This window comes from Parabacteroides sp. AF19-14, from assembly GCF_003635485.1.
In the GTDB taxonomy this organism is placed as follows: domain Bacteria; phylum Bacteroidota; class Bacteroidia; order Bacteroidales; family Tannerellaceae; genus Parabacteroides; species Parabacteroides distasonis.
Map to the genome: position 1 here is coordinate 1 of NZ_QTMJ01000008.1, position 186,550 is coordinate 186,550.

Consider the following 186,550-nt stretch of genomic DNA (forward strand, 5'->3'; position numbering starts at 1 on the left):
ATAGAATTAAAGAATTTTCCCCCTGATTTATCGGGTGAGCCTTAAAATGGGCCAAAGCGGAAGTGTACTCCTTGTAGGCTTCTTTTCCCACTTTTATCCCTTTCAAGAAAGGAAACAAATAGGGTGAGTCCTTACCTACATCACTTGACAGTTCCCTCAGCGACTCCCATGCGGTAGATTGTACCTCTATAAGCATCGGAGTACCCGTTTTCTGGCGTTTATATTCCAAAACCCCACCCCGGACATTCTCCTTTTTCAGATGAGCGAAATCCACGAATGCCATACCGCAAAACTGGAACATCAGGCACAATGCCTGCCGTGTTTTTCTCAGTTCCGGATCATCTAATGGGGCCGTCATCAGAGAACGTAATAAATCCTGTGGTAACGCCTTTTTGCGTTTGCTCTCTATACCCGTGAAAACTCCCTTAAATAAATAAGGGATATAGGGGGCCAGCCCTTCCTCCACCGCCATGTTGTACACACAACGGAGCCGACGCATATAGGTCGACACCGTGTTCCATGTACATCCTTTGTTCAACAAAAAGGCCTGATAACGCCGAAGGTTCTCCTTATTGACATAGATATAGGGAATTACCTCCAACCCACAAAACCGCATGAATGAGTTTAATGCATCCTGATAGCTCTTCGCCGTGGAATAACGCCCATCCATACGCAACTTATAGATATACAGCCTCATTCCTTCTACTAAATCCTTTTTCTCCATATTATCGCTATTTTTACGTGATAAAACTTAGCAAATGTAATACAGATCCGGGAGGCTGAGCATATACAAAAAAAGGCGAACCAACCAGTCCGCCTTTATAAAATCTCCATTTCTAGATTATTTCAATCCTCTATTCTTCAGCAACGGATCCGTACCCGGTTCCTTGCCACGGAAATTCTTGTACATATCCATAGCGTCGTCGATACCGCCCGGGGTCAGTACGTATTTACGGAATTTATCGGCACATTCTTGGTTAAAGATGTCGCCGGTTTCCTTGAATGCCTCGAAAGCGTCGCAATCCAATACCTCGGCCCAGATGTAGCTATAATAGCCGGCGGTGTAGCCGCCACCCATCGTATGGTTGAAGTAAGTCGTACGGTAACGGGAAGGGATTTGTTTCAGCAAACCACGACGGCCTAACGTCTGTTGCTCGAAATCCATCACATTCAAGTTGGCCGGAACATTATTCGTCTGGTCAACGAACTTGATCACCTTCTTATCCGCAGCGTCACCGCTGATCGCATGGAAATCCATATCCAGATAAGAAGCCGCCAGATACTCCGTCGTAGCGAAACCTTGTCCGTACTTACCGCTCTTATCCAACTTCTCGATCAACTCGGCCGGGATCACCTCGCCGGTCTGATAATGCTTAGCGTACACCTTCAATACTTCCGGCTCGAATACCCAATGCTCCATAACCTGTGAAGGCAACTCCACGAAATCACGAGGAACACCAGAAACACCGGAGTAATGCACGTCACGGAACAAGCCGTGCAAACCATGACCGAACTCATGGAACAATGTATTCGCCTCATCAGCGCTCAACAACGCAGGTTGTCCCGGAGCGGGTTGGCTAAAGTTACAAACGATCGTTACGACCGGAGCCACACGCTTGCCATCCTTATAAGCCTGCGGACGATAAGAACCACACCATGCGCCACCACGCTTGCTGGCACGAGGGAAGAAATCGAAATAAATAACGCCCAAATGAGAGCCATCCTTATCTTTGCACTCAAAAGCCTGCGCTTCCGGATAAGGCAACGGGATATTACGGATCGGGGTGAACGTGATACCATATAACTTATTAGCTACATAGAAAGCACCCTCACGAACATTATCCAACTTCAAGTAAGGACGAACCTCATTCTCATCCAAATTGAATTTAGCTTTCTTGGCCTTCTCGAAATAATAACGCCAATCCCAGCCCTCGGCCTCGAAATTGCCGCCTTCTTTCTTGATCTCGGCGTTTATATCGGCCAACTCATCTTTCGCTTTCGCCAAAGCAGGCTTCCAAACCTCATCTAACAATTGATAAACCTTATCCGAGCTTTTCGCCATACGATCCTCCAACACGAAAGAAGCGTAATCATCATAGCCCATCAACTTCGCTTTCGCCAAACGAGCGGCAACCAAATCACGAACCACTTCCTTGTTATCGTTCTCATTATTATTATTACCACGGTTGATATAAGCGTTGAACATCTTCTCACGCAACTCACGTTTATCGGAATATTGCAAGAACGGCATCACGCTCGGATTCTGCAAGGTAAATACCCATTTGCCTTCCATCCCGGCATCCTTGGCCGCTTGAGCGGCGTTAGCGATCAAGGTCTCGGGCAGACCGGAAAGATCCTCCTGCTTGTCGATCACCAATTTAAAAGCGTTCGTCTCTTTCAGCATATTCTGTCCGAAAGTAAGCTGTAGCATGGAGATCTTGCTATTCAACTCACGCAATTTAGCCTGATCCTCAGCGGAAAGATTAGCGCCACCCCGAACGAAGTCCTTATAAGTCTCCTCCAATAACTTCATTTGCTCCTTATCGAGACCCAACTCATCCTTCTTATCGTATACCGCCTTCACACGAGCGAATAATTTCGGATTCAAGTTGATATCATCACTATATTTTGACAATAGCGGCGACATCTCACGGCTTAACGCCTGCATCTCATCATTCGTATTCACGCTATTCTGTCCACCGAAAACAATCTGGACCTTCCGAAGCAACGCACCCTGCTCATCCAAAGCGACAATCGTATTCTCGAACGTCGGCTCCTCCGGGTTATTCACGATCGCCTCGATCTCCTTGCGTCCCTCTTCCATGCCTTGCAATAGGGCCGGTTTGTAGTGCTCGAACTTGATTTGATCAAAAGGTGGAACTCCAAACGGGGTGGTATATTCCGCAAAGAACGGGTTCTCCCCCTCCACGGTCTTCTTTTCGGAAGTACCGCAGGCAGTAAGCATAACGGCTAATCCTGCTGCCATAATTAATTGTTTCATCTTTACTGATTTTTTGATTTATGAGTTATGAATTGTTCTGCTCATTTTAGCCCTCTGTTCTCCAACAGCGGATCAATGCTAGGTTGTTTGCCACGGAAATTCACGTACATGTCCATAGCGTCGTCGATGCCGCCCGGGGTCAGTACGTATTTACGGAATTTAGAGGCAACCTCCGGGTTGAAGATATCACCCGTCTCCTTATAAGCTTGGAAAGCGTCGCAATCCAACACTTCCGCCCAGATATAGCTATAATAGCCGGCGGTATATCCACCTTCCATCGTATGTCCGAAATAAGTGGAGCGGTAGCGAGACGGAATCTGACGGATCAGACCACGATCGCCCAAGACCTTCGCCTCAAATTTCTCAATATCCAAATCGGCAGGGATCTCTTTCAATACATGATAATCCATATCCAGATAAGAGGCGGCCAGATACTCCGTCGTAGCGAATCCTTGTCCATACTTGCCACTCTTGATCATCTTGTCTACAAGGGCTTGCGGTATTACCTCGCCGGTCTGGTAATGTTTAGCGTACACTTTCAATACCTCCGGCTCAACGGCCCAATGCTCATCGACTTGCGAAGGTAGCTCCACGAAGTCACGAGGCACGTCGGACACGCCATAATAATGAACGTCGCAGAATAAACTATGTAGGGCATGACCGAACTCATGGAATACGGTCTCGGTCTCGTCGGCCGTCAAAAGCGCCGGTTGTCCCTCCGCCGGTTTACTGAAATTAAATACGGTAGTAACCACCGGGGCTACCCGTTTCCCATCTTTATATGTTTGTGAGCGGTAACCGCCGCACCATGCGCCACCTCCTTTGCCCGGGCGGGTAAAGAAATCCATATACAGCACGCCCAGATGCGTACCATCTTTATCCTTGCACTCGAAAGCGAGAGCGTCGGGGTCCGGTTTCGGGATGTCCTTGATCTCGGTAAACGTGATACCGTATAATTTATTGGCTACATAGAAGATGCCCTCACGTACATGTCCCAACTCAAAATAAGGACGCATCTCGTTCTCGTCCAAGTTATATTTCGCTTTCTTGGCTTTCTCGAAATAATAACGCCAGTCCCAGCCCTCGGCCTCGTAATTACCACCTTCCTTCTTGATCTCGGCGTTGATATCGGCCAATTCCTCTTTCGCTTTCGCCAAAGCAGACGGCCAGATTTTATCGAGCAAGTCGTACACGTTCTTCTCGTTCTTCGCCATATTCTCTTCCAATACGAAAGCGGCATAATCCTCATATCCCATCAATCGGGCTTTCTCCAGACGAGCGGTAACCAGCTGCTTAACGACCTCCTTATTATCATTCTCATTATTATTGTTGCCACGATTTGTATACGCCTTGAAGATCTTCTCACGCAAATCACGCTTATCGGCGTATTGAAGGAAAGGCATCACGCTCGGATTATGGAGGGTAAACACCCACTTACCATCCAGACCATTCTCTTGGGCCGTTTGCGCCGCCTTGACGATCACGTCTTCCGGCAGGCCGGATAAGTCCTCTTTATTATCGATCACTAATTGGAAAGCGTTGGTCTCTTTCAAGGTATTCTGTCCGAAAGTAAGTTGGAGCATGGATATCTTCTCGTTCAGCTCACGCAACTTCGCCTGCTTATCCTCCGGCAGATTGGCTCCTCCCCGGACAAAGCTTTTATAGGTTTCCTCCAACAGCTTCTTCTGTTCCTTATCCAGATGGAAGCTCGCCTGATTCTCATATACGGATTTCACCCGGGCGAAAAGCTTGGGATTTAAGCTGATATCATCCGAATGTTTGGATAAAAGGGGATAAAGCTCACGTTCGAGCTCTTGGATCTCGTCCGTGGTATTCACACTGGATTGGCCACCGAAAGCATACATTACTTTAGTAAGCAACTCGCCACTTTGGTCTAAGGCCACGATCGTATTCTCGAATGTCGGCGCATCCGGATTTGCCACGATCGCCTCGATCTCCTTCGACTGCTCTTCCATGCCTTTCAAAAGAGCCGGCTTGTAATGAGCCACCTCTATTTGGTCAAACGGAGGCACCCCGAACGGTGTCGTATACTCCGCAAAAAACGGATTGGGTGTAGCGCCTTCCGCTACATCGCTTTTCTTTGAGGAGGAACAAGCTCCCAAAATAACCGCTAAACCTGCGGCCATAAGCGTTTTATTCATGCCATTGTTATATTAGAATTACAATGGACAAAGATAACGAAGTTTTGCGTTACAATTCTATTTCAAATTGTTATTATTTAGAATCCGGAAAAAGATTTTCACAATTCACACAAAAAAGATCCCCAAAGGGAGATCTTCCCTTCGGGGACCCAATATGCTTTCATTCAATGTTCAATCGAATCGCTCTCTATACCGTCCTCGATATTTTCATTTTCGATCGTTTCTTGTAAATCTTGAATGTCATTAGACGTGTAATCATCCGACAATACCGAATTGGTAGACATGGTCTCATCGTGAAGATCATCGCTCTCATCCCATAACGTTTTCATTATATTCTCTGGCATATCTCTTATATTTTAAAGTTATATGCCTATTCAACAACCTCGACAAAGAAATTGTTGTTCCAATAAAAATAGTTCACTAATTTTAGCGAGATTAACGCAAGAAATAATATGAATCGAATTTGTAGTCTTTTTGGTATTCAGTATCCCATCATACAGGCGGGAATGGTTTGGTGTAGTGGTTGGCGGCTAGCTTCAGCGGTTAGTAACGCCGGTGGATTAGGATTGATCGGGGCAGGCTCCATGCACCCGGAAGTGCTCCGGGAACATATCCGTAAATGCGAGGCGGCGACCGACAAGCCTTTTGGCGTGAATGTCCCGCTGATGTACCCGGAAATCGATACCTTGATGCGGATATTGGTGGAGGAAAAAGTGAAGATCGTATTTACCTCCGCCGGCAACCCGAAAACATGGACAAAGTATTTGAAGGATCATGGCATGACGGTCGTTCACGTGGTAAGCAGCTCTAAATTCGCCACGAAATGCGAGGAGGCCGGAGTGGATGCCATCGTTGCCGAAGGCTTCGAGGCCGGCGGGCACAACGGACGGGAGGAAACAACTACGATGTGCCTGATCCCCGCTGTCCGGAAAGCGACCTCTCTCCCCCTTTTGGCGGCAGGAGGTATCGGAAACGGTCAAGCGATGCTAGCGGCACTCGCACTAGGGGCCGACGGCGTACAGATAGGCACTCGTTTCGCCCTAACCAAAGAAAGCTCGGCACACGAGAATTTCAAGAAACTATGCTTGAATCTTAAGGAAGGCGATACGAAGTTATTATTAAAGAAACTGTCTCCTACCCGTCTGGTAAAAGGAGATTTCGCTACGGCAGTGGAAGAAGCGGAAGCCCGGGGAGCGTCCGTGGAAGAATTACGTGAGTTATTAGGCAAAGGACGTGCCAAGAAAGGAATCTTTGAGGGCGACCTAAAGGAAGGCGAGTTAGAGATCGGACAGGTAGCGTCTTTATTCTGGGAGGAATTATCCGTGGAAGAGGTGATGAAAGAATTGATCCGTGACTTTAAGCGATCCTTAGAGAACGTAAAAACACAGTTGTGTTCGTAAGAAAACACAACTGTATCTGTGGATAAACACAACTGTGTTCAAGAGAAAACACAGTTGTGTTCCTTATCATAATCGATACTTATACAATTGTGCCATGACCTTTTGGTATTGGTTTTGCAATTGCAGGTAGTTTTGCACGCTTTGGTAATAGGTCGTCACATCCACGAAATACTCGATCATAGATATTTGTCCGGCCTGTATAGCCTTGTTCAACAAGACCAAGCTATTCTGCCTTTTCAGCACATCCTTATATTCATCGATAGATTTCTTTAAGGAGACAGACTGGTCATATAGCTGCCTCAACCCATTCTCTACCGTGAAAGAAGCGCTCTCCAACTGCATCTCCGTATAGCGGGCCTGAGCCTTCGCCTGTTTCACGTTATTACGGTTCGAGAACAACGGGATGGTGATTCCTACCAAGAAACCATTGAAACGCTCTCCACCCGAGGCGGGATTCATACGATACCCTAACTCAAAGCCGGGCAGACCTTTCGCCTTATTCACGCTCACCTGCCGAAGGGCTGTCGTCTGGTCGCTACGCAAAGTCTGTAATTGCGGATCGGATTGCATCGCCTCCGTTCTCAGCTCATCAAAGGAAAGCACCTCCCTATCCGGCAAGGCGTAAACCGTATCCGTAAACTCGATAGCGATACCGCCATTCAAGGTAGCCAGCTCCTGCAGCTTGGCAATACGGGAAGTCTCGTTCATCCGGGCCTCTGTCCGGGCGTTCAATAATTCCAGATCGATCTTGTTTGTCTCAAGGATATTCGCATCTCCTTTCTCCAAACGAGTCGCATAAAAAGCGGAAAGTTGCTCGGCGTTCCTAAGACGGGTATCCAATAGGTTCTTCTGCTGGTTCAACAGCACCAAATCTAGGCAAACCTCTTTCACCTGCAACAAGATTTGCTGACGAAAAGCCATCCCTTGACGATCCAAACCCGCGGATTTCGCCTTCGTCAGCTTATGCTTCCGGACATATACGGACGGGAAATCAAAGCTTTGGGAAGCCACGAACTCGCCCGTGAATCCCATCCCTTCTTTATTCCCCCAGAAATGCGAATAAGAGACCGAAGGGTCTGGCAAATTATTATCCAACTTCGCCTCCAGCTTCTGCGACTGGACCAACTGGCTGTTCGCCTGTAAATCCTTATTGTTCGCCTCCACGCTCCGGAGCACGTCCTCTATAGAAGTCTGGGCGGAAAGGCCGCCTGTCAATACAGACAAGGCGGCGACTATAATATATGATTTCATAAAACTTATTCTTTATTCTTGTTCATTATCAGATAAACAATCGGGATGATGAATCCGTTTAAGAACGTAGAGGTTAATAAACCACCCAAGATCACCGTCGCCATCGGGCTTTGGATCTCATTCCCGGGAAGATCGCCATTCAACGCCAACGGGATCAACGCCAAGGCGGAACTCAACGCCGTCATCAAGATCGGGTTCAAACGGTCTAGGGAACCTTGTATCACGGACTCTCGCAATCCCATTCCCTCTCCACGCAAATGCGTATAGTGGCTGATCAGCAGCATACCGTTTCGGGTAGCGATACCAAACAAGGAAATGAAACCGATAATCGCCGGGATACTGATCTCGCCGGAAGTAAGCCATAGGATAATCACGCCACCGATCAACGCCAACGGCAGGTTCAACAAGATCACGCCACTCTCCTTCACGTCCTTGAACTCATTGTACAGTAACATGAAGATCACCAATAACGACATCAACGACGTCAGCAATAAGGTACGGCTGGCCGCCGCCTCGCTCTCGAACTGGCCGCCATATTCGATATGGTATCCCTCCGGCAAACGGATATTAGCCTCTACCCGATCCTGTATCTCATTAACCACACTTCGCAAGTCACGTTCCGATACATTGGCGCTAATCACGATCTTACGTTGCACATTCTCACGATTGATCGTATTCGGACCGGTCACCGAACGGATATCGGCCACGTAGCTTAGCGGCACTTTCTGTCCGGCGGCATCGATCATCAGATTGCTAATATCATCCATCGTGGCACGGCTAGCGTCGGAGGTCTTCACGGTCAAGTCGAAACTCTTGCCATCATCGTACACCTGACTGACGGCCTCTCCTCCCAACATCACATTGATATATTCCTCGAACTCCGGCAGAGGAATGCCATATTTAGCCAGCAACTCACGTTTCGGGGTGATTGTCAACTGCGGACGCTCGATCTGCTGCTCTACCTTCAAGTCCACCAGACCCGGGATCGTTTGGATAGCGGCCTTGATCTGGTTACCGACCGTAAACATCAGGTTCAAGTCCGTACCAAACAATTTGATAGCGATATTCGCCTCCGTACCGGAAAGCATAGCGTCGATACGATGGGAAATAGGTTGCCCGATCTCTATATTAGCGCCGCTGATCGTAGATAACTTCTTGCGGACATCATTCATCACCTCATCCCGACTACGGTCTTGCAATTCGAAAGGAGCCTCGATCTCGGAAACATTCACGCCCAAGGCATGCTCATCCAATTCCGCACGACCGGTCTTCCGAGCTACAGTCTTTATCTCGGGCACTTGCAACAGCAACGCTTCCGCACGGCGTCCGATCTGATCCGACTCGTCCAAGGAAATTCCCGGAAGCGAACTTACGTTGATCGTAAAAGAACCCTCATTGAACGGGGGCAAGAAACTACGTCCCAAGTGAAAGAAGATCACCAAGGCGACCACAAACAAAGCGATCGTGGTACCTAGCACCCATTTCTGGTAAGCCAACGCTAACTCCAAAGCCCGTTTATACACCACCTTCAACTTCCGGGCTATCCAAGCCTCACGCAGTTCCTTCATTCCCGTCGCTTTACGGTTCAGCAAATAGCTACAAAGCACCGGGGTCAAGGTAAGAGCCACCACCGTAGAAGCAAACAATGCCACGATAAAAGCGATACCCAGCGGAACCAACATACGGCCTTCCATACCACTCAAGAAGAACAAGGGCACGAAGCTCACCACGATAATCAAGGTAGAGTTCAAGATCGGCATACGTACCTCACGGGAAGCGTCGTAAACCACCTCCAAGGTAGAGCGTTGCTGATCCGGAGGCAAGAGCCGGTTTTCCCGGATTCGTTTATACACGTTCTCCACGTCCACGATAGCGTCATCCACCAAGGAACCGATAGCGATCGCCATACCTCCCAAGCTCATCGTGTTAATCGTCAATCCCATGTAGTGCAATACGATGATAGAGACCAGCAAAGATAACGGCAAGGCTACCAACGAGATCACCGTCGTACGTATATTCATCAAGAACAGGAACAAGACGATCACCACGAAGAAACTACCCTCAAACAAGCTCTTCTTTACATTATTAATAGAGTTATCGATAAAATGACTCTGGCGGAATATATCCGTAGAGACATGTACATCCACCGGCAAGTTCTTCCGCAAATCGACAACAATCTCGTCCAGCTTCTCCGTCAACTTCTCCGTACTCGTATCCGGCTGTTTAGTCACGGTAATCAATACGGCCGGCTTCGTCCGCTCGGAAGCGGTTCCCAGCTTCGGGCTTTTACCGCCGATCTTAACCGTAGCGATATCACCCAGCGTAACCGGATACTCATTCACGGTCTTCACCACACCCTGAGCGATCTCTTCCGCCTTCGACGTAGACAAGACTCCCCGGATGATATACTCATTATCAAACTCATACAATACACCACCATTGGCGTTCCGGTTCATATTCCGACAAACATCCAACACCTCGTTCAACCCTACACCGTAGTGCTTCATACGAGCCGGGTCCAACAAGATCTGGTACTCCTTAATATCGCCACCGATCACGGCAACCTGCGCCACACCGCCCGTAGACAACAAACGGGGACGGATCGTCCAGTCGGCGATCGTACGTAAGTCCAACAAAGACGTGGAATCGGCGGTCAAACCGAGAATCATCATCTCACCCAAGATGGATGACTGCGGGCCTAAGGTCGGTTTACCTACGTTCTCGGGAAGGCTCTCACCCAAGACAGCCAGTTTTTCGGACACGATCTGACGAGCCCGGTAAATATCCGTACCCCAATCAAACTCTACCCAAACCACGGAGAATCCGGTGGTAGACGAGGAACGTACACGCCGCACGTCCATCGCACCGTTCACGGCAGTCTCCACAGGGAATGTCACCAAGCGTTCCACCTCCTCGGGAGCCATACCGTTCGCCTCGGTCATAATCACGACCGTCGGGGCGTTCAAGTCCGGGAACACATCCACGTCCGTATTAAACGCCGTGTACGTACCCCAGATCATCAGCAATAGCGCACAAACCAAGATTACCAACCGGTTGTGCAATGAATAATAAATTATCTTATTTAACATGCAACGTCCCTCCTATTAATGGCTATGGCTATGAGCCGGTATCGCGTTAGAAGCGGAAGACAACTTGATCTGGTAAGCGCCACGAGTCACGACCTCATCGCCCGGTTTCAATCCGGAAAGGATCTGTACCTCCGAGCCGTTATTCGCTCCCAGCGTCACCCATTGCTTCTTATAGCCTTCCTCATCCAGACGGATAAATACCGAATAAACGCCCTGCTCCTCGATAAGGGCGGAGACAGGCACGCTCAAGACATTCTCCATCGGCTTTGTCAACAAAAAGATCTCCACGAAAGAACCGGGGATAACCGCTCCTTTATTATCGAACTCGAAAGTCACCGGTACATAGAAAGAGTTCATATCGGAAGCCTTTCCATACGATAACAACCGTCCACGCAAATCAGACAATTTATAGAGAGCGTTATCATACGGAGTCATGAAATTAGCGGTTTGGATCATGGGAAGATCGTTGTAATACCTCTCAGACACGTCCGCACGCAATACCAAACGATTGTTTTGCGAGATCGTAGCCAAAGGCTGGCCTACGGATACATAATCACCCTCTTTCACTTGGATGTTCTTCAAGTAACCATTCAAGGGAGAGACTACAGACACGCCTTTCGCCGTCTGTTTTCCCGCTATCGCCTCATAAGCGACCTTGGCGTTCTCGTAATTCAAGCGGGCCTGCTCGAAATCCTTGGCGGATACGATCTTATCGCCTACCAAGGCTTGCATACGCTCGTATTCCTTTTTCGCCGTCTCATAAGCGAATTTAGCCCTTGCCGCCACGTCTCCATCCGAGAGGGCGTTGGAAGCGATACTCAACACGGCCTGTCCCTTGCGTACCGCCGTACCATCCACGAATGGCAAGCTACCAAACGAGATCACGCCGGGGACGGTAGCGACGATCACGGACTCCTCCCCTTGCGCTGCCATTACTCGTCCGCTCGTCTTAATCACATCCGTGAAAGGAGCGGGATTAACCGTTACGGTCTGCAAACCAACGGCCTCGGCTAAGGCTTTCTTAAAGACAATCTCGCCGGGATGGGTACCACCAGCCTCATGCTCATGGTCATGGCCTTCGTGTTCATGTCCCTCATGATCATGATCGTGATCGTGATCCTCACCTTCATGCTCATGGTCGTGAGCCTCTAATTCATGATTATGCTCATCGTGTCCGGCTTGCGACGCATTTCCCGCACAACCGGCAAACAGGTAAGCGCACATCGCACCTACCAAATATATTTTCTTCATTGTGTAAAAAATCTTGATATCGTTAATAATAAATAGATAGGGGCAAGTCTGTCCTCACCCACTCTCACAAACGAGGTATCAAGACATAGGAGGGGCACGAAGTCCCGAGGCACTCACTATCCAAGTGTCGTGCAGCGACTCAATGTAGGGGGCGTTCTCGTGATCAAGGAGCTGTCCGCAAAACGCCGGTTCAGGTGGATAAATGTAATCAAATAAGACGAGTAACGGCATCAGATGTATATCCACATCTCCATCCATAAAATGAGAAATATGCGTACTGAAATAGGCCAAGTTATGCCCGTCGCAACCGCAATCATGCGTATCAGTGCTTTTATCGCCATGCGCTTGCTCCGCGGTCAAGGATTGATAACAAGGCATCCCGTCCCGGTGATGATGGTGAGGGATAACCACAGAAAGCAATGCCAAGATGCCGGCCATCAGCACCACGTATTGTACAACCCTCTGTTTCATTTTCTCACGCATGGCACAAAGATAAGGATATTTTTCCGTTTTTTACATGAATGTTGTAAGTTTGCGGTAAATAAAAAGATAGATGAAGTTTGGAGTAAATAAAAAGGTATTATTATATACCGCCGGTTGCGTATGGATTTTCGCCGGTATCAATATCTTACGCATCGGTATCGTCACATGGTTAAACGATACCCATTATTGGTTATTCAAGATCGGGGAAGCGACCATCGTTTTCTTACTTTTCTTCAATTTGGTCTTTAAACGGCTTTTCTATAAACATTCCGAACGGATCTCCCGGAAAAACGGGAAACATTGCCCGTTCTCTTTCTTCGACGTGAAAGGTTGGATTATCATGATCTTCATGATCGCTTTCGGGATCACGATCCGTGCGCTCCATTTACTGCCGAATTCTTTCATTTCTGTATTCTATACGGGATTATCCACGGCGTTGATCATAACGGGATTCTTATTCTTGAGACAAGGAAAAACCGTTGGGAATTGAGAATTGAAAATTAAAGATACAACAATCAATAATTTTCAATTCTCAATTCTCAATTTTCAATTCCCAAGTTTTTCGCAGATCAACTCAGCAGCCTTCTTGCCGCTCATCAGCATGCCGCCAAAGATCGGTCCCATACGGAAGCTACCGCTTACGCCGTTAGCGGCCATACCGGAAACGAATAATCCCGGGTAGATCTCCTTCGTGTTCTCCACCGTCGTCTGCTCACCCAGCTCCACATTCAAGGAACGCTCGCCGATCACGCCTCCGGTCGGTGTATTCAATTGGATATCATTCTTACGGGCTACCACACGGGCAATCTCGCAATCATGCCCCGTACCTTCCAAGACAGCCTTTGCCATGATCGTCAACGGATCCACGTGCATCCCCTCACGGATTACCGGAGCCCAGTTCACTACCACACCGGCTACGGCATCGTTATGAAACACCACGTCCTCTACCGAATAGCAGTTAAAGATCGTAGCGCCCGCCTTCGTCGCCTGATAAATCAAAGCGGAAGTGGTATGTACCGAATCCATGATATACGTGCCGTTAGCACCTTCCTTATAGCTTACGCCCAATTCCTTGATGATCGGCATAGCCTCTTCCTGCACCACGATATCGTTGAACATCATAGCGCCGCCCCACATACCTCCACCGGGAGCCAGCTTACGATCAAACAACGCCACCTTCTTACCGGCTTTCGCCAAGAAATAAGCGGCTACGATACCGGAAGGTCCCCCACCCACGATCGCTACATCCACAGACAAGTTGCTCTTCAACTTCTCGAAGTAAGAGTCAATGATTCCACTTGAAACAATCTGTTCCATCTTAATAACTAATTAAAGTTTAAACATCAGGGAGCACATAGAGGTAACGCCCCCTTTATTTCCTAGTTCTACCTTATTTTCCCTTCGCCGGCATTACCCGGATCAGGTTCGATGGGTATAATCTCAGCCCGTATGACTCGGGCACCCCTATGTGAAAAGTCGGGGGCAAATGTACAAAAAATTAGTATATATGTACTCAACAGAGCCATAAAAGGCAAAAAACGCTCAGACAAACAAAATGTAAAAAGTTTAGTCTTCTTCCGACCAGTCATCAGACCAACCGAATTCTTTATCCCGGAATAATTCAGCTAATCCCGAAATCTGCTTGAACCGAAGTAACTCATTTTTATCCATTCCAATATTACGCATGATCCACTTATCAGACATCCCCGATTTGACCAACTCCGTAACAATCTCCGTCATAAGTTCCAAGTTGTGCATCCCTCGAGCCCTGTTATGGCGAATGGTTGAAGCCATTCGGTTTGAAATATCTTTCTCAATCACCGTTACAGGCAACATTCCTTTCTCACGATCATAAATCCTTTGAGATTGCTTCATAACCAGATAACGATGATAACCATCTACTATCTCATATAAATCATACTCTTCTAGATAATAACAGACGCAAGGCATCGTATAGCCATCCTCCCAAATGGAAAGTTCCAATAATCGCATTTCCGGTGGTGCCATGATATTAGGGTTATAGCTGTTGGCTACAATTTTTTCTATAGGGACAGCCCTAACACCATATGCCGGACTAACAAAGTTTCCCATGCTTATAAAAATTATATTTGTCCATTACTTCTTTTCTCATATCCCTCTCTCGTTTTGTCTGGGAAAAACCCATATACTTACATGTATGATCGTTTTTCAAAATACAAACACACATACGTTTGTAAGTAGGGATTTCTTTAAACTCGGGTATATTGATATCATCGATATACTCCATCCGTACCGGTTTCTTATCCGTATGGTAAGCGGTACATTCTTCCACAATGATAGGAATATTAGCCGCCCGTAACTTAGCGATAGTCTCCTCACTGAGGCATCCTCCTTTTTCTCTCCAGAATTTACGGCTGACTCTTAACTTATTCAAATAGTTCTCACAAGTTTCTTCGGGTAAGGTATTTAGGAGAAAATACATATATTTCTCCCAAGAGAACCCGGCTGGGCACTTGATAGCCCTCCATCCCATAGCGGAGGTATTCCCATATATACCGGCAAAGCCAACACCGTTTACACGTCCAACCATCCGTCCCCACATGTCGGGATCGACAACTTTGTAAATGAACAGTGTGGATATCGCTTGGGATATGAATGGGCTCGCCACACGTTGCCGGGACAAAGGCACCCCTGCTTGATAATACAAATCATACAAATGATTATATGGCCAACCGAACTTTCCATTCGCTATCCAGATATCCTGAGTTTTCCAATCATAAATAGGATATGCGTTATATATAGAATAATTCATCCTGCGAGTCCATTTATAATTAGCTAGTTTTCTGTAATTCTTATCACTATGTATGGCTCGCCACCTATTAAAACTCTCTTGGGTACGGATACCAACAAGGCAACATATACGCCGGCCCATTTTCCGTTGATACAACCAAAAAGGGAACATATTCTGAAAATCATAATCCCACATGTCCTCCTTGAAGAAGTCAAAGTCTTTCGCCCGGAGACATGAATGGGGCATCTCTCGAACCCAGATATCCCGGCACTCCTCGCTCCAAGGTCTCCAATATTGTTGAAACATAGATGTACATGTCTGGACTTTAAAAGGAACACAACAATGATAAATATCAAGGATATCGGAATTAGCGGCATAAACCTTTTCCACATATTCGGTCGTCTGGCTGTATTGAACCTCATAATCCATATGAAATACACCTAGTTTTCGTCCCGGAGCGTATCTACGAATATAATCTACACACAAATTCAACAGTACACCACTATCCTTTCCGCCGGAAAAAGAGACGTATACGTAATCGAAATAATCAAAAATGATCTTCAATCTTTTCTCTGTCGCCTCGTACACATCCATTCTTCGCATCATGACTCTACCTCCGGTAAATAATGCATTTTATCATAATTTTTCCACTCAACACATGTCTGGAACTTTTTTTGTGAGAACACTTTTACATGACGTTTATGCACAACAGCCATAAGTGAAGCTTGAGATGAAAAATCCTTTATGACTTCTTCAAGAAGTTCACTCAATACCAAAGGATCATCACCACTCACGAAATAATTGTCTATAGAGTAATAGAGATGTCCTTTTTTTACAGGCATAAAACCAACAACAGCCGTTTCATGAAAGGCTATATACCAAACGTGGCTACGAGATGTTTTAAAAGGGTAATTGTTATTTTGTCGCAAAATGGCTGGATTCATAACCAAAGGCGCGACAAGTTCATATAACAATTTGTCCGTTCCCTGCAATGTCATAATTTTCATGGTCTGCACTTAATAATATTACCATGCAAATTTAGGCATTAAATATAGATACCGTAACCACAGAAACACAAAAATGTAATTTACCCTATTTATATTTAGTCACTCGCTCATCATCGATAACGCCTTTCCAATTCATACCAAAAGCGAAATCATACAGATGGCCCTCGCTGTCCGTATAGCATTTCATATCCCGGGGAACATCCTCGAATTGCTCCTCCACGATACGCATATCTGCCGGCATCTGCAAAGGCAACAAAGCGGAAGGCTCGGCTTTTCCACTGATGATATCCAAGACCGCTTGGTTTTGTACACCGAAGTTCACCAGAATGGCATCCGCCGAACCCTCGAACTCGGACATAATCGTGGGCTTATCCATCTCCAAAGATACGATTACAGGCTTACCTTTCATTTTAGCCTTTGTCTCCAAAACAGAAAGCATATCCTGCTTATTAGCTGTTTTCACGGACTTACCTTTATAAGAACGGTTCGTGAAATTCTCAAACGGATCTCCCCCCGCCAAACTTGGGTTACGGGCATAGGTAGCGGTATAATCATTATACTGTAAACTGATAGGCATATAACCGTTTCCTCCTTTCTCACGATCGGATTTATCATACCCCGTACCACTGATCGGGCTCGTCATAAAGACGATAGCGAAATCCGCCTCATCGGGATTATCAACGACCGTAAAATACTTACGAACCAAATCCAAATTCACCGGATCATCCCTATGAGCCTCGCTAGTCGTTCCGAAGAAACCGACTACCGCCGGATAATAACGTTTCGGAATATACACCTTCATCTCCTTACTCATAGGTAAGGCGTTTCCCTTATTTTTCAGCATCACGACAGAAGCGAGCTGGGCATCGTAAGCCTCCTTCATAAAATCAGGATTCCCTACGATCTTTTGGGATTCGGCAGGGTCTAAATAGGGATTCTCAAATAATCCTGTCCGAAAGATATTCAGTAATAAACGTACGGCAGAAGTCTCGAAACGTTCACGCATGGCGGGCTCTCCCATCTCTTCCACACCCATCTTATAAGCCTCCAATACCGGGCCTTTATCGTTATTACCACCAAACTGATCTACGCCAGCCATCAAAATACGGTAATGCCGTTCGGCAACAGAAAGCTCCTCCGCTCCCCAAGGTTTTCCGGCGAAGGTCTCTATGCCCGTCTCATCACCCGTGATTCCCCAGTCTGTACAAACCACACCGTCGTATCCATATTTCTCACGTAATTGATCCGTAATCAGATAACGGTTGTAACTATTCGCAATATCCGCACCATCCGGATTCAGTCCGACAGAAATCGTATAATAAGGCATCACCGCAGAAGCTTTGCCGGTAGCTCCATCCAATTTAAAGGCGCCTTCCACAAAAGGCTTCTTTTGTTCCTCGATATTCTTTCCGGGGTAAACGGCGTATTTACCATAACCGTAATGAGCATCACGTCCAGCCTCACCCGGTCCACCCCCCGGCCAATGTTTTACCATGGCGTTTACGCTCTCATAGCCCCAACCGTCACGAATCTCTTTCCCACCGGTTGAAGTCTGAAAACCGTCCACATACGCACGAGACATATCCGTAACCAAGTCCGGATCCTCTCCAAACGTACCGCTCACACGGCTCCAGCGGGGCTCCGTCGCCATATCCACTTGCGGGGACAAGGCGGTAGCGATACCTAACGCCCGATATTCAGCAGAGGCGATCTCACCAAAACGTCTCATCATTTCCGGACGGAAAGTAGCCGCCAAACCTAAAGAACCGGGCCATAAGGAGATCTGTCCTCCACTACCAAAATTATACTCTGTATCCGCAGCCGTACCATGGCGAGGATCGGAACTATTATTGGCTGGGATACCGTGACCGATGCCCTCCACTAAAGCTTGCACATTATTATTCCAGCGAGCCGCCACTTCTGGGCTTTGCACTCTCGTAACCAATACATGACGAACATTATCCTCGGTGAGGAATTTACGCTGCGCATCGGAAAGATCGGATGGCTGGGCTCCACTCTCATCAAAAGATTTGCCATTGTAGGTAGAAGTTCCAAACCCTTTCGAGGCACCGGGGATAGATTGATGGGCGCTATAAAGCATCAATCCGGCGATTTCCTCTGTAGATACTGTCCGGCCAAATCAACGGCACGTTCCTCGGGCGTAAGACGCCAATCCTCATACGGATCAAGCCGCCCGTTCCGATTCAGATCTTTGAAGGCATATCCGTCAACAGTAAGAAGTCTCACCCCCGAATTGGCGGAATATCCTAATACAGCTCCTTCTTGCTGGGTAACGATACGGATAGAATCTTTCTCCACCTCCGTCCACTTCGTGCCCGAACAAGCACAGGTGGAAACTAACAAGGCGCCCAACATACCATGGGTCAGCCGAACAGTAATAAAAGGTTTTCGCATACTTTCTTAGTTTTAATAGGTTAATCTCTATTCAATAATGGTTTCTCAAGAATACGATTTATCCGAAATGAGGCGGACGCTTATTCAATCTGCGCTCGATAAAGCTTTTCATAAATTCCACGGTCTCGTCGATCCCTAATACGGATACATCGATCGAGAAATTATAAGAAGAGGCCATTCCCCATGTCTTATTCGTATAATAATTATAGTAAGCCGCACGGGATTTATCAGTCTTCTCCATCATGTTCTTCGCCTCTTCCACCGTCACACCATGCCTTTCCACGGTCTTTTGGACCCGGCTCTCCACTGAACTATGGATAAAGAAGCTCAAACAAGCCGGATTATCCCGGAGGATATAATCAGCGCAACGCCCTACCAAAACACACGACTCAGTCTCCGCCAATTTACGGATAGCGTCACTCTGTATCTTAAAAAGACCGTCATTAGACAAAATATCATTATAAGGCGTAAACATCCCTCCCATAAAAGAAGAATACCCCATCGTAAAAGCGTACGATAAACCACTGGAGGCACGTTCGTCCGCCTTCTCGAAAACATCCTCGCATAATCCACTCTCACGGGCCGCCACGGTAATCAGTTCCTTATCATAGTAACCGATACCCAACTCCTTCGCCAAACGTTGTCCGATCTCGCGGCCACCGCTTCCGAACTGGCGGCCTATCGTCAATATGATTTTATTATCCATAGATTTCAAGTTTAATTCAACCATCTACAAACGTACAAAATTATTTTTAAAGCCACGATAATAATATAATAAACACTAAAACAAAAAATAATCAAAGTTTATACTTACATTTGTTTTCGAATAAATTTAGTACACTCAATTTATCATGAATAACATTCATTCCAATACAACATTTCTTAATGAGGCTATAGACAAGAAGACCGATGTAGAAGATGAAAAGACCGACTTGATTTTGGCCAATATGATTGATTTGCGAAAAACGATGTCGGATGTATTGTCACTTCTTCTTGGAGCCAAAAAAAACTCGGTTATTGACCAAGCGCTATTCCGCATCTTACAATTTTTCGATGTGGATCGGGTGTATATCGGAACATTTGACGAACAAACTCATACTGTTGATTTTACGAATGAAGTTACTTGTGATGGCATTATCTCTATGCGAGAGGATTTACTGCGTCAACTCCCGCAAGACGAGATTCCTTGGTGGTACGACAGTATCAAAAAGGGCATGGATATCGTTATTCATGATGTCTCTAAAATGCCGGAAGAGGCGAAGAGTGAGCAGCATCTTCTGATTTTGCAAGAGGTTTCATCCTTATTAGTCATCCCTATTTTCAAGCAAGGCAAACCATCCGGATTTATCGGCTTTGATTCTGTAAAAAAGAAACGGAACTGGAGTGCCTTAGATATAGAGAACTTACATATGTTGGCTGATATCCTTTCCATAGCCATTGAAAGAGGGGAAGTTCAAGGATTAGTAGAACATACGGCTATGCAAGTCATGAAAAGCGAGACGAAGTTTAAGATCATTTTCGACAAGATGCCTTGGGGCGCCGAACTTTATGATGAGAATGGAGTGTTGGTAGATATCAACCAAGCGGATCTCGATATTTTTGGTGTTACCCGTGAGCAGGCCGTGGGACTGAATATGTTCGAGAATCCTAATATCCCGAAATATGTAAACCAAAGCCTCAAAAACGGAAAAGATATATTCTTTCCTCTTAATTATGATTTCAAGGTTGCTTCTCAAAACGGCTATTACGATAGTCATCATGATTCTAAAACAAAGCATCTGTTGGTAAAAGGAGTCACATTAAAAGACTCTCTTGATAATATATTCGGCTATATTTATATTGTATTCGACGATACCGAGAATCACATCAAGCGGGAACAAATCGAAAATAGCCTAGCCCGGCTAAAAGTATCAGTAGATACCGGGGATTCCATTCTTTGGGAATACGATGTAGAGAATGATAAATTGACCGTAGATTTTGGCCTCAATGAAGACATTAATAATAATGAGGGGCTAAAAGCGATTCATGATTACAACTTCAAGAATCAAGAAGACTATAAATCCTCAATCCATCCGGATGATTTTGACCGGGTATATAATAAACAGTTCAAACCTCTCCTGCAAGGGAAGATCAATAACTTCGTAGCGGCCTACAGGCGTATCCTCAATGGCAAAACATTCTGGTTCAACTCCAATGTACGCTCCTATAAATTCAACGATGACGGAACGCCTAACAGGATCGTAAGCTATACCTCCAACATAACCCAGCAACGGGAAAAGGAGATCGAGCTAATCAAGGTAAAGGAAGCTGATAAATTGAAGTCCGCATTCTTGGCGAATATGAGTCATGAGATACGCACGCCGCTGAACGCTATCGTCGGGTTCTCAAATATAATCGCCGAGATTGATGATGAGGTAGAGCGTCAATCTTATTTAGATATCATTCATAAAAACAATGATTTGCTACTGCAACTGATCGATGATATCCTTGATTTCTCTAAAATCGAGGCGGGAACCATGGATTATCATTTCGAGGAAGTGGACATCAAGGATATATGTGGCGAAATCGCATTGGCAGACTCTATAAAGATGCCTTCAGACGTGGTTCTTATCTTTGATCTCGGCTCCCCATCCGTAATCGTTAAAACCGATGAGCGGAGGGTTATGCAAGTGATATCTAATTTCGTGAATAACGCTATCAAATTTACCACAAAAGGAAGTATCACGATTTATTATGAGATAGAAGGGGATTTTATCCGAGTCTGCGTGAAAGATACAGGTATCGGTATCTCCGCGGAAAACCAAAGACGTATATTCGAGCGATTCATCAAGGTAGATACTTTCCAGCAAGGTACGGGATTGGGATTAACCATCAGCCGAACCATTATCGAGGCATTAGGAGGTAAAATCGGCGTAGACTCTGAAGAAGGGGTGGGTTCCACTTTTTGGTTCACTCTGCCTTTGGACACAAAACGGACTGATATTGAGCTTTCACCGGATATCCCCGTCCAATCCGAAGAAACGCCCCGTTCAGATAGGCATCATTCCATCTTAATCGCCGAGGACGTTTATGAGAATTATTTCCTTTTGGAAACCTTGTTTGGCAAGCAATACCAACTTTATCATGCGCTAAACGGGCAAGAGGCTATCGATATGTTCGAGACATATCATCCGGACCTAATCCTAATGGACATAAAAATGCCGGTTATGGACGGATTCGAAGCAACTCGCAGAATCCGCACCTTATCCAAGACCATTCCGATCATAGCACTCACGGCATTCGCTTTCGAAAGGGAAAAGGAGATCGCCAAACAATGTGAATTCACGGATTATGTAGTGAAGCCCATTGATATAAAAGAACTAAAGAAATTAATCGCTAAGGTATTGGCATAAAAAAAGCGTGTTGCGACAATCGCAACACGCTTTTTTATTTACTTAGGCATCGGAGCGGCAGAAGGAGGAGGCGTTCCCAATCCCCATTCCTTATTCGCTTTCGGCCCCATCTCTAACTCTAACAAACCACCGGCGGCGATATCGCTATGATTGAACCAAGGCTGGTTCAAGGTTACGCCGTTCAACTTAGCGGATTGTACGTATTTATTCTCATCGGACGCGTTATTCGCACGGATCTCGAACGTATTGCCGTTACCCATATCCACTTTCACGTCGGTAAACATCGGGCTACCGATATTATAGGTAGGAGAACCCGGAGTCACCGGATAGAATCCCATCTGACTGAAGACAACGAAAGCGGACATACCACCACCGTCCTCATCACCCGGTACGCCCATCAAATCATTGCGGAACCATTGATTCAATAAGGTACGGATACGTTTCTGCGTCATCCAAGGCTTACCCGCATAATTATACAAGTACGGGATATGCAAGCTCGGCTCATTCGCCATAGAGAACATACCTACGTTACCCGTATGATCCGGAAGCGTGGAATAGAATTGCCATTTAGACATACCCAGCGGCGTATTGAACATGGAATCCAAAGCAGAGGTAAACGCCTCATTGCCTCCGATCAAAGAGATCAAGTCACCGATATTATGCTGTACGTCCCAACGATAAATATATCCGTTATTCTCATCGTAATAATCACGGGCACCCAGACCGCCATCATAACGGTAATCCAATGGATAGATAAACTTGCCATCCTTATCTTTCGGATGGAAGAAACCTGTCTCCGGATTAAATACGTTCCGGTAATTGTAAGAGCGACGCAAATAATAATCCGCCTCGTCTTTCTTTCCCAATTCTTGAGCGATCTGGGACAAGCACCATTCATCATACGAAGTTCCTAAAGTCACGGCGATCGGCTGACGTTTTTCCCAAATGGATACGTTAGGCACCGTCTCTTTCTCTCCCGGTCTCAACGCGGGAATATAGCCATGTTCCTTGTAGAAATCGTCCAACCAACCGGCGGGAGCGGCAGACCACGGGATCAAGGTCTTTTCCTCGATACCTTTCTTACAAGCGATATAAGCCTTTTCCAGCTCAAACCCACGCAAGCCCTTGCGGTAAGCGTCGATCACGGTAGCGACGGCATGGTTTGAGTTCATACGGCGTGTATCTCCCGTCACCTCCGGGAAGGTAGGCATCCAGTCGGTACCCATCTGCTCCGCCATCAGGAGATAAGAGTTGATGATATCGTTCTCACGCTCATTATCGATCAAGACACGCAGGGGATGCGTAGCACGGTAGGTATCCCAAATCCAGTCGTCCGTATAGAAAGGCCGTCCGCCATCCTCATGGATCTTTCCGTCGAAAGCGCTGTAATAATGTCCGTCCTCGCTCAAACAAATCGGGCGTTCGTAGCAACGATATAAAGAGGTATAGAATACGGTCTTCTCATCCTTGGTACCGCCTTGTACTTGTATTTTACCTAAAGCGTCGTTCCAATCGTTGCGGGCGATCTTCGCTACCACATCCACGTCGTAAGCGGCGATCTCACGCTCCAGATTCTTCTTCGCCTGTTCCTCGCTGATAAAAGAGATACCGTAGCGAACGCCAAGTTTCTTCACGTCCTCCCCGAAGGAAAGGGCGATAGCGGCATTGGTACCTTCCACGGAGGTCTCGTTATAGTTGACACTGCCGTTCGACAATACACCCGCTTTCACAGGCTTCTGGTTCGTCTCGGCATATAAAAAGACTTTCGTTTTCTTATCTATATATTGATAACCGCTTACGGCGTTACCATTTACTTGTAGCTGTCCGTTACGGCTGTTAAATACCAGATAAGCCGATCCCTCTTTCTCGAAAGTGAGCGAATATACGGCACTTTGATGGGACGGGGCGAAGTCCACGTCGATTTCCTCATTATCCAGATATACCTGATAACGGTATGGCAAGATCTTCTCCCGGTCATAGCTATAAGCGATCACGGGTCGCAAGCCGGATTCGTCACCTTGATAAGGGCATAAATTGAACGCAGAACGCTCACGATGGTTTGTCACGATAATAGGCAAACCGCCCAGACGGTCGCCCGTGAAGTCCGCACGCTCCGGATATACACGTAGCATACTGTTCGGCAAATGCACGGTCGGGAAAGTAGGCACCAATAAATGGCTGATGTTTCCCATATAAGGATTCACGTAATCCACCGGGTCCATCGCCGAAGGAGAAGTCCCTCCCCCACCGGCACATGACACCCACAGGAAAGCGGAAGCCAAAAGGGCCATCGAAGTTTTAAGCTTTGTCTTCATTTTGTCGATTATTAATTCGTTAATTATTCTTTGCTTCTCTGCCGGGTACTTTCCCGGCAATCCGTGAGACGTTGTCTTAGGGGTAACAGAGCAAACCGCTCACTAGTAAGGGAGCTATTTACTCAGCCGTCTTCGGACGATTTTCCGGGGCAGCTCCGAACTCCTTATTCGGCGTATTGCCCATCACAAAGGTAAGATTCCCTCCCTTCACGATATCATCATACAGGATATAAGAATTATTATAAGGTTTACCATTTAACAACACGGATTGGATATATACATTCTCCTTGCTGTTGTTCTGGGCTACGACCTCGAAAGTCTTACCCTCCGGCAAATGAACGGAAGCCTTATCGAATAACGGGCTACCGAACACGAACACGCCATTGGAAGGATTCACTTGGTAAAATCCCAAGGCAGACATGATATGCCAAGCGGACATCTGGCCACAATCCTCGTTTCCGATGATGCCCTCCGGCTGGTCGGTATAAAACACATCTTGAATGTAACGAACTTTCTCGGCTGTCTTCCATTGCTCGCCGGCGTAAGGATACAAGTAAGTAACATGATGGCTCGGCTCATTTCCATGGGCGTACATGCCGATCAAGCCACTGATATCCGGAGAGGCGTTCTCTCCTAACTCACCTTCCACCAAGAACAAAGAATCCAGTTTCGAGATAAACGGAGCGTCGCCACCCATCAACTCGATCAAGCCTTCCGGATGCTGGGGCACGAAGAATGTATAATGCCAGCCATTTCCCTCACAGAAATCGCCTACGCTATGTATGGACTGGATCGGATCGTACGGCGTACGCCAGCTGCCATCATTCATTTTCGGACGGATAAAGTTGATATCCTTATCGAAATACTGCGTATAATATTTACCACGTTTCAAGTAATTCTGGTAATCCTCCGTCTTGCCCATTTTCTTCGCCATCAAGGCGATACCCCAATCATCGGCTGCGTATTCCATCGCGATAGAAGTAGCCTCACGTACCTTATCACAAGGGATATAGCCTTTTTCCAACACGTACGGCACCCCGTTTTGCTTCTCATAGACAGAGGAAGCAACCATATAACGATACGCACGGTCAGCGTCAAAGCCGGTAAAACCTTTCAGATAGGCATCCGCGATAATAGGCACAGCGCTATATCCCGGCATTTGATCCGTCTCACCACCAATCAACGGCCAGATCGGTAATTTCTCTTGCTGGTCGTAAATGCTTAACATAGAGTTCACCAAATCCGACACATATTGAGGCTTGATAATCGTGAACAACGGATGCAAGGTACGATACGTATCCCATAGAGAGAAAGTGGAATAGTTCTTCCAAGTATTGTTCGTATACACCTTATCATCATGGCCACGGAAATCGCCATTCGCGTCGCAATACAACGTCGGAGCGATAAACGCATGGTACATGGCGGTATAGAAAACCTTCTTGGCACGCTCATCTTTCGTATCGATGGAGATACAAGACAATTGGTCATTCCATTTATCGATAGCCTCGTTACGAACCTCGTCGAAATCCCAATGAGAAAGCTCCGTACGTAAGTTAGCCAAGGCATTCTCACAACTTACGGAAGAGATAGCGACCTTTACCAAGGCGGTCGGGGCATCTCCCTTAAAGGTAATCACTCCCTTTACGGACTCGCCTGTCAACTCATCATTACCCGCGGCCTCATCATCGTTGAATACAGCCAAAGACTCGATCGGCTGATCACATTTCAACGTAAAGAATACTTTGTGACGTGGGCTCCAACCTTTGGAAAAACGGTACCCCTCGATCGTGTACTCATCAATCTTCTTCAAATAAGTGTCATACGCTTTATCACCGATACCTTCCTTCAAGTTGATCAAGAGGCGATGCTCGCTTCCCGACGGATACGTATAACGATGTAAAGCTACACGCTCGGTTGCCGTCAACTCCGCTTTTACGCCATTATCCATCAGCAAAGAGTAATATCCCGGAGCTACGGCTTCGTTGGCATGTTTATAATAGGAAGAAGCGGCTCCCTCTATATTATCTTGCTCGCCACGGGCGGTACGTACCTCGCCCGTATAAGGCATCAGAAGGATATCCCCCAGATCAGAACATCCGGTTCCGCTCAAATGCGTATGGCTAAATCCGATAATGATACTATCGGAGTAATGATAACCGGAACACCAGTCCCATCCCTTAAAAATATTCTGAGGACCTACTTGAACAGCTCCAAACGGAACGTTCGCCCCGACAAATACGTGTCCGTGCTCTCCCGATCCGATATAAGGATCTACATATGCGGTAAAGTCTGTCTTGTTTTCCGTTTTCTCCGGTGTAGCACAGGAGTATGCGAAAAATGTCAGGCATATCGCTATGCCTGACATTAATGGTTTATGAATGAAATTCATCTTAATTGCTTATTTCTTCTTTTTACTAGGTTTTACAGAAATAGGGGAAAGTTTATTGATCCCTTCCTCGTTTACGGAGAATGAGTAAGGCATATCCTCCGGATTAATACCACGATTCATATTCGGCTTGTCACCCATCTTGAAGTCGATCACGCCACCCTTAAACAAATCGTTATGATCCAGATAATTCTTAGTGTAGTTCTTGCCGTTGAACGTCATGGATTCGATATAGATATTCTTATCGCTGTTGTTCGGGGCATTGATCACCAAGTTGTTTCCATTCTCAAAATGGATCGTAGCCTTCTTGAACAGCGGAGCGCCCAACACATATTGGGTCGTACCCGGAGCTACCGGATAGAATCCTAACGCTGAGAATACATACCAAGCGGAAGTCTGGCCATTATCCTCATCACCGCAATAACCATCCGGACCCGGAGTATACATCTTATTCATTACTTGACGTAACCAATATTGAGCCTTCCAAGGTTGACCCGCATAGTTATATAAATAAATCATATGCTGGATCGGCTGGTTACCATGAGCGTAGTTACCCATATTCATCACGGTCATCTCACGGATCTCGTGGATCACACCACCGTAGTAGCTATCATCGAACAAAGGCGGTACAGCAAATACGGAGTCAAGCATCATCACAAATGAATCCTTACCGCCCATCAAGTCGATCAATCCCTGAGGATCGTGGAATACAGACCATGAATAATGCCAGCTATTACCTTCCGTGAAAGCGTCACCCCATTTCAGCGGAGAGAACGGAGCCATAAACTCGCCATTCTCATTCTTGCCACGCATCAACTTGGTTTCCTTGTCGTACAGGTTCTTATAGTTCAACGCACGACGGGCATATAATTCCAATTCCTTTTTCGGACGGCCTAGTTGTTTAGCGATCTGCCAGATACACCAGTCATTGTAAGCATATTCCAATGTACGGGCGGCGTTCTCGTTGATCTTCACGTCGTAAGGAACATATCCTAACTTATTATAATATTCATGACCCAGACGTCCTGTAGAAGAGACCTTCGGGTGAACGTTTTCCGTACCATGAATCAAACCTTTATATAAAGTCTCCAAATCGTCAACCTTCACACCCTTCATATAAGCGTCTACCAAGATAGACGCCGAGTTATTACCGACCATGCAACCACGGTGACCCGGACTTGCCCATTCCGGGAAGAAGCCGCTTTCCTTATATGTATTGATCAAGCCCTCTTGCATCTCCTTGTTTACCGACGGGAACATCAAGTTCAAGAATGGGAACAAACTACGGAACGTATCCCAGAATCCGGTATCGGTAAACATATAACCCGGTAATACCTCACCATTATACGGACTGTAGTGTACCACCTCGCCCTGAGCGTTGATCTCATAGAACTTACGAGGGAACAACAATGAACGATAGAAACAAGAATAGAACGTACGATATTGATCCAAATCTCCACCCTCAACCTCGATCTTGCTCAAATGCTCATTCCAAACATCCTTACCTTTCTGAACCAAGGTATCAAAGTTATCGTTACCTAATTCCTTCATGTTGATAGCGGCCTGATCGAAGCTAATAAAAGAGGAAGCCACCTTCGCATGAACGATTTCACCCTTCTTCGTCTTGAAACCGATTACGGCTCCTACATGGTCACTCGTTTGCTCCTTCGCACCCTCTTTCAAAGAAGCGTCGGCAAATGTAGCCTCGTATGTGAAAGGCTTATCAAACTCGATCACAAAATAATTCTTGAAATTATCGGGAACCCCACCGCTATTCTTCGTTGAATAACCGATGATCTTATTCTCCTCCGGAATCACCTTGATATAAGACCCCTTATCCAAGGCATCCACCACGATATAAGAATGCTCGTTTTCCGGGAAAGTGAAACGGAACATAGCGGCACGATCTGTCGGCGTTAATTCCGTTACCACGTCATGCTCCGCCAGATATACCTTATAGTAATAAGCCTTGGCGATCTCTCCTTTATGCGAGAACCAGCTCGCACGTTTATCTTGGTCGAATTCCGGTTTACCAACCACCGGCATGATTGCAAATTGTCCGTAATCATTGATCCACGGGCTTGGCTGATGGGTCTGTTTAAAGCCACGGATCTTGTTAGCCGTATATACATACTGCCATCCATCTCCCATCTTTCCTGTCTGAGGAGTCCAGAAATTCATACCCCACGGACGAGCGATCGCCGGATAGGTATTTCCTGTAGACAACTCAAAAGAAGATTGCGTACCCATTAGCGGGTTTACATACTCTACTGGATCAAAAGCCTCATTCACAGCCGCTACCGCAGGTTTTCCCACCCACATCAACATCGCCGCTAAAGCTAAAGCCCAAACGCTTTTTTTCTTCATGATATAGCTATTTAATTAATAATATAATTTATCCGTTTTTGTGTTTTATATTCATAGTTGGACTACAAATATCCATTTAATTAACATGAATAGAAAGTGATTCTCGTGTCATTTATTTAGAAATATCCCTTTCTTTCTTATGAATTTCTGGCATTATACGAATCTAGGTGCAAATCTAACAAAAAGAATTAGAAAAAAGAAATCCAATGAGCTAGATCATGCCCTATTCATCGCACTTTTATCATTCCCGAAAAAGATTAAATATCACATGCGAGTTCCGTACGAACTATGTCTATTCTACAATATAATATTACATATAAATGTAATCAATCTAAACTTAATTTAAAACAAGAGCAAAATGACAAAGAATGAATCTAAGCTATTATCCCTTCAAGGGATAGCTAAAGCCTCAGCGTTCTGTTTGCTGCTTTCTGCCTTCTCTGTAGACGCCGCTATGGCCGTTCCCGCTTCCGCAGGTACGGTTGATGAAGTGATGGTCGTACAGCAGGGTAAGAAAGTGACAGGTATGGTTGTTGATGGTGCTGGTGAGCCTGTTATTGGCGCTAACGTGGTGGTGAAAGGCACTACAAATGGTACGATCACGGACTTCGACGGTAATTACTCGTTGGAAGGCGTGTCCGCAAATGACATCTTGGTGGTATCCTATATCGGTTATTTGTCCCAAGAGATCCCGGTGGAAAATCAATCTTCAATAAAAGTAACTTTAAAAGAGGACACTCAAACTTTGGACGAGGTTGTAGTTGTAGGTTATGGTACGATGCGTAAGTCAGACGTGACCGGTTCTATCGGTGTGGCTAAAGGAGACGACTTGACAAAGAATCAAAACTTTAGTGCGCTAGACAACTTGCGCGGTAAGGTATCTGGTGTAAACATCTTCTCAAACTCCAGCCAGCCGGGTGCTTATTCTAACCGTGTCGTTATCCGTGGTATGGCTACTATCAACGCTTCTTCAAACCCTCTATATGTGGTAGACGGTGTTGTTATGGAGAACTTCGACTTGGTGAACCCGAATGATATCGAGTCTATGGAGGTCTTGAAAGATGCTTCCGCTGCCGCTATCTACGGTGCTCGTGGTGCCAATGGTGTTATCATGGTAACTACGAAGCGTGGTAAGAAAGATGGTGAAGGTGTACAGGTTAGCTATCAAGGATCTGTCAGCACAAGCCATATCGCTCGTAAGATGGATACGATGAACGCCCAAGAGTGGTGTGACGCATTCATGATTGGTCTGGAAAACGAGAATAAGTGGCAAGGTAAAAATTGGTCTTTGAACCGTGCTGATTGGTTTAATGATTCAGATTTCTTTGATGCAAACGGTAATCCTCTGTATGATACGAATTGGCAAGATGAGGCTACTCGTACCGCGGTTTCTCACAACCATCAGTTGAATATCCAACAAGCGGGTAAGAGCTCTTCAATGGGTGCTTTCTTGAACTATACGGATCAACAGGGTATTGTAAACAATACGTATAATAAGCGTATTAATGCGAAGTTGGCATACGACGCAAATCCTACGAAGTGGTTGTCTACGGCAGTCAATGTATTGGTTAACCATACATGGGGGCGTTATACGCCTGAGGATGGTGGTGGCCAAGAGGCTCGTCGTACCATGATCGAGATGGTTCCTTGGATGCCGATTCGCGATAAGAATGGTAAATATACCACTTCTACCTCTTCTTCCATTGGTGATGTATTAGGCTTTGAGGGTATGTCTAACCCAGTCATGATCTTGGATATGCAAAAACGTATGCGCTACAACACGCAGGTGTTTGGTAACGCCGCTTTGACATTCCACTTGGCTGAAGGTTTGGATTTGAAGACTCAACTAGGTCTTGACCATCATAATAAAACGTATAGAGGTTATTCTTCTATCGATTTGAACAACATCTCCATGCCGAATGGTTGGGCTGAGTACCAAAATTGGAATACACTTTATTGGCAGGAGGAGACTTACTTGACTTACAATAAGGTATTCGGTGATCATCGTATCAACGCTATGGCTGGTTTGTCTTGGCAAGAGCGTGTGCAAAAGTGGAATAAGGCACGAACAGAAGGTTTCTCGGATGATTTCTTTGAGGACAATAATATGTCCGCAGGTACAACTCCGGCATCTCCTGAGTCTTCTTACGATCGGTGGGCGATGAACTCTTATTTCTTGCGTTTCGCTTATACATATAAAGATCGTTACTCCGCAACCGTAACAGGTCGTGTCGATGGTTCCTCTAAGTTTGGTGAAAACAACAAGTATGCGTTCTTCCCATCTGCAGGTTTGGCTTGGAATATCTCTCAAGAGGATTTCATGCAAGATCAAAGCACGATCAGCAATTTGAAGTTGCACACTAGCTACGGTTTGACTGGTAACTCCGAGATTGACACTTATCGGTCATTGGCTCGTGTTTCTTCTGGTACGCTTTTGATCAACGATATTCGCGCTCCGTATTCTTACATCAGCTCTATGGCGAACCCGGATTTGAAATGGGAGAAGACTGGTCAGTTTGATGTTGGTTTCGAGATTGGATTCTGGCAGAACCGCTTGTCTTTCGATGTAGCTTACTATAACAAGAAGACAACCGACTTATTGTTGGATTGCCCGATTCCTCACACTACAGGTTTCACGACAGTGTATAAGAATATCGGTTCTGTAAGAAACCAAGGTATGGACTTAATGATCAGCGCACGCCCAGTTCAGACACAAGACTTCAATTGGAGTTCTACGATTAACTTAAACTTCAACAAGAACAAGATCCTTCAGTTGGGCGACAATAATGAGGATATCGAGATGAACAGCTGGGTAGGTGGTTCTGAAAGTATCTTGCGTGTAGGTGAGAACATGAGTTCTTTCTATGGCTACAGACGTTTGGGTGTTTATACGGAGGAAGATTTCAATAACGGCTTGTGCGAGAAGAACCAGATCGGTCGTGCGAAACGTACGGATAAGAAAGAGATCATCGGCAAAGGTATGCCGGACTGGACTGGAAGCTGGATCAACAACTTCTCTTACAAAAACTTCGATTTGACGATGGACTTGCAGTTCGTATGGGGTGTTGAGACCATGCAACAGTTCTACCACTCTACTTACGACCGTTTCGGTATCACGAATGGTTTGAGCAATATTTTATATGACGCATATAACGGATCGAACCCGAACACGATGCAACAGGCTGTTTACTTGTGTAACTCAGGCCATGCAGGTCAGGATACGACAGTAGATTCTCAATGGATCGCCAATGGTTCTTACTTGCGTTGTAACATGTTGCAATTGGGTTATACTTTTGACTCAAACGTGATTAGCAAGATCGGTTTGTCTGCTTTGCGTTTGTACGCAAGTGCGAATAACTTATTCTTGATTACTGCTAGCGATTTCACAGGTTACGATCCTGAGGGTACATCGCAGGGTGATAGTAATAAGTTCGGTCAGAACATGGTATTCTTCTCTTATCCAAGAGCGAGAACTTTCACGTTCGGTGTTAATGTAACATTTTAATTCATTTAATCAGTAGAATTTTTAGAAATGAAAAAAATATTGACAGTAGCGATTGCATGCGCTTGTTTAACCGGGTTCAGCGCATGTAATGATTTCTTGGAAGAGAAACCGAAGTCATCGTTGACAGCCCCGGATTATTACCAGACAGAGGCTCAAGCTCAGGCTAACGTGAACTATTTGTATCGTACGGGAGCTTCAAGTAAGCTCACAGGTGCGGGTAGTGCTTACGTAGGTCCGTTTGCCTCTATCACAGGACAATTGACCGGTTACTTTACAAACAGTTATGAAGGTCAGGAGCTGACTTGTAAATATTCTCGCGAGTTGACTCGTCAGCAGAATACGATGACTGTTTCCGTAACTATTGACGGTATATGGGATGATTGCTACAAGGCTATCAACGTAGCTAATGGCGCTATCAAGTATATCCCCGAGATCTCAATGGATCAGTCTTTGGCAAATCGTTTGATCGGTGAGGCAAAGTTCTTTAGAGCTTGGAACTACTTCAACTTGGTGAAGATCTTTGGTGGTGTTCCATTGACAGTAGAGCCGTACGAATCTATGGAGAACATGTATTTGGAGCGTGCTTCTGTAGAGCAAGTATATGCTCAGGTCGAATCCGACTTGAAGGATGCCGTTAATGCTTTGCCGGCTGCTACTTTCTACAACAATAGTAACCGTATCACGAAGTATGCTGCCGCTATGGTTTTGACTTCCGTTTATATGCAACAAGGTAAGTATGCCGACGCTGCTTCTGCGGTAAAGACGGTGATCGATTCTCCGCATGCTTTGGCAACCAACGATGATTTAGCATTGGGTTCTGCCTATAATAAGATCCGTACGACAGACGGTTTGGCTGAGTCTATCTATTCTTATGAGTACAACGCAACGATCAGTAACGGTGGTTGGTGGCCTACTTATGCGTTCAACTCAGCGGCTACAGCTATATTTGGTACGTATTCTATCTTTGAGCGTACATACGGGCCAACGAATCAATTCTTGAACGTGTATGCGGCAAACGACTTACGTATCCAGCCAAATCAATTCTTCCATTGGAATTATACAAATCCGGATAATGGCAAGACTTGGACGGCTCCTGAGAATGCTTGTGGTTGCTGGTTCTGGTATGATGAGGACGCTTTGTTGAACACAGGACGTTCTACGAAAGACCGTGATATCTTCCGTTACGCAGAGGCTTTGCTTGACGCTGCTGAATCTATCGCTCAGTCTCAAGGTGTAACAGCTGAGGCTGCCGGCTATTTGGCACAAGTTAAGGCTCGTGCAAACATGGAAGGTAAGACGGTAGCCGCAATTACTGCCGATCTTCAGAAATTAGGTAAGCAGGCCTTTATCGAGGAATGCTGGACAGAGCGTTTGCGTGAGTTCCCGTTGGAATTCAAGATTTGGGATGACTGTTTGCGTACAGGTAAGTTCCCTGTAATCTCTTCTACAGAGAAGGGTAAGGTTACATACGTTGACTTAGTTGGCGCAAAGAACGCTTCCGGCGCGACCTTCAAGTCTTCCGACTTGTTATGGCCGATCTCTTTGAACGAGATGCAACGTAACCCGAGTTTGACTCAAAATGAGGGTTATGCCGTTCAATAATAAATTTCAATAACTGATGGCTAGAGAGGGAGGGAATGAGCGATCATCCTTCCCTCTCTTTTTGGTAGCTTGATTAGTCAGCAAGTTGCATGAAACAATGTATAATATACAGAATTTTGGTTTGGTTGTCTTATTATTCACTTTCAACTATGAAAACAAAAGAGCAAGAAATGACATACTGGATTCTGCTAAGTTAGAAGGACGGTTGGAAGGTGAAGAAAAAAGAATGATTTTCTGAGCAGTACTACTGACTTACTCAAAGGATATATACTTATTTTGCCCACGCAGTATATATTACTTTGCCAAGTCACTAGTACTTCATAAACATCCTTTACTTTGACACAGGCTAGAGGATAAGCAATTGCTTCCTTCTGTAAACAAAAAACGCCCAAAATTGCTCTCTGCTATAAACAATTTGTTATATTTGCATATATATAAGTACGATTATGGAGCGATTGATAGAGATGTATCGAAAGAAGTTGCGATTTACCTCTACCGCCTTTATTAGAAGCACGGTGTACGAGATTAATCGGGATGCCCGGTTGATCGGTATAAGAGGTGCTCGGGGAGTGTACCGCAACAGCATATCAAGCGAAATTTTCCGCAAGACGAACGAACCATATATGTCAGCTTAGATAGTATCTATTTCTCTGACAATACATTATATGACTTTGCGGATCGTTTCGTGAAACGAGGAGGAACACGCTTACACTTGGATGAGGTACATAAATCCCCCCAGTAAAGCCAAGAGTTGAAGAATATATACGATGATATGCCAGAACTGCAAATTATCTTTACCGGCCCCTTTTATCCCGAATATCAGTAAGCTCTGCGAATGGATTAGTATCACGAGAAACGTTTTATTGACTTATCTAAACGTATTGGCAGAAAGTAAGCTGACCTACAACTGTTTCTACTTTTGGTATCTCTCGCCTGCAAAAGCCGGACAATATCTACTTGAAAAATAGAAATCTGATGTATATCCTCTCGCCTTTGAAAGCGAATATCGGCAACATGCGGGAGACGTTCTTTGCGAACCAATTGAAAAAGTCTCACCAAGTAACAACCTTAGATTTACATCCGAGTATTACAGATAAAATAGAAAGGATAAATTTGTAAAGTATGAGCGAAGCCAACGATTTTTTGGTGGATGGAATTTATACGTTCGAGATCGGTGGCAAGCGAAAAAGGTACTCACCAATAGAAGGGATACCGGACGGTTTTATCGTTGCGGATGATATAAAAATAAGATCGCGTTGTGGATAATGGGGTTCTTGTATTAAGGAAGAAAGGGAAGAATAATCGCTCATCCTTCCCTTTCAGCCATCAGTTATTGAAATAAAAAGTAATTACTTCGCTGAATATCCCTCATTCTGAGTTAAATTCGGATTACGTTGGATCTCGTTTACAGGGATCGGCCAGTATAAGTCTGTTGCCTTGAATGTAGCACCGCTACCATTCTTAGCGCCAATTAAATCAACGAATTGAACCTCACCCTTGTTTGTAGCGGAGATTTGAGGGAATTTACCTGTACGAACACAGTCATCCCAAATCTTCATTTCCAATGGGAACTCACGTAAACGCTCTTTCCAGCACTCTTCAATAAAAGCTTGCTTGCCTAATCTTTGAAGCTCGGAAGCGATTGTAGAAACATCCTTACCTTCCATGTTAGCACGTGCCTTAACTTGTGCCAAATAGCCGGCAGCCTCAGCGTTTACCCCACTAGACTGAGCGATAGCTTCAGCGGCAGATAATAATGTTTCAGCATAACGATAGAAGTTCCAGTCTTTCGTACCCTTACCAGTCTCTAAGATAGCAGTCTCATCATACCAGTACCAGTTACAAAGCATCTTCATATCCAGAGTTGTTCCATCAACAGGATGCGTATATGTACGATGGAAGAACTGATTCATCTGGGCACGCAAGTCTTTCTCACCATACACATTCAAATAACGCTCGCTAACACCATACACATTTACCCACAAAGAGTATTTGTTTCCAGTAGAAGAATTAGCGAAGAATGTCGGAGAAATCAAATTGAATGCGTGAACCGGGATATTACCGTTAGGAGAAATAGCTGCGTCATATTCACGGGCATAAATAACCTCTGGCAGATCATCTGTTGTACGTAACTTATTGAACGCACTACCTTCCGCAAGGTTATCGTTAGTAGCCAAAGCGAATTTTCCGCTATTGATTACATCTTTCAATGGAGTAACCGCATTAGCGTACTCTCCTAGTCTCATGTAAACATCGGCCAGCAACATATCAGCCGCATATTTTGTCACACGGTGACTATTTCCTGCAAAAGTAGCATTAGGTAAATTCTCTACAGCAAACTGTAAATCAGGAATGATAACTGTATTGAAAACTTCCGATGCAGCCGTACGAGTCGGATATTCAACCAAAGTAGCATCTTCTGTAGGTTCTGTAACCATTGGAACATCACCAAACATTTTTACAAGATAGAAATAGTTCAATGCACGGAAGAAACGAGCCTCTGCTTTATACTGAGCTTGATTATCCATTTCCACACCATCAACATACTTGATAACTGCGTTCGCTACATTGATCGACTTATAACAACTTTTCCAAGTGTCATTAGTCAAATAATTACAACAAGATTGCGTAAAGTCCTGACGAGTCAACTGGCGAGCATAGGAACAGTCTACTTCCTGACCTTCATATTCATTCACGAAATAACCAGTTACCATGTTCATTACAGACAAGCTAGAACCTCTATAAGCACCAGTCATATTACCCATCTTATCAGGAGCACCATCACGATATAGATAATTGACATTGCCAATAATATCAGCACTTGTCTTATAATAGGTATCCAAAGTCAAGGACGACTTCGGATCCTCATCCAAAAAACTGTCACATGCGGTAAATCCTACCAATCCCGCACATAAAATAGCTGTTGTTAATATTTTTTTCATTGCAATTTTCTGAATAATTTAATTAATTAAAATGTTACATTTACACCCAACGTAAACGTTCTAGCTCTCGGATAAGAGAAGAAGGCCATATTCTGACCAAATTGTTCTGGAGATACTGAACCGTTAGATGTAGAGATCTGAGATGTACTTTCAGGATCGTACCCATTAAAGTCTTTCGCTGTAATCAAGAACGCATTGTTCACATTCAAATATAGGCGTAAGCTACTAAACGGAGTCTTTGCCAATTGATTTGAGTCAAAAGTATAACCTAACTGGATTAAGTTCGCACGTAAATAAGAACCATTAGCCACCCATTGAGAGTCTGTCAAAGTATCCTGTCCTGCGTGACCACCGTTGAACAACCAGATAGCTTGCTGCATAGAATTAGGATTCGTTCCATTATATGCGTCATACAAGATATTTGTCAAGCCGTTAGTCTGTCCGAAACGGTCATATGTAGAGTGATAGAACTGTTGCAAGGTCTGAACACCAGCGACAAATTGTAAATCCAAAGTGAAATCCCAATTCTTGTAACGTAATGTATTGATCATAGATCCAGTCCAATCGGGTACACCTTTACCTATGATCTCACGCTCAGAAGAACGTTTCGCACGACCGATCTGTTTCTTCTGGCAGTTACCAGCTTCATAATCTTCTATTGTATAAACGCCTAAACGTTTGTAACCATAGAAACTACCTACGCTTTCGCCTACACGCAAGATAGAAGCACCGCTCACCCATTCGTTTTTCAAGATATCCTCGTCATTGTCACCCAAAGATAAGATCTTATTTTTATTGAAGTTAGCATTGATGGATGTTGTCCATGTGAAGTCTTTTGTATCAATATTGCGAGTAGATAACATCAGATCCAAACCTTGGTTACGGATAGAACCGATATTCTTATAAACAGTCTCGAAACCTGTTGTATGAGGAACCGGAGCATCCAATAACAGATCAGAAGTCTTCTTGTTGTAATAAGAAGCATCTAACGTAATTCTATTATTGAACAAACCTAAATCGAAACCTATATCGAACTGGGCGGTTTTCTCCCATTTCAGATCAGAGTTAGGCAATCTATTTAAATAAGAATAGGAATTACGTGTTCCGTTCAATAATAACGTTTCGCTCTTAACTGTTGCTAAAGATTTGTAAACACCAATCTCAGAGTTACCAGTCAAACCGTAGCTGGTATGCAACTTCAAGTTGCTGATCGTATTTTGATCAGACATAAAGTCTTCTTGCGTGATGTTCCAAGCCAAACCCGCTGATGGGAAGAACGCATATTTATTATTCTTACCAAACTTAGAAGAACCGTCATAACGACCAGTAATTGTAGCGGAGTAACGATCCTTGAATGTATAAGCGAAACGTAAGAAATAGGAGTTCATAGCCCAACGTTCCCAATAAGTCTTCGGAGCATCAGGCTTCGTACCTGCGTCCATATTGAAGTCCTCAAAGAAATCGGTAGTGAAGTTTTCTGTATACATTCTAGAATAATCATACTTGCGCTCCTGCCAAGACAAACCGGCCATAGCGTTGATACGGTGCTCGCCAATCGTCTTATTATAAGTCAAGTAAGTCTCTTCCTGCCAATAAAGAGTATTTGCATGATATCTTTCAGCACGTCCATGTTGGTCATATGCCAAATTCACCAAGTCACTTGGCATATATTTATGCAAAGTCTTAAAGTTAGCGTCAACACCGAATTGAGTCTTCAAATCCAAACCTTCGATGATATGGAATGTCAAGGCTGCATTACCGAATACTTTTGTATTATAGTTCATATTCTTATAGGTCTTCAAGATATGAACAGGGTTAGACATTGCCTCAAAGTCCATTGGCATCCCTTCTGGAGTATTGGTGGAGGTATATTTGCCATTATATTGAACCGGCATCCAAGGAACCATTTCAATCATAGTACGACGAGCATCCTGTCCACCACCGTCTTCTGGAGTAGAGTTACCCCAAGTATGGTTCACCGCCAAGTTGATCGCTGTAGATAACCATGTTGTAGGATTCGCATCATAAGCGATCTTTGCATTCAAACGTTTTGAATAGGTATTCAACATGATACCTTGGTTATCAGTATAGTTCAAAAATGCACCCATAGATGATTTCTCGCCACCTTGCTGAACATTCAATTGATGGTTATGAGAGATCGCTGTACGAGTTGCCTCATCTTGCCAATCTGTATCATAAAGAGGATTACCGTTAGAATCGAAGAAACGACGATCTGTAAACCAATCCGCACGATTAGTAGACCAGTTAAATGGATTGCCATCCTTATCAGATCCCCATCTATTCTCATTCTCAATACCTTGCATAAAAGCATCGCACCACTCCTGCGCATTCATCGTATCCATCTTACGAGCGCGATGAGCCAAGCTTACAGAACCAGAGTAGCTAACCTTCGTTCCACCTTCTTTGTTACCACGTTTCGTAGTAACCATGATAACACCATTGGCACCACGAGCACCATAGATAGCGGTAGCGGAAGCATCTTTCAATACCTCCATAGACTCGATGTCATTCGGGTTCATCAAATAGAAGTTCTCCATTACTACGCCGTCCACAACATACAACGGATCAGAAGAGGCATTAATTGTCGCTTGACCACGGATAACAACACGGCTACCATAAGCACCCGGCTGGCTAGAGTTAGAGAAGATATTTACACCGGCAGCCTTACCACGCAAGTTATCCAATGCACTAAAGTTTTGAGCTTTTAACATCTCTTCTCCTTTAGCTGTAGAAATAGAACCTGTTACATCCGATTTACGCATCGTACCGTAACCTACTACTACTACCTCATCCAAAGTCTGTGTATCTTCTTTCAATGTAACATTGATTGCAGATTGGTTGCCTACAGGGATCTCTTGAGATAAATAACCAATATAGGAAATCACCAAAACTCCGTCGGCGGGCACACCCTCGATCGTATAATTTCCATCGAAATCAGTGATCGTACCGTTTGTAGTGCCTTTCACCACCACGTTAGCGCCAATAACAGGCTCACCTGTACCGTCAACAACCACACCTGTTACTTTCTTGCCTTGCTGCACTGCCATTACTTCATCAACCGTGCCTGCGGGAGCGGGAGCGGCCATAGCGGCGTTTACAGAGAAGGCAGAAAGCAGCAAACAGAACGCTGAGGCTTTAGCTATCCCCTGAATGGATAATAGCTTAGATTCATTCTTTGTCATTTTGCTTTGTTTTTTAATTAAGTTTAGATTGATTACATTGTCTATGTAATTTTTATCGTTATAGATGGACATAGTTCGTACGGAACTAGTGCGCCATTCATGGTCTATATCATTAAAAACTGGGCAAATGTATAACTTTTTTTGTAAACTAGACTTAAATCTATAGTATTTTTTTAATAAAAATGACACATTTATCACAAATCACCCCTTGAAACCAAGAATATCAGCCCTTAAATGTACTAAAAATATATTGTTCCGTACGGACTTACAATAGTATCATCGTCTTTCTATCACATAAATAATTAACTATCAAATATTAACAGTAAAAACACTTTAAATTGGTTACAATAAACAAATGTTAAATTTATTGAGATTCAAGGCTAGGCGAAAATGGCACTAGTATGGCTTCTATGAAAAAAACAGATAATATATTCAGAGACTGGATAATATAAAAAAATTTAGCCTTCCTTTATAAATAAAAGAAGAACCACATTATCTACAATCTTTCTACCAAGAAAGCGCCATAGACTTATTCCCACAAGGCTTGAAATCCAATAAGGCATTACCCGAAACAGAGTCTCTCATGACACTCTTCACCCATCACTCTAACACAAGCAAGTCTTCTGCTTAGAATAATACCGATTTATTTGGGATTAAATCCTATCAAAACATTCAATATACAAACATAAGACAAACTGGATAAGGGCGGGCAAACCCCGCCCCTACCATGCTACCAAGATAATTTTATAAACTTATTCTCCCACGGAGCGAAACTCAACGGATTCCCCGAAACTGGGTCTCCAACGACATCACAAACCGTAGTTTTCACAAAATTAATTTTATCTGAAGCTACAGAGAAAGTAGCGGACTTCCCGCCTATCTCACGCAATTGAAGCATAACAGCGTTCTCGCCTTCTACAGGCCTCATGTTTACCAACAACAAGTTCTTCGGTACGATCTTGAAAATGGAAGCCGATTGAAGAGGCTCCACCTTTTTATCTCCGGCAGGCAAAACACGGGTCAAGAACGGAATCCGGTTTTCCCAAGCGAACTTAGTCGCATACTCAATAGTGTTGTCTTTCGAAGAGTTGATGAAGTAACTCCATTGCATCTCTCCCATTTGGTCCGCATTGAAATTGGTTACCCAATAGTTGTTCATCGGCCATGAATACATATTCGTGGACTGAGGTACGGCTCCGGCCTTATACCGCCCCGTATTGATCGCCCCAAATTGCATTAATGGTATTTCTTGGCTACCCATCACGACCTGTGACTCTCCATTACGAGCCGTAGCGAAGTTTTGCACCGTGTACCAATCGTTAGAGGAGCCCGGGATTTGGTCTACACCCGCCTCAATCGATCCGCCGGGTACATCCAAATGGATCTTACCGCTTTCAACCTCAAACGGGAAAGCGATATAAACCGCTTCCGGATCTGTTACCGCTTTTTTACGCAAGCGATAAACTACCTCGATTTTCTTTGTTACGTTAAATACACGGAATTCCACCATCAAATTATTCGGCTCACGTCCCGCTACTGTCTCTCCCCGAAAACGATATGTATCCCAAACATCGCCTTTCTCATATTTCTCGAAACGCATCTTCTCGGGACGACGGCGGAGGAATTGGGGAGCACGATATTGTTCCATCGGATGACGGCTATCGATAATCTCATAAATAAACTCTCCCATCTCCCATTCCGCATCCGGCGTAACCAATTGTTTGTTCAAATCCTTATCATATAATTTACGAATCGTACCTTTACGGGTATTGAAGTCGATGGCATACCAAGGATTCTCCACATGTGTCTCTTTTAATTCCGTTGCGCCCTGTATTTCCGGACGTGGCGCATCCTTCACCTTTATATAATACTGTGCGTATCCCAAAGCCGGGACTTCTTTCACGTAAAAGTTCCAATAAGTACCATCGGAACGGCTTTCGCCAGCTTGTGCGGGAATTACGTTGCCAGCCGCATCCACGATCTCGAAAGCCTTGTCTTTCGGAAGAATCTGATGATCGACATAAGCTTTAGCGATACCGCTATAACTCCAGTTGAGCGTATTGAATACAGCGATAGACGGAACGTCGCTTTTAGGCACGAACGATTGTAATATACCCATCGTGGCCTCTCCCAGCAAACCGGAATGGCGATAGGCTTCCCACGCATACGATTGTTTCAAGGAGCGTTGTTCCCAAGTTTCCAGTCCATAAGCGTTACGTACGCTCTCGCTATGCCCGAAAGTATGCTCATCATAGAACAAAAGAGCTTTGTTGATATCATAAATCCGATCATTGATGTCTGTCGGCAATTGAGCGCCTAGCATTTTGGCGAATGACAATCCGGCTTGGTTCGCGATAATATCCGAATGAGTCACACGAGATATGGCGGCTTCACGGGCACCGGAAGCGAAACCATCCGTCCACCAATCCGGCCAAGCTCCACGAACGGTCTCAATACGATCCGCGTATTGGCTCTCTACCGTCTTAAAAAACTCACTGGCTACCGCCGTGCGTAATTTCGGCCATTCATACTTCTCATTCCATTTCTGTAACATCTCGCAACTTTTAGTCGAAGGGGGCGCATTATCCGTAAGATATCCCGAATGCTGCACCGCTAATATATCATACGGATAATTTTTCGCTTCCATTTCACCTAAATAAGTTAAAACACGCTCCTCAAACTGGTCAAAGTTATCTGTATGAATCCCGAAAAAATTACCATAGTGATAATGCTCCGCACGATAAGTCAAGACCTTCTTCCCAGAAGGTGATTCCCACCAAAACACCGTAGGTTTATCAAAGCAGATCAACGCTCGATGACCATGGGTTCCCATATTCACATATTTCACGCCGGCATCTGCGAAATACTCGCTGAAACACCAACCGATACCATTCACGTCGTCTTGCATCGCAACCTCGGCACGCATCCCATTTTCTCTAAATTGCTTGATCGGATAAAGGGAAGCGGCAAGTGTCTGCTCATCCGGTAATTCGTCAAAATTCAAGAACATCGTAGCTAATTCAATACGGCCCTCTTTTACCCGTTGCTTCAGGCGAGCGATCTGTTCCACAGGACGACATTTCAAATATTCGCTAACCGCCCAAGCGATCTCGCAAGTCCAACGGAACTTAGCGAAATCCGGATAATTATCCGTAGCGTCACAATAATCCAACGCATAATCAATGTATCGAAGCTGTTCTGCCAAGATTTCCATTTGGGAACGGGTATAACCGATATCCGTATGGGTGTGTTGCACCATATTCATCTGCCAATGTCGAACCGGTTTTACGGTCACCGTAGTTTCCTCTTTCTCTTTCCCACTTGTCAACGTCAACGGTAATTGGCGAGTCGTGCTAACCTCGGGTATCTCGATTCGGAATACATTATCCCCGGACACCAGTTTCTCTTTATGGCTTTGCTCGCCTAAATGGATCGTCACTGTAGAAGGTTCTCCTTCATGTTTTACGGAGATCTCGACCTTTTGGGTCAGTCCGTTTTTCGATTTATAAACCGCCGGTAATACACGGCTCTTGACATCCGATAATCCCGGAGACGCATGAACCGACAATGTCCCGATCAACAAAGCCAATCCTGCTGATAAATAAGTTCTTTTTTTCATCTTATCGTGTTTTTATTGATATAAGTCCTATATACAACATACATATTAATAATAGCATCAAGCCGGCTACCTGTCCGAACATATCGGCTATGCCTCCCATACAAGGCGTAATCAAAGCGCCTCCTGATACACCCATAATCATCAAGGCCGAGACCTCGTTCGATTGCTCCGGCCGATGTTCCAACGCAAAAGAGAACAGGATCGAAAACACATTCGAGCAAGCCAAGCCAACCAGTACGATCATAACGCCCATGCCCCACAAGCTATCCGAGATAAGCAATCCTACGAAAGCAAGGATAGCGATAAGCATGCTTCCCCTTAAGAAGGGTCGTGACGAGATCCTCGCCAGCAATATAGCCCCCAGGAAAGAACCTCCGGTACGAGCGGCGAAATAAAGGCTACTCCCTAATCCAGCCTCTTGCAACGGCATGGATAACTTTTCCATCAATAGCTTAGGGATCGTCGTATTCAGACCGACATCGATCCCGACAATACACAGAATCCCCAAGAAAAGCATCCGTATCCTAGCATCTTTACATAAAGCTAACGTAGAGGCGAACGAGGCTTCTTGCCCCTCTCCTTCCTCTTTACCCGGAATAGTCGTTATCAACCAGATGATAGATAACAAGGTAGTCACCGAATAGACAATGAATATCAACTTCCAATCTCCCCAGAAAGAAGAAGCTATACCTGCAATAATCGGCCCTAAGAAGGAAGATACCGCCTTAATAAACTGCCCTAAAGTAAGCACGCTCGTTACTTTATCCGGATTTACCACCCGCGCTACCATCGGATTCAAGGACACTTGCAAGATCGTATTTCCAATTCCCAGCAAAGCGAACGCAAACAAGATACAAGCAAAGTCATAGAAGAATAGAGGTATCAGCATCGCCAAGGTTGTGATAGCCAAGGCTACGACCACCGTATTCCTACGCCCGTGCCGTCCCATCCAGATACCGGTAGGGACAGAGAACAGGGCGAACCAAAGAAAGACCATCATGGGCAATAGGTTCGCCAACGTATCGGACAAACCAAAGTCCATCTTCACATAATTCGTGGCAATTCCCACGACATCCACGAATCCCATCACGAAAAAGCCGAAAAGGATCGGGAATATAGCGGAGTTCGTACTTTTAGTTCTCATATCGATCTTTTGGTTGGTTACCCATTTCTAAAACCAAATGTCCACCTTGAACAATCTCCGAGAAAGGAATACGAGTATCCGTCAATGGTTTCCCGTTTAAGTCCATGGATTGCACGTAATCATTTTGCTTACTATTATTACGAGTCTCGATCACGAATTCCTTCCCTTTATAATAGCGGTCATTCAGCCGGATCGTAATCTTATCGAACAAAGGACTACCCAAAGCGAAAGAAGGCGCTTGATCCGTCAAGCCTTTCATATCGAATAAGCCTAAGGAAGAGATCACGTACCAAGCCCCGAGCTGGCCTTGATCCTCATCTTGTCCGTAGCCATAACCGTGGATGCCATCCGTACCATAGAACTCATTCAAGATCGCCCGCACCCATTTTTGCGTAAGCGAGGGACGACCGGCCTCGTTGAACATCCAAGAGATGTGCAAACAAGGTTGATTTCCTTGGTTATACAAGGTTTGTAAACCGGCGAAAGCCCCTACTTCCGTGCCTCCGCTAAAGATTAATTTACGAGACACCGTGAAGATGCTATCCAACCGATGGTTAAACACGTCCGCACCTACTTTCGCGACCAAGCCTTTCGCATCGTGCGGTACATAGAATGTATATTGCCAAGCGTTACCTTCTTGGAATCCGCGCCATACTTGCATCGGATTGAAGTCCTCGATAAACGTACCATCCTTCTTTTTAGGACGGACAAAATTACAGGAAGGGTCATAGATACGCTCCCAGCCTTTCGATAAGTCCATCAAACGGTTATAATCGTCCGTCTTACCCAGTTGCTTCGCCCATTGGGCCACGGTCCACGCACTATAAGCATATTCCAAGGTATGGGAAGCGGAAAACATGAAAGCCTCGTCCGGACCGTCCCCTTTATCCAAATGAGGTACATAACCATATTCCACGAAATAACGGGTATCGATCTTTCCCGCGCCCAACGGACGATTCTCCCCATCCAACTCATTCTTCAAGCAAGCCTCATAAGCCGTATTCACATCGAAATCCCGGATGCCACATTGATAAGCGCCAGCGATAATCGTACTTAATAAATTCGTACCAACCCCGGAGACATAACGGCTATTAGCGATTCCATCCGCCAGCCAGCCGGCGTCCTTGTACACCAACAAATGGCTACTTATATAATCCGAATAATATTCCGGATAGGCCAAAGCCCAAACCTGTGTCAGATTCCATTGCGCTCCCCAAGCGGCATCGGTATTGTATAAGTTATGTACCGGTTTCCCGTCTTTCAAAGGGATTTGTCCTACCGAGCCATCATTTCTCGGATAAGCGCCATTCACATCGCTAGCTAACCCACGCCCCAATAAAGCGTGATACAAACCGGTATAGAATTTCACCTTATCCTCTCGCGCTGGAGTCTCTACCCGGATACGTCCCAAATATTCTTCCCATGTTTGACGAGATATTTCCCTTGCCTCGTCAAACGTAAGGGTAGCGGCCTCAGTTTCCCTATTTAACCGGGCATTCTCCACGGATGTATAAGAAAGACCTACTTTAGCGGTTACCGACTCTTGATCTTGGGTACGGAATGTCAGATAAAGTCCGGCCCCCACGCCCGTCGCTTTCCGTTCATCCGGACGGATATCCGCTCCGTTGAAAGCGCCAAATCCAACGGGAACCTTGTCCAGCACCGCCGAGAAATACAAAGGAACCGATGCCCCGGGTTGATATTTCCTCACATATTCAGGCTCGGTAATCACCCAGCCCTCGATACGCCCGTCTTCCGTAAAAGTAATTTCAGCATCCCGCACAGCTCCGCTCTCTCCTTGACGGTTTCCTATATCGAACAAGATATGGCTATCCTCCCCGGCCGGAAATGTATAACGCTGAATAGCGACACGAGGGGTAGCGGTAAGCTCCGCACAAATCGAGTAATCTTTTAGGAGAACGGAATAATAACCGGCGGTAGCGATCTCGTCCGCACGATCAAAACGGGAACGGTATCCTATACCTGTCAAGTCGTCTACCGCCCCGGGAATTGTTTTCAATGGACCCGTCGTAGGCATCAGTACGATTCCACCGATCTGAAACTCATGCAAGCAGGGGAAACCCTCGATCGATTGATCCCGATAATCGTAACCGGTCGCCTCCCAACCGGATTTATTCCCGATATGCCCGTTCGTAGAAGGAGCCGGCTTGGCCATACCGAAAGGCATCGCTCCCGGGGTAAAATGAAACCAACGGCAATGCGCCGTACCGATCCGAGGTTCTACATATTGGCTAAGCTCTTCTTGCTGAAATTTTTTGCCTTGTGTCACACAGGATGTGAAGAAAGCACACGCAAACATCAGGAACCATACAGGTCCTATACTATATTTTTGTCTCATATTCCTTTAGATAGATGGTTTAACGCAAAAACATAAGCTCCCATAGCGATCGAGCGATTAGCACCTTGTTTACTTACGGTCACCCCTATCCGTTTACAAGGATCATACCCTACCTTGCGATTGGTACCCGGAATGGGTACCTCGACAGCTCCTCCTTTAGCGAAATCAGCGAAACTCTCCGCATCCTCCAAAAGATAAGCTTTCATTTGCAATCGGCCGAAACGACTTCCATCCATCATACCGGTAGATGAGTTCAATTCTTTCAACAAAGCAGGGAGAATATATTTAGAAGCCCCCGATAGTCCACCACCGATCACGATGATGCCATCGATTAAAGTAATGGCAGACGCCAACGCATCCCCCGCTAGCTCCCCTAATTCGGAGAAAGCCGTAATAGCAGCCTCCCGGTTACCCGGGCAAATACCCTCGGCGATCTCAAAGATCTCTTTCGGAGTATGCGCTCCCGTATCACCGGATCGTTCCGCATATACTCGCATGACCGCACGTATGCTGACACTCTCCTCTACGATATACTCCGGATATTTCTTATTCCGAAAACACCAGATATCTCCTCCTGCCGCATTATCTCCCAATAGAAGCTCTTGATTAATGACAACCCCGGCACCAAAACCGGTACCCAAGGTGACTCCCAGCAGGTTCTTATATTGCTTCATGCTTCCTGCCTCCCGCAAACGGCGGTTTATATCCGGAAGGGCTCCGGTTAACGCTTCTCCATATGCGAATAAATTCCCATCGTTATTGATAAATACCGGTATCCCGAATATATCTTCCAGAAACGGGCCTAACGCTACTCCACCCCGGAAAGAGGGGAAGTTGGGTAAATCGCCTATGATACCGGCTTGATAGTCTGCCGGACCGGGAAAAGCGAAACTGATAGCGACCGGAGTTTCCGGCAAGCCTGCCTGAATTGCCTTAAAACCCTCTACCAAATTGCCTAAACACTTATCTAAACAATCCGCGCATGCCGGAAGAACTACCGGATCGGCTATCTCTTTTCCTCCTTGGATGGCAGAGAAAACAAAATTCGTTCCTCCCGCATCCAATGTCATTACTATTCTATTGTCATTTGTATACATCATATATTCCTTTTCTTTATTTACCCATGTTCCGCCAGTGCCACCGTGGTGGCACAGCCGTGCCATAGGGTTGGCATTGGCGTGCCATCGCAGTGGCACTACCGTGCCATCAAGGGTGGCACAGTTGTGCGATGCCCATGGCACGGTGATTATTGCCTAAATCGTACGTAAGCTTTTATAGTACCACAGTATTTACCTACGGACGATCCATACGGGCGGATCGTATATTCACCCACGCAAGCCGGAATGATAAAAGTCTCCGCATAATGAACGATGAATGGTTCAAAAGCGTTTGTCGGACTCTCCACGATCAACTCATCTCCCTTGATTACATTCAGTACTTGCACCCCTCCATTCGTATTGTGAGGCACGATATCCGTGAACCAATGACGGCGGGTCTCGATGAACTCGTTCTCATGCAAGCCGGTCCGCTCCTCCCGCCAACCGTCTCCCTCGGCGATCATCTCCACTTGGTTGATCAAGTTATGACGGACAAACTCCGTTTGCCGCTCCCATTGGATCACTTTCGAGCCGTGGCCGATATTAATCGGTCGAGGCAGTCCGTCCAATCCCAAGCGGCCCCAGTCCCAAAGCTTAAAGGTAAAGATACTTGGGGTAGCGCTAATCTCCAGCACCATGGCACCGGCTCCCGAACAATGGACCGTTCCGGCGGGGATCAGATAATGATCATGGCGTTTGGCAGGCCATTTGTTGACATATTTCTCCGTATCGAAAGGCTTTCCGGTCTGTTGGGACTCGTTTAGGGCAGCGATCATCTCGTCCGGATTTACACCGGTTTTCAATCCCAGATAAACGGTAGCGTCCTCCTCGGCATCCAGCAGGTAGTAGCTCTCGTCCTGCGTATAATAAATCCCGAACGTATCCCGGATATATTGGGTGACCGGATGCACTTGCAAACTTAGGTTTCCTCCTCCCATCGTATCCAAGAAGTCGAAACGGATCGGGAAATCTTGTCCGAAACGAGCCTCGACCGGCCCGCCCAGCAAGTCTCTCGTCTTATAGAATACCAAGTCATTGGAAGGGATCTCAAACAGCTCTCCGGCAACTTTCAGGTATAAACTATTTTCCTCGGGCACGCAATCAAAACACCAGCCGAAGTTATCTTGCTTTTTATCCAGATCACAGACCTCTTTCATCCATTGGCCACCCCAAGGAGCCGGATCAAAGAAAGGTACTACCCGGAACGGGGTATGAGCCGTTTTCTCCAACCCTTCTTTCAAGATCTCCCCGGAAATCATCTTAGGTGTTCCGACGATATGGGTATCCAACCAATAATCGACCTTGGGAAGGACTTTCTTCTTCAGATTATCGCAAACAATCCAATCAATAAAATATCCTCGCTTATAATGGTACGACGGGGCTTCCTCCCGGTTTTCCACACCTAGCCCGTTCACCTCTTTTCTACGGGAACGCATCTGGATCTCCCAACGAGCCATATCCGCATAGATCAATTTGTCCGGAGCGGAAACGATCTCGGCGGCGGCGTGGCCATAAACGATTGTCCAGCCTTTTCCATCACGCAAGGACTCCCGGCAGGCGTTCACCTTCTCCTCATCCAAGAAATCCGTATAAGAGAAATGAGCCCGGCGGCCAAACAACCGATCATCCGTCAGATAAGGATAGGTCATCGCCTCTATATCTTCTGCCGATTTAAATAAATCTCGCGTATTGATAAAACGATCGGGCGCGAGCGCTTGCAGTTCACGCATCAACTCCTCGTGATGAACCCCTTGGTAGCATTCCACCACCCAAACTTGTGATCCATTCGTTTCCGCATGGACCTCCGCCAATCGCTTCCGTATCGATTCCCAGCCTTTCCACAAGGTACCGTCTACAACGGTGGCCGGCATTTTATCATAATTACTTTTTCTCATCTCTTTTGATATTTAATATTGCACGCTTGTATTTAACTCTTATTTTTCTCTGCCCAATCCCTTAATAATTCAATCGCCTTAGATAGCACTCCGGCCGATCCCTTGAAATTACCAGAGCCGCTGGGGACACCGCCTTTGCCATACCATTCGTAGAATCCGTCATTTTGGATCACACGCTCGATCATCGGATGAATCTCCGCATAAGCCTCCTCAACCATTCCATTAACGACAAGCTGCTGGATCATCCGACCGCCAAACCAAGTCCAATCCCCGCCATTCTGATACAGATAAGCCTTTGACATTCCTCCATGGAAAAAACCATCCGGATACACGGGATATAAGGTAAGACCAATACTCGGCATACCCGACAGGCGAACATTCTCAAGCATCTGGGCATTTACGGTACGTATCTCGTCTTTCGATAATAAGCCGGCCTCTATAGCGATAGCCGTCCCACCATGATAATGAATGGCAAGTTCATCAAAACCTTCCGGAATCGGAGATTTCTCCGGATAAATATGAGGAATGAACTTCTGGCGCTTCTCGTCCCATAAATGAGCCCGCACATTTCTCTCGATTCCCTCACGCAGACTTTTCCAACGGGAGGCTTGCGGGGAATCGGGAGCCATCTCCAATAAATAATCTAAAGCGATAAGAAACATAGCGTTATCATATACGTCAATGGCCGGATCGGATAGCTCATTCATGTCACATCCGAAATCATCGTTCGGCTGCACGTCTCCCCAGTCCGCCGTCATCGCCCCGTATAGCAATCCATATTCCTTATTATATCGTTCTCGCATCAAGTAATCTACCATCAAGTTCATTCGCTCCAAGACGGTCTTTCCGGCCACCACCTCATCCAGAATACCCCGATCACCCGTCTTACGAATGTATTTACCTACGATCTGAATCAAGGAAGATTCTTGGTCCGTCTCTACCGTATTCTTAAAAGCGACATGTTTCGGAGCGGCATTCGAATAATAAGGCGTATCATCATACCATGTAAAATCTTCTTTCAGCACATAACCATCGATCATCTCATCATTCGGCTGTTGAAGAGCGAAAAACAATAAGATAGCTTCCCGCAGTTCATGCGGATCGCTTTCCTCGCAAGCTACCTCAATAAACGTATTCATATCCCGTGCCCATATCTGGGAATAACCACTCCCTGCGTTAAAGCCACTACGAATGGTCGCACGAGCCATACTATCCACCTTATGTAAAGCCGTGTCGGACAATATTTGATCGGCCAATCGCTGTTTCTCGGTCAATCCCGTACAGGATAAAAAAGATACAAATACAAAAGAAGTTACAACTAGAATTTTATTCATGGCATTAAATTATGATTTATGGCGGCAAAATTATTTCAATAATTCAGAAAGGAATACTACATTTGTTCCGATTTACTTGTACAATCTTATGATTTATAGATTATGGTCAAGATAAAAGAAGGATTTAAGGGGGAACGACTCGTCTCTTTGCCCGAGGAACTATTGACAAGCTATCAAAGGGAACCGCTCATCAATAATTTATATGTACGTAAGATCGGCTTCTTTCCACGTGTAAAATACCATTTTGTACAAAAAGAGCAAGGGTGCGATTATGCCATGTTGATTTATTGCACCGAAGGAAAAGGCTGGTATCGTATCCTTGGCAAGCAATATATCATAGAAAAACATCAATATATCATTATCCCTCCCGATATTCCCTATTCCTTTGGGGCGGACGAAGAAGATCCATGGACTATTTACTGGTTGCACTTCCAAGGAAGACTCCGCGACCAGTTCCTACCCTCGCATCCGGTACCGGAAACCATTTTGCCCAATGAGTATTCCCGGCTGCAAGATCGCCTCCGACTATTCGAGGAGATATATAGCAGTTTCTCCATGGGATACATTAAAGAATATATGATTTATTCCTCTACATGCCTGTATAATTTTCTGGCATCCTTTATCTATCTGGAGCAATTCCGCCACATCATGATCCCCTCGCAAAAAGAATATCCGTTCACCGCACGGGTCATCCACTACATGCGTGAGAATATTCAGCACAACCTTACGCTAAATAAGCTAGCGGACTATTTCAAGTACTCACCTTCCCACTTCTCCGCTCTTTTCCAAAAAGAGACAGGCGTATCGCCCATGAATTACTTTATTCGACTAAAGATACAAAAAGCGTGCGAGTATATCGAACTTAGCAACATGAAACTGAATGAGATCTCCACGCTCCTAGGATTCGAGGATGCCGCTTATTTCTCCCGCATATTCACAAAAATAATGGGTATCTCACCTTCTCAGTACCGCAAAAAAGAAAAGGGAAACTAATCTATCTTCCCTCCCTGCATAAAAGGACTAGTCTAAACGATCGTTTAGACTAGTCCTTTTGAACATATAGAAAAAATAGAACCAAAGTAAACAAATTATGAGCATATTTTACGAAGAGGTACATACGACTTGTTATAATCACGAGTTACCCACCAACGCGACATTCAAGGTTCTCGAGTTCGCGCCAAGCAACAAGACAAAAATAATAGAAGTAGATCGTTCTGTCATCATTTTCCTATTAGAAGGAAAAGTGCAGGTCTCTTGTAACAGCTATAGGGATAAAATACATCAGAAAGGACAAATCGCTTTATTGCCAAGAAATAGCAGTTGCTATATCAAGATATTGGAGTATGCCGTGGTTGTCAGTTGCTCATACGTACAGAGTATAAACTTTTGCGACCGCCTTTTTTTCATGACACTCCAGCGTTTCCTCCCTGAGAAGTTCAACTACGATTTCTGTCTCTTGCCCATCACGGAACGTATCATGGAATTCGTGGTATTGATAAAAAATTGCCTAAACGATAACTTGGGCTGTTTGCATTTCCATGAATTATCGAGTAGGAAGATGTTAATCCTTTTCCGGGCCTATTACCCAAAAGAAGAATTGGCGGCCTTTTTCTATCCTCTATTGGGAAAAGAACTAGACTTTAAGGATTTCGTGCTAGCGAATTTCTTAGAGGTAAAAGACTTGACGGAATTCGCGGATCTCGCGAATCTTAGTATCGACACCTTTAAGCGCCGTTTCAAGGAAACCTTTGATATGCCCGCCCATAAATGGATCGCCCAGCGGAAATCAGAGTTCATCTACCGCGACTTGATCGCCTCAAGCAAGAGCTTCGCCGACATTGCTATGCAATATAACTTATCTTCTCAAGCTTATTTAAGTACGTTCTGCAAACGTTTTTATGAAAAAACGCCACAAGAAATTAGAAATTCATCCCTATAACCGCACAAAAGTATCATCTACTAACTAAAACCACAAAAAACATAAAACTTCTCCCCTTTTTCAAAAAGAGGGGAGAGCGTAGCCTTTGTACTTTTGCAACCAGAAAAAAGCAGTGTTATAAACATAACAAAGATTCTTCTTAGAGACACCTGTTCTTTAATAACAAACTGCTTGACTAATAAAATTTAAAAAGATGAATACGTTAAGGAATAGGACTTTATTAGTCATGCTCTTCATAATTAGTTTATATATGGAGACTTCGGCACAAGATATCGCCATAAAGACAAATGGTCTTTATTGGCTTACCACGACCCCCAACATTGGAGTAGAGCTGGCTATCAGTCGAAAGGTAACACTAGATCTTTCCGGGGCTTACAACCCTTGGACGTTTAAGGATGACAAGAAGATGCGTCTCTGGCTCGTGCAACCAGAGCTTAAATATTGGTTTTGCGAGAAATTCGAGGGGCACTTCGTTGGGCTTCATCTGCATGGAGCGCAATATTTCGGCGGGTTTAAGGATAAACGATATGATGGTTATTTGGCAGGTGGAGGATTCACGTACGGATATGACTGGATCCTCTCCCCCCGCTGGAATCTAGAGACTGCCATCGGACTAGGCTATGCCCGGTTGTGGTATAAGGAAAGCGACCGGATCCTCTGCCTGAAATGCTATGAGAATAAGCATAAGAACTATTTCGGCCCGACGAAAGTCGCCCTTTCCCTTATTTATAACTTTTAAATGACAAAACGATGAATATTGGCAAACGATATATATGGATCCTACCGGCCTTGGCCGTCCTTGGGACATTGGAAGGATGTGCCACCGCACGGCCGGGTACAGAGAAGAGAATACTCGTCTCCCCGGACTCATTAACGCTAACCGCGGATATGGAAGGACGTGCCGACGTGGAAGTGGTCTTTCAGCTCCCGGGGCATTACTTGTCAAAGCGCGGCAGGCTGGTTATCACGCCCCAATGGATAAAAGGGAAAGAGACCGCATCCGAATACGTACCGATTGTACTAGATTCCCCTATCTATACAAAAAAGATGGAACGTAGGGAGAAACTGGATAAATACACCGACCCATACGCCGATATCCGGGAGCGGGTAGAGCAGACCTCAAGCCCCATCAAACGCCCCTACCGGCAGTTGGTGGAGCTACCTGATGGCACAGACGAGATGCACCTCGTGGCGGTAGTCTCATCAGACGGGTGCGGGCAGTGCACGGGGATCGATACGATCGACATGGCCGTGGTTCGCCGTCCCGAACCGGTAGTGGTAGAGCCTACCATCGAGTTGGCATGGATGGAACCGGAGTTCGTGATCCGCCCGAAAGTAATAGAGGGCAAAGGGGTGGCCCACCTGCAATTCGTCATCAATAAATCAGAGATAGAATACGCGCTAGGCAATAACCAAGAGGAGCTGGAAGGCATGACACGCACGCTGGCCCCACTTCTTGGGGATACCTTGGCTACCGTCACCTCCTTTACGATTACGGGTATGGCTTCCGCCGACGGTTCGCTTGCCTTCAACACCACCTTGGCTCGCGATCGGGCCAACGCCGCCAAGGAGTGGCTGGTGGAACGCTTCCAGATCGGCGAGACCGTACGGCGCTTGATCCGTGTAGACTCGCGGCCGGAAGGCTGGGAACCTGTATTAGCCGCCATGACCGCCGCCGGAAACCCAGACTCTACCGCCGTGAGAAAGATACTCGACACCTATGCCGCTGCCGGTGATGACGTGCAAGAGCGTTATATACGCCGCCTGCCTTGCTGGAACACGATAAAGAAGAATCATTTGCAGAAAGATCGTAAGGTGGAATACGCGTACAGCTATACATTGCGTAGCTTCACTACGGACGAGGAGCTGCTCGATATGTACCGGAAACGTCCCGATGCCTTCAACGAGGAGGAGTTGCTACGGGTAGCCGCCTTGGCAGAGTCGCCCGCGGGGAAACGGGAGGTTTACCAAACGATACTGCGCTACTTCCCCCACTCGAAGGTAGCGAGAAACAATCTCGCCTTCCTTTACGTGCGGGAGGGCAAGGAGCAAGAGGCCAGGGAATTGCTGGGAGTATCCGAGAAATTGATCATTAAGGAATGATGAGGATGAAGGAAAGAGAGAGAAATAAAACGACGTATGTCTTGCTAGTCATGGCCGCGTGGCTCTACCTAAGCTCCTGCGTACGCGATGAGATAGCGCCTTGTCCGCCCCTAAAGGTTATGATCGGTATCGAGGATAAAAACTATGCCAATATAGATGCCGTGGAGAAGGCCACGGGATTGGAGCATCGGGTGGACGAGACCAAGTCCTTCCGCTCCTATATCCAGAAGCTCTTTTATATAATGTACGAGGCGGAGACCGGCAAGGTGGTACTGACAAGGCATCTGCACGATGTGCAGGGCGACGCTTTCCGGGCCACGGGACATATTCCCGAGGATCTGCCTTTCGGCAAGTACGTGTTGGTGGTATGGGGAAATATCCTCGATGAGGCCCCCATCCTCGCTGAGCGAGATTACCGCGTGTACAATCTGCACATGGGCGAGATAGAGGGCTTCGATACCTACATGACAAGCGACACGATCCTTTACGACGAGGCGCACTACAATTACGAGGTAGACCTAAAGCGCGTCAAGGGAAAGCTCATCATACAGGTCTCGAACCTGCCGAGCGACATCTGCTGTTCGGAGAAGGAAGTGAGCGGCGTATCCTCTTACGTAACCGATCAGTTCAATTACGCAAGAAGTACTGTCGTGCGCACCTTTACCAACTGGAAACCGGGGGATGACCCCGTATCGAAAACCGTGCTCTCCCCCTCCCTTGAGGATAAGGGCACACAGGTAAAGATCCAGTTTTATGACGACCCGCAGAGGGAGATAGCCGGCATCGTTCCACCGCCAGCCAACGTGACGATGGAGAGAAACAAGCTAACCCTACTAAGGTATGTGTACGACAACGGGAAGTTTACCATCTTTATATTGATAAACGATAACTGGACGAAACTCCATATTATGGATATAGAATAATACAATCACACTTATATGATGTTTAATTTAAATTTTATCACAATGAAAAAGAAGTATTTCTTAAGCGCTATCGCCCTATGTGGCTTGATGACACTCGCCTCTTGCGGAAGCGATGACGACCCTATCCCTGAAAAAGGTGGAGACAACCAGGAAACAGCTGCCGGAGAGCAGGTAATCGTACTTGATATGCAGGACACGGATGTGCTGAGCACGAAGTCTCGTCCTTTATATAGTACTACGAATCAAGGATCAGAGAAGGTTACAGACGTGAAGTTGTTGGTGTTTCAATCGACAGCTGATGGGAACAAGCTGATAAAAGTGATCTCTGTCCCCAACTGGAACAACACTTCCTCTGACTATAATTACGGTCGCAAAAGGACTATTAAATTAACAGGGAATGATAAGATCGATAAAACTCTAGGCACTATCACTATCGTTGCGGTAGGACAGGATGAGACAAAAGATCTGATCCCGGCTCCTTTCCAAGTGAATGGCAAAACTATACCCGCATTGGCAACCGGAGCAGGCTTAACAGAGAATGCTATTTGGAACGCCGCCGCAAAAGCAGGCGAAGGCCTCTTGAAAACAGATGCGGTTACTTATCCTACGTATGAGAAACTTTCAGTAAAAGACAATAAGGCAGCCTCCGTTGTCAGCGAAATCTTCTCCGGTCAGTCTAAGCCCGTACAAATACAACTAGAGGGAGGTTTCTCTACCACTGTATTATTGAAACGTCAGGTAGCCGGTGTATTAGGATACTTTAGCCGTATTCCGGCTTATGTCAAAGAAGGAACTGATGGTGCCTACAAATCTGTTGGAGCGATTCGCTTAGTCTCTTCCGCACGTAACACACAAGTGGACTTGACCACTCAATTGGATCAACAAACCGATGATACTACGAATGGTACAAAGCTGGAAAGAGTTATGAATGGATTTTCAGCATCAACGGCTACCGCTGACGCTCATTTCGGCATAGGAGAGACGACCAAGCGTACGAAAGACGCTTATACCATTTATCAGATAGATTTGACAAAGTGGTTTACAGGCAGCTATACTACGGATAACACAAAAGGTCTCTGGGAAAACAGCAAGGCTTTAATTACGACGGATGAAGGTGGAGCCAAATTAGACGTCCCCTTATTGGGAGCCTCCGAAGGTTGGGTGAACGGTATCAAATCAACAAACGACTTTCCTACCGTAGCTACAGGTTCCGTATTGGCCGGTGAGTTTATGATACCTATAGCAAGCAATATCGCCCAAAACACACCTACTCTTGAATTACAATTGTTAGACTCTATCGCAGCCAATGTACTGAAAACTTGGACAGTTAAATTGGACGCTGTTTCTCAAGATCCTACAGCAGGGGATGGAGATAAGGTGTATAATATCTATCGTAACCACTTGTATCAACTAGGTCTTCGTGGCAAGGGCGATTCTCCAGAGAACCCGGGTACCGATCCCGATAAACCACAACCGTTGGATAAAGATCAAGAGTTGGTAATCAAGATCAACGACCGGTGGGAATTTATCCACGATATGGAGATTGAATAATTATCAATAGCAGTTATTTTTATCAGGGCTTCCCTTTTCCGCTTCTTGCGGTGGGGGAAGCCCTTTCTTTACGAAAAGGAGCGATACTCGCGGAATAGCAAAATGACATTTTGTAATCTGAAGTCCCGGAGAATCGCTTTTACCGTACCCAAGTACGTCTCGTTCCCAAAAACGAGAGAAAAAAACAGCAATCACCTAGCCATTAATCCTTTACCGAAAAACGGCCTTTTGTTCTAGCGAAAACAATTCATGATAATTCATATTTATCCTTACAATCGCAGTCGTTAGGAGGTAACAATGCCCATTATAAGGAGGCTTCGATGCCCATTATAAGCAGGTGTGTAGCCCATCGCGACCGTATGTGTAGGCCAACGCGACTATACGTGTGAGTTTACGCGACTATATGTATGGGTTTACGCGACCATATGTGTAGGTTGATAGGCGTATTTTACTCAAAAAACAGGGCTTTTCGAGTAAAAACAAGCATTTATTACCCATTCCGATCCCTAGGCATTCTCTATTTAACCGTTCCCAAAACAAGGGCATGTCACAAAAAAGAGCATATTCCTGTTAAATAGCATCCATATACGCCATCTTACTTTCCTAGCGGCAAGTTGACATCGCCCTCCCAATTCGGGTTGATAGATCGCATTGTTGTTAAAATAACATTATATACAATATACATACTGGCATATCTTGTTTATTCTGCGTATTTTCGTACTAAAATATTTTGAATATGGAAACAACTGGTTATTTAAAACAGAGGAAAGCCGTGGATATCCCGGTTGATGCGATTCGCAGCTTAGCTATAGCTGCCGCCGCAAAAGGTATCAGCTTGAAAAAATACATGGAAAATATAATTTTAGAGCAGGCGAATAACATAAATGCGGCCTTGGGTAACCCAAGCCCATCAGGAGATCCTTATTTTTCAGATGAACGGAATGTAAAACGCATTCTTCATTCCAGTGAGCAAGCGAAAGCTGGAAAAGTGACTACCGTCAGAGAAAAAAGCGATCTATTAAAACTATTGGAAGGATTATGAATTATAGTTTGACCTATACAGATGATGCGCTGGAAGATATCCGCTTATTGAAAAGAAACGAACCACTGGCATACAAGAAACTGAAAAAGTTGCTCATAGAGCTAATGGAACATCCGGAAACCGGTACAGGCAAGCCGGAAGCATTGAGGGGTAATCTTTCCGGCAAGTGGTCACGACGGATAACGGATAAACACCGTTTGATATACGAAATACGAAATGATCATATTGATGTGCTTGTTATCAATACGTATGGTCATTATAATGATAAGTGAATACTTTTTTCTTCAGACTGTCTCAATTTTACTTCCCTAGCGGCAAGTTGACATCGCCCTCCCAATTCGGGTTGACGGAAACTTGCAATATGTATTCCATGGTGACCAAACTCTGGTAGTCTCCCTTGATGCGGTAGTAATTGTTGCGCAGGAAGCATACCCGGAAAGGGTTGACGGGAGCAGGCTGGTCCGGGTCATCGGGATCAGGGTTGTCGGGCTTGCCGGGGATAATGCCGGTACCGTTGCCCCCGTCGTCCGGCAGGGAACGCAGCTTGGGAGCGTCGGAGTTGCATTCCTCATCCTTATCTTTCAGGCGCAGGCTGGTATATTCTTCCCTTCCCGATCGCGTAGTGACCCGCAAGCTGAGCGAGGTACATACCGGAAGGAGGTTGGCACCTACGATATGAGCGCTGTCGCCCATAACCTCGTCAGTCCATGTATCCTCCCCTTCCATCAAAGAGTCCACCCCGATCACGTAATGCTTATAACTCCCGTCTCGCTTCATATCGTAAGGAGAAAGGAAGTCCGCGTAGGTACGTGCGTTCACGGTCGTATGAATCGAGTCCGCCAGCAGCTCCACCTTCCGGATAGAGTCCGGCATATTCCCGAGCCTCAGCTCGATACCCGCCACGCAGCGGTAGAGCCAGCCGGTCAGCAAGGCCCGTCCCTTATCTTGATCGATCCGCTCGTAAGTAAAGAGAGTATCTCCCCCGGCATACTCCTCCCCGCTACCTCCGTAAACCACCGTGCCGAAGAACAACTCCGGAGTCTCCAGCTCCGGCTCGTTCACCAGCGAGAGGCGGGTATGGTCGAACCGGTCGCCCTTACGCTCGAACCATTCCCGCTCCCCCTTCGCCTCCGAGTAGGCTACGGCATTGATGCGATACTGGTGGTTTTTCCGCAAAGAGACACGTCCCTTGGCGGTAAAGAAGGGGAAAGAGGACTGACGCTGGCAAGGCAGTACCTTCCCGGCGTTGTCCGGGCTCAGGTAGAAACCCTCCTCGTTGTCGGCATATACGCCATCCGCCTTCCGCTCGTACACGTAAAGGGCCACACGGTCCACGTACACCTCCCGGGCATCCACCGCCGGTTTGGTAGGCTTCCCGTCCACGTCGCCATACGCCTTGGTAAGCGCGCTTCCGGAAGAGAGCAAGTTGAAAGATATGGGTATTTCTATCGGTTCCGAGGCATCCGTCGCCTCGTCCTCCGGTGAGCAACCACCGGATATGCCCCCCAGCAGGAGGAGTAATAAGCTATATTTTACAAATCGTCTCATTCGTCTTCAGATATGCTATAAGGGAGGATCAGAAATAGGCTATTTTCAGCGTCTCGCTCCGTCCGTCCTTGAAATATATTTTGATGATATTGACACCTCTGACAGCAGATAGGTGATACTCATCCGACTCGAATCGTGCCAAGCCGCCCAGCTTCCCACTCTCATTGAAAAGCTCGCAGCGGCACATCGTTTCCGAGGATGACCGCACGACCAGCCGGTCGCTCCCCGCCTCCCGGTAGGCATACACCTTGGCGGGCGAGGCGGTAATCCCTTCGTTCGCGGTAGGCGAGGCACCTTTTAAGTAGAAACGCCCTACGTTGGTAGTCAGCTTGCCAAGGCGTACCACGTTCTCCCTGCCTCCGTCCAGCGGGTAAGAACGAGGCGTGTCGAGATCCTCCAATGTCCACCCGTCACAATTCTCCGGCAAGAAGAGAGACAGCGTCACGTCGCTTCCTCCCGGTTCCGCCACATAGAATCCTAGCGGGATCTGCCCGCCCCGGTTACGTTGCTGTATGTCGAGCGCCTTCTCGCCGGCAAGGGTAAAAAGCGTTATGGGAGGCATCGCCCCGCAGTCGATCAGTATCTCCGCATCTTCCGCTTCCCGGAAAGCGTCGTATGCCGCCGCAGAGAAACGGAGTAATGCCCACGATTCGGCACTACCGACGGAGGCTTTCAAACGTATCGAAGCCTGATCGACCCCGGTTAATACCCTACTTGTACTTTTCAAACCGTTCCCCTTACCCGGAACGGATTTCAGCATCGCTTCGGTAAAACTGACCTCGCAAAGTTCGTTCTCCGTCTGATCGTTCGTCGTGACGAAAAAGGACTGTGTGGGGGCAATAGCCGGATAACCAGCCACGCTGCCGGGCTTGGCCACAAGCAGACCTTCCGCATCATCGGTGGCGAAGATCAAGGAATTGCTGCCAGTGCCGTCGTACACCTTCACCGAAGTGAGGTGCGTGTTTTCTTTTAGAAATTCCTCCACGTCGATATGCGCCATAAAGGGATTGGCTATCAAGTAAGTCTTGTTCTCGTAGCCAATATTCCTCACCCGTTGTTTCACGGGGAAATGGGTAGAGCCATCCTCTCCCTCATGAATGAAGCGTCCGATATAAGCGGGATCTCGCCGCATCTGCTCCTTCACGTCAAGGACATTCCCTTCCGGATCCATATAATGGTAAACGGCATGCTCCTTGGGGAAGCGGAAGGTATAAGATTTATTTATGTCTCCCTCAGTGTTATCCGAAGGCTTTGCGTGATGTACCCATACCGAGAGGGCGTAGCCGTCCGCATTGTCGTAATAGGCCGCCAGCAAATTGGCGGGTGTCGTCCAACGGGTCTCCCCCGGATATACGGTCTCTCGCCCGCCGGAAAGCAAGCGGTTGTAGGTGGTAGATTCCCAAAGCCGCTGATAAACGGTAGGATAGATCCGATTGGCAGGTGCGGTACCCTCATTCCACACAGCAAAGGTATCAGGTTTGGCGGCATCACTCCGCAACATAAACCAGTCGCCGGAACGGGTCTCCTTCAGCGGTACCGCCACCATATAATACCGGTTAGGCTTCAAGTCTATTTCCACCCATGCCTTTTGATAGGTCAGCCGGTGGGTATTCACCACCTCCGCGTCCGGTTCGAAGTGAATGTAGCGGCAACCGTTCAACGATCCCTCCTTCAAGTCCGGATAGCGATCAGCCCCCGCCGGGATAACCACGTCCGTGCAAGTCCACGGGGCACCCCGGTCCCAATTATCCCAACGGTTCCAATCGGCATTATTCGCGGAGGTTGAGGATGTCCATTTGGTACGGTTCGGATGAACCGTGATATACAAATCCGGAGCCTCCAATCCTTCTGTCTCCGGGCTTAGTTTAATATGAATTAACGCATTTTCAAACGCTTGCTTAGGCTTTCCCAAATCCCATAGGAAATCCCCGGTCTCACCCGTAGAAAAGGTTTTTTCAACGAATCCCAAATCATTCGATTCCACCGAATATTTCGAGTTCGGCACTCCAACGCCACTCAAAAAGACATTCTCGCCCAAACAAATATTCGATGGCCCGAATACAGTCAATGACTTCGGGTCTTCCAAGCAATCCGGGATACCGTTACGATCCACGTCATCGCGTACGGCCACGCCATAGATCTTCGTTCCTTCCGACAATCCCACGAGGCCGGCGTTGGTGATCCGTATCTCGTCGTACGTGGCGGTTGGCGTAACAAAAATGTACTGCTTATCTCCATAACCGATCGCATCTACACCCACAACGCTCCAATTATCCACATCCGTGATAAATACCCCCTCACGATAAAGAGAGATATTCAAAGCCCCGGCTACTGTCGCCACCGCCAGATAGGTCGTATTATCCATCACGACACAAGCCTGATGACTCCGATCCATCAAACGCCCCAGCCGGACAGACACCTGCCATCCGGAGCCAACGTTCACGCCTCCAATAGTAGCGCATGTATTCTCCAGATCATCGTCCAATACATTTTCAAGGTTCGACATCACCGTACCGACCGTAGCCACACCTACAAATCCCGTATAATTATAATTAATGAAGCCCCCAAGGAATCCGTATTGATCGGCGTGCTTCCACAAGCCAACGGATCCTCATAACACCGATCCTCTACGCGGGAAATATATCCCCCATAAATACGGATCGTGGACAAGCCCAGCGTAAGTACCCCCGACTTCCAAATCGTCATCTCATCAAATTCGATTCCCGCAGGAACCGTAACTCCGTATCGAACTTTGGCCATCTGGTTTTTCCCAGCCAACCCTAACGACAAAACATTCGTATTCTCAATCACTTTCTCCAGAACCTTCTTCCCTTTATTATACAAACGGATCTGGAAGAACTGCAATAAGTTCAAATCTAGCACCTCCGAAGACATCTCCATGACGAATCCCACCTTCTTCTCGGATTTCCCATCGTGCAACAGCCGTCCATCCGTAGTCTTGATACCGGCTATCATCAAATTGCTGGCCAAGCTAAGCCCGCCGACATATTCGGCATACGTATCCATATCCGCATCCGTAATACGCTCCTTATTCTTCACATTGCTCCACGATAGCAAGCTGCCGCTACTCTCATGTATTTCCGTTGATAATGTGACTGTATCCCCCGAAATCGGTTTCCGGCATTCCTCAGAGACGATATGCTTATTATTTCCGCGTGTCAGCGTGATCGTGTCCTTGCAGCCACATTCCGCTTCTACCGCTATAATATATTCCCCGTTTACATTCGCTTTCATCCCGCTAATCGTACAAGACTCGCTCTTTGCACCATCAACAACATCCAAACTCGCGCTCTCTCCTGCCGGTTGACCTATAATTTTCCATGTAGACGGTTTGGAGGCGAACATCTCGAACGATGTTACTCCCGATCCGATATAGCAATCCATCGTAGTTACCAAATCCTTATGATGAGGAACAACGGTTGGCTCACAAATAAAACCGTAATAGAACTCACGCCCACCTAAAGCAACTTTAAGCCCGTTTATATTCAAGGTTGCCTCGTTGAAATCCCTCGGGGCGGTGATCGCTACCTTCGATGTTCCTCCGGTGATCAACCCCAGCCCTAAGACCGAGGCTTGCAACAAGACCTCGTCGCTTAACCCGGTTCTGGTATCCCTTACCGTTATGCTGGAGTTCGCCCCTATGGTTATGTTTAGCAATCCCAGATCCTTGAAGACAAAGCCCACCTCGGTTCCTTTGGGAAACATTTTATCCGGCAGCCAAGATAAAGTGACCGAGGCTCCAAAGTCTAACAAAATTTGCGGCTGCGTCGCGTGATTGTTTAAGTCCTCATCTATAATACGATCTTTGTCCGCTATATTTTTCGAATTAGAACCTGTAGAAACCTTTATATCAGAGATGTTATTCGTGGTTAAAGTCTTTTCCTGAGCATCACCTACAAAAGCATACCGAATTTTGAACGTATTCGCCACCTCTATCTGCACTCCACCTTGCATCAACCCGATCTCATCAAACTCACCCGGTGCCGTAGCAGTCAGGAAAGTAACCCCTTCCTCACCCCCCGGAATCTGGATTAGTCCCAGATCCAGAAGCCCCGCTTGCTGTCCTTGATCCACCGGAGCGGAGCCTACCATTTCGTTATCCTTATAAAAAAAAATCGATACGTTCTCTAATATGTCCAAGGTCAAGACGCTATTGCTTCCACCTGCCTGAATGCAAAAGCCAGCCTTTGTATCTTTGGGATAGTAATATTTCGTATCCTTGACCCGGATACCCGGATCCAAGATAGCACCCACGTTCGCTACGCCCACTACCGTAGAATAGTTCTCCAAATCTTCATCCACCACATTTGCTTGATCTACATTGCCGGTTCCAACTTTTACTACATTGATAATGGTATTGATCAAACAGTCATTCTGTACCAAAGCTTTTCGTGGAAAGCGCGGATTTTGGACTCTCTCTTTCGCACAAGTTTCTTGTATGCCACACAATAGACAGACGAGGATCAGCGATAAACCAACGATTTCCTTCCAAGCAGCCTTCATCGTATATCTTTTTGTTTTCATAACTTTCTCTATCTATGTTTCTCAACCTTCCATTCCGAATTGATTTGCAAAGCATCATCCGCCGACAAGTCCGGTACGCCGACCGGCAAGGTGATCGTTTCTCCCGTACCGTCACCGGCAGGAGCGTATTTATACGCCTTAAAGGCATCCGCCTTCAACAACTCGATCATGGCAGCCCGTAAATCCACCACCTCTTCATCTGTCCATGCGGGTGTTCCCTCTCCCACCTTCGGTAACATCTCCCGTAGCGGCAGCAAGGTATTTATATCGCATACCATTTCAACGGATATCGGGTTGGCATTGCCCAAGCAATCCAGCGAATAGATCGGACGGTATGTGACCTGATACCATTCGTTCCCTCCTTGGTTGGTTTGCAGAGGCTGCGTCAAGGTGTGATCCAGAGTCGTTCCATCCGAGGCATACCAGTTGATCGCCATGATCTTATTCTGCCCCGGCAACCCGTAGCTGATCAGCGAGAAGCCCTCGAACCGGTGGGAGAATCCTTGCAGTTCCGAGATATATGTCGTATCGACCGGCATGCGGGCGGAGGTGGAAAGCCCTGCTTTCGCTGTCCGGTCCAAGAATATCCGATCCACTCCGGAGCCAGAGTCGTATACGACTTCCGCCTGTGTTGTCGGGGTCTTATGGTCTGCGCCCATCCGCCAAGATTGTTTCCAAAGGGTCTGTATGGAATCGTTCCGCAAGCTTGTCTCAAGAAGAGAACGGACCAAAGGGATGACATGCTTGCTTGACAAGACGGAGATAATCGGGGTAGGATCTTGATCTAGATTCCGGGAAATAGTAAGCATTCCACCCGCATATTTCCCATACTTGGCAGCAGTCTTGACGGAGTCCGTTTTGGATGGATCGGTAGGTGTCCATTTCTTCTGTTCTGCGGAGAAAGCCTCCTCCATCTTCTTTAAAAGGTCTGTCGTGGAACCCTTTGCCGAATTAAAGATATGGGCATCCGTTCCTCCCATTATCAACTTCGAGTATAAGGGGATAAGGGTCGGCTGGAAATAGGTCTTCACCGTATCCGGGATCACGACCTTTCCCTCCGTATCCTTTATAGTCATGTCCCACTCCGGAAGTCGTTCGGTAAAGAAGTCCGTGCGCGTCACGACCCGTTGGAGCAAGACCGGGCAGTTGTAGGGATGATCGCGATCCGCTTCTTTATCCGCGCCGTTTACCGATGTGGTGAAAAGGTAAAACATATCCGAGTCGGTGAAGGGTCGCGCAGGAAGTTGCAGGTAAGCGGTACTAAAACTCTCAGCCTCCCGCAAGGGGCACCAAAGCGTACCGTTTGGCGTACCATCGGCAGTCCATTTTACGATGGAGGAATCAATATTCGCCACGAACACGACCTTATAATCCATTCCCTGTTCCAAGGTATCTTTCAAAGCCTCCCGCTGCCCCCAAGTCATAGTCTCCCGCTTCAACGGCCACTTCGTATCCTTAGAGATATCGGGGATTTCACGGCGTTTCAGCAACATGCTCTCCTTACTTTTCCCATCTTTCCCATACAGCAGGTAGGTAAGGGAAGAGATACGTTGGTTGGCGGGCTGGTCTTGATGGATGCTACGGGTAGAGGTTCTTGTACCCTCGAAGGTATAGTCGATGACATAAGTTCCTTCGATCGGCCGCATATCCCGCCCGTCATCGATCGCCTCGGGTTCGCAAGAACAGAAAGCCCCTAACGCAAAAAATGTGTATATATATAATAATGTGTATATTCTTACCATGCTCTTTCCTTTTTGTCTTGTTATTAATGCCATCCGTTCCAATCATCGCCGGGCACGTCTATCTCGGCCTTATCGTCGAAACCGGCGTAGCGTATCTCGAACTCATTCGAGTGCATACCGTTGAAAAGCACCTTGGTCCGTATGTTTTTTTTGATTAGGACCGGGGCGTTATTATCGTTTTGCAACGTGAAGGACTGAGGTTGATATTGATCTTTACAGATGACAGAGACCGTAACACCTTTCAGTTCCCCCGGCAAAAGAGCGATCTTAAAGACCTGCCGGGTGTTTTGCGCCACAGGATCATCGGCATCGAGGTTCCATTCGAAGATAAAGCTATGTGCCCCCTCCTCTACCTCCGTCAACACATCGTCTACCGTATTATCGCGGATATAGAAACGCTTTACGGGATGAACAAGATTGAGTTTTATAGATGTCACCGGATGCTCGAACTGGTCGGCAGGGATTCCCATATCGAGGATCAGCTCGCCGGTTACCCGAGTAAGGGTCACGTCTTCCGTTGATGGGTTCACCGGGTCGATCCAGCGGTCGATAATCTTACGGTAGACGGCTAGGTCCTCGCTCTGCGCCTTCTTCAAGTTCTTCACTTGATAATCCAATACGGGAGCGTAATCGACCATCAGCTTGTTGAAATCGTGCTCGGTCGGGGTCTGGCCCGGGGTTTGGGCTTGAAACAAGGCAGCACCCATTTCTTTATTTATCGCCGGCACACAGACAAAGGCGAATTTATACCATTGCCCGAATAGACCTTCCAACTGATACCGTCCTCCGGTGATATCATAGCGAGAAGAGAGCGCGCAATGCAACTCCTCCTTCCCATCTACGGTTGTATGCTCCGGCATTCGCTCAGCCAGCAGCAGGCGAGTGAATTGCTTGTCGGTGATAGCCACGGGTGTTCCGCCATCCTCGGCGGCACGGGTCGTGAGAAAGAAGGTGGCCCGCGCTTCCGCATCCGCATCCAACACCTCATTCGAGCAGCCTGCCGCCCAAAGACAGCAACCGCATAATCCGCTATAAATAAAAGCACTTATCTTCATACGCGATCATTTGTTTAATTCTTAATTACCTTTAGGCATGATTTCCTCTTCCTCATCATCCCAGCCGGGATCATTGTCTACATTTCCATCCGATCCACCCGAATCGGGGCCCTTCCACGCATTTTTGCGACGGCAGCAAAGCACGTTCAAGTAGCGGGAACGCAGGTTGAGCGACTTCTTGCCCGTCGTCAAGTTCACGAAGTACACACGGCCTACGGTTTCTCCGGCCGGGTCAGCCACCGAAGGCGTGGAGGAATGCAGATTGCCTGTCCCCGTTAACCCCTCTACCGAGCCTCTGTATTGCACATCATAGCAATCATCCGCGCCTCCGCCTATATGTCCGCTCAAAGCCAGAAGCTCATTGGCCGCCGGCAGATACCAGACGATCTCGTTGTAATCGATCTTTCCGTTGCCATTGCGGTCACGATTCTTTCCCAATGCGTAACCCAACGCTATATACGGGGGAATACCCTCTTTATAGGCGGGTTCTACGCCCCATTTATCCCCATTGAGTGCCACGTCATATAATTTACGCGTATTTGAAAGCCCATCCCATTGCCCGGAAGCGATCAAATCATCCGTGATAAAGCTCCAATATTTCTCGAACCCCCACGCGATGTTGTTTTTTTCAAACACCCGCTCCACGTAAAAGGTATCTTGTACCTCCTTCATCGTATGTACGTCATATTTAATATGGCAAATCACCATTTGGGCGGGATATTGCTTGATGACGACCTCTTTTCGTTCGTCTCCGCTCTCGAAGATGACCTTGCCTTCGCGTATCCCGAAATAATCGTTTTCCGTAGGATTGTCCATTTTCGGCACATATTCATCCGTATGAATGTATATATACTGTAGTCCCCCTTTGCCGGTCATGCGGAAAGAGGCCTGATCTTCCCTGTTACCGCCAGCCATCCGAGGTACATAAGCCAAAGAGTTCGACACTTCCAGCCAAGGGGTAGAGTCCGGCTCCGCCACCCGTGCGGTCCAGTCGTTCATCGAATAAAGCAAGAGTTGTAAGGCATTCGGGTGGGCATCCAAAACTTGTGCGGTATCTCCAAATATCGCCAAGTCATCAATACCTCTGAAACTTACACGTGTATCAAGATTTTCTATATCATAGATTCGTATCTGATAGACGTAATGATGGTTTCGGAGTACGTTATAATCCTTATAATTGTCTTTTCCCAAATAAATGGAGTACACAGCCTCATAAGCGCCACCGCCGGCTTTGGTATAAATTCCTTTGATCGTGAGATAAGAGGCAAGCGGGCGGCTTGTCGCATGCCCTTCACCATTTTTCGTTCCTTTATAGATTTGTTGATAATACCGGTAGAGGTCCGGATAACCCTCGGGAACGTCCTCCGTATTGTCTATCAAGCCTTCTAAATCCCGCCAGTTCTCCGGTTTATCTTCTACCCCTCCCTGCCGGTTCTCGAACATCCGGAACGAGGCGGCATAATCCGCGCCTGTACCGCTTTGGGTATCGAAAGCGACCGGGGTAGACGGATGATACAAATCACTATTATGTGCTCCTTTAACGTTATCATATCCATAGTCATTCTTGCAGAAATTCAACGTATCCTTATCTCCCTCCGTGTCCTCAAGCAGCCTACTGCCCATCGGGATATTATGCATAGACAACTCGCTGACGATAAATTTATCGCCCGGATCTGTCGGTTGGAAAAAAATATCGAAATCAAATTTCGCAGCCAAACGCTTTACCTCTATAGTATATTCTTTTGCTAAAGTCGCCCCGTAGTCTATTTTACAGAACCCACACATAACATATTTGCCCGTATAGGCCCCGTCCGGCTTTTCTATCGTGATATTTCGTGTTCTCAAAGCCTCTACCGTTTGTACCTTATCCCATGCTACAACACTTGTATCCGCCAGATTACAAATAGCATAAACACGCTGATGATGAACCTCATCCGCTGTTAGGTAGAGACTGACAACATCGTTATCATCGATTAGTTGTTGATATGCCTTGTCTTGTAACGTCCAAGACGCAGGCACATTCTCTGTTCCCGTTTTTTTATAAACCAATAAGGTCACGTTCTCAATCGCCTCCTCCGATACGTTGTCTCCGGCACGGGTCTGGATCACGGAGGCATCGCTCACTTGCAAACGGACAGATACTCTTCCCTCCGAAAAGTCTCCATCCGGCCTCACCCAGTCGCAATCGCTTTCACAACCGCTTCCTAACAGGCAACAGGTGATTAATAATGTTAGATATTTATAGATCCGCATACCTTTCTGTCTTTTTAGTTCATCCCACATGCCGGACGTAAATAGAAGTTATTCCCGCCACGTTTTTTACCATCTTCCTCATACCTATTATTTTTAGCATTCCAAATATAGGCTCTTGAATTAGAATAGTGCGCGATAGTGACATTCGATGACCAATACGCATCTTTTATATGATAACGTTCTTTATTATCAAGAATCGTTTGATCATTTAAAAACCAGTTCAATTCATCCTTTGCCGGCAAATACCAGCCAGCTACTTTTTTAACGATTTTACCCGAAGCAGCGTCGTAGGTGTATCTATCTTGAGAGACTTTTTGTATCGCAGATCCCACAAAACCGTTATCGGCAGCTCCACCTTTTACAGCTTCCTGATAATTTGTATACCCGTTGTCTGATACAGAATGGTCAAAACCTCTCCCGAAAATTTGAGAAGGGGGAGATTCGTAATACCCCCAATCAGAAGTGCTGTTGTCTGCCGTCACACGCCCTGTCGTAATAGACCGCTTTGTCCCCCAATTGAATCGGCTGAAACCACGGGCTTTATCACCTGTACCAACAATAATGGCGTTGTACTGTCGGGCAACCAATATTTGCTCTGTACCTTCTTTTTCTTTCCCAGTTGTCGCATCCTCTAATGACACGATTCGTATCTTTACCGTACGTATTTCCTCACCTCCTAGTTTGACATAATCGGTAAGCACAAGCGGAATCATATTTTTTGTGGTCACAGAGGATTTATATTCCTTTTTGTAAACCTCCTCCGATTCCTGAAGAAACAACATATTCGACTCTTCATCTATAATTGTAACCTTCCAAGGATCCTTTAATATAGAAGGGTACACCCGTAAGCGGATCGTATTCGTTCCCATGCAATCGAATATATATTTTTCCGCATCATAGATGCCTCCGCTTTCATTCACCAACGCAATCGTAGGGTTTATCGGTACGCCGGGAAACTCTACGTCTACGGTATCCCTCTCCCAGCCTGTCACCTTCAAGCTCAGCTTCGTGCCCGCCAGACTTTCGGGGTAATCGCCGTCGGTATTATCATCGCTGCTCTTTTGCCCGATATGGTAGATCACGTTCGGGCGGATAGAATATTGTAAACGCTCATCACCGGTAGCCTCCTCCTGTACGGCAGGGAAGGATTTAAGAACGACCTCTTCCGCACCTTCCGCGGGGTCATCATTCACCGAGTTGGTTATTTTGCCTAATACATCTACCACCAAGGTAGAATCCACAGCGGTCTTTTCATTGCGGATAGGCAGCAGATAGGCTCCCATCAAGATCGTATTCGGGAGCCTTGAGGGTTCCCCTTTTTTCACATCGATCTCGTATAAGTTTTTATCCCCTTGTCGCCCATATCCGGTAAGATCGAAACGGGCAAGGATATTCCCGTCAGACAAACGATCCGTTCCAAAATCGAGGGCGTCTTTCTCCTTAGGGCGAAGCAGGGAAACAGAGTGATTCTGGTTGGTGAAGAGGCGCAACCGGACTTGGGTGACACGATAGGTTCCATTATCCGTCAACGTATAAGGTATATCTTTTAGGTAGCAGAGTACTCCCGCTACACGCCGGCGCATCTCTATCTCCACCTCGCTCAACCCACCCCGCACGTACTCGAAAGTCTCCCATCCGGCAAACAGTTCGGAATGAGCGATGCCGTCTATCGAGATACCTTTCGCCAAGGTAGCCTTCGCCTCAGATAAAGGCTTGTTTTCTAAGGCATCGGGAAGCCCATACGTTTCCCCCGACCGGTCATCCAGCCCCACGCATAAGAGGGTATAATTGCCGCTTGGTAGGTTCAGCGAGTTTTCCAACAAGAACTCCTTGACTTGCACGGCATCCACCTTATAGTCAGCACTATCCATCGGGTTCCAATTTAAATTCTCATGTTTCACGTATTTCGCCTTTGTCATATCAGTAGTATCTCCTTGATATAAGAACACGTGTACCTCCTTCACATGATGCAGGTTGGCGGAGCTGGAAAGCGCCGTCTTCGTGGAGGCAAGGGAGCCGTTGGTGAGTTTGACAAGGATACCCTCCTTGGGGGGTTGCTCATTCTCAAAAGAGGCGTCATCCGCACAACGACAAAACATCAGTATAAATAAACAGAACACTATATAAACTCTATCTATCATCTTGATTTTAAATTCATTTTTCTTTATTGGAGTAAGCTAAAGACTGTTAACCTATTTGAGTAGCAAAATTACAGGATTACAAGAAAACCGTTTTTTCAAAAAGGAGGCATTCTTTTATGATTTCCATACGCAAAGTGAATAATGGACGCCTCCTTTTTTATATCCTGAAAAAAGAACCGGATATAATGGTTTTCAGACAAGAATCCTTATCTTTGCCTTATTGACAGCTACTAATTATTTAAATACGATGATAGACCTAACACAATTTACCCCTTGGACTCTCTTTACGGATCTTGGATTCATTTCGATACTTCTATTGGTTGGCAAATTCATACGAGTCAAGGTAAAACTGATACAACAATTATTCATCCCACCCAGCTTGATTGCGGGCTTGCTAGGACTGGCGTTCGGACCTAATGGACTGGGGTGGATTCCGCTTTCCAATGACTTAGGTACTTATGCGGCTATCCTTATCGCCTTGGTGTTCGGCGCGTTGCCTTTATCTTCCCCGAACGTCTCCATGAAAGAAGTAGCGAAACGAGTCGGGCCGATGTGGGCGTACGCTCAGGTGGGTATGTTATTGCAATGGGCATTAGTAGGCTTGTTCGGATTGTACGTGATCAAGCTGATCTGGCCGGACCTGAATGACGCTTTCGGCATTATGCTGCCGACAGGCTTTTATGGCGGACACGGCACGGCCGCCGCTATCGGGTCCGCGTTCGAGGGATTGGGCTGGGACGAGGCACGCAGTTTAGGCATGACAACCGCTACCGTGGGGGTTATTTGCTCGATCATCGGAGGTTTACTGATGGTCAAATGGGCGGCCAAGCATAAACAAACCGCTTTTATCTCGGATTTCGACGATCTCCCGGACGAGCTGAGAAGTGGGTTGCTGCCAGAGGATAAGCGGGATTCCATCGGAGAAGCTACGACTTCCTCCATATCCATCGATACGCTGACTTTCCATGTGGCCTTGGTATTTGTCGTGGCTTTTTTGGGATATATGGTTAGCCAAACCGTAAAGGTGTATTATCCGGTATTGGAGTTACCTGTTTTCAGTTGTGCCTTTATCATTGGATTAGTATTAAAGAAATTCTTCGACGCGACAACTATATCCAGATATATCTGTCCGCAGACGACCCAGAGGCTGAGCAGTTCCTTCACGGATATGCTGGTAGCTTGCGGTGTAGCGTCTATCAAGCTAGGGGTGATCGTAAAATATGCCTTGCCGCTTATCGTACTCATCATAGCGGGCGTGGCGATCGTCTGGTGCATAACATTCTTCTTAGGAAGAAGATTAGCCAAGACCTTTTGGTTCGAGCGCATGATTTTCGCTTGGGGATGGTGGACCGGCACGATGGCCATGGGCATCGCCTTGCTGCGGATCGTCGATCCGAAACTTTCCAGCAAAGCGATGGATGATTACGCGATGGCTTACCTGCCTATCGCTCCCATAGAGATCTTATTGATCACCTTCGTCCCCATCCTTTTCGTCAACGGATTGGGAGTTTGGTTGCTATTAGCCTGCTTGGTCCTTTCCCTACTGATCTTGCTACTGGCGTGGAAGATGGGATGGTGGATTACTCGCTCTTGATACTATTTACCGGGTTCTCGTTCGCCGCTTTCCAGTTCTGGAAGCTTACGGTCAATAATGTGATTACGGTTACGATCAATAAGGCGATTAAGAATACCCACCAATGAAGCGGAGTCTTATAAGCGAAGCCCTCGAGCCACATCTTCACGCCCTGCCAAGCGACCGGCGCCGCTATCACGAAGCAAATACCTACAATCCTCAGATAGGCCTTATTAAACATCAGCAGGATCTCTCCTACCGTAGCTCCATGTACCTTGCGGATACCTATTTCCTTACGGCGGTATTGAGTCTCGAACACCACTAAGCCAAATACTCCGACCAAAGAGATAATAATCGCCAGTAAACTAAAAACCGTAACCAGATCGCGTAGATTCTCCTCTTTCTGGTAAAGATGATTAAAGATCTCATCATAGAATTCGATATTAAACGGATAGGAAGGATCTAATTCTTTCATCGTCTCCTGAATGTGACCTACTACGGCATGAATGTCCGATCCGGCTTTCAAGCGGATATAAGAGATTGGCAAAGAATAACCAAAGTTTCCGACCAAGAAAGCGATATTATCCTCCCCACCACGAAGCGAGGTGAATTTCACATCGTCGGAGAAACCGATAAGATGACCGGGAGAATAGCTATCGAACGCGTCACCCACTTGCATATCCAACCCCTCCATCGCCGTACGATTGAATATATAAGACGTATGATCCGAAAGTTCGTCCGCCTTTGAGAAATCTCTCCCTTCTATAACCGGAATCCCCATCACCCGCAAGAAATTGGAAGATGCTATAATTATGAAATACTGAAAGTCCTTACCCTTATAACTACCGCCATTCGTGTTATACCCGTCCTTAGAGCCCACTTTCTCCATAGCGAAAGCTACATCCTCGATACCCGGGTTCTCTTTCAAGCGATTCACATATGTATCGTGATGCTTATCGTACATTGTCTCATTCAGCTCCACGATAGCTACCTGGTCCTTATCGAATCCTAAAGAGAAATTCCGCATATAACTATTCTGGATTTGCACAAAGCAAGCCCCGATAATCAACACGATCGAAACAACGAACTGGACACAAATCAATATCGTACGTAACTTACGCCCGGAAGGAGATAACCCGAAGCTGCCCTTCAGCACCAAGGCCGGAGGAAAAGAAGTTATATAATAAGCAGGATAAATACCCGCCAGCCAACCGATAACCAACGCTACGATGCCACACAAGAAAACGATCGGAAGATTTGAGACCAAACTCAAATCGGCCTCGATAAAAGGTAGCGCTTCCGCCCAATCCAATCCCCAAACGATAACGAGACTTACCAGCCATGCTATAAAACTAATAAGGGCTGCCTCTATCAATAAAGATCTGCGCAACAAAGTATCCGAACTACCCAATACCTTCTGCGTATTGATACTTTTGATTCGCAACGGAGTCAGAGAAGTGCTAAAGTTCGTGAAGTTAATAGCCGCGACAATGACGATCAGAAGAGCTATACCGAACAATAAGGCCGTGACTTCCTTGTTTCCGCTCCGGAATGTACCACCGTCTTGCGTCTCATTCATATAATAAATATCAGTCAGCGGAACGAGCCGGATCTGTTCTCCTTCATGGTAAATCTTCTTGAAATCAAAATGACGGTTGAAATTATCGGCAACCTCATCTGCCATGGCAGGATTATCAAGCAATAAATAACAAACCCAGTTACTTGAGCTAAAATTATTGATATTATAATCCGGATCGATCGCCGTATAGACCACGTTCCGAAGCTGCGTGTTCTCCGGGAAATCCTTATAAACCGCGCCAATCGTAAAGAGCTTAGCCGATTTAGTCCAGATATTTTCTTCCGCTCGCAACGTCTTACCAACCGCAGAGATATCTTCCCCAAACAACTTGTCAGCCAAGCTTCGGGGTACCATTACTTTCTCGGGATCTTTCAAGCAATCGATATCGCCTTCCACGATCGGGAACGCGAATATCTTCGGTAAACTAGCGTGGCAGGTTGTCACGATTTCCTTAAACCCAAACGGTTGCCCGTTTCTATCCACCGAGAGATAAACACCATTCTGGCCAAAAGAAGGAGTCAACAATGTACCCGCCTCTATATGCGGGGAAGATTGGATGACAGCCTCCACAAAGGCACGGGGTAATATTGTCCCGAAAGTACCCGGAATGGTCAAGTCCACCCTAAAAATCCGCCCGGACGTAGGATGGCAACGGTCAAAAGTCCGCTCAAAATTAATCTGTATCAAAATCACGATAAAAGCGGCGAAAGCGACCGCTAATCCCACTACATTCAAAAAGGTAGCTACCTTGAAACGTATTAATACATTGATGAAATTGCGTATGATTGTTTTCATAACTTGCTCTATTTTATTGATACTAAAATCGACCCAAAAAGAGTATTCCTTAAATAAGATGGCTGATATTCATTCGTTTCAAGATATTCAAAGAAACCTTGTTCAACGCAATTGTCTCAACCTCTTCCGTACGGAAAAACTTACTTAAACCTTCGATCTTAATCATGGCTGTATTTGTTTTAATTTATTATACTCAAATCCATCTAATAATATTCAAATAACGTGCCAAACTACATATCAAACTAATATTCAATAAATTAATTCTCAATTCATAAAACAGAAGTGTCCAATAATTGGACACCATTGTACAATTATTGGACACATACTTTTCTATGAAAACAGCAATATGATTCTACAAAAATCTTCTATTCATTCTTAATACTATGTACTGGATTCTCATTCGCCGCACGCCAGTTCTGGAAAGTGACAGTCAATATCGTGATAACCGCTATGATAGCAAAAGCGATCAAATACACCCACCAATACATAGGAGTCTTATAAGCGAAATTCTCAAGCCATCGATGTACCACATAACCGGCGATAGGCGCCCCCAAAACAAAACAAACACATAAGATTCGTATGTATGTCTTGTTAAACATCACGATAATCTCCTCGGTAGTAGAGCCTAATACCTTACGGATACCGATCTCTTTCTTCCGGTACTCACTATCGAATACGACCAAACCGAATACCCCTACCACCGAGATAAAGATCGCGATTAAACTAAATAAGGTAATCAATGAACTGAGGCTTCTCTCTTTCTCATAAAGTCCGTTCAATACCTCATCGAAGAAACGGACATTAAACGGGTATTCCGGATCAAATGATTGAAGCGTAGTCTTGACATGTTGCATAGCCCCCCGTAAGTCAGAGCCGGCTTTTACCTTTATATAAGCGTAATTAGGTTGGTTTCCCCAATTATTAGTACCCCATACAAAAAAGGCCATAGGCGTTACCTCCGTACGGAAAGAGGCGAATTTAACATCCGGCATAAAACCGACAATCTCCATACTATCTATTAAAGATCCTATCTCCAGCCCATATTCTGTCCGGGCACGTTCGTTAAAGACAAACGTGCCATAACGTTTCGCCTTATCTTCCTCCCGGAAATCACGACCTTCCGATATTTTCACATTCATCACCTTCAAAAAAGAAGGTTCAACCGGTAGACATTGGAATTGTATATCCTTATCCCGGTATTTACGTCCCCATCCCATGTATTGGTCCTGACTAGAAAGGAGCATCTCCGCATATGTAACCTCTTCGATACCGGAGAAAGATTTCACTTGGCTGGCGAAGGCATCCCGACTTTTCCGGATATTGTTATTCATATTCGTAATAATTATCTCATCCTTATCATAACCGAGAGGGGTGTTTTGCATATAATAATTCTGCAAATACATGAATGTAGCACCAATAATTAATCCGAAAGAAGCTACATACTGCACTCCTATCAATGCATTTCGTAATTGACGTCCCTTCGGAGACAAGCCAAAACTACCTTTCAACACTAAAGCCGGTGGGAAAGAAGTCATATAATATGCTGGATATATACCGGCAAGAAGCCCGGTAGCTATTGAGATAAAAGCTGTAGCCAAAACCAATCCGATATGCATTGATAACGAAATATCGGCATTTATCAATGAGGCTATTTCCGTTTTCCCTGCGATATAAACTAATAGCAGTCCTAACAAATAAGAGATTATACTTATTAACACCGCTTCTAAAATCAAAGCAAAACGGATCACAGATTCTTTTCCCCCTAATACTTTTTGTGTATTAATACTCTTAATACGCATCGGGGTAAGTGCCGTACTAAAATTCGTGAAATTAATTCCGGCGATTATCACGATCACGATAGCTATGGCAAATAATATCATCAAAGTTTGCCTGCTGGCTTTCGGGGTCTGGTCATATTTTACATCAGTCGTATAATGAACATCAGGCAACGGATTAATACGGAAAGTCATTCCAGATCCCCCCCATGAGAAACTATTATCCTTTATTAGAGCAGGATCAAAATGTGCCTTGAAATTTTCAAATAACCCCTCGACATTCTTCGGATTGTCCAAACGGATATAGAAAATATAATTCCAGTTTCCCCAGCTTTGGGCGTTTTCCTTCGGGTCCATCTTTTGATAAATACAATTCCGTACAGATGAATTCCGTGGATAATCCTTATACACTCCACCTACCGTTAGATGATCTCCATTCTCAAACTTCAATTGCTTGCCTACAGCCGATTGATTCCCAAAAAACTTCTGAGCCATGCTCTGCGGCAACAAAACAACGTTTGGCTCCTGTAACGCCTCCGGATTTCCTTCCTGAAATTTAAAGTCAAATACCTTCGTGAATTCAGGATAAACATTTATACATTGTTCCTTAAAAGTATTCCGTACACCATTCTCTTCTACAGAGAAAAACAAGTCCCCTCCCCAAGGATTCGCCAAGGTCCCAGCTACGATATGAGGCGAGGATTGGATAAAAGCATCGGCCAGCGGACGGCAAATAACTGCCTGCCCACCATCCTCAAACATAGCTTCTACCCGAAATATAGATTCCGTATCCGTATATCCTCGGTCAAAATTCTGATCATACTCGACTTGCATCATAATCAAGATGAAAGCAGAAAAAGCCACAGATAGTCCTAATACATTTAAAAGTGTCGCCATCTTGAAACGGCGCAATACACTCAAGAGATTCCTCAAAATAGTTTTCATACGTAATTTTATATTACCTGTTATATTATTCGTTCTTAATGCTACGGACCGGATTCTCATTGGCGATATTCCAAGATTTCAGGATCACGCATCCCCAAATGATCGCTAGAACCAGTAGAGCCGTAGATATGAAAATAAAAACAGTCAGCGGTATCTTATCCGCGAATTGCCTCAACCAGCTCTCTCCCACGACTCGTGAGGCTATCACTCCTAAAAGGATAGCCGGGAAAGCCGTAATCAAAACATCCTTAGATAAAAGACGTAAAATATTCGGGGCCGTCGCTCCATTCACCTTGCGAATCGCTATCTCCTTGCTCCTACGGTGCATCTCGTCCGTAATATACCCTAATAATCCCATTAAGGTGATCAGCAAGATAGCGATTGAGGCAACAAAGACACCGTCACGGAAATGACGGGTTCCCTCATACTGAGACTCTATGATCGTTTTCAACACCGTAAAACCGACATCCTCGTTCGGAAATAGTTCCGCGATCTTATCATTCATTTCCCGTAAATGTTCCGGGGTTAACTCGGAGACACGAATCGTAAAATTGCAATAGCTCATCTGACTACTACCAAACATGATGACCGGTAACTGGGACTCAAAGAAAGAATTCACCATGAAATCACGGGTGACACCCACTATTTTCCCTTTCAAATTACCCTCATCATCATAAATATATTTACCGATCGCGCCATCCGTCCACCCACGCTTACTCACGAATGACTCATTCACTAAAATATCGCCATCGCCTTTCAGTGGTTGTCCCTCGAGCAAGGGGATTTTCATCAGAGAGAGATAATCGGCATTATAGTTTACCTGCCGGGCCGTGAACAGCCAGTTTTTCTCATTATCCAGAATAGGGAAACCACCATAACCACTTAGAATGTCCATTGACGAAAGCCCCGTAGCCGTGACATAAGGCAACTTCTTGAACTCGGCGGTAAACTTAGCCGTCTTCTGATCGTCCATATTATTCAAGGAAGCATACACTATATTTTCCGGATCATATCCTAAATCATTATTCATTAGTCGATCATATTGCAATAACACGATCACCAATAATGTAATGACAAACGCTATTCCCCCAAACTGGATAAAGAGCAAACTCCGCTTCCATCCCTGCTTACCCAAAGTAGATACCCGGAATACTTGGGTAACCGGGATAACGCTGAACAAACGGGCCGGTAGCAAGGCGGACAAAATGAATATAGCCAAGATCATGATCGCAGGAAGCCATATAGTCTGCGCATTCAATAAAGTGCCCAAAGTAGGAACAGCCGCCATATCCGCTACATATTCCCGGAAAGCGAATAAAAGCAATGCCATACATACAAGAGCCACTACAAATAAAGCCGCCGTCTCAAACAAGAACATATTGAAAATGTCCTTGCTGGAAGCTCCATTACATTTGTGTACTCCTACGGATCTCGCCCGGATCGGCAGAGAAGATACCGAGTTCAAGATATAATTCATCGCCGCCACGAATAACAAAGCGAAAGCCAGTACGCTCATGATCACCACCATCCGCTTCACCTCGGTACTTTGCGTATATATCTCCGAGACCGGCTTGATATAAAGCTCCATATCAAAACCTTGTTTCCTCTCTCTTTCTACATCTATATATTTAGGCAATAAAGCCGGTATTTTCTGATTGATCTGTTCCGGGAACACACCCGGTTTCAGGCGGATATAGCCCAGATAACTATCGTCGGCACCCCAACCGGCATAGGCACCGAACTGGGTTTTCATATTAATGAAAGAAGCGACAGCGTCAAAACGTAAATGACTATTTTCCGGTATGTCACGGAATATCCCAGCCACCGTATAAGGATAGTTTTTTCCGTACAGCAGTTGTTTCCCGATCGGATCTTCCTTGCCAAATATACGTTCAGCCATTTTTTCCGATAAGAAAACTTGATCTTCGATTCCCAACAAACGGTCATCCCCTCTTAGCACCTTGATTCCCATCGTACGGAAAAAGAGGGAATCCGCCATCATCAAACGGGGCTTGAACCGATCCTCACCATGATACAATACGGCCCCGTACCTTCTCCGGCAAACCGTCGCGTACTGTATCTCGGGGAACTCTTGCCGCAAAGCCTCCGGGATCGGGGCAAATAGGATACGAGACCCATCTTCCTCTCCCGTTTTATCATCATTGTATCGCACATGCACGCTATACAAATCTTCCACTTGGTCAAAGAATGTATCGAAGCTCAATTCAAAAGCGACCCTAGCGAACAGGATCAATCCCACTCCAAGTCCTAGTGTCAAGGACAGAACCTTGATCACATTTCCCCCTCGGCCTCGAAGTAAATAACGGATTGTATAATATAGCTGTCTCATCGATTTGTATTTAAGTTAAATTGAAAGCTAACCGACCTTCACAGGCCAATTAGCTTATAAAAAACTCTTGTGTGTATGCGTTTATGTCATGTTGACTAAATAAATTCACTAACGGAAGAAACAACGCTACCGTCGAATAAATTGATCACACGGTGGGCGAAACCCGCATCGTGCTTGGAGTGCGTCACCATTACGATCGTCGTTCCCTCCTTATTCAGCTCGGTGAGCAGCTGCATAACCTCGGCACCGTTCTTGGAATCCAAGTTACCCGTTGGCTCATCGGCCAAGATTATCTTCGGGTTGGAAACTACCGCACGGGCGATCGCCACACGCTGTTGCTGACCTCCGGAGAGTTGCTGAGGGAAATGAGCCGCACGGTGGCTGATATTCATCCGCTTCAAGATATCCGTTACCATCTGCTTACGCTCCGACGCCTTGATCTTTAGATAAGTCAACGGCAGCTCCACGTTCTCAAAAACGTTCAACTCGTCTATCAAGTTGAAGCTCTGGAACACGAAACCGATGTTTCCCTTACGGACCTGCGTACGCTCTTTCTCTTTCAAGTGTCCTACCTCTTGGTCGCCCAAGTAATAATTTCCCTCGGAAGGGTTATCCAGCAAACCCAGAATATTCAACAACGTAGACTTACCGCAACCGGAAGGTCCCATGACAGCGACGAACTCGCCATCTTTTACCTCCAAAGAAACCTTATTCAACGCAATTGTCTCAACCTCTTCCGTACGGAAAAACTTACTTAAACCTTCGATCTTAATCATGACTGTATTTGTTTTAATTGTTATCTAACTATTTAATTTACCATATCTAATTCAAATAGTGTGCCAAACTAACTAAATATTTAATTCTCAAACAAGTACTATTTTACTTTCCAAAACAGACTGTCCAATTATTTGACAGTGGTGTACAAAATTTAGACACTACTATCCAATATCTCGACATAAAAAAACACCTCCCAGCTTCACAGATGAGAGGTGCTATTGTTGACTTATCTACATAGTAAAACCTACATGTCACTACTTGATCTTATCTCTATATCTTTTTCCTCCGGCATGTCGAAATTCTCAATGACTGTCAAGAAAAGCTCTTCCTTATCAACATTTATAGAATAAGAAACTGTATTTTTACCCTTCGAGAAACGGATAAACCAACTAACCACCCCATCGTTCTCATTCTCGATCACTTGATAAGCCTCTTCCTTGTCCCGCTCAAAAGCGGATTTAATTTCTTGTTGTAATGCGGCGTGGCCCTCTACGACGAAAGAAGAGACTATCTTATATACCTTTTTAGTTTTCGGATCTTTATTCGTTACTACGCTTTTATCGATCGTCTTATCCGCTTTACATTTCTGCACGACAGCCTCCAAATTCTTCTGTGCCCATAACTCTGTACTGAAACTTCCCACCAAAAGGCATAATGCCACCCAAAAACATTTACTTGCTTTCATAACTTCTTTTGTTTATTAGTTAATTTACTATTTATCCAATTCCAACATCTTATAAACCTCCTTACGTACCTGAGTATCCGGAATATTCCTCAGTAGAGTCTCCCGTTTCTTCTCGAATCGCTTATTCATCCTTTCCGGCAAATAAGCTATTTCATCCGCATTTCTTAAGAGCTGATCCGCATTCTTCTCCATCGCTTCCGCCGCTCGGGATATGACCTCCAATTCGGGTTGTATCTTCTTTATATCTGTCATTACGACACCATTGCGCACGATATAGCTTCCCTCATAAGGATTAAAAGAAGCATTTTGATTCATAAAGACCGTATTCACCAAAAACAATAAAAGAGAAGCTGCCACGCAAATAACGATTGTCCATCCTATTTTTCGTTTATAAGAAATTTCCTTAGCGGGTAGCCTCAATTCCGGAGTCTCGCTAAAATCCAAGGCAATGCCACTCTCGAAGTATCCGAATACCTCCCGATAACGTTCCAGATGGGCGGGAATATCCGGACGGGCGAAGAACTCATACAACACTTGCTCCTCCTCGTTCGAGGTCTGGCCCTCGAAGAAGCGGTCTAATAAATCCTCTATAGACTTGTATTCCTCTGTTTTCATAACGTCTGCATTTTAAAGAATTGCTCTCTCACCCGTTTACGGGCACGGGAAAGATTCATACGTACCGCCTCGGGGGTACTTCCGGTCAACCCGGCGATTTCCTCCACCTCGAAACCATCCACGTGTTTCATGCGAAGAATGGTCTGTTGAAGTCCCGGTAGTTTATTGATAAGCCGCATTACATGCTCCAAACTATCTTTTTGTTCCAGCTGGGTATAAGGCGTGGAGGCATCGCAGATAAAGAATTGTTCGCCCGCCTCACCTTCCGTGCGTTCACGAACTTTCATCCGATTCAGGCAAAGGTGCTTTGTGATTTGTACGGACAAGGCCATTACATTATTATAATAGTCTAACTCGCCACGCATATACCATAGTTTCAAAAAGACTTCCTGCATGATATCCTCGGCATCCTCCGGGTTATCCAGCAGCCTTCTCGCGTAAAGGAATAGTTTCTCCCGCAAAGGCAATATCTCTTTTTTAAACTGTTCTTGTTCCATTCTATCTTAATGACAATCGAGAAAAGAAAACGTAACATGGCTGGAGAAAATAAATTCAAGGTCTTTGTCATTCTAGTATTATAGTCGTGCCACCCTTATGGCACGATAATGCCACGGCGATGGCACGATGATGCCATAGCGATGGCACAACGATGCCACGCTGGTGGCACAGCCGTGCCACTATAACGGCACGGGCTTGGCACTGTAAGTTATTACTAAATAGCCCTATACATCACAGATACGGATACACTTCTCCAAGGAAGCGATCTTGTCTTCTTGGGCGGGGACGAACTCCTGCCCAACGAAGCCTTTATAGCCTGTCTCCATAAGAGCCTTGATGATAGCCGGATAATAAAGTTCCTGCGTCTCGTCGATTTCCGCACGTCCCGGGCTACCTCCGGTATGGACATGGGAGAAGTATTGATTATATTTCCGGATATTCTCGATGATATTCCCCTCCATGATCTGCATATGATAAATATCATATAGTAACTTAAAATTAGGGGAACCGATACGGCGACAAAGCTCCGCCCCCCAAACCGTATGATCGCACAGATAATCCTTATGGCCGACACTGTTCAAAAGCTCCATAGTCAAGACGACCTTATGTTTCTCCGCTAACGGGATAAGGCGCTTCAACCCCTTCTCGCAGTTCTCCCAGCCTTGCAAGTCCGTTACGCCATTACGTCTGCCGGAGAAGCAAATCAAGTTTGTCAATCCTGCGTCCGCCACCATCGGGATCACCTTCTCATAACTGGCGACCAACTCGTCATGCAAGGCCGGATCATTGAAACCTCGATCTATTCCAAGCCCGGCCCCTTGCGCCATCGCCACCGTCAGGCCATGTTTTTGTACGATCGGCCAATCTACCGGGTCCAGCAACTCAACGGATTCAATCCCTATATGCTTGCAGATCTCACAGAACTCGTCCAGCTTATAATCGCCGAAACACCATTTACTTACGGAATGGCGGACATTTCCTTTCAAGGGTTCCTTCACGTCTGTTTTCTTTTTCGCGGCGGCTGCCGCCTCGATACCTGTAGTCGCCAAAGCCACGCCTCCAGCTAAAAATGTCTTGATAGCCGTTCTTCTTGATATGTTTTCCATGTATTCGAATTTGATAGTTAATAGGAGACAAATATAAGAAAAATCGGATATAATATCCTGAGGCGTTGGTATTACATCCAAAAACACTACTTTTGCATACGGAAGTCACTCTACATGAAAAACACATCATATACAAAACGATCTATTTATCTGATCCTATTCTTTATAATAGGATGCACTTCATCCCTATACGGAATGGAAGGCGCAGGTGTGTATTTCAAGGCGAGCCTATGCGGAAAAATCTATAAACATTTATCCTTTCTTGTAGAAGAGGACATCCGTCCGAGAGATGACTTTAAGGAAGCGGAATGGTTCCTCACCACCGTTGAGGTAAACTACAAGTTTAATAAATATCTTCTGGCAGGAAGCGGATATATGTCTCTAGCACGATACAAGGCATCCGACGAGTTGCGAAACCGATATTATCTCTATGCTACGGGGACTTATTCGGCCGGACGTTTTACCCTCTCTGTCCGGGAACGTTTTCAAAGTACCTATAAGGTTCACGCCGAACATCCCAAGAATTATCTGCGTTCGATGCTGACCCTCTCCTATAAGATCGGCAAGAGTGGTTTCTGTCCTTTTGCCTACACCGAGGTCTTCAATGATACGCGAAATAAGATGCGGTCCGATAAGATCCGTTTCTCCACAGGAAGTAATTACCAACTAAACCCGAACAATAACCTCCAACTCTATTATCGCTACCATATATTTAATGTAGACGATCCCGTGAATTACCGCCATGCGATCGGTATCTGCTATACCCATCGTTTTTAATAAGAATTTTCGTACCTTCGCGTCCCGAGTGCTTGATAAACCTCGTTAAAAACAAGAAGACATGCAAAAAACAGTTACAGTACCTTTCATGCTGCTAGGTATACTTTTTAATATATGCCTTGTAGCGTCCAATCTTTTAGAGACAAAAGTAGTGCAAGTAGGCGGTATAACGGCTACCGCAGGTTTGATCGTATTCCCGATCTCGTATATCATCAATGATTGTATAGCGGAAGTGTGGGGATTCAAGAAGGCACGGCTAATTATCTGGAGTGGCTTCGCCTCTAATTTTCTGGTGATCGCTTTCGCGCAATTGGCGGTATTATTACCGGCCGCCCCTTTCTGGGAGGGGGAGGAAGGTTTCAATTTCGTCTTCGGGATGGCCCCACGTATAGCGGTCGCCAGCTTGATAGCGTTTTTGGCCGGTTCTTTCCTGAACGCCTATGTGATGAGCAAAATGAAAATCGCCTCCAACGGAAAGAATTTCTCGTTACGAGCGATCGTATCTACCCTTATCGGTGAGAGCGCCGATTCCCTGATCTTTTTCCCGATCGCCTTCGCCGGATTGATCCCGGCCGGAGAATTGCTTATCATGATCGGGACGCAGGCGGTACTTAAATCCTTGTACGAGGTTATCATCCTTCCCGTCACCATCCGTGTCGTAAAGTACATCAAGAAAGTAGACGGGAATGATGTGTATGATCTTGGTACCTCGTATAATATCCTAAAGGTTAAAGACATTTAGGCCGGGACCAAACAATGACCGGCCTTCATTTGAATAGATGCGACCAATCCTCCCTTTGCTGCGGCATATAGGACTTCATTCCCAATAATTCAGCCGCCCGGCAATTCACGGAAGCGTCATCAATCAGCATAGTCTCCTCGGCTAAAAGATTCGAGTCCTTCAGTACGTACTCAAAAATATCCGCGTTCGGCTTCAGCATATGCAATTCGTAAGAGAGGTAAATCTTATGGAAGAAATCTTGGGCACAAAGACCTTGATAAGAGAAATAGGTATCTTCGGACCATTTCCAATGAAGCTCGTTCGTATTGCTCAGAAGCATCGTATTATAGCGTTCACGAAGCTCCAATAGCAGACGCAACTTATTTTCCGGGACGTCTCCCAACATGGCGATCCATGCCGTGTCGATTTGTTCGTCCGTCAGGGGCTTTCCCGATAAGGCACGAATATCATCGCGAAACTGTTCCACCGAAATCGTTCCCAACTCTAATCGCTCAAACAAGTCCTTATGTTGATAGTTATTCGTGATCTGTTCCCGGATATTCTCCACGCCCAGATTCTCGAAAGCCTCGATACAACGGTTGCGAGTCAAGTTAATAAGCACACCGCCCAAGTCTATAATCAAGTTCTTTATGCCTTCCATATCATTTCTTTTTATACCAGCTACGACGTCTACGATGTCGTCTTTTCTGTTGATAACGATTGATCCGCTTGTAAACGACCCAGACAAACAACAAGCCGAAAACAGCGAATATCAATATAACAATCCAAGAGTTAAGATTGTCACCTTTTACCCGGCTCCACATTTCCAGAACCACCTCCGTCTCGTTCCCGAAATCACGGATCATGGCACAACGTTCCACGACCTTCCGGTCCGGATATTGAGCCGGGTCTATCTGGACACGCTCCGCTCCCGGTCCGAAGAAATAACTTACGTCCGAGAACTCGGTCTGCGTCGTATCGATCTTTTCCGCCAATATTTCCGGGGTGGCCACGGTGCTGACATATCCGGTCACTTCCATATTACGGCAGACGATGTCCGGACGGCATAGATAGTCCATAAAATAACTGGCCGCCTTCACGTTGCGAGCGTATTTAGGGATCGCCCAACCATCGTACCAGATATTACTACCCTCCAAAGGAACCTCATACCCCAGATCTACGCCTACGGCACTCGCCTCTTCCATGGCCCAGACCGCGTCGCCGCTCCAAGTGAAATTCAGCCACGCCTTTCCTTTCGTCATCATCTCCTTACCGAAATCGGCCTCCCAACCGGCGATATTCGGTTTCATTTTCTTTAAGTATTCCTCGGCGATAGCGATCATTTCCGGGGAGCTATCGTTCATCAATTGCTCCACCGTGATCGTACCATTCGCCAATTCCCTCGCATGGGCGTATATGATAGCGGTTCCATAAGCGTCACGATAACTATCCTTCATCAAGATCTTATTCCTGAAACGAGGGTCCCAAAGGCATTTCCACGACATTACCTCGTCCCTCGAGACATCGGCTTTATTATACAACAGGCCGGCGGTTCCCCACATATAAGGAACCACGTAGTCGGTAGTCTTACGGCCCGGCTGACTTAACTTATTCAGTTCCTCTTGGATATAGGGAGAGACATTGTCGATATAATCCGGTGTCTTCCCGAAATTACGGTCGATCGGTAGCAAGAGATTTTTCCGCAGCATGCGCTCAAGGATATACTCCGAAGGGCAAATCAAGTCGAAATCCTCATGTCCCCGCTCGATCTTGGTCAACATGATCTCGTTGATATCAAAGACCTGATAGATAATCCGGACTTCCTCACCCGTCTGTTCCTTATACCATTTCGGGAAATCCGTCAGGACGTCCTCGTCGATATAATCTCCCCAGTTATAAATCTTCAAGATCTTGCTTCTCTCCTCGTCCGAGCGCCCGCAAGAAGTGAACAGCCCCATAAGCAGGGCCAAAACAGACAGAATCGATATAAATTTCTTCATTTTCATTTACGCTCGCTTCGCTTTCTCAGCACGTTTATTTATAACAATCAACAATACTAACACGGTTACGAATATAATCGTTGAGAGGGGACGCAGTTCCGGGGTCAAACCTCCTTTCCGGGCATCCGCGTAGATAAAGGTGGAAAGGGTTTCCAAGCCCTCATTACCAATCGTAAATATGGTCACGGCGAAATCGTCGATAGATAGCGTGAAGGCAAGGATAAAGCCACTGATCATACCCGGACGGATTTCCGGGAAGATCACCTTCCGCAAGGCCTGAAACGGAGTCGCCCCCAAATCCAACGCCGCCTCGTAGATATTCTGGTTCATTTGTTTCAAGCGGGGCATGACGCTTAATACCACATACGGCGTACAGAACGTGATATGCGCCAGCACGACCGTCGTCAAACCTTGAGAGATCCCTAAGCTGACAAACAACAGGAACAAGGAAATACCGGTAATGATATCCGGATTCAACATCGGGATGTTATTGACAAAACTCACGGCATTGCGGGCCCTTGCCTTCAAATTAAAGATCCCGATAGCGGCTACGCTCCCCAACAAGGTAGATACCGTAGCGGCTATCATGGCGATAGCGAACGTATTCCAAAGTGCGCTGACCAACGAATGTTGTACGTTGCCGGCAAAAAGAGAGCTATATAATTTCGTGGAGAACCCGGTCCAGTTACCCAGTACTTTCGCCTCCGTAAATGAGAAGATCATGATAATCAAGATCGGCGAGTAGAGCAATAATAACAAAGCCCATAGATATCCCTTAGCTAAATATTTCACCATCAGATAAGCCCTCCCTCATTCGCCGAATCACTGCTCTCATTGCTGAACAATCCCGTGATTCCGATTAATAACAACATGATAAGAGAAAGCGCCGCCCCGTAGTTCCACATACCGTTATTGATATTCTCCTGTATGGTCGTACCGAAGAGCTTGATATTGTTCATCGTCAACAACTCGGCGATGGCAAACGTAGAGATGGTCGGCATAAACACCATCATGATACCGCTCATCACTCCCGGCATCGATAGTGGGAATACGGCCTTGATAAATACCTGCGACGGATTCGCCCCCAAGTCTTGCGCCGCCTCTATCAAGCTGTGATCCATTTTCTGGAGCGTATTATAAATCGGGTAGATCATAAAGGGCAGGAAGTTGTACACCATGCCAAAGATCAAGGCCCCCTCTCCCAGCGGGAAATTCAAGAAATCGAACAAAGCCACGGTAGCCAACGTACGGATCAAGATATTGACCCACATCGGAAGGATAAACAAAACGACCATCGTACGTGAAGTATTAAACCGGGCTTGGCTCAATATCCAAGCGGCCGGATATCCCAGCAGCAGACAAAGAATGGTCGTTATCAAAGCGATCCCGACTGAATACACGAAGGTGTTTATCGCCTCGGGATGGATCATAAACTTACGGAAATTGGCGAAGGTAAACATCCCTTCGTCATTCGTAAAGGCGTAATACACGATCAAGAGGAGCGGTATCACGACAAAGATGGCCAAGAACAGGACATAAGGAATGGTCCAGTTCCTTCGTCTCATAAAAAATGCAGAAAACGTATTGATCACTTCCTTCCCTTTTTAAGCATGAATAATTCGAATTTTATCCGGGGCGATCGTTATGCCGACATGGTCTCCATCATCCCATACATCGTTGGTATCGACAAAGATGTCCTCGTCCCAATCCGTAAACACGGTCAGATGATAATGGTTGCCTTTGTAGAGGATAAATTTCACCTCTCCGGTCAGGCGACCGTCTTCCTCGTTATCCTCCAAGATCACATCTTTAAAATCGATCTCGACTTTCACAGGCGTATTTGGCTCTATATCGGTTACTTCCTTGCATTCGAACGTACAGCCTAGGAATTCCACATGCGTAGCGTCGATGAGCTTTCCCTCGAAGGTATTGCAAATACGCTCTTTCTTCATTACATGGATATCGAAAGGCTTGATAAGAAGCCCGACCTCGCTACCCGCCTCGAACGGGTGGTAATCCTGTACCATGAACTCGTATCCGTTCGGGGTTTGCACCATCATCTCATAATGCACACCCTTAAAGATGGAGGAGGTTACCGTACCCGTCAACATCGCCGCCTCCGACGGCTCGAAGATGTAAATATCCTCGGGGCGCAACACGACATCTACCGGCATTTGCTCCCCGAATCCCTCATCCACGCACTCGAACTCATGACCGGCGAAAGAGACTTGCTTATCCTTGATCATCGTTCCGTTCAAGATGTTACTCTCACCGATGAAATCAGCGACGAACGAATTGACCGGCTCGTTATAAATATCGATCGGGGTACCGATTTGCTGGATCTTTCCCTCGCTCATGACAACGATCGTGTCGCTAAGCGTCAGCGCTTCCTCTTGGTCGTGGGTCACGTACACGAACGTAATGCCTAAGGACTTATGCATCTCTTTCAATTCCATTTGCATGTCCTTGCGCATCTTCAAGTCCAAGGCCGCCAACGGCTCATCCAGCAATAACACCTCCGGCTCATTCACGATAGCGCGAGCGATCGCCACACGTTGCTGCTGGCCACCGGAAAGGGAATCGACATCCCGATCCTCATAGTCTGTCAACCCTACCATTTTCAACGCCTGTTTCACTTTCTTCTCGATCGTGGCGGAAGGAAGTTTCTTCAGCTTCAGGCCAAAGGCGATATTATTGTACACATTCAGATGTGGAAATAAAGCATATTTCTGAAATACCGTATTTACGGGACGTTTATGCGGCGGCGTCTGCGTAATCTCCTTCCCGGACATCGTGATAACGCCCTCGGAGGCCGTCTGGAAGCCGGCTATCAAACGCAACAGGGTAGTCTTTCCGCAACCGGAAGGCCCCAAAATGGTTACAAACTCGCCCTTGCGGACCTGTAAATTTACATCATTCAGCACGGCCTTCTCGCCAAAATACTTCGATACGTGCTCCACGCTGATAATGCGATCCGATTTTCGTATTGACATTCTCGCTTGATCTAATTAGAATTAAACAATCATGAACAATGTTCTTATTTATTTTTGCGCGAATGTACAGATTTTAATAAGGCCGGGCACTATCGTTTTTACAAAATCTGACCTTACACCGGGTGAGAAGCACCGCATTTCTCCAAGATTCGACCTTGCACCCGGTGTAAACCCCGCATTTCTCCGAGATTCGACCGCGCACCCAGCGCAAGGTCAAATATTTCTCCAAGATTCGACCCCGCGCCCGATGTAAGCCCCGCATTTCTCACAGATTCGACTGCGCACCCGATGCAAGGCCAAATATTTTCTAAATATTCAATCCACACATATCCGGTAGCTCCCCGATCTCAATCGGTACACAGCCTTCCCATCCTTCAACCCCACGGACGTGATACCCTCCTGCCCTTTCTCCATACGAACGGACTTCTCCGATTTAGCGGGCAGATATAAAATAGCCGTCGTATTAGCGGGGATGGTTGCCTCGTATATATAGCCCCTCTTTTGGATTTGCCATCCACTCTCGATACGGCCATAGGCGGAATCGTAATGACCCCGGATGAACGAGAAGGTTCCGCCGATACGGGGTTGAAGGATGATGTGCTTATAGGCGGGTTGTTCCTCATCCCGCTGGATACCCAAGGTATAAGCTATCATCCACTCCTCGATAGCGCCATACGAATAATGGTTGAAAGAGTTCATATCCACAGGGCCGAAGCCATTTACCAACGTGTAGGAATTCCAACGTTCCCAAATCGTGGTTGCGCCTTGCAGGACAGGGTATAGCCATGAAGGATAGGCGGTTTGCTCAAATAATTTATAGGCGACATCGTCATAACCATTGTCGGATAATACCAAATTCAGGTAAGGCGTACCGATAAAGCCAGTGGTAAGCGTATAATTATGTTTCTTGATATTCTCTACCAGATGCCGGATCGCCAAGGGTTTGTTTTTCTCATTGAACAGATCAAACTGGAGAGGAACCACGTATGAGGTCTGCGTATCTACGATTTTCGCCTCGGTAGCCGCCGTTCCGGGCCACATACCTACTTGCGAATCCTTGCCAAAGATAGATTCCACCGTCGGGGCGAACGTGCGTCCTTCCTCGTTTACGAACAGGTCGTTAAAAGACCTCTTCACGTTCTCGTAGAAAGTACGGAAACGCCTTTGGTCCGCGTCCTTCCCTAAACGTTTCGCTACCTGCTCCATAATCAAAGCGTCGTAGGCGGAGTAAGCGGTGTTCGTCAACATGGAATTCGTCGGCTCGATAGCCAGCCAATCGCCGAAACCACCGAAGGGCTGTACATAGCGTACGGCACGACGCTCCAAATAATCCATATAAGCGACCATGGAAGCGTAATGCTGCTCCAGAATACGCACGTCTCCGTATTGTTGATACATTTGCCACGGTACGATCACACCGGCTTCCATCCATCCCATGGCACCTCCGCCATCCTCCGCGCCGTGAGGCGGGAAACCGACTACGGGTATATAGTTCGCGTAACTACCGTCATCTCCTTGATTATCCCGGACCGAGTAGAGCCAACGGGTGTAAAACGGATCGACATTCATATTATAAGTAGCCGTACGGGCAAATACCTGCGCATCCCCTGTCCAGCCCATACGCTCATCCCGTTGCGGGCAATCAGTCGGAACCGACAAGAAATTACCCCGTTGGCCCCAGATGATATTATTAAACAAACGGTTGACACGCTCGTCCGACGTCTCATAACCGCTCGTCCGCGCACCGATAGATTCCAGCACGATCCCTTTCACCGCCTCCAAGGGTAACGGCTTGTCCAACCCGTGAATCTCCACGTAACGGAAACCATGGAACGTAAAGCGAGGCTCATACGTCTCACCCGCCGCATCCCCTTTCAAGATATAACGATCCGTGGAAAGGGCGCTCCGGTAATTATCCGTATAGACTTGCCCTTTCTTCTCCTTATACATCGCGATCGTATATGGGGCGACAGGTTCGGTAGGGATCGTTTCCGGATAATTCATCTCCCCGAAACGGATCGTGATTTCCTGTCCGGCCTTTCCCTTGAAAGTCAGACGAGGAACACCGACCATATTCTGCCCCATATCATAGACATAGACGCCGGGGATAGGCTCAACCACGGACTGAGCGGTCAGGGTCACATTATTTTGTATCGGGCTGCCTACATATCCTTGGATCTCCACATTTACCGGAGGAGCGGCGAATAAGGTCGCCGGTTTCCATGACGAGTCATCAAAACCCGGAGCATCCCAGCCGTTCACCTCTTTCCGGGCATCGTATTCCTCTCCATTCTGAAGGCCGTTAAAAGTGATCGGTCCCCGGTCATAACATTTCCAGCTATCATTCGTAACGATCGTCTCACGAGTACCGTCGGCATACTCGATCACGATCTTTCCCAATAAGGACTGGCGGGTTCCGTATTGATCCTGCCAACCGGTAAGGAAACCGCTATGCTCGCTCCACCATCCGGCGCCCAACATCGCCCCGATACCATTATCGCCTGGTCGTAGCAAATCCGTTATATCATACGTATTATACATGATACGGTAACGGTAATCCGTCCAACCCGGATTCAGATAATCCTTTCCAACCTTCCGCCCGTTCACCGAGAACTCGTAGACACCCCTAGCGGTAGCATATAAACGGGCGCTCTTGACCGTTTTCTCTATCTTTATCGCTTTCCGGAGCATGGGAGCGGATACGTTCTCGCCCGGATACCAGACATTGAGCTTTCCCTCCCCTTTCTCCACATAAGTCTCGGCAGGATTGTACAGAAGCGTATTCCACGTATCCTCGCTGATACGCAAGTTGGAGAATGTAGCGGTCTGCCCTTTAGGTTGCAGGAAACCGATCGCGTACAAGCGGCAATGATAAACCAACTCTCCATCCGGATAAGGATACACGGTGAAAGCCCCTTCCTTGCCTCCCCAGAAATCACCACGGCTCTTCCGGTCTTTCTCCTCGGGAGTCAAAGAGGAATTCACCAAGGTCTTTCCATCGATCTCTATATCCACGAAATATTTCAAGGCATATTGGGCCGTCGTCACCTTCAACCGGATATGATGCACCTTATGCTTATCCGAGGCTGGGATGATAGAGGCCAGACTTTCCGCCGCATCTTGCGTCGTTTTTCCATCTGTGGCATGACGTAAAATGAAACGGGCGTCCCCCGAACCATTCAAGTCCAGTTCAGCAGACACATAATTATCAGCGTCCCTCGACCCAAAGACAAATACGGCTTTATCATTACCCTCGGCAACCCGCACATCATAGTCGATCACATAATGCGAGCGATATTTGGAGAGTTGTGTCTCCGACGAGCCGATCCAACGGGCGCCACTCCATCCGGAACCCAGAAGACCGGTCTCGAACCACGCAGGCTCGGTGGAGGTAATTTCCGTTCCCGATTCATCCCATACGGAAACTTTCCAATAATAGCGAGTGGAAGGTTGCAATGCTTTTCCTTGATAAACTACGCCGACCGATTCCCCGGAAAGAACCTTTCCCGAATCATAGATATAACACCCGGCAGCCAATTGCTCCGGACTATCGGCCACCCATAACCGATAAGCCTGCCCACAGGCCCCATAGCGATCGGACTCCATCTGCCAGTTAAAACGTGGCTGACTGACATCAATTCCCAGTGGATTGGTTTGATACTCAACCTGTAGGTTCTTCAATACGGTAACCGCACCCAGAGGTAGCCATCCGGCCAGCAACCCTAAGATTATAGACAAAATACATCGTGTGCTCTTCATAATACAAAGAATTAAAATGATAACGGTACAAAAATATCCATTATCATCTTAACTCTTTGTTTCATTTTTGGGAGAAGATGTAGCAGTTTTGACACTACTCAATCTCTCCTACCATCTTGGACGGGTCTACCCAACGATCAAACTCCTCGGCGGTCACATAACCGGACTCGATAGCCGCCTCCCGCAAAGTCTTATTTTCTTGATAGGCTTTCTGGGCGATAGCGGCGGCCTTGTAATATCCTATTTTCGGATTCAAGGCGGTAACCAGCATTAAGGAGCTATCCAGATGGCGTTTGATGTTTTCGTTCACCGGGGTAATGCCTTTTACGCAACGTTCGCTGAAATTCAGGCAACCGTCACCGATCAAGCGGGCGCTTTGCAAGAAGTTCGAGATAATAACCGGCTTAAATACGTTCAACTCGAACTGCCCGTTGGAGCCGGCTATCGAGATTGTCACGTCGTTACCCATTACTTGAGCGGCGAGCATCGTCAATGACTCGCATTGCGTAGGATTCACCTTTCCCGGCATGATGGAGGAACCCGGCTCGTTCTCCGGCAAATGGATCTCACCGATACCGGCACGAGGACCTGAGCCCAACATTCGTATATCGTTCGCGATCTTCATTAAGCTGACCGCTACGGATTTCAAGGCTCCATGCGCCTCAACCAAGGCATCATGGGTAGCTAGGACCTCGAATTTATTCGGAGCGGTTACAAAAGGAAGCCCAGTCAACTCTGATATCTTCTTAGCGACACACTCGTCATAATTGACTGGGGCGTTAATACCAGTCCCAACCGCCGTACCTCCTAAAGCCAACTCGGAGATATGCGACAGGGAATCCTTTACTTTCCGTATACCATATTCCAATTGAGCCGCATAGCCACTGAACTCTTGCCCCAATGTCAATGGAGTGGCATCCATAAAATGAGTCCTCCCGATCTTCACGATCTTCATGAACTCCTCACTTTTTAGCGCCAACGCACGATACAGACTCTCCAATCCCGGTATCGTCACCTCCGCAGTCACCTTATAGGCGGCAATATGCATAGCGGAAGGAAACGTATCATTGGAGGATTGCGATTTATTCACGTCATCGTTCGGAAGCAGCACTTTCTCCTTATCCGTTAGCTTTCCTCCGCTCAGCACATGTGCCCGGTTGGCGATCACCTCATTGACATTCATATTCGTCTGGGTCCCGCTCCCCGTTTGCCATACGATCAAGGGGAAGGAGTCATTTAATTTACCCGCCAAGATCTCGTCGCATACCTTACCGATCAACTCGCATTTCTCCGGAGACAAGACGCCGGCGTCTTTATTAGCCAAAGCCGCTCCTTTTTTCAAGTAAGCGAACGCCTCTATCACCTCTTTGGGCATCCGGCTAATATCGGTGGCGATCTTGAAATTATTCACGCTCCGTTGTGTTTGCGGCCCATAATAAACGTCCGCCGGCACTTCCACCTCACCTAAGGTATCTTTCTCTATTCTATACTTCATGACACATAAGTTTTATTGATCTCTTCTATGTATAAACTATCCGGATACCGAATTGTTTATGTTACATTCACGAGTATATCATGAAAAGACATTTATTATGGAACAGAATTCAGATCATAGAGAAACGGCTTATTTCGCCTCCGATGTTTTTTAATAGTTTTTCTTCTCGTCAATAATGTATTCAGGACGGGCCTTGATCTCGTCAAAGAGGATACCGACATATTGCCCTAACACGCCGACCGTCAATAACTGTACACCTCCAAAGAAGATAATGGAAGTCATGATAGAAGTCCAGCCAACCTCGGCGTTACTGAAACCATAGATCTTGCCCAACGTGAACCAAACCGCCAAGATTATACCGACCAATACGGATATAAACCCGAGACTCGTCGCCAAACGCAACGGCTTCTTCGAGAAATAAAGCATTGCCGTCGACGCGAATTTCAACATCTTACTAATCGGATATTTCGTCTCGCCGGCGATACGCGCCTCACGCTCATAATAAAACGGCACTTGATGAAAGCCCACCCAACTTATCAAGCCACGGATATATTTTCCCCGTTCCTTAAAACGGTCGAACTCATTCATCACCTTCCGGTCCACTAAACGGAAATCCCCTGTATCCAGCGGGAAATGAACCTCGCTCATATAATTCATCACCCGGTAAAAAGCCTTGGAGGTGAACAGCTTGAAAAGGCTCTCCCCTTCCCGTGACTTTCGGACGCAATAAACCACGTTGGCATTCTCTCTCTCCTGCACTTCCAGCAGATCCGGAATCAATTCCGGCGGATCCTGCATATCGGCGTCGATGATAATCGCCAAATCAGCGTCACAGTTATTGATACCCGCCGTTACCGCCGGTTGATGACCGAAATTCCGGGAGAAGTGAATCACCTTCACATGAGGATCGGTTGCGGCTATATGATCCAACAAAGAACGTGTCTTATCCTGACTGCCATCATTTATATAGATAATCTCCGTAGGGTTCGGCAACTTTACCAAGACCTCTTTCGTACGCCGATACGATTCCTCGATCACGGCTTCCTCGTTATAACACGGGACTATAACCGCTAACTTCTTCATGCCTTTTAAGCTTTAAAGGTATAAAACTTATTTACTAAAAAATTAATCACCGTATAGAAAGCCATTCCAATCAAGTGGTTGTAGTAATGATCGATCGTAAGTCGGGAATTCAAGATCAGTACCAATCCGTACTGTAAGGCATAACAAATAATGAAAGCGATCGTGAACCGAACCGCCCCTTTCGTCCATCCGGTGGAACTTCCCTTGAAAGTCCATTGCTTGTTCCAGATGAAACTGTTTAATATGCCTGCCACATATCCCGTTAAGTTAGATAAACCTTCCCGGCATCCGAAGAGTTTCATCATCACCCAGATAACGATCATCGTTATCAAGGTATTGCTCAACCCGACTACACCATACTTAATAGCTTGCTTAATCGTCTCCATTCTTACTTATAATCTCGGAAATCTCCTCGGGTGTCAATTCCTTGACATTCGTGATCGTGAAAACATTCGAGAGGAAATCGCCGTATTGGTTACATTCATTGATCACCCGGTCCAACGTAGCTTTTATATCCGTACGCACCGGGATCAAGAACACCAACTCCACATACTGCTCACCGATCGTCAAACGCTCGATCTCGCAGTCCGTTTTCGGCAGATAATAAGCGAACTCCCGCTCGATTGTCTGCCGCTGATATTCTTGGAAAGGTTTCTTGCCTTTAGACGTCATCAAGACATAGAAACGCAGCTTCTCCCCTTTTCCTCCCAGGCCGGTCGAGATATAAATTTGTTTCTCGTCGGAGAAATCGGACTCTAAGGAGATACGAGACTCCATCAAAGCCATGTAGGCCCAATCTGTCACTTCCGGGTCCGGATGCTGAGTGTATTCCTCCAACAAGCGGTACGCACGGACGGACTTCGAGGTAGCCAATTGAGATAACAAATATCTCTTCTCGGTCTTGTCCTTGGTTTCCTCCGTCAACAAAGTGTTGTACAGGGTCTCGCACTCATCCTCCGATAAGGGACGGGGAGGCCGGTTTTCCTTCCGTACGTTTTCCGAGTATTTGAAATACTCCATCTGAAGTTCAACCGGCACACGCTGTTCTAGTATATGGAAATGTCCCTCCATCCTGCTGAAGGAATCACGGAACTTTTTGAATACATCACCTTCTTCTTTCATAGATCGTCTTTTTTCGTTATTAAACTCCCATAAACAAGAAACAAGAACAAAGGTAATGTTTTTTCCGGAATAAATAAAAATAACGTTATTTAAGCTCCCGCATAAATTAAGAACCCAAGTCCGATCACGAATAAAATAAACATCCCGACATTCAGACGATTGGAAATGGCTGGCGCTCCCTTGAACTCTTTCCAGATAAGGATGCCCCATAAAGCGGAGACTAGCGTGGCTCCTTGCCCCAATCCGTAAGATATAGCCGCTCCCGCTTTCTCGGATGCTATCATACTGAAAGATTGACCGATACACCAGATAATACCCCCCAGTACACCCACGAGATGCGTACTCATATTTCCCTTAAAATAACCGGATATGGAGACAGGCTTACCTTCCACCGGATGTTTCATCGCCAATGTGTTAAATAAGAAATTACTAACAAATACTCCTATGGCAAAAACAAATACGGCGGTATAAGGCGTCAACTTCCCGGGTGCCGGAGAAGCGAAATTCTCCATGTCCATGGAAGCGGCGACAAAACGATAGAAAAAAGCCATGATCACGCCGGCCACAACCGATATAAGGATTCCCTTCCCCGATACTTTCTTGGTACCGACCAAGGCTTTCTTATAAGCCAGGCCATTCAAGATGATGGCGACCGTGATTAAGGCTACACCGATAAAGATATAAGTCGGTTCCCCCTTCGCCGCCCCGAAATAGTTAACCAATACGCCTAGCACCAAGGCCAATCCGATCCCAACCGGAAAAGCGACCGACAATCCGCAAATGGCGATCGCCGCAGACAACAAGATATTGGCAGCATTAAAAATAATACCGCCCAAAAAGGCACTCCCTAAACTAGCGAGGTTCGCTTGCGCCAAATCCGGCAGGAAACTGCGTCCTTCCGTCCCGATGCTGCCCAAGGTAAACCCGGAAATCAGAGAGAAGAGCAAGACACCAATCACGTAGTCCCAATAGAAGAACTCATATCTCCAAGTCTTGGAGGCTAATTTCTGCGTATTCCCCCACGATCCCCAACAAAGCATCGTAACGACACAGAATATGACAGCTAAAGAATAATCTTGTACGATATACATAAAAATACTATTTAATAGATGGTTGATGCATCATATAATTCTCTATCAAGGAAGCGACCTCCGTAGGCGGCATCTTCTCGATCAAACGAAGATCACGGCCATTGGGATTTGCCACCCAATTGTTAGTCCCCTCATCATCTACGACATGAAAGGTTCCTCGCTCTACATCGAAATAAGGCTCATAACCTTTTATAGCGACCAATACCGCCGTATGATCCCAGCTCATGCGCCCTTCCGGGTCTCCCTCCGCGAAACAAAGGGCATACGCTTCTTTTACAGGACTGTTCTCCACGTTCATTTGCACCAGTTTCTTTCCGGTCAAGATTACGTTCCCGATCTCAAAACCGCTAAAGACAATCTCTGTAGGCCATTCCTCCGCTACGACTTTAGAGGCAGGGACATCGCAATACACGTTAAATTCTTTTCCTTCCGGAAACAGGCCCGCCATAGAAACCAAACGTTTCACTTTCTTGGCGACTAATTCCTTTCCGGAGAGATCGCTATATTCATCAGCTCCCGATTGAAGCAAATCCCTTAAATTAGAGAAGAAACCGATCGTACAAATAACAACACTGGTATCCGGTTGTTCGCTCAGAATCTTACGATACACCTTCAGAGCATCCGGAGCGTCGGAAGTCTTCGCCGTATGATGCGGATAGTTAGCGGGTAACTCGTCAGTCCACTTCGTTTTATGCCAAGTAGTCAAGGAGGCCCCCGGTTCGCTCTTTGGTGCCCCTACCGGTATGGCCGGACGGTTGAAATAAGTATTCAGCACCTCAATGCAAGGCACCACCCGCTCATCATGGTTGGAGGAAAGAGTCGCAAGGATATTTACCTGACCGCTATCCGCCAAGGCATGCATCAAGGCCATAGCGCCCACATCATCATAGTCCGGACCTAAATCAGTATCTAGAATAAGATTTACCGGTTGAGGCTTATCGGTTTGAGGAATATTTTTCGACACATTTCCCTTACAGGAAATCAACAAGGCAAATAAGCCCATCAGAAACAATGATTTCTTCATAATCTTTATAATTTATTGGTGAACAATCTCTTTCGGAGCATCCGAGTAAATCAGTATCTCGCTGAAATGAACGGAGACATCATTACGTGGATTTAGCCATTTAAACGTAGCCGTATGTTTTCCCTTGGGCAGCTGATACTTCCAGAACAGGTCGTTCCTACGAGTCGTATAGGATGCCGGAAGGTTCGCCGTCTCAACCAGCTCCCCATCTAGGTACATCTCTACTCTCGCTACGTATTTATCATCTTTAGCGTTCACAAAGCCTTTGAATACGGCGCCTGTTCCCTCAAAAGGCAGTTCTCCTACATCGGGCAAATTCTTATTAACCGCCACTTTCTCTATCGGATACATACCCTCGAAAGCCTTCTCGTAACGAACGGCTACAGGTTGCTGGCATTTGATCGTCACCTCGTCACCTGAAACGGAACCGCCGTTGCGCTCTATCACTTGCAACGCTTGATCGAAGCCCATTTGGTAAGTCTTATTCAATGAGATGGTCGTATAGGCAAAATCCATATTCTCCACTTCTCTCAAGTTCTTCATCCAATAATCCGGTATATGGCTATAACCAAGGATTGTTCCTAAGATACCACCCGCGGAGGCTGGGTTGCAATCCGAGTCTTGTCCGCAACGGGTAGAGATATCCAATGTTTTATAGAAATCTCCCTCACCATAAAGCAAGCCGATAAGAATGTATGCGCTATTGATCACGGCATCAATATTGAACGGAACAAAAACACCATCCGGACAACCAATATCCGAGCTCCATTTCTTCTCACATTCAAACCAAGTGCGTTTCCAATCGTCCGGATATTCCTTATGCCAGCGGATCACATCGCTCATACATTTATAATAGGTACTTTGCTCCGGTATCGTCTTCAATGCCTCGGTCACGATAAACTCGATATCATCCGAGATAAACGATAACGAATACATCGCCCCGACATACACACCGCCGTACCAACCATCTCCATAATTCATGATATGCCCGATCTTATCAGAAATCTCGGAAGCCGTATTCGGCATACCCGGCGACATCAGTCCGGCATAGTCCGCCTCGATCTGATAATCCAGATCATCCGCATGCGGGTTATTCAGCCAATGACCGGATGCCGGAGGCATGATCCCTTGTAAAATATTATAACGTGCCGACTGGTTAGCATGCCACAACGTATATCCTGCCGTAGCGAACGCCATGGCGAACGAGTCTACAGGAGTATCCAATCCCAACCGGTCAAAGACATCTACGAATGTAAGGTCCATATAAACATCATCGTACAATCCGGGCACATTCTCGTACCACCATTTGATATACCCGTCCGGCCATACGATCGGTACGTATTCTTGAATCATTGTTCCGTTATATTTGAACTCCGTCGGACCACCATACGTACAGCCTATAGTCTGTCCGGCCCAACCTCCCTTAATCTTATCCATCAACTTTTCTTTACGGATCGTAAACTCAGCGGGCACCGTCGTTTGATCCTTTGCCAAGGGTTGTTGGGAACATGAGGTCGCCCCTAGAAATAAAGAGGCGGCCGTTATCACCGCAAATACTGTTTGTTTCATAATATTAGATTGTTTTTTTTAGATTAATCAAAGATATCTACCTCATTCCGATAAGGAGCGGAAGATTGCGCTCCCACACGGGTCACGGAAATGGCGGAAGCTTTGCAAGCGAATCTCACGGCTTCCCTTAAATCCCGCCCCTCAGCCAAAGCCACCGTTAAAGCGCCGTTGAAAATATCCCCGGCCGCAGTAGTATCAACGGCTTCCACTTTTATCGCAGGAACCATATCTACCATGGAATCACAGTAAATCAAAGCTCCTTTTGAACCTAAAGTAATGATTACGTTCTGTACCCCCATCTCCATTATAACTCGCGCAGCCTTCTTCGCGGAAACCTCATCCGTGATCTTCACGCCGGAGATCATCTCCGCCTCTGTCTCATTCGGGGTAATCATATACAGATGACGGAGTAACGCAGCCGACAAAGGTTGAGCTGGAGCCGGATTCAAGATTACCCGTTTGTTCTTCATCGATGCTATCTTAGCGACAAACTCAACAGTATCCATAGGAATCTCCAATTGCATTAAAATCAAATCGGCTTTTTCTATCGCCTCTTCCGATTTCGCTAAATCAGAAGGTAATAGATTAGCATTAGCTCCGGAGGCCACCACAATACAGTTTTCAGCATGAGCATCCACCGTAATCAACGCTACGCCAGATGGATTCTTCGGATCTGAGAAAATATAGGAAGTATCAATCCCCTCTTCCTCAAATAGCCGCTGGGATTGATGTCCGAATATATCACTGCCTGTTTTACAAATAAACGAGACCTGTCCCCCTAACCGGGCAACAGCAACCGCTTGATTCGCTCCTTTCCCACCCGGATTCATAAAAAATGTTCCTCCTAATACGGTCTCCCCCGTCCGGGGGAGATGATTCGTCTTTATGACCATATCGGTATTGCTACTTCCAACAACCAATATATTATGATTTCGCAAGTCTTTCATGCTTTTCTCTTATTAATCATTCGTTTAACAAAAATATCATATATTCCGCTTGGTACACCAGATTTCATGTTAATTTAAATTCATTCACCGATGTCGCAAATATAAAAAGATCCAAAATATAAAAATCATCAATTAATCTTCATCGCAGATAAACCCCAATCGATATATTTGCATCATACAATTTCTCATATTCACTATATATCAAACACTTGATAATATCAAAAGTTCCATGAATAACACATACATATTATTAGTGCTTGTCAATATCTTGACAAAAGCTGAGAAAAGATATTTCCACCTTTACGCAAACCTTCAAAAGGGGATAAGATATACCTCGCCCTTTTTAATCTAATAGATGCTAATACGTCTTCCGAACAGCTGTATACACGCTTTTGTCAGATTCAAGGTTGAATTAGATAAAGCAAAAAAATTAGCGGATAGATTAATGCCAAAGCAAGTCATGACGTATGTAAAACCCGGCTTTCCATAATACCACTCATCTGCTGCAACGCCCAATCCACCAATCCTTGGATATGGGGAATAAGACTTAATCCTCTTTCCGTTAAGCAGTATTCTACTCGGGGAGGAACTTCCGCATAGATCTTTCGTTCGATCAGACCATCCGATTCCAACGTGCGCAAAGTTACGGTCAGCATACGTTGCGATACATCCGCGATGGTTTTATGGATATCACTAAAACGCATGGTACCATTGGCGCTTAAAGTGATAAGCACTAACATAGACCATTTATCTCCTAGCCGGCTCAATACGTCTCTTACGGGGCAATTCCCTGTCGGATGAAAGTTTTTCATTTTTTAACCTTTTCTATTTACTTGAATCTCAACAATGGTTACATCCATGTAAGTTCCTTATTTATAAGTGCCTTCTTGTTTTCTCTAAAAAAGGGACTTACTTTTACACCACAAAAGTAATAAACTTACGAAAAATAACTATTGTATCACTTAATAATTTACGATTATGGCAAAGAAAGTAGCAGTTTTAGCGGTAAATCCAGTAAATGGATTTGGTTTGTTCCAATATTTGGAATCATTTTTCGAGAATGGCATTACTTATAAAGTATATGCGGTAGCCGATTCAAAAGAGATCAAAACGAACTCTGGCATAGCTTTGACAGTAGACGATGTGATCGCTAATTTAAAAGGGCATGAAGATGAATACGACGCAATGGTATTCGCTTGTGGCGATGCGGTTCCTGTTTTCCAGCAGAACGCTAGCAAACAATACAATATCGATCTAATGGATGTGATTAAGAATTTCGGGGAAAAGGGTAAGATTATGATTGGACATTGCGCTGCTGCTATGCTCTTCGACTTCACCGGAATCACGGAAGGAAAGAAGCTCGCGGTACATCCGTTGGCTAAACCTGCCATTAGCAAAGGACAAGCTACAGATGAGGATTCCGTAGTCGATGGCAATTTCTTTACAGCGAAAGAAGAACATTATATCTGTACTATGATGCCTCAAGTATTGGAGGCCTTGAAGAAATAAGTTCTAGGACAAATAAAGCCAACTATTTGAACAAGACAAAATGTAAGGGATGGACTATTCGCATAAATCCTCCCTTACAAATTTCAAGTTAGTTAGAAAAATCGGTTACAATCCAATACCTTATCTGTACTTCCAAAGTATCTTAGCTTCATCAGCAAAGTATCTTAGGTTCGTCGGCAAAGTATGTTAAGTTACTTTGCCGATGAAGTTAACTTCGTTGCCGATGTAAGTTGTCTATAACATATCCACCGGATTCTCATTCGCCGCCCTCCAACTTTGGAACGTGATCACTCCTACCGTCAGGATACTAATCCCTAGCAATGCGACAAAATAAATCAAATAACCGACAGGGGCTTTCTCCATAAAATTACTGGCCCATCTCTCCATAAAATAATAGGAAACCGGAATCGCGATAACAAAACTAATGAGCAAGACCTTTAAATAGACTTTATTCAAACGATATAGTATCTCGCTCACGGAAGATCCATACACCCGCCTTATACCAATTTCTCGCCGCTGATAGTGGACATCAAACAATACCAGACTTAAAATACCTGCCAATGCCATCCAGATAGATAAAACACTGGATAAAATAACCCGGTCGCCAAACTGGATTTCTTTTTCATACAGATGCCGGGAAAATGTATCGCAAAACTCAAAATCGGATAAACATGAAGGAGAAAGTTCGCTGAGCATGTCCCTAATATAAAGTAAAACATTTCCTTTATCAGCCCCCGGCATCAACTTAATATAAGCGTAAGGCATATAAAATTCCTCATTCGTCACAAAAGCGACAGGATAAGTAGCTAGCAGCTCCGATGCTTTATGTGTGGAAGCGATCACCACCTCATCCGTAAATCCTAATACCCGGGCATCATTCCCCCAAAAGGTTTTCATACGGTCACCCACATGAAGGTTTAATTGCCTTTTCGCTTTTTGGTCAAAAACCAAAAGCAACTCTTTATTCCTCCCATCTTCCATCCTTGAGGCACGTCCCTCGTTTGCGATGATATCCATAAGGGACAAAAAATTGGGTGATACATTCAAATAATAAAAATAAATAGTCTCTCCATTAAACTCTGCGGCCCCGCCACGATTCTCATTGGTCGCTCCTATCTTACTAGCGGCGAAAGCCACATCCTCAATTCCCGCATAACCACGCAAACGGTTGGTAAAATTCTCTTTATATTTCTCGGTTATCTCCTTATTCAATTCTACGACAACTACATTATCATTCCCGAAACCAAAGGAATGACTCCGCATTGTCTCTATCTGCTTATAAATAAACAGTGACAGGACGATCAATATAATTGAAACCGTATACTGAAAACCAACCAGACATTCCCGCATTCTTTTTCCCTTTGGAGACAAACCGAAAGAACCATTCAGCACGATTCGCTGAGGAATAGAAGTCGCATAAATAGCCGGATATGCACCGGCCAATAGTCCCGCACACAAAGCCATAAATAATCCACCCCAAAAAACTATTCCCTTCATATGAAAGCCTCCTCCAATGCAACCTTCATAAACCAATAACAGCAACAAGGATATAGCATAAGACAATAGCGCAAAAAGAAAAGACTCTAACCAAAGAAATCCACGCAACCGCCATACCGAGTCCCCTAGAATTTTGCGGATGTTAATACTTTTTATTCTTGCCGGAACCAATGCCATTGTAAAGTTTATAAAATTAATCACTGCTATCAATACCACTAGAAACGAGGCGCTAAACAACAAATCCGTTTGTCTTTTATTCCCTGATTTTATGTAAGTAACACTATTCATATCATTCATATAATAAATATCGCATAAATTTACCAAACGGGTCTGTACCTCTTGGAGCCTCTCGTATTGCTTGAAGGGAAATGCTTGGTTAAACTGGGAGCAAATGAGATCTTTTTGTGACGGATCATCTAAAAGGACATAACAAAGGAAAATCCAGTTATCCCAATCATCCATACAATAAGTCGACGATAAAGAAGTATAAATGGCATTATTCAATTGTGTGTTTTCCGGGAAATCTTTATAAACTCCTCCTACGACTAGTGATTTTCGTTCCTTGCTCCAAATCTCTTCTTCCGCAAGCAACTCCTTACCAATAGCCGATGACTCGCCAAATATCTTCCGGGCCATACTTTCCGGCAAAAGGCATTTCTCCGGATCATCTAAGCAATCCAGTGAACCTTCCACCAATTGGAAGTCAAATATAGAAACGATCCCCGGAGTACAGGTTATCACCGGTTCCTTATAACCTTTGAGAATCTCGTCCCTCCCGATCGTAAAATAAACTTCCCCTATGTAAGGATTTATGATCGTACTTACCAATATATGTGGAGAAGACAAGGCAAATGCTTGGGCGAAAGGCAGGATTTGCGTAGGCCATTGACTTTTACCCGTTACACAATCCAATCGATAAATAGCCTCGGCTTTCGAGTGTATTTTATCAAAAGTTCGTTCGGATTCCGTACGGATAGCTACGCTATTAAATAAAGTAAAGGCGATTACGAGGCCGCATATATTTAGTGTTGCCGCCATTTTATTTGCCTTCAACGTGATAATAAAATTTCGATATATAGAGTTCATGATACGCTTGTTTTTCGTATAAAATAAATTGACACAACTCTCCTCTATGCCCTTGAAGACAGGGCATAATCATGTCTAATTCAGCATACGACAAAGCACATAGCAAGAGTATCGCTCTTGCCAAAAGACGGATTTTAATCGAACATAACTTACCCTCCGTTCGTAAAACAACAAAGCTACCGACTGGGTAAACAAAACGAGGAAAAAATTCAATGAGGCAATAAGATACAAAAGTTTCTCCCCAAAAGCGGAGAAAGACGTCAAAGGAGTTATGATTTCTTGAAAAGAGATGAAAGCAGCCGGCTCTTTATTCGCTATTGAAAATAAAGATGTAGAAGCACACGCCCGTACCTCCTTTTGGGAGAAAGAATCGTTGGCGACCACAGTCAATGCGGCAAAAACGACCATGCACAAAAACATTGCCCTTAACCATTTCATAACAAGAACAAAATTGATCAAAGGCAAATGTATGGATTTTCACTCAATAAATCCAAACAATAAGCATGCAAATAACACGAATATGTAAATCATTGATTATCATCAGCCTTAAAAACATGATTATATTTCTGAAAAAACACGTACATGTTTTCCACAAAAGTCGTACATGTTTTTCGGAAAACACGTACACGTTTTTACCGGATCATACGACAGAAGACAAGAACAAATATAGAAATAGACAATAACCCTCCTCATCATGATGAGAATTTCCCTCATCAGTCCCGTGTAGGTTTGAGGCTATATCAAAACCCAAGCCCCAACTCAAAGGCGAACCGGAAACTATCCGTCGAGCCGAACCAAGAATATTTAGTGGTGAACTTATTCAAGAAAGTAAGCCAAATCCCGCCACCATAGGAAGTATGCCAACTATGGGAACGCTCACCGGGAAACCAGACCCTACCATAATCAAAGCCCGCGAATAGACCATATTTTAAGGGAGTGAACGGATTCTTTAGTTTTCCCATGTCCAAGCGTAAATCCGAGTATTGGTAAAAGGATTGCTTTCCGATAAAACGGTTATCACGGAATCCCCTTAAATCAATCGTGGCGGCTTGATAGAACTCATAGTCATTATCGAATAATACCGTTCCCTTTATCAAGGAGGCCCAAGTAAAACGATCCGAGAACCGTACGTTCCATGAAAGGCTTCCCTGCGCATAGGGGAAATTGCGTTCCGGCTTTTTCAAATTCATTTTCCATCCGGCCGTCCATTCGGTTTCCAATAGGGGAAGCCACGAATAAGGCTGTTTCGTTATCCGGTAAGTAGCACCAAGACCTACGAAATAATTCGTGCGGAAAATAGGATGATCTTCTCCATAAACCGTATAAATATATCGATCATCCGTACGTTTAGCCTTGTACATATCCAAAGAGCCAAAGAATGTCATCACCTCTTCTTTCCTCAAATCCATCTCGAAGGATGGATTAAACATATACGTCCGGAGCTTCACCCGGTTATAATTCTTTTTCTCCTCTTTATAGCCCACCGTATTATTTCCAAATCCGAAGAAGTTCTCGAAGTTACGGGGTGAAGAAATGGAGGCATTTAGGTATAAACGTCTCCGGCCATCATAATTAGGGAAGATACCTGCATACATGAACCCTTTCAAATAATTATACCCGATCCGATGCTGATAGGTGAATGGGGCTCGTTTAAAGCCATACATCGTATATGTAAAGAACGTACCCAAACTAATACCTTTATCCGAATCATATATTCCCCACGGGGTAAAAGATATCTTATGGTATTTTATCTTCTGGTAATCATATTTATAATCTTTATCATAGACATGTATTTTCCGGTTATGATTCAATTGGTATTGGTTCTCCCCCTCTCCGGAGATCAAGTATATCGGAAAATCTTTCCGTGTATTTCCCTTCACTTCAAACGTATCGTTTCCCGCAAGCCCATATAACCACAGTTCCTTGGTTTCCTTGCCGGAGAATTGTTGTTCCAACCTACAGTCTCCGGTCTCGGGATCATAAATCCGTAAAACAGTCCGGTCCGGCGCTTGCCGCTCGATCAAGAAATAATCGGATTGATTGGTTCCGGCAACCACTGGCGTACGTTGCAATAAGCGATAATATTGACTGGCAACCGCTTCCAACTCTAGCCTCCTTCGTTTCAACTTTCGTTTAATCAGTTCTATCTCATCATGTTTTACACCTTCCGGCAAATAAGTAAAAGCGCTATCGATCAAAGAGTCGGTCATCTGTCTCTGAATTTCTTGGGCTTGGCGTATCCAAACCGACTCATCACTGCGGCCTGCTACCGCCATATCCAGCGCAAAAGCTAGCTTATTGATTTTCTTTGTATCTTTTAAAATCAGGCTATCATAATTACAGATAAAATCCAACGATAACATCTTCAACATTTGCTTGAACAATACTCCGTCCACCTTCGTGAAAGCATGATTCCTATCGATCACGATCGGGGTATAAATTACGCTATCATTGACGGTATGTGACTGCCACTCCCAGTTTTCGTTCGTCTTATTCCAATCTCCGGTCCACATATCGAAAATACGTTCCCGAATGTATAGATTTTGATCCGCCATATAGTTTTTACTCACTTGAAGGCTGTCTAGAAAGTCTTCCGTGGTATACAAATTAGACCTTAAATTAATATCCGGAACATTGATTAGATTGACCAGCCTATCTTGTATATCGCTGCCGTCCGCAACTGTGTCTTTCCGTATGTGGGAAGGAATATAGTAAATACGGGAGGGAGAAAAACTCAATCCCGCGGACTTCGCTAAATAATCTGCGACCAAAAAGGTATAGGGATTGATAATCGTATAAGCATCTCCTAAGAACTCATCCAAATATGTATTCTTAAAATCAGTCTTATTATATATTTCCCGGAAAAACTTCGACTCCAAGAAACTTGTAGAGCCACCCAAGGGCTTTAGCAAATACAATTGCTTACGCTTATTCTCCAACAATAATCCGTGAAACCCTTCCGCTTGCCCGACGATATCCATCCCACCCCCCAACGTTTCTATCGTAGCCGAAGGAACCCTGATCGGGATCGTATAAAGGTGACGATAATGCCTCCCCCACATCCAATTATAGATCTTGCTTTTACCACTATCCGCTTGCGGATAAATGGACTTACGTACCCAATCTTGAGATTGGGAATAAAGCAAGCCGGGCATAAGCACAAAGAGTATGAGTATGATATATTTATAGGACGACCGCATGGACAATTTCTTTCTATCTCTGTTTTACTAATAACAGGGGTAAGACAAGAGTTGTTTTGTTTTTTTAGCCTAAGAGAAGAATCAAGGACTTGACGTATCAACAAGCGATAATTATATATTTTTGGTAGACAAATCTAAAATCATGCTATAAAACATTATTCAGAAAGGTTATAAATACAAAGAAGAAAGTTACTTTTACACGCAATTTCAATAATATTGATACGCATGAAGAACATAAATACACTGTCGGGCTTGTCTGTTGCTAACTTCAGCAAGCAAATTGACGGGAAAGAAACGGCGCTTTATACCCTGTGTAACAAGGTTGGAGCAGAGCTAGCGATCACGAATTATGGAGCGAAAATCGTCTCACTGATGGTTCCGGATAAGAACGGAAAAATGACCGATGTCGTTACTGGCCATAATTCGATTGAAGAGTACTTAACATCAGAAGAACCTTATTTCGGTGCCATTTGCGGTCGTTATGGAAATCGTATCGCCGCTGGAAAATTCACGATCGACGGTATTACTTATGACAAATTAGCCATAAATAACGGTCCTAATAGCTTGCATGGCGGAATCAAGGGATTCAATGCGGTCGTATGGGACGCCAAACAAATAGACGAGCAAACCATTGAGTTGAAATATACCTCCGCCGATGGCGAGGAAGGTTTCCCCGGAGAACTAAAGACAACCGTAACTTATCATCTGACAAATGAGAATGAGGTCGTTATCTCCTATCAAGCCTCTACGGACAAACCTACGGTCTTGAATCTAACCAATCATTCTTATTTTAACCTATCCGGTGCGGGAGACCCTTATATAGGAGACCATATTCTCACGATCAACGCCGACTATTATCTGCCTACAGACAATACGGCAATCCCGTACGGACCTAAAGAGAAGGTAGAAGGTACACCAATGGACTTCCGGACTCCTCATGAGGTAGGCGAACGAATCAATGACAATTTCGAACAGCTTATATTCGGTAAGGGATATGACCACACGTACATATTAAATAAAGAGGACAACGAACTTTCTTACTGCGCTCGCTGCTCCTCCCCCAAGACCGGTATCGTAATGGAAACTTATACGACTCAACCGGGCGTGCAATTATACACAGGTAACTGGATGACTGGGAATTTCGAAGGTAAGAACGGACAACGCTACCCGGAACGGGCCGCTTTATGTCTGGAAACCCAGCATTTCCCCGATAGCCCCAACAAACCGGAATATCCGACAACGGAACTCCGCCCGGGCGAGGTTTTCCAAAGTACTACTATTTATAAATTCAGTGTAGAATAAGAGAATAATTTAAGTAATCTAATAATCTAAAACAACAAAAAAGAAATGGAATCAACAGCAAAAAAGAATTACACATTGCCTATTATCATGATGGTGGCTCTCTTCTTCATGATATCTTTCGTGACGGGTCTACAGAACCCATTCGGTATCATCGTTAAGAACCAGTTCGCTGCCAGCAACTTCATGTCGCAGCTGGGTAACGCGGCTAACTTTATCGCCTATGCCTTCATGGGTATTCCGGCCGGTATGCTATTGCAGAAGATCGGTTACAAGAAAACCGCTTTGTTAGCGATCATCGTAGGTTTCTGTGGTGTAGGTATTTCTTATCTTTCCGGTGTGGCTGGTAGCTACGCTGTTTATTTGACAGGTGCTTTCGTGTCCGGTTTCTCTATGTGTATGTTGAATACCGTAGTAAACCCGATGTTGAACACGCTAGGTGGTGGTGGAAACAAAGGTAACCAATTAATTCAGGTTGCCGGCTCCGTAAACTCTATCGGTGCTACGATCGTTCCGGTATTGGTTGGTTATTTGATCGGTGACGCTGCTAAGGCTCAGATCAGTGACGCTAACCCGGCATTGTTCTTGGCTATGGGTATCTTTGCCATCGTATTTATCGTATTGTTCTGCATGCAAATTCCGGAACCGCATATGGTTAAGGAAAATGAAGCCAAGACTCCGGACAAGCACAGCGCGCTTTCTTTCCGTCACTTCATTTTAGGTGCCATCGCAATCTTCTTGTATGTGGGTGTCGAAGTAGGTATTCCTAACTTCATGAACTTGTTCGCTACTTCTCCTGAGATCGGTATCGATCCTACAGTAGCTGGTTCTATCGTGGGTACATATTGGTTCTTGATGATGATCGGACGTCTGTTCGGTGCCTCTTTCGGAGCTAAGATCTCTAGTAAGGCGATGTTGTCATCAGCCGCCACGGTAGGTATGATCTTTATCTTGATCGCTATCTTCGCCCCTGCTACGACAAAAGTTAGTATGCCTGTATTCTTGTCTGATATCTCTTTCGGTATGGTTGAGGTTCCGGTTGGAATCATGTTCATGGCTCTTTGTGGTTTATGTACTTCCATCATGTGGGGTGGTATCTTCAACTTGGCAGTAGAAGGTTTAGGTAAATATACGGCAGCCGCTTCCGGTATCTTCATGGTGATGGTTTGCGGTGGAGGTATTCTTCCGTTGATCCAAGGAGCTGTAGCCGACGCTGGCGGTTTCATTACTAGCTTCTGGGTGGTATTCCTAGGATTGGCATATTTGCTATATTACGCTTTGATCGGTAGCAAGAACGTAAACAAAGACATTCCTGTTGAATAATAAGGACAGGACATAATATGATAAAGAAGAAATTATCCGGCAGAGTTATCTGAATGGGTAATTTCTTCTTGTTTATTCAATTATTTACCTTAATCAAATTAAGTATCATGCAACAAAAAATCAGAACTAAATTTAAAGAGTTATTTAATACCGAAGGTAGCTTATACACATCCCCGGGACGTATTAACTTGATCGGTGAACACACTGATTATAATGGAGGTTTCGTTTTTCCGGGTGCTGTAGATAAAGGGATGATCGCCGAGATCAAACCGAATGGGACGGGCAAAGTCCGGGCGTTCTCCATCGACTTAAATGATTACGCTGAATTTGGCTTGACCGAGGAGGACGCTCCTTCCGCAAGCTGGGCAAGATATATCTTTGGCGTATGCCGGGAGATTATTAAACGAGGTGGTAATATCCAAGGTTTCGATACCGTATTCGCTGGAGACGTACCTCTGGGCGCTGGAATGTCTTCTTCCGCCGCATTGGAAAGTACTTATGCTTTCGCATTGAATGACTTATTCTCATTGAATATCGATAAATTCGAGTTGGCTAAGATCGGTCAAGCTACAGAACATAATTATTGTGGCGTGAATTGCGGTATCATGGACCAATTCGCTTCCGTATTCGGCAAGGCCGGAAGTTTGATCCGCTTGGATTGCCGTTCTTTGGAATATAAATATTATCCGTTTAATCCGGTTGGTTACAAACTCGTGTTATTGGATTCGGTCGTTAAGCATGAGTTGGCATCCTCAGCCTACAACAAACGCCGTAAATCCTGCGAGAACGTGGTAGCCGCCATTCGCCGCAACCATCCGGAAGTAGAGTTCTTACGTGACGCTACGATGGAGATGCTGAACGAGGTAAAAGCGGATGTCAGCGCAGAGGATTACATGCGTGCCGAATATGTTATCGAGGAAATCCAACGTGTACTCGACGTATGTGCCGCTTTGGAGAAAGGCGACTATGAGACTGTCGGCGAAAAGATGTACGGCACGCATCAAGGTATGAGCAAGCTTTATGAAGTTAGCTGCGAGGAACTGGATTTCTTGAACGATATCGCCAAGGAATGTGGTGTAACGGGTTCTCGTGTCATGGGTGGAGGATTCGGCGGTTGTACGATCAACTTGGTTAAGGATGAGTTGTACGACGATTTCGTGAAGAAAGCCTTCTCCACTTATAAAGAGAAGTTTGGCCGTGAACCTAAATTATATAATGTAGTAATCAGCGACGGAGCACGCAAGCTCTGTTAATCTTTAAAATCCATAAAACGATGTCAGCAGCTTTTTATCAAGACGAAGTAAAATTCTATGTTGCCGTAGATTGTATCATTCTAGGGTTTAACAATAAGGAGTTGAATGTTTTATTATACAAACGTTCGTTCGAGCCGATGAAAGGACAGTGGTCTCTTATGGGAGGCTTCGTGAAATCCGGGGAAAGCGTGGATGAAGCAGCATCACGGGTATTAACCGATTGCACGGGCATCGAGCATCTTTTTATGGAACAAATAGGGGCTTACGGAGATGTATCGCGTGACCTAGGGGAGCGGGTTATCTCCGTAGCTTACTATTCCTTGGTGAATATGAATGATTTTAGTCCCGAGATCTTGGAAAGCCATAACGCTACTTGGACCAAGATATCCGAGCTTCCCGACTTGATTTTCGACCATAACCAAATGATAAACGATACGTTGTCCGTCCTTAAAAAGAAAGCGGCAAGCCGCCCTATCGGTTTCAATTTGCTTCCCGAGCAATTTACCTTGCCCCAACTACAGACATTGTATGAGGCCATCTACCAAACCCTTTTAGACAAACGAAACTTCCGCAAAAAGCTAAACGCCATGGATATTCTGGAAAAACTGGATATCAAAGACAAGAAAAGTTCTAAACGAGGAGCTTTCCTCTACAAATTCAACGAGAAAAAATACAACAAATGGGTTGAACAGGGTTTTGACTTCTCGCTCTAATCCGAATGATGTATACCCGCAAGAATAAGGCGCTCAGCGGGCTATCTTAAATATCTCTCAATTTATCAAAAATATAAGAAGATAGGAACCTTTACCGAAAAGGAATTGTTTGATTGATATAACGGCTCTTACAAAGAGTTTGATTATCTTTGCAGTCAAATAAATAATTCATCTGATAAAATGAACGATATTCAAGTAATGAACAAAGCAGCTGATAACATCCGTATACTGGCTGCGTCAATGGTGGAGAAAGCGAACTCCGGGCACCCGGGTGGCGCTATGGGTGGTGCAGACTTTGTTAACGTACTGTTCTCAGAGTTCTTAATATACGATCCCAAGAATCCCAAATGGGAAGGACGCGATCGTTTCTTCCTTGACCCGGGGCATATGTCTCCGATGCTTTATTCCGTACTGGCTTTAAGCGGCAAATTCACATTGGATGAACTTCAACAGTTCCGCCAATGGGGAAGCGTTACTCCGGGACATCCTGAGGTAGACGTTATGCGTGGTATCGAAAACACGTCCGGCCCGCTGGGACAAGGACATACTTATGCGGTAGGTGCGGCTATCGCGGCTAAATTCTTGAAAGCACGTCTGGGTGAGGAAGTAATGAACCAGACTATTTACGCATATATTTCCGATGGAGGTATCCAAGAGGAAATCTCCCAAGGTGCCGGACGTATCGCCGGAACTTTAGGACTGGATAACTTGATCATGTTCTACGACGCTAACAACGTGCAGCTATCTACCAAGGTAGAAGACGTCGATGCGGAGAACGTAGCCATGAAATACGAGGCTTGGGGCTGGAAAGTCATTCAAATAAACGGTAACGACGTAAACGAGATCCGCAAGGCTTTAAAAGAGGCTAAGGCAGAGATCTCCAAACCGACTTTGATCATCGGTAACACCGTTATGGGGAAAGGTGCTGTCGGCGCTGATAACAGCTGTTACGAGAATAAGGTATCTACTCACGGACAACCTTTATCCGCGGCAGGAGCTTCCATCGCAGATACGATCAAGAACCTAGGAGGCGATCCGGAACATCCGTTCGCAATCCTTCCTGAGGTAGCCGAATTATATGCCAAACGTGCGAAAGAACTGGAAATAATCGTCGCCGAGCGTTACGCCGTGAAAGACGTCTGGGCGAAAGCTCACCCGGACTTAGCGGCTAAGATGGAGCAATGGTTCTCCGGTAAGGCTCCTAAAATCGACTGGGCCGCAATCGAGCAGAAAGCGAACCAAGCGACCCGTGCCGCTTCCGCTACCGTATTAGGTGTGCTTGCTACCCATGTAGAAAACATGATCGTAGCTTCCGCCGACCTTTCCAATTCCGATAAGACAGACGGCTTCTTGAAAAAGACCCATGCTTTCGTGAAAGGCGACTTTAGCGGAGCTTTTTTCCAAGCGGGTGTAGCCGAGCTTTCTATGGCTTGTATCTGTATCGGTATGTCTTTACATGGTGGCGTGATCGCCGCTTGCGGTACTTTCTTCGTATTCTCCGATTACATGAAGCCTGCGTTACGTATGGCCGCATTGATGGAGCAGCCCGTTAAGTTCATCTGGACACACGACGCTTTCCGTGTTGGAGAAGACGGACCTACGCACGAGCCGGTAGAGCAAGAAGCTCAAGTTCGTTTATTAGAGAAATTGAAGAATCATAAGGGACACAACTCCATGTTGGTACTTCGTCCGGCAGACGTTGTGGAGACAACAGTCGCATGGAAACTAGCGATGGAGAACGTTTACACTCCTACCGCATTGATTCTTTCCCGTCAGAATATCACAGATCTTCCCGCTAAGGAAAACCGCTACCAAGAGGCTTTGCAAGCAGAGAAGGGTGCCTATATCGTCAATGAAGACGCAAACGCGGATGTAATTCTTTTGGCTTCCGGTTCCGAGGTATCGACTTTGGTCGAGGGCGCCGCCCTGCTTCGTGCCGATGGCATAAAGGTTCGTATCGTTTCCGTACCTTCCGAAGGTCTATTCCGTTCACAAAGCAAAGAGTACCAAGAATCCATTCTTCCCGCAGGAAGCAAGATTTTCGGCTTAACCGCTGGTCTTCCGGTTAATCTGGAAGGGTTGGTAGGTCCTAACGGCAAGGTATGGGGACTTGAATCCTTCGGTTTCTCCGCCCCTTACAAAGTATTGGACGAGAAATTAGGTTTCACGGCTAAGAACGTTTATAACCAAGTAAAAGAATTATTAGCATAAAGATGGGTATAGTAGGTTTGTGTAGCGATCACGCTGGTTTTGAGTTAAAAGAATATATAAAGACAATCCTCGATGAAAGGGGATTGTCTTATAAAGATTTTGGAACTTATTCCTCTGACAGTTGCGATTATCCGGATTTCGCCCATCTGATGGGCAAGGCCGTAGAAGCTGGCGAGGTTTATCCGGGAATAGCTGTCTGCGGTACAGGGAATGGCATTAGTATGACCTTGAACAAACATCGGGGTGTCCGTGCCGCCTTATGCTGGCTAGAGGATATCGCGAAACTGGCACGTGAGCATAACGACGCGAACGTGTTATCAATGCCCGGTCGTTTTATCAGCAAGGAAGAGGCTAAGAAAATCGTTGACATATTCTTGGATACACCTTTTGAGGGTGGTCGCCACCAACGTCGTATAGACAAGATCCCTTTGTAAAGTCCGCGAAAAAGTCACTTTATAAAATAAAGAAGGCTCTCCCATGGTTCGCTTACCATTCGGAGAGCCTTTTCGTATCACCGTTTAAACGGCAACGTACATATAATAGATGACGGATGCCAAATTTGAAGACTTTCTACTATTAAACATTCGATCTCGCTTTTTGTTCTTTCCATTTAGTTAAAAATGTACGGGCTACCGTCGGGAATAACTCCAGCAACAGTATTTCTTTCTCATTCTCAGCCAATAACACATCCAAATCCTCCAATACAGGATTCTCTTGCATCACGTAATGGGAACCGTCGTAAGGCACCTCATTTTGTACGCCGGTGATTTTCAACCGGAACGCCGGATCTACCGGAATCGGCGTCTTGCCATACTCTCCTTTTACCAAGGCGATAAACTGGTTGGAAGGATTACTATACATCGGGCGGCCTTTCAGCTCATCCAGCGCACAGGAAACCGCTTGCGCCCCGATAATCTGGCTCGTAGGCGTCACCAACGGAGGCAAGCCGGCATCCATCCGTACTTGCGGAATGAGCGACATCGCCTTCTCCAACAAGTCGATCTGCCCCAATTGCTTCAACTGGGCAACCATATTTGTGTACATACCTCCCGGGATCTGCGCTTTTTTCACCAACTCGTTCGGCTCGGGGAAATCAAAATACTCCTCGATCGCACGGCAATAAAGCAGCAAATCGTCCTCCTTATCTTTCCGAGCGGCCTCGATGGCATCGTTGAAGAAGCGGTCGATCTCGGCGGGGAAACTATCCTCTACGGGATTAAAGGGTCTCGGGAATTTCTTAGCGGTATCGAATGCGGAAAGTTCCTTGCGGATCGTCAATAATTCCTTGTTGATCTTAGCGATCGCATCCATATCAAGATCCAGCTCGATACCCAATTTCTTGCAGAAGATATAGACCAGCTCCACGGCGGGAGCGGCTGGTCCTCCGGCGAAGTTCCATATATTCGTATCAACGATATCCACCCCATTGATAATGGCGGATACGACCGACGCCAATCCGTAACCGGGCGTACAATGCGTATGAAAATCCACCGGTACTTTCAAGCTCTTCTTGAACAATCGCACCAATTCCGCCGTACGAGCCGGAGGTATCAAACCACTCATATCCTTCAGGGTGATCATATCAGCGCCCAGCGACTCCAGCTGAAGGGCCTTGTTTAAGAAATACTCATTCGTAAAAACAGGCTTATGCAAGGGCCGTCCATGCAAGGCGGCTTTTATACGTTCTACCGGGGAATGGTGAGGATCTATCGTATAACAGATGGCACAGTCGGCCTTTCCCCCGAATTTCTTCACATAACGGATCGTGGATTTCACGTTATCCACGTCGTTCAAAGCATCGAAAATACGCATGATATCGATACCGGAACGAATCGAGTTCCGGCAAAAGCCTTCTATAATCTCGTCGGGATAAGGATTATAACCGAATAAATTACGCCCACGGGAAAGAGCGGATAGCTTTGAGGAATTACCTATTTCCGCTTTGATGATCTCTAAACGATCCCACGGATTCTCACCTAAATAACGCATCACGGAATCGGGAACCGCCCCACCCCATACTTCCATGGCGTAAAAGCCTGCGTCTTTGTAGTAAGGAAGTACACGGTCTATTTGCGCTTGAGACATTCTTGTAGCGAATGCCGATTGCTGACCATCGCGAAGAGTCAAATCACGAATCAATAATTTACGTATCATACCAAATTTGTTTAGATCGTTTTAGTCAATATTCTGATTATATAACAAGATCTAAACAAATTTGATAAAGATTACGGGGTTAATAATAACCAATTTTTCTAAAACCTCAGTCTTTTACTTCCACAACGATCATTACGGGAAAGTGGTCGGAAGGGGTACGGGCCTCATATTTACTCAATGACACCTCTTTCGGGAAATTACCGTTTTGCTCCTTCCGGGCGCTTTCTTTCGCCTCGGAGCGATAAGTATCCGTTAAGATTCCATACTTCTTCACCTCAAATTCTTTCGTAAGAAAAAGGTGGTCGATACGGCTATCGGTCTTGCGGTCCGGATGGAAACCGTTGAAGGTACCATTCGGGGCATAGCGGAAATCAGCGATCTCATAAGAGTCACGCATGATACCGGAACCATCTAACAACTGATAGGACTCACTTGTTTGGTCCACGTTGAAATCGCCGGTAAGGATAGCGGGAAGTTTCTTGGGGAACTCCTTGATCTTCTCCAAGATCAGCTTGGCGCTCTCGGCACGTGCCTGTACGCCTACATGGTCCATGTGAAGGTTGAAGAACAAGAAAGTGAAACCGGTTTGCTTATCCCGGAACTCACCCCACGTACAGATACGGGGAAGGACGGCATCCCAGCCCTTATTCGGACGGTCGGTGATCTCGGATAGCCAGAAATCGCCATGCTCCAAAACCTCGAACTTGTCCGTGCGGTAAAAGATAGCCGAATGCTCTCCCGCCCGCTTACCATCGTCACGTCCCACACCGATATAATCATATCCGGGCATGGCTTGCCTCAAGTCCTGCAATTGCGGATATTTGCCCTCTTGGGTACCAAAGATATCGAACCCGTGAAATTGTACGATCTGGGCGATGTAGGGATAGCGTTGTCCCCAACCGTTACCGTTCGTGGAATCGCCGCCGTTGGCGTTACGCAAATTATAGGTGGCAACCACCATTGTCTCCGCCTGTAAGGTTAATACGGCGCAAAAAAGAAAAATAAAAGAATAAATAACTTTCTTCATGATCTATGTTTTTAATTATCCTCGAAAGCTGATAATATCGGACGGGCGATCCACACCTGCGGCTGCGGTACGTCCAATAGGTAAGCCATCGTACCGGCGATATCATATACCATCGTGCTCTCCGGGATCTTGAAGCCTTTCTTTACGTTCTTTCCATAGAAAACGATCGGGGTTTGCATCTCGTTCATCGTCTTGCCACCGTGACCGGTCTCGATACCGCCGTGGTCGGCCGTCAGTATAACCACCGTATCATCCATGATACCCGCCTCACGAACGGCGTCCATCACTTGCGTCAAGCAACTGTCCAAATGATTCACCATGGCGAAATACTCCGGGGAACTCCATCCCTTGCCATGTCCGGTACCATCCGGCTGATCGTATATAATCGCGCAAAGGTTCGGCTTCTTCTCCTTGATATACTGAACGGCTACCGGGGTACATCCGTTCGGGTTCTCAGCCGACATCGGGGCATGCTTACGGAAGCTCATGGCCAAGGTATCCACCAGATAATTCATGCCTTCCCACTCATAGATATAGCCAATCTCAGCCTCGGGAGCCTTATCCCGGTACATGCCGAAGATATTCGGGAAACGGTTGTCGCTATTCACGACACGGGAAGGAAGCTCCGGCGTACGAGATCCCCACTCCGTATATCCGTGCAACTCCGGTCCTGCTCCCATAAACATGGAAGCCCAATTACAAGCACTCGACGAAGGCAGGATCGAACGATTCTCTAACGTGGAAGCACCTTCCGCCATCATCTTACGGAAAGTAGGCATATCCGCCCCATTATTCAAGCAATGGGCGCTCAAGCCGTCGAAACCAATCAAGATTACATGCTTTGGCAGATTCTTCTCTTTCAAAGGCACTTGCTGAGGTGCCGTATTACAGGCGCTCAGGCAGTATGCGATTACCGCACAACAAATAAATAAGATTTGCTTTTTCATCTTACCGTGTTTTTCTTTTATGATTAATATTGAAGTATCTTAGATTCCGTCAGACAAAGGTACAAAGTTTAAATAAAGTTCAAAAAGATCATTTATCTTTGTAGCTTAATCTAATCTTATTTTAATAAATACGTATGTACAAACATTTCCTGACAAGCGTATTGCTTGTATTTTTCATGCTATCCTGTAGCAAACTTTCCCCTTTTGAAGGAAAGATGCGAGAATGCGTACAAACCTCCCTAAGCTGGAGAAACGACACGACCGGTATCTGGGAAACAGCAGGCTGGTGGAACTCGGCGAACGTATTAACCGCCACCATTCGCTACGGTGCCGTAACCAAAGATCCGGCCATCCCTTCTGTCATAGAGGATGTATTCGAGAAAGCCCGTCATTACCAAGTAGGCGTAGACTCAACCGGTACTCCCCGTTATTGCGACAACTTCATCAACGATTATTACGATGACGAGGGTTGGTGGGCATTGGCATGGATCGAGGCCTCCAAACTGACCGGAGAGAAAAAGTACCTAGATATGGCCGAGATCATATTCGATGATATGACAACCGGCTGGAGCGACGCTTGCGGAGGCGGCATTTTCTGGAAGAAGAATCCACTGCATTACAAGAACTCGATTGCCAACAACTTATTCTCCCTTACGGCGATCCGTTTATATAAAGCGACCCAGAATCCGGCATACCTCGACTGGTTCAAGAAGAACGTAGATTGGTATATGCGAACCGGCATGATCAATACGAACATCTACCAAATCGAAGACGGTACCAAAGACGATTGTACCCCCAACCGAAATGCCCACTACACCTATAACCAAGGCGTAGCCATCGCTGTCTTAGCCGAGATGTATCTCCAAACCAACGATAAATCTTATTTGGAACTAGCGGAAAAGATCGCCGACGCTACCATCACCACACAATTGATAACTGACGAGGGTATTCTCCGTGAAATGAAGCCCGAGATCGATGATAGCAACGACGGTGTCCAATTTAAGGGTATCTTCATCCGTCATTTAGCCTTCCTGTATGAAGTGACAAAGAATCCGGCTTATAAAGATTTCATCTTGAAAAATGCGGAATCCATCATCACAAAAGATTATGATCCCACATCCAAAAGCTTCGGTTGTTATTGGTACGGCCCTTTCCACAAGGAAAACTCGGCAGCAAACGCTTGCGCTTTGGAATGCGTGATAGAGGCTTATGATTTAACGAAATAGGTATCCGGAAAGACGCAGCTTGTCGTTATTCACACAGCCAGCGGGCGATATTCCGCTCTGGCTCCCCCGGAGCTGGAACGGATGTAACATACGGCTCTGGCTCATTGACAAAAAAACGGGACGGCGGACATCTCCGCCGTCCCGCCCAAAAGAGACAGCCTTATCTCTGTTTGTATTCATGTCAAGGCTGGTTTTTTACTGATAACGGGGCCATATAAACCCTGTTTTTCATATCGTGCACAAACATAAGACTTCTTTTTCACAAAAGAACAAATTCCTTCTTCTTTCTAGAAATACATGCTTTATAACATACCGCACTCCCTCTCGGTTGCTAGCGTGGACTTCTATTACAAAGGATAGGCGACGCAGCACGCTACGTCTCCCTCCGTTTTCTTTTTACCAATAATAGGTATCCATAATCTCCTTCATTTTAGGGGTATTCGTGTCCTCATCCTTAACATCTTTCCGCAGCTTCAGCATCTCCTCCTTCATTTGCCGGATGATCTTGGCGTATTGGGGATCGTTATAAGCGTTGTGATTCTCACGAGGATCGGATTGAAGGTCGTAAAACTCCCATGCTGGTGTCGTGGTCTTATCCTCCGAACCAGTCATATTCAGACGGTCGTCATAGAAAAACATCAGTTTATACCGCTCATTACGGATACCCATATGGGCCGGACGGTTCGAATGTTGGGTCCAATAACGATAATACATCTCCTTACGCCAATCCTTTGGGGTATTTCCTTTCAGATTATCGCGAAAACTATGGCCCTGCGATTCTTTCGGGGTCTTCACGCCTGCGTAATCCGCCAGCAAAGAGGCAAAATCCACGTTCAAGATCATATCCTTATTGCGGGTCCCCGCCGGGATCTCTTTCGGGTAACGGATCACGAAAGGCATACGTAGAGACTCCTCATACATCATACGCTTATCGAAGAAACCATGCTCTCCTAAGAAATAACCTTGGTCGGATACGTACACCACGATCGTATTATCGGCGATTCCCATATCGTCCAGCGCTTTCAATAACTTCCCGATATTATCGTCGATCGTAGCCCCGCAACGCAGATAGTCGCGCACCAATTTCTGGTAAGCGGCGCTACGGGCGGCAGATCGATGCATGCCCTTCGTCGTAAAAGGCAACTCCGGATACCGGCACCACCATTTATCAGGGTCTTGCGACGCCACGTCCCAACGACGGGCCAACTCCTCCAAAGGCTGTCCGGAGAAGGTACGTCCATTCGTCTCCGGCCCCCAATCGAATAAGTTCTCCGGTTCCGGGAAAACAACCCCGTCATACAAATGCCTCATCCGTTCCGGGAAATCCCAAGGCTCGTGTGTAGCCTTGAAATGGCAACACATCATGAAAGGCCGGTCCTTATCGGCCTCTTTCATCCAGCGGATCGCCTTCTCCGTCACGATATCCGTAGAGAAACCGCGTACCCGCTCCCCGAAATTGCGTTCCCCCGGCCAAGGTTCCGTACAATTTATAAAAGTAGGGTCCCGGTACTCGCCTTGGTCATGAAACACGGAATAGAAGTCGAAACCTTGCGGTTGCGTTTTCAGATGCCATTTACCGACCAAAGCGGTCTGATAGCCTCCCGCTTGCATTTGCTTGGCGATATTATCTTGTTCTGGATCAAAAGAATCACTTAACGTGTAAACACCGTTCACATGGCTATAAGCCCCGGTCAAGATCGCCGCACGACTCGGGGAAGAGATCGAGTTCGTACAAAAACAATTATCCAATACGCAACCCTCCGCAGCCAAGCGGCGGATATTCTCGTTGCGGGCATACTCACCCAACACACCCCCGTAAATACCCCACGATTGGGAAGTATGGTCATCCGAGAGGATAAACAAGATGTTGGGGCGATTCTCTGCCGCCGATTTATCAGCGGCAAAGAGAAACTGCCCGTTCCCCGAAAGACAACAGGCAGTCATTCCAATACTAATGATCGATTGTTTCATAGGTCATGACGTTTTTTCCCTTGCACTAAACCCGGTTCCCTACGTTCCGTACCCTTCATACGAGTCAAGTCATCCCCTAACTCATGGCGTTTCTGGTCCGCGATCTTCATCAATTTAGCCGCCTCCTCCGGATATTGGGTAATCACGTTATAACGCTCTCCCGGATCACGACGCAAGTCGTACATCTCCGGCTTCATGATCTCCAGATTCGTCAACTTACCCGGCTGGCCGTCGTTTCCCGGCTCATAAGCCCCGTAAGTGACGTATTTATGAGGGAATACCAATTTAAACATTCCATCCGTAACAGCCTCCAAGTCATTCTTTCGATAGTAATAGACGAAAGACTCACGTGGGTTGGCGTCTTTTTTACCCTCGATCAACGGCAAGATACTTACTCCGTCAATCTTGCGAGGAGGAAGCGGAGCCTGCGTGATCTCGGCGAACGTAGGAAGAAGGTCGATATTAGAAGCTAACTTATTACAAGTCGTGCCCGGTAACGTCTTACCTTTCCAGTACATGATACAAGGAACCCGGTTACCTCCATCAAAGGTCGTAGCCTTTGCCTCACGTAACCCACCGGCTGAACCGGCATGATTCCCGTAATTGGTCCAAGGGCCATTATCGGAAGTCAAGATCACCAACGTATTATCTTCCAAGCCCAGCTCACGCAATGTCTTGAATATCTCACCTACACTCCAGTCGATCTCCATCATCACGTCGCCATATAAACCCTGCTCGCTCTTTCCCTTGAATTTATCGGAAACGGCCAACGGTACATGGGGCATATTATGGGCCAGATACAAGAAGAAAGGCTTATTCTTATTCTTCTTGATGAAATTAACAGAACGGGTGGTATAATCCGTAGTCAACCGTGTTTGGTCCGTATTATAACCGATAATCTCGTTTCCGTCATAAGTCGGCAAATCCGGGAAATTAAAGACCTCACCTTGTTGCGGGTGGAATGGCCACATATCGTTAGAATACGGCAAACCATAATACTCATCGAAGCCATTTTGCAAGGGAAGAAATTCCTTTTGGCTACCTAAATGCCATTTACCGAAGATAGCGGTACTATATCCTTTCTGTTTCAATACCTCTGCGATCGTCATCTCATCCGGATGGATTCCGTAGTTCGAATCCGGTCCCGGAGCGCCAGCGAAACCGATACGATTCGGATAGCAGCCGGTCAACAAACCGGCACGAGACGCTCCACTAATCGGCTGTCCCGCCAAGAAGTGTGTAAAACGAACGCCTTCCGCCGCCATTTTGTCGATATTCGGAGTGGTATATCCGTAAGCCCCATTAAAAGAAAAATCCCCGTAACCTACATCATCCAAATTGATCAGGACGATATTCGTGTAATCAGCCGCCATCCCCGCAACGGAAAAGGCAGAGGCGACCGTCAAAAGAAGAAATTTGTTATTCATGATATAATTATTTAATATAAAATAAGCACATTATTCGTAAAACAAAGATAAGCTGATTATTCGAATCGGCAATCATCCTCCTTCTTTGTTCTCTCACTAATAAATACACCCGAGCCCCCATTCTCCCCTATCAAGAGAAAAAAAAACTCAAAAAATCAAGACTACCGACCAAGCCGGAGAATATATACTGACTTGCCCAAAGGATATATACTGACTCAGCTCAGCCAGTATATATCTTCGAAAAAAAGAGGGAAAAGCGACATTACCTCCTAATACTGTTTGATCTCAAAACGAGTCTATGGGACAACGGTTGTCAATATTCCTTCCCCCCAAACCGGATAACGATCCAAAACCTGTCTCAACTTAAGACGCAAGTCCTCTTCCTTGGCAGAAGCTACGCCTTTTAGCAAATCCTTTTTCTCCAAGGGATCTTTCCTTGTATTATAGAAACGGCCGTCAAGATACAATTTATAATCCGCAGTCTGAACGAAACGCACATAATCCGGTTTATGCTGATCTTGATAATGGCAAAGGCTCCACTCTCGAATCTTGCCCTTCTTACCTACAAGTTGCGGATAAAAACTAATGCCGTCCAAGTCCTTGTCCTTATTGCGATCACCTTCCATGATATCCCGCAATGTCACATAGAAATCGGAGAAATCAACCAAGTTCTCATTCACAGCTCCCTTCTTCATCATCTTAGGCCAACCTACGATCATGGGGACATGAGTTCCATATCTTTTCGTTCCCTTTTTACCACCTTGAATCACAGAACCATCTTTCATCGGAGTATATATATTCACATTGGTTCCATTATCCCCAATGAAAATCACCACGGTATTCTCATAAACCCCTTCTTTTTTCAACACGTCTAACAATTTCCCAACCAATTTATCAGTATAACTGACCATATCTGACATCAACTTATTGTCGTGTTTCTCTCTTAAAGAAACATCGCTCCATTCTTCACTATCGGGGGTCGGATAAAATGGATCATGTGTCAATACCATTGGATAATAAGCAAAAAAAGGCTTGCCTTTGTTCTTTCGAATAAAGCTTGCAATATAATCCGAGAAAATATCAGGGCCATATATATCTATACTTCTTGGCATGAGATCACCATCTTGCTCATAAAGCACATTAGCATAACGTTCACCATCACTTCGTTGTTTAGATAATTGCCACAAACAGTATGAATCAAAACCAAATAATTTTGGTAATCGTTCGTCATAGCCCAACTGCCATTTTCCAGCGATACAGGTTGCATAACCAGCTTCTTTTGCCATATGAGCAAATGTTCTTTCCTTGGGATTCAAATATGCAAAATGAGAATAATTCCTAAAATTATATTTTCCTGTCATTAATTGAACTCTTGACGGTGTACTTAATGGCTGGGAATGACAATTTTTAAACAACATGGCAGAATCTGCCATGTTATCCAAAATAGGTGTATGATAAGTACTACCATTAACGCCCAAACATTCATATCCCATATCGTCAGCCATTATCAATAACACATTAGGCTTTTCTTGAGCAAACAAGGACAAAGCCGGGAATAAACCGATCAACATTAAATCTCTTTTTTCCATAACAAAACAAATATAATGAAAACAACTATTCTACCAACCTAGATTTTGTCATCCAAAGATTCCACATGACAGAGTTAATCACAACTTAGTCCAGGAAGCCAGATCGTATCTTGGTACAGTTGCTATTAATATCACAATTCCCTAATTTTTATATTCTTAAACCAAACGATATGGCCATGATCCTGTAAGCCAATAAAACCTTCTCTTGAAATTCCTTCAATAAATCCGGGAAATTTCTTAAACTTACTGTTATTCACCATTTCATCCCACTCTTTTGTCCATAGCGTATATTCACATACCTTCACTCCATTTTGCGTATGCGTAACCTTACCATCTTTTACTCGTATCACGATTGTATTCCATTCCCCTACTGCTTTAACAGTATTAGGATCTGCAGGTAGCATATCATATAATGACCCAGCCAAATGGCTGTCAATTTTATTGTCTTTAGCATCTACATTATCCAAAATCTGCACCTCAGGTGCCGCATAATAGATAGGCTTTCCTGGAACTTCTCGCACATAATAAAATATACCAGAATTCGCCATACAACTCACTTTCCAATCTATCGATAATTCAAAGTCTTTAAATTTTTTATCTTTGAAGATAATATCCCCTTTAGAACCTTGACCTACTTTCTTCCCTTCACCTGTAAGAACTTTCATTGCCCCATCTTCTATAATCCAATTAGAAGGCATAGATTCTCCATTGCATTGTCTCCAACCTGCAAAATCCTTTCCATTAAATAGCAATACCCAACCTTCAGATTTTTCTTTAGATGTCAATTTATTATCTGAGCTACATGATATAAAAAACAAGCTAAAACATAGCCACAAAAAGAAATATTTCATACTATAAAATACTTAAGTTTAAAAATTAATTATATAAGACACAGATAAATAACAATCAAAATTTTATTATCTATCTGTGTCTGAAAACAAAAATTATGGCATTGATGGCAAACTCCAGCCGGAACGATAATTATGCTTTATCAATTCTTCCGCAAAAGCCTTTGCGTTTAACGGATCTGTCATCGTTTTCTTAAATGTAGGATGGCCTTCATTTATTGTAAAGCCATCACGGATAACTATTTTCAAAGTTTCATTATCCCCAATATTTGTAAATCGCATACTCGGACCATCCCAATAAAGTTCTTTATGTAATCCTTGTAAACGAACAGCCAAAACCCCCATTACAACCATTTCATTAAACGGACCAGCTTCCGAAAAATCAGATTTTGATTTAATTCTTGAGGCAGGAGTCTCCTTACAAGCGCGAATCCAATCCTGAACATGATTCGTATTAAAATCTTCCATATCATAAGTTACCCTACGTTCAGTTTTAGGAACATTTGGGATGCGACCAGACAACAACCAAGGCTCCAAACCATAACATCCACAAATTAAAATATCTTTAGTTCCATGGAATATAACCAAACCTCCCTTGGCTCCCATCAGCTCCTTTCCCTGCGGAAAACCTTCCGGACGTTTAGGTATCATACCTCCATCATACCAGTGTACTTCAACCTGAGGCAAAGCTAATTTAGATAAATTTTCCCTAGCGGGGAATGTCAAACATACATGTTGAGCTTGTGGAGCAGAGTCTCTCAGTAATAATGTAGAAGCTCCTTCTGCTTTTATAGGATAACCCAATTTTAAAGCCTTAAATACCGGATGCATTATATGACAAGCCATATCTCCCAATGCACCTGTTCCATAATCCCACCAACCTCGCCAGTTCCAAGGATGATATATCTGATTAAACGGTTTCAACTTGGCCGGTCCTGTAAATAAATCCCAGTTCAAGGTTTCTGGTATACGATCCGCTTTTTCCGGTGTCATTAAACCTTGAGGCCAAATAGGGCGATTGGTTGCACATTCCACTTTTGTGACTTCCCCGATTTCTCCATTTTGAATCCATTCAGTTATTAAATTAACCCCTTCATCCGACGCACCTTGATTTCCCATTTGAGTTGCCACTTGATACTTAGCTGCCAATTTTGTCAACAAACGAGACTCATAAACCGTGTGAGTCAAAGGTTTTTGAGTATACACATGCTTACCCATAGTAATAGCATCAGCTGTAATCATTGCATGAGTATGGTCTGCCGTAGCTATTGTAACCGCATCTATACTTTTCCCTAACTCATCATACATTTTTCTATAATCCCAATAACGTTTGGCATTAGGATACTTTTCAAATGTTTTCTTTGCATATTTCCAGTCGACATCGCAAAGAGCAACAATATTCTCTGTCTCACAACCTCTTAAATCGGCCTTTCCTTTACCACCAATACCAACTGCTGCTATATTCAACTTATCAGTTGGAGCTGTATGACCATGACTTTTTCCCAATATGGTATTGGGTGCGATCAAAAAAGATGAAGAAGCTAATACCGATGACTTTATAAAATCACGTCTTTCCATAAAATATAAGTTTTTTAATTAATACAATTAATATCCTGGATTTTGCTCCAATGATGGATTTCTCTGAATCTCATAAAAAGGAATCGGAAATAATAAATTGTGCTCTTTATAAGTAGCACCCATAGGACTTTCTGCTCCTACAAAATCCACGAAATTCACTTCTCCCTTACTATTTCCTAGTGTTGGATACTTGCGAGTTCTTTGTATATCATTCCAGATTTTATATTCAAAAAGAAATTCTCTTATTCTTTCAGCCCATATTTCTTCAACAAATTGCTCACAAGACAAAGAACTCAACTCTCTTTTTAGTTCATCAACTGTTTTTTTCACATAGGCCCTAGAGCGAACTTGTGATAAATAATCTACGGCTTCAGATGTAACACCTTCACTTCTAGCAATAGCTTCCGCTGCAATAAGCAATGTCTCCGAATAACGATATATTGGCTCATCCTTTTGTCCAATGCCAGTTACTAACGCCCCTTCCTCATCAAAATACCAATATGGAGCTGGATTAAATTCCCGTGTAATATGTTCTCCATTCTTTTCATACGAATAAGATGAATATATATATTGATATTCCTGCACTCTTAAATCATTCTCTTTATCAAAGAATCGCAACAATTCAGGAGTTGGCTCATAAGGAATATTCGTATTTCCATACTTAAAGATCCCCCAACTTGCGCTAACAGAAGGTATGGCATATTTTCCTCTATCTCCATTGCTAAAAGTCTCATTATTATACTCAAAAGTATAAATATACTCATCTGTATTATCCAACTTCCTTATTTTATTATAAGCACTTGCTTCTTCAAAGTTATCATGAGATAACAAAGAGTGTTGCGCATCTTTTATAATTTTACGAGAATATTTTGCCGCATCTTCATAATGATCCTCCAACAATGGATATCCACTCATATTTAAATAAACATCAGCCAATAACATATCCACTGCACCTTGAGTAATACGAAAACCACTTTTGGTAAATGCTTTATTTGGCAATCCAACCTTTGTAGCAAATAAAAGATCCTCTTCTATCAAAGTGTAAATTTCTTTTACTGTAGCACGAGGTACATATATATTATCTAATCCATCATATGCTTCAGTAATCAAAGGTACACCTCCAAAGTTTCGAACTAGATAAAAATAATTAAATGCTCTAAAAAACAGGGCTTCTGCTTTCAGTTTATCTTTCTCTTCTTCTGATAAACCTGATACGTTCTCTATATTTGACACCGCAAAATTAACATTTGATATTTCTTTATAACATTTAAACCATACATTTTCCAATTTTGCAGATATATTCTCAGAAGTATATATCAATGTTTGCAAATATTGTATAAAAGCGTATTGTCCCTTATATGTATTGTCATACAATCCAGACAAATACCCTCCATACATTATAGGAGCACCTTCATACACACCTCCCTGATACAAAGTTGATGCCCCTTCTCTATACAAAGCATTAACTGCATATTTAATTTGATTAGGATCATCAAAAAATTGATCTTTACTTAAATCAGACTTGGGTAATTGTGTCAAATAGTCACTACAACTAACCAAAAGAAATGACATCAAAAATATAATATACTTATTCATGACTTTTTTTATTAAAATGAAACATTCAAACCTACTGTATAAGTTCTAGGTTTAGGATATTCAAAGAAAGAAATATTCTGTCCCCATTTATTTCCGTCGTAAGATGTAGACTCTGGATCATATCCTGCAAAATCTTTACTCGTCAACAAAAAGAAATTACTTACACCAGCAAAGACTCTAAAACTTCCAACACCCATTTTTTTCGTTAAACTAGAATCAAACACATAACCTAGCTGTATCAAATTTCCTCTTAAATAAGAACCATCACAAACCCATCCTGAATCAGCATGTGAATTTTGTCCAAAAGAAGGAGCATATCTAATAGCAGGAACAAACGTATTAGTGTTTAAAGGACTCCATGCGTCATATAAGATACTTGACAAGCCATTTGCTAGTCCAAAACGATCTTCTGTTGAATGTTTAAAGTGTTGAAAAACATCTACACCCGTTACAAACTGTAAATCAACTGTTAAATCAAAATTTTTATATGTAAATGTATTTATAATACTACCTGTCAGGTCCGGCAATCCTTTACCTATTATCTCCATCTCATTAGAACGCTTGACTTCACCAACATGTTGACCTACTTTTTGAGCCTCCAATGCTTCATTTTCAGTCCAAACCCCCAAGCGTTTATACCCCCAAAAAGAACCCAAAGATTCACCAACTCTTAATATCGTTGAACTCGTATTAACAAACATTGGACCAGGGAATATATCCGCATCAGTCTCACCTAATGAACATATCTTATTCTTATTATAATTCATATTAATGCTTGTCGTCCATCTAAAATCAGATGTCTGAACATTGACAGTATTGATCATGACATCCAAGCCCGTATTCCTAACAGAACCAATATTATCTATAACAGATTTAAAACCTGTAGTATACGGCAAAGGTCTATCTAACAATAAGTCATATGTATATTTATTATAATAAGACACATCAAAATTAAGCCGACTATTAAATAAATTCAAATTAATACCAACATCAAACTGATTTGTTTTTTCCCATTGTAAATCTGGATTTGCCAAACGATTAATTTGACTTGCAGAAACCAATGATCCATTTATCAATGTATTATAAGAATCAACCAAAGCCAAAGAAGAATAACTACCAATGTCAGTATTACCCGTCACACCAAAACTAGAATGTAGTTTTAACAAATCAATAAATTTCACATTCTTCATAAAAGATTCATTTGACACAATCCAACCAATACCAGCAGAAGGGAAAAAACCATATTTGTTATTGCCTCCAAATCTAGAAGATCCATCAACACGAGTTGTAGCAGTTACGGTATAACGATCATCGTATGTATACCCAGCACGTAAGAAATAAGAATTCATAGACCAAGCGTCATAATTAGAGGTAGGTATACCAGGTATTGTCCCAACACCTATATTTTCAAATCCATAAAAATTATTTGAAAAACCTTTAGATGTTGATGTACTAGTCCTATATATTCTTTCTTGCCAAGAAAGACCTCCCATTAAATTCAATCTATGCTTGTTTATTGTATTTTGATATGTCACAAAAGTCTCTTCTTGCCAATATAGAGATTCAGAATTCACCAAATTAACTTGCCCTAAAGGAAATCCATCCGAACCTCTTAAATCAGGAGGAAGAAAATCTCTATTTCTATTATTATGAGAATCTATACCAATTTGCGTTTTCAAATCCAAACCAGGTAATAAATGGAATGTTAACGAAGCATTCCCAAAAACCTGAGTTCTATACCTCATTTGCTTTGTTGAATTAAGAGCATATACAGGATTCGAAATATTTTCTATACGAATATTATCTGAGATGGTAGTCGAACTAGACCATGTTCCATCTTCAAATTGCATTGGCATCCAAGGCATCATCTCTATCATCGTTCTTCTTGGCTGCTTATTTCCCCCATCTTCTTTTGTCGTATTCCCCCATGAATGATTTACAAGTAAATTCACAGAAGTAGACAACCAAGTCGTAGGTTCCGCATCAAATGTTATTTTAGCGTTCAAGCGCTTCATATAATTATTTAACAGCAACCCTTGTTGATCTGTATAATTCAAAAAAGCGCCTGTTGATGTCTTATTTCCACCGTATTGAATACTTAATTGATGATTGTGAGACCATGTTGTTCTTGTCGCCTCTCTCTGCCAGTCCGTATCATACAAAGGATTTCCGTTTGAATCAAACAATCTAGGATCCTTAAAATAATCAGCTCTATTTGTAGAAACATTTGCTCCGTACCATTTATTCGCATTTTCCATACTCGTTTCAAAAGCTTGCATCCATTCTTCTGAATTGAGAAGATCCATATAACGGGACATAGTACCAACACTCAATGATCCATCATAAGAAATTACAGCTCCTTTGTCTTTACGTCCCCTTTTTGTTGTAACTAAGATTACACCATTTGCACCTCTTGAACCATAAATAGCAGCAGAAGAAGCATCTTTTAGCACCTCCATACTTTCTATATCATTCGGATTTAAATACTTAAAATTTTCCATCACAACCCCATCAACTACATACAATGGATCAGAAGAAGAATTTATAGATCCAACTCCTCGAATCACAACACGCATACCTCCACCCGGTTGTCCTGAATTAGAAAAGACATTTACACCTGAAGCTTTTCCTTTTAAGCCATCTAAAGCACTGAATGGTTGATTTTTTAACAAATCATCAGATTTAGTAACAGATATAGAACCTGTTAAATCACTTTTCTTCATCGTTCCATAGCCTACGACTACAACCTCGTCAAGTTTCTGCGTATCCTCCTTTATGACAACCGAAACCTTATCACCCGTAACTTTTACCATCTGAGTTAAAAACCCAATATAACTCACTTCCAATTCTGTACCTTCTGGAATTTGCAAGCTGAACTTACCATCCATATCCGTCACCGTCCCGTTCGTTGTGCCTTTTACCATGACATTAGCTCCAATAACCGGTTCTCCTTTCTCATCGAGGACAATTCCCGATACCTTTTTATCGGTTTTGGGAAAAGAGTTTCCTTCATTTTCCTTGATGGATAAGATAATACTCTTGTCCAATACCTTATAGGTTACGTCCGTACCATCAAAGAGCTTATTTAAGATGGAAAATACATTTTGGTTCTTCGTGTTGATAGACACCAAACGGTCTACGTTCACTTGCTTGTTATTGTAGAAAAAGCTAAACTCAGACTGAGCCTCTATCTTATCCAATACTTGCTGGACAGTCTCGTTCCTAGCTTCTAACGTCAACGAGGTTATCTGCCCATACGTACCCGTGGCTCGCAATAGGCCTACCGAGAGAAATAACATGAATACCATAAGTTTCATACGCAACGGAATTTTTTTCAGAATAGCAAATAAAAATTTCACCACCCTTATTTGTTGGATGCTTAAATTATTTATCATAGATTTGTCATGATTTATTGTTTATAAAAAAATAGTATCTAGGCTTGTCGCCAAACAAGCTTGCCGAAGATTTTCACACGAGAGAATACGCCAATATTTTCTCGTGTGTTTTTTATATCATTTATGGTGAACGTATTTTCATAAGCATTCGTATTAAAAGTTAACAAACTAAAGGACATCGCTAAAACAACACGACTCGATCCTTTCCTATCTTACCACTATCTCTTTCTGCCTTTTCCTCAAACCTATAATTTATTTTAGATGATATTTTCAAATGATCCAATATGCGAACCAAGCTCTGATCATCAAATGTTCCCGTGAAAGAATTATCCTTCAAGGATTCTTTCTCAATCACGAACTCAACATTAAATCGCTTACCCAACATCCACAACACATCCGACAAGGAGGTATTTCTCAATATGATACGACCATCTTTCCAAGAGACATCTTTCAATACATATACATTATCATTGGTCTCGACAGAGTGGCTACGTTTATCATAAATCACTTTTTGGGCGGGCTTCATCAGTAAAGACTTCTCCTTGCCTTCTTGATCGTAAAGCAGTTTGACCGCACCTTTCACCAAGGTAGTCGAGATAAAGTCGTTCTCACTATAGGCATCCATATTAAACTCCGTACCCAAGACCTCTACTTTTATCTTATTCGATGTATTCACGATAAACCTCTCTTTCTCGTCACTTCGTACCGAGAAAAAGGCTTCTCCATCTAAAAAGACTTCCCGCTTTCCTCCCGTAAACCTTACCGGATATTTTAAATAGGAGCCCGAATTCATCCAAACCTTGCTTCCATCCGGTAAATCGACAGAGCTAATCATCCCATGATGAGAGCGCACTTCCATGTATTGCGGCGTATCTTCTTTTATTTCATTATAAATAACGGAAAGCAATAACGGGATAAAAAGAATCGCAGCAGCGCGTTGAAACCATCCCAAAACAGATACCCACCTTTGTTTAGCCATTCTTCGATGGACGATCGACAAATCCTTTTCTGCATCAATTTCCCGGATCGTACATACCGTATCGATCGCCGAATAAATATAGCCAACATCCTTGGCTAATTTCTCATGCTCCTCCGACTCATTGATCCAAGAACTCACCTGCTTTTTCTCCAGAGGGTCCAGATCCCCCGAAAAATAACGTAGTAACTTAGACTCATCAATACAACTATTTTCCATAATAAAACCTCTCTTTATAATTAAGACTAACATCAAAGAGAATCTCCTAAATGATTTCTGATTTTATTTCATCCATATCGAATATTTGATTATGTTTGTATCATGCAAAAGGAGATAAACATAGAGGACAATCAACTATTTCAAGCTGTTAAAGGGGGAGACAGGAAGGCTTTTGATATTCTTTTCCTACGATATTACCCGATTTTATGCGCTTACGCCAAGCAATTTGTGGATTTAGAAGACGGCAAGGAGATCGTACAAGATGTCATGGTCTGGTTTTGGGAAAATAAGGAGATGCAGACGTTCGATACCTCCCTAAAAAATTATTTATTTAAATCGGTGAGGAATCGATGTCTTACCCTCATCAACCGGAACGAGATAAAGAAACGAATCCATGAAAAGATACAAGTATATATGGAGCAACTACATGAAGATCCCGACTTTTACATCGTTGAGGAATTAGCCGGAAAAATCGAGACTGCCATATCACGCCTACCGGAAAGTTACAAGGAAGCGTTTAAGTTAAACCGATTCCAGAACATGACCTATAATGAGATCGCCCAAAAACTAGGGGTATCCCCAAAAACCGTGGATTATAAGATACAGCAAGCCCTAAAAATACTTCGTCACGAATTGAAGGAATATCTGCCGTTGCTGGCATTCCTGTTCTCTCCGATAACACCTATTTAGAGGGCCTGCCGCAGACTAAATTATCGTTTTAAAGAATTCTCAAACGCATTTCTCATCGCTTGCAACTCCTTCACTTTCTCTGGATACTGATCCGCAAGATTCGTGCTCTCCGTATTGTCTTTTTCCAAGTTAGACAGGAATAGCCCTTTCCTCGCTACTCTTTGTTTCGGTGTAACATCCTCCGGATTCGCTATCAATTTCCAGTTTCCACAATGAACCGCCCACTGATCTCCAAAATCAAAATGAAGTACTTTGTGAGGAGAGGACTTAGAACCATCCTTTATAACAGGAACCAAGCTCTTTCCATCCACATCCATCCCTTCCGCTGAAAGACCGCATAATTCGACCAAGGTAGGAAACCAATCGATATTCATCGCTACCTGATCACGCACCTCGCCTTGCGGCAGCTCCTTGGGCCAGCAGATGATAGCCGGAACCCGGATACCTCCCTCAAACAAAGAGAACTTTCCGGCCCGGTAAGGACCGCTATAGCCTCCTCCTCTAAAAGTACGTTCCTCCATGCTATGCCCGTTATCCGATTGGAAGATCAAGATGGTATTATCGGCCAACCCCTCGGCAGCCAAGAAGGTACGTAACTCCCCTAAATAATCATCGAAAGTAGAGACAAACGCCGCATACATTCTTCTGGGATTAGGTAGGTCCGCATAATAATCCAGCCATTTCTCGCTGGGCTGCAATGGGTAATGAGGGATATTTACCGCCCAATAGATAAAGAACGGTTTCTCTTTATCTTCCGTAGCGAACTTCTTGATCTCTTTCAGGTTCTCTGCGGCGAAAAAGTTGCCCGGAGAATAGATCTCCCTCTCATTCTGCCACAAATCATGCCGATTCGGGCCACCCCAATAATAGAAATGGGAATAATTATCCACACATCCTCCTCGTATTCCCCAAAAGTAATCGAAACCCTGTGCATTCGGTCCCCATTCCATGCGTTCTCCCAGATGCCACTTCCCGATCAAGGCCGTACGATATCCGTTCGCTTTCATACGCTCGGCGATCGTCTCCTTCTCCGGAGGAAGATGGCTATTACCTCCTGCGTTTACGGTCAGTCCCGCACGTTTGGCGAATTGTCCCGTCAATAAGGAAGCCCTCGACACCGAGCTAACCGCCGCCCCATAAAACTGGGTAAAGCGAACGCCTTGATTTGCCAAGGCATCCATATGGGGAGTACATAAATCTTTCGCCCCAAAGCAGTTCACGTCCAGTGATCCATGATCGTCCGTATAGATCAAGATCACGTTCGGATGAGCCGACTGAGCCTCAACGATACCAGCGAGCAGAAGCCCGCTGGTAGTTAAAATGAGTTGTTTTATATCCATGATTTATTTATTGAATATCATTTTTAGATGCATTACTTCCAAATATTCCACCAATCTTGCCAATCCACATGATCTTCAATCTTTCCTTTCTCGAAAGATTGTCTGTAATCCTCCACATTCTCTTTCAAGCACTTTTCTAATCGTTCCATTTTCTCGGGATAAGCCGCCGAAATATCATTTTTCTCACTCGGATCTTTCGCTATATTATATAATTCATATTTTCCTTTTGTATAATAAAGTTTATAATCCATATCAATCACGGCCCCTTGATAACCAGAGCAAAAGACTAAAGGCTTCATCCTTTTAGTTTCGTGCTTCATAAGTTTAGGCCACAAAGACTCACCATCCAATACAAGTTTTTTACTATTAGACACATTCGCTATATCCAATAATGTCGGCATATAATCCACGGTAGAGCAAGGGACTCCCAGTTTACTACCTTTCGCTAATTTCGCCGGCCAACACATAAGCGATGGAACCCGTATCCCTCCTTCGTAAAGAGAACGTTTTTTACCCCGGAAATTCCCGGGAGAACCCGGAGTCTCCAATTCTGGGCCATTATCACTACAAAAGAGAATTATGCTATTCTCATATATATTTTTTGCCTTTAAATAATCCACTAAACGTCCTATCTGTTCGTCTAAAGCCGTAATACAACCATAATAATTTCGTTGTTGCAAATCTAAGTCCTTATATAAAGCAACCTGTTGAGGACCAGCTACACACGGTAAATGAGGAGCATGAAACCAAATCACACTAAAAAAAGGTATACCTTCTTGAATAGAACGCTCCATAAAAGGCAATGCCCTATCCATTATAATTTTGGAATCATCCCCTTTGAGATCTTCAGTGACCTTTGTGCCCTCCTTATCCCAATAGGCGGTTCCATAAGCCAGACTAGGTTCTCCCTCACGAATATAGTCCCAAAAACAACCATCATTCTGAATCGGCTGTATCATCGGATCAAACGTCGGAACTTTTGATTCCGTAATAAAAGACTCCTCAAATCCATGCCAAGAGGGTGGGTTATACAAATGTTTATTATCCACACTCCCACGATTCGCATCCTTTTCCTTATATGTCAACGTTCCTAAATGCCACTTTCCAAAAAGCCCTGTCGTATATCCGTTCTCTCTCAATAACTCAGGAAGCGTGACCTCCCTTTTTCTGAGTATTCCAACATTCGCTGAGAACACACCGGTTCGGAAAGGATGCCTTCCAGTCAATACACTTGCCCGTGTCGGGGATGAGAGAGGAGCGGCAGAATAAAATCGCTCCATAATCACTCCATCTGAAGCCAAAGCATCCAAATGAGGAGTTTTAATTATGGTATTCCCATTGAATCCAACATCTCCCCAGCCCATATCATCTGCCATGATTACAATAATATTTGGACGCTCACTTGCTAGCACGCCAAAAACATTTGATGTAATCAAACACAAACCACATAAAGCAATCTTATTCATAACTCTAAAATATTAAAGATTCAATTAGAGGGTGAACACATCAGCCCACCCTCTAACTTCAACTAATCCCAGTTTGGATTTTGCTCCAAATTTGGATTCAAGACTGTTTGGTTATAAGGGATCGGCCATAAATAATCTCGTTTCGGATTAAAAGAACGTTTCACGACTTCTATTCCATCATAATTATGCATCATACCATTATTCTCTTTCTCGGCGGTTTTCCAACGCAAGATATCCGAATAGTAGAGTCCTTCAAAGGTCAACTCGATACGGCGTTCACGGCGGATTACCTCACGCATCTGATCTTTCGTCAAACCTTTTGGTACTTCCGGCATATTGATATCCGGACGCCTACGCAATTGGTTGATGGCATCATAAACTGACTGATCAGGACCACTCGCCTCATTCTGCGCCTCGGCATACGTCAACAGAACTTCCGCATAACGAATTAAAATGAAATTGAAAGCCGAACGTTCTACTAAAGGAATCGTTACATCATCCTCATAAGAAGTGTATTTCTTCACACCGAAACCCGTAGTCGCCACATCTTCTTTTGTGATCGTCTTTCCTAAATACGGATAACCGATGCAAACGATCGATTTCAATAAACGAGGATCTCTGTTCTCATACGGACGAGTCGGATCATAAAGCGGTGACTCTTCTATCGTCTTCCCGTCAATACAGAGATATGTATCAACCAGTTCCTTCAAGGGAGCCGGACGATTCAAGCGCCAGATATTCTGATCATAATCCGTTGGATACTCTGGCAATTTCGCTTCTATATCAAAGATTACCTCACAATTATATTTATTATCTTCGCTAAAGAAATGACGATAATCATTGAATAATTGATAAACGCCAGACTCCATTACCTGCTTAGCGGCTTGGGCCGCCTCCGCCCAACGAGAATTATATAATAAAGTACGGGCTTTTAACGCTAATGCGGCACCTTTTGTCGCACGTCCCAAGTCTGAGCTAGCATAGGTGTCCGGTAGCACGGCAGCGGCCTCCTCCAAATCCTTGACAATCTGATTCACTACCTCTTCCTTGGAATTGCGAGGTAATTCAGCTTGCTCATCCGCATTGGGAGCATCTATAATCAGCGGTACACCTCCGAATTTATCGACCAGACTTAAATAATAGAAAGCTCGTAAGAACTTGGCTTCACCCACCATCTTCGCCTTCTCCGACTCATCCATATCAACACCTCCGACATTAGCGATGAAAGTATTCGTACGGCCAATACCAACGTAACAGTTCTTCCATAAACTTCCGATTAGAGCCGTAGTAGACAAATGTTCACCCTTTCCAATCGCTTGCGTACCATTCGCCTCGTTATAAGGCATCGCATTCGCTGTCAGCATATCGAATTCCATCGTATGCAATGAACGCCAAGGTTTCAATGCGTTGTAACATCCCATTATACCGGCGCTCGCATGCTCTTTTGTCTTCCAGAATGTTTCCGTGGAATATTGATCGGAAGGATCTACATCCAACCAGCTATCGCAAGCGGTTAAACTCATACAAGCGACAGCGACACATATCATCTTATATATTTTACGTCTCATATTATTATTCCTTATTATTTAAAATGTGACATTAACACCTGCCGTATAAGTCCGTACAGACGGATAGGCATACCAGTTGCTTCCCTTCAAGTTCTTCTCCGGATCAAAATCCTTCATCGGAGAGAACGTGAATAAGTTTTGCGCATTGACAAAGACCTTTAATCTCTTAACCACACCGCTTTTCAAGAAAGAGGCCGGTACGTTATAAGAAAGTTGCAAGTTCTTCAAACGTAAATAAGAGGCATTTCTCAACCAGAAATCATTTGTACGGAAATTCTCGTTCAAGCATCCTTCATACGTAGTCAAGATAGGCAATGTAGCGCTGGTTCCCCGCTCGGGAGTCCAAGCATCCGTCAACCATTGTTCCGGCAAACCACAACCAAACCATAAAGGAGTAGCACCAATGCGGTCTCCATATGTATAGACATCAGTTACACCTTGGAAGAAAGCGCCCAGATCCCAATCCTTATATCCTAAGTTGATATTGAATCCATAAGTTATCTTAGGAATCACACCACCACGTATCTGGCGGTCATCTTCAGTAATTTTCCCATCTCCATTCGTATCCTCAAACTTCAGATATCCCGGTTTAGTAGCCGCGGTTTGATACGGACTATTCTTGATTTCCTCCTCAGATTGGAAAATACCGATAGCATGAAGCATATAATAAGAATCGATAGGCTTTCCTTCTTCCAAGATAAACATTCCATCAATGATTGTTTGCCCCTTCAAGCTAACGATCTTATTCTTGATAAAGGTCATATTTCCATTTACCTCGTAACGGAAGTCCCCGATATTGTTCCGATACCCCATATTCAACTCGAAACCTTTATTGCTCACCTCGCCGATATTACGGATCGGCCCATCCAGACCACCTACTTGATCCGGCAAAGTAACCTTACGCAAGATGTCGGAAGTACGTTTATCAAAGAACTCGAAAGAGAAATCTAAGTTTCCGTTTAACAAGCTAGCGTCAATACCGACATTCGTCATGGTCGTTGTCTCCCATGTGATGTTCGGATCGTTATAGGCGGTAATAGCCGCTCCGGATTGCATCGCTCCATTCAACGGGTAGTTATAATCCGTAATTGAACCATCATTTTTTATCACCTTCAAGTTCATTAGGTCCACGTAACGGAACAAATCGATACGCTCGTTACCCAATTGTCCCCAAGAAGCTCTCAATTTCAGATTATATATCCAAGGAATATCTTTCATAAACTCTTCCTCGCTCAAACGCCATCCGGCAGAGAATGATGGGAAAATACCCCAACGATTTCCTTTGGCAAAACGAGACGAACCATCATAACGAAAGTTACCCTCAAATAAATAACGATCCTTATAACCATAATTCACCCTACCAAAGTAAGACATCAAGACTGATCTCGAGGAAGTACCCGCTACACTCGGATTACTAGAACCTGCGTTTAATTCGTGCAACTCGTTCCCTAAGAAACCTTCTACCTTAGCGGAAAACTCAGTCTTATCATCGCTCTCAAAACTATAGCCAGCCAATACTTTTACGTCATGGGCATCATTGAACTTCTTGCCCCAAGATAAAGTATTGAATACTGTAACTGCCAAGTCATTCTTATCACCTTTATAGGCATGGCGTGTATTCTGACCGTCATAAACCACTCGTTTCTCCTCATTGGTCTTCAACTGATATTCGTATACATCAGGCGCAAAACGAGATTGCAGATAATCATATTTGTTTAAACCGACATTCAAGTTATAAACGATATCAAACGGAAGCTTATATTCCGCAGACAAATTCGCCAACATACGCAAGGACTTATGCTTGTTCTCGCCCTCATCGGCCAACGCCAACGGATGGCGATAGATATTATGCCCAGGAGTACGGATAAAGGTATCCGCATAGCGACCATCGGCCGTATAAGTCGGGTGGAAAGCCTGCGCTTTATAAGTCATCTCCACTAAGTTTGCCACACCCGCTACCGGCTCATTATAGATCTGATAATGCGCATTGATATTAGCGCCGATCTTCAAACGGCTATTTACCTGAGCAGTCGTATTCACAGCTAAGGTATATTTATTGGAATCCGTTCCACGCAATACTCCATTTTGATCACCATAGCCTAAAGATACGGAATACGTATATTTATCATCACCTCCGGAGAAACGCATGTTATGCTCCATAATAAAGGCATTATTATACATGATATCCAACCAATTATTCTGCGGATACATAATCGGGTCTGTTAACATGCCTTGTTTGTACTCCTCGATTAACGCGTCAGAATAATCCACCGTTAGTTTACCTTCGTTCCGTTGCGCTTGGTTTCTCATTTCCATAAACACGACCGGATCATATACGAAGTTAGGCAGATAGGTAGCCTGCTGCACTCCGAAATAGTTATTATAATCGACGGTAAACTTACCTTTCTTTCCCCCCTTTGTCTTTACCAAGACAACGCCATTCGCCGCACGAGAACCGTAGATAGCGGAAGAAGCCGCATCTTTCAATACGGAAATACTCTCAATATCATTCGGGTTTACCGCCTCTAACGGAAACTCGATACCATCCACCAAAATCAATGGGTTATTATCGTTCAAGGTTCCCTGACCACGAATACGAATCGTCGCCCCGTCCGCTCCCGGCTGAGCACCCGCTTGATTTACGTAAACACCTTGCGTACCTTGCAACGCTTGGGTCGAGTTGGTGATCGGACGATTCTCCAACGTCTCCGCATCCAAAGAGGAGATCGCTCCCGTTAAATTCACTTTCTTCTGCGTTCCGTAACCTACGACCACAACCTCATCCAACTTCTGGGTATCCTCGGACAGGCTGACCATTACTTTCGAAGAATTACCAACCTCGACCGTACGATCCGTATAACCAATAAAAGAAACTACCAAGATCGCATTGTCCGATACTTCCAGACTGAAGTTTCCATCAATATCCGTAATCGTTCCGTTCGTAGTTCCTTTAACGACAACATTCGCCCCGATAATGGGTTCTCCCAAGGCATCTTTTACTTGCCCGGTAATCTTTCGTGGCGAAGACTGGAATAAGGCATTCGGATGTGAGACACTTGAAACACTCTTTGACTTAATTATAATCTGCCGGTCTACAATCTCATATTGGTATCCCGTATTTTTCAAGGCTTGCTCTAAGACCTCCTCTAACGAAGCATTATTTGCTTTTACACTCGTTTTCCTATTTACATTTACTTGATTATCATTCAAGAAGAACGTGTACTCACTATTTTTCTCTATTTCTTTTAGCACTTCCGATATACTGCAATCCTGTTTATTCATGGAAAGCTTATAATTCTGTCCATAGGTAGAAGCGGATACAGTGCATGCGAAAGCCAAGGATAACAACGCACTTATCTTCATGACTCGGTTTACTTTTCTGATTTTTTTCATAACTTTGTAATGTTTCTGATGAATAAATTAGCAGGTGTGTCGGCCTCTCAACTCCTAACGCCTGCCGTCAAGAACATTTGCACAGGAGGAGAAACTTAGTTTGTCCTCCTGTTTTTTTTATTAGATTTAAGAACTGTTAACAAGCATATCTCCTAGAATTTAACGTTAGACACTCATTTATCTCCCTTTATATATAGTTCATATTCATTGTCTTTCTCTCTGTATTTAATGGGCGACGTATTGCTCAGCATAAACAGGATTCGCTCCAAGGACTCATCCCGTACCTTAAACGTAAACCGATATTTCTCCGCTATCTCCTTCGGGCACTTTATCTTCCGCCCGAACCAAGGCTCCAGACGGGTAAGGATCATGCTCAAGCGTTCGTTCTCAAAACTGAGGACACCGTTACGCCAACCCGAATACTCCTCGGCATTAACCGTCTTAACTCTAACGGTATTCGCTTGTTTGTCGAAAACCAACATCTCGTTCGGGTTCAATATCACCTCACGCCTGTTCTTCACATTGGGACCTCCCAAGCCAATCTTCACCTTACCGTTTAACAGGATCGTCTCCAACTTGCTCTCGGAATCATAATTGAAAACCTCGAAGGCCGTGCCCAAGGCCGTTACATCCATGTTCTTGGTATGCACGGTAAATGGTCTTTCCCGATCTTTCGCTACGTCGAAGAAGGCTTGCCCTTTTAATTCCACATCACGGGTCTTGCCATCGAAACTCTTTGGGTAAATCAACTGGCTATTCGGCCCCATTCTCACGGTCGTGCCGTCCGATAAGGAAACCGGCTCTATGCAACGGACACCGGAGGCCATTACATATATATATTGATCTTCTTTCGTATGAGACCAATAAACTACGCTTCCTACACCTAAAAGTAGCAATATGGAGGCGGCTATCGCCGTAATCTTATAGACCCAGAGTTTACGGACACCGTTTGTCGCCATTGTCCGGGCTATGATTCGTTCCCACATGCGATTCCCCACCACGGGATTCACGCGATCCGCAGCCTCGTCCCATTGGGAACGCATACGCTCTTCCACTTTTGGGTCACACAGCAAACGTTGCCGATCTTTCTCATCCAGAGCATCTCGCATCAACTTCTTCAATATCGTTCTCGTATCTTCGCTCATGTTTATTATTCTTGTTCTATTTATAAATACACGCCATGTTTTCCTTCCCCCTATTGGGTGATAAAAAAATTTCACTTAGGTATACAAGAAATATAACGGATCTTCCTTGCTTTCCATCCTTATATTTCCGTCCTTTGTATTCAATGAAATTGGTTGCCGACGGTGTCGGCAGTATTTCCGACGCCGTCAGCAATATTTCCGACAGCGTCAGCAGCATTGCCGAGGGCGTCGGCAACCGATTTCATCAAATAGAAACGCCAAAGAGATAAACGTTAAATCTCCGAGGCATCCTATACATTATCCATTTAAATAACGAGAAAATCATGGGTAAACCAAGAAGTGGCATCCAAGTCAGTATTTATAATACACCGGGCAATGAACAACGCGGGCCAACATCCTGCGCACGAGTCATCACCAGAGATACCAAACGCATGAACGATATATGTGAGTATATTTCCGAATGCTCATCCGTCACCTCCGCCGACATAAAAGGTGTATTGGAGGCGCTTACTTCCTATATCGGCAGGGAATTATCCTATGGGTACAGCGTGGAACTGGAAGGATTGGGACATTTCTCGCCATCGGTAAAAAGCAAAGAAGTAACGGACCAGAAAGGAAATACTAAATCAAGCGCTAGCATACACGGCGTTAACTTCCGCTGCTCTCCCCGACTGAAGGAGATGGTAAAAAAGAACGCCCCCATCTTGGTTAAACGGGAAAATCTGCCCAAAACGGGAATCGAGGGAAGGAAGGCTAAGATGTTATCTTATCTAGAAAGAAACTCATATATAAATCTCACCGATTACGCCGGCTTGAACAATTGTACCCGCTACCGTGCGAGCGAGGATATCAAGCAATTTATCAAGGATAACGTAATAGCCAGCGTAGGATATCGAACACACCGGATTTATGTGCTGCCTGAAAAAGAAGACGAGCAAAACTAAAACTTAGGACGAAAGTGGCACTTCCGGACTCTATAAATACGTGACCTAGGAAAGCGCTAGATAAACCAGATAAGTAACATGATATTTTTCTTCAAGAACTTCAAGGCTTCGCTGATTTGGTTCTCAACGGTCTTCTCGGAAATATTGAGTTGGAAGGCTATCTCTTTATAGCTTTTATGCTCCTTCCGGCTTAGATTAAAGATAACCCGGCGTCTTTCCGGCAATTCCTCTATCAAATGATTGATATACTCCCCCAAGTTATAGGCGGTGATCTCTTCCTCTAAGTCGTAAGAGGTCTCCATAGCGGACAAGACCGTCATTTTATAAAAGTCCTCGTTCACGTTCTTCCGGTGCTGATTAAAGATCAAGTTACGGGTGATGACAAACAGAAGCCCCTTGAAGTTATCATCCTCCCGGATGAATTCCCTCGACTCCCAGACCTTGATAAACACCTCTTGTACCACATCCTCGGCCACATCCCGATTATTCAAATAAAGCCCGCAGAAATGATAAACCTTTTCCCAATATTGTTTATACAACATCGAAAAAGCCTCCCTATCTCCTTCTTTCAACGACTTTATAATTTGTCTCTCTTTCATTTAGCATCACATATCGTTTCGCGAAGATAATAAAATCATATACTAATAAAAGTTAATGATATCCCAGTTCTCCCGGACTTCTTTGTACTATTAATATAGCACGAGAAATAATGGAAGAAGAAAACAAACATATAAGCGATTTATTAATCCGATACGTAAATGGACTCTATACACGGTACGATATAGAGACCTTGCGGAAGTTAGCCTCATCCATAACGGAGCGAGCAGAATTAGAAAGCGAAATGGACCGGGTCTGGAGCGAAGCGCAGGACTTACCTCAATCCGATTCCCATAATCATCTGCTTTATAAGAAGGAGGCGCAAGACCTGTTGGATAAGACACGTAAAAGAGAAAGAAGAATCTCCCTATCCACTTTCATCAAGTATGCGGCGAGCATAGCGATTATCGTTTCCATCGGATTCGGAGCGAAACTATACCTAAATCATTCAGCGAAGCAGCATACATCTGCCAGCGACCATCTCCTAACGGAAATAAGCGTCAATCATGGCGAACATAAGCAAGTCACCCTTCCCGATGGCACGGTCGTTCATCTAAACGCCGGTACCGTCATGCGATACCCAACGGAATTTACCTCTGACATCCGTTTGGTAGAAATGGAAGGAGAAGCTTTTTTCAATGTCATGAGAGACGAGGGCAAGCCCTTCATCGTCCGTACCCGACAAGCCGACGTAAAAGTACTCGGAACCTCTTTCAACGTAAAAGCCTATCAAGAGGATGAGTTGATGGCCGTCAGCGTTCGGACCGGAAAAGTTGAGGTGGATATGCCCGAAAGCGTAATGCGCCTATTACCGAACGAGCAAGTAATCGTGAATAACGCGAATGGAGAGATCCTTAAAAAGAACGAGGACGTCCAAAAAGTAACGGCATGGTTGCAAGGTGGCCTTTATTTTAACCGGACACCTATTAGTAGCGTTGTACATGATCTGGAACGGATGTATAATCAAGCGATCGTACTCGATCCGAATAGCGTATTCGACGATTACATCTATGGCGAGCACGACAATAAAAGTCTGGAAGCCGTACTGAACGCGATTCAATATTCAACCGGCATCCGATACCGGACGGAAGGAAACCGGATCGTGTTATACAAAACGAGTTATTAACCTTAAAATCGATTTGCCATGAAAGATACGACCTAAGCATAGCCACATAAAAAAGGGAAACCGACCTCTGACCTTCGATCTCCCTTTATCTTTCCCGATATGTACACCCTTGGATTGGACCCCCTTGGAGATTACAGAAATCGGACTGTTTTTAAAAGTGTATAAAAACAACCTTTAAACATACAAAATTATGAACTTTCCAACTATTACTAGGTATAATTGGATGTGTTGTTCTATTATTTTAGTTTTTTTAGCGTTAAGCTCCCCTAAGCCTCTGCAAGCCCAAGAAAATCAAAAAGAAAGAATAACGATTCAAGTAAAAAACCAACCCATACAAAAAGTCTTCGATGATTTGTCGAAGCAGACAGGATTAAAGTTTTTCTATGGAGAAGCCATCGCGAACCGGAACGTACAAGTTAACCTAAAGTTCAAGAACGCTCCCATCAACAGCGTATTGAACGAGATCACCCGGCAAGCCAATCTTTATTTTAAGCGAGAGAATAACACGATAGCCGTCAGTCTCGGAAATGCGGGCAACGCCTCCGTTCCAGTGACACAAGACCGGAAAGTGACCGGTATCATTACAGATGAACGGGGCGAACCGATCATCGGGGCGAACGTCGTGGTAAAAGGTACGTCCAAAGGGACAGTTACCGACCTGAACGGTGAGTATAGCATCGAGGCGAACGGTAAATCGATCCTGCTCATATCTTACATCGGCTATTTATCGGAAGAAGTGGCCGTAGGCAACAACAAGACCCTTAATATCCAGCTAAAGGAAGACGCCCAGAAGCTTGACGAGGTAGTCGTGATTGGTTACGGAACACAGAAACGAAGCAATCTTTCCGGAGCGATCTCGAAAGTCACCTCTGAGGTTATCGAATCTAAGCCCGTGACCAACGTGCTATCCGCCTTGCAGGGAGAAATACCGGGGATGGTTATCCAACGAAGCTCCGGCCAGCCGGGTAACGAGGACTTTAAGATGAACATACGTGGAGTCTCATCCGCTAACGGAGACAGTGCCCCGCTGGTTTTAGTAGATGGTATTCCCGGTGATATCAATATGATCAATCCGCAGGATATCGATGCCATCTCCGTCTTAAAAGATGCCTCCGCCTCTATTTACGGAGCACGGGCCGCAGGCGGCGTTGTCTTGATTACGACCAAGAAGGGAGCGACCGGCGCACCTAAGATCACTTACAATGGAAACTTGTCGATCTCCAAGATGACCGGTATGATGAAAGCGCCAACCAATTATGAGATGGCGATCATGGACAACGAGGCCAATATCCATAACGGCTCCGCCCCTATGTATACGCAAGAGCTTCTGGATAGGATCTTGTCCAACGACCCGAATCCGATCGATCACCCGTTGTATGGAGGATGGAAATTGTTCTTTACGAACACGGACTGGATGGACGAGCTGTTGAACAACGGCGTTCAGCATAAGCACAATCTCACTATCTCCGGTGGCGGCGAGAAATCCAATTATTATTTATCCGCCGGTTATAGCAAGCAATTCGGAGTCGTAAAATATGCCGACGACAATAACACCAAGTATAATCTACGTATGAACTACGATTATAGGATCACGGATTGGTTAAAGCTGGAAACCAAAGTAGCCTTGGACAATAATAAACGTACCGATGTAGGCAGCAACGGAGCGTGGGTAATCGGTGAGGCGATTCTGGATATGCCTAACCACCCGGTCTATAATGCCGATGGTAACTTCTTCACCCAAGGAGGCTGGAGCAATGCCGTAGCGTTGGCCAAAGAGAGCGAGACCGCCACGTTCAAGACCCGGGAGATGAATGGTAATTTCAGGTTAATCGCCAACATTATCGACGGGCTGACCTTAACCGCCCAAGCCGGTGTTAATTATAAGAACAAGAACAATGAGGACATAGCGAAAGCGATCCCTCTTTATACATGGGACAATAATATCACCTACTACACCGGAGCGGGAAGTCCGGAGCAGTCTGCCGTGGATCGCACGACAGAAGAGACCGTTTACCAAAATTACACGGCCTACTTGAATTACGATAAGAACTTCGGCCCGGACCACCATCTGGACGCCATGTTAGGTATGGCCTACGAGACGGAGGAAGTCCGCATGTTCATGGCACGCCGTGATAACTTCATCTCGGATGAGCTGTGGGAGCTTAACCTCGGAGGCACGGGAAATATGAAGAACGACGCCAAAGCCGAGCATTGGGCTACCGGCTCTACCTTCGCCCGCCTAGGCTACAGCTTTAAGAACAAGTACATTCTGGAGACAAACTTCCGTTATGACGGTAGTTCCCGTTTCGCCCCCGGCAACCGGTGGAGAATGTTTCCCGGAGTCTCCGCCAGCTGGCGTATCTCGCAAGAAAACTTCTTGAAAAACTCCAAGGTATTCAATGAGCTGAAGTTAAGAGCATCATACGGACAGACCGGAAACCAAGAAGGTATCCGCCTGTATGACTATATCCAGTTGCTAAAGTTTAGGGACGATGGCTGGGGAACTAAATTAATCTATCCGTTCGGAAACGGTTCCCAAAGCCAAGCCATGGGCTTAGACGTATTGGCCGGGGTAGACCGGACATGGGAAATTCTGGAGAATGTCAACGTGGGTGTCGATGCCGCTTTCCTTGATTCCCGCCTCGGCTTCTCGTTTGATTATTTCGTGAAGATGAATAATAATATGTTAATTCCGGTAACTTATCCCAGCATGTTAGGCGCGGAGGCACCCTACTCGAACTCGGGTAAATTACGCACGAACGGCTTCGAGTTGACATTGAACTGGACCGACAAGATCGGCAACGTTGAATACTCTGCCCAATTCCAGTTGACCGACGCCGTGAACAAATTAGTTGAATACGGAGGTGCCGATACCTATAAACTAGGATTGAACGAGACCCGGGAAGGTTATCCCATGAATTCCTATTTCGCTTACGTATACGATGGCGTGATCAAGGACCAAGCGGATCTCGACGCTTATAAGAAACTAGAGGGCGTACCTTCCAATATCGGCATCGGAGACGCGAAGTTCAAGGATTTGAACGGCGACGGTAAGATCTCCACCTACGGTGATAAAGATGGGGATGACGGCGACGCCGAATACGTTGGCTCCACCACTCCCCGCTATTCCTTCGGATTGAATCTGGGCGCTAAATGGAACAACTTCGATATCAGCGTATTCTTCCAAGGAGTTGCCAAGCGCACCTTGTTCCGTGAAGGAGACTTCGCCATGCCTTGGAGCGACTGGTGGAGATACCCGCCCCAGTTCTACTACGGCCAGACATGGAACGAGGATCGCCCGGACGCCTATTATCCCCGCTTGACGCATGGAGAGATTCGGCATTGGAATTATCAGGCATCCACCCTGCAAAAGATCAACGCCGCCTACATTCGCCTAAAGAATATCCAGATAGGCTACACGCTCCCCAAAGGTGCGTTACAGAAACTAGGCATCGAACGGACACGCTTTTACGTAAGCGGACAGGATCTATTCGAGATACATAACGTAAAAGGAGGATGGGACCCCGAGTCGGACAAAGCCGGATTCAATTATCCGTTCCAACGTTATTATTCTTTCGGTATTGACTTAACTTTCTAAGGTTCCACGAAAAAACAAATTAGCAGTATGAGACGATTTAATATAATTATAGCGCTATCGGCCACACTCGGGCTATCTAGTTGCGACTTGGATATGACACCTATGGATCAAGTGTCCGACGCCGTATTTTGGCAAAAGCCTTCCGATTTCGAGTTGGCCGCCAATGATTTCTACTTCAGCCTGATGGAGGCCTCCCAATATATAGATAAGAACTCGGATATCGCTTTCGGTTCGGGGGCGGACGACGTAAGCGATGGTTCTTATTTAGCGCCGGTCAATTCGGATGATTGGGATGAGCCTTGGAAATTCATCCAATCCACTTCCTATCTGCTCAAGAAAGCGGAGGAGTCTGGATTGACCGATGACGAGATCGGACGCTGGAAAGCCGAGGCCCATTTCTTCCGGGCCTACAACTACTGGAAACTGGTCAAGTTCTACGGAGGGGTTCCCAAGATAGAGATTCCCTTGAATACCTCCTCGGAACAGCTTTACACGCCTCGCTCCTCCCAGCAGGAGATCATTGATTTTATCATCGACGATCTCGATAAGGCGATTCCTTTGCTTCCCAAGCAAAGCCAGTTGACTACCGAGGAATTGGGCCGTACCACGCAAGGGGCCGCCTTAGCGTTAAAAGCCCGCGTATCCTTGTACGAGGGAACTTGGGAGAAATACCATCAAGGCTCCAACGCCGATATGTATATCCAATCGGCCATCGATGCCGCCCAAGCCTTAGTGGATTCCAAGGAATACGCCTTGTTCCGGGATAAAGGGAAGGAAAGCTATAAATATCTACATATCTTAGAGGGGGATGATAGCAAGGAGGTCTTATTGGCAAGGCGTTATTATAAATTGAGAGTGACCCATAACTGGACACGGGAACTTTGGTTCGGTGCCATGGTTCCTACAAAAAACCTTGCGGATATGTATTTATGTAACGATGGTCTGCCCATCGATAAATCTCCTTTATTTAAGGGATTCCAATACCAGACGAGTGAATTCGAGAACCGGGACTCCCGTATGGAGCAGACGTTTATCGTTCCCGGTAGCGAGGTCTTTTTCGAGGGAGGTCTCTGGACACCTACCTATCCGGGATTTGTAGGGAATAGCGCTACACGCACAGGCTATATGATCCGTAAGTTCTTGGATGAGACATTGGATGCCGCTCAATTCATCGGCGAATACGACTTCAAGGAGTTTCGTTACGCCGAAGTCCTGCTGATCCTCGCCGAGGCTTTATACGAGAAGAACGGACAAATCACGGACGATCAGTTAGACATCACCATCAATGATCTGAGAAACCGGGCGAATATGCCTCACCTAACCAACGCTTTCGTCTCCGTCAACGGCCTGAATATGCTGGAAGAGATCCGGCGTGAGAGAACCGTGGAACTGGCATTCGAAGGATACCGCCGGGACGACCTACGTCGTTGGGGCACGGCGGAAACGGTTCTTCCCCTTGCGATCCGTGGCGTGAAATTCGTGGGTACGGAGTATCAACAGAAATTCCCGGAGTTGGTGATCGGGCAGGATATACAGGTGGATAGCGATGGCTTTATCATCGCCCAACCCGCATCCGCCCGCAAGTTCCAGACACCGAAGCATTGGCTATCCCCGATCCCTTTGCAACAGGTACAATTGTCGAAAGGAACCTTGGAACAAAATCCGGGCTGGTAAGGGTTTTTCCAAGAATAAGCGACTATATATATGAGGGTAGGCCCTACCTATACGAGAAGGTAGGGCCTACCTATCTGGGAGGGGAATCCCATTTAAATATGAATTATCTTAAATTTTTATAGCATGAAGAAATACTTTTTAGTGGTAGCTAGTTTTTTTATTTATTCTCATATCAGTCTAGGCCAAGTGTATCCGGGGCAGATGGATTCCACGTTTGTCCCTGTACGGAGTCACCACTATGACCCGGAGTTAACATTTGATTTTTGCGTGAATGAACCCGCTTGGAGCAATCAGGCGGGTATCCATTCCGCCTTCGGATCGACCGACCGGCTTTATTTCCGGAAGGAAGTACCCGTAAACCATGACAACGATTTATCATCTTCCTACTCTACGGCCGTTTGGAGGGGGGAAAGAGCGAATGCCCAGATATTGGTATGGTCGTCAGAAGCATTGGAACAAGTACGTGTCTCTACGCAAGACTTGAGGAGCGCCGAGGGAAACATCATCCCGAAAGATCGGATTACCTTCGAGTTGGTGCGTTACGTATTGTCCAATTATCCGTATGCCGAGAAAAAAGCCATCTGCGGGGAATCTCCCTACAAATCCGGCTTCTTGATGCCAGACCGTTTCGAGACGCTGGACCGCTTCGATCTCCCTTCCCAAACCACCCGTCCGGTATGGATGATGGTGGATGTGCCGAGAGGAACCGCTCCCGGTACGTATAAAGGACAGGTGGAGGTGCGGGCGAAAGGCAAGGCTCCTCAATTCTTGAATCTGGAGATCGTGGTGCAAAACCAGTTGCTCCCCTATCCGAAAGACTGGAAATACCGTCTGGACCTATGGCAGAACCCGTGGGCCGTGGCATGGTACAATCACGTGGAACCGTGGTCACCAGAACATAAAATGCTTCTCAAGCAGCATTTGAAGCATTATGCCGATGCGGGTGGTACCTACATCACGACTTATGGAGTACATTCTCCTTGGTCTGATAACTCCTATATGATCGAGGGGGGTATGATCGAGTGGATCAAGAAAGCGGACGGTACATGGGCCTTCGACTACAAGATCTTCGACGAGTACGTAGAATTAGCGATGGAATGTGGCATCGACGAGGCAATCACCCTCTACACCCCGATTCCTTGGGGATTCCGTCACCGCTATAAGGACGAGGCTACGGGCGATTATTCTTATATCAACTGGGCGCCAAGCTCAGAGGAATTCAAGAAGATGTGGAATATCTTCCTCACGGATTTCAAGTTCCATCTAGAAGCTAAAAGCTGGTTGGACATCACCTATATCGGAATCAACGAGAATCCGATGGAAGAGACCTTAGCGGCTATCAATGTCGTGCGCAACCATGATAAATGCTGGAAGATCACTTACGCCGGCAATTGGCATAAGGAATTGGACGGACTGCTGGACGATTATTCTTTCCTTTACGGAGAGGAACCTACCATCGCCGAGCAAAAGGCACGGGCCGCCACCGGACGCACGTCCACCGTATACGTATGCTGTAACCCGCCGATCCCGAACAACTTCGTGTTCTCACCTCCTATCGAGGGACGTTGGATCAGTTGGTATGTAATGGCGTATGGGTACGACGGCTTCTTGCGATGGGCTTACGACGCTTGGCCGGAAGATGCCGATCGCGACGCACGTCATGGCTCTTGGGCAGCAGGCGATTGCTACATGGTATATCCGGGAGGCAAAAGTTGCATCCGCTTCGAGAAAATGAGAGAAGGTATCGTGGATTTCGAGAAGGTCCGTATCTTACGGGAACTGACCGCCCAATCGGGTAACGCTCAAGCTCAAGGCTTATTGAAGCAGCTAGACCAACATTTGTCTATCTTCCCGAAAGAGAAAGAGTTCGATGAGAACAAGATCTCGGCGGATGTACGTAAGGGTAACCTCATCATCCGTCAACTGTCCGATCTATTGGCGAAATAATGGGCTTATATAGCAGGAAAGACATGAAAGCATATCGTTTAATCCTATCACTCATGGCAAGCGTAGCCGTCGGGACAGCATTCTCGCAGACAACAGGTGTTGTTTGCGAGGAGTTCGACCAGATACAGCTGACGCACGTATTGACGCCCACCGGCCCGCTACCGACCGCCTTGGACCCGAATGGCGTATACCCCTATATGAGTTATAGCGAGACCTCAAATCGTCCGGTGCCTAAAAGGTACCGGATGATCTCGCTAGAGAACGAGAAAGTCAAGGCTATCATCTGCCCCGATCTTTGCGGGAAAGTAATATCCCTCACTCACAAGGAGAGCGGCAAGGAGGTCTTGTACAGGCCGGACGTAATCAAATACACACGGATATTACCCCGTTTCTATTTCGTGGCCGGGGGGATCGAGGTCAGTTTCCCGATCTCCCACTCTCCCACGCAAAATGAGCCGGTGCTTTATCAGATCGATCATACGGGAGACCGCACATATGTAACATGCGGAGAACGGGAATCTCATTACGGTATGCAATGGTCTGTAGAATATTCCTTAGGAGATAAGGACGAATGCCTTACCCAAAGGGTTGTTTACTACAACCCGGGAAAGCAAGCCTATCCATGGATGTCATGGTCCAACGCCGCCCTTCCTTGCGCACCGGATACCCAATACGATTTCCCGAACGGGACCGTATTATCCCATGCCTCCACGTTGGACACGATCGACTGGAAAACCGAAGGAACCCATCATGAACGGGATATCAAAGAGATGACCGGCTACTTCTGGAAAACGAAAGACGTGAATGCTTTCGGGGCCTACACTCCCTCCTTGGGCAGCGGGCTCTATCATATCGCCGACGAATCCAGTACGCCCGGTATCAAGCTATGGAGTTATGGCGTAGCCGGCGACAAGGAATGGTCCATGCTCAGTACCCCCGACCGGCAGCCTTACGTAGAAATCCAAGGTGGCCCGATCAGCGACCAGTCCATCAAGCTCGAATTGCGTCCCGGCGAGAAAAAGAATCACGTAGAATATTGGATACCGACAGATCATCCTTTGGATATCTATTCCTTAAAGGTTCCGGCATTAAGGCTTCGCCCGATCGATCGCATCCCGCTATTCGACTGGGCCCGGAAGAATGAATCTTCCATCTGGATCGCCTTAGCCGATGCCTACAAGAACAAGTCCACGCTTCTCGCCGCCCCCTATCCGGAAGACGGGCAGTGGGCTCCATCCGGCATGGAAGATCTGGACGATGCTTTTCGTTGGGCGATCCAAATATCTCCCCGGCCGGAACGGGATTATTGGCAATTCCACTATGGGACTTGGTTGGCTGGAAGAGAACGTGTAGAGGAGGCGATCGAACAACTATCCATTCCGGATATCGATCTGGCGAAAGCTTTATTGGCAAGGCTATATGTTCGTCGGCAGGCGTGGGAAAAGGCGAGAGATACTTACGCCGCTATCCCCGAGACCTCGTGGTTGAACCTACATCCCCAGTTGGTTATCGAGCGGGATAAAGTATTAAAGAAGTTTGGAACAGAGGCTTTACCGGAACGGGAAAAATGGTTGGATAAGATAAACGCGTCCTCTGATGAATGGGTGGTCGAGCGAAAGGTACAGCTACTGATTGATAAGAAGCAATATCAAGAAGCCAAGGATTTATTACTATCCACCCGTTTCCAGAAAGTGCATCAAACTTACACCCGTACGGGACTTTGGGAACAGATCAACGAAGGCTTGGGCCTCTCCCCGCAACCTGTACCGGAACAACTCGGCGAGGATCGCTTAGCCCGGTTCGGTGCCTATCGGGAATATGAATAAAGGGAGGTGTGTGTTTAGAGCAGTAGCTTCATATAAGTCTCCGCATATTTAGCCAGAAACGCCCGGATCACTTTCAAGGCCGTAGAGATATGTTGTTGTACCGTATATACCGAGATACCCAAACTGTCGGCTATCTCCTTATGGGATTTCATATCTTTACGGCTCATATCAAAAACCCTTTTTTGTTGTGGGCTCAACGTTTCAAGCGCCTTATCCAACAATGCGTTTAAATCCGTATCCAATACCGAGTCCTCCGTCTCGTTCGTGCTATCCAATGAGGCGGACCGTATCTTATCCCTCAGCTCCAACTCACGATCCAGTCCCGCCAACAGGTTTAAGATCCGATTTTTCACGATCGTATACACATACGGGCCAAAAGGTACATTCGGGTTCAAGAAACGGCGATTCTGCCAAATAGAGGCGAAAGCATCCTGAAAAACATCTTCCGCCATATCCCGGGATTTAAGGAATTTCAAGGAAAACCACATCAAACGATCCTTATACAGGGCATATAATTCACAAAAGGCCGACTCGTCCCCTTCTAGCAAGCCCGCCACAAGCCTTCTTTCTTTCTCTGAATCAATGTCTGCCATTCGACTTATTCTCCCACTTCGATTACATAGGTTCAAATGTATGCAAAATTCCCAAAGGTAAAAACAAATTGAACCAAAATCAGCAACTCCATCATACAGCTTTATAAACTCACGATAACAAACATCTTTGCTCATTCGGAAATAATCATGTATTTTTGTCTGTTCATTTAAGAAAGGATGATGTATTGATGAAAGTTTGTATCGCCGAAAAGCCGAGTGTGGCCCGGGAAATCGCGGAAGTGTTAGGGGCAACCCAACGAATGAATGGGTATATCGAAGGAAACGGATATCAGGTAACTTGGACATTCGGGCATTTGTGTACCCTGAAAGAACCGCATGAATATGCGGAGAACTGGAAACGCTGGAGTCTGGGGTCGCTACCTATGATCCCTCCCCGGTTCGGTATCAAACTAATCGAGAATCCTACGTATGAGCAACAATTCAAGGTAATCGAGAGCCTGATGCAAAATGCCGAGATGGTCATTAACTGCGGTGATGCCGGCCAAGAGGGAGAGCTGATCCAACGCTGGGTCATGCAAAAGGCAGGTTGTAAATGCCCGGTCTACCGCCTTTGGATCTCCTCGCTTACGGAGGAGGCGATCCGGGAAGGTTTCCAAAAACTCAAAGAACAGACGGAATTCAATAAGTTATATGAGGCCGGGCTATCCCGTGCCATCGGCGACTGGTTGCTGGGGATGAACGCCACCCGCCTTTATACCTTGCGCTACGGGCAGAACCGGCAGGTATTATCGATCGGCCGTGTGCAAACCCCAACGCTCGCCTTGATCGTAAACCGGCAAGCCGAGATCGACAATTTCAAGCCGGAACCGTATTGGGAATTAAAGACCATTTACAGGAATACGACTTTCTCCGCCACGAAAGGTAAGTTCACGAAGAAAGAGGAAGGCGAGGCTTTTCTGGAGAAGGTAAAGGAACAGGATTTTACTGTTACCAGTATCACCGAGAAGAAAGGGAAGGAATTCGCCCCCCGCCTATTCGACTTGACCTCGTTGCAGGTGGAATGTAATAAGAAATTCGCGTTTACGGCGGACGATACGCTAAAGTTGATCCAATCGCTCTACGAGAAGAAGGTGACAACCTACCCACGTGTAGACACGACTTTCCTTAGTGATGATATCTATCCGAAAGTTCCCAATACCTTGAAAGGGTTGGTGGATTATACGGAGCTTACCGCTCCTTTGATGAATCAGAAATTGCCGAAAAGCAAGAAAGTGTTTGATAACTCGAAGGTTACCGATCACCATGCGATCATCCCTACCGGAGTCCCCGCCCGCAATCTTACGGATACGGAACGGAAGGTGTACGATTTGGTAGCCCGTCGTTTTATCGCCGCCTTTTATCCGGATTGCGAGATATCGACCACTACGGTCTTGGGTCAAGTGGATAAGGTAGAATTCAAGGTGACCGGAAAGCAAATCCTCAAACCGGGTTGGCGTGTCGTATTCGGAGCCGAGCAGAAAGATCCAGAGGCTGAACCTACCGAGGAAGAAGGCGTATTGCCCGATTTCGTGAAAGGAGAAAGTGGCCCACATAAACCGATCTTGAAAGAGACTTGGACCCAGCCTCCGAAACCTTATACGGAAGCTACTTTATTGCGGGCGATGGAAACCGCCGGTAAATTAGTGGATAATGACGAGCTGCGGGATGCCTTAAAGGAAAACGGCATCGGCCGTCCTTCTACCCGTGCGGCGATCATCGAGACTTTATTTAAGCGTAATTATATACGAAAGGAACGTAAGAATCTTTATCCCACCGCTACCGGCGCGGAATTGATCGGCACGATCCATGAGGAACTGCTGAAAAGCGCGGAGTTGACGGGTCTTTGGGAGAAGAAGCTTCGCCAGATCGAGCGGGGAACTTATGAGGCCCGTACTTTCCTTGATGAGTTGAAGCAGATGGTAAACGAGGTCGTCATAAACGTCCTTTCCGACCAAACCCGGCGAACGATTACGATTGAGGATACGTCTAAAGCAGCTAAAGAAACTCCCAAAGACGAACCCAAGGAGAAAAAGGAAAAGAAACCTCGTAAGCCTCGTGCCAAAAAAGAGAAAGAGAAAGCAGAGGCTACTCCTGAATTGGAGCTTCCATCAACGGATAAGCCCGTTTGCCCCATCTGTCACAAAGGCTCTATCCTCCGGGGCAAAACCGCTTATGGTTGCTCCGAATACAAGAACGGATGTACGTTCCGCTTGGATTACGCTACGTATGGAAATAATTTAACGGATGAGGAGTTAGGTACGGTTATCAGTAAATTAAAGTCTATTTAAAATATGAGAACAGAATGGTTTCCTCTGGTAAACGAGGAAGGTGAGACGATCGGAAAGGCTACTCGCAAGGAATGTCATAGCGGAAGGAAGTTGCTACATCCCGTAATCCATTTACATATCTTTAATAAGGATGGAGATCTATATCTCCAAAAACGTTCCATGAACAAGGATATACAACCGGGAAAATGGGACACGGCCGTAGGTGGGCATATTGATTATGGAGAAAGCGTGGAAGAGGCCCTGCGCCGTGAGGTTCGTGAGGAATTGGGCATTACTGATTTTACGCCTGTCTTCATCAAACGTTATATATTCGAGTCTTCCATAGAGAAGGAATTGGTAAACAGCTTCCGGACCACTTACGATGGCCCCATCACCCCCGATCCCGAGGAACTGGACGGAGGACGTTTCTGGCCGATCGAGGAGATCAAAGAGAATCTGGGGAAAGGCGCATTCACCCCGAATTTCGAAAAGGAATTCACCGCTATTTTCCTATAGGATAAAAACGCTACACTTCAGCTAGAATAGTTATTCAAGAGCCTGTTTATTCTTCGTAAGATACAGTTACATTCCACAAACCACGGCGTGAACTGTACAGACCACGACGTGAATTATACAAACCATGCTATGGTCTGTACGATTCACGCCGTGGTTTGTGGAATGTAACTATATATGATTATCTTTATATATAGTAAATAAGATGTTTTGTCCTATAGTAATCGACCTATTATATTATAACTGTAACTCCATATGTATCTTACCTCGAAACCTAACAATCTTTGCCTAAAGCACTAATACCTCTACCTTAAATCTAATGTTTGTTCAGACCTTAAAACTAATCTTATATATTAATGTGTGGTTTATACATATCTTGCGCCGTCAAACCGCATTCCTTTTTCATACGGATACAATAATCGAGCGTTCCTACCTCCGGCGTGATATTGTTGGAACCGAACGTGAACTTTACACCCGCGGCTTTCGCTTTCTGAATGATCGCTTTATTCGGAATATGATAAAGCTCGTTTATCTCCAAAGCCTTTCCACTTTTTGCCAAGGCATTCACGAAACGGTCGATACGCTCTTCTGTCCAAAACATATCATATCGGTCACTCATCGCATCGGGAAGGAAACAGGAATTCACGTACATATCGACCGGCTCTTCCAAGACAGAACAGATACGGTCCAACATCATATCCATATATGCCTGCTCATCGTCGATAATCACTTCCTTGTTTACCCATAGGTGCGTACGCCGCCCCTTATGATCCAGAAACGTCATGGCATCGGTAAACACATAGTCAAAGCTGTTGCGGGCCGCCTCCGAAAAGGTTGTTACCCACTCACGTCCGTCTGCTCATCCACGGCATTCGCCCATTGAGCGGGAATGTCTATTCCTTTCGCGCTGAACGCCTCTAAAGAGATATTCTTAAACTGAAGATTTCCACGTCCCGTACCCACCAGCGAGATAGTACCTTGGGATAACAATGCTTTAGCGTTCTCCTTCAAACGGAAAGGTTTGGAAGGCTCTATATATTCTACGACAGTCTCACCATTAATCCGCACCCGGACAAGCCGTCCTTCTACCCGGATATTCATCTTGAACCATTCGTTCTCTTTCACGAAACTCTTCGTCAGGTTCCGGACCGACACCAAGCTACCCGTCATCCGCCACCAAACCGGATCTTCCCGATCGTTGTTCAAGGCGATACGATATCCTTTACGATCCGTAGCGTCCGTATGGATACCAATATAACCTTTGCCACCGGTCGTGGTACGTACATCCATATCTAACTCGAAGTTCGTATAGCCTTTGCCATCGTTCAACAAAGCACGGGCGTTGGAACCGGCCAACGTAAGGACATCATTTTGTATGACCACGACGCCGGATGTCTTCCATGCGTTGTGATCGACCGTATCGGATACGTTCTCTTTCGTAAATCCCGTGAACACCAAACAGGCGATCACGGCGGCAATCATTAATTTAATCTTCATGGCATCTCTTTTTAAAAGTTATGCCGCGAATGTATCCGGGAATAAGAAGCAAAAAGAAGATTGATATAAAAATGTAGACAGTACGATCCACTATCCTATTAAATACAAATCAGTTAATAAAGATCACTATCCTAAAAAATGTAGATTGATTATAACGGATTCCGGTTAACCCCGATCCTCATCACCCAACCTTCAAACTCATCACGATGCACTAACGCCTTATTACGTACCTTGGTCCGGTAGTTATAGATCGTACTCAACGAACAACGAAGAAAAGCGGCTATCCTTACGCTGTCCGTAACTCCCAACCGCATCAAGGCGAATATACGAAGTTCCTTATTCAACAGATCCTCCGATTTCAAGACGATACGTTCCTCGGGCTGCAACAAAGCGTTGAAGTCCCTGACAAACGTAGGATATAATCCAAGAAAGATTCGATCGAAGTTAACATAAAGCGCTTCCACCTCATTCTCCACCATACGGGTCGAACGGAGCATCTTGAATAACTCGTCCAACTGTTTATTCATCGCCTTTTTCTGTAGCGATTTCTGGTAATCCTCCAGTTTATTAATATAGGTGGAGCAGAGATCGAGGAAATGAGCGATGTATTCCTCCTTGATATGGTTTGACTCCGATAGCTGTATATTTCGCTCTTGCAATAAATTATTCGTCTCGCTTATCTCTCCATTCAACTTTACCAAACAGGCATTGGTATTAATCAACTCTTCTCGTATCGCTGAGATCTTCCGCATCTGCCTATACACATAGGCAAGAGAAAGGATCAGAAAGAGCGTCAATAGGCTGATCAACAAGAAATAAGTCATCAATTGCCTTTTGCCCTGAGCTTCCCGTGTCTGATAGGAAGCATTAATGATAGGATAGAATTTAGAGATCTCATTCATGCGGAACTGTATATTGCAAGTAACGGCACCTTCTCCGCAGACCTCGCCTGTCCATGAGCCAGATATTTCTGCGCCAGATTTATCTTATACCGATAAGAGGCCGTATCTAAGACAGACAATAACGAATCCTTGTATAAATCAAGTTGTTTCCTATATTCAAAAGAATCCAGATTCGTGCTGTAATAAGAGAAAAACGAATAATAAGCCTCATAGAAATCCTGTTTCTGCTCTTTAGACAGCAACTCACGGTCTATGCTTCGCAACAGACCTTCCGACTCACGGTACATCCCGGAGAAAGCATAAAGCGTAGCCAGTCGTAAGCGGGAAGTATAGATGCGTGCCGTATCCTTCATAAATGACGCTATCTCCATATTCCGCTTTATGTAATAGATGGCCGAGTCTTGTTGTATTTTCTTGAACTCCTCGTATAATTGGTGGTTGATCTCATATTCCTGCCACAACGATATCTTGCTCAAGAGAAACATGTCCTTTAGCTGCGTGATCCGTTGCTCCCGTTGCTGAAGATAAAAAGATCTATTCAAGACAGCTTCATCCAGCTCCTTGGCCAGCGTGTCCCCTCTCAGCCCTCCCCATGCGAAGGCTTGAACCATCCCGACAATTAGAAATAAGATTACCTTTATTAGTTTATTCATTACACAAACCGAGAATTATCCAAAAGAAAAGGGTTCAGTCAAATCAACAGAGCATAAATAGCTTACCTCGGCTGAAGACTGAACCCAATATTTTAAAACGCCCCGAAAGGGTGTTATTTACACATCTCGTTGATGATCTGTATTAATTGACCGCCTAATTCCTCGGCTTCCTCCATCGTATGGGCCTCAGAGTAGATACGGATGATCGGTTCCGTATTGCTCTTACGCAAATGAACCCATTTATCCGGGAAATCAATCTTCACTCCGTCGATATCCGTAATATCGTATTGAGAGAACTTCTCTTTTACTTTCGCTAAGATAGCGTCCACGTCGATCTCCGGCGTTAACTGGACTTTTTGCTTGGAGATAAAATACGGAGGATAGGAAGCCTTCAACTCGCTCGTCTTCATCTTCTTCTTTGCCAGATGAGTCAGGAACAAGGCGATACCTACCAAAGCGTCGCGTCCGTAATGGCTGGCCGGATAGATCACTCCACCGTTGCCCTCACCACCGATCACGGCATTCGTAGCCTTCATCTTGGCAACCACATTCACCTCGCCTACAGCGGCAGCATTATATTCGCAGCCATGAGCACGGGTAACGTCGCGAAGCGCACGGCTGGAGCTCAGGTTACTTACCGTATTACCCGGAGTATGGCTTAATACGTAATCACTGACAGCGACCAAGGTGTATTCCTCGTTGAACATCTCGCCATTCTCGCAGATAATCGCCAAACGGTCTACGTCCGGATCTACTACGAAACCGACATCCGCTTTCGCATGTCCCATCAAATCGGAGATCTCTGTCAAGTTTTCCGGAATGGGTTCCGGATTATGAGAGAAGTTTCCATGAGGGGCGCAATGCAGCTTAAAGATTTCCTTCACACCCAACGCATATAACAAATCCGGGATCACGATACCGCCTACGGAGTTCACGCAATCGATAGCGACACGGAAGTTAGCGGCCTTAATAGCCTCCACGTCCACGAGATCCAGATTCAAGACGCTCTCGATATGTTTTTGCTTATAAGTCGCATTCGGGATTACCTTGCCCAAATGATCCACGTCGGCGAACTCGAAGTCCTCGGCGGCAGCTATGCGTAATACCTCAGCCCCCTCAGCGGCATTCAAGAACTCACCTTTCTCATTCAAAAGCTTCAAGGCATTCCATTGCTTCGGATTATGACTGGCGGTAAGGATAATACCTCCGCAAGCCCCTTCCATAGCTACGGCCAATTCGGTAGTCGGGGTCGTGGCCAGATCGATATCCACCACATCAAATCCCATACCGGTAAGCGTTCCTAGGACGACTTGTTTAACCATCGGACCGGAGATACGTGCGTCACGCCCTACAACGATCTTATTGGTCTCCACTTTTGTGTTTTTTCGGATGAATGTAGCATAAGCGGCTACAAACTTAACAATAGCTAACGGATTCAATCCGTCTTCCGGGCTACCGCCTATTGTACCGCGAATACCGGAAATAGATTTAATTAGTGTCATAAGTTTTCTTCAAATATATATTCTAGAATTTCGTAATAAGCAGGCTCACCGTTTGATTGGTCGTTATAAGTACCTCGCTTAAACGGGACTATAAGTTTTACCTTAGCCCGATCTCCGACGTACTTTAAAGGCTCTTGCAATCCTTCACTCACTAAATACGGATTGGCTTGACTGGCATAATCTCCATATGTAAACTCCCAAGGACTAGTTCCGTTACTATGGGGACCATAGTTCTGGATGTAATAAGGAGTACTATTTATATAAGCAGAATCCATCGGATAGGAAACATTACATCTGTATAGAATCTTTGTCTTGTACTGAACAGCTCTTTGGCTTGTACCCTTTTCAATTATATTCAGATATGTACCATTCTCCAATTCGACAAACTGATTTTCCTTAAACACACTATCCTCCGGAAAATCTTTCAGAATCTCAAAATCATTCTCATCAATCAATCGATTGATTGCCTTTTTCTCATCTTTCAACATATCCGTGTACGACTTTGTCTTGCTACAAGAGATAGCAACTAATGCGGCACACAGAATCAACAGGATATTAAAACCTTTCTTCATTTGTTAGTCTTTAATTGAATGAATCGCAAATGTAAATAATCTTCGTCAAACCTTACGCATGTTTGCCTAAATCTTCTGATTTATTAGGATTAAATTCCTGTAAACCTTTCTCAAACACGGCTACGGCCTCAGATAAAGAGCCATAGAACTCACCTCCGGACGCATTTTTATGTCCACCCCCGTTGAAATAAGTAGAGGCAAACTGGTTGCAAGGGAAATCGCCCACGGAGCGAAGCGATACCTTTATGTAATCGCTGTCCTCACGAATAAAGACACTAAAGCTTACGTTCTCTATGCTTAACGGTAAGTTCACGAAACCTTCCGTATCTCCAGTCTGGTACTGAAAACGATCCAGTTCCTCTTTCGATAATGTGATAAGAGCCGCCTGTTGTTCCGGATAGACCCTCATCTTCTCATACAACACATATCCCATCATACGTAAACGGCACTCGGAATAGACCTGATTCACCTTACGATAGATCAAATCCTTATCAATCCCCTTCTTGATCAATTCGCTGACAATCGTATAAATCTCCGGTTTATTCGAATTATAGGTGAACGATCCCGTATCCGTCATCATACCCGTATAGATACAAGCGGCGGCATCCCGATTCAATAAGTCGAACATCCCCATACGACAAATAAAACGGAAGATCATCTCACTGGTAGAAGACATCTCCGGATACGACATCGTCACACGACAAAAATCCGCGGGGTTCAAATGATGATCAATCATCACCTTGCGGCCTTCTGAGGCGATCACCGCCGGAGCCAGTTTCTCGATACGTTTGGGTTCATTGAAATCGAGGCAGAAAATAACATCCGCTTCCTTGATCAATTTCTCGGCGAAATCCGGATATTTCTCATGTATCACGACATCCTTAGCGCCCGGCATCCATCTATAAAAAGAGGGAAATGCGTTCGGTACCACTACCGCTACATTATCCTTACCGTAAGCGGATAGGAAATGATATAAACCAAGGGATGAACCTAATGCGTCGCCGTCTGGTGAGACATGCGTCACGATAACAAAACTCTCGCCTTTCTCTACGTATTTTTTGGCTTTCTGAATCTTCTCTTCTTGAATGATTTTAGTGATCATATAATCTTTTTGTTTTCACCCCAAAGGTACGACTTTTTTAGTTTCCGGCTATCAAAAAAAGTTCAATAAGGATCTTTACTGATATTATTAACAAAAGGGTTAAGGCGGCCAACAAAACTTTTGGTTCCCGTATCTTCATATATATCAAGCATAAAACAAGAAAACCATAACCTCCTAGCATCTCAAAGAAGCTAAAACGACCCGTAATCGTCGCATAAGGCATAACGCTAAACACGTCCACCACCCTTACCATGCCATGAACCAGCCCTTCTACGATCTTCTGTATCCAGTCATATCCACAGAAATCTACCGGATAGCCTAACCACAAAAAGGCAAAAGGAATCAAAAACATAGCCAAGAGAGTGACCGGTAGATTCGTAAACAAGAAAACTGTCGAAAATTGTCCAAAATAATAAAAACAGAGCAAAGCAGTCCCTATCTGCGCAGCTATAGACACCGTAATCCATTCCCAAGGCATGGCCAACAAAGGATTTCTCACCACTATCCATTCCTTGAAACGAGGCACTAGGAATAAAATAAAAAACACGGCCAAATAGCTTAACTGAAAACCGACATCAAACAGATAATACGGATTATAGGCCAGCATACAGAAAGCGGCGGCGACCAATGTATTATATCCATCCGTAACACGCCTAAGCGCCCTTCCTGTTAAATATAAAGACAGCATCAAGGCGGCCCGTACCGCCGAGGGCGCTAATCCTGTGATAAAGACAAACCCCCAAAGACTTCCCACCAGAATGATATAACGAACCCAACGTCCTATCCCCCATTTTGGCATAAACGAGCAAAAGAAAGATAAGAATCCACAAATCACGGCAACATGAAAACCGCTCACCGCTAATATATGAGACACGCCCGCCAAAGAGAAGCGCCTTTTCGTTTCCCGACTCATCGCTTTCTTATATCCCAATGTCAATGTAGCCAAAATAGATTTCTCCTCATCAGACAAACGCAAACGATCAAATGTATTTACCAAAGAATATTGAGCCTTGGTAGCCAATAAATCTAAAGAAGAAGCAGGCTCATTTACAAGCGCTATACGCCGGTCACTATACCAACAGACCTCAACCGCCAAACATACAATCAAAACAGAGACTATAGCTCCCCATATCCAACGGGAATCGTATCGCAACTCCGCATGCCCTCGCCCCCACGAGAACCCCAGAAAAAGAAAAACCAGAGCAGATAAAACCCCTAAAACATATAAAAGCAAAGAGGTAGGTAAAAACGCATAGCATAAAATTCCGGTTATCCATAAAAAAAGCGGCCGTACAAAAGGCCGCTTTTGTATTTCCTCAATCATGATAGTTAGGTTTTGTGATATATTAATGTGTTCTACAAAGCTTTCAAGTCTTTAATTGTTTGTATCGGATCTGGAGATTTGAATACGAAGTTACCGGCGACTAATACATCGGCACCTGCGTCAACCAAACGCTTTCCCGTCTCTAAATTCACCCCGCCATCTACCTCGATCATAGTACTCAATCCCTTCCGGTCTATCATTTCCCGTAGACGGGCCACCTTATCTACGGAATGCTCAATGAAGCGTTGACCACCAAATCCCGGATTCACGGACATCAATAAAACCATGTCCACATCTTGGATTATATCTTCCAATAAGCAGATGGGCGTATGCGGATTCAAGGTAACACCCGCTTTCATGCCCGTTTCCTTAATAGCCGCTACCGTCCGATGCAAATGGGTACATGCCTCATAATGCACGTTCATCATATAGGCTCCCGTAGCCGCGACCTCAGGGATAAACTTCTGGGGCTCCACGATCATCAAGTGCACATCCATCGGCTTCTGGCATATAGGCTTTAATGCGTTAAGTACCGGGAAACCAAACGAGATATTCGGCACGAATACCCCATCCATAATATCCAGATGCAACCAATCGGCGTCACTTTTATTTATCATCTCCACCTCCTTCCGCAAATCCAGAAAATTAGCGGAAAGCAGGGAAGGCGCTATCAAATGCTTCATAATCTTGTCTTTTGTTTTTACAAAAGTACACAAAAAAAGAAAGAGAACCTAATAATATAGATTCTCTTTCCGTAATTCTTAGTTCAACACATACCCGCAGAGCTCCGGACGTACAGCCGGTTCCGCTTGATAAGCCCTCGCAAACTGTTTCAAGAAATCCATCGTTTGCTTCCGAGGCGAACTTTTCGCCTCCGGGGCACTTTTCACTTTTTTCTCCAAATCATCCATGCATTGCGTAGAAAGCTTCCTCATAGGCACCTTTATTTTTATCTTGTTTGCTAATAAAACGTAGGGACCTAAGACTTATTGCATGGAAAGAAAATTATTTTACACCATAGATAGCTCGATACGGTTCTCATCGGCCATACGGCGCATATTCAATATAGCGTAACGCATACGCCCTAAGGCCGTATTGATGCTAACCCCCGTGATATCGGCGATTTCCTTAAAACTAAGATCTTGATAGTAACGCATCTCCAACACCTCACGCTGGTTATCCGGCAAATGCTTTACCAATTTCTTCACGTCAGACAATACTTGATGGCGCACGATATTATCCTCTATCGTACCATCGCAAAGCTTGATGTTATTAAATAAGTCGATTTCTACCTCATCATTCGAGATCGTGTTCTCGCTACGTTCCTGACGGAAATTATCTATAATCAAGTTATGGGCAATACGAGTAATCCATGCCTTAAACTTGCCGTTCTCGGTATAGCGACCTTGTTTTATAGTCATGATAACCTTCACGAAGGTCTCTTGAAAGATATCCTCCGTAAGCTCTTTGTTACGTACTATGAAATAAATGTAAGAATGAATGCTACTTTTGTATCGATTTAATAAAATATCGAAAGCGGCATTATTACCTTCTGCATAAAGGACAACCAATTCCTCGTCGGTCATCATTTTTAAAGTCTTCATTACTTTCACATTTTTAGTTTATTCGAGTAATGTTTATGCTATAGGCGATGGGGTTTAACTGTTATACAATGTTATTTATGAAAGCAAAAGAACGAAAAATATTTTAAACCAACAAACATTTTATTTCAAATTATAAAAAGAATGTCCCCTGCCCGCACCTTTAACGTACGAACAGGGGACTTTACTGATCTAAAATATATGTATATTAGAACTTGTATCCCAATGTCAAAGCTACACGAGTCGTGTTTGTTTTCATCGTGGCGGGTTGGGCTTCGAGGAATGGCTTCGGATCATCTCCCGCAAACATATTAGAGAACGCATAAACATCTTCCTTATGCGTACGGAATACACAAGCCAAGTCCGTATAGAAGTTCGGGGTGAAGCGATAACCGATACCTACCGTATAATTCATGACCCCTTTATCGATCGTATAATTAGGAATCGTACCAACCGTAAAGACCTCTTTCTCTCCATTCTTCAGTTTATCCTTGATCGGACTATCGCTGTAGGCGACACCTGCTCTTACGGCAAATTGAGGAGTAACCTTTACCTCCGCACCTACACGGATCGTATTCATTGACTTGAAATTATCCGTTATATCTTGGTTAGTATACACGTTACTGCTACCATCCGTTTGATACATACGCATATTCTTATAATTCATCAACTCGTAATCAACGCTTATCAAAGCGGTCGTACCCAAGATTGCGGCGGCACTAAAGATCCATTTATCCGGAGAACGGAATTCATAGTCATAATAAGCATTATTAGGAGTAGCCGCATCCAGTTTACGCTCCTTCATCTCCCCTTTATCCATAAAGGTCAGATAAGAACCGGCCTCACCATAATAACGATCTGTCATCTTATACCACGTAGGTGAATTATAAGCTACACCTAAACGAAGAAAATCAGTAGGACGAACAATGGCACCCACATTAAATGAATACCCGGTACCATCCGTATCCAAGTAATTATCTAAGTATAAATTATTGCCGTTCGTAAATTCCTCATCATACGATGACTGATATCTATAGTTCAGATCCGTAATCGCAACCGTAGCGCCAAGCATCACAAGTTCCGATATATTTATACCGAAAGCCAAGTCATATTGATCCACGGAACCTCGCTCTGAAACTTTTAATTGACCTCCTTGCAATAAATACGGACTCCATTGCCCATCCGCATCTTTATCCCCGAACGCACTATAATACTCTTTATCATTATCGTTATATGAATCCATATAACCGGCATTGTATCCTAGAATAGATAGCCAATCACCTAAGTCTTGGTTATTATAAGGGTTATAGTCTTTACCCTCCCCCAACAGTCCGCTAGGCATTCCTGCCGCACGCATGGCCACATAATCAGAAAGAGAAGTATTCAAATCACCTCCTGTAGCCATCGTATAGTTCCGGTTATAATTCTTCAAGCGATTATAAGAGAAACCAACGTTCCAGCTCACGATACCCTCATCATTCGCTGTCGGGAAATATCCTACGTAAGCGATATTATCGAAACTCACCTTCGTACGGCTGTTGTCCACCTTCGAACCAAGCCAATCGGTCTTCGCGGAGGCCGAAGACAAACTCAATGTCGTAACCACCTCCGAGCTTTTATAAATCGCCAAGCCTGCCGGGTTCGTATTCATAGCGGAAATATCACCACCTAACGCACCAAAAGCACCACCCATTCCTAAATAACGAGCCGTACCATTCAACTCCGTCTGGGAATACTTAAAGGCATCCAACTGTGACTGCGAAAAAGCGGTGCCGCCACACAGGGCAAGCACCGACATTATAATTCCTATCCTTTTCATCGTATCTCTAATTTTATCAACCTAACACTTTTACCTGCGACCACCACCGGCACGGCCACCTCCGCCACCAACAGAGCCTCCACTAGAACGACCTCCACCGAAGCTACCGGAAGAAGAACCTACCGAACTACTACGAGAAGGAGAGGAACTTCTAAATTGACTGGAAGAAGAGCGACTATTTGAGAAATCGCTACTGCTTCTGGAAGAAGAACGTGTTACCGGAGCTGAATATTGACGTCCGGAAGAAGATGCGGCTCCAGAACTACTTCTGGAAATCCTTGTTCTCGCCGAGCTATTACTTATGCCCGAGCTACTTCTTGTCGTTGCCGAATTTCTAACAGAAGAAGAGGAACGACGTCCCGCACCAGAGGAAATAGCAGATTCCCTACGGGTAGATCCCGCACGTCCATTGCTCAAGGAACTTGAAGACGAAGGTCTTGTAGTCGATCCGGAATTTCTCAAGGAAGAAGAGCCACTGCTCCGCCCACCTGTATAACCGGAACCTCTGCCACTCGCATAAGAGCGATTATCTCGATAAGAGGAACGTCCGTTTGAATAATGTCTACTTGGAGTCGAGTAGTAACCGGGATAGTAATGATGGTGATGTCCCCAATGGCCACCCCAATAGCCTCCACCCCAGCCCCAAGACGGGCCATACCATGGATCGTACCACGGACTATAATAGCCGGCATAAAAGCCTCCCCAGCCCCAGCCGAATCCCCAAGACGGGCCGTAGAAGCGAGATGAATAAGTCCACCAAGGGCTATAACTATAGAACCAAGGATCGTACCAACCTGTATACCAAGGCGAGCCCCAACCGTTGCCGACATTGATATTAAAATTCACGTTCGCGCTACCGTTCGAATAATCCGTATCATAGCCGTAACCATAATATCCGTCACTCAGATACAAATCGACTTGATCCGCTCCGGCGATCGTAATCTTACTCGGCGAATGATAACGAATGATACGTTCCGTATATTCAGTATCCGAACGACGCTCGGAAGAAGACTCATTCTCATCGCTATCCTCATAGATAACGGAATCATCCTCACGATAAGGCTCCTCCACCTCGACTGATGTATAACGACGGTTATATTCATCCACATCCCGGCTGTCTGAAGAAGCTTGGCTCTTGGCTGTAGCGACCAGGGTCCTAGACTCCTGTTTCGGCTGAACAACCTTTTTCTCTTCAACCTGTTCTTTCTTTTTCTTGTTTTTGGAAGAGAAATACACATCATCAAAGAACTCCTCCTGAGCCGCGGCACTAAACGCGATCAGAAGCATCATCACTAAAGATGTTAATTTCATGGGTTTCATATTTGTTTCTCCTCTACATTAAATAAATATTTTTCTCTTTTCATGTTTGACACCCTTTTATGCAAAGGGTTTAAACGCTTTTTAGTTTTATAACAATAAACTCAATGCAATGTATGTACAAATATAATCGGTTCACGCTAATGTCCCAAGATTTACATATACTTTAACTTATAAAACTCACACATTTATTGTTATCTATAAAAGAAGATGCAAAGTTGGCGTAAACGCTGCAATCTCCGCAAATTCTTATTATTTTTGTTTCAAATTATAACGAAAAAATTACGCATATGGTATTAGCCTCGACAATAGATTTCACATTGCCCTTAGCGGACCCGGTATTAAAATTTCTCTTGATTCTTTTAATTATCCTGGCCGCTCCCCTTTTATTAAACAAGCTGAGAATCCCTCACCTGCTTGGACTGATCATTGCCGGCGCAATTATCGGACCGCATGGCTTTAATCTCGTATTACGGGATAGCAGCATTATCTTGTCCGGGACGGCGGGATTGCTTTATATCATGTTTCTCGCCGGATTGGAAATCGATATGGCGGATTTTAAGAGAAATAGTACGAAAAGCCTAGCTTTCGGCATGTACACATTCCTCATTCCGATGATCCTAGGAACGGTTGTCGGGATATGGGTCCTGCAATTCAACGTATTGACCTCCGTTTTACTCGCCAGTATGTTCGCCTCCCATACATTGATCGCCTATCCGATTATCAGTAAACTGGGTATCAGCAAAAACAAAGCTGTCAGTATCACCGTAGGAGGAACGATGATCACTGATACCTTGGCATTGCTCGTCCTAACGATCATTGTCGGCATGGCCACCGGACAGGTCAACGATATGTTTTGGATTCGTCTGGGGGTTTCCATCTTGATATTCGCGTTAATCGTATTATTCGGTTTCCCTTTCATTGGGCGTTGGTTCTTTAAGCATGTACACGATAATATATCACAGTATATATTCGTGCTGGTGATGGTATTTCTGGGATCTTTCCTAGCTCAGGTAGCGGGCATGGAGGCGATCATCGGGGCGTTCTTATCCGGACTAGCCCTAAATCGCCTTATCCCGCAAAGCTCACCTTTGATGAATCGTGTCGAGTTCGTAGGAAATGCCATATTCATCCCATTCTTCTTGTTGGGCGTAGGTATGTTAATAGATTATCGTACGTTCTTTACCAGTTTCGAGACCATTAAAGTAGGACTTATCATGATTATCGTAGCTACGGCCGCCAAATACATAGCCGCTTGGATGACCCAAAAGACTTTCCATCTGTCCACGGATCAGCGAAGCGTTATTTTCGGCCTAAGTAACGCACAAGCCGCCGCTACATTGGCCGCCGTGATGGTCGGATATAACGTAATCACCGGAACAGACGCTAATGGGGAACCAATCCGGTTATTAAATGAGAGCGTGTTGAACGGTACGATCCTGATGATACTTGTCACTTGCACCATCGCCTCTTTCGCCGCCCAAAAAGGCGCTCATAACATAGCGGCCCAAGATATATCCGATAAGGAGGAAAACAAAAAAGAATCAGAGCATATCTTGATACCGGTCAGCAATGAAAAGACCGTGGAAGAGCTGGTCAACCTCAGCTTGGCGATCAAATCTCCCCAAAACAAGAACGGCTTGTTTGCCCTAAAAGTGATAGATAACCATCATTCAGACGAGAAAGCGTTAAAACAATCCCGCAGGGTTCTACAGACCGCAGTCAATACGGCTGCCGCCACGGATACCCGGATGAAGGATTTATTAAGATATGACTTAAGCATATCGAATGCTATCGCCAGCGTGGTAAAAGAGCGGGAGATCACAGATCTGGTAGTGGGATTGCACAAGGAAAAAGATATACCGGCGGCCTTCCTTGGCCATATCGTGGAAAGCGTATTGGCGGAAAGTAGTGTAAGCACATTCATATACAAGCCCGCACAACCCATCTCTACTGTTAGACGGCATCTGATCATCATCCCGGAATTGGCCGAAAAAGAAATCGGTTTCAACCAAATCATCTTCCGGCTACGAAACGTGACCCAGAACACAGGTGCAGCGACAGTCTTTTACGGTTCGGAAGCGACCTTGAATGCCTTAAAGAAATTATTAGCCAAGAAAAGCGGAGAAGCCAGTTATATCGAATTCAACGACTGGGATGACTTCCTGATCGTTTTCCGGGATATAAAACCGGACGACACGATGTGGATTATCCTTAGCCGCAAGGAAGGACTTTCCTACGCTCCCGCCATGGCCCGTATCCCCAAGTACCTCAACAAATACTTTCAGGCAAACAGTTTCGTCTTGGCATATCCCGTGCAAGCTGGCATGAACGAGGGTACTCGCTATCTGACTTAGCCATTACGGAACCAGCCTCTCACGCCAAGACTTTCGAGGTGAGTACGGCATTTTCCGCTTAGCGTATCCTAGACGGAGGATCAAGGCAGGAATCTCGTTGGTGAAAGACAAGTCTTTCGCCAGCAAACCGGAAAGATCACGCACCTCACAAGGCTGGTTCAAAAAGGCGAAAGCGATATTCTTTTCCGTAGCTCTCAAAAGAAAACGTTGCAAACTCCGGCCTAGCGCAAACCATTCCGGTAGCGTATTTGTCCGTAAGGCGAACAAGGCTAAATGAGAAGAAGAGTCCAGCTTCTTCTTGTCTCCCCTATTTTGTATGCCGGCTTTCAAGACACTTCCCATGATTGTCTCTGAGATAAGACGGGGAAGATTCGGCGCCCCGAACACCGCATAACTCAGGCCGTCCGATGTAGCTCGTACATGATTCTTATTAAAACGCATCCATGATTTCAGCTCTCGTTTAAACAGATGATCGTTCATTTGCCGGTTATTCCCCGCAAATATATAAGAAGAAAGCGTATCGAACTCCCACTCTCCTTTCGACCACAAATGCAGACTGATATTTTCCTCCAAAGGCGTATTCCTCAAATAGCTCAATTGATCCGATGGAATCATTTCCCCGGAATATATGCCTCGATTCGTCTGTCTGACCGAAATTTCCTCGATAAGCCCACTCGTCTCCTTAATCATCGATGCCTCCGACAAGAGTACGGTGATCTCCCCCGATCCTGAAAAAACCGGTAGCGGAGCATATCCTTTTGCCTCAGCCGCAATGCAAAGATTCTCGGTGGCACATCCTAAGCTAATAAATAACTCACGGTTATCCGGATCTACGGCCGGAAGGGACTTACTCATATCCGGAAGAATCTGTATCCTATCCTTTTGCACACGAAACAACCAAGGTTGGGTATTATGCCCCGATGGGGCTTTCACGGCTTGTTCCATCATATAGATAAAATCCGGCCGTATATCACTTATCCGCAATGATCCTGTTTCCATATTATTATACACTTTCTCATTCTAGCGATGCCCACTACCTCTTTCCGTTCGTGCCCGGACAAACGCCTCAAAAACAAAAAATCCCGTAAAGCTTTCGCTTTACAGGACTCTCTGCGGAAAGACAGGGATTCGAACCCCGGGAACCTCTCGGTTCAACGGTTTTCAAGACCGCCGCAATCGACCACTCTGCCATCTTTCCAATATGTTTTGCGATCAAACGTTTCGTTTAATTGCTTTGCAAAGGTAGTCATTCTTTTGGAATATACAAGAGTCTTATGCGCTTTTTTTCTTTTTGTTTATTCTTTTCTTTTAAGAATAGAATGTGTGGGAATCCCCTTTTTATTGCTATTTTTGTAGCAAATAATTTATCAATCAAGTAAAAGGTTTCTATATGAGAAAGTTGAAAAGTTTATGGCTGGTTTCGGTTGTGCTGCTATTAGTAAGCTGCTCGATGTCCGCTAAATCAGATAAATCAAGTGAGGCTGGTACCGCCTCCAAGGGAGAGGTCGTTACTTTGAACAAGGCAGAGTTCCTGCAAAAGGTATTCAATTACGAGAAGAACGCTACGAAATGGGTATATGAAGGTGATAAGCCTTGTATCATCGATTTTTATGCGGACTGGTGTGGTCCCTGCAAGCAAGTGGCTCCTATTTTAAGGGATTTGGCTATCCTGTATAAGAATGATATCGTAGTTTATAAGGTAAATGTGGATAAGGAAAAGGAGTTGGCTGCCGCTTTCGGTATACAAAGTATTCCTACGTTCTTGTTTATCCCTAAGGAAGGACAGCCTCAGATATCGATGGGAGCTCTTCCCCGTGAGGAGTTTGTGAAACAGATCGATACTTTCTTGTTGAAGAAGAAGTAACACGACTTAGTTAATCATCATTTATAGATCGGAAAGCCGTAGAATTTTAGATTTTACGGCTTTTTTAATTGGGAGGGATGCTTTATGAAAGTAGGAATTATCAGATGTATGCAAACAGAGGATTTTTGCCCCGGTACTACTGATTTTAGGATGATCCGTGAGAAAAAGGGAGCCTTTGAGGGTGTAGAGGAAGATATTGAGATCATTGGGTTTATCAATTGCGGAGGTTGTCCCGGAAAAAAGGCCGTATTAAGGGCGAGGGAGTTGGTGAATAGAGGGGCGGATAGTATCGCTTTTGCTTCCTGTATCCAAAAAGGGACGCCGATAGGTTATGCCTGTCCTTTCGCCAAAAGGATGAAGGATGTTATCCAGAACGATTTAGGCGATGGCATCCGGCTGATCGATTATACGCATTAGGAAGATCCGGTAGCTGGTGGAAAAGGCATAAAAAAAGAGGGCATTGAAAAATGTCCTCTTTTTTATTTTGGCATCGCACGAATTATTCAGCGCTTTCAGTTGCCGGAGCTTCTTCAGCGGGAGCCGCTGCGGCTGCTTCCTCAGCTTGCTTAGCAGCTTCAGCTGCTGCCAATTCTGCTTTCTTTTTAGCTACGATTTCTGCTTTTGCCTTATTCGCTTCCTTCTCAGCCTCAAGACGTGCTTTAGCTTCTGCTCTAGCTGCTTCGCTGTCTTTTTCTTTGATAGCTTGTACGGAAGCTTGTTTGTTCTTCAACCAAGCTTGGAATTTTTCCTCAGCTGCGGCTTCGTCGAACGCACCCTTCTTAACACCTTCCAATAAATGCTTTTTCAAGCAAACGCCTTCGCGAGAAAGGATGTTACGAGTTGTGTCTGTAGGTTGAGCACCTACTTGTAACCAATACAAAGCTCTTTCGAAGTTCAAATCTACTGTAGCAGGATTAGTGTTCGGATTATAAGAACCTATCCTTTCAATAAATCTTCCATCACGTGGAGCCCTGCTGTCTGCGATCACGATTTGGTAGAAGGCGTAACCTTTACGACCGTGTCTTTGCAATCTAATTTTTGTTGCCATGTTTGAATAATTAATTTAAGCTGTTTGTATTAGCGGGTGCAAAGATAGGGCTTTCTGTTTATAAAACAAGCGTTTCATGGGAAAATATATGGATGTCTCTGTTTTTTTTAAAGGTAGTTTAAGGGATTAGTTCCTTATGAAATTGGTTGCCGACGGCGTCGGCAATAATGCTGACGCTGTCGGAAAGATTGCTGACGGTGTCGGAAATACTGCCGACGCCGTCGGCAACCAATTTCTTCCTAGTCTTGCCCCGGAAAGATCGTATGAAATCTCCTGTACATCCCTAATGAAAGGGATTTTTCTTATCTTTGCGGCTTCATTATATTAATGTATTAAAATAAACATATGATTTCAGTTGACGGACTAACAGTAGAGTTTGGTGGAAGCGCCCTTTTCTCGGATGTTTCTTTTGTGATTAACGAGAAAGATCGTATCGCCTTGATGGGTAAGAACGGTGCCGGTAAATCTACCTTGTTGAAGATATTGGCCGGCGTGCGGGAGCCAAGCCGTGGAAAAGTGTCCGCCCCTAAAGATACCGTGATCGCTTATTTGCCGCAGCATTTGATGACGGAGGATGGCCGTACCGTTTTCGAGGAGACGGCGCAGGCTTTCGCCCATCTGCACGAGATGGAGGCGGAGATCGCCGAATTGAATAAGCAACTGGAGACTCGTACGGACTATGAGTCGGATGGTTATATGGAGTTGATCGAGCGGGTCTCTACCTTGAGCGAGAAATTCTATTCCATAGAGGAGATCAATTACGACGCCGATATAGAGAAAACCTTGTTGGGACTGGGTTTCAAACGGGAGGATTTCGACCGGCAAACCAGTGAATTCAGCGGTGGCTGGCGTATGCGTATCGAGCTGGCGAAACTACTGTTGAAGAAACCGGATGTCCTTTTGCTGGACGAGCCGACGAATCACTTGGATATCGAGTCTATCCAGTGGTTGGAGGATTTCTTGATCGATAATGGTCAGGCCGTAGTGGTGATCAGCCACGACCGTGCGTTCGTGGATCATATCACGACTCGTACGATCGAGGTGACGATGGGCCGGATTTATGATTATAAGGTAAACTATAGCCAATACTTGCAATTACGGAAGGAACGTCGTGAGCAACAACAGAAGGCTTATGACGAGCAACAGAAGATGATCGCCGAGACGAGAGAGTTCATCGAGCGTTTCAAGGGCACGTACTCCAAGACCTTGCAGGTGCAGAGCCGTGTGAAGATGCTGGAGAAACTGGAGATCTTGGAGGTGGATGAGGAAGATACCTCGGCTTTGCGCTTGAAGTTCCCGCCTTCGCCACGTTCGGGCTCTTATCCGGTGACGATCGAGAATGTCTCGAAAGCGTATGGCGATCATACGGTTTTCCGAAACGCTAATCTGATGATCGAGCGAGGGGATAAGATCGCTTTCGTCGGGAAGAATGGCGAGGGTAAGTCTACCTTGGTGAAGTGTATCATGAAAGAGATCGAGCATGAGGGGACGTTGACGCTGGGGCATAACGTGATGATCGGTTATTTCGCCCAGAACCAAGCCTCCCTGCTGGATGAGAATCTTACGGTTTTCCAGACGATAGACGATGTGGCGCAAGGTGATATCCGTAATAAGATCAAGGATCTGCTGGGTGCGTTCATGTTTGGCGGCGAGAACTCGGCGAAGAAGGTGAAGGTGCTTTCCGGTGGCGAGCGCACACGTCTGGCTATGATTAAGCTATTGTTGGAGCCTGTGAACTTGCTGATTCTGGATGAGCCGACAAACCATCTGGATATGAAGACGAAGGATATCTTGAAGCAGGCGTTGCTTGACTTTGACGGGACGTTGATCGTCGTATCCCACGACCGTGATTTCTTGGATGGGCTGGTCTCTAAGGTCTATGAGTTCGGAAACCAAAAAGTGACGGAGCATTTGGAAGGCATCTATGAGTTTATGCAGCGCAAGAAGATGGAGAATCTGCGTGAGCTTGAGCGGAAGAATTAAATCCTCCACCCAAGCGTCAGCATAATATCATACGTGGAGCTATCTATATCTTTATGATACTTATAATGGGTACGGCGGGAGAAATAACGATTTCGCAACGCAATATTCCATTTATGCTTGGACATATAGGCTAAGGTGGTGGAAAATACCGTTAAACGTGCGTTGCCGGCATCGCCTTGTACGTTTAACTTTGTAGGGTCCACCGCATTCCAGTCTATATCCGGCTCGTATCCTTTCCATGTGAAGATATGGTAGTTCTCCAAATCGATCAAGAACGCCCAGCGTTTATCGTAGGCCAATCCGGTAAACGCTTTCACGCTATAACCGCTTCCCAGATTATAATCTCTCTCTTCCAGCCGGAGGTAATCGGAGATGCTTGCGCCCAAGGCGACTCCTGTTCCGTATAATTCGGCGTAAACATCTACCTTATTGTCCGGCGTGCCTCTTTTGTAATAGATCAATCCACCACCGACCGCCGCCGCTTCCGATATGCGGTAGGGAGCTACCGTTTGGGAACTATTGGATTTTAACTCGGAATCATAGTAGTCGAAATGCTGAAAGATTCCAGCGGCCAGACTACGAGGGCCTTTACTCCAGACCTGTTTCCCCCAGATAGCCCCAACGGCATTGACTTGGCTGATGAGCGGCTGGCTCGAAAAGAAATCGAACCCGGCCTTCAACTGAAACCATTCATAGGGCGAATAGAAATCATCATTGAAAGGATCTCCATAATCCAACCTGAAGGATACGTGCATGCTCGTAGTGCCATGCTTGGAGCCTTCCTGCTCGGCAAGGAAGCGAGGACCAACACCCACGATGAAGTTCACGGGAACCGAGGTGTAGACACGCCCCTTGGAGCTGCTGTGTCTCCAAGCTTCTCCCGTGATGATACGATTGATCGCCCGCATCGGAGATATCAAACCGGATAAGATCTCCCGTCCCACACGTTCCGCCCCGTGGGAGCGGTTGTCGATGAATAAGTCGGAGAGCCGGTAGGTAATCTCACCTAATTCTATACCGCCGAAAGAGGTGGCAAGCATGTCATTGATGGAGGGCGGTTCCGTTTCCATAAAGAATTCCCACATTAGGCTGCCTCCCGCCGCGAATGGAATGGATTGCCAGAAATTCAGTCCGTTGCTACGGGCCGCGTTGAAATATAACGATCCGTGATAGGGATGGGCCACCAGATTGGTAGAGAACTTATCCGTGTCCCAAACAGGCCCCGTCTTGAAGTTTTGCTTAATCGTATGTCCGTTTATCTTCGCGAAATCCTCGTTCATTAAGAAACGGTCGAAAGTCCAGACGGCCATGTTCATTCCGAATACCTCGCTTGCTGCCAACCAAGGGCGGCGTGGAATGAAAAGGGCCGTGTCGCTCACGTAATTGCGGGCATCCATCTGAGGGAAGTGTTGCCCCCACATCCATTGGCTGGATAGCAGACAGATCAACCCGATCAACATGCATTTTTTCATCCTCATCTAACTCAATTCTCTTTTGTGAATAAAAATCAATAGGTTACGGTTATAACCACTCCGCAAACTTATATATAATAAACATTAAGGGATTCGTTTGGTTTAAATTATTGTTAGGTATTCTTTCTATAAATGCTGTTATTTGCGAACTATTCCGTATTTTTGCGAAAAAAACAAAATGATAGATTTTATCACCTTTTGTGACTATACAGGGACCTTTGCGTTTGCCATAAGTGGCATAAGATTGGCTTCTGCGAAACAATTTGATTGGTTTGGCGCCTATGTGGTGGGTGTCGTGACCGCTGTAGGAGGAGGTACGATTCGTGATATTTTATTGAATGCGGTGCCTTTTTGGATGGAACAAGCCTCTTATTTGATTGTCTCGGCCTTGGCTTTGTTGTTCGTTATCGCTTTCCGAAAATACGTGATCCGTTTGAACAATACATTTTTTATATTCGATGCTATCGGATTGGGGTTGTTTGTGGTGGTAGGTATCGCCAAGACCTTGGATTTCGGGTTTCCCATGTGGGTGGCGATCGTGATGGGAACCATAACCGGCTCGTTTGGCGGTATGATGAGGGATATATTGATTAATGAGGAGCCTTTGATATTCCGGAAAGATATTTATGCGTTGGCTTGTGTCTTTGGCGGTTTGATATATTATATATGTATGCAAACTTCTATGTCGGCGGCGATGATACAGTTCGTATCGGCGTTGAGCGTGTTCCTCGCACGTATAATCGCCGTAAAATATCATATAAGTGTTCCGGTGTTGAAAGGAGAAGAATAATTTATTAACTTTGCATAATTATATGGACATGCATACTCAACAAGAAAAGGCTTCCATCCTGTTGATATATACGGGTGGGACGATAGGTATGATCGAGAATCCGGAGACTGGAGTGTTAGAGTCGTTTAATTTCCAGCATTTGAAGGACAATATGCCGGAGTTGAAGAAACTGGGGTATTCGGTGGCCACGATACAGTTCGATCCTCCGATGGACTCCTCGGAGATGGGGCCGGACTCGTGGATGAAGATCGTGAAAATCATCGCCGATAATTATCAGAAATACGACGGCTTCGTGGTACTGCATGGCACGGATACAATGTCGTATACGGCATCGGCATTGAGTTTTATGCTTGAGAACCTGAGTAAGCCGGTGATCCTTACGGGATCGCAATTACCGATCGGGATGTTGCGTACCGATGGGAAGGAGAACTTGATTACGGCGATCGAGATAGCGGCTGCCAAGGAGAACGGCTTACCGTTGGTCCCGGAGGTCTGTATCTTTTTTGAGAATGATTTATTGAGGGGGAATCGTACGAGTAAGATAAACGCAGATAATTTTAACGCGTTCCGTTCGTACAATTACCCGGCTTTGGCTCATGCGGGTATCTATATTAAGTATGATCTGCCGCAGGTATATCATCCGGTATCGCGTAAGCCGCTGAAGCCGCATTATTTGTTGGACCGAAATATCGCTATACTAAAACTATTCCCCGGAATTTCTCCGCAAGTAGTGGAAAGTATCCTGAATATCCCGGGTCTGAAAGGCGTGGTGATGGAAACATTCGGAAGCGGAAACGCTCCGTGCGAGGAATGGTTCTTGAATATGTTGAAGGAGGCTGTAGACCGTGGTATCGTCATCGTGAATGTTACTCAGTGTAGGGCCGGAAGTGTGGAGATGCACCGTTATGAGACGGGGCACAAATTGTTGGAGGCAGGCGTGACGAGCGGCTTCGATAGTACGACGGAGAGCGCCGTGACGAAGCTAATGTTCCTCTTCGGCCATGGGCTGACACCCGACGAGGTAAAGGAGCATATGAACTGCTCGTTGATCGGGGAGGTATCGATCCCTGAGACGTTCCGCCCCTAGTGTATACTATGTAAAACAGAAAAAAAGCAGTGTTGCGGAATAGGAGAGTATGAAACTATCATTTCTGAGTTTAGCGAGTGGGAGCAGTGGGAACTGCTATTATTTGGGGACTTCGGAATTCGGTATGCTGATTGACGCAGGTATCGGAATCCGGACCATAAAGAAAGTATTGAAGGACCGGTCGATCGATTTTACCAAGATCGTGGCCGTGTTGATTACCCACGATCATGCGGATCATATCAAGACGGTCGGGTATTTGGGCGAGAAGCTTTGCATTCCTGTCTATGCGACAGCCGACGTGCACCGGGGGATTGATAAGAGCCGGTATGTGGAGGAGACCTTATGTGTCTCCCGCAAGGTTATAGAAAAAGAAGTTCCATTCCTTATCCGTGATTTCCGTATCACGGCTTTCGAGGTGCCTCACGATAGTACTGATAATGTGGGGTACCATATCGAGTATGGTAATCATAAATTCACTTTCGCTACCGACGTAGGCCATATCACGGACACGGTGGGGAAATATATCTGCATGGCGAACCATTTAATATTGGAAGCGAACTATGACGAGGAGATGCTTCGTTTCGGTACATATCCCGCTTTCTTGAAAGAGCGGGTGGCGAGCCCCACCGGGCATTTGAGTAACAGGGAGGCCGCAGAGTTCTTGGCGACCCATTATAATACCGGTTTGAAGAATATCTGGCTTTGCCATCTCAGCCGGGACAATAACCATCCCGAACTGGCCTATAAGACAGTGGATATACGTCTTTTCCAAGAGGGCATAAGGGTAGGGAAAGATGTCTCATTGGTTGCGTTGAAGCGGACTACACCCTCGGATATTTACGAGTTTGATTAAAATTTTAAGAAAAAAAGTAGTCGAAAAGTTTGCGGGGAAAAATAAAACCTCTATCTTTGCACCCGCAATCGAGAAACAAACGGTGGTTTGAAAAAGTAACGATAGCAAAATGGAATGACTTGGTAGCTCAGTTGGTAGAGCAAATGACTCTTAATCATTGGGTCGAGGGTTCGAGCCCCTCCCAGGTCACTCAAACAAATAACATGTTGACTTGGTAGCTCAGCTGGTAGAGCAAATGACTCTTAATCATTGGGTCGAGGGTTCGAGCCCCTCCCAGGTCACACGATTTACTTATTGGAAAGATGGCAGAGTGGTCGATTGCGGCGGTCTTGAAAACCGTTGAACTGAGAGGTTCCCGGGGTTCGAATCCCTGTCTTTCCGCAGAACCTACTGAACAAAACAAGAGAGTAAGTGGACAAAAACCTACAAATCGCTGATTTGTAGGTTTTTTTTATTGCTTATAAGTCTTGTCTCCAATGCCTTATCAGAAGAAAATTCGGCTCACCCGATAATCAGTGGGGGTATCTTCAGGCTCATATATATTTCATTTCAGCCGGCAACCTAAGACAAGTCGACCTACAGAAATATAGAAGTCGGCCAACAGATGAGATCATGGGATAACCATTGCCATATAAATCGCTGTCTTATATCCTGTTAATCAACAGACCAACTCACTTGAGAAAGGCTTCCCAAGTGAATAACTAACCACTTCCAGACTCGTAAGCTTACGGCTACCCCCAGCCGTAAGTTATTCACTTGACAAGCCGTAAGTTATTCACCTGACAAGGCATAAATTATACATTAACCGTCTCTTCCCCGATGGTTATCGGGAAATGGCAGAGGAACTATAGATACAAGTGGCCCATTTGTCTTTTTGACAACTTGTAATCTGAAGTCCCGGAGAATCGATTATTCCGTACCCAAGTGCGTCTCGCTTCCAAATTCGAGAGAAAAAAACAGCAATTC

At 45.2% G+C, this 186,550-nt stretch carries 132 protein-coding genes, 4 tRNA genes, 3 pseudogenes and 1 riboswitch; of the genes and pseudogenes, 46 read left to right on the top strand and 93 right to left on the bottom strand.

From position 1 onward, the window contains the following. From DWX33_RS09820 to DWX33_RS09835, 4 genes are all read right to left on the bottom strand, one after another. The coding region (locus DWX33_RS09820; protein ID WP_122380299.1) for a site-specific integrase at positions 1-724 on the bottom strand (724 nt) is incomplete at its 3' end. A gap of 117 nt (positions 725-841) precedes the next feature. Beyond that, a complete protein-coding gene (locus tag DWX33_RS09825) occupies positions 842-3,001 on the bottom strand; it encodes a M3 family metallopeptidase (protein ID WP_008772497.1) in 2,160 nt (719 codons plus the stop codon). A 41-nt stretch (positions 3,002-3,042) separates the two neighbouring features. Next, a complete protein-coding gene (locus DWX33_RS09830; protein WP_122380300.1) occupies positions 3,043-5,163 on the bottom strand; it encodes a M3 family metallopeptidase in 2,121 nt (706 codons plus the stop codon). Between the two features lie 164 nt (positions 5,164-5,327). Then, positions 5,328-5,507 carry a hypothetical protein gene (locus DWX33_RS09835; protein WP_005857938.1) on the bottom strand — a complete coding sequence of 60 codons (180 nt, stop codon included), beginning with the start codon at positions 5,505-5,507 and terminating at the stop codon, positions 5,328-5,330. Positions 5,508-5,615: 108 nt separating this feature from the next. Here DWX33_RS09835 and DWX33_RS09840 point away from each other — a divergent pair, with 108 nt between their 5' ends. Further along, entirely contained in the window at positions 5,616-6,563 is a 948-nt protein-coding gene (locus DWX33_RS09840; protein ID WP_057329172.1) for a nitronate monooxygenase family protein, read from the top strand. A 66-nt stretch (positions 6,564-6,629) separates the two neighbouring features. Here the strand turns inward: DWX33_RS09840 and DWX33_RS09845 are convergent, their stop codons facing one another. The 4 genes from DWX33_RS09845 to DWX33_RS09860 form a co-directional block, all read right to left on the bottom strand. Continuing rightward, entirely contained in the window at positions 6,630-7,814 is a 1,185-nt protein-coding gene (locus tag DWX33_RS09845; protein WP_036613957.1) for a TolC family protein, read from the bottom strand. Between the two features lie 5 nt (positions 7,815-7,819). Then, positions 7,820-10,903, bottom strand: a complete 3,084-nt coding sequence (locus DWX33_RS09850; protein ID WP_008779648.1) for an efflux RND transporter permease subunit — start codon at positions 10,901-10,903, stop codon at positions 7,820-7,822. Between the two features lie 15 nt (positions 10,904-10,918). Next, positions 10,919-12,154: an efflux RND transporter periplasmic adaptor subunit gene (locus DWX33_RS09855; RefSeq protein ID WP_008772502.1), complete on the bottom strand. Its 1,236-nt coding sequence runs from the start codon at positions 12,152-12,154 to the stop codon at positions 10,919-10,921. A 78-nt stretch (positions 12,155-12,232) separates the two neighbouring features. Next, entirely contained in the window at positions 12,233-12,637 is a 405-nt protein-coding gene (locus DWX33_RS09860; protein ID WP_005857949.1) for a DUF6769 family protein, read from the bottom strand. A gap of 70 nt (positions 12,638-12,707) precedes the next feature. On the opposite strand from DWX33_RS09860, the gene DWX33_RS09865 reads away from it, so the two are divergent. Beyond that, positions 12,708-13,127, top strand: a complete 420-nt coding sequence (locus DWX33_RS09865; RefSeq protein ID WP_005857951.1) for a hypothetical protein — start codon at positions 12,708-12,710, stop codon at positions 13,125-13,127. Between the two features lie 56 nt (positions 13,128-13,183). On the opposite strand, the gene DWX33_RS09870 is transcribed toward DWX33_RS09865, so the two are convergent. From DWX33_RS09870 to DWX33_RS09895, 6 genes and pseudogenes are all read right to left on the bottom strand, one after another. Beyond that, positions 13,184-13,954 carry a sulfide-dependent adenosine diphosphate thiazole synthase gene (locus DWX33_RS09870; RefSeq protein ID WP_005857953.1) on the bottom strand — a complete coding sequence of 257 codons (771 nt, stop codon included), beginning with the start codon at positions 13,952-13,954 and terminating at the stop codon, positions 13,184-13,186. A 62-nt stretch (positions 13,955-14,016) separates the two neighbouring features. After that, positions 14,017-14,113: riboswitch (TPP riboswitch) on the bottom strand. Positions 14,114-14,203: 90 nt separating this feature from the next. Next, positions 14,204-14,728 carry a ParB/RepB/Spo0J family partition protein gene (locus DWX33_RS09875; protein WP_122380301.1) on the bottom strand — a complete coding sequence of 175 codons (525 nt, stop codon included), beginning with the start codon at positions 14,726-14,728 and terminating at the stop codon, positions 14,204-14,206. Next, the gene (locus DWX33_RS09880) at positions 14,712-16,013 is read right to left on the bottom strand and encodes a DUF3440 domain-containing protein (RefSeq protein WP_121962275.1); all 1,302 of its coding nucleotides are present in this window, start codon (positions 16,011-16,013) and stop codon (positions 14,712-14,714) included. Before DWX33_RS09880 ends, DWX33_RS09875 begins: the two co-directional genes overlap by 17 nt. Next, on the bottom strand, positions 16,010-16,414 hold the full coding sequence (locus DWX33_RS09885; RefSeq protein WP_122380302.1) for a hypothetical protein: 405 nt from the start codon (positions 16,412-16,414) through the stop codon (positions 16,010-16,012). Before DWX33_RS09885 ends, DWX33_RS09880 begins: the two co-directional genes overlap by 4 nt. Positions 16,415-16,499: 85 nt before the next feature. Further along, a pseudogene (locus DWX33_RS09890) lies at positions 16,500-18,829 on the bottom strand (glycoside hydrolase family 3 N-terminal domain-containing protein). A 58-nt stretch (positions 18,830-18,887) separates the two neighbouring features. Then, positions 18,888-19,535 (bottom strand): AAA family ATPase, encoded by a 648-nt coding sequence (locus tag DWX33_RS09895; RefSeq protein ID WP_008779643.1) that lies wholly within the window; start codon positions 19,533-19,535, stop codon positions 18,888-18,890. Positions 19,536-19,680: 145 nt separating this feature from the next. Between DWX33_RS09895 and DWX33_RS09900 the strand changes: the two genes are divergently transcribed. Continuing rightward, positions 19,681-22,221, top strand: a complete 2,541-nt coding sequence (locus DWX33_RS09900) for an ATP-binding protein (protein WP_122380303.1) — start codon at positions 19,681-19,683, stop codon at positions 22,219-22,221. 38 nt (positions 22,222-22,259) lie between these two features. Here the strand turns inward: DWX33_RS09900 and DWX33_RS09905 are convergent, their stop codons facing one another. The 3 genes from DWX33_RS09905 to DWX33_RS09915 all read right to left on the bottom strand — a co-directional run bounded on the left by DWX33_RS09905 (position 22,260) and on the right by DWX33_RS09915 (position 29,289). Further along, entirely contained in the window at positions 22,260-24,536 is a 2,277-nt protein-coding gene (locus tag DWX33_RS09905; protein WP_122380304.1) for a GH92 family glycosyl hydrolase, read from the bottom strand. 118 nt (positions 24,537-24,654) lie between these two features. Then, entirely contained in the window at positions 24,655-26,925 is a 2,271-nt protein-coding gene (locus tag DWX33_RS09910; protein ID WP_008779640.1) for a GH92 family glycosyl hydrolase, read from the bottom strand. A 9-nt stretch (positions 26,926-26,934) separates the two neighbouring features. After that, complete coding sequence (locus DWX33_RS09915) at positions 26,935-29,289, bottom strand: GH92 family glycosyl hydrolase (protein WP_008779639.1); 2,355 nt, start codon at positions 29,287-29,289, stop codon at positions 26,935-26,937. Positions 29,290-29,647: 358 nt separating this feature from the next. Between DWX33_RS09915 and DWX33_RS09920 the strand changes: the two genes are divergently transcribed. From DWX33_RS09920 to DWX33_RS22525, 4 genes are all read left to right on the top strand, one after another. Next, positions 29,648-32,794, top strand: coding sequence for a TonB-dependent receptor (locus tag DWX33_RS09920; protein WP_122380305.1), 3,147 nt, complete (start codon positions 29,648-29,650; stop codon positions 32,792-32,794). A 27-nt stretch (positions 32,795-32,821) separates the two neighbouring features. After that, positions 32,822-34,396 (top strand): RagB/SusD family nutrient uptake outer membrane protein, encoded by a 1,575-nt coding sequence (locus DWX33_RS09925; RefSeq protein WP_005866428.1) that lies wholly within the window; start codon positions 32,822-32,824, stop codon positions 34,394-34,396. A gap of 446 nt (positions 34,397-34,842) precedes the next feature. After that, the gene (locus DWX33_RS09935; RefSeq protein ID WP_005866426.1) at positions 34,843-35,031 is read left to right on the top strand and encodes a hypothetical protein; all 189 of its coding nucleotides are present in this window, start codon (positions 34,843-34,845) and stop codon (positions 35,029-35,031) included. Between the two features lie 487 nt (positions 35,032-35,518). Continuing rightward, entirely contained in the window at positions 35,519-35,662 is a 144-nt protein-coding gene (locus tag DWX33_RS22525; protein ID WP_199713289.1) for a hypothetical protein, read from the top strand. 83 nt (positions 35,663-35,745) lie between these two features. On the opposite strand, the gene DWX33_RS09940 is transcribed toward DWX33_RS22525, so the two are convergent. From DWX33_RS09940 to DWX33_RS09975, 8 genes are all read right to left on the bottom strand, one after another. Beyond that, the gene (locus DWX33_RS09940; protein ID WP_008779636.1) at positions 35,746-37,338 is read right to left on the bottom strand and encodes a RagB/SusD family nutrient uptake outer membrane protein; all 1,593 of its coding nucleotides are present in this window, start codon (positions 37,336-37,338) and stop codon (positions 35,746-35,748) included. A gap of 26 nt (positions 37,339-37,364) precedes the next feature. Beyond that, positions 37,365-40,541 carry a TonB-dependent receptor gene (locus tag DWX33_RS09945; RefSeq protein ID WP_009017170.1) on the bottom strand — a complete coding sequence of 1,059 codons (3,177 nt, stop codon included), beginning with the start codon at positions 40,539-40,541 and terminating at the stop codon, positions 37,365-37,367. A gap of 730 nt (positions 40,542-41,271) precedes the next feature. After that, a complete protein-coding gene (locus DWX33_RS09950) occupies positions 41,272-44,160 on the bottom strand; it encodes a glycoside hydrolase family 38 C-terminal domain-containing protein (RefSeq protein ID WP_122380306.1) in 2,889 nt (962 codons plus the stop codon). A 1-nt stretch (position 44,161) separates the two neighbouring features. Continuing rightward, positions 44,162-45,304, bottom strand: a complete 1,143-nt coding sequence (locus tag DWX33_RS09955) for a sugar MFS transporter (protein WP_005866412.1) — start codon at positions 45,302-45,304, stop codon at positions 44,162-44,164. Then, entirely contained in the window at positions 45,294-47,663 is a 2,370-nt protein-coding gene (locus DWX33_RS09960; protein ID WP_122380307.1) for a GH92 family glycosyl hydrolase, read from the bottom strand. The genes DWX33_RS09955 and DWX33_RS09960 overlap by 11 nt, the downstream gene beginning before the upstream one ends. Then, positions 47,660-48,763 (bottom strand): ROK family protein, encoded by a 1,104-nt coding sequence (locus DWX33_RS09965; RefSeq protein ID WP_121962266.1) that lies wholly within the window; start codon positions 48,761-48,763, stop codon positions 47,660-47,662. Before DWX33_RS09965 ends, DWX33_RS09960 begins: the two co-directional genes overlap by 4 nt. Before the next feature lie 146 nt (positions 48,764-48,909). Next, positions 48,910-50,655: a class I mannose-6-phosphate isomerase gene (locus DWX33_RS09970; protein ID WP_122380308.1), complete on the bottom strand. Its 1,746-nt coding sequence runs from the start codon at positions 50,653-50,655 to the stop codon at positions 48,910-48,912. A gap of 32 nt (positions 50,656-50,687) precedes the next feature. Further along, positions 50,688-51,989, bottom strand: a complete 1,302-nt coding sequence (locus tag DWX33_RS09975) for a hypothetical protein (protein WP_122380309.1) — start codon at positions 51,987-51,989, stop codon at positions 50,688-50,690. A gap of 102 nt (positions 51,990-52,091) precedes the next feature. Between DWX33_RS09975 and DWX33_RS09980 the strand changes: the two genes are divergently transcribed. The 8 genes from DWX33_RS09980 to DWX33_RS10015 all read left to right on the top strand — a co-directional run bounded on the left by DWX33_RS09980 (position 52,092) and on the right by DWX33_RS10015 (position 59,819). Next, positions 52,092-52,982, top strand: coding sequence for an AraC family transcriptional regulator (locus DWX33_RS09980; protein ID WP_122380310.1), 891 nt, complete (start codon positions 52,092-52,094; stop codon positions 52,980-52,982). 97 nt (positions 52,983-53,079) lie between these two features. Then, positions 53,080-53,928, top strand: a complete 849-nt coding sequence (locus DWX33_RS09985) for a helix-turn-helix transcriptional regulator (protein WP_122380311.1) — start codon at positions 53,080-53,082, stop codon at positions 53,926-53,928. A 226-nt stretch (positions 53,929-54,154) separates the two neighbouring features. Further along, a complete protein-coding gene (locus DWX33_RS09990) occupies positions 54,155-54,667 on the top strand; it encodes a DUF3575 domain-containing protein (RefSeq protein WP_233570168.1) in 513 nt (170 codons plus the stop codon). Positions 54,668-54,678: 11 nt separating this feature from the next. Continuing rightward, positions 54,679-56,031: a hypothetical protein gene (locus DWX33_RS09995; RefSeq protein ID WP_122380313.1), complete on the top strand. Its 1,353-nt coding sequence runs from the start codon at positions 54,679-54,681 to the stop codon at positions 56,029-56,031. Continuing rightward, on the top strand, positions 56,028-56,954 hold the full coding sequence (locus tag DWX33_RS10000; protein ID WP_158595296.1) for a hypothetical protein: 927 nt from the start codon (positions 56,028-56,030) through the stop codon (positions 56,952-56,954). The genes DWX33_RS09995 and DWX33_RS10000 overlap by 4 nt, the downstream gene beginning before the upstream one ends. A 42-nt stretch (positions 56,955-56,996) precedes the next feature. Beyond that, a complete protein-coding gene (locus DWX33_RS10005) occupies positions 56,997-58,505 on the top strand; it encodes a hypothetical protein (protein ID WP_122380351.1) in 1,509 nt (502 codons plus the stop codon). A gap of 736 nt (positions 58,506-59,241) precedes the next feature. Then, positions 59,242-59,547 (top strand): hypothetical protein, encoded by a 306-nt coding sequence (locus tag DWX33_RS10010; protein ID WP_087345246.1) that lies wholly within the window; start codon positions 59,242-59,244, stop codon positions 59,545-59,547. Beyond that, on the top strand, positions 59,544-59,819 hold the full coding sequence (locus DWX33_RS10015) for a Txe/YoeB family addiction module toxin (RefSeq protein WP_087345250.1): 276 nt from the start codon (positions 59,544-59,546) through the stop codon (positions 59,817-59,819). Before DWX33_RS10010 ends, DWX33_RS10015 begins: the two co-directional genes overlap by 4 nt. Positions 59,820-59,847: 28 nt before the next feature. On the opposite strand, the gene DWX33_RS10020 is transcribed toward DWX33_RS10015, so the two are convergent. Genes DWX33_RS10020 through DWX33_RS10050 form a run of 7 tightly spaced genes read right to left on the bottom strand, consistent with a single transcriptional unit; the run spans position 59,848 to position 72,831 of the window. Continuing rightward, positions 59,848-61,095: a hypothetical protein gene (locus tag DWX33_RS10020; protein WP_122380315.1), complete on the bottom strand. Its 1,248-nt coding sequence runs from the start codon at positions 61,093-61,095 to the stop codon at positions 59,848-59,850. A gap of 28 nt (positions 61,096-61,123) precedes the next feature. Next, on the bottom strand, positions 61,124-63,694 hold the full coding sequence (locus tag DWX33_RS10025) for a hypothetical protein (RefSeq protein ID WP_122380316.1): 2,571 nt from the start codon (positions 63,692-63,694) through the stop codon (positions 61,124-61,126). Beyond that, a complete protein-coding gene (locus DWX33_RS10030) occupies positions 63,625-65,640 on the bottom strand; it encodes a hypothetical protein (protein ID WP_147425508.1) in 2,016 nt (671 codons plus the stop codon). The genes DWX33_RS10025 and DWX33_RS10030 overlap by 70 nt, the downstream gene beginning before the upstream one ends. A gap of 8 nt (positions 65,641-65,648) precedes the next feature. Then, a complete protein-coding gene (locus tag DWX33_RS10035; protein ID WP_122380318.1) occupies positions 65,649-67,382 on the bottom strand; it encodes a hypothetical protein in 1,734 nt (577 codons plus the stop codon). A gap of 23 nt (positions 67,383-67,405) precedes the next feature. Continuing rightward, positions 67,406-68,437, bottom strand: a complete 1,032-nt coding sequence (locus tag DWX33_RS10040) for a hypothetical protein (RefSeq protein WP_122380319.1) — start codon at positions 68,435-68,437, stop codon at positions 67,406-67,408. A gap of 21 nt (positions 68,438-68,458) precedes the next feature. Next, complete coding sequence (locus tag DWX33_RS10045) at positions 68,459-70,690, bottom strand: DUF4906 domain-containing protein (RefSeq protein WP_158595297.1); 2,232 nt, start codon at positions 70,688-70,690, stop codon at positions 68,459-68,461. A gap of 14 nt (positions 70,691-70,704) precedes the next feature. Beyond that, positions 70,705-72,831 carry a FimB/Mfa2 family fimbrial subunit gene (locus DWX33_RS10050; RefSeq protein ID WP_122380321.1) on the bottom strand — a complete coding sequence of 709 codons (2,127 nt, stop codon included), beginning with the start codon at positions 72,829-72,831 and terminating at the stop codon, positions 70,705-70,707. 247 nt (positions 72,832-73,078) lie between these two features. On the opposite strand from DWX33_RS10050, the gene DWX33_RS10055 reads away from it, so the two are divergent. Then, a complete protein-coding gene (locus DWX33_RS10055) occupies positions 73,079-74,425 on the top strand; it encodes a sodium/glutamate symporter (protein WP_005858025.1) in 1,347 nt (448 codons plus the stop codon). Here the strand turns inward: DWX33_RS10055 and DWX33_RS10060 are convergent. The 9 genes and pseudogenes from DWX33_RS10060 to DWX33_RS10100 all read right to left on the bottom strand — a co-directional run bounded on the left by DWX33_RS10060 (position 74,412) and on the right by DWX33_RS10100 (position 85,529). Continuing rightward, a complete protein-coding gene (locus tag DWX33_RS10060) occupies positions 74,412-76,778 on the bottom strand; it encodes an ABC transporter permease (RefSeq protein WP_122380322.1) in 2,367 nt (788 codons plus the stop codon). The genes DWX33_RS10055 and DWX33_RS10060 overlap by 14 nt on opposite strands. 82 nt (positions 76,779-76,860) lie before the next feature. After that, a pseudogene (locus DWX33_RS22530) lies at positions 76,861-76,944 on the bottom strand (ABC transporter ATP-binding protein); the annotation flags it as partial. A gap of 199 nt (positions 76,945-77,143) precedes the next feature. After that, positions 77,144-79,498 carry an ABC transporter permease gene (locus tag DWX33_RS10065; protein ID WP_057318712.1) on the bottom strand — a complete coding sequence of 785 codons (2,355 nt, stop codon included), beginning with the start codon at positions 79,496-79,498 and terminating at the stop codon, positions 77,144-77,146. A gap of 25 nt (positions 79,499-79,523) precedes the next feature. Then, positions 79,524-81,848 carry an FtsX-like permease family protein gene (locus tag DWX33_RS10070; RefSeq protein ID WP_122380323.1) on the bottom strand — a complete coding sequence of 775 codons (2,325 nt, stop codon included), beginning with the start codon at positions 81,846-81,848 and terminating at the stop codon, positions 79,524-79,526. Positions 81,849-81,943: 95 nt separating this feature from the next. Then, positions 81,944-82,624, bottom strand: coding sequence for an ABC transporter ATP-binding protein (locus DWX33_RS10075; RefSeq protein WP_005858035.1), 681 nt, complete (start codon positions 82,622-82,624; stop codon positions 81,944-81,946). A gap of 245 nt (positions 82,625-82,869) precedes the next feature. Further along, positions 82,870-83,310: a DUF5024 domain-containing protein gene (locus tag DWX33_RS10085; RefSeq protein ID WP_009274957.1), complete on the bottom strand. Its 441-nt coding sequence runs from the start codon at positions 83,308-83,310 to the stop codon at positions 82,870-82,872. A 27-nt stretch (positions 83,311-83,337) separates the two neighbouring features. After that, complete coding sequence (locus DWX33_RS10090; protein WP_122380324.1) at positions 83,338-83,925, bottom strand: hypothetical protein; 588 nt, start codon at positions 83,923-83,925, stop codon at positions 83,338-83,340. After that, entirely contained in the window at positions 83,922-84,422 is a 501-nt protein-coding gene (locus tag DWX33_RS10095; protein WP_008774275.1) for an RNA polymerase sigma factor, read from the bottom strand. The genes DWX33_RS10090 and DWX33_RS10095 overlap by 4 nt, the downstream gene beginning before the upstream one ends. Before the next feature lie 225 nt (positions 84,423-84,647). Next, on the bottom strand, positions 84,648-85,529 hold the full coding sequence (locus DWX33_RS10100; RefSeq protein WP_008774274.1) for a hydroxypyruvate isomerase family protein: 882 nt from the start codon (positions 85,527-85,529) through the stop codon (positions 84,648-84,650). A 114-nt stretch (positions 85,530-85,643) separates the two neighbouring features. Here DWX33_RS10100 and DWX33_RS10105 point away from each other — a divergent pair, with 114 nt between their 5' ends. Continuing rightward, on the top strand, positions 85,644-86,306 hold the full coding sequence (locus DWX33_RS10105) for a DUF2490 domain-containing protein (protein WP_008774273.1): 663 nt from the start codon (positions 85,644-85,646) through the stop codon (positions 86,304-86,306). A gap of 61 nt (positions 86,307-86,367) precedes the next feature. After that, positions 86,368-87,048, top strand: a complete 681-nt coding sequence (locus DWX33_RS10110; RefSeq protein ID WP_005858047.1) for a queuosine precursor transporter — start codon at positions 86,368-86,370, stop codon at positions 87,046-87,048. Between the two features lie 25 nt (positions 87,049-87,073). Here the strand turns inward: DWX33_RS10110 and DWX33_RS10115 are convergent, their stop codons facing one another. From DWX33_RS10115 to DWX33_RS10190, 15 genes are all read right to left on the bottom strand, one after another. After that, entirely contained in the window at positions 87,074-87,688 is a 615-nt protein-coding gene (locus DWX33_RS10115) for an HAD family phosphatase (protein WP_005858049.1), read from the bottom strand. A 1-nt stretch (position 87,689) separates the two neighbouring features. Further along, positions 87,690-89,027, bottom strand: a complete 1,338-nt coding sequence (locus DWX33_RS10120; RefSeq protein WP_122380352.1) for an ABC transporter substrate-binding protein — start codon at positions 89,025-89,027, stop codon at positions 87,690-87,692. Positions 89,028-89,033: 6 nt separating this feature from the next. Next, positions 89,034-89,822, bottom strand: a complete 789-nt coding sequence (locus tag DWX33_RS10125; protein WP_005858053.1) for an ABC transporter permease — start codon at positions 89,820-89,822, stop codon at positions 89,034-89,036. Further along, complete coding sequence (locus tag DWX33_RS10130) at positions 89,822-90,619, bottom strand: ABC transporter permease (protein WP_005858055.1); 798 nt, start codon at positions 90,617-90,619, stop codon at positions 89,822-89,824. Before DWX33_RS10130 ends, DWX33_RS10125 begins: the two co-directional genes overlap by 1 nt. Before the next feature lie 12 nt (positions 90,620-90,631). After that, complete coding sequence (gene potA, locus DWX33_RS10135; protein ID WP_121956415.1) at positions 90,632-92,020, bottom strand: polyamine ABC transporter ATP-binding protein; 1,389 nt, start codon at positions 92,018-92,020, stop codon at positions 90,632-90,634. Between the two features lie 315 nt (positions 92,021-92,335). Continuing rightward, positions 92,336-95,779, bottom strand: a complete 3,444-nt coding sequence (locus DWX33_RS10145; RefSeq protein ID WP_122380325.1) for an alpha-L-rhamnosidase — start codon at positions 95,777-95,779, stop codon at positions 92,336-92,338. A gap of 94 nt (positions 95,780-95,873) precedes the next feature. Further along, positions 95,874-97,274 (bottom strand): class II fumarate hydratase, encoded by a 1,401-nt coding sequence (fumC, locus tag DWX33_RS10150; RefSeq protein ID WP_122380326.1) that lies wholly within the window; start codon positions 97,272-97,274, stop codon positions 95,874-95,876. Between the two features lie 150 nt (positions 97,275-97,424). After that, positions 97,425-98,357 (bottom strand): glycosyltransferase family 2 protein, encoded by a 933-nt coding sequence (locus tag DWX33_RS10155; protein WP_005858063.1) that lies wholly within the window; start codon positions 98,355-98,357, stop codon positions 97,425-97,427. Positions 98,358-98,362: 5 nt separating this feature from the next. Further along, positions 98,363-98,743, bottom strand: coding sequence for a GtrA family protein (locus DWX33_RS10160; protein ID WP_005858065.1), 381 nt, complete (start codon positions 98,741-98,743; stop codon positions 98,363-98,365). Next, entirely contained in the window at positions 98,730-99,479 is a 750-nt protein-coding gene (locus tag DWX33_RS10165; RefSeq protein WP_044544715.1) for a hypothetical protein, read from the bottom strand. The genes DWX33_RS10160 and DWX33_RS10165 overlap by 14 nt, the downstream gene beginning before the upstream one ends. Before the next feature lie 89 nt (positions 99,480-99,568). After that, positions 99,569-100,570 (bottom strand): GRP family sugar transporter, encoded by a 1,002-nt coding sequence (locus DWX33_RS10170; protein ID WP_057325921.1) that lies wholly within the window; start codon positions 100,568-100,570, stop codon positions 99,569-99,571. A gap of 7 nt (positions 100,571-100,577) precedes the next feature. Beyond that, entirely contained in the window at positions 100,578-101,594 is a 1,017-nt protein-coding gene (locus DWX33_RS10175) for a nucleoside hydrolase (RefSeq protein ID WP_122380327.1), read from the bottom strand. A 12-nt stretch (positions 101,595-101,606) separates the two neighbouring features. After that, the gene (locus DWX33_RS10180) at positions 101,607-103,163 is read right to left on the bottom strand and encodes an ADP-ribosylglycohydrolase family protein (protein ID WP_122380328.1); all 1,557 of its coding nucleotides are present in this window, start codon (positions 103,161-103,163) and stop codon (positions 101,607-101,609) included. 23 nt (positions 103,164-103,186) lie between these two features. Beyond that, positions 103,187-104,110 carry a ribokinase gene (rbsK, locus tag DWX33_RS10185; protein WP_122380329.1) on the bottom strand — a complete coding sequence of 308 codons (924 nt, stop codon included), beginning with the start codon at positions 104,108-104,110 and terminating at the stop codon, positions 103,187-103,189. A gap of 458 nt (positions 104,111-104,568) precedes the next feature. After that, positions 104,569-104,922, bottom strand: a complete 354-nt coding sequence (locus DWX33_RS10190) for a helix-turn-helix domain-containing protein (protein WP_048927806.1) — start codon at positions 104,920-104,922, stop codon at positions 104,569-104,571. Positions 104,923-105,088: 166 nt separating this feature from the next. Between DWX33_RS10190 and DWX33_RS10195 the strand changes: the two genes are divergently transcribed. Beyond that, entirely contained in the window at positions 105,089-105,619 is a 531-nt protein-coding gene (locus DWX33_RS10195) for a DJ-1/PfpI family protein (protein WP_005858081.1), read from the top strand. A 234-nt stretch (positions 105,620-105,853) separates the two neighbouring features. Here DWX33_RS10195 and DWX33_RS10200 read toward each other — a convergent pair whose 3' ends face one another. Then, positions 105,854-108,202, bottom strand: a complete 2,349-nt coding sequence (locus DWX33_RS10200) for an ABC transporter permease (RefSeq protein ID WP_122380330.1) — start codon at positions 108,200-108,202, stop codon at positions 105,854-105,856. A 289-nt stretch (positions 108,203-108,491) separates the two neighbouring features. On the opposite strand from DWX33_RS10200, the gene DWX33_RS22375 reads away from it, so the two are divergent. Further along, positions 108,492-108,728: a hypothetical protein gene (locus tag DWX33_RS22375; protein WP_158595298.1), complete on the top strand. Its 237-nt coding sequence runs from the start codon at positions 108,492-108,494 to the stop codon at positions 108,726-108,728. Between the two features lie 214 nt (positions 108,729-108,942). Here DWX33_RS22375 and DWX33_RS10215 read toward each other — a convergent pair whose 3' ends face one another. Then, positions 108,943-111,402, bottom strand: a complete 2,460-nt coding sequence (locus tag DWX33_RS10215; RefSeq protein ID WP_122380333.1) for a hypothetical protein — start codon at positions 111,400-111,402, stop codon at positions 108,943-108,945. A 225-nt stretch (positions 111,403-111,627) separates the two neighbouring features. On the opposite strand from DWX33_RS10215, the gene DWX33_RS10220 reads away from it, so the two are divergent. The 6 genes from DWX33_RS10220 (at position 111,628) to rpiB (ending at position 118,635) form a co-directional block, all read left to right on the top strand. Then, on the top strand, positions 111,628-112,704 hold the full coding sequence (locus DWX33_RS10220) for an aldose epimerase family protein (protein WP_005866355.1): 1,077 nt from the start codon (positions 111,628-111,630) through the stop codon (positions 112,702-112,704). 45 nt (positions 112,705-112,749) lie between these two features. Continuing rightward, positions 112,750-114,024 carry an MFS transporter gene (locus DWX33_RS10225; protein WP_005866353.1) on the top strand — a complete coding sequence of 425 codons (1,275 nt, stop codon included), beginning with the start codon at positions 112,750-112,752 and terminating at the stop codon, positions 114,022-114,024. Between the two features lie 107 nt (positions 114,025-114,131). Continuing rightward, positions 114,132-115,277 (top strand): galactokinase, encoded by a 1,146-nt coding sequence (gene galK, locus DWX33_RS10230; RefSeq protein WP_122380353.1) that lies wholly within the window; start codon positions 114,132-114,134, stop codon positions 115,275-115,277. A gap of 20 nt (positions 115,278-115,297) precedes the next feature. Then, complete coding sequence (locus DWX33_RS10235) at positions 115,298-115,990, top strand: NUDIX domain-containing protein (RefSeq protein ID WP_008779607.1); 693 nt, start codon at positions 115,298-115,300, stop codon at positions 115,988-115,990. 180 nt (positions 115,991-116,170) lie between these two features. Then, the gene (locus tag DWX33_RS10240; RefSeq protein ID WP_122380334.1) at positions 116,171-118,201 is read left to right on the top strand and encodes a transketolase; all 2,031 of its coding nucleotides are present in this window, start codon (positions 116,171-116,173) and stop codon (positions 118,199-118,201) included. Positions 118,202-118,203: 2 nt separating this feature from the next. Continuing rightward, complete coding sequence (rpiB, locus tag DWX33_RS10245) at positions 118,204-118,635, top strand: ribose 5-phosphate isomerase B (RefSeq protein WP_122246870.1); 432 nt, start codon at positions 118,204-118,206, stop codon at positions 118,633-118,635. A gap of 142 nt (positions 118,636-118,777) precedes the next feature. Here rpiB and DWX33_RS10250 read toward each other — a convergent pair whose 3' ends face one another. The 3 genes from DWX33_RS10250 to DWX33_RS10260 form a co-directional block, all read right to left on the bottom strand. Then, positions 118,778-120,355 carry a carboxylase gene (locus DWX33_RS10250; protein WP_121772496.1) on the bottom strand — a complete coding sequence of 526 codons (1,578 nt, stop codon included), beginning with the start codon at positions 120,353-120,355 and terminating at the stop codon, positions 118,778-118,780. Between the two features lie 106 nt (positions 120,356-120,461). Next, positions 120,462-121,382 (bottom strand): endonuclease/exonuclease/phosphatase family protein, encoded by a 921-nt coding sequence (locus DWX33_RS10255; protein WP_005858105.1) that lies wholly within the window; start codon positions 121,380-121,382, stop codon positions 120,462-120,464. Between the two features lie 11 nt (positions 121,383-121,393). Continuing rightward, positions 121,394-122,329, bottom strand: a complete 936-nt coding sequence (locus DWX33_RS10260) for an alkaline phosphatase (RefSeq protein WP_005858107.1) — start codon at positions 122,327-122,329, stop codon at positions 121,394-121,396. Positions 122,330-122,463: 134 nt separating this feature from the next. Here DWX33_RS10260 and DWX33_RS10265 point away from each other — a divergent pair, with 134 nt between their 5' ends. Continuing rightward, positions 122,464-123,555, top strand: a complete 1,092-nt coding sequence (locus tag DWX33_RS10265; RefSeq protein WP_008779603.1) for a glycoside hydrolase family 76 protein — start codon at positions 122,464-122,466, stop codon at positions 123,553-123,555. Here DWX33_RS10265 and DWX33_RS10270 read toward each other — a convergent pair. From DWX33_RS10270 to DWX33_RS10310, 9 genes are all read right to left on the bottom strand, one after another. Continuing rightward, the gene (locus tag DWX33_RS10270; RefSeq protein ID WP_005858110.1) at positions 123,544-123,735 is read right to left on the bottom strand and encodes a hypothetical protein; all 192 of its coding nucleotides are present in this window, start codon (positions 123,733-123,735) and stop codon (positions 123,544-123,546) included. The two genes, DWX33_RS10265 and DWX33_RS10270, sit on opposite strands and share 12 nt — an antisense overlap. A gap of 216 nt (positions 123,736-123,951) precedes the next feature. Further along, the gene (locus DWX33_RS10275; protein WP_122380335.1) at positions 123,952-125,526 is read right to left on the bottom strand and encodes a sulfatase; all 1,575 of its coding nucleotides are present in this window, start codon (positions 125,524-125,526) and stop codon (positions 123,952-123,954) included. Further along, positions 125,523-126,953 (bottom strand): sulfatase, encoded by a 1,431-nt coding sequence (locus DWX33_RS10280; RefSeq protein WP_122380336.1) that lies wholly within the window; start codon positions 126,951-126,953, stop codon positions 125,523-125,525. Before DWX33_RS10280 ends, DWX33_RS10275 begins: the two co-directional genes overlap by 4 nt. Positions 126,954-127,249: 296 nt before the next feature. Next, positions 127,250-128,542 carry a sulfatase-like hydrolase/transferase gene (locus DWX33_RS10285; protein WP_122380337.1) on the bottom strand — a complete coding sequence of 431 codons (1,293 nt, stop codon included), beginning with the start codon at positions 128,540-128,542 and terminating at the stop codon, positions 127,250-127,252. 131 nt (positions 128,543-128,673) lie between these two features. Then, positions 128,674-129,393: a DUF1080 domain-containing protein gene (locus DWX33_RS10290; protein WP_122380338.1), complete on the bottom strand. Its 720-nt coding sequence runs from the start codon at positions 129,391-129,393 to the stop codon at positions 128,674-128,676. Positions 129,394-129,486: 93 nt separating this feature from the next. After that, a complete protein-coding gene (locus tag DWX33_RS10295; protein ID WP_122380339.1) occupies positions 129,487-130,968 on the bottom strand; it encodes a Gfo/Idh/MocA family protein in 1,482 nt (493 codons plus the stop codon). Positions 130,969-130,995: 27 nt separating this feature from the next. Beyond that, positions 130,996-132,564, bottom strand: coding sequence for a RagB/SusD family nutrient uptake outer membrane protein (locus DWX33_RS10300; protein ID WP_122380340.1), 1,569 nt, complete (start codon positions 132,562-132,564; stop codon positions 130,996-130,998). Positions 132,565-132,575: 11 nt separating this feature from the next. After that, positions 132,576-135,959, bottom strand: a complete 3,384-nt coding sequence (locus tag DWX33_RS10305) for a TonB-dependent receptor (RefSeq protein ID WP_233570163.1) — start codon at positions 135,957-135,959, stop codon at positions 132,576-132,578. Positions 135,960-136,140: 181 nt separating this feature from the next. Beyond that, positions 136,141-137,154 (bottom strand): FecR family protein, encoded by a 1,014-nt coding sequence (locus tag DWX33_RS10310; protein WP_158595299.1) that lies wholly within the window; start codon positions 137,152-137,154, stop codon positions 136,141-136,143. Between the two features lie 102 nt (positions 137,155-137,256). Here DWX33_RS10310 and DWX33_RS10315 point away from each other — a divergent pair, with 102 nt between their 5' ends. Then, entirely contained in the window at positions 137,257-137,844 is a 588-nt protein-coding gene (locus DWX33_RS10315) for an RNA polymerase sigma-70 factor (RefSeq protein WP_122380342.1), read from the top strand. 20 nt (positions 137,845-137,864) lie between these two features. Here DWX33_RS10315 and DWX33_RS10320 read toward each other — a convergent pair whose 3' ends face one another. From DWX33_RS10320 to DWX33_RS10340, 5 genes are all read right to left on the bottom strand, one after another. Next, positions 137,865-139,184, bottom strand: coding sequence for a sulfatase (locus DWX33_RS10320; RefSeq protein ID WP_122380343.1), 1,320 nt, complete (start codon positions 139,182-139,184; stop codon positions 137,865-137,867). A 32-nt stretch (positions 139,185-139,216) separates the two neighbouring features. Continuing rightward, entirely contained in the window at positions 139,217-140,650 is a 1,434-nt protein-coding gene (locus tag DWX33_RS10325; protein WP_122380344.1) for a sulfatase, read from the bottom strand. A 62-nt stretch (positions 140,651-140,712) separates the two neighbouring features. Beyond that, entirely contained in the window at positions 140,713-142,218 is a 1,506-nt protein-coding gene (locus DWX33_RS10330) for a RagB/SusD family nutrient uptake outer membrane protein (RefSeq protein ID WP_122380345.1), read from the bottom strand. A gap of 18 nt (positions 142,219-142,236) precedes the next feature. Beyond that, complete coding sequence (locus tag DWX33_RS10335; protein ID WP_233570164.1) at positions 142,237-145,611, bottom strand: TonB-dependent receptor; 3,375 nt, start codon at positions 145,609-145,611, stop codon at positions 142,237-142,239. Between the two features lie 173 nt (positions 145,612-145,784). Beyond that, complete coding sequence (locus DWX33_RS10340; RefSeq protein WP_005866321.1) at positions 145,785-146,756, bottom strand: FecR family protein; 972 nt, start codon at positions 146,754-146,756, stop codon at positions 145,785-145,787. A 323-nt stretch (positions 146,757-147,079) separates the two neighbouring features. Here DWX33_RS10340 and DWX33_RS10350 point away from each other — a divergent pair, with 323 nt between their 5' ends. After that, the gene (locus DWX33_RS10350) at positions 147,080-147,700 is read left to right on the top strand and encodes an HU family DNA-binding protein (protein WP_005866317.1); all 621 of its coding nucleotides are present in this window, start codon (positions 147,080-147,082) and stop codon (positions 147,698-147,700) included. A gap of 56 nt (positions 147,701-147,756) precedes the next feature. Here DWX33_RS10350 and DWX33_RS10355 read toward each other — a convergent pair whose 3' ends face one another. Further along, on the bottom strand, positions 147,757-148,299 hold the full coding sequence (locus DWX33_RS10355) for an RNA polymerase sigma-70 factor (protein WP_022191874.1): 543 nt from the start codon (positions 148,297-148,299) through the stop codon (positions 147,757-147,759). Between the two features lie 110 nt (positions 148,300-148,409). On the opposite strand from DWX33_RS10355, the gene DWX33_RS10360 reads away from it, so the two are divergent. The 5 genes from DWX33_RS10360 (at position 148,410) to DWX33_RS10380 (ending at position 158,468) form a co-directional block, all read left to right on the top strand. Continuing rightward, a complete protein-coding gene (locus DWX33_RS10360) occupies positions 148,410-149,423 on the top strand; it encodes a FecR family protein (RefSeq protein ID WP_122380347.1) in 1,014 nt (337 codons plus the stop codon). 190 nt (positions 149,424-149,613) lie between these two features. Then, a complete protein-coding gene (locus DWX33_RS10365) occupies positions 149,614-153,021 on the top strand; it encodes a TonB-dependent receptor (protein WP_036610542.1) in 3,408 nt (1,135 codons plus the stop codon). A 27-nt stretch (positions 153,022-153,048) separates the two neighbouring features. Further along, a complete protein-coding gene (locus tag DWX33_RS10370) occupies positions 153,049-154,695 on the top strand; it encodes a RagB/SusD family nutrient uptake outer membrane protein (protein ID WP_048927794.1) in 1,647 nt (548 codons plus the stop codon). Positions 154,696-154,818: 123 nt separating this feature from the next. Then, the gene (locus tag DWX33_RS10375; RefSeq protein ID WP_122380348.1) at positions 154,819-156,642 is read left to right on the top strand and encodes a DUF4091 domain-containing protein; all 1,824 of its coding nucleotides are present in this window, start codon (positions 154,819-154,821) and stop codon (positions 156,640-156,642) included. A gap of 53 nt (positions 156,643-156,695) precedes the next feature. After that, a complete protein-coding gene (locus DWX33_RS10380; protein ID WP_233570165.1) occupies positions 156,696-158,468 on the top strand; it encodes a DUF5107 domain-containing protein in 1,773 nt (590 codons plus the stop codon). A 14-nt stretch (positions 158,469-158,482) separates the two neighbouring features. On the opposite strand, the gene DWX33_RS10385 is transcribed toward DWX33_RS10380, so the two are convergent. Next, a complete protein-coding gene (locus DWX33_RS10385) occupies positions 158,483-159,061 on the bottom strand; it encodes an RNA polymerase sigma-70 factor (protein WP_122380350.1) in 579 nt (192 codons plus the stop codon). Positions 159,062-159,249: 188 nt separating this feature from the next. On the opposite strand from DWX33_RS10385, the gene DWX33_RS10390 reads away from it, so the two are divergent. Both DWX33_RS10390 and DWX33_RS10395 read left to right on the top strand, forming a co-directional pair. After that, positions 159,250-161,349 carry a DNA topoisomerase 3 gene (locus DWX33_RS10390; RefSeq protein ID WP_034527038.1) on the top strand — a complete coding sequence of 700 codons (2,100 nt, stop codon included), beginning with the start codon at positions 159,250-159,252 and terminating at the stop codon, positions 161,347-161,349. A 3-nt stretch (positions 161,350-161,352) separates the two neighbouring features. Then, positions 161,353-161,844, top strand: coding sequence for an NUDIX domain-containing protein (locus tag DWX33_RS10395; protein ID WP_009017132.1), 492 nt, complete (start codon positions 161,353-161,355; stop codon positions 161,842-161,844). Between the two features lie 343 nt (positions 161,845-162,187). On the opposite strand, the pseudogene DWX33_RS23150 reads toward DWX33_RS10395, so the two are convergent. The 12 genes and pseudogenes from DWX33_RS23150 to DWX33_RS10445 form a co-directional block, all read right to left on the bottom strand. Then, positions 162,188-163,338 (bottom strand): annotated as a pseudogene (locus DWX33_RS23150) (family 16 glycoside hydrolase). A 149-nt stretch (positions 163,339-163,487) separates the two neighbouring features. Next, positions 163,488-164,240 (bottom strand): DUF6377 domain-containing protein, encoded by a 753-nt coding sequence (locus DWX33_RS22840; protein WP_233570166.1) that lies wholly within the window; start codon positions 164,238-164,240, stop codon positions 163,488-163,490. Next, a complete protein-coding gene (locus DWX33_RS22845) occupies positions 164,237-164,893 on the bottom strand; it encodes a hypothetical protein (protein ID WP_233570167.1) in 657 nt (218 codons plus the stop codon). The genes DWX33_RS22840 and DWX33_RS22845 overlap by 4 nt, the downstream gene beginning before the upstream one ends. Positions 164,894-165,006: 113 nt before the next feature. Continuing rightward, positions 165,007-166,395 carry a phosphoglucosamine mutase gene (glmM, locus tag DWX33_RS10410; RefSeq protein WP_008774233.1) on the bottom strand — a complete coding sequence of 463 codons (1,389 nt, stop codon included), beginning with the start codon at positions 166,393-166,395 and terminating at the stop codon, positions 165,007-165,009. After that, positions 166,392-166,967 (bottom strand): DUF4827 family protein, encoded by a 576-nt coding sequence (locus DWX33_RS10415; RefSeq protein WP_009274924.1) that lies wholly within the window; start codon positions 166,965-166,967, stop codon positions 166,392-166,394. Before DWX33_RS10415 ends, glmM begins: the two co-directional genes overlap by 4 nt. A gap of 52 nt (positions 166,968-167,019) precedes the next feature. After that, complete coding sequence (locus DWX33_RS10420) at positions 167,020-168,069, bottom strand: bifunctional oligoribonuclease/PAP phosphatase NrnA (protein WP_005866290.1); 1,050 nt, start codon at positions 168,067-168,069, stop codon at positions 167,020-167,022. Positions 168,070-168,106: 37 nt separating this feature from the next. Further along, positions 168,107-169,393, bottom strand: a complete 1,287-nt coding sequence (locus DWX33_RS10425; RefSeq protein WP_087345358.1) for a ComEC/Rec2 family competence protein — start codon at positions 169,391-169,393, stop codon at positions 168,107-168,109. A gap of 32 nt (positions 169,394-169,425) precedes the next feature. Next, positions 169,426-170,076 (bottom strand): ribulose-phosphate 3-epimerase, encoded by a 651-nt coding sequence (gene rpe / locus DWX33_RS10430; RefSeq protein ID WP_008774230.1) that lies wholly within the window; start codon positions 170,074-170,076, stop codon positions 169,426-169,428. 78 nt (positions 170,077-170,154) lie between these two features. Further along, entirely contained in the window at positions 170,155-170,328 is a 174-nt protein-coding gene (locus DWX33_RS22535; protein ID WP_005858156.1) for a hypothetical protein, read from the bottom strand. 75 nt (positions 170,329-170,403) lie between these two features. After that, entirely contained in the window at positions 170,404-170,997 is a 594-nt protein-coding gene (locus DWX33_RS10435; RefSeq protein ID WP_008774229.1) for an RNA polymerase sigma factor, read from the bottom strand. A 205-nt stretch (positions 170,998-171,202) separates the two neighbouring features. Further along, on the bottom strand, positions 171,203-172,813 hold the full coding sequence (locus tag DWX33_RS10440) for an OmpP1/FadL family transporter (protein ID WP_005866281.1): 1,611 nt from the start codon (positions 172,811-172,813) through the stop codon (positions 171,203-171,205). Between the two features lie 30 nt (positions 172,814-172,843). Continuing rightward, positions 172,844-174,133 carry a hypothetical protein gene (locus tag DWX33_RS10445; protein ID WP_005866279.1) on the bottom strand — a complete coding sequence of 430 codons (1,290 nt, stop codon included), beginning with the start codon at positions 174,131-174,133 and terminating at the stop codon, positions 172,844-172,846. 287 nt (positions 174,134-174,420) lie between these two features. On the opposite strand from DWX33_RS10445, the gene DWX33_RS10450 reads away from it, so the two are divergent. Next, a complete protein-coding gene (locus tag DWX33_RS10450; protein WP_122144138.1) occupies positions 174,421-176,487 on the top strand; it encodes a cation:proton antiporter in 2,067 nt (688 codons plus the stop codon). A gap of 3 nt (positions 176,488-176,490) precedes the next feature. Here the strand turns inward: DWX33_RS10450 and DWX33_RS10455 are convergent, their stop codons facing one another. Both DWX33_RS10455 and DWX33_RS10460 read right to left on the bottom strand, forming a co-directional pair. Continuing rightward, positions 176,491-177,486 carry a nitroreductase gene (locus DWX33_RS10455; RefSeq protein WP_044544614.1) on the bottom strand — a complete coding sequence of 332 codons (996 nt, stop codon included), beginning with the start codon at positions 177,484-177,486 and terminating at the stop codon, positions 176,491-176,493. 114 nt (positions 177,487-177,600) lie between these two features. Next, positions 177,601-177,685, bottom strand: a tRNA-Ser gene (locus DWX33_RS10460). A 192-nt stretch (positions 177,686-177,877) separates the two neighbouring features. Between DWX33_RS10460 and trxA the strand changes: the two genes are divergently transcribed. Further along, positions 177,878-178,351 carry a thioredoxin gene (trxA, locus tag DWX33_RS10465; protein WP_005858169.1) on the top strand — a complete coding sequence of 158 codons (474 nt, stop codon included), beginning with the start codon at positions 177,878-177,880 and terminating at the stop codon, positions 178,349-178,351. An 84-nt stretch (positions 178,352-178,435) separates the two neighbouring features. After that, positions 178,436-178,768: a CGGC domain-containing protein gene (locus DWX33_RS10470; RefSeq protein WP_005866270.1), complete on the top strand. Its 333-nt coding sequence runs from the start codon at positions 178,436-178,438 to the stop codon at positions 178,766-178,768. Positions 178,769-178,850: 82 nt separating this feature from the next. Here the strand turns inward: DWX33_RS10470 and DWX33_RS10475 are convergent, their stop codons facing one another. Continuing rightward, the gene (locus DWX33_RS10475) at positions 178,851-179,399 is read right to left on the bottom strand and encodes a 30S ribosomal protein S16 (RefSeq protein ID WP_005858168.1); all 549 of its coding nucleotides are present in this window, start codon (positions 179,397-179,399) and stop codon (positions 178,851-178,853) included. Positions 179,400-179,744: 345 nt separating this feature from the next. Between DWX33_RS10475 and DWX33_RS10485 the strand changes: the two genes are divergently transcribed. Beyond that, complete coding sequence (locus DWX33_RS10485) at positions 179,745-181,382, top strand: ABC-F family ATP-binding cassette domain-containing protein (protein WP_005858166.1); 1,638 nt, start codon at positions 179,745-179,747, stop codon at positions 181,380-181,382. Here DWX33_RS10485 and DWX33_RS10490 read toward each other — a convergent pair. Next, a complete protein-coding gene (locus tag DWX33_RS10490) occupies positions 181,379-182,860 on the bottom strand; it encodes a DUF3943 domain-containing protein (RefSeq protein WP_005858165.1) in 1,482 nt (493 codons plus the stop codon). The two genes, DWX33_RS10485 and DWX33_RS10490, sit on opposite strands and share 4 nt — an antisense overlap. A 172-nt stretch (positions 182,861-183,032) precedes the next feature. Between DWX33_RS10490 and DWX33_RS10495 the strand changes: the two genes are divergently transcribed. The 6 genes from DWX33_RS10495 to DWX33_RS10520 all read left to right on the top strand — a co-directional run bounded on the left by DWX33_RS10495 (position 183,033) and on the right by DWX33_RS10520 (position 185,965). Then, positions 183,033-183,644: a trimeric intracellular cation channel family protein gene (locus DWX33_RS10495; RefSeq protein WP_005858164.1), complete on the top strand. Its 612-nt coding sequence runs from the start codon at positions 183,033-183,035 to the stop codon at positions 183,642-183,644. A 22-nt stretch (positions 183,645-183,666) separates the two neighbouring features. Then, positions 183,667-184,731 carry an asparaginase gene (locus tag DWX33_RS10500; RefSeq protein WP_005858163.1) on the top strand — a complete coding sequence of 355 codons (1,065 nt, stop codon included), beginning with the start codon at positions 183,667-183,669 and terminating at the stop codon, positions 184,729-184,731. A gap of 49 nt (positions 184,732-184,780) precedes the next feature. Beyond that, positions 184,781-185,584 carry an MBL fold metallo-hydrolase gene (locus DWX33_RS10505; RefSeq protein WP_005858162.1) on the top strand — a complete coding sequence of 268 codons (804 nt, stop codon included), beginning with the start codon at positions 184,781-184,783 and terminating at the stop codon, positions 185,582-185,584. 116 nt (positions 185,585-185,700) lie between these two features. Then, a tRNA-Lys gene (locus tag DWX33_RS10510) sits at positions 185,701-185,773 on the top strand. Positions 185,774-185,792: 19 nt separating this feature from the next. After that, positions 185,793-185,865: transfer RNA gene (locus DWX33_RS10515), tRNA-Lys, on the top strand. 15 nt (positions 185,866-185,880) lie between these two features. After that, a tRNA-Ser gene (locus DWX33_RS10520) sits at positions 185,881-185,965 on the top strand. Positions 185,966-186,550 lie beyond the last annotated feature (585 nt).

Bases quoted from the DNA above. Each gene is read 5' to 3' on its own strand.
- DWX33_RS10005 (WP_122380351.1), top strand. From the start codon at position 56,997: ATGAAAAAGAAGTATTTCTTAAGCGCTATCGCCCTATGTGGCTTGATG.
- DWX33_RS10100 (WP_008774274.1), bottom strand. From the start codon at position 85,529: ATGGAAAACATATCAAGAAGAACGGCTATCAAGACATTTTTAGCTGGA.
- DWX33_RS22535 (WP_005858156.1), bottom strand. From the start codon at position 170,328: ATGAGGAAGCTTTCTACGCAATGCATGGATGATTTGGAGAAAAAAGTG.
- DWX33_RS10315 (WP_122380342.1), top strand. From the start codon at position 137,257: ATGCAAAAGGAGATAAACATAGAGGACAATCAACTATTTCAAGCTGTT.
- DWX33_RS10475 (WP_005858168.1), bottom strand. From the start codon at position 179,399: ATGGCAACAAAAATTAGATTGCAAAGACACGGTCGTAAAGGTTACGCC.
- DWX33_RS09865 (WP_005857951.1), top strand. From the start codon at position 12,708: ATGAAGTTTGGAGTAAATAAAAAGGTATTATTATATACCGCCGGTTGC.
- DWX33_RS22525 (WP_199713289.1), top strand. From the start codon at position 35,519: ATGAGCGAAGCCAACGATTTTTTGGTGGATGGAATTTATACGTTCGAG.
- DWX33_RS09840 (WP_057329172.1), top strand. From the start codon at position 5,616: ATGAATCGAATTTGTAGTCTTTTTGGTATTCAGTATCCCATCATACAG.
- DWX33_RS10125 (WP_005858053.1), bottom strand. From the start codon at position 89,822: ATGGTGAAATATTTAGCTAAGGGATATCTATGGGCTTTGTTATTATTG.
- DWX33_RS09955 (WP_005866412.1), bottom strand. From the start codon at position 45,304: ATGAGAACTAAAAGTACGAACTCCGCTATATTCCCGATCCTTTTCGGC.
- DWX33_RS10050 (WP_122380321.1), bottom strand. From the start codon at position 72,831: ATGATAGATAGAGTTTATATAGTGTTCTGTTTATTTATACTGATGTTT.
- DWX33_RS10190 (WP_048927806.1), bottom strand. From the start codon at position 104,922: ATGAAAAACTTTCATCCGACAGGGAATTGCCCCGTAAGAGACGTATTG.
- DWX33_RS10095 (WP_008774275.1), bottom strand. From the start codon at position 84,422: ATGGAACAAGAACAGTTTAAAAAAGAGATATTGCCTTTGCGGGAGAAA.
- DWX33_RS10285 (WP_122380337.1), bottom strand. From the start codon at position 128,542: ATGGAAAAAAGAGATTTAATGTTGATCGGTTTATTCCCGGCTTTGTCC.
- DWX33_RS09825 (WP_008772497.1), bottom strand. From the start codon at position 3,001: ATGAAACAATTAATTATGGCAGCAGGATTAGCCGTTATGCTTACTGCC.
- DWX33_RS22840 (WP_233570166.1), bottom strand. From the start codon at position 164,240: ATGAATGAGATCTCTAAATTCTATCCTATCATTAATGCTTCCTATCAG.
- DWX33_RS09965 (WP_121962266.1), bottom strand. From the start codon at position 48,763: ATGATGTATACAAATGACAATAGAATAGTAATGACATTGGATGCGGGA.
- DWX33_RS10490 (WP_005858165.1), bottom strand. From the start codon at position 182,860: ATGAGGATGAAAAAATGCATGTTGATCGGGTTGATCTGTCTGCTATCC.
- rpe (WP_008774230.1), bottom strand. From the start codon at position 170,076: ATGAAGCATTTGATAGCGCCTTCCCTGCTTTCCGCTAATTTTCTGGAT.
- DWX33_RS10170 (WP_057325921.1), bottom strand. From the start codon at position 100,570: ATGTATATCGTACAAGATTATTCTTTAGCTGTCATATTCTGTGTCGTT.
- DWX33_RS10445 (WP_005866279.1), bottom strand. From the start codon at position 174,133: ATGAAACCCATGAAATTAACATCTTTAGTGATGATGCTTCTGATCGCG.
- DWX33_RS09885 (WP_122380302.1), bottom strand. From the start codon at position 16,414: ATGAAAATTATGACATTGCAGGGAACGGACAAATTGTTATATGAACTT.
- DWX33_RS09845 (WP_036613957.1), bottom strand. From the start codon at position 7,814: ATGAAATCATATATTATAGTCGCCGCCTTGTCTGTATTGACAGGCGGC.
- DWX33_RS10375 (WP_122380348.1), top strand. From the start codon at position 154,819: ATGAAGAAATACTTTTTAGTGGTAGCTAGTTTTTTTATTTATTCTCAT.
- DWX33_RS10295 (WP_122380339.1), bottom strand. From the start codon at position 130,968: ATGGAAAGACGTGATTTTATAAAGTCATCGGTATTAGCTTCTTCATCT.
- DWX33_RS09850 (WP_008779648.1), bottom strand. From the start codon at position 10,903: ATGTTAAATAAGATAATTTATTATTCATTGCACAACCGGTTGGTAATC.
- DWX33_RS10145 (WP_122380325.1), bottom strand. From the start codon at position 95,779: ATGAAGAGCACACGATGTATTTTGTCTATAATCTTAGGGTTGCTGGCC.
- DWX33_RS10055 (WP_005858025.1), top strand. From the start codon at position 73,079: ATGATAGACCTAACACAATTTACCCCTTGGACTCTCTTTACGGATCTT.
- DWX33_RS10280 (WP_122380336.1), bottom strand. From the start codon at position 126,953: ATGAATAACAAATTTCTTCTTTTGACGGTCGCCTCTGCCTTTTCCGTT.
- DWX33_RS10010 (WP_087345246.1), top strand. From the start codon at position 59,242: ATGGAAACAACTGGTTATTTAAAACAGAGGAAAGCCGTGGATATCCCG.
- DWX33_RS10275 (WP_122380335.1), bottom strand. From the start codon at position 125,526: ATGAAACAATCGATCATTAGTATTGGAATGACTGCCTGTTGTCTTTCG.
- DWX33_RS10350 (WP_005866317.1), top strand. From the start codon at position 147,080: ATGGGTAAACCAAGAAGTGGCATCCAAGTCAGTATTTATAATACACCG.
- DWX33_RS10360 (WP_122380347.1), top strand. From the start codon at position 148,410: ATGGAAGAAGAAAACAAACATATAAGCGATTTATTAATCCGATACGTA.
- DWX33_RS09860 (WP_005857949.1), bottom strand. From the start codon at position 12,637: ATGCGTGAGAAAATGAAACAGAGGGTTGTACAATACGTGGTGCTGATG.
- DWX33_RS09910 (WP_008779640.1), bottom strand. From the start codon at position 26,925: ATGAATTTCATTCATAAACCATTAATGTCAGGCATAGCGATATGCCTG.
- DWX33_RS10425 (WP_087345358.1), bottom strand. From the start codon at position 169,393: ATGATTGAGGAAATACAAAAGCGGCCTTTTGTACGGCCGCTTTTTTTA.
- DWX33_RS10200 (WP_122380330.1), bottom strand. From the start codon at position 108,202: ATGAACTCTATATATCGAAATTTTATTATCACGTTGAAGGCAAATAAA.
- DWX33_RS10330 (WP_122380345.1), bottom strand. From the start codon at position 142,218: ATGAGACGTAAAATATATAAGATGATATGTGTCGCTGTCGCTTGTATG.
- potA (WP_121956415.1), bottom strand. From the start codon at position 92,020: ATGTCAATACGAAAATCGGATCGCATTATCAGCGTGGAGCACGTATCG.
- glmM (WP_008774233.1), bottom strand. From the start codon at position 166,395: ATGACACTAATTAAATCTATTTCCGGTATTCGCGGTACAATAGGCGGT.
- DWX33_RS22845 (WP_233570167.1), bottom strand. From the start codon at position 164,893: ATGAATAAACTAATAAAGGTAATCTTATTTCTAATTGTCGGGATGGTT.
- DWX33_RS10105 (WP_008774273.1), top strand. From the start codon at position 85,644: ATGAAAAACACATCATATACAAAACGATCTATTTATCTGATCCTATTC.
- DWX33_RS10370 (WP_048927794.1), top strand. From the start codon at position 153,049: ATGAGACGATTTAATATAATTATAGCGCTATCGGCCACACTCGGGCTA.
- DWX33_RS10415 (WP_009274924.1), bottom strand. From the start codon at position 166,967: ATGAAGAAAGGTTTTAATATCCTGTTGATTCTGTGTGCCGCATTAGTT.
- DWX33_RS10215 (WP_122380333.1), bottom strand. From the start codon at position 111,402: ATGCGGTCGTCCTATAAATATATCATACTCATACTCTTTGTGCTTATG.
- DWX33_RS09990 (WP_233570168.1), top strand. From the start codon at position 54,155: ATGCTCTTCATAATTAGTTTATATATGGAGACTTCGGCACAAGATATC.
- DWX33_RS09995 (WP_122380313.1), top strand. From the start codon at position 54,679: ATGAATATTGGCAAACGATATATATGGATCCTACCGGCCTTGGCCGTC.
- DWX33_RS10115 (WP_005858049.1), bottom strand. From the start codon at position 87,688: ATGGAAGGCATAAAGAACTTGATTATAGACTTGGGCGGTGTGCTTATT.
- DWX33_RS10485 (WP_005858166.1), top strand. From the start codon at position 179,745: ATGATTTCAGTTGACGGACTAACAGTAGAGTTTGGTGGAAGCGCCCTT.
- DWX33_RS10335 (WP_233570164.1), bottom strand. From the start codon at position 145,611: ATGAAAAAAATCAGAAAAGTAAACCGAGTCATGAAGATAAGTGCGTTG.
- DWX33_RS10155 (WP_005858063.1), bottom strand. From the start codon at position 98,357: ATGAAGAAGTTAGCGGTTATAGTCCCGTGTTATAACGAGGAAGCCGTG.
- DWX33_RS09880 (WP_121962275.1), bottom strand. From the start codon at position 16,013: ATGATGCGAAGAATGGATGTGTACGAGGCGACAGAGAAAAGATTGAAG.
- DWX33_RS10075 (WP_005858035.1), bottom strand. From the start codon at position 82,624: ATGATTAAGATCGAAGGTTTAAGTAAGTTTTTCCGTACGGAAGAGGTT.
- DWX33_RS09870 (WP_005857953.1), bottom strand. From the start codon at position 13,954: ATGGAACAGATTGTTTCAAGTGGAATCATTGACTCTTACTTCGAGAAG.
- DWX33_RS10380 (WP_233570165.1), top strand. From the start codon at position 156,696: ATGGCAAGCGTAGCCGTCGGGACAGCATTCTCGCAGACAACAGGTGTT.
- DWX33_RS10470 (WP_005866270.1), top strand. From the start codon at position 178,436: ATGAAAGTAGGAATTATCAGATGTATGCAAACAGAGGATTTTTGCCCC.
- DWX33_RS09935 (WP_005866426.1), top strand. From the start codon at position 34,843: ATGGAGCGATTGATAGAGATGTATCGAAAGAAGTTGCGATTTACCTCT.
- DWX33_RS09950 (WP_122380306.1), bottom strand. From the start codon at position 44,160: ATGAAAAAAAGAACTTATTTATCAGCAGGATTGGCTTTGTTGATCGGG.
- DWX33_RS09940 (WP_008779636.1), bottom strand. From the start codon at position 37,338: ATGAAAAAAATATTAACAACAGCTATTTTATGTGCGGGATTGGTAGGA.
- DWX33_RS10195 (WP_005858081.1), top strand. From the start codon at position 105,089: ATGGCAAAGAAAGTAGCAGTTTTAGCGGTAAATCCAGTAAATGGATTT.
- DWX33_RS10300 (WP_122380340.1), bottom strand. From the start codon at position 132,564: ATGAATAAGTATATTATATTTTTGATGTCATTTCTTTTGGTTAGTTGT.
- DWX33_RS10030 (WP_147425508.1), bottom strand. From the start codon at position 65,640: ATGAAAACAAAAAGATATACGATGAAGGCTGCTTGGAAGGAAATCGTT.
- DWX33_RS10260 (WP_005858107.1), bottom strand. From the start codon at position 122,329: ATGAAAAAGCAAATCTTATTTATTTGTTGTGCGGTAATCGCATACTGC.
- DWX33_RS10305 (WP_233570163.1), bottom strand. From the start codon at position 135,959: ATGATAAATAATTTAAGCATCCAACAAATAAGGGTGGTGAAATTTTTA.
- DWX33_RS09975 (WP_122380309.1), bottom strand. From the start codon at position 51,989: ATGAATAAAATTCTAGTTGTAACTTCTTTTGTATTTGTATCTTTTTTA.
- DWX33_RS10270 (WP_005858110.1), bottom strand. From the start codon at position 123,735: ATGAATACAAACAGAGATAAGGCTGTCTCTTTTGGGCGGGACGGCGGA.
- DWX33_RS09980 (WP_122380310.1), top strand. From the start codon at position 52,092: ATGGTCAAGATAAAAGAAGGATTTAAGGGGGAACGACTCGTCTCTTTG.
- DWX33_RS09895 (WP_008779643.1), bottom strand. From the start codon at position 19,535: ATGGATAATAAAATCATATTGACGATAGGCCGCCAGTTCGGAAGCGGT.
- trxA (WP_005858169.1), top strand. From the start codon at position 177,878: ATGAGAAAGTTGAAAAGTTTATGGCTGGTTTCGGTTGTGCTGCTATTA.
- DWX33_RS09900 (WP_122380303.1), top strand. From the start codon at position 19,681: ATGAATAACATTCATTCCAATACAACATTTCTTAATGAGGCTATAGAC.
- DWX33_RS10355 (WP_022191874.1), bottom strand. From the start codon at position 148,299: ATGAAAGAGAGACAAATTATAAAGTCGTTGAAAGAAGGAGATAGGGAG.
- DWX33_RS09835 (WP_005857938.1), bottom strand. From the start codon at position 5,507: ATGCCAGAGAATATAATGAAAACGTTATGGGATGAGAGCGATGATCTT.
- DWX33_RS10120 (WP_122380352.1), bottom strand. From the start codon at position 89,027: ATGAAGAAATTTATATCGATTCTGTCTGTTTTGGCCCTGCTTATGGGG.
- DWX33_RS09945 (WP_009017170.1), bottom strand. From the start codon at position 40,541: ATGACAAAGAATGAATCTAAGCTATTATCCATTCAGGGGATAGCTAAA.
- rpiB (WP_122246870.1), top strand. From the start codon at position 118,204: ATGGGTATAGTAGGTTTGTGTAGCGATCACGCTGGTTTTGAGTTAAAA.
- DWX33_RS09970 (WP_122380308.1), bottom strand. From the start codon at position 50,655: ATGAGAAAAAGTAATTATGATAAAATGCCGGCCACCGTTGTAGACGGT.
- DWX33_RS10090 (WP_122380324.1), bottom strand. From the start codon at position 83,925: ATGAAAACAGAGGAATACAAGTCTATAGAGGATTTATTAGACCGCTTC.
- DWX33_RS10250 (WP_121772496.1), bottom strand. From the start codon at position 120,355: ATGATACGTAAATTATTGATTCGTGATTTGACTCTTCGCGATGGTCAG.
- DWX33_RS10320 (WP_122380343.1), bottom strand. From the start codon at position 139,184: ATGGATATAAAACAACTCATTTTAACTACCAGCGGGCTTCTGCTCGCT.
- DWX33_RS10440 (WP_005866281.1), bottom strand. From the start codon at position 172,813: ATGAAAAGGATAGGAATTATAATGTCGGTGCTTGCCCTGTGTGGCGGC.
- DWX33_RS10290 (WP_122380338.1), bottom strand. From the start codon at position 129,393: ATGAAATATTTCTTTTTGTGGCTATGTTTTAGCTTGTTTTTTATATCA.
- DWX33_RS10390 (WP_034527038.1), top strand. From the start codon at position 159,250: ATGAAAGTTTGTATCGCCGAAAAGCCGAGTGTGGCCCGGGAAATCGCG.
- DWX33_RS10060 (WP_122380322.1), bottom strand. From the start codon at position 76,778: ATGAAAACAATCATACGCAATTTCATCAATGTATTAATACGTTTCAAG.
- DWX33_RS10070 (WP_122380323.1), bottom strand. From the start codon at position 81,848: ATGAGACAGCTATATTATACAATCCGTTATTTACTTCGAGGCCGAGGG.
- DWX33_RS09855 (WP_008772502.1), bottom strand. From the start codon at position 12,154: ATGAAGAAAATATATTTGGTAGGTGCGATGTGCGCTTACCTGTTTGCC.
- DWX33_RS10065 (WP_057318712.1), bottom strand. From the start codon at position 79,498: ATGAAAACTATTTTGAGGAATCTCTTGAGTGTATTGCGCCGTTTCAAG.
- DWX33_RS10235 (WP_008779607.1), top strand. From the start codon at position 115,298: ATGTCAGCAGCTTTTTATCAAGACGAAGTAAAATTCTATGTTGCCGTA.
- DWX33_RS09925 (WP_005866428.1), top strand. From the start codon at position 32,822: ATGAAAAAAATATTGACAGTAGCGATTGCATGCGCTTGTTTAACCGGG.
- DWX33_RS10175 (WP_122380327.1), bottom strand. From the start codon at position 101,594: ATGAAGAAATCATTGTTTCTGATGGGCTTATTTGCCTTGTTGATTTCC.
- DWX33_RS09985 (WP_122380311.1), top strand. From the start codon at position 53,080: ATGAGCATATTTTACGAAGAGGTACATACGACTTGTTATAATCACGAG.
- DWX33_RS10045 (WP_158595297.1), bottom strand. From the start codon at position 70,690: ATGCGGATCTATAAATATCTAACATTATTAATCACCTGTTGCCTGTTA.
- DWX33_RS09830 (WP_122380300.1), bottom strand. From the start codon at position 5,163: ATGAATAAAACGCTTATGGCCGCAGGTTTAGCGGTTATTTTGGGAGCT.
- DWX33_RS10160 (WP_005858065.1), bottom strand. From the start codon at position 98,743: ATGGAGACGATTAAGCAAGCTATTAAGTATGGTGTAGTCGGGTTGAGC.
- DWX33_RS10365 (WP_036610542.1), top strand. From the start codon at position 149,614: ATGAACTTTCCAACTATTACTAGGTATAATTGGATGTGTTGTTCTATT.
- galK (WP_122380353.1), top strand. From the start codon at position 114,132: ATGCAACAAAAAATCAGAACTAAATTTAAAGAGTTATTTAATACCGAA.
- DWX33_RS10165 (WP_044544715.1), bottom strand. From the start codon at position 99,479: ATGAAAGAAGAAGGTGATGTATTCAAAAAGTTCCGTGATTCCTTCAGC.
- DWX33_RS10450 (WP_122144138.1), top strand. From the start codon at position 174,421: ATGGTATTAGCCTCGACAATAGATTTCACATTGCCCTTAGCGGACCCG.
- DWX33_RS10500 (WP_005858163.1), top strand. From the start codon at position 183,667: ATGGACATGCATACTCAACAAGAAAAGGCTTCCATCCTGTTGATATAT.
- DWX33_RS10035 (WP_122380318.1), bottom strand. From the start codon at position 67,382: ATGGTAAGAATATACACATTATTATATATATACACATTTTTTGCGTTA.
- DWX33_RS09960 (WP_122380307.1), bottom strand. From the start codon at position 47,663: ATGAGACAAAAATATAGTATAGGACCTGTATGGTTCCTGATGTTTGCG.
- DWX33_RS10255 (WP_005858105.1), bottom strand. From the start codon at position 121,382: ATGAAGAAAGTTATTTATTCTTTTATTTTTCTTTTTTGCGCCGTATTA.
- DWX33_RS09920 (WP_122380305.1), top strand. From the start codon at position 29,648: ATGACAAAGAATGAATCTAAGCTATTATCCCTTCAAGGGATAGCTAAA.
- DWX33_RS09875 (WP_122380301.1), bottom strand. From the start codon at position 14,728: ATGGGAAACTTTGTTAGTCCGGCATATGGTGTTAGGGCTGTCCCTATA.
- DWX33_RS10020 (WP_122380315.1), bottom strand. From the start codon at position 61,095: ATGAGACGATTTGTAAAATATAGCTTATTACTCCTCCTGCTGGGGGGC.
- DWX33_RS10420 (WP_005866290.1), bottom strand. From the start codon at position 168,069: ATGATCACTAAAATCATTCAAGAAGAGAAGATTCAGAAAGCCAAAAAA.
- DWX33_RS10220 (WP_005866355.1), top strand. From the start codon at position 111,628: ATGAAGAACATAAATACACTGTCGGGCTTGTCTGTTGCTAACTTCAGC.
- DWX33_RS09915 (WP_008779639.1), bottom strand. From the start codon at position 29,289: ATGAAGAAAAAAAGCGTTTGGGCTTTAGCTTTAGCGGCGATGTTGATG.
- DWX33_RS10505 (WP_005858162.1), top strand. From the start codon at position 184,781: ATGAAACTATCATTTCTGAGTTTAGCGAGTGGGAGCAGTGGGAACTGC.
- DWX33_RS10340 (WP_005866321.1), bottom strand. From the start codon at position 146,756: ATGAGCGAAGATACGAGAACGATATTGAAGAAGTTGATGCGAGATGCT.
- DWX33_RS10240 (WP_122380334.1), top strand. From the start codon at position 116,171: ATGAACGATATTCAAGTAATGAACAAAGCAGCTGATAACATCCGTATA.
- DWX33_RS10040 (WP_122380319.1), bottom strand. From the start codon at position 68,437: ATGAAGATAAGTGCTTTTATTTATAGCGGATTATGCGGTTGCTGTCTT.
- DWX33_RS10310 (WP_158595299.1), bottom strand. From the start codon at position 137,154: ATGGAAAATAGTTGTATTGATGAGTCTAAGTTACTACGTTATTTTTCG.
- DWX33_RS09905 (WP_122380304.1), bottom strand. From the start codon at position 24,536: ATGAAGACAAAGCTTAAAACTTCGATGGCCCTTTTGGCTTCCGCTTTC.
- DWX33_RS10225 (WP_005866353.1), top strand. From the start codon at position 112,750: ATGGAATCAACAGCAAAAAAGAATTACACATTGCCTATTATCATGATG.
- DWX33_RS10085 (WP_009274957.1), bottom strand. From the start codon at position 83,310: ATGAAAGCAAGTAAATGTTTTTGGGTGGCATTATGCCTTTTGGTGGGA.
- DWX33_RS10000 (WP_158595296.1), top strand. From the start codon at position 56,028: ATGATGAGGATGAAGGAAAGAGAGAGAAATAAAACGACGTATGTCTTG.
- fumC (WP_122380326.1), bottom strand. From the start codon at position 97,274: ATGAAGTATAGAATAGAGAAAGATACCTTAGGTGAGGTGGAAGTGCCG.
- DWX33_RS10180 (WP_122380328.1), bottom strand. From the start codon at position 103,163: ATGAAACAAACAGTATTTGCGGTGATAACGGCCGCCTCTTTATTTCTA.
- DWX33_RS10435 (WP_008774229.1), bottom strand. From the start codon at position 170,997: ATGAAGACTTTAAAAATGATGACCGACGAGGAATTGGTTGTCCTTTAT.
- DWX33_RS10325 (WP_122380344.1), bottom strand. From the start codon at position 140,650: ATGAATAAGATTGCTTTATGTGGTTTGTGTTTGATTACATCAAATGTT.
- DWX33_RS10110 (WP_005858047.1), top strand. From the start codon at position 86,368: ATGCAAAAAACAGTTACAGTACCTTTCATGCTGCTAGGTATACTTTTT.
- DWX33_RS10385 (WP_122380350.1), bottom strand. From the start codon at position 159,061: ATGGCAGACATTGATTCAGAGAAAGAAAGAAGGCTTGTGGCGGGCTTG.
- DWX33_RS10495 (WP_005858164.1), top strand. From the start codon at position 183,033: ATGATAGATTTTATCACCTTTTGTGACTATACAGGGACCTTTGCGTTT.
- DWX33_RS22375 (WP_158595298.1), top strand. From the start codon at position 108,492: ATGAAAGCAGCCGGCTCTTTATTCGCTATTGAAAATAAAGATGTAGAA.
- rbsK (WP_122380329.1), bottom strand. From the start codon at position 104,110: ATGAAAGACTTGCGAAATCATAATATATTGGTTGTTGGAAGTAGCAAT.
- DWX33_RS10395 (WP_009017132.1), top strand. From the start codon at position 161,353: ATGAGAACAGAATGGTTTCCTCTGGTAAACGAGGAAGGTGAGACGATC.
- DWX33_RS10015 (WP_087345250.1), top strand. From the start codon at position 59,544: ATGAATTATAGTTTGACCTATACAGATGATGCGCTGGAAGATATCCGC.
- DWX33_RS10455 (WP_044544614.1), bottom strand. From the start codon at position 177,486: ATGGAAACAGGATCATTGCGGATAAGTGATATACGGCCGGATTTTATC.
- DWX33_RS10265 (WP_008779603.1), top strand. From the start codon at position 122,464: ATGTACAAACATTTCCTGACAAGCGTATTGCTTGTATTTTTCATGCTA.